At 70.2% G+C, this 230686-nt stretch carries 158 protein-coding genes and 1 pseudogene (2 of these 159 running past the window's edge); 73 read left to right on the top strand and 86 right to left on the bottom strand.

The window, feature by feature from the left end; genetic code table 11:
• The 12 genes from KGD87_RS35360 to KGD87_RS35305 all read right to left on the bottom strand — a co-directional run.
• Nucleotides 1–740 carry the 5' portion of an alpha/beta fold hydrolase gene (locus KGD87_RS35360; protein ID WP_284665316.1) on the bottom strand. It extends 229 nt beyond the left edge of the window, so 740 of the gene's 969 nt are visible here — the first part of the coding sequence; the start codon lies at nt 738–740; its stop codon lies beyond the left edge, outside the window.
• On the bottom strand, nt 737–1426 hold the full coding sequence (locus KGD87_RS35355) for a DUF2071 domain-containing protein (protein ID WP_176421047.1): 690 nt from the start codon (nt 1424–1426) through the stop codon (nt 737–739). The genes KGD87_RS35360 and KGD87_RS35355 overlap by 4 nt, the downstream gene beginning before the upstream one ends.
• 37 nt (nt 1427–1463) lie before the next feature.
• Entirely contained in the window at nt 1464–3800 is a 2337-nt protein-coding gene (locus tag KGD87_RS35350; protein ID WP_284668732.1) for an acyltransferase domain-containing protein, read from the bottom strand.
• A 19-nt stretch (nt 3801–3819) separates the two neighbouring features.
• Entirely contained in the window at nt 3820–5655 is a 1836-nt protein-coding gene (locus tag KGD87_RS35345; protein ID WP_284665315.1) for a type I polyketide synthase, read from the bottom strand.
• Between the two features lie 11 nt (nt 5656–5666).
• Nucleotides 5667–15749, bottom strand: a complete 10083-nt coding sequence (locus tag KGD87_RS35340; protein WP_284665314.1) for a type I polyketide synthase — start codon at nt 15747–15749, stop codon at nt 5667–5669.
• Entirely contained in the window at nt 15746–23770 is an 8025-nt protein-coding gene (locus KGD87_RS35335; RefSeq protein ID WP_284665313.1) for a type I polyketide synthase, read from the bottom strand. The genes KGD87_RS35340 and KGD87_RS35335 overlap by 4 nt, the downstream gene beginning before the upstream one ends.
• 78 nt (nt 23771–23848) lie before the next feature.
• Nucleotides 23849–27178, bottom strand: a complete 3330-nt coding sequence (locus KGD87_RS35330; RefSeq protein ID WP_284665312.1) for a non-ribosomal peptide synthetase — start codon at nt 27176–27178, stop codon at nt 23849–23851.
• Nucleotides 27179–27233: 55 nt separating this feature from the next.
• On the bottom strand, nt 27234–33347 hold the full coding sequence (locus tag KGD87_RS35325) for a type I polyketide synthase (RefSeq protein WP_284665311.1): 6114 nt from the start codon (nt 33345–33347) through the stop codon (nt 27234–27236).
• Between the two features lie 495 nt (nt 33348–33842).
• Complete coding sequence (locus KGD87_RS35320; protein WP_284665310.1) at nt 33843–35036, bottom strand: serine hydrolase domain-containing protein; 1194 nt, start codon at nt 35034–35036, stop codon at nt 33843–33845.
• Between the two features lie 106 nt (nt 35037–35142).
• Nucleotides 35143–35502, bottom strand: coding sequence for a DUF1048 domain-containing protein (locus KGD87_RS35315; RefSeq protein ID WP_163780240.1), 360 nt, complete (start codon nt 35500–35502; stop codon nt 35143–35145).
• Between the two features lies 1 nt (nt 35503).
• Nucleotides 35504–35833: a PadR family transcriptional regulator gene (locus KGD87_RS35310; protein ID WP_176411660.1), complete on the bottom strand. Its 330-nt coding sequence runs from the start codon at nt 35831–35833 to the stop codon at nt 35504–35506.
• 312 nt (nt 35834–36145) lie between these two features.
• Nucleotides 36146–37012 carry an MBL fold metallo-hydrolase gene (locus KGD87_RS35305; protein ID WP_284665309.1) on the bottom strand — a complete coding sequence of 289 codons (867 nt, stop codon included), beginning with the start codon at nt 37010–37012 and terminating at the stop codon, nt 36146–36148.
• A gap of 361 nt (nt 37013–37373) precedes the next feature.
• On the opposite strand from KGD87_RS35305, the gene KGD87_RS35300 reads away from it, so the two are divergent.
• The 5 genes from KGD87_RS35300 (at nt 37374) to KGD87_RS35280 (ending at nt 44741) form a co-directional block, all read left to right on the top strand.
• Nucleotides 37374–38372: a LysR substrate-binding domain-containing protein gene (locus KGD87_RS35300; RefSeq protein WP_284665308.1), complete on the top strand. Its 999-nt coding sequence runs from the start codon at nt 37374–37376 to the stop codon at nt 38370–38372.
• 350 nt (nt 38373–38722) lie between these two features.
• Nucleotides 38723–40663, top strand: coding sequence for a hypothetical protein (locus KGD87_RS35295; protein ID WP_284665307.1), 1941 nt, complete (start codon nt 38723–38725; stop codon nt 40661–40663).
• A 17-nt stretch (nt 40664–40680) separates the two neighbouring features.
• Nucleotides 40681–41001, top strand: a complete 321-nt coding sequence (locus KGD87_RS35290) for a hypothetical protein (RefSeq protein ID WP_284665306.1) — start codon at nt 40681–40683, stop codon at nt 40999–41001.
• A complete protein-coding gene (locus KGD87_RS35285; RefSeq protein WP_284665305.1) occupies nt 40998–44249 on the top strand; it encodes a hypothetical protein in 3252 nt (1083 codons plus the stop codon). The genes KGD87_RS35290 and KGD87_RS35285 overlap by 4 nt, the downstream gene beginning before the upstream one ends.
• A gap of 48 nt (nt 44250–44297) precedes the next feature.
• On the top strand, nt 44298–44741 hold the full coding sequence (locus KGD87_RS35280; RefSeq protein WP_284665304.1) for a hypothetical protein: 444 nt from the start codon (nt 44298–44300) through the stop codon (nt 44739–44741).
• On the opposite strand, the gene KGD87_RS35275 is transcribed toward KGD87_RS35280, so the two are convergent.
• Nucleotides 44699–46681 (bottom strand): hypothetical protein, encoded by a 1983-nt coding sequence (locus KGD87_RS35275; protein ID WP_284665303.1) that lies wholly within the window; start codon nt 46679–46681, stop codon nt 44699–44701. The two genes, KGD87_RS35280 and KGD87_RS35275, sit on opposite strands and share 43 nt — an antisense overlap.
• A 312-nt stretch (nt 46682–46993) precedes the next feature.
• On the bottom strand, nt 46994–48034 hold the full coding sequence (locus tag KGD87_RS35270; RefSeq protein WP_284665302.1) for a hypothetical protein: 1041 nt from the start codon (nt 48032–48034) through the stop codon (nt 46994–46996).
• Nucleotides 48035–48200: 166 nt separating this feature from the next.
• On the opposite strand from KGD87_RS35270, the gene KGD87_RS35265 reads away from it, so the two are divergent.
• Nucleotides 48201–48635: a RidA family protein gene (locus tag KGD87_RS35265; protein WP_284665301.1), complete on the top strand. Its 435-nt coding sequence runs from the start codon at nt 48201–48203 to the stop codon at nt 48633–48635.
• Between the two features lie 175 nt (nt 48636–48810).
• On the opposite strand, the gene KGD87_RS35260 is transcribed toward KGD87_RS35265, so the two are convergent.
• The gene (locus tag KGD87_RS35260; RefSeq protein WP_284665300.1) at nt 48811–49251 is read right to left on the bottom strand and encodes a hypothetical protein; all 441 of its coding nucleotides are present in this window, start codon (nt 49249–49251) and stop codon (nt 48811–48813) included.
• 351 nt (nt 49252–49602) lie between these two features.
• On the opposite strand from KGD87_RS35260, the gene KGD87_RS35255 reads away from it, so the two are divergent.
• Complete coding sequence (locus KGD87_RS35255; RefSeq protein WP_284665299.1) at nt 49603–50670, top strand: alpha/beta fold hydrolase; 1068 nt, start codon at nt 49603–49605, stop codon at nt 50668–50670.
• Entirely contained in the window at nt 50667–51494 is an 828-nt protein-coding gene (locus KGD87_RS35250) for a MerR family transcriptional regulator (protein WP_284665298.1), read from the top strand. The genes KGD87_RS35255 and KGD87_RS35250 overlap by 4 nt, the downstream gene beginning before the upstream one ends.
• Nucleotides 51495–51559: 65 nt before the next feature.
• Here KGD87_RS35250 and KGD87_RS35245 read toward each other — a convergent pair whose 3' ends face one another.
• The 3 genes from KGD87_RS35245 to mxcH form a co-directional block, all read right to left on the bottom strand.
• Entirely contained in the window at nt 51560–52531 is a 972-nt protein-coding gene (locus tag KGD87_RS35245; RefSeq protein WP_284665297.1) for an alpha/beta hydrolase, read from the bottom strand.
• Nucleotides 52532–52609: 78 nt separating this feature from the next.
• On the bottom strand, nt 52610–53875 hold the full coding sequence (locus tag KGD87_RS35240; RefSeq protein ID WP_284665296.1) for a DUF4374 domain-containing protein: 1266 nt from the start codon (nt 53873–53875) through the stop codon (nt 52610–52612).
• 57 nt (nt 53876–53932) lie between these two features.
• A complete protein-coding gene (mxcH, locus tag KGD87_RS35235; RefSeq protein ID WP_284665295.1) occupies nt 53933–56461 on the bottom strand; it encodes a TonB-dependent siderophore myxochelin receptor MxcH in 2529 nt (842 codons plus the stop codon).
• 184 nt (nt 56462–56645) lie between these two features.
• Between mxcH and KGD87_RS35230 the strand changes: the two genes are divergently transcribed.
• The 5 genes and pseudogenes from KGD87_RS35230 to KGD87_RS35210 all read left to right on the top strand — a co-directional run bounded on the left by KGD87_RS35230 (nt 56646) and on the right by KGD87_RS35210 (nt 60140).
• The gene (locus tag KGD87_RS35230) at nt 56646–57176 is read left to right on the top strand and encodes a hypothetical protein (protein WP_284665294.1); all 531 of its coding nucleotides are present in this window, start codon (nt 56646–56648) and stop codon (nt 57174–57176) included.
• Between the two features lie 216 nt (nt 57177–57392).
• Nucleotides 57393–57812 (top strand): annotated as a pseudogene (locus KGD87_RS35225) (DUF1801 domain-containing protein); the annotation flags it as partial.
• 90 nt (nt 57813–57902) lie between these two features.
• Nucleotides 57903–58223 carry a DUF1801 domain-containing protein gene (locus KGD87_RS35220; RefSeq protein WP_240358078.1) on the top strand — a complete coding sequence of 107 codons (321 nt, stop codon included), beginning with the start codon at nt 57903–57905 and terminating at the stop codon, nt 58221–58223.
• Between the two features lie 150 nt (nt 58224–58373).
• Nucleotides 58374–58868, top strand: coding sequence for a hypothetical protein (locus tag KGD87_RS35215; RefSeq protein ID WP_284665293.1), 495 nt, complete (start codon nt 58374–58376; stop codon nt 58866–58868).
• A gap of 21 nt (nt 58869–58889) precedes the next feature.
• Nucleotides 58890–60140 (top strand): c-type cytochrome, encoded by a 1251-nt coding sequence (locus tag KGD87_RS35210; RefSeq protein WP_284665292.1) that lies wholly within the window; start codon nt 58890–58892, stop codon nt 60138–60140.
• An 18-nt stretch (nt 60141–60158) separates the two neighbouring features.
• Here KGD87_RS35210 and KGD87_RS35205 read toward each other — a convergent pair whose 3' ends face one another.
• The 3 genes from KGD87_RS35205 to KGD87_RS35195 all read right to left on the bottom strand — a co-directional run bounded on the left by KGD87_RS35205 (nt 60159) and on the right by KGD87_RS35195 (nt 63259).
• Nucleotides 60159–61418, bottom strand: coding sequence for a GAF domain-containing sensor histidine kinase (locus KGD87_RS35205; protein WP_284665291.1), 1260 nt, complete (start codon nt 61416–61418; stop codon nt 60159–60161).
• Nucleotides 61419–61541: 123 nt separating this feature from the next.
• Entirely contained in the window at nt 61542–62564 is a 1023-nt protein-coding gene (locus tag KGD87_RS35200) for a deoxyhypusine synthase family protein (RefSeq protein ID WP_176411546.1), read from the bottom strand.
• Nucleotides 62565–62764: 200 nt separating this feature from the next.
• Nucleotides 62765–63259, bottom strand: coding sequence for a TetR/AcrR family transcriptional regulator (locus KGD87_RS35195; protein ID WP_284665290.1), 495 nt, complete (start codon nt 63257–63259; stop codon nt 62765–62767).
• A 172-nt stretch (nt 63260–63431) separates the two neighbouring features.
• On the opposite strand from KGD87_RS35195, the gene KGD87_RS35190 reads away from it, so the two are divergent.
• The 4 genes from KGD87_RS35190 to KGD87_RS35175 all read left to right on the top strand — a co-directional run bounded on the left by KGD87_RS35190 (nt 63432) and on the right by KGD87_RS35175 (nt 69773).
• Entirely contained in the window at nt 63432–65327 is a 1896-nt protein-coding gene (locus KGD87_RS35190; RefSeq protein ID WP_284665289.1) for an FAD-binding oxidoreductase, read from the top strand.
• On the top strand, nt 65327–67933 hold the full coding sequence (locus tag KGD87_RS35185) for an SDR family oxidoreductase (RefSeq protein ID WP_284665288.1): 2607 nt from the start codon (nt 65327–65329) through the stop codon (nt 67931–67933). The genes KGD87_RS35190 and KGD87_RS35185 overlap by 1 nt, the downstream gene beginning before the upstream one ends.
• On the top strand, nt 67930–68895 hold the full coding sequence (locus tag KGD87_RS35180; RefSeq protein WP_284665287.1) for an NAD-dependent epimerase/dehydratase family protein: 966 nt from the start codon (nt 67930–67932) through the stop codon (nt 68893–68895). Before KGD87_RS35185 ends, KGD87_RS35180 begins: the two co-directional genes overlap by 4 nt.
• 116 nt (nt 68896–69011) lie before the next feature.
• Nucleotides 69012–69773, top strand: a complete 762-nt coding sequence (locus tag KGD87_RS35175; RefSeq protein WP_284665286.1) for a hypothetical protein — start codon at nt 69012–69014, stop codon at nt 69771–69773.
• A 115-nt stretch (nt 69774–69888) separates the two neighbouring features.
• Here KGD87_RS35175 and KGD87_RS35170 read toward each other — a convergent pair whose 3' ends face one another.
• Both KGD87_RS35170 and KGD87_RS35165 read right to left on the bottom strand, forming a co-directional pair.
• On the bottom strand, nt 69889–71157 hold the full coding sequence (locus tag KGD87_RS35170) for a glycosyltransferase (RefSeq protein WP_284665285.1): 1269 nt from the start codon (nt 71155–71157) through the stop codon (nt 69889–69891).
• 72 nt (nt 71158–71229) lie between these two features.
• Entirely contained in the window at nt 71230–72606 is a 1377-nt protein-coding gene (locus KGD87_RS35165; RefSeq protein WP_284665284.1) for a carotenoid oxygenase family protein, read from the bottom strand.
• Nucleotides 72607–72703: 97 nt separating this feature from the next.
• On the opposite strand from KGD87_RS35165, the gene KGD87_RS35160 reads away from it, so the two are divergent.
• The 3 genes from KGD87_RS35160 (at nt 72704) to KGD87_RS35150 (ending at nt 76202) form a co-directional block, all read left to right on the top strand.
• Nucleotides 72704–73357, top strand: coding sequence for a TetR/AcrR family transcriptional regulator (locus KGD87_RS35160; protein WP_284665283.1), 654 nt, complete (start codon nt 72704–72706; stop codon nt 73355–73357).
• Between the two features lie 379 nt (nt 73358–73736).
• Nucleotides 73737–75815 (top strand): sodium-translocating pyrophosphatase, encoded by a 2079-nt coding sequence (locus KGD87_RS35155; protein ID WP_284665282.1) that lies wholly within the window; start codon nt 73737–73739, stop codon nt 75813–75815.
• A 183-nt stretch (nt 75816–75998) separates the two neighbouring features.
• Nucleotides 75999–76202 carry a hypothetical protein gene (locus tag KGD87_RS35150; protein WP_284665281.1) on the top strand — a complete coding sequence of 68 codons (204 nt, stop codon included), beginning with the start codon at nt 75999–76001 and terminating at the stop codon, nt 76200–76202.
• A 77-nt stretch (nt 76203–76279) separates the two neighbouring features.
• On the opposite strand, the gene KGD87_RS35145 is transcribed toward KGD87_RS35150, so the two are convergent.
• Nucleotides 76280–77521, bottom strand: a complete 1242-nt coding sequence (locus KGD87_RS35145) for an MFS transporter (RefSeq protein WP_284665280.1) — start codon at nt 77519–77521, stop codon at nt 76280–76282.
• A 122-nt stretch (nt 77522–77643) separates the two neighbouring features.
• On the opposite strand from KGD87_RS35145, the gene KGD87_RS35140 reads away from it, so the two are divergent.
• On the top strand, nt 77644–78633 hold the full coding sequence (locus tag KGD87_RS35140; protein WP_284665279.1) for a LysR family transcriptional regulator: 990 nt from the start codon (nt 77644–77646) through the stop codon (nt 78631–78633).
• Between the two features lie 4 nt (nt 78634–78637).
• On the opposite strand, the gene KGD87_RS35135 is transcribed toward KGD87_RS35140, so the two are convergent.
• From KGD87_RS35135 to KGD87_RS35120, 4 genes are all read right to left on the bottom strand, one after another.
• Entirely contained in the window at nt 78638–79045 is a 408-nt protein-coding gene (locus KGD87_RS35135) for a hypothetical protein (protein ID WP_284665278.1), read from the bottom strand.
• 130 nt (nt 79046–79175) lie between these two features.
• On the bottom strand, nt 79176–80009 hold the full coding sequence (locus tag KGD87_RS35130; protein WP_284665277.1) for a hypothetical protein: 834 nt from the start codon (nt 80007–80009) through the stop codon (nt 79176–79178).
• Between the two features lie 235 nt (nt 80010–80244).
• A complete protein-coding gene (locus KGD87_RS35125; RefSeq protein ID WP_284665276.1) occupies nt 80245–80997 on the bottom strand; it encodes an alpha/beta fold hydrolase in 753 nt (250 codons plus the stop codon).
• A gap of 119 nt (nt 80998–81116) precedes the next feature.
• Nucleotides 81117–81869 (bottom strand): GntR family transcriptional regulator, encoded by a 753-nt coding sequence (locus tag KGD87_RS35120; protein WP_284665275.1) that lies wholly within the window; start codon nt 81867–81869, stop codon nt 81117–81119.
• A gap of 151 nt (nt 81870–82020) precedes the next feature.
• On the opposite strand from KGD87_RS35120, the gene KGD87_RS35115 reads away from it, so the two are divergent.
• The 3 genes from KGD87_RS35115 to KGD87_RS35105 are packed head-to-tail and all read left to right on the top strand — an operon-like array spanning nt 82021 to nt 84150.
• Nucleotides 82021–82926, top strand: a complete 906-nt coding sequence (locus tag KGD87_RS35115) for a fumarylacetoacetate hydrolase family protein (protein ID WP_284665274.1) — start codon at nt 82021–82023, stop codon at nt 82924–82926.
• 34 nt (nt 82927–82960) lie between these two features.
• Nucleotides 82961–83503: a VOC family protein gene (locus KGD87_RS35110; RefSeq protein ID WP_284665273.1), complete on the top strand. Its 543-nt coding sequence runs from the start codon at nt 82961–82963 to the stop codon at nt 83501–83503.
• The gene (locus KGD87_RS35105; RefSeq protein WP_284665272.1) at nt 83500–84150 is read left to right on the top strand and encodes a polysaccharide deacetylase family protein; all 651 of its coding nucleotides are present in this window, start codon (nt 83500–83502) and stop codon (nt 84148–84150) included. The genes KGD87_RS35110 and KGD87_RS35105 overlap by 4 nt, the downstream gene beginning before the upstream one ends.
• Before the next feature lie 299 nt (nt 84151–84449).
• On the opposite strand, the gene KGD87_RS35100 is transcribed toward KGD87_RS35105, so the two are convergent.
• From KGD87_RS35100 to KGD87_RS35070, 7 genes are all read right to left on the bottom strand, one after another.
• Entirely contained in the window at nt 84450–84611 is a 162-nt protein-coding gene (locus KGD87_RS35100) for a hypothetical protein (protein WP_284665271.1), read from the bottom strand.
• Between the two features lie 192 nt (nt 84612–84803).
• The gene (locus KGD87_RS35095; protein WP_284665270.1) at nt 84804–85142 is read right to left on the bottom strand and encodes a hypothetical protein; all 339 of its coding nucleotides are present in this window, start codon (nt 85140–85142) and stop codon (nt 84804–84806) included.
• Nucleotides 85143–85225: 83 nt separating this feature from the next.
• The gene (locus KGD87_RS35090) at nt 85226–85696 is read right to left on the bottom strand and encodes a CPBP family intramembrane glutamic endopeptidase (RefSeq protein ID WP_284665269.1); all 471 of its coding nucleotides are present in this window, start codon (nt 85694–85696) and stop codon (nt 85226–85228) included.
• Between the two features lie 202 nt (nt 85697–85898).
• Nucleotides 85899–86381, bottom strand: coding sequence for an RNA polymerase sigma factor (locus KGD87_RS35085; RefSeq protein ID WP_284665268.1), 483 nt, complete (start codon nt 86379–86381; stop codon nt 85899–85901).
• Nucleotides 86382–86458: 77 nt separating this feature from the next.
• Nucleotides 86459–87133, bottom strand: coding sequence for a hypothetical protein (locus tag KGD87_RS35080; protein WP_284665267.1), 675 nt, complete (start codon nt 87131–87133; stop codon nt 86459–86461).
• 254 nt (nt 87134–87387) lie between these two features.
• Nucleotides 87388–87663 carry a hypothetical protein gene (locus tag KGD87_RS35075; RefSeq protein WP_284665266.1) on the bottom strand — a complete coding sequence of 92 codons (276 nt, stop codon included), beginning with the start codon at nt 87661–87663 and terminating at the stop codon, nt 87388–87390.
• Nucleotides 87664–87807: 144 nt separating this feature from the next.
• Nucleotides 87808–88176: a type II toxin-antitoxin system PemK/MazF family toxin gene (locus KGD87_RS35070; RefSeq protein WP_284665265.1), complete on the bottom strand. Its 369-nt coding sequence runs from the start codon at nt 88174–88176 to the stop codon at nt 87808–87810.
• A gap of 171 nt (nt 88177–88347) precedes the next feature.
• On the opposite strand from KGD87_RS35070, the gene KGD87_RS35065 reads away from it, so the two are divergent.
• A complete protein-coding gene (locus tag KGD87_RS35065) occupies nt 88348–90813 on the top strand; it encodes a WD40 repeat domain-containing protein (RefSeq protein ID WP_284665264.1) in 2466 nt (821 codons plus the stop codon).
• Between the two features lie 141 nt (nt 90814–90954).
• On the opposite strand, the gene KGD87_RS35060 is transcribed toward KGD87_RS35065, so the two are convergent.
• The 5 genes from KGD87_RS35060 to KGD87_RS35035 all read right to left on the bottom strand — a co-directional run bounded on the left by KGD87_RS35060 (nt 90955) and on the right by KGD87_RS35035 (nt 105033).
• Nucleotides 90955–91611, bottom strand: coding sequence for an integrase core domain-containing protein (locus KGD87_RS35060; RefSeq protein WP_284665263.1), 657 nt, complete (start codon nt 91609–91611; stop codon nt 90955–90957).
• Nucleotides 91612–92555: 944 nt separating this feature from the next.
• On the bottom strand, nt 92556–93170 hold the full coding sequence (locus KGD87_RS35050) for a response regulator transcription factor (RefSeq protein WP_284665262.1): 615 nt from the start codon (nt 93168–93170) through the stop codon (nt 92556–92558).
• A complete protein-coding gene (locus KGD87_RS35045) occupies nt 93167–95077 on the bottom strand; it encodes a sensor histidine kinase (protein ID WP_284665261.1) in 1911 nt (636 codons plus the stop codon). Before KGD87_RS35045 ends, KGD87_RS35050 begins: the two co-directional genes overlap by 4 nt.
• Before the next feature lie 513 nt (nt 95078–95590).
• A complete protein-coding gene (locus tag KGD87_RS35040; RefSeq protein WP_284665260.1) occupies nt 95591–104038 on the bottom strand; it encodes an RHS repeat-associated core domain-containing protein in 8448 nt (2815 codons plus the stop codon).
• A gap of 122 nt (nt 104039–104160) precedes the next feature.
• Nucleotides 104161–105033, bottom strand: coding sequence for a hypothetical protein (locus tag KGD87_RS35035; RefSeq protein ID WP_284665259.1), 873 nt, complete (start codon nt 105031–105033; stop codon nt 104161–104163).
• Between the two features lie 380 nt (nt 105034–105413).
• On the opposite strand from KGD87_RS35035, the gene KGD87_RS35030 reads away from it, so the two are divergent.
• Entirely contained in the window at nt 105414–105572 is a 159-nt protein-coding gene (locus KGD87_RS35030; RefSeq protein ID WP_284665258.1) for a hypothetical protein, read from the top strand.
• A 188-nt stretch (nt 105573–105760) separates the two neighbouring features.
• A complete protein-coding gene (locus KGD87_RS35025) occupies nt 105761–106390 on the top strand; it encodes an SDR family NAD(P)-dependent oxidoreductase (RefSeq protein ID WP_284665257.1) in 630 nt (209 codons plus the stop codon).
• 152 nt (nt 106391–106542) lie between these two features.
• Here KGD87_RS35025 and KGD87_RS35020 read toward each other — a convergent pair whose 3' ends face one another.
• Nucleotides 106543–106899 carry a DUF1801 domain-containing protein gene (locus tag KGD87_RS35020; protein ID WP_284665256.1) on the bottom strand — a complete coding sequence of 119 codons (357 nt, stop codon included), beginning with the start codon at nt 106897–106899 and terminating at the stop codon, nt 106543–106545.
• Between the two features lie 99 nt (nt 106900–106998).
• On the opposite strand from KGD87_RS35020, the gene KGD87_RS35015 reads away from it, so the two are divergent.
• Both KGD87_RS35015 and KGD87_RS35010 read left to right on the top strand, forming a co-directional pair.
• Nucleotides 106999–107775 (top strand): AAC(3) family N-acetyltransferase, encoded by a 777-nt coding sequence (locus KGD87_RS35015; protein ID WP_284665255.1) that lies wholly within the window; start codon nt 106999–107001, stop codon nt 107773–107775.
• 234 nt (nt 107776–108009) lie between these two features.
• On the top strand, nt 108010–109035 hold the full coding sequence (locus tag KGD87_RS35010; protein ID WP_284665254.1) for a helix-hairpin-helix domain-containing protein: 1026 nt from the start codon (nt 108010–108012) through the stop codon (nt 109033–109035).
• Between the two features lie 72 nt (nt 109036–109107).
• Here the strand turns inward: KGD87_RS35010 and KGD87_RS35005 are convergent, their stop codons facing one another.
• A complete protein-coding gene (locus KGD87_RS35005) occupies nt 109108–110253 on the bottom strand; it encodes a trypsin-like serine protease (RefSeq protein ID WP_284665253.1) in 1146 nt (381 codons plus the stop codon).
• Between the two features lie 300 nt (nt 110254–110553).
• Entirely contained in the window at nt 110554–112122 is a 1569-nt protein-coding gene (locus KGD87_RS35000; protein ID WP_284665252.1) for a carboxylesterase/lipase family protein, read from the bottom strand.
• A 218-nt stretch (nt 112123–112340) separates the two neighbouring features.
• Between KGD87_RS35000 and KGD87_RS34995 the strand changes: the two genes are divergently transcribed.
• Complete coding sequence (locus KGD87_RS34995) at nt 112341–113066, top strand: DUF2652 domain-containing protein (protein ID WP_284665251.1); 726 nt, start codon at nt 112341–112343, stop codon at nt 113064–113066.
• A 15-nt stretch (nt 113067–113081) separates the two neighbouring features.
• On the opposite strand, the gene KGD87_RS34990 is transcribed toward KGD87_RS34995, so the two are convergent.
• The 13 genes from KGD87_RS34990 to KGD87_RS34930 form a co-directional block, all read right to left on the bottom strand.
• Complete coding sequence (locus tag KGD87_RS34990) at nt 113082–113597, bottom strand: DUF4334 domain-containing protein (RefSeq protein WP_284665250.1); 516 nt, start codon at nt 113595–113597, stop codon at nt 113082–113084.
• Nucleotides 113594–114715: an NAD(P)-dependent alcohol dehydrogenase gene (locus tag KGD87_RS34985; protein ID WP_284665249.1), complete on the bottom strand. Its 1122-nt coding sequence runs from the start codon at nt 114713–114715 to the stop codon at nt 113594–113596. Before KGD87_RS34985 ends, KGD87_RS34990 begins: the two co-directional genes overlap by 4 nt.
• Before the next feature lie 103 nt (nt 114716–114818).
• Nucleotides 114819–115283 (bottom strand): GFA family protein, encoded by a 465-nt coding sequence (locus KGD87_RS34980; protein WP_284665248.1) that lies wholly within the window; start codon nt 115281–115283, stop codon nt 114819–114821.
• A gap of 95 nt (nt 115284–115378) precedes the next feature.
• Entirely contained in the window at nt 115379–116335 is a 957-nt protein-coding gene (locus tag KGD87_RS34975; RefSeq protein ID WP_284665247.1) for an alpha/beta fold hydrolase, read from the bottom strand.
• A 54-nt stretch (nt 116336–116389) separates the two neighbouring features.
• A complete protein-coding gene (locus tag KGD87_RS34970) occupies nt 116390–116845 on the bottom strand; it encodes an Rrf2 family transcriptional regulator (RefSeq protein WP_284665246.1) in 456 nt (151 codons plus the stop codon).
• A 76-nt stretch (nt 116846–116921) separates the two neighbouring features.
• Entirely contained in the window at nt 116922–117467 is a 546-nt protein-coding gene (locus KGD87_RS34965) for a hypothetical protein (RefSeq protein WP_284665245.1), read from the bottom strand.
• 53 nt (nt 117468–117520) lie between these two features.
• Nucleotides 117521–118450, bottom strand: a complete 930-nt coding sequence (locus KGD87_RS34960) for a hypothetical protein (protein WP_284665244.1) — start codon at nt 118448–118450, stop codon at nt 117521–117523.
• A 357-nt stretch (nt 118451–118807) separates the two neighbouring features.
• Nucleotides 118808–120880: an ArnT family glycosyltransferase gene (locus KGD87_RS34955; RefSeq protein WP_284665243.1), complete on the bottom strand. Its 2073-nt coding sequence runs from the start codon at nt 120878–120880 to the stop codon at nt 118808–118810.
• 152 nt (nt 120881–121032) lie between these two features.
• Nucleotides 121033–121911, bottom strand: a complete 879-nt coding sequence (locus KGD87_RS34950) for an NAD-dependent epimerase/dehydratase family protein (protein ID WP_284665242.1) — start codon at nt 121909–121911, stop codon at nt 121033–121035.
• Nucleotides 121908–122168 carry an NAD-dependent epimerase/dehydratase family protein gene (locus tag KGD87_RS34945; protein WP_284665241.1) on the bottom strand — a complete coding sequence of 87 codons (261 nt, stop codon included), beginning with the start codon at nt 122166–122168 and terminating at the stop codon, nt 121908–121910. The genes KGD87_RS34950 and KGD87_RS34945 overlap by 4 nt, the downstream gene beginning before the upstream one ends.
• 98 nt (nt 122169–122266) lie before the next feature.
• A complete protein-coding gene (locus tag KGD87_RS34940) occupies nt 122267–123247 on the bottom strand; it encodes a glycoside hydrolase 64/thaumatin family protein (RefSeq protein WP_284665240.1) in 981 nt (326 codons plus the stop codon).
• Nucleotides 123248–123467: 220 nt separating this feature from the next.
• A complete protein-coding gene (locus KGD87_RS34935; RefSeq protein WP_284665239.1) occupies nt 123468–124097 on the bottom strand; it encodes a GNAT family N-acetyltransferase in 630 nt (209 codons plus the stop codon).
• A gap of 147 nt (nt 124098–124244) precedes the next feature.
• On the bottom strand, nt 124245–126845 hold the full coding sequence (locus tag KGD87_RS34930; protein ID WP_284665238.1) for a right-handed parallel beta-helix repeat-containing protein: 2601 nt from the start codon (nt 126843–126845) through the stop codon (nt 124245–124247).
• A 419-nt stretch (nt 126846–127264) separates the two neighbouring features.
• On the opposite strand from KGD87_RS34930, the gene KGD87_RS34925 reads away from it, so the two are divergent.
• The 3 genes from KGD87_RS34925 (at nt 127265) to KGD87_RS34915 (ending at nt 131724) form a co-directional block, all read left to right on the top strand.
• Nucleotides 127265–128725 carry a right-handed parallel beta-helix repeat-containing protein gene (locus KGD87_RS34925; RefSeq protein WP_284668731.1) on the top strand — a complete coding sequence of 487 codons (1461 nt, stop codon included), beginning with the start codon at nt 127265–127267 and terminating at the stop codon, nt 128723–128725.
• Nucleotides 128726–129158: 433 nt separating this feature from the next.
• Nucleotides 129159–131042, top strand: coding sequence for a glycosyl hydrolase family 18 protein (locus KGD87_RS34920; protein ID WP_284665237.1), 1884 nt, complete (start codon nt 129159–129161; stop codon nt 131040–131042).
• A gap of 187 nt (nt 131043–131229) precedes the next feature.
• Nucleotides 131230–131724 (top strand): hypothetical protein, encoded by a 495-nt coding sequence (locus tag KGD87_RS34915; protein ID WP_284665236.1) that lies wholly within the window; start codon nt 131230–131232, stop codon nt 131722–131724.
• 59 nt (nt 131725–131783) lie between these two features.
• On the opposite strand, the gene KGD87_RS34910 is transcribed toward KGD87_RS34915, so the two are convergent.
• The 3 genes from KGD87_RS34910 to KGD87_RS34900 all read right to left on the bottom strand — a co-directional run bounded on the left by KGD87_RS34910 (nt 131784) and on the right by KGD87_RS34900 (nt 134884).
• Nucleotides 131784–131918 (bottom strand): hypothetical protein, encoded by a 135-nt coding sequence (locus KGD87_RS34910; protein ID WP_284665235.1) that lies wholly within the window; start codon nt 131916–131918, stop codon nt 131784–131786.
• A gap of 96 nt (nt 131919–132014) precedes the next feature.
• On the bottom strand, nt 132015–133436 hold the full coding sequence (locus tag KGD87_RS34905) for a M16 family metallopeptidase (protein ID WP_284665234.1): 1422 nt from the start codon (nt 133434–133436) through the stop codon (nt 132015–132017).
• Between the two features lie 11 nt (nt 133437–133447).
• Nucleotides 133448–134884 (bottom strand): M16 family metallopeptidase, encoded by a 1437-nt coding sequence (locus KGD87_RS34900; RefSeq protein ID WP_284665233.1) that lies wholly within the window; start codon nt 134882–134884, stop codon nt 133448–133450.
• 288 nt (nt 134885–135172) lie between these two features.
• On the opposite strand from KGD87_RS34900, the gene KGD87_RS34895 reads away from it, so the two are divergent.
• Nucleotides 135173–135388, top strand: a complete 216-nt coding sequence (locus KGD87_RS34895; RefSeq protein WP_163783191.1) for a hypothetical protein — start codon at nt 135173–135175, stop codon at nt 135386–135388.
• Nucleotides 135388–136281: a hypothetical protein gene (locus tag KGD87_RS34890; protein ID WP_284665232.1), complete on the top strand. Its 894-nt coding sequence runs from the start codon at nt 135388–135390 to the stop codon at nt 136279–136281. The genes KGD87_RS34895 and KGD87_RS34890 overlap by 1 nt, the downstream gene beginning before the upstream one ends.
• A gap of 18 nt (nt 136282–136299) precedes the next feature.
• Here the strand turns inward: KGD87_RS34890 and KGD87_RS34885 are convergent, their stop codons facing one another.
• Nucleotides 136300–138711: a DNA polymerase domain-containing protein gene (locus KGD87_RS34885; protein ID WP_284665231.1), complete on the bottom strand. Its 2412-nt coding sequence runs from the start codon at nt 138709–138711 to the stop codon at nt 136300–136302.
• Nucleotides 138712–138849: 138 nt separating this feature from the next.
• Here KGD87_RS34885 and KGD87_RS34880 point away from each other — a divergent pair, with 138 nt between their 5' ends.
• Nucleotides 138850–139494, top strand: a complete 645-nt coding sequence (locus KGD87_RS34880) for a helix-turn-helix transcriptional regulator (RefSeq protein WP_176416265.1) — start codon at nt 138850–138852, stop codon at nt 139492–139494.
• Nucleotides 139495–139630: 136 nt separating this feature from the next.
• Here KGD87_RS34880 and KGD87_RS34875 read toward each other — a convergent pair whose 3' ends face one another.
• The 4 genes from KGD87_RS34875 to KGD87_RS34860 form a co-directional block, all read right to left on the bottom strand.
• Complete coding sequence (locus KGD87_RS34875; RefSeq protein WP_284665230.1) at nt 139631–139813, bottom strand: hypothetical protein; 183 nt, start codon at nt 139811–139813, stop codon at nt 139631–139633.
• A gap of 75 nt (nt 139814–139888) precedes the next feature.
• Nucleotides 139889–140095 carry a cold-shock protein gene (locus KGD87_RS34870; RefSeq protein ID WP_284665229.1) on the bottom strand — a complete coding sequence of 69 codons (207 nt, stop codon included), beginning with the start codon at nt 140093–140095 and terminating at the stop codon, nt 139889–139891.
• A 357-nt stretch (nt 140096–140452) separates the two neighbouring features.
• On the bottom strand, nt 140453–141097 hold the full coding sequence (locus tag KGD87_RS34865; RefSeq protein WP_284665228.1) for a hypothetical protein: 645 nt from the start codon (nt 141095–141097) through the stop codon (nt 140453–140455).
• A 147-nt stretch (nt 141098–141244) separates the two neighbouring features.
• Nucleotides 141245–142627, bottom strand: coding sequence for a metallopeptidase TldD-related protein (locus tag KGD87_RS34860; protein ID WP_284665227.1), 1383 nt, complete (start codon nt 142625–142627; stop codon nt 141245–141247).
• Between the two features lie 280 nt (nt 142628–142907).
• On the opposite strand from KGD87_RS34860, the gene KGD87_RS34855 reads away from it, so the two are divergent.
• Nucleotides 142908–144185 carry a TldD/PmbA family protein gene (locus KGD87_RS34855; RefSeq protein WP_284665226.1) on the top strand — a complete coding sequence of 426 codons (1278 nt, stop codon included), beginning with the start codon at nt 142908–142910 and terminating at the stop codon, nt 144183–144185.
• A 22-nt stretch (nt 144186–144207) separates the two neighbouring features.
• Here the strand turns inward: KGD87_RS34855 and KGD87_RS34850 are convergent, their stop codons facing one another.
• From KGD87_RS34850 to KGD87_RS34830, 5 genes are all read right to left on the bottom strand, one after another.
• Entirely contained in the window at nt 144208–145305 is a 1098-nt protein-coding gene (locus KGD87_RS34850; RefSeq protein WP_284665225.1) for a hypothetical protein, read from the bottom strand.
• A gap of 17 nt (nt 145306–145322) precedes the next feature.
• Nucleotides 145323–147206: a hypothetical protein gene (locus tag KGD87_RS34845; protein ID WP_284665224.1), complete on the bottom strand. Its 1884-nt coding sequence runs from the start codon at nt 147204–147206 to the stop codon at nt 145323–145325.
• Between the two features lie 105 nt (nt 147207–147311).
• The gene (locus tag KGD87_RS34840; protein WP_284665223.1) at nt 147312–148283 is read right to left on the bottom strand and encodes a c-type cytochrome; all 972 of its coding nucleotides are present in this window, start codon (nt 148281–148283) and stop codon (nt 147312–147314) included.
• Between the two features lie 14 nt (nt 148284–148297).
• Complete coding sequence (locus tag KGD87_RS34835) at nt 148298–149296, bottom strand: Rieske 2Fe-2S domain-containing protein (protein WP_284665222.1); 999 nt, start codon at nt 149294–149296, stop codon at nt 148298–148300.
• Nucleotides 149297–149301: 5 nt separating this feature from the next.
• Entirely contained in the window at nt 149302–149472 is a 171-nt protein-coding gene (locus KGD87_RS34830) for a Xan family putative trans-acting RiPP leader peptide (protein WP_284665221.1), read from the bottom strand.
• Between the two features lie 142 nt (nt 149473–149614).
• Between KGD87_RS34830 and KGD87_RS34825 the strand changes: the two genes are divergently transcribed.
• Together KGD87_RS34825 and KGD87_RS34820 are read left to right on the top strand one after the other, a co-directional pair.
• Nucleotides 149615–151561, top strand: a complete 1947-nt coding sequence (locus tag KGD87_RS34825) for a hypothetical protein (protein WP_284665220.1) — start codon at nt 149615–149617, stop codon at nt 151559–151561.
• A gap of 27 nt (nt 151562–151588) precedes the next feature.
• A complete protein-coding gene (locus KGD87_RS34820) occupies nt 151589–168400 on the top strand; it encodes a non-ribosomal peptide synthetase (protein WP_284665219.1) in 16812 nt (5603 codons plus the stop codon).
• Here the strand turns inward: KGD87_RS34820 and KGD87_RS34815 are convergent, their stop codons facing one another.
• The 4 genes from KGD87_RS34815 to KGD87_RS34800 all read right to left on the bottom strand — a co-directional run bounded on the left by KGD87_RS34815 (nt 168401) and on the right by KGD87_RS34800 (nt 176531).
• Nucleotides 168401–169180 carry an outer membrane lipoprotein-sorting protein gene (locus tag KGD87_RS34815; RefSeq protein WP_284665218.1) on the bottom strand — a complete coding sequence of 260 codons (780 nt, stop codon included), beginning with the start codon at nt 169178–169180 and terminating at the stop codon, nt 168401–168403.
• On the bottom strand, nt 169180–170472 hold the full coding sequence (locus tag KGD87_RS34810; protein WP_284665217.1) for an ABC transporter permease: 1293 nt from the start codon (nt 170470–170472) through the stop codon (nt 169180–169182). The genes KGD87_RS34815 and KGD87_RS34810 overlap by 1 nt, the downstream gene beginning before the upstream one ends.
• A gap of 4 nt (nt 170473–170476) precedes the next feature.
• Nucleotides 170477–172525 carry an ABC transporter permease gene (locus KGD87_RS34805; protein WP_284665216.1) on the bottom strand — a complete coding sequence of 683 codons (2049 nt, stop codon included), beginning with the start codon at nt 172523–172525 and terminating at the stop codon, nt 170477–170479.
• A 94-nt stretch (nt 172526–172619) separates the two neighbouring features.
• Entirely contained in the window at nt 172620–176531 is a 3912-nt protein-coding gene (locus KGD87_RS34800; protein WP_284665215.1) for a non-ribosomal peptide synthetase, read from the bottom strand.
• Nucleotides 176532–176618: 87 nt separating this feature from the next.
• On the opposite strand from KGD87_RS34800, the gene KGD87_RS34795 reads away from it, so the two are divergent.
• On the top strand, nt 176619–178121 hold the full coding sequence (locus KGD87_RS34795) for a class I SAM-dependent methyltransferase (protein ID WP_284665214.1): 1503 nt from the start codon (nt 176619–176621) through the stop codon (nt 178119–178121).
• A gap of 115 nt (nt 178122–178236) precedes the next feature.
• Entirely contained in the window at nt 178237–179214 is a 978-nt protein-coding gene (locus KGD87_RS34790; RefSeq protein WP_284665213.1) for a fatty acid desaturase, read from the top strand.
• A 9-nt stretch (nt 179215–179223) separates the two neighbouring features.
• Here the strand turns inward: KGD87_RS34790 and KGD87_RS34785 are convergent, their stop codons facing one another.
• The 4 genes from KGD87_RS34785 to KGD87_RS34770 are packed head-to-tail and all read right to left on the bottom strand — an operon-like array spanning nt 179224 to nt 183898.
• The gene (locus tag KGD87_RS34785) at nt 179224–180390 is read right to left on the bottom strand and encodes a pyridoxal phosphate-dependent aminotransferase (protein ID WP_284665212.1); all 1167 of its coding nucleotides are present in this window, start codon (nt 180388–180390) and stop codon (nt 179224–179226) included.
• Between the two features lie 18 nt (nt 180391–180408).
• The gene (locus tag KGD87_RS34780) at nt 180409–181908 is read right to left on the bottom strand and encodes a class I SAM-dependent methyltransferase (protein WP_284665211.1); all 1500 of its coding nucleotides are present in this window, start codon (nt 181906–181908) and stop codon (nt 180409–180411) included.
• A gap of 14 nt (nt 181909–181922) precedes the next feature.
• Nucleotides 181923–182948 (bottom strand): ABC transporter permease, encoded by a 1026-nt coding sequence (locus KGD87_RS34775; RefSeq protein ID WP_284665210.1) that lies wholly within the window; start codon nt 182946–182948, stop codon nt 181923–181925.
• Nucleotides 182948–183898 carry an ABC transporter ATP-binding protein gene (locus KGD87_RS34770; protein ID WP_284665209.1) on the bottom strand — a complete coding sequence of 317 codons (951 nt, stop codon included), beginning with the start codon at nt 183896–183898 and terminating at the stop codon, nt 182948–182950. The genes KGD87_RS34775 and KGD87_RS34770 overlap by 1 nt, the downstream gene beginning before the upstream one ends.
• 113 nt (nt 183899–184011) lie before the next feature.
• Between KGD87_RS34770 and KGD87_RS34765 the strand changes: the two genes are divergently transcribed.
• The 9 genes from KGD87_RS34765 to KGD87_RS34725 all read left to right on the top strand — a co-directional run bounded on the left by KGD87_RS34765 (nt 184012) and on the right by KGD87_RS34725 (nt 196508).
• Nucleotides 184012–184833, top strand: a complete 822-nt coding sequence (locus tag KGD87_RS34765; RefSeq protein WP_284665208.1) for a lysophospholipid acyltransferase family protein — start codon at nt 184012–184014, stop codon at nt 184831–184833.
• A complete protein-coding gene (locus tag KGD87_RS34760) occupies nt 184830–185777 on the top strand; it encodes an NAD-dependent epimerase/dehydratase family protein (RefSeq protein ID WP_284665207.1) in 948 nt (315 codons plus the stop codon). The genes KGD87_RS34765 and KGD87_RS34760 overlap by 4 nt, the downstream gene beginning before the upstream one ends.
• 39 nt (nt 185778–185816) lie before the next feature.
• Nucleotides 185817–187394, top strand: coding sequence for a bifunctional 3-(3-hydroxy-phenyl)propionate/3-hydroxycinnamic acid hydroxylase MhpA (gene mhpA, locus KGD87_RS34755; protein ID WP_284665206.1), 1578 nt, complete (start codon nt 185817–185819; stop codon nt 187392–187394).
• A gap of 191 nt (nt 187395–187585) precedes the next feature.
• Nucleotides 187586–188809, top strand: coding sequence for an endonuclease domain-containing protein (locus KGD87_RS34750; protein ID WP_284665205.1), 1224 nt, complete (start codon nt 187586–187588; stop codon nt 188807–188809).
• Entirely contained in the window at nt 188796–189830 is a 1035-nt protein-coding gene (locus KGD87_RS34745) for a hypothetical protein (protein WP_284665204.1), read from the top strand. The genes KGD87_RS34750 and KGD87_RS34745 overlap by 14 nt, the downstream gene beginning before the upstream one ends.
• 20 nt (nt 189831–189850) lie before the next feature.
• Nucleotides 189851–193357 carry an ATP-binding protein gene (locus tag KGD87_RS34740; RefSeq protein ID WP_284665203.1) on the top strand — a complete coding sequence of 1169 codons (3507 nt, stop codon included), beginning with the start codon at nt 189851–189853 and terminating at the stop codon, nt 193355–193357.
• A gap of 282 nt (nt 193358–193639) precedes the next feature.
• Nucleotides 193640–195100, top strand: a complete 1461-nt coding sequence (locus tag KGD87_RS34735; RefSeq protein ID WP_284665202.1) for an anthranilate synthase component I family protein — start codon at nt 193640–193642, stop codon at nt 195098–195100.
• Nucleotides 195097–195666 carry an anthranilate synthase component II gene (locus KGD87_RS34730; protein ID WP_284665201.1) on the top strand — a complete coding sequence of 190 codons (570 nt, stop codon included), beginning with the start codon at nt 195097–195099 and terminating at the stop codon, nt 195664–195666. The genes KGD87_RS34735 and KGD87_RS34730 overlap by 4 nt, the downstream gene beginning before the upstream one ends.
• A gap of 17 nt (nt 195667–195683) precedes the next feature.
• Complete coding sequence (locus KGD87_RS34725; protein ID WP_284665200.1) at nt 195684–196508, top strand: aminotransferase class IV; 825 nt, start codon at nt 195684–195686, stop codon at nt 196506–196508.
• 18 nt (nt 196509–196526) lie between these two features.
• Here the strand turns inward: KGD87_RS34725 and KGD87_RS34720 are convergent, their stop codons facing one another.
• Nucleotides 196527–198092, bottom strand: a complete 1566-nt coding sequence (locus tag KGD87_RS34720) for a hypothetical protein (RefSeq protein ID WP_284665199.1) — start codon at nt 198090–198092, stop codon at nt 196527–196529.
• Nucleotides 198093–198124: 32 nt separating this feature from the next.
• Nucleotides 198125–198925, bottom strand: coding sequence for a pseudouridine synthase (locus KGD87_RS34715; RefSeq protein WP_284665198.1), 801 nt, complete (start codon nt 198923–198925; stop codon nt 198125–198127).
• Between the two features lie 185 nt (nt 198926–199110).
• Here KGD87_RS34715 and KGD87_RS34710 point away from each other — a divergent pair, with 185 nt between their 5' ends.
• The 4 genes from KGD87_RS34710 to KGD87_RS34695 all read left to right on the top strand — a co-directional run bounded on the left by KGD87_RS34710 (nt 199111) and on the right by KGD87_RS34695 (nt 202303).
• Complete coding sequence (locus KGD87_RS34710) at nt 199111–199548, top strand: hypothetical protein (protein WP_284665197.1); 438 nt, start codon at nt 199111–199113, stop codon at nt 199546–199548.
• A gap of 14 nt (nt 199549–199562) precedes the next feature.
• Complete coding sequence (locus KGD87_RS34705) at nt 199563–199991, top strand: phage holin family protein (RefSeq protein WP_284665196.1); 429 nt, start codon at nt 199563–199565, stop codon at nt 199989–199991.
• Nucleotides 199988–200929, top strand: coding sequence for a hypothetical protein (locus KGD87_RS34700; RefSeq protein ID WP_284665195.1), 942 nt, complete (start codon nt 199988–199990; stop codon nt 200927–200929). Before KGD87_RS34705 ends, KGD87_RS34700 begins: the two co-directional genes overlap by 4 nt.
• Before the next feature lie 114 nt (nt 200930–201043).
• Nucleotides 201044–202303: a threonine/serine exporter family protein gene (locus KGD87_RS34695; RefSeq protein WP_284665194.1), complete on the top strand. Its 1260-nt coding sequence runs from the start codon at nt 201044–201046 to the stop codon at nt 202301–202303.
• Nucleotide 202304: 1 nt separating this feature from the next.
• Here the strand turns inward: KGD87_RS34695 and KGD87_RS34690 are convergent, their stop codons facing one another.
• Nucleotides 202305–202721 carry a DoxX family protein gene (locus KGD87_RS34690; protein WP_163785612.1) on the bottom strand — a complete coding sequence of 139 codons (417 nt, stop codon included), beginning with the start codon at nt 202719–202721 and terminating at the stop codon, nt 202305–202307.
• A gap of 121 nt (nt 202722–202842) precedes the next feature.
• Between KGD87_RS34690 and KGD87_RS34685 the strand changes: the two genes are divergently transcribed.
• Nucleotides 202843–204027, top strand: a complete 1185-nt coding sequence (locus KGD87_RS34685) for an AI-2E family transporter (protein WP_284665193.1) — start codon at nt 202843–202845, stop codon at nt 204025–204027.
• A 75-nt stretch (nt 204028–204102) separates the two neighbouring features.
• Here KGD87_RS34685 and KGD87_RS34680 read toward each other — a convergent pair whose 3' ends face one another.
• Both KGD87_RS34680 and KGD87_RS34675 read right to left on the bottom strand, forming a co-directional pair.
• Complete coding sequence (locus tag KGD87_RS34680) at nt 204103–205836, bottom strand: lamin tail domain-containing protein (RefSeq protein WP_284665192.1); 1734 nt, start codon at nt 205834–205836, stop codon at nt 204103–204105.
• 160 nt (nt 205837–205996) lie between these two features.
• Nucleotides 205997–206467 carry a YqaA family protein gene (locus tag KGD87_RS34675; protein ID WP_284665191.1) on the bottom strand — a complete coding sequence of 157 codons (471 nt, stop codon included), beginning with the start codon at nt 206465–206467 and terminating at the stop codon, nt 205997–205999.
• A gap of 220 nt (nt 206468–206687) precedes the next feature.
• Between KGD87_RS34675 and KGD87_RS34670 the strand changes: the two genes are divergently transcribed.
• Both KGD87_RS34670 and KGD87_RS34665 read left to right on the top strand, forming a co-directional pair.
• Nucleotides 206688–207845, top strand: a complete 1158-nt coding sequence (locus KGD87_RS34670; protein ID WP_284665190.1) for an oxygen-binding di-iron domain-containing protein — start codon at nt 206688–206690, stop codon at nt 207843–207845.
• Nucleotides 207846–207882: 37 nt separating this feature from the next.
• Nucleotides 207883–209052, top strand: coding sequence for a serine/threonine-protein kinase (locus KGD87_RS34665; protein ID WP_284665189.1), 1170 nt, complete (start codon nt 207883–207885; stop codon nt 209050–209052).
• A 17-nt stretch (nt 209053–209069) separates the two neighbouring features.
• On the opposite strand, the gene KGD87_RS34660 is transcribed toward KGD87_RS34665, so the two are convergent.
• Nucleotides 209070–210443 (bottom strand): MFS transporter, encoded by a 1374-nt coding sequence (locus KGD87_RS34660; RefSeq protein WP_284665188.1) that lies wholly within the window; start codon nt 210441–210443, stop codon nt 209070–209072.
• A 70-nt stretch (nt 210444–210513) separates the two neighbouring features.
• Between KGD87_RS34660 and KGD87_RS34655 the strand changes: the two genes are divergently transcribed.
• Nucleotides 210514–211449, top strand: a complete 936-nt coding sequence (locus KGD87_RS34655; protein ID WP_284665187.1) for a LysR family transcriptional regulator — start codon at nt 210514–210516, stop codon at nt 211447–211449.
• Nucleotides 211450–211506: 57 nt separating this feature from the next.
• On the top strand, nt 211507–211893 hold the full coding sequence (locus KGD87_RS34650; RefSeq protein WP_284665186.1) for a TfoX/Sxy family protein: 387 nt from the start codon (nt 211507–211509) through the stop codon (nt 211891–211893).
• Here KGD87_RS34650 and KGD87_RS34645 read toward each other — a convergent pair.
• The gene (locus tag KGD87_RS34645) at nt 211880–213529 is read right to left on the bottom strand and encodes an AMP-binding protein (protein WP_284665185.1); all 1650 of its coding nucleotides are present in this window, start codon (nt 213527–213529) and stop codon (nt 211880–211882) included. The two genes, KGD87_RS34650 and KGD87_RS34645, sit on opposite strands and share 14 nt — an antisense overlap.
• 175 nt (nt 213530–213704) lie before the next feature.
• Between KGD87_RS34645 and epsC the strand changes: the two genes are divergently transcribed.
• Both epsC and cysK read left to right on the top strand, forming a co-directional pair.
• On the top strand, nt 213705–214550 hold the full coding sequence (gene epsC / locus KGD87_RS34640) for a serine O-acetyltransferase EpsC (RefSeq protein WP_163785821.1): 846 nt from the start codon (nt 213705–213707) through the stop codon (nt 214548–214550).
• Nucleotides 214551–214571: 21 nt separating this feature from the next.
• Complete coding sequence (cysK, locus tag KGD87_RS34635; RefSeq protein WP_284665184.1) at nt 214572–215492, top strand: cysteine synthase A; 921 nt, start codon at nt 214572–214574, stop codon at nt 215490–215492.
• 12 nt (nt 215493–215504) lie between these two features.
• Here cysK and KGD87_RS34630 read toward each other — a convergent pair whose 3' ends face one another.
• Entirely contained in the window at nt 215505–216641 is a 1137-nt protein-coding gene (locus tag KGD87_RS34630; protein ID WP_284668730.1) for an aminotransferase class V-fold PLP-dependent enzyme, read from the bottom strand.
• 141 nt (nt 216642–216782) lie between these two features.
• On the opposite strand from KGD87_RS34630, the gene KGD87_RS34625 reads away from it, so the two are divergent.
• The 7 genes from KGD87_RS34625 (at nt 216783) to KGD87_RS34595 (ending at nt 224834) form a co-directional block, all read left to right on the top strand.
• On the top strand, nt 216783–218195 hold the full coding sequence (locus KGD87_RS34625) for a c-type cytochrome (RefSeq protein ID WP_284665183.1): 1413 nt from the start codon (nt 216783–216785) through the stop codon (nt 218193–218195).
• 252 nt (nt 218196–218447) lie between these two features.
• Complete coding sequence (locus tag KGD87_RS34620; RefSeq protein WP_284665182.1) at nt 218448–219737, top strand: LamB/YcsF family protein; 1290 nt, start codon at nt 218448–218450, stop codon at nt 219735–219737.
• Nucleotides 219734–220621, top strand: a complete 888-nt coding sequence (locus tag KGD87_RS34615) for a 5-oxoprolinase subunit C family protein (RefSeq protein ID WP_284665181.1) — start codon at nt 219734–219736, stop codon at nt 220619–220621. The genes KGD87_RS34620 and KGD87_RS34615 overlap by 4 nt, the downstream gene beginning before the upstream one ends.
• Nucleotides 220622–220769: 148 nt before the next feature.
• Nucleotides 220770–222044 (top strand): hypothetical protein, encoded by a 1275-nt coding sequence (locus tag KGD87_RS34610; RefSeq protein WP_284665180.1) that lies wholly within the window; start codon nt 220770–220772, stop codon nt 222042–222044.
• Between the two features lie 66 nt (nt 222045–222110).
• Complete coding sequence (locus tag KGD87_RS34605) at nt 222111–223469, top strand: hypothetical protein (RefSeq protein WP_284665179.1); 1359 nt, start codon at nt 222111–222113, stop codon at nt 223467–223469.
• Between the two features lie 182 nt (nt 223470–223651).
• Nucleotides 223652–224164 (top strand): RNA polymerase sigma factor, encoded by a 513-nt coding sequence (locus tag KGD87_RS34600; RefSeq protein ID WP_284665178.1) that lies wholly within the window; start codon nt 223652–223654, stop codon nt 224162–224164.
• 13 nt (nt 224165–224177) lie between these two features.
• On the top strand, nt 224178–224834 hold the full coding sequence (locus KGD87_RS34595; RefSeq protein WP_284665177.1) for a hypothetical protein: 657 nt from the start codon (nt 224178–224180) through the stop codon (nt 224832–224834).
• A gap of 16 nt (nt 224835–224850) precedes the next feature.
• On the opposite strand, the gene KGD87_RS34590 is transcribed toward KGD87_RS34595, so the two are convergent.
• Nucleotides 224851–226446, bottom strand: a complete 1596-nt coding sequence (locus KGD87_RS34590; RefSeq protein ID WP_284665176.1) for a sigma 54-interacting transcriptional regulator — start codon at nt 226444–226446, stop codon at nt 224851–224853.
• 440 nt (nt 226447–226886) lie between these two features.
• Between KGD87_RS34590 and KGD87_RS34585 the strand changes: the two genes are divergently transcribed.
• From KGD87_RS34585 to KGD87_RS34565, 5 genes are all read left to right on the top strand, one after another.
• On the top strand, nt 226887–227441 hold the full coding sequence (locus KGD87_RS34585; RefSeq protein WP_140788669.1) for a peroxiredoxin: 555 nt from the start codon (nt 226887–226889) through the stop codon (nt 227439–227441).
• Nucleotides 227442–227447: 6 nt separating this feature from the next.
• Nucleotides 227448–227972 (top strand): carboxymuconolactone decarboxylase family protein, encoded by a 525-nt coding sequence (locus KGD87_RS34580; RefSeq protein WP_284665175.1) that lies wholly within the window; start codon nt 227448–227450, stop codon nt 227970–227972.
• Between the two features lie 131 nt (nt 227973–228103).
• Nucleotides 228104–228580, top strand: a complete 477-nt coding sequence (gene dps / locus KGD87_RS34575; RefSeq protein ID WP_284665174.1) for a DNA starvation/stationary phase protection protein Dps — start codon at nt 228104–228106, stop codon at nt 228578–228580.
• Nucleotides 228581–228758: 178 nt separating this feature from the next.
• Nucleotides 228759–229565: a hypothetical protein gene (locus tag KGD87_RS34570; protein WP_284665173.1), complete on the top strand. Its 807-nt coding sequence runs from the start codon at nt 228759–228761 to the stop codon at nt 229563–229565.
• Nucleotides 229566–229620: 55 nt separating this feature from the next.
• Nucleotides 229621–230686, top strand: partial view of a pyridoxal phosphate-dependent aminotransferase gene (locus tag KGD87_RS34565; protein WP_284665172.1) — the 5' portion only. The gene runs 224 nt beyond the window's last position; 1066 of the gene's 1290 nt are visible here — the first part of the coding sequence; its start codon is at nt 229621–229623; the stop codon falls past the right edge of the window.

Here is a 230686-nt window from a genome sequence, read left to right as displayed (position 1 = left end):
CCGAAGGGGACGCTCTTCCGGTAGTCCGACATCACGCTGACCATGGCCCTCAGCGTGCAGCTTCCGCCCACCAGCGGGTCCTTGCCGTAGGCCTCGTTGAATTCGACGGAGTCCGACAGGCGCGAGTACTGGAGGAAGGCCTTCACCGGCACGCGCACCCTCGGCAGGAGCTTCGCCAGCCCCCGGAAGGCGCTCACCACCAGCGGCATGGCCTTGCCGGGGCTGAACTCCGTTTGGATGAACTCGCGGTCGCTCGGGTCCACGCAGGCGTACCAGGCCATGGCGTCCACCGGCGTGCGCTCGGCGGCGAGATAGGACGTCATGCCCCCGAAGCTCAGCCCGAAGGTGACGACGGGGCCGCGGAACTCCTGGCGGGCGCGCTGGATGACGTCCACCAGGTTGCGCACGTGCGCCTCCAGCGTGTAGTCGCCCAGGCCGTGGCGGTCCAGGCCGCAGCCCTCGAAGTCGAAGGTGATGACGTTGTAGCCCCGCTCGCGCAGCAGCAGCGCCGGGTAGGCGAAGAGCCGTCCGTAGGACACCGAGCCCGGCACCAGGATGACGACGGGCCGCTCGGGGCTCGCGCCCGGATAGAGGTCCAGCGCGTGAGAGCGGTTCTGTCCGCGGTACGTGCTCTCGCGCACGTGCCGCGTCCATTGCCGCAGCGTCTCCTCGCCGCCGTACCAGCGCAGCAGGTAGTTCTTCCAGTACTCGGAGCCCGAGTAGGGCAGCGGGCCGCTCACGCCCGGGGCCTCGAGATGACCTCGAAGGGCTTCCAGATGTAGTCGATGATCTCCGTCACCTTGTAGCAGGCGCGCGGTTCGGCGGACTTGAAGAAGTTGGTCTCGAAGTCCTTGCAGTGCACCTGCTTGAGCGGCCAACGGTAGCGCTCGATGACCACGCGCCGCACCACGCCCTCGGCGTTGACGGTATAGGCGCGGTCCAGCGTGTTGGCGATGTCCTCGATTTCCGGGTCGGCCGTCACCGGGGCGTGGTCATCCAGCTCGTAGCGCACGAAGCGGTCACCGGTGCGCAGGTCCACGCGGTCGCCGGTGCGCGTGGTGACGCAAGACTCGATGACGATGTCGGTGAAGAGCTTGAGGCCCGCGCGGGCCATGAAGCTGGGCGAGCGCACCGCGGTGAAATACAGGCCCTTGTCCTGCTTCTCCTCGTTGTACTCGGCGTCCTCCAGCAGGGTGCGGAAGAGGAACGCCTGGTAGGTGGGGCGCAGGGGTGGGGGCAGGAACTGGGGCCCCATGTTGTGCGGCGTCACGTTCACCAGTGACACCACGGACTTTCCGCCCACCGAGCGGACCTTCAACTGAGAGGGGATGTGCTGCTTCATCTCATCCAGGTCCACGGTGAAGTGGACGATTTCGATGTCGTGCAGCTTGCCAGCGAGGGTGATGGGGAGGTCTTTCAGGCTCATGAGTGTTGGGCGTTGCGTTGGAGTGAAGAGATGACGACTAGGGATTGAGCAGGGCTTGAAGGCGGGCGTTGACCTCGTCCTCGGACATGGCGTCCACGTCCGCGGCCCGCGGCGGCTCGGCGACAGGGGCGGAGCGCTTCAGCCCCGCGAGCATCCGCTCCACGTGGGCCTCCAGGCTCAGGTCCTCGAAGAGCTGGGCCATGGGCAGCGACAGGCCCAGCTCCTTCTCCAGCACCTTCTTGAGCTGGAGCCCCGTGAAGGAGTCGAAGCCCAGCGAGATGAACGTCGCGTCGAAGCGCACGGGGTCCTCCTTGTCGAGCCGGAGGACCTGGCGGATGCGCTCCTCCAGGAAGGCCTGGAGCTGGCGCTTCGCCTGGACGGGGTCCTCCGACAGCGCCAGTGCGCCCGGGGACGCGGTGGAGCGCGCGGCAATGGGAGCCGAGCGCGGGGCCTCGAGCGGGAAGCGCCCCTCGGCGTCCGCGTGGGCGACGATGTCCGCGTAGGCCTGGGGCGCCTCCAGGTAGCGCTGGTTCATCGAGCGCAGGATGTCGCGGCTGAGGAACGGCTCCTTCTGGAGCGTGAGCACCAGGTACTGCGCGAGCCCCGTGCCCAGCAGCTTGCCCAGCATGTGGGGGCCCACGATGAAGGCGCTCTCGGCGGCGGTGATGTTCTGCTTGAGCCGCGCCATGGCCGCGTCGTACTCGCGGTCATCGAAGAAGTTGCTGATTTCGCGGCTCAGGTCCACGCAGCCGATGATGCGCAGGCCCGCCTCGGCGAAGAGCTCCGCCCATGCCTTGCGTGGCAGCAGGTGCGCCTCGGACTCCTCGTGGCGGAGCGTCTCGTCCACGGTGGAGACGATGTCCGAGGCCACCAGCAGGCCGCCGTTGGCCAGGTGCCGCTGGATGTTGTCCAGCACGCCGCGCTTGTCCTCGATGTGGTGGATGACCTGGAACGCCTGGATGAGCTCGTACTGGTCCGGGAACTCGTCGCGGGAGCTGTCGCGGTTGAAGAGGCGGATGCTGTCCTGGAGTCCGCGCTCCTTCACCTTGCGGGCGCCCGCCTCCACCTGCGCGAGGGTGATGTTGTAGCCATCCAGCTTGAGGTGGGCGTGGTGCTTCGCCAGGTCGATGAGGTCCGACGCGTAGCCGCAGCCGATGTCGAGCACCCGCCGGATGGAGGAGAAGTCCACCGCGCGGTAGGTGACGGCGCGCAGCTCGCGCAGGGCCTCGCCGTAGACGCGCTCGAAGTGGACATGGTCGTCCTCGGGGAAGAGGTCCGGGTAGAAGACCTTGAGCCAGGAGAAGCCCTGGGGCACCTCACGCAGCGGGGCCCAGTGCAGGTACAGCTCCTGGCCGCGCGTGTTGAAGCGCTCGAAGGAGCGGCCGAAGTCGGAGTACACGTCCGCCACGCCCACGCTGCCCGTCTCGCTCGAGGCCTGGAGCTGCGAGGCCACGCGGACCACGGACGACGGGGCCGACGCCACGCGCGGCTGGGGCGCGGGCTCGGCGTGCCAGTGGCGACGCCGCTGGAAGGGGTACGTGGGCAGGGCCACCGTCCGTCGCGCGTACGGCTTCTCGTACTCCCCCCACGCCACCTCCACTCCCTTCACGTACAGCGCACCCAGCGCCTCCAGCGCCGTCTCCCACTCGCCCCTCCCCTTCCTCAGCGTCGCCACCCACTCCAGCCCCTCCTCCTCCAGCGTCTGCCTCCCCATCCCCACCAGCACCGGCGCGGGCCCCACCTCCACGAATATCCCCACCCCCTCCTTCCTCAACGCCTCCATCCCCTCCGCGAATCTCACCGCCTCCCTCACCTGCGTGCGCCAGTACCTCGCGCTCGCCACCTCCTCACCCGCCCTCTCCCCGCTCACATTCGAAATCAGCACCCGCTTCGGCGCCTCCAACTTCACCTCCCCCACCCTCGCCTCGAAGCCCTCCAACATCGGCTCCATCTGCGGCGAGTGGAAGCCGTGCGACACCTTCAGCTTCTTCGTCTTCACTCCCCTCTGCGCCAGCCTCCTCTCCGCCTCCCTCACCCCCTCCTTCAGCCCCGACACCACCCACTGCTTCGGGCCATTCCTCGCCGCCACCGACACGCTCTCCTCCAGCCCCTTCAGCGCCTCCTCCACCCACTCCCTGGCCCCTCCACCGCCACCATCTCCCCTCACCTCCCACCCCTGCATCAACCGCCCTCTCTCCGCCACCAACCGCAGCGCGTCCTCCATCCCCATCACCCCTGCCACCACCGCCGCCACGTACTCCCCCACGCTGTGCCCCAGCACCGCGTCCGCCTCCACCCCCCAACTCCTCCACATCCTCCACAGCGCGTACTCCACCGAGAACAGCGCCGGCTGCGTGTACCTCGTCTCGTCCAGCTCGCTGCCCCGGCGAACATCACCTCCAGCAGCGGCTTCTCCAGCACCCCTCCAGCACCTTCGCGCACGCGTCCAACGCTTCCCTGAAGGCCGGCTGACTCCCGTACAGCTCCTTCCCCATCCCCACGTACTGGCTCCCTTGCCCTGTGAAGAGGAAGGCCACCTTCCGCTTCTCCCTCCCCACCGCGCTCCCCTTCACCACGCCCCCCACCACCTCTCCAGCCGCCGCCCTCTCCAGCTTCTCCTTCAGCTCCTCCGCGCTCCCTCCCACCACCGCCATCCGCTGCTCCAGGTGCGCCCTCCCCACCGCAGCCGTGAAGCACACGTCCCCCACCGACGCTTCTCCCAGCGCTCCCGCGTACCTCCTCGCCTGCTCCTCCAGCGCGCTCGGGCTCCTCGCGGACACCACCAGCACGTGCCTCGGGCGCTCCACCACGTCGTGCTTCCGGACGGGCTCCGGCCTCGGAGGCGCCTCTTCCAGGATGAGGTGGGCGTTCGTCCCGCTGAGACCGAAGGAGCTGACGCCCGCCACGCGCCGCCCCTGCGCCGGCTCCCACGCCGTCAGCTTCGTCGGCACCTCCACCGCCATCCGCTCCCAGCCGATGTGCGGGTTCGGCGTCTTGAAGTGCAGGTGCGGCGGCAACTGCTTGTTCCTCAGCGACAGCACCACCTTCATCACCGCCGCCACTCCCGCCGCTGACTCCAGGTGCCCCACGTTCGTCTTCGCAGAACCCATCCACAGCGACTCCCCACTCCGCCCCTCCCCTAGCGCCCCCCACATCGCGTCCACCTCTATCGGGTCCCCCAGCGACGTCCCCGTCCCGTGCGCCTCCACGTAGCTCACCTCCCCCGCCCTCACCCCTCCGTTCTCCAGCGCCTGCCGAATCACCGCCTGCTGCGCCATCCCGTTCGGCACCGTCAACCCGCTGCTCGGCCCGTCGTGGTTCACCGCAGTCCCTCGAATCACCGCCAGCACTTCATTCCCGTCCGCCACCGCGTCCGACAGCCGCTTCAGCACCAGCACGCCGCAGCCCTCGCCGCGGGCATAGCCGTCCGCCGAGGCGTCGAACGTCTTGCACCGCCCCTCGGGAGACAGCGCGCCGCTGCTCGACAGGTAGACGCTGAGCTCCGGGGAGAGGATGAGGTTCACGCCGCCCGCGAGCGCCACGGGGCACTCGCCCAGGCGCAAGCTCTGGATGGCCAGGTGCAGCGCGACGAGCGATGACGAGCACGCCGTGTCCACCGCCATGCTCGGCCCCTGGAAGCCCAGGGCATACGACAGGCGCCCCGCGCTGAAGCAGGCGCCCTTGGCCGTGCCGAAGTACGGGTCCAACTGGGACAGGTCCGCGTTCGCCAGCAGGCGCTGGCTGTAGTCGGTGTTCATCACGCCGACGAAGACGCCCACGCGCTGGCGGGCCCGGCGCTCCACCGGATGCCCCGCGCGCTCCAGCGCCTCCCAGCCGACCTCCAGCAGCAACCGCTGCTGCGGGTCCATCGCCGCGGCCTCGCGCGGAGAGATGCCGAAGAACTGGGCGTCGAACTGGTCCACGTCCTTCAGGAAGCCGCCGCGACGGGTGTTGATCTTCCCCGGCACCTGCGGCTTCGAGTCATAGAGCGCGTCCACGTCCCAGCGATTCGCCGGCACCTCCGTCGTGGCGTCCACGCCGTCGCGCAGCAGCTCCCAATACGCCTCCGGCGTGGTGACCCCACCGGGGAAACGGCACGCCATCCCGACGATGGCGATGGGCTCCGCGCGGGGCGTCGACTCGGCCTTCTCCAGCCGAGCCTCCAGCTTCCGAATCTTCACGAGCTGCTGCTGCACAATCTGCCGGTAGTTGATGTCCTCGGTCGTCATGTCGATGTTCCTCAGGAATCCGTTGCCAGGTCCGCGAGCGCCAGCCGGGCCAGCTCCGCGTCGGAGAGCGCGTCGAGGCTCACCTCGAGCTCGCCATCGCCAGGCACCTCACGCGCCACGGCGGGCTTCTTCTCGTCGTTGAACTTCAAGACAGCCTCGATGAGGTGGTCGGCGAGGAAGTCCACGTTGGGGTGGTTCATCGCGACCGTCGAAGGCAGCGACTGCCCCAGCCCGTCCTGCAGGGCGTTGCGCAGCTCGATGGCCATCAGCGAGTCCATGCCCAGGTCCGTGAAGCCCTGGCTCCAGTCGACCCCCGCCACCTCCAGCCGGAGCACGCGCCCCACCGCCTCCTGGAGCCTGCGGACGAGCAGCCCGTGCCGCGCATGTGGCAGCGCGCCCTGGAGCTCCGCCAACCACTGCTTCTTCGGAGTCGGAGCACTCGCGTGCGGCGCCTCCTTCCGCGCGGGCGCCACCGCCGCGTAGAAGGCCGAGCGCCCCAGCCGGCCCAGGCCTTCGATGTACGTCGGCCACCGGATGCTCATGAGGCCCAGTTGCGCCTGACGCTGCCCCAGCGCCTTGCCCAGAAGCTCCAGCCCCTGGGCCGTGGGCAGCGCGCGGATGCCTCGGCGCTCCAGCGCCCTGGCCACCTGCGCGTCCGTGGCCATCCCCACCTCGGCCCACGGGCCCCAGTCGAGCGAGAGCGCCGGCAGGCCCCGGGCACGCCGCAAATGCGCCAGGGCGTCCAGGAAGGCGTTGGCCGCCGCATACCCACCCTGGCCCGGAGAGCCCAGCAGCGCCGCGGCCGACGAGAAGAGCACGAAGTGATCCAGCGGCCGGCCCTCGGTGAGGCGGTGGAGGTTCCACGCACCGGCCACCTTGGGCGTCATCACCCGCTCGAAGCGCTGGAGGTCCTGCTGCACCAGCGCCCCGTCCTCCACGAGGCCCGCCGCGTGGAAGAGTCCTCGCAGCGGCACCGGCCCCGCGTCGATGCGCGCCAGGAGCGCCGCGACGTCCGCCTCACGCGCCACGTCCGTCGAAGCCACGGTGACCGTGGCCCCCGCTTGCTCCAACGCGTGGAGCACCGAGCGGGCCTCCGCCGTGGGCTCGCGTCGTCCCACGAGGACCAGGTGACGCGCGCCGTGCTCCACCAGCCACCGCGCCACCGCCAGGCCGAGCGCCCCCAGTCCGCCGGTAATCAGGTACGCGCCGTCCGCGCGGAAGGCGAGGGCCGCCGCCACCATGCCCTTCGCTCGCTGGAGCTGGGACCGGAGGCGCTTCTCCCCGCGCAAGGCCACCTCCAGGCCCGGCGCCTCCGCGGAGCGCAGCAACTCGGCGAGCAGCGACTCCACGCCGCCCTCTGTGTCCCTGGGGTCCAGGTCGACACGGCCGCAGCGCAGCTCTCCGTGCTCCAGGTCGATGACGCGCCCCAGGCCCCACAGCGAGGACTGCACGGGCGAGGACACCGCCACGCCATCCGCCGGCTGTGCCCCTCGCGTGACGAGCCACAGGGGAGCCGGGCCGCCACTGGCGACGAGCGCCTGCGTCAGGTGCAGCGCTCCCGTCGTGGCCTGAAGCGTCGCCTGCTGAAGGGCCTGCGAGGACTGCGTCTCCTCCACGGACGCGTCGAGCCCCCACAGGTAGACGGCCCCCGCGCACGGGGCTCCGTTCAGGGCCTCGCGCAGCAGTCGGCTGAAGTCGGACGGGCTGCGCGCATCGACGTCGAAGCGCCTGTCGGCCGTAGCCCGGAACGCGGTGCCCGGGCGCACGCGGATGACGGACTCACCGCGCTCCTCCAGTCGCGCGGCGAGCCGCGCCCCAACGCCCTGACCGTCCACCAACAGCAGCCATGGATGCGGCTGCGCGGCGGGCAGCGGCGCGGGCGGCAGGGGCTCCGGCGTCCAGGCCACCTCGTAGACGCGCTCCTCGGACTGCTTGTGCGTGCTGGCCTGGAGGACCTCCCGGCTGGCGCGGCGAGCGTGGAAGCCGAGAATCTCCGCCACCGGGCCGTGCTCGTCGAAGAGCTGAACGTCGCCGCTGAGGACCTCCTCCGTGACGGCGCGCTCGCCCGCCGCGGACTTCGCGTAGCACCACAGCGGCCCTTCCGGGCGCCGGAAGAAGTTGAGCTGCGAGACGCTGAAGGGAATCGCCAGCGCGTCCGCCAGGCTCGTCGCGTCGCTCACCATCCAGTTGGCGAGCATCTGGAAGCACGAGTCGATGAGGCCGGGGTAGAGCGCGTAGTTGTCCGGCGAGTCGGGCAACTCGGGCTGCCGCATCTGACCGAAGGCCTCGTCCTGGCTGCGCTGGAAGGGGCCAATCCAGCGGAAGCTGGGGCCCAGCGTGTAGCCCATGGCGCGGAAGAACGTGTAGAAGTCGTCTCCCGAGCGCGCCTCGGTGCAGCGCGACAGCACGTCCTCGCGCGCGGGCAGCGGCCGAGGCGAGGACACCCGCGACGGGTCCACCCGCAGCTCACCCGTGCCGTGCAGCACCCAGTCACCGGACTCGCCCTGCGTCATCAGCTTGAAGGAGTAGCCCTCCGCGTGCGGCGAGAAGATGAGCTGGAGCGGGCGCAGCTCGTCATCCGCGAGCACCAACGCCTGATGGAACGTGAGGTTCTCCAGCGTGCAGGCGAGCGGACCGAACGTCTCCGCCACCGCCGAGAGGACCATCGACAGGTGTGAGGCCGCGGGCGTGACGACCGTGCCGTAGAGGCGGTGGTCATCGAGGTACGCCGGACGGAACGCCCCCAGCGTCGTGCTGTAGATGATGTCGTCGAACGCGGGCGAGTACAGCCGCGTCCCCAGGTGCGGCTTGAGGTCCTTCGACTCACGCGGCGCGAGCAGCGCCCCCCGGCCCTGGGTGTCGCGGGTCCACCAATAGCGCTGCCGCTGGAAGGGGTACGTGGGCAGGGCCACCGTCCGTCGCGCGTACGGCTTCTCGTACTCCCCCCACGCCACCTCCACTCCCTTCACGTACAGCGCACCCAGCGCCTCCAGCGCCGTCTCCCACTCGCCCCTCCCCTTCCTCAGCGTCGCCACCCACTCCAGCCCCTCCTCCTCCAGCGTCTGCCTCCCCATCCCCACCAGCACCGGCGCGGGCCCCACCTCCACGAATATCCCCACCCCCTCCTTCCTCAACGCCTCCATCCCCTCCGCGAATCTCACCGCCTCCCTCACCTGCGTGCGCCAGTACCTCGCGCTCGCCACCTCCTCACCCGCCCTCTCCCCGCTCACATTCGAAATCAGCACCCGCTTCGGCGCCTCCAACTTCACCTCCCCCACCCTCGCCTCGAAGCCCTCCAACATCGGCTCCATCTGCGGCGAGTGGAAGCCGTGCGACACCTTCAGCTTCTTCGTCTTCACTCCCCTCTGCGCCAGCCTCCTCTCCGCCTCCCTCACCCCCTCCTTCAGCCCCGACACCACCCACTGCTTCGGGCCATTCCTCGCCGCCACCGACACGCTCTCCTCCAGCCCCTTCAGCGCCTCCTCCACCCACTCCCCTGGCCCCTCCACCGCCACCATCTCCCCCTCACCTCCCACCCCCTGCATCAACCGCCCTCTCTCCGCCACCAACCGCAGCGCGTCCTCCATCCCCATCACCCCTGCCACCACCGCCGCCACGTACTCCCCCACGCTGTGCCCCAGCACCGCGTCCGCCTCCACCCCCCAACTCCTCCACATCCTCCACAGCGCGTACTCCACCGAGAACAGCGCCGGCTGCGTGTACCTCGTCTCGTCCAGCTCGCTGCCCCCGGCGAACATCACCTCCAGCAGCGGCTTCTCCAGCACCCCCTCCAGCACCTTCGCGCACGCGTCCAACGCTTCCCTGAAGGCCGGCTGACTCCCGTACAGCTCCTTCCCCATCCCCACGTACTGGCTCCCTTGCCCTGTGAAGAGGAAGGCCACCTTCCGCTTCTCCCTCCCCACCGCGCTCCCCTTCACCACGCCCCCCACCACCTCTCCAGCCGCCGCCCTCTCCAGCTTCTCCTTCAGCTCCTCCGCGCTCCCTCCCACCACCGCCATCCGCTGCTCCAGGTGCGCCCTCCCCACCGCAGCCGTGAAGCACACGTCCCCCACCGACGCTTCTCCCAGCGCTCCCGCGTACCTCCTCGCCTGCTCCTCCAGCGCGCTCGGGCTCCTCGCGGACACCACCAGCACGTGCCTCGAGCGCTCCTGGAGCACGGGCGTCTCACGCGGAGCAGGAGCCTCCTCGATGACGACGTGCGCGTTGGTGCCGCTGAAGCCGAAGGAGCTCACGCCCGCCACGCGCCGCCCCTGCGCCGGCTCCCACGCCGTCAGCTTCGTCGGCACCTCCACCGCCATCCGCTCCCAGCCGATGTGCGGGTTCGGCGTCTTGAAGTGCAGGTGCGGCGGCAACTGCTTGTTCCTCAGCGACAGCACCACCTTCATCACCGCCGCCACTCCCGCCGCTGACTCCAAGTGCCCCACGTTCGTCTTCGCAGAACCCATCCACAGCGACTCTCCGCTCCGCCCCTCCCCTAGCGCGCCCCACATCGCGTCCACCTCTATCGGGTCCCCCAGCGACGTCCCCGTCCCGTGCGCCTCCACGTAGCTCACCTCCCCCGCGCTCACCCCTCCGTTCTCCAGCGCCTGCCGTATCACCGCCTGCTGCGCCATCCCGTTCGGCACCGTCAGTCCGCTGCTCGGCCCGTCGTGGTTCACCGCAGTCCCTCGAATCACCGCCAGCACTTCATTCCCCTCCGCCACCGCCTCCGACAGCCGCTTCAGCACCAGCACGCCGCAGCCCTCGCCGCGGGCGAACCCGTCCGCGGAGGCGTCGAACGTCTTGCACCGGCCCTCGGGCGAGAGCATGTGCGCCTTGCAGATGGACAGCGTGGCCTCGGGCGTGAGGATGAGGTTCACGCCACCCGACAGCGCCAGGGTGGACTCACCGCTGCGCAGGCTCTGGCAGGCCAGGTGCAGCGCGACGAGCGACGACGAGCACGCCGTGTCCACCGCCATGCTCGGCCCATGCAACCCCAGCGCGAATGACAGCCGGCCCGGCGCCACGTTCAGCGACGTGCCCGACGCGAAGTACGCATCCACCGCGGAGGGGTCCTGGTTGAGGATGACGCGCGAGTAGTCCGACGCGGTGATCCCCACGAAGACCCCCGTGTTCGTGTCCCGCAGCGTGTCCGGGTTGATGCCCGAGCGCTCCAGCGCCTCCCAGCCGACCTCCAGCAGCAGCCGCTGCTGGGGGTCCATGCTCTCGGCCTCGCGTGGGGAGATGCCGAAGAACTGCGGCTCGAATCCCGCCACGTCGCGCAGGAAGCCGCCCTTGCGCATGTACACCTTCCCCGGCGCCTCCGGGTCCACGTCGAACAGCGCGTCCACGTCCCAGCGGTCCGCGGGCACCTCCGTGGTGGCGTCCACGCCGTCGCGCAGCAGGCGCCAGTACGCCTCGGGCGAATCCGCGTCCCCAGGGAAGCGGCAGGCCATGCCGATGATGGCAATGGGCTCATCCGCGTGCGCGACGCGCTTCGCCTCGGGGGCCTCGGTCCGAGGCGTCCGCTCCGTCACCAGGCCCACCAGGTACTCCGTGAGGGCCTGGACGTTCGGGTAGTTGAAGACCAGCGTCGCCGACAGCGGCTGTCCCACCACGCGCTGGAGCCGCTCCCTCAACTCCACCGCCATCAGCGAGTCCATGCCCAGGTCCGCGAAGCCACGCCCCGACGGGATGGGCCGCTTCGGGTCCAACCCGAGCACCCCCGCCACCTGCTGGCGCACCGCTGACTCCAGCGCGTCGCGTCCCAGCACGGGCGCGGCGCTCGCCGCCGGAGCCACGGTGGGCGCGGCGGCCTCCGCGCCCATCGCCTCCAGGAACGGCCGGCGACCGCGCGCCTCATAGATGGGCTTGAAGCGCTCCCACCTCACGCGCGCCACCGTGGCCTGCGTGAGGTCCGCGCCGAGCAGCCGCTCGAACCAGGCGACGCCCTCCCCCACCTCCAGGGAGTCCACGCCCATGTTCGCCAGCCATCGCTGCGCGTCGGGCGAGGCCATGCCCCGGCCCGCCCACGGCCCCCAGTTGATGCTCGTCGCCGACAGCCCCAACGCACGCCGGTGCTGCGCGAGCGCGTCCAGGAACGCGTTGCCAGCGGCGTAGTGCCCGGAGCCCACCGAGCCCCACACCGCGGAGATGGACGAGAAGAGGACGAAGAAGTCCAGCGAGGCTTCCCGCGTGAGTTCGTGGAGATGCCATGCCCCCTCCACCTTCGGCGCCAGCACGGCGTCGAGCGCGGAGGCATCCAGCTCCCGCAGCCGCGCGTGCGTGGAGACCCCCGCCGCGTGCACCACACCCTTGAGCGGCGGCATCGTCGTGCGCACCTGCTCCAGCAGCTCCGCCATCTGCTCGCGCCGGGACACGTCCGTGCGCGCGAGGACCACCGTGGCGCCCGCGGCCTCCAGGCCCTTCACCGCCAGGATGCGCGCGGCCACGTCCCCACCGCGAGCCGCGAGGGCGTCCCAATCCGCCCGCTCCGGGAAGGCGCTGCGCGCCGTCAGCACCACATGCCGCGCGCCCTGCCTCACCATCCACCGCGCGACGTGAAGCCCGAGCTCGCCCTGGCCTCCCGTGACGAGGTACGTCGCCGCCGCCTCCAGCGTCGCCGTCCTCGCCGGGGGCAGCGGGCATTGCGCGAGCCGGGGAACGAACCGCCGCCCGCCGCGCAGCGCGAGCTGCTCCTCGCCCTCGCCAGCGCCCCGCGTGAGCACCTCCTCCAGCGCGGCGACCTGCGCGTCCCCGCCCGCCGACTCCAGGTCCACCAGCCCGCCCCAGCGCTCCGGATGCTCCAGCGCCGCCACGCGGCCCAGGCCCCAGAGCAGCGCCTGCGACGGCTCCACCGGGGCCCCGCCCGCCTCCACCGCGCACGCCTCGCGTGTCACCACCCAGAGCCGGCCGGAGAGCGCCTCGGAGGACTCGAGCGCCCGCAGCGCGGAGACCACGCTGATGCAGCGCTCCCGGGCGCTGCTCCGCAGGGCCCCCGGCGACTCCACGCCCGGAACATCCAGACCCCACAGGTGCACCACGCCCGCGCGCGGCAGGCTCTGCGGGAAGCTCTCTCGCCACAGCTTCGCCAGCGCCACGCCGTCGGCCGGGTCCACGGCCAGGGCCCCCGGCACGGACGAAGCGCCCGCGTAGACCTTGACGTGCGGCACACCCCGCTGCTCCAGGCGGGCGGCGAGCGCCTCGCCCACGCCCCCCTGGTCACACAGCAGCATCCACGCCCCCGGAGCCCCCTCACCCGGGCCGCTCGCGGTCGACGCTTCCCAGCGCACCTGGAGCAACGAGGCCGCGTCCAGCGTCGTCGCCGCCACGGCGCCGTCATGCGCGGGGGCGCTTTCCGAGCGCTCCACCGGGAGCCGCGCGGACACGACTGGCCAGTAGCGCTGGCGGCGCCACGGGTAGGTGGGCAGCGCGACCTTGCCGCGCGAAGGCTCCGGGTCCACCGCGCGCCAGTCCACGTCGTACCCCTGGAGGAACAGCCGCCCCAGCGCGCCCAGCGACTGCTCCGCGTCCGGACGCCCCTTGCGCAAGGAGGCAATCCACGCCGCCTGCTCGCCCAGGCACGCCCGGCCCAGGCCCAGCAGCGTGGCGGTGGGGCCCACCTCGACGAACACGTCGATGCCCAGCTCGCGCAGCGACTCCATGCCCTGCTGGAAGCGCACCGGCTCGCGCGCGTGGCGGCGCCAGTACCCCGGCGCGCCCAGCTCCCCTGTCCCCACGGGCCGGCCCGTCACGTTCGACACGAGGGGAATCGCCCCCGGCAGCGGCGTGACGCGGGCGGCCTGGGCCTCCAGCGCGTCGAGCATCGGCTCCATCAGCGGCGAGTGGAACGCGTGCGAGACGACGAGCGCCTTGGTGCGCACGCCCTGCGCCTGAAGCTCCGCGTCGAGCCGCGCGAGCACCGCGCCCGCGCCGGACAGAACCACCTGGCCGGGCGCGTTGAGGCAGGCCAGCGACACCTGGTCCAGGTGCGGCTCCAGCAACGGCCGCACCTGGGCCTCCGTCGCGAAGACGCTGAGCATCGCACCGCCCGGGGGCAGCGCCTGCATCAGGCGGCCCCGCTCGGTGATGAGCGCCAGGCCGTCCTCCAGCGACAGGTGGCCGGCGACGACGGCCGCGGCGAACTCGCCCACGCTGTGGCCCATCACCGCGTGCGGCACCACGCCCCAGCCCTTCCACACCTGCGCCAGCGCGTACTCCAGCGCGAACAGCGCCGGCTGGCTGTACTCCGTCTGGTCGATGGGGGAGTGCGCCCCCTCGGCCGGGAAGAGCACGGGCAGCAGCTCCATCCGGGGCCGCAGCAGCCGCGCGCACTGGTCCAGCGCGTCACGGAACACCGGCGAGGCCGCGTACAGCTCCCGGCCCATGCCCACGTACTGGCTGCCCTGCCCCGTGAAGAGGAAGGCGACCCGCGGAGCCCGAGGCGCCGCCTCGCCCGCGGCCACCGCGTCCGAGAGCTCGCCCCGGGCGAAGCCTCGCAGCGCCTCGGCCAGCGCCTGCGTCGATTCGCCCACCACCACACTCCGGTGGTTGAAGCGCGCGCGCGTGGTGTTCGCGGTGAAGCACACGTCCGCCGCGTCCAGCTCCGGGTGCGCGGACAGGTGGCTCGCGTACTGGCGCGCCTGCTCCACCAGCGCGTCCTCCGACTTCGCCGTCAAGAGCAGCAGGTGCGAGGCCGGGCGGCTCGGGGCCACCGAGGGCACCGCGCGCGCGGGGGCCTCCTCCAGCACGATGTGCGCGTTCGTCCCGCTCATGCCGAACGAGCTGACGCCCGCGAGCCTCCGCTTCTCCGAGCGGGCCCACGGCAGCGCGCCCTCCGCCGGGATGACGAAGGCCGTGCCCTCCATGCGGATGCGCGGGTTGAGCCGGGTGAAGTTCAGGTGCCTGGGGATGCGCTCGTGTCGCATCGAGAGGACGACCTTCATCAGCCCCGCGATGCCGGCCGCGGACTCCAGGTGGCCCAGGTTCGTCTTCACCGACGCCAGCGCGCACCGGCTGCCGTCCGCCCTTGGCGCGCCCACCACGTCGGCCAGGGCCTCCACCTCGATGGGGTCACCCAGCGACGTGCCCGTGCCGTGCGCTTCGATGTAACCGATGGCGGAGGGCTCCACCCGCGCGTTCGCCAGCGCCTGACGCAGGAGCGCCTGCTGCGCGAGCACGTTGGGCGCCGTCAGCCCCGTCGAGCGGCCGTCCTGGTTGATGGCCGAGCCTCGCACCACCGCCAGGATGGTGTCCCCTTGCGCCTGCGCGTCCGACAGGCGCTTGAGCACGATGACGCCGCAGCCCTCCCCGCGCACGAAGCCGTTGGCCCACGCGTCGAAGGTGCTGCACCGCCCATTGGGTGACAGCGACTGGGTGCGCTCAATCATCTCCGTGCTCAGCGAGTCCAGGATGAGGTTCACCCCGCCCGCGAGCGCCAGGTTGCACTCCCCCAGCCGCAGGCTCTGGCAGGCCAGGTGCACCGCGACGAGCGACGACGAGCACGCCGTGTCCACCGCGAGGCTCGGGCCCTGGAGGCCCAGCACGTAGGAGACGCGCCCGGGCGGAAAGCAGTGGCCGTTGCCGGTGATGTAGTAGGCGTCGAGCTGGTCCGCCCCCATGGGCAGCACGCGCTCGTAGTCGTTGCCGGTGATGCCCACGAAGACGCCGGTGGACGAGCCCAGGAGCTTCTCCGGGTTCTGCCCCGCGTCCTCCAGCGCCTCCCAGCTCACCTCCAGCAGCAGCCGCTGCTGCGGGTCCAGGCTGGCCGCCTCGCGCGGGGAGATGCCGAAGAAGTCCGCGTCGAAGCCGTCCACCTCCTCCAGGTAGCCACCCCAGCGAGGCGCGCCCGCCTCCGGCCCCTGGCGGCGCGACGCCGGCTCGCGGCGCACGGCGTCCCGCCCCTCCTCCAGCAGCGTCCAGTATGCCTCGGGCGAGTCCGCCCCGCCCGGGAAGCGGCACCCCATGCCGACGATGGCGATGGGCTCGGTGCGCGCCTTCTCGAGCGTGTCGAGCTTCGCCTGCACCTTCTGCATCGCGAGCACGGCGCGCGCCATGCGCTGCTTCAGTTCATTCTCATGGGTCGCGTCACTCACGATTCGTTCTCCAGCGCGGTCAGCGCATCGTCGAAGAGGTCCAGCAGGCGCTCATCCGAGAGGGCCGCCAGCTCCGCGGCGGACTCCTCGGCCGCGCGCGCCTGGCCCTCCGTCGACGGTGAAGGGGTTGCGGGCTCGCGCACCGGCGCGAGCTCCAGTCTTTCGAGCAGGTGGGCGCTCAAGGCGCCCAGCGTGGAGTGCGTCCACAAGAGCGTCGCGGAGAGCGTCAGCCCCAGGGACGCCTCGACGCGGTTGCGCAGCTCCAGGCTCATCAGCGAGTCGAGCCCCAGGGCCCGGAACGGGTCCGCCCGTCCCACGCGCGAGGGCTCCAGCCGGAGCACCTGGGCGATTCGCTCGCGCAGGTGCGCCTCCAGCAGCTCCAGGCGCGCGCCCGGCTCCGCCAGCCTCAGCGCGGCCAGGAAGTCCGAGCCGGGGCGGGCCACCTCGCCCCGTCCCTCCGCGCTCAGCTCGGACCAGACGCGCAGGGGCGCCACGGACGGGAAGAACTCCAGCCACTGGCGCACGTCCAGGCGCACCGCGGCGGCCTGCGTGGCGCCCTCGTCGAGCAGCCGCTGGAGCAGCGCCTCGCCCTCGCGCGCCGTGAAGCTCGCCATGCCCTGGTACGCCAGGCGCTCGCCCCGGTTGGCCTGCGCGGCGGCCAGGCCCACGTCCGCGAACGGGCCCCAGTTGACGCTCAGGGCCGGCAGGCCCACCGCGCGCCGGTGGTGCGCCAGCGCGTCCATCGCCGCGTTCGCCGCCGCGTAGTTGCCCTGGCCCGGCAGCCCCAGCAGCGACGCCACCGACGAGTAGAGGACGAAGAAGTCCAGGGGCTCGTCGCGCGTGAGCTGGTGCAGGTTCCAGGCGCCACGCACCTTGGGCGCCATCACCGTGCGCAGGTGCGACGTCGTCAGCCGCGCCAGGGTGGCGTCCTCCAGCACGCCCGCGCAGTGCAGCACGCCGCGAAGGGGCGGCAGCGCCCCGCTCCGCGTCGGCGCCAGCGCGGCCCCCAGTTGCTCCGCGTCCGAGACATCCGCCCGGGCCACCTCCACCCGCGCGCCCCGCGCCTCCAGTTCCGCCAGCATCCGGCGCGCGGCGTCGGACGGCGCGGAGCGGCCCATCAGCAGCAGGTGACGCGCGCCGTGCTCCACCAGCCACTGCGCCGCCGACAGGCCCAGGCCGCCCAGACCGCCCGTCACCAGGTACGTCCCGTCCGCGCGCACCCGGAAGCCCGCGCGCGCGGGGGCCACCGTCAGCGCCGGGTCCTCCATGCCGATGACGAGCTTGCCGGTGTGCCGCCCCTGCGCCATCTCGCGGAAGGCCTCCGCCACGCGCGAGGCGGGGAAGCGCTGGTACGGCAGGGGCCGCAGCGCGCCGGACTCCATCTGCTCCATCACCTCCTGGAGCAGCCGCGCGAACAGCACCGGCTTGCGCTCCTGGAGGCCCGCCAAATCGATGGCCGTGTACGAGATGCTCTTGCGGAACGGCGTGAGCTCCAGCGCCCGGCCGTCGTAGATGTCGCGCTTGCCGACCTCCAGGAAGCGGCCATCCGGCCCGAGCAGCTCCAGGCCGCGGGGGATGGCCTCCCCCGAGAGCGAGTTGAGGACCACGTCCACGCCCTCGCCGTTCGTCAGCCGCTTCACCTCGTCGGCGAAGGCCAGCGTGCGCGAGTCCATGACGTGCGCGATGCCCAGGCCGCGCAGGAACTCACGCTTCTCGGGCGTGCCCGCGGTGGCGAAGATTTCGGCGCCCCGGGCCTGGGCCACCTGCACCGCCGCCAGCCCCAGTCCTCCGGCCGCCGAGTGGATGAGGATGCGCTCCCCCTGACGCAGCCGGCCCAGGTGCTCGAGCGCGTACCACGCCGTCATGAAGACGAGCGGCACGGTGGCGACCTCCTCGGCGCTCAGGCGCTCGGGGCATGGACGCACGAAGCGCGCGTCCGCGATGACGTGCGAGGCCAGGCTGCTCCCGGCGACCGCCACCACGCGTTGCCCCGGCGCGAGGCCCGTGACGCCCTCGCCCACGGACACCACGCGGCCGGCGCACTCGCCGCCCAGCGAGACGGGCCCCGGTGGCAGCCCCGGGTAGATGCCCATCGCCTTCATCACGTCGATGAAGTTGAGGGCCGCCGCCTCCACCTGGACCTCCACCTCGCCGCGCCCCGGACGCCGCCGCTCGGCCACCCGCGCCACCAGCCGGTCCAGCACGCCGGGCGTGGGAATCTCCACCCGGAAGGCGCGCCCCGCCGCCGGGAGCCTCGGCTCCACGGACTCGCGCGAGGACTCCACCGGGAGGCGCCGCGCCAGCCGCGCCGCGTGCCGCCCCCGCGCGCGCAGGGCCACCTGCTCATCCTTCGCGCCACAGAGCAGCTCGGACGCCAGCGCCGGGGCCACCGCCTCCGGCGCCAGCTCCTCCACGTCCACGCAGGTGCACCGCAGCTCCGGATGCTCGTGCGACACCACGCGGCCCAGGCCCCACAGCGCGCCCTGCACCGCGCACACCCGGCGCTCCTCGCCCACGGCCTGCGCGCCCCGCGTCACCAGCCACAGCCGGGGCGCGGCGCGCCAGGCCGCCCGCGTCAACTCCTGCACCAGGTGCAGCGCGCCGCCGCACCACCGCTCGGCCTCGTCGCTGGCGCGCGCCCCGGCCACCTCCACCTCGGCGGACTCCAGCGCCCACAGGTACACCACGCCGCCACAGGGCGCTCCGTCCGGGAACGCCTCCGCCAGCAGCCGCTGGAAGTGCTCACGCGAGCCCGGCGCCACCTCGAAGTGCCCGGGCCCCAGCGCGCGGAAGCCCGTCCCCACGTCCACCCGCACGCACGTCTCGCCTCGCGCCTCCAGTTGGCGCGCGAGCGCGGCGCCGTGGCCCTGTCCATCCATCAGCACGAGCCAGGGCGCCCCCGCAGAGGTAGACGTCGCGGTCGCCTCCACGCGGTGCCACGCCAGCTCGAAGAGCGCCTGGTCCTGGGCCACCCGCCGCGCGTCGCGCTGTCCCGCGAGCGGCGCCAGCACCAGGCCCCTCACCTCGGCCACGGGCAGCCCCTCCTCGTCGAGGAGCCACACGTCCGCCTCCAGGAGGGGCTCACCGGCGACGGGCTCCGCCACGCGCGCGTGGGCCCAGCGCACGGGCGTGTTCGCGCGCGACACCGTGAAGCGGCGCACCCGCACCGGGACGTGGGTGCCGCCGCCCGCGGGCAGCGCCTCCAGGAGCACCTGAAGCCCCGCGTCGAGCATCGCCGGGTGCAGCCCCCGCACGGCGCCCAGGGCCTCGGGCACCTCCAGCCGCCCCAGCGCCTCCCCATCCCGCCGCCACACCTCGCGCAGCCCCTGGAACGTCGGCCCATAGCCCAGGCCGCGCGCCGCCATCTCCTCGTAGTGCGCCGCCCCGTCGCGCGACGGGGCGCACCGCCGCCGCACCTCGTCCAGCGGCACCGCCGTCGCCTCGCCCCCAGCGCCCAGCGGCCGCACGGCCCCGGACGCATGCGCCGTCCAGACCTCGGCGCCCGCGCCCGACACGGGCACGAAGCTCGACACCTTGAACGACGCGCCCCCGGCCGGCTCGGACATCAGCACCAGTTGGGTCGGCCGCGAGCCCTCCTCGGGCAGCGCCAGCGCCTCGTCGATGCGCACGTCCTCCAGGGCCCACGGGCCGTCGCCCAGGCCCTCGCGCGCCGCGGCCAGCGCCCAGTCCAGGTACGCCGCCGCCGGGAGCACCACCGCGCCCTGCACGCGGTGGTCCTTCAGGTAGGGCAGCCGCTCCACCGCCACGTCCACGTCCCAGAAGCGCGCCCCCGGCCGCAGCGAGGACCGGCGCGACACGCCGAGCACCGGGTGCCCCTGCCCCGCGCCCCGGGAGGCGCCCGCCGCGCCCGGCTGGAACCAGTACCGGTCCCGCTGCCAGGGGTACGTCGGCAGCGCCACCTGGCGCCCTTCTTCTGGCGTCACCGCGCGCCAGGCCACCGCGCGGCCCTCGGTGTAGAGCCGCCCGAGCGACTCCAGCATCACCTCGCGCTCGGGCTGCTCGCGCCGCAGCGAAGGCAGCACCGTGCCCGCCTGGCCCAGGTGCGCGAGCGTCTGCTCGATGGAGGGCAGCAGCACCGGGTGCGCGCTCACCTCCACGAACAGCCCGTGCCCCGCGCCCACCAGGGACTCCATCACCGGCGACAGCAGCACCGGGTCCCGCAGGTTGCGCACCCAGTACGCGGGCGTCAGCTCCGTCCCCTCCGCCACGCGGCCCAGCACCGTCGAGTGCAGCGGCACCTCGCCCGCTCGCGGCGCGAGGCCGTCGAGCAGCGCGAGCAGCTCCTCGCGCAGCGGCTCCATCTGCGGGCTGTGCGAGGCCACGTTGACCTTCACGGGCCGGCAGAAGACCTGCCGCTGCGCCAGCGTCTCCAGCACCTGCTGGAGCGCGTGGGGGTCTCCGGAGAGCACCGTGGAGCGCGGGCTGTTGCTCGCGGCCACCGAGAGCCGGTCCTCCACGCCGCGCAGCACCTCGCGCGCCTCGTCGAGCGTCAGCTCCGTCACCGCCATGGCGCCCTGCCCGCTGGTGCGAAGGAGCAGCCGGCTCCGACGGCAGATGATGCGCGCCGCGTCCTCCAGCGACAGGGCCCCGGCCACGTGCGCCGCGGCCACCTCGCCCATGCTGTGGCCCACCACCGCGTCCGGGACGATGCCCCAGGAGCGCCACAGCCGCGCCAGCCCCACCTGCATCGCGAAGAGCGCCGGCTGCACCACGTCGATGCGCTCCAGCCAGCCCGCCTCGCTCGAAGCCAGCACCTCCAGCAGCGACCAGTCCACGAAGGTCCGCAGCGCCGCGTCGCAGTCCTCCATCGCGGCGCGGAAGGCGGGCTCGGCCGACAGCAGCTCGCGCCCCATGCCCACCCACTGGGAGCCCTGGCCAGGGAACACGAACACCACCGGCGTGCGCGAGGGCACGGGCCCCCGCCCCACGACGAGCCCCGGACGCGGCGCCTGGCGGAGGAAGGCCTCCAGCCCCTCGCGCGCGCCCGCCACGTCCTTCGCGACGAGCGCCAGGCGCTGATCCAACGGCGCCCGGTGCAGCGCCAGCGTGCGCGCCACGTCGGCCAGCGACGGCGCGGGCGACTCGTCCCAGCGCGCCACCAGCGCGCGCGCCAGGTCCGACAGCGCCTGGGGCGTCCTCGCGGACAGCGGCAGGAGCGCCGCCCGTTCCACCGGCTTCGCGCCGACCCCGCGCGCCGGCACGCCCCAGGCGAACAGCGCGCCCAGCGCATCCAGCAGCCCACCGCGCGCGTCGTCGCGCCGAATGGACGCCACCGTCAGCGCCGCCCGCCCCGTCCGGGCCAGGGCCTGCTCCAGCGAGCGGCGCATCACCGGGTGCGCGCTCAGCTCGATGAACGTGTCGATGCCCTCCGCCGCGAGCTTCTCGATGGCCTGCGAGAAGCGCACCGGCTGGCGCAGGTTGCGGCTCCAATACGACGCCTCCAGCGACGCCCCCTCCAGGTCCTCGCCCGTCACGGTGGACACCCAGCGCGGGGCGCCCGCCCGGGGCCGCAGCCGCGCGAAGGCCGCGTCCAGGTCCTCGCGGATGGCATCCATCTCGGGGCTGTGCGCGGCCACGTTGACGGGGATGCGCGAGCAGAACACCCCGCGCGAGGACAGCTCCGCGAGCAGCGCATCCAGCGCCCCCGCCTCGCCGGACACCACCGTCGTCGACGGGGCGTTGTAGCCCGCTACCACCACCCGCCCCTCCAGGGGCGACAGCAGCCCCTCCACGTCGACGGCCGGCAGCCCCACCAGCGCCATGCCGCCGCGGCCCGCGGTGCGCTGCTGCAGCCGGCTGTAGTGGTGGACCAGCCAGACGGAGTCCTCCGTGCTCAGCGCGCCGGTGACGCAGGCGGCCACCACCTCGCCCAGGCTGTGGCCCACCACCACCTCCGGCTCCACGGCCCACGAGCGCCACAGCGCCGCGAGCCCCACCTGCACCGCGAAGAGCAGCGGCTGCACCACGTCCGCGTCCTCGGCGCGCGGGTGCGGCGTCACCAGCGCCTCCACCAGCGACCAGCCCGCCAGGGGCCGGAACGCCGCGTCCAGCGCCTCCACCCGCGCGCGGAATACGGGCTCGCGCGACAGCAGCTCACGCCCCATGCCCTCCCACTGGGAGCCCTGGGGCGTGCACACGAAGGCGACGCGCGGCGAGGGGCGCGCCGGGCTCCCCACCATCAGCCCGACGCGCGCCTGTCCCGCCAGGAAGGCCCGCGCCTGCTCCAGCAGCTCGGCGCGAGTGCGAGCCATGAAGGCCCCGCGGTGCGCGCCGGTGCCCCCGTTTCCCGCCGGCGACTGGCACAGCGCCGCCAGCGTCTCAAGGGACGCCGCGTCGGTGGCCCGCGCCGCCACCTCCTCCACCTGGGCGCGCAGCCCCTCCGCGTCCGACGCCGCCAGCATCAGCAGCTCCGCGCGCGTGCCCGGCGCCTCCTCCAGCACCAGGTGGCAGTTGGTGCCTCCCCAGCCGAAGGCGCTCACCCCCGCCAGCGCCCGCTCCTCCTCGGCGGGCCAGGGCAGCAGCCGCTCGGGGACCTTCAGCCGCAGCGCGCCGAAGTCGATGAGCGGATTGGGCACGTCGAAGTGGAGGTTGGGCGGCACGCGCCGGCGCGACAGCGCCAGCACCACCTTGAGCAGCCCGGCGATGCCCGCCGCGCCCTCCAGGTGGCCGATGTTCGTCTTCACCGAGCCGATGAGCAGCGCGCCCGCCTCGGCGCGCCCCTGGCCCAGCACCGCGCCGAGCGCGCCCGCCTCGATGGGGTCTCCCAGGGCCGTGCCGGGGCCGTGCGTCTCCACGTAGTGCACGCGGCCCGGCGCCACCCCCGCCCGCGCGTACGCGTCACGCAGCAGCGACTCCTGCGCGGACGCGCTGGGCGCCGTCAGCCCGTTGCCGAAGCCGTTGTTGTTCACCGCGCCGCCGCGGATGACGCAGTAGATGGGCACGCCGGCCGCCTGCGCCGCCGACAGCGGCATCAACGCCACCATGCCCGCGCCCTCGCCGCGCGCGAAGCCGTTGGCGCCCGCGGCGAACGCCTTGCTCGCCCCGTCCGGCGACAGCCCCCCGAACTTGGTGAGCGCCACGCTCGTCTCCGGCGCCAGCAGCAGGTTGACGCCCCCCACCAGCGCCAGCCGGCACTCGCCCGCCCTCAGGCTCTGACAGGCCAGGTGCGCGGCCACCAGCGACGAGGAGCACGCCGTGTCCAGGGTGATGCTGGGCCCGCGCAGTCCCAGCGCATAGGAGATGCGGTTGGCCAGGATGTTGAGCGCCTGCCCCGTCGCCGTGTGCGGCGTGACGGCCGCGCACGCGCCCTGGTGCAGCACCGCGTAGTCATGCCAGATGGCGCCCACGAAGACGCCCGTGTCCGAGTCCCGCAGCGTCGGGGCTTGCACGCCCGCGTCCTCCAGCACCTCCCACGCCAGCTCCAGCATCAGCCGCTGCTGCGGGTCCATCTCCGCCGCCTCGCGCGGGGAGATGCCGAAGAAGAGCGGGTCGAACCCCTCCACGCCATCCACGAAGGACGCGCGGCGGGCCACCATCTTCCCCGGCGCCTGGGGCTCGGCGTCGTGGTACGCGTCGATGTCCCAGCGCTCCGCCGGCACCTCGCGCATGGCGTCGTACCCCTCGCACAGGCGGCGCCAGAAGGTGGCCACGTCCGGCGCGCCCGGCATGCGGCAGGCCAGGCCCACCACCGCGATGGGCTCATCCACGGGGCGCGCGCCCTCCGTCGCCGCCGCGGGCGGGGACTCCGCGTCCCCACGGACGAGCGCGGACGCCAGCGCGTGAACCGAGGCGTGCCGCCAGAACAGCAGCGGCGACACGGGGCGCCCCAGCGCTCCGCCCAGCTCCTTCATCAGCGCCACGACCTTCACGGAGTCCAGCCCGTAGCGGCTGAGCCGCTCCTGGGGGTCCAGCGCCTGGCCCTCCAGGCCCAGCAGCGCGGTGATGCGCGCGACGAGCCACGCCTGGATGGACTGCTCCGACATCGACGTCTCAGCCGTCATCTCCACGCCTCTCCCAGCCCCCCAGGGGCCATGAACCTTCACGACGGGCCGCTCACCGGCCCGTCACCTCGCGTGAACTCAGCTCCGCCGCGCCTTGCGCGCCCGGAAGAACTGCTCCTGCTTGCGCAGGCGCTCCGCCCGCTCGTCGTTCGACGGCTCGACCTGCTTCTCCGGCCCCCGGTCCAGGTAGTCGGCCAGCGCGCGGATGGTCGGGAAGCGGTACAGCTCGGTCATCGGCATCTTCCGGCCCAGCCGCCGCTGCAACGACATGTGGATTTGCGTCAGGTGCAGCGAGCTGCCGCCCACGTCGAAGAAGTTGTCGTCGATGCCGAAGTGCCTGCCATGCAGCGCGTGCTCCCAGAGCTGGTGCAGCGCCCGCTCCAGCTCGCTGCGCGGCGCGACGGCAGGCACCTCGCTCCGGGACGAGGCCTCGGGCCCCGGCGCCGCCAGCGCCTTCTTGTCGATTTTCCCGTTCGGCGTGAGCGGGAAGGCCTCCAGGAAGACGAAGTGCCCCGGCACCATGAAGCGCGGCAGGCGCTGCTCCAGGAACGCCCGCAGCTCGCGCGGCGCCACCTCCCCGTCGCACACCAGCCAGGCCACCAGCTCCAAGCCCCTCGAAGCCCCGGGCCGCGCCAGCACCAGCGCCTCGCGCGTGGCCGGGTGCTTCGCGAGCGCCACCTCGATTTCCCCCAGCTCGATGCGGTAGCCGTTGAGCTTCACCTGGTCATCGCGTCGCCCCAGGAAGTCGATGTTTCCGTCCGCGCGCCACTGCGCGATGTCGCCCGTGCGGTACATGCGCTGCCCGGCCACGAAGGGGTCCGGCACGAAGCGCTCGGCCGTCAGGTCCGGCCGGTCCAGGTAGCCGCGCGCCAGGCCATCCCCCGACAGGCACAGCTCGCCGGGCACGCCCCGCGGAAGCAGCCGCAGGTCCTTGTCCACGATGTACACCCGGGTGTTCGCCAGCGGCCGGCCGATGAGCACCTTCGGGTCATCGCCGGGGAAGCGGTAGCAGGTGCTGTACGTCGTGTCCTCGCTGGGGCCGTACAGGTTGCGCACCTGGATGGGCAGCCCCTCGAGCTGGGACATCACGCTCTGAGGAATGGGCTCGCCCGCCATGTTCAGCAGGGTGACGTTGCCCAGGTCCACGTCCGCCGCCAGCAGCTCCTTCACGACGGAGGGCACGGTGTTGATGAGGATGCGCCGCTCGGTGTCCAGGTACTCGGCAATCTGGAGGCTGTTGCGCAGCAGCCGGATTCGCCGCCCCACCGACAGCGTGTAGAACATCTCGAAGATGGAGAGGTCGAAGCAGTACGACGTGCCGAAGAAGGTGACGTCGAAGTCGGCCGCGTCGAACTCCGTCTGGCACCAGCGGAGGAAGGACACCACGCTGCGGTGCTCGATGAGCGTCCCCTTCGGGCGACCCGTGGAGCCGGACGTGTAGATGACGTAGGCCAGGTCCTGGCGGTCGGGGCGGTGCTCCAGGTCCTGCTCCGAGTCCGCCTGCGCGGCGGTGATGTCCACGCACTCCGCGGGAGCGCCCTGGCGCGCCGTCTCCACGAGCCGCGGCTCGGTGAGCAGCACCCGGCTGCTGCTGTCCTGGAGCAGGTAGCGCACGCGCTCGGCGGGATAGGCCGGGTCGATGGGCACGTAGGCCGCGCCGGACTTGAGGATGCCGAGCGCCCCGATGACGAGCCACTCGGAGCGGTCCACCATCAGCCCCACCAGCACGCCGGGGCCCGCGCCGTGACGGGCGCGCAGGGAGTGCGCCAGGCGGTTGGCCCGCGCGTTCAGCTCCCGATACGTCAGGTGCGTGTCCCCCACCGACAGCGCGATGGCGTCCGGGGTGCGGCGCACCTGCGCCTCCACCAGGTCCACCAGGGAGGGGCCCTCCACCCAGTCCATGGGCTGGGGGTTGAGCCCGGTGAGCAGCGCCTCGCGCTCGGCCGCGGACACCAACTCCAGCGAGTCACACGAGGCCGTCGGGCACTCCACCGCGTCGGACAGCAGGCACTCGAAGCGCTCGAGCAACCGCCGGGCGGTGGGGGCCTCGAACAGGTCCGCGTTGTAGTGCAGCGCCAGCACCAGCCGCTCGCCCAGCTTCAGGCACTCCATGCCCACGTCGAACTGGGCCTCCTGCTGGGGCAGGACGTAGGGCGACAGCGTCAACCCGTTCACCTGGAAGACGCGGCCCTCGTCCACGGACAGGCCGAGCATCGCCAGCGGGTCGCCGTCCCTGACGGGCAGGTAGTTGAACATCACCTGGAAGACGGGCGGACGCGACGAATCCCTCGGCCCACCCAGCTTCGCCACGAGCTGGGGGAACGGGTACGCCTGGTGCTCCAGCGCCTCCAGCACCCGCCGCTGCACGTCCCGGCAGAAGGCCCCGAAGCCCAGCCCCTCCTCCACCGACGCGCGCACCACCACCGGGTTGACGGCGTAGCCCACGACATCCTGGAGCGACGGGTCCTCCGCCGACATGAGCGAGTTGGTGGGCGTCCCCACCAGCACGTCGCGCTGGCCCGTGTGTCGCGACAGGAGCACCTGGAAGCAGGCCAGCAGGAAGGTATAGAGCGTCACGCCCTGCTCCCGCGCGCACGCCTCGGCGCGCCGCACCAGCCCCGCGTCCAGCGCGTGGATGACGGTGCCGCCGTGGCAGCCCTGCTCCGTGGGCCGGGGCTTGTCGGTGGGCAACTCCAGCACGGGCGGCGCGCCCGCCAGCCGCTCCGTCCAGTAGCGCTCCAGCACCTCGCCGCGCGAGCTCGCGAGCAGCGACCGCTCCCACTCCACGAACTGGCGGTACTGCGCGGCGGCAGGCGGCAGGCGCGGCGCGCCCTCCGTCACGAGCTGGCCGTGGAGCGCGAGCAGCTCCCGCTGGAGCACCTGCAGGGCCCGCGCGTCGTTGGAGACGTGGTGCTGGGTGAAGACGACCAGGTGCTCGCCGCCGTCCACGCGGGTGACGCTCAGCCGGGCCACCGGCCCCGTCGTCAGGTCGAACGGCCGCCGCACCTCCTCCACGAGCCGCCGGCGCACCTCCGCCGGAGACACGCCGCGCGCGTCATGCAGCGTGAAGGGGAGCGTGCCCTTCTCGTGGACGCGCTGGAGGAGCCGCCCGTCGTCCTCCACGCCGTAGGTCGTTCGCAGCACCTCGTGCCGCTCCACCAGCACCTCGGCCGCGCGCCGCAGGGCGTCCACGTCCAGGGGTCCGTGCACGCGGAACGAGAACAGCGTGTGGTACGCGGGGTTGCTCGGGTTGGACTGGTGCAGGTGGAACAGGGCGGCCTGGCCTTGAGAGAGGGCGAAGGGCGCTGGCACCGCCGCCGCCCGCGGGGCCACGTCCTGCCGCGCCAGGAGGCGCTTCAGGAGCTGCTTCTTCTCCTCCAGCGACATCGATTCGGTGTCTCGGGACATGACTCGGTTCTCCTCGCCCTGGAGGCGAGCAATGAATGCGGAAGGGGGTGGACGCTCAGGACGGCAGACGCGCCCTGAGCAGCGCGGCGAGCCTCGCGACGTGAGGCTCCAGGCTCATGGTGAGGTGGTTGCCTTCCACCTCGTGGATTTCGATGCCCCCCCGGGCCTTGCCAATCCAGCCGTACTCCGGATGGTGGGGGATGAGGTGGTCCCGGACACAAGCCCGGAAGTAGAGGATGCGGGTGTCGGCGGGCTCGGCCTTGTAGAGCAGCAGGGCCTCGTTGTGCGCCCGCCACAGGCGCAGGAAGCCGCCGCCGTTCTCCGCGTTCATCCGCACGAAGGCGTCGGACATCTCGGGCGAGAGCTTCTTCACGTAGTCGAGGACGAAGTCATCCGTCACCGGCTCCGAGTGCCGCACCGTGCCGCCGTCATCCGACGGCGTGTCCAGCATCGCCAGCAGGTCGACGCGCTGGCCGAGCGCCGTCAACCTCCGGGCCATGTCGAAGGCCACGGTGCCCCCCATGGAGGACCCGCAGAACAGGTAGGGCCCCTCTGGCTGGAGGCGGCGCACCAGCTCCAGGTAGTGCCGCGACATGTCCTCGATGCGCGTGTCGGGTGGCGCGTCGCCGTCCACGCCGCGCGCCTGGATGCCGTACACCGGCTGAGCCGGGTCCAGGTGACGCACCAGCGGCAGGAAGCCGAACACCGAGCCCCCCGCCGGGTGGATGCAGAACAGCGGGGTGCGGCCGGGCGCGCCCCGCTGCAAGCGCGCGACGCCGGGAGGAAGTGCGGGCTCACCCGGCGGCGCCAGGGCCGCGGCGGACGAGGGCCTCGACGCGGACACCTGGGCGGAGACCTGCGCCGCCGAGGCGTGCTCCAGGAGCGCGTTGAGCGACAACTGCACGTCGAGCTGCTCGCGCAGGCGCGCGCTCAACTGCACCATGAGGAGCGAGTTGAGCCCCAGGTCGTAGAAGTTGTCGTGGATGCCCACGGACTCCACGCCCAGCAGCTCGGCGAGGGCCTCGCACACCCGCCGCTCCACCTCGTCGCGAGGCGCCGCGTAGGGCGTGCGCTGCGCCGGACGCGGGGCCCGGCCGCCCGGCTTCCGGGGAGCGGAGACGGCCTCGGCGCGCTCCGTGACGCGGGCGCGCTGGGGGGCGCGGGACACGTAGAGGTGCGCGCCCTCGAAGCCAGCGGCGATGCGCGAGAGGGCCTCCACGCCCTCCTGGTTGCTCAGCGCGCCCGGCAGGGCGAGCCGCCCGGGGGCGCCAGCGTCCCGTCCGTGTTCCTCCGCTCCCGCCGGCGCGGAGAACGTCTGGTGCATGTCGTCGAGCCGCTTGAGGGTGAAGCCCTCCACGTCCACCCGCACCGCGCCTTGCTCGTCCAGCACGGTGAGGTCGAACACGCGCAGCGACGCCGCGTCCTCCGTGTCGGTCCGCCACCGCGTGTGCACGCGCACGCGCGCCGGGACGGGCCCGTACACGCGCAGCCGCTGGTACGTCAGCGGCAGGAACAAGCCCTGCGCCGCCGCGCCCGCCACACCCCGCTCGCGCAGCTCCAGCAGGCGCGAGTACCCCGTCACCACGTCCATGAGCGCGGGGTGGAAGCAGTAGCTGCCCAGCTCGTCCCGGTACGCGTCCGCCAGGGAGAATGTCGCCAGCAGCTCCCGGCTCCCGAAGGACAGCCGGGTGTCCACCGTCGTCCAGCGCGGGCCGAAGACGATGTGATGCTCGCCCGCGTCCCCCATCAGCGACTGCGCCGACTCCAGGGCCTCGGGGCACCGCGCCTCCACGGGGCTCAGCGGATGGGCTGGGGCGGCCCCGTCCGTCCACCGCGCGGCGCCGAGCGCGTGCTCCCGCCACGCCTCCTCCGGCGACGAGGCCGGACGGCTCTGGACGAGGAAGCGCAGGCGCTCCCCCGACGGGCTCAGCACCAGCCGCACCTCGCGGCGCTCCTGGGGCATCACCGTGAGCGGCGTCACGAAGACGACGTCACTCAACTCCACCGTGCTCCCGGGGCGCTCGGCGGTGAGCGCGGAGATGACCATCTCCAGGTAGCCCGTGCCGGGCATCAGCGGCTGGCCGAGCACCCGGTGCTCGTCGAGCACCCACTGCAGCTCGGGCCCCATCACCTGCGTGTAGACGACGTCCTCGCCCTCCACCTGGCGCCGCCCCAGCAGCGGATGCCCCGGCAGGACGCCCGGCGCCGAGCGCGCCTGGGCGCCCCGAAGCGCCGCCACGGCCATGCCGGCCTCACCCCACGTGTCCCAGCCGACGGAGACGGCGCGCAGCCCCGTGGACCGCAGCAGGTGGGCGTAGCCGTCCAGGAAGGCGTTGGCCGCCGCGTACGCCACCTGTCCCGGCGCGCCTCGCAGGCTCGTCACGGACGAGCACAGGACGAAGAGGTCCGGGGGGTCCGCCGCCAGCAGCCGGCCCAGGTTGAGCGCGCCGAGCACCTTCGGCCGGAAGACAGCCTCCACCTGCTCGCGCGTCTGGAGCTGGAGCGCGCCGCCTCCGGGCACCCCCGCCGCATGGAGCACCCCTTCAATACGACCAAAGCACTCCCGAGCCCACGCCAGCGCCGCGGCGAGCTGGGTCTCGTCCCCCACGTCCACGGCGAGGGGCAGCACCTCGGCGCCCAGCCGCTCCAGGGCCTCGAGCCGCTCCAGCCGCTCGCGCGCCTCCCCCGGCGGCCCTCCTCCCGCGTCCCGCTGGGGCACCGAGCGCCCGAGCAGCACCAGCCGCGCCTGGCGCGTGCGCGCGAGGTGCTCCGCGAAGACGAGCCCCAGTCCCCCCAGGCCGCCGGTGATGAGCCAGGTGCGCCCCGGAAGGCCGCCCTCGCCCGGCAACGCCACGGGGGAGACCTGGGGCCCCCACCGGCGCGTCCCGCGAAGCGCCACCACGCCCGTGTCCTCCTCGGCGCACAGCTCCTCCACCAGCGCGCGCGCCAGGGACTCCGGTCCCTCCGCGGCCACGTCCACCAGCCGGCGCGTCAGGCCCGGCGCCTCCAGCGCGATGCCGCGACATACCCCCAGCAGCGTCGCCTTCTCCGGGCGGACGTGCTCGCCCTCGCTGACGGCGTGGACGCCATCGGCCACCGCCACCAGCGACACGGGCCGGCCACCGCCGTGCTCACCCAGCGCCTGCGCCAGCCACAGCAGGCTGTAGAACCCCAGCGCCTGCGCGTGTCCGAGCGTCTCGGACGAGAGCGGCGCGTCCGAGGGCCCCGTCACGCTCCAGGCATGCACCACGCGGTCCGGGAGCCGCCCCGCCGCCGCCAGCTCCCGCACCAGCCGCTGATGGTCCTCGCGGCTGCCAGGGCGCAGGCCGTACAGCCCGTCCTCGCGCCGCTCGAAGGACTCGGCCGGCACCACGCGCGTGGCGCAGGAGGCCGCGAGCCCCAGCCCGGCGAAGGTCGCGCGCGCCAGCCGCGAGTCGCCCAGGAACAGGAGCCACCGCTCCCCCTCGGCGGGACGGCGCGGCGTGGGCCGCGGCAGCGCGGTCCACGTCGTGGCGTGGAACAACCCCTCCTGCGCGTCGCGCGGGACGGCGGGGCCCTCCGCGGGCGCGTCCACCCAGTGGCGCTGACGCTCGAAGGGGTAGGTCGGCAGGTGGACGCGTCGGCGGGGCTCGCCGCGCCAGAGCGCGGAGAGGTCCAGCGCGCCGCCCGCCTCCCACAGCCGCCCCAGCGTCTCCAGCAGCACCCGGCCATCGTGGACGGAGGCCTTCGGGTGGCGCATCGTCGACAGGACGGTGGCCGTCGCGCCCTTCTCGGGGAGCATCCGCGCCAGCGCGCCCAGGCCGTTACCCGGCCCCACCTCGAGCAGCGCGCGCTCCTCGCGCAGGAGCGTGCCCACGCCCCGGGCGAACTCCACCGCCTCGCGCATGTGGCGCACCCAGTAGTCGGGGGAGGTGGCCTCTTCGGGGGTGATGAAGCGGCCCGTGAGGTTGGAGACGAACGGGATGCGCGGCGCGGACAGGGAGACCTGCTCGACCACCTGGCGGAACGCCGCCAGGGCGTCATCCACCATGTACGAGTGGAACGCGTGCGAGGTGCGCAGCATCCGGGCCGGAACGCCCCGCTCCGCGAGCGAGGCCGCCAGCGCCTCCACCGCCTCGGGGTGCCCCGCCACGACACAGGAGGCTGGCCCATTCACCGCGGCCAGCGACAGCCGCGCGCTCAGCAGGCGGCGCACCTCGTCGCGCGGCAGGGGCACCGAGAGCATCTTCCCCGGCGGCAGCGCCTGCATCAGCTTGCCGCGCTGGGCGATGAGCCGCAGCCCGTCCTCCAGGGGGAAGACGCCCGCGAGGCACGCGGCCACCCACTCCCCCACGCTGTGGCCGAGCATCGCCGAGGGCTCCACGCCCCGCGACATGAGCAGCCGCGCCAGCGCGTACTCGACGACGAAGAGCGCCGGCTGGGTCAGCTCCGTGCGCTCCAGCCGCGCCATCGCCGCGTCGCTCGAGTCCGCGTGGAGGACCTCCCGCAGGTCCAATCCCAGCTGCGGCCGCAACAGCGCCGCGCACCGGTCCACCGTGTCGCGGTACTCCGGCTCCGCCTCGTACAGCCCGCGGCCCATGGCCGGGTACTGCGAGCCCTGCCCGGGGAACAGGAACGCCACCGGCGTCCGCCGGGCCGCCACGGGCTCCGCCGACGGGCCGGCCTCCAGCGCCCGCGCCGCCTCGGCCGCGTCCGAGGCGACCAGCGAGGCGCGGAACGGCAGGGCCTTGCGGCCCAGCGCCAGCGTGAAGGCCGCGTCCCCCAGGTCCACGGAGGGCCCACGGCGCAGGTGCTCGGCCAGCCGGCTCCGGACGCGCTCGAGCGCCTGGGGGCTGCGCGCGGACAGCACCAGGAGCTGCTCGCGGCCGCTCGGCGGCACGGGCTTGGGCGCGGGCGCCTCCTCCAGCACGACGTGCGCGTTGGTGCCGCCGATGCCGAACGCGCTCACCCCGGCGCGCCGAGGCGCCCCCAGGTCCGGCCAGGGCGTGGGCGCGGTGACGACGCGGAAGTGGCCCGACTCCAGGTCCAGGTGCGGGTTGGGCGCCTCGAAGTGCAGCGACGGGGGGATGGCGCCATGGCGCAGCGCGAGCGCCACCTTCATCAGCCCGGCGACGCCGGCCGCGGCGTCCGTGTGCCCCAGGTTCGACTTCACCGAGCCCAGCAGGCACGGCGTCGGGCGACGCGTCCCGGAGTCGAAGGCCCGCGTCAGCGCGGCGACCTCGATGGGGTCCCCCATGGGCGTGGCGGTGCCGTGCGCCTCCACGTACGCGACGCTCGCGGGGTCCACGTCCGCCACCGTGTACGCCGCGCGAATCACCTCCGCCTGCGAGTCCACGCTCGGCGCGGTGAAGCCCACCTTCGAGGCCCCATCGTTGTTGACGGCGCTGCCCTTGATGACCGCGTAGATGGCGTCCCGGTCCCTCACGGCGTCTTCCAGCCGCTTGAGCACCACCGCCCCCACGCCATGACTGAAGACGGTGCCGCCCGCCTTCGCGTCGAACGTCCGGGTGGAGCCGTCTCGCGACAGGATGAAGTTCGGGTTGTGCAGGTAGCCGGTGCGCAGCGGCAGCGTGATGGCCGCGCCGCCCGCGAGCGCCAGGTCCGACTCGAAGCTCAAGAGGCTCTGACAGGCCAGGTGCACCGCCACCAGCGACGTGGAGCACGCCGTCTGCACCGTCAGGCTCGGGCCCCGGAGGTTCAACTTGTAGGAGACCCGCGTGGACAGGAAGTCCTTGTCGTTGGAGATGAAGGCCGCGAAGAACTCCTCGAGCGGCACCGGGACGCCCGGCCGCGCCAGGTGTGTATAGAGGTAGCTGTTGAGCCCCATGCCCCCGAAGACGCCCACCGGCATCCCCGTCAGCCGCGCCGGGTCATAGCCCGCGTCCTCGAACGCCGCCCACGCGCTCTCAAGGAACACCCGCTGCTGGGGGTCCAGCAGCTGCGCCTCCCTGGGACTGAAGTCGAAGAAGCCCGCGTCGAAGCAGTCCGCGTCCGCGATGACGCCCTTGGCGCGCACGTAGCCCGGGTTGCGCAGCACCTCCGCCGGCACCCCCGCGGCCATCAACTCATCGTCACGAAATCGTGAGATGGATTCGACACCACCGATGAGGTTCTCCCAGAACTCGCGAGCGCTCTCTGCCCCCGGAAAGCGCCCAGCCATGCCAATCAAGGCAATGCCTTGCAACTCCTGCCCCCCTGTATCCATCGACATCAGCCCCTGATGATGCGCGTGTTCCCCAGGCGCACGGTAACACGGACTATTCGCTTTTGAACGGATCTTTCCGATTTTTCAGCATCATCAAATTGAGCCAAAATATCGAAGGAATCGGGCGCACTGCGTTAGGCGAATTCAGCCTGGATTGCTGGGTGAGGGCCGTGTCCCTGCAAGTGTGTAGATATCGAGGCGGAATGAAGGGGAAGCGGGGAAGCCCCTCGGTGAAACCAACCGAGGTGGTCTCCTCCTGTCAGAGGAGCCGAGGAGCCCCCGACGTGGCCGACACCGCGTTCGACTCACCCCCCCACGAAGGTTGGGTTGCATACCAGCATGCGTCAGCCTCCGCCTGGTGTTGCTGTGGTTTGGCCTCCCCCAAATCCGGTCGCTGCGTCCTGGGTACGTCGAGGCCGCGGCAGGCAGCACGTCAAGACGCGCGAGGCGAGCAGCGCCTCAACGGCGAGCCCCGAGGCAGGCCGCGACCGCCGCGGCCAGGTTCGACGCTCGCGGTTCGCCGATCCGGAATGACCAGAGGTTCATGATGTAGCCGAAGCCAACACCGGCATCGGGGTCGGCGAAGCCGACCGAGCCGCCCGAGCCGGGGTGGCCGAACGACCCGGGCCCGACAAGGGGCATCGGCGGGCAGGCGCGCCAGAACCCGAGCGACATGTAGAAGGAGCGGTTGGCCGGAACGTCCAGTCCTGGCGGCAGCCCGTTCATCCTCGTCTTGTCGGTGTGGACGACGGTCATCTTCTCGACCGTCTCCGGATTGAGCAGCCGCACGCCGTCGACATTGCTCACCGTGGCCGCATACATCCGCGCCAGCGAGCGCGCGTCCGAGAACATGTTCCCGAAGGGGAACTCAGCAGCGCGGAAGGCACGCGTGTTCATGTAGCCGCTGGCGTGATCGAAGGCACCGCCGAGCTGGCCGGCGCGGGCTTGCACGGAGTCCGGGCCCCACACGGCGTTCATCCAGGCGATGACCGTGTCCCTATCGAGGCCGGTGGTCTCGATCATCCCGGCGGTCATCTCCTCCAACGTGAACGGAGCGGTGTACTCGATCCGCGCCACCCGTCCCTCCTGCTCCTCGGGCAGCCCGATCCAAGCGCTCAGCCCAAGCGGGGCCGCGACCTCATCGGCGAAGAAGGTGCCGAGCGACTTGCCGGTGATTCGCCGCACGAGCTCCCCGACCAGGAACCCGAAGGTCATGCTGTGGTAGACGTGCTCGGTGCCCGGCTGCCACTCCGGCTTCTGCGCCTCGAGCGCCCGGATGACCGGATGCCAGGCGCAGGCGTCCTCGAAGGTCAGCGGACCGTCGACGACCGGCAGCCCGGCCTGGTGTGAGAGCAGCCAGCGCACCGGGAGCTGCTCCTTGCCGGCAGCGCCGAACTCCGGCCAGTACTTGACCACCGGGGCGTCCAGATCGAGCTCGCCGCGCTGTGCCAGCAGATGGGCGCAGATCGCGGTAGCGCCTTTGGTCGTGGATGCGACCAACGCGATGGTGTCCTCGTTCCACGGACGGTTCGCCTCGCGCTCGGCGAGGCCGCCCCACAGGTCGACGACGGGACGGCCGTCCACGTAGACACAGCACGCCGCGCCGACCTCGCCGGGAGTCCCTTCGAAGTTCGCACGGAAGACATCGGCCACTCTCCCCCAGCCATCCTCGACGTGACCCCGCACCACGGTTCCGCTTGTCGTTTCCAACATGTTTCACTTCCTTTTCTAGAGGATCTGAAACGCATTGAGGGTGTCATCAACCGCCCTTCGCTTCTTCTTCGGCGGCGCGCTCGAGAGCGTTGGTCAGCCGTTCGCGCTCCCGGATGATCCACTGTCCCCTCGGGTAGTTCCGGACGAACGTCTCGATGAACTCCACGGGGTCTTCCCCGACAATCTGGCGAATCGGAGTCCGGTTCGCCGCGCTCTGTTCAAACAGGTCGACGAGGTCCGCGTAGATCTCAGTCCCGTCGCCTCCCGTTCCGAAGTACATCAGGTACCGCTCCAGCGCTTCGACCGCCGTGCGATAGCTCGCGGGAAGTTGTTTCGTGCGCGCCTTGTACTGCCGCCATTGCCCCTTCTCGCCGATCACCTTCGAGATAAACTTTGAGACGAACATGTCATCTGCCTCCGTCATGGAGCTGTTGGAGCCGTTCAGCGAGGAAGCTCCAGGTCCTCCAGAACTCTTCGAGGTATTCCCGCCCCTGCGCGTTGAGCGAGTACACCTTGCGCGGCGGCCCCTTCTCGGACGGGACCTTCTCCACGCCCACCAAGCCGCGCTGCTCAATCCTGACGAGCAGCGCATAGACGGTGCCCTCGGCGATGTCGGAGAAGCCCATCTCCCGCAACCGCGCCGTGATTTCGTAGCCGTACTCCGGCTGCACGGACAGGAGCGCCAGGACGATGCCCTCCAGCGTGCCCTTGAGCATCTCCGTCATCTGCTTGCCCACGAATCGCTCCTCGAACTAATCAGCGTTACTATCTACCAGTACATAGTAACGCAGACTAGCCGCCGCGCAAGTCCCCTGCGTGAGCGAGACGCGCACGAGCCCATCGAGTCCAACCTCGTGATTTCACCCCGTTGAACGTGTCCGCTTTGACGGAGGCAACTCACCATCAAGGCCTCCTGCACAGGACGCGCTCGCACAACGAACAAGAGTGACCGGGCGCCAACCACCTTCAACAAGCATCAGGCCAAAGGCGGCGCCCCTCCGCCGCACGCGCGAACTCCCGGCATCTTCGCTGGAGAACCCGCCTCGCTGTCAGGTCCGGGCCCGCCAGGTCAGCCATTCCCCCGGGCGTGCCAGCTCCACGCTCACCTTCCGCTTGCGCGCGGCGGCCAGCAGCAGCGCCTCCGCGTCTGGAACCTCCTGGTAGTCCTCGGAGGCGGCGACGCCGTAGTGGATGGGCACGAGGAGCTTTGCTCCCAGCACCACGGCCGCGGCCACCGCCTGCTCGGGCGTCAGGACGGCGTGCACGTCACTCACGGGCTTGCGCCAGCCGAAGCGCGCCCCATTGATGGGCAGGAAGGCCGCATCGAAGGGGCCGAACTGACGCCCGATGCGCCACCAGGACCCGTGCCATAGCGTGTCGCCGCAGTGGATGACGCGGCGGCCTCCGCCAGAGACAATCCACGAAACCTGGGGGTCCCCATAGCCGTCCGCCGCGGGGACGGCGGTGGCGGTGAAGTCATTGAGCAGGATGGGCTCGTAGAGCGGCGCGGGCCGCACGCGGAAGCCCGACGCGGCGGCCGCCGCGGCCATGTCCGGGGCGCACACCAGCGTCCCGGTGTCCCCCAGCGCCTGTCGGACGGCCACCGGGTCGAAGTGGTCGGAATGGCGATGCGTCACCAGGACGAACCGGCCCCCGCCGCTCACGTCCATCGGGACGAGCGGGTCCTTCAGCGCGGCACCCCACACGGTGGGGTCGCTCAACGGGTCCAGGAAGAGCGTGTCCTGTCCGAGCCGCAGCCGCACGCCGGCCCAGGCCAACCGCTGGGCTCGAAGCGCGGCGCTGTCGCCAGGCTTCGTCGCACGGCCTGTCCCAGGGGGGAGCAGGACCGCGCCCGCGGAGAGCGCCACCGCCGCACGCAGGAAGTCCCGACGGCCCGGCCGCGAGGGCCGAGCCAATATGCCCCGTCCCTCCGTGTTCGAGGGTTCCTGGCTCACCGAGCACCCGGGGAGGCCACGAGGTTAATGCCGAAGAGGCGCACGCCAGTGTCGTGGACGTCCACAAAGGGCCACTGACTCCCGGGGGCCATGTCCACGACCCAGACCCTCACGTCCCGAGTGCTCGGCAAGTCCCTCCGAAGGCAGCCGGGGCCGACGACGACCGGCTCAACGTCGTCGATTCGCACCGACGACCATGGGGGTACGACAGGGCGCTGCGTCCTCGGGGAGCTGTCTGTATGGGGCAACCGTCCGCCCTCCTGGCATGGGGAGGCCAATGTTATGGAGCCCCGCTCCATGAGCGCAGCGAAACGATTTCACGATGATGCTGAACCAAGCTCATGTGAAGCTGACCGGCATGCTCGAGCTCCGTCACTTCAAGCTGATTGCCGCGGTCGCTGACACGGGGAGCCTGGCCGCCGCGAGCCGGCAGCTGCACCTCACGTCGTCCGCACTGAGCCACCAGCTCCGCGACGCCGAGGAGCGCCTGGGCGTGCAGCTCTTCCAGCGCCGCCAGCGCCGCCTGCTCCTGACCGGCGCAGGCGAGAAGCTGCTCCTCTCCGCACGGCGGGTCCTGAACGAGGTGGCTCAGGCCGAGGCGGTCTGCCGTGCGCACCCGCAGGACGACCTGCTCCGGCTCAGCACGGGCTGCTACACGGTGTATGGCTGGCTTCCGCCCATCCTGGGGCGGTGGCAGGCCGAGCACCCACGCGTCGAGCTGCGCATCGTCCTGGAGGCCACGCGTCAGCCGCTTGGTGCGCTGCTGAATGGCGAGCTGGACCTCGCCTTGACCACCGACGTCCCACGGCAGGCCCGCCTGGCACAGACCGCGCTCTTCGAGGACGAGCTCATGCTGGTGGTCCCCGAGCACCACGCGCTGGCGCGGCGGGGACATGTCACGGCGGAGGACCTGGCTCGGGAGCACCTGCTCACCTATGCCGCGCCTCGGGAGCAGCTCGATGTCTTCACGCGCGTGCTCTGGCCCGCGGGCATCGAGCCGCACCGGGTCTCCCCCGTCCCCCTCACCGAGGCGCTGATCGAGCTGGTGCGTGGCGGTATCGGCGTGACGGCGCTGCCCGAATGGATGCTGCCAGAAGGGCGCCACGGACTGCGGACCGTCCGGCTCACCCCTCGGGGAATCCGACGCCGCTGGAGCGCCGTCACCCGCGCATCCCGCCAGCGCCCCGCGCCACTGACCCACTTCATCCAGCTGCTCCGCGAGCGCTTCTCCCTCCACGGCAAAGCAGGGCCACGAGCGGCCTCACGGCGAGGAGCCGCGCCACGCATGGGCGGAACTCCGCGGGCCTCGCCTCCAGACTGACGGCGGACTGCTGGGGGACAGCAGCCGCGCCGCTCGCGCCGTACCCTCATGCGTCCGGCGCGACGCAGCCCGCGTCCCCGGAGGACGCAGGCAGGGACATGTCGCGCGCGTCCGACCGGGACTCTGGTGGAATACAACCCCGCACGCCCCTGGCCCTGAAGTTGCTAACCCAACAGTCACACGCCAGGCCGCTTCGGCGGCCATGGCGCCGGTCCGCGTTGTCATCACGGTCCAGAAACACGTTTTGAAACATGGCGGCCGAGCCGCCGTGACGGACGTGAGAACAACAACGCCGACTTTTTTCCAGGCCGGCAGTCCCACGACTGCCGCCTCATTCTTGGAGATATCGGATGGGAGACGCGCTCTTTGGCTACGACATGGTCCTGCAGGTCACCCAGAATGAAATCAACTCCCAGTTCTCCCGGTTGATGCAACAGGGATACATCGACGCCCTGCTGAAGACCAACGGCATGGCCGCCGCTGGCGGCGCCTTCGGCGGTGGAGCGATGACCTTGACCTCCTACCTGCGGGGCTACATCGCGCAGCCCACCGTGGCGCAGCCGATGGTCATCCTGGCCTCCGACAACAACTCCCAGCAGTGCCTGTTCCAATTCGCCCTGCAGAGCCAGCAACTCACGCAGACCGTCATGGACCAGCTCGGCTTCACCCAGGACCAGGTGGACGCCGCGTTCGCCCACCCACAGCCGGGCCCCAACAACTCGCAGTACGGCCTGCTGGTGAACCAGGAGGACGTTGAATACGAAAGCAACGGCTCCTCCCAGACATCGTCAAACCAGACAGTGTACTACTGGCTACAGAGAACGTCTGTCACCGTGGGCACCACCACGACCTATACCAACTACCTGGTGCCGACGCTGTTCTACATGTCGGGCGGCGCCTACCCCACCCTGGTGGACCTGACCGGCCTGCCGCTGCGCTTCACGGTGAAGCTGGACCTCATTCCCACCACGCCGCAAGGCATCACCGACCTGGTCAACGAAGGCATCATGCCGCCGCAGGTGCTGGACACCATCAGCGGCAACGGCTTCGACAGCGCGTACTTCTCCTTGCAGCAGTTGTTCCTGAACTTCGACACCACCGACTTCACGCAGTGGAGCACGACCGCACCGCCCACCAGCACCTCGGTGACGGGTGCGTCCATCAACACGACCAGCAACACGTTCTCCATCTCCACCACCACCCTGGCGCAGCTGGAAGAGGACCCGGGCTTCCTCACCGAGGTGAGCGTCGCGCTGCAATACGCCTTCGGCGTGGGGTCAAACTACGACGGCAATCCCGCCTCCACGCCGTACATCATCGGCGTCACGGCCACGTCCACCAACCCGGCGCAGACCGCCCCCAGCAGCACCCCCATCCTGGTGCCCACCTCGGTCGGCTTCTCCAGCCTCCTCAACACCGCCGACAGCGGCCTGTCCGTCCTGAACTACCAGGTGATGGGCGGCGGCAACACCAATCCCAACCAGCCAGCGCCCAGCGTGGGCACGAACTTCGTCACCACCAACAACTATTCGGGCGAGCTGCTGTTCTCCGAGGCGACGTTCTTCACCCCGGAGATCTTCAACCCCCTGGTGGTGGCGCTCACCTCGGAGCACGCGCCCACCCCCTCCTGGCGGCAGAGCGGGACGAACTTCACCTATCAGACCACCTATTCCTGGACGGTCAGCAGCACGCCGCCACCGGACAACTGGCTGAAGACAGGCACCTACCAGGTGGTGACGCAGAAGGAGAGCCCGAACTACACCATCGCGGTCAGCGGAAACACGGTCAACGTCACAGGCTCGCTGTCCATCACCCAGCAGCTCTCGGCCACGCTGGAGGTCTTCAGCATTGAAATCCCCATCGTCTGGAGCGTGACCTGCTCCTCCACCTTCTCTCAGGTCCTGACCCTGGCGGTGGGAGGGAACGGCTACGACCTGGTGGTGAACCAGTCCCAGGCCACCTTCAGCGAGCCGGTGAACGGGCCCATTGAGTCGAACAACTGGGAGGCGGGCCTGAGCTCCTTCGTTATCGAGGCCGCGTTGGCGGCCATCGCCCTGCTGTTCCCCACGCCCACGCTGATGCAGATGCTCAACCCGGCGTCCTACATGACCATGACGGTGCATTCGAACATCGGCAAGGCGTTCAACCAGCTCAGCGCCCAATTGAACAAGGACCTGACCGGCAGCGCCACCAGCAACTTCATCTCGCCCACCGGTGACGTGTTCCTGCTGAACGCACCGCGGTTCAACGACACGTTGGATCTGCAGATGGACGTCACCTACAGCGACTGACGGAGAGCTCCCTCAACATGACCACGGCACCCCATTCGTCCACCACCAGCGTCGTCATCCCCAGCACGCTGCCGAACAACCCGTCGCTGACCGTCAGCGCCAGCGGCTCGCTGATGAAGAACTACCTGCCGGCGCTGCCCATCGCGCCCGGCGACCAGGTCACCGCCGCCTGTGACTCCAACGGCGCCCCCATCGTCTTCTCCTTCGGAGCCGACAGCGGGGATTTCTATGCCATCGTCAACGTCAACAACGACCCCACGGGATGGAGCCAGATTGACCTGCTCCCGGGCGTGGCGGCCCTGGGCAAAAGCCGGTCTATTTCGCCAGCGGTCAATTGAGCAACGGCAACCTCTGCCTGTTCCTGGCATGCCAGGACGCGACCTCCGGCGCGGTGAGCACCTATGTGGCCGGGCCGCTGTCGAACAACCTGCAGCAGACAAACCTGGCGCAGCTGGCCTCGCTGTGGACGCCGGCCGGCAACCCGCTGCCCGGCTCGAGCGTGAACCGCGCCAGCATCAGCCCGCTGGACGACGGCCAGGGCTTCGGCATTCCAATGCTTGCCGTGGGCCTGGTCGACCCCCGCACCTCCGACGTCCTCACCTACATGATGCAGGCCACGGTCAACACCACGACCGGCGCCATCACCTGGAACTGGACCGCCTTCCCTTCGCCCACCGACGCCCGGACGGTGCTGGACTACGCGCCCGGGGCGATCGCCGACCTGGGCCAGGGCCTGTACATGCTGTACGCCGGGCAGGACGGCAGCACTCAGCTCATCTTCAAGACGCTGCTCAACGAGTTCGGGCGCGACTACGTGCGGGTGCTGACCGTGCCCGCGGGGCAGAACAGCCTCCAGACCACCGCGGGCAGCGGCACCACCAGCTTCCTCTATGCGGGCGGAGCGGCCGGTCTCGTGTTCTGGGATGCCAGTGCCCAGCTCGACTCGAAGGCAACGGGTTGGACGGCCGCGCAGACCGTCGCCTCGGGCTCCCAGCTGCCGGGCATGAGCGCCGGCGGGCTCGTCGTCCGGCAGAACTTCAACAAGCCCAACGCGATTGCGGCCTGGGCGCTCTCCGGCAGCAATCTCTACCTGCTCAGCCAGTTCGAACACCAGGGCGCCCTGCACTGGACGACGCCGCTGGTGCTGAAGACCGACATCGCGCTCATCGCGCCGCTGATCAACCCCGTCACCCGCGCCAATGAACTGGTGTTCCTGACCACCGACTGGGCGAGCCAGAAAGCCATCCACTATCTCTGGCAGGACCCGGCCACCACGCTCTGGCAGGAGGAGACCATCCCCCTGTACAACAGCGACAAGGTGCAGGAGGTCAGCAGCTACAGCACCAAGCTCAGCTTCCGCCTCAACGGCCAGGCACCGGCGGCGCGCCTCCCCTTGACCCTGACCAGCGCCAGCTACCAGAGCCTGCTGGTCAACGGCCTGAAATACACCGTGAACGCTGGCGCGAGCGTGCAGGTCGCGACCAACGTCACCGGCGAGCTCGACATCATCCAGCAGATCCAGGACCTGGCGGTCTCCACCTTCACGCTGACCAGCAGCGCCTTCACGGACACGCTGCAGCTCAACCCCGCCAGCAACGTCTACAAGAAGCTGGCCGCCGTGCGGACCGGCGCGGACATCCCCGTGCTGCCCCCCACCCTGCCCCAGGGGGTGACGGCCGACCAGATCGCCAGCGCCATCGCCCAGATGATGGCCTTCACGCCGGAGCAGCCCTACCCCACCGAGGTCCTCAGCGTCGTCGGCACCACGCCCCAGGCCAAGGCCGTGGCGCACACGGCTCGGCCGCCCCAGGTCTTCGCCCTGTCCTTCGGCCCGCAGGGCATGCGGTACCACACGGGCGCCGAGGCGACCCAGTTCAGCGTCGTCGGAACCGTGGGTGAGTGGATCGTCGACGCCGTCGGTGATGTGGTGCAGTTCATCGGCAACGTGGTGGGGCAGATTGGCCACATGCTGTTCGAGGTGGCGGAGACGGTGATCAAGATCACCCTCAACGTCGCCGGCCGCGTCATCAAGTTCGTCATCCAGAACTTCCCGCAACTGTTCGCCTTCCTGACGGCGCTGTTCAAGGTGCTGATGGTCGGCCTGGACAAGCTGATCGGCTGGCTCGGCGAGCTGTTCGGCTGGGACGACATCTGGGCCACGCACCTGGTCATCGCGAAGACGCTCACCGGCGCCCTGGATTCGCTGGCCAAGGAGGCGCAGCAGGACTCAGCCAGGCTCAAGAAGAAGATGGCGAGCATCATCGCCGGACCGCTGGGCTTCGCCCGCGAGAACTTCGCGAGCATGACGGTGCCCGCGAGCGTCGCGTCCATGGTCCCCAGTCAGGCGGCCGCGGCCACGCAGCAGAGTCAGCCCAGCATCAACCTCGACACGCCCATCGCGAGCTGGGCCAGCTATCAGACGCAGTACAGCGGCATGCTCCTGGGCGGCGGTCCAGCGGGAGACCTGCCCGCGCCCGTGCAGAAGTTCATCGACGACGTGCTGATTCCCACCTGCTTCGTCCTCGTCAAGGCGATCGAGGAGGACTGGAAGAACCTGCAGGCCGTGTTCACCGGTGAGGGGACGACGGTCGAGAACATCGTCACCTTCCTGCAGGGCCTGGCGAAGACCATCATCGACACGCTGGAAATCGTGCTGCTGGGCTGCGTCGACTACCTGCTCGACCTTGTGCCGTGGGTGGTGCAGCTGCTGACCGAGCCGGTCAACATGCCGTTCATCTCCGGCTTCTACACCTGGCTGACCAGCGCGCTCGGACAGGGCGACAACGCGGCGGAGGAGCTGACGGGGGTGAACCTCATGTCGCTGCTGGTGGCGATCCCCTATACCTACCTCTACAAGATCGCCAACGACGGCGAGGCGCCCTTCCCTTCCTCTGGGAGCAACACGAAGAGCAAGAAGCGGGAGGTCGAGCCGCTGGACCTCTGGACGAGCATGATGCGGCTGGACACGGCGCAGAGCTCGAGCCGGAAGGAAGCCAGCACCGCGGCCAAGCGCTATTCGGTGATTGGCGCGGGAATCGCGTCGGTGTCCGCCCTGCTCGCATCCCTGATGGGCTTCGTGCGAGCCGGCCTGGAGGAGGCCGCGCAGAAGGGCAAGAGCGGCAAGTGCCTGCTGGTGGCCATCCTCGCCATGGGGGGCATTGCCGCCTCCTTCACCTACCCCGTCGAAACCCCCGCCATGGACGGCATGGCGCACGACCTGCGGATCGCCGTCTGGGTCGCGAGCATCCTGCGAATGGCCTGCACGGCGCTGCCCATCCCCTCCGTCGCGGTGCGAGGCACGATCAAGGCCTGCTTCGATGCCGGCATCGGCGTCGCCGCCATCAGCAGCGACATCATCGGCTCCCCCAGCAACTCGACCTGGTGCAGCGACGTCTGCTCCAACCTGGGCGGCGTCATCACCGGCATCAGCACGGCGATCGTCGAGGTCCAGCCCGAGGCCGCGGTCACCATGATTGGCGGCATGGGCCTGTCCTATCTGGGCGGCAATCTGGTGGCCCTCGTCACCGCGCTCTCGATGAACATCGCCAAGGCGGAGGCCATCTACTTCCAGAACGTGGGCGGCTGAGCCGCATTCAGCCTCACGTGAGAGGCCCTCGATGCGAGTGAGGGCCTCGTGAACAAGCCGTGTATCGCCCACCACCACGTCGCGCTTGCCCTCCTGCGTGCAACTATCGTGCGCACCCACCAGATGGATGACGCGCTCATCCGCCAGCGCGTGGACGTGTTCAGGTCGTATCAGGCGCTCACGCCGCCCCGGGTGCTCACGTCGGATGGCGAGGTCATCGCCGGAGCGTACCGACGCGATGATTTGCCGGCGCGCGCGACGACGCAGGCTTCGAATGAGGTGCGCTTCGAATCACCGAGGGACGCGATTGACAGCAGCACCGCTCCCAAGACGCCCCCTGAGCGTCGCGGGGGCGGTGGGAACCCCAGCCATCCGACGAACTGGCTGGGGTTTGTCTTCGCGTCGCCCGAGGGCAATCCGAGCCCAGGCCGAAACGCGACGCGCACGCGTCACAACTCGCAATGTCCCCCTGTGAGGGCGTCCTGGCGATAGACGCCCTCCTTCCCCGCGACCGGCTGGAGGTCATACCCACAATCATTGAGGGGCGGGAAGTGCGGGAACCCGGCACTCTTGAAATGGGCGATGCTGTTCTTCAGGTTCTCCTGGCTCGGCCTGAAGTGTCCGCTGTCATTGGTGATTGACTGAATCACGCCATTGCTCACCTTGACCGTGCCCGCGCCAATGACCCTGATCTGCTGCCGAACGTCCTGTCCCGGCTGTGTGTTCGGAGACGGAAGTCCCGCGATCGCTCCCATCAGGACTCCGGCATGGGTCGTCAACCTTGGCTTGATACACGGACGCGTCGAGGTGTCCTGCGCCCTGGTTTCGTCGATGCAGTTGGCCGTTCCGCGGATCTGAATGTAGCGGCCATCCACATTGACCATGTAGATCCTGCTGTCCCGGGCGTCGATGACGTACAGCGTCTCGCTCGCCGAGCCCACGTTCCACGTATTCACCCGGGTGTTGGTGGACTTGTAATAGGCGATCCCCTCGTGGAAGACCACTTCATAGGCCGCGAGCGCGTTGTTCGGAATCCCCTTGGCACAACTGGACACCCCCAGCCAGGATTCGCACACGCCATTGGCGGTGGTGCCGCTGTCGTTATACTCCAAGAAGACGGGGAAATCCTTGCAAATCTGCCCAGCAGGGCAGCTCGGCTGACAGACGCCACTCTCATTGACTTGCAAGCCAGCCGCGCAGGACTTGGTGTACTGAGTGCATGAACACGACTCCTTGACGCAGCAGAAGTTGAACGGCCAGTAGACACACACTTCCTGCGTGCACTGGATGCACGGCTTCTGATTGGCGCCACCACAGTCCGACGTGGTGACCGACGTCTCAGCCAGCGCATCTGGAGAGCCCGCGTGGCTCATGAACGAAGCGCCATGCCCTCTGCTTTGCGCGATATCCGCGTAGGTGAGCGGATACCCCCTGCTGGCCGCGACCGAGATGAGCAGCGCGTCGGTCGTGGCGGTACGCAAATCCGCCATCAGGCCGTGATCGTTGACCGCCGCGTTCAGCAGGGCATTCATCGCCGCGTTGTACGTGGGCTGCCCTGGCGAGGGAGGCGCGACACAAGTGACCGTGGACGAGGGAGAGGCCGCCGTGGGGCTCACGAAGTCGAACCAGGGCTGCTGCTTGTCCGCGCACAACTGCTGGCCGGCGCCGTGCTCCACGTAGGGGTCGAGGAGCTGGTTCGAACCAGTACCGAAGGGAGCGGGGGCGCCATAGTTCGCCACGCCATTCGTCCACCAGGCCTGGCCGCTGGTGGCGGTCGGCCAGATTACGTAATTCGCCGTCGTCGACCCGAGCATTTGGGGGACGAGCAGATCGGTCCACTTCAGCGTGATGGTATTCCCCCCCTGCCCCTTGAAGACCAGGGTGTGGGCCGTGCCATCCACCGCGATGTCCCAGACATAACGAGCCTCCGCCTTTTCGATGAGGCCAACGACGTTGCCGCTGGAATCATACGCAACAATGGCCATCCCCAGCCTGTTGTCGCGGTAGCTCAGCGCCCAGAAGCTCAAGCCATTCGCAGTGACGATGGGACACATCTCACTGGAGTACAGCGCATCGGGTCCCTGCACACATGTTTTCTTCAGCTCGATGGGCACGCGCAATGGCGTGGCCGCGTCGACGAAATGAACGGTGGGAGCAATCGTCACGTCCCCGGAGGGGGTCGCAAGCGAGCATCCGCAGACGGCCTGGCCTCCACCCGAGTCGATGCACGCCTTCACCGGTGGGTGATTGGGATTGTTGCTCCAGTTTCCCGCGAACACCATCCCATATTGCGCACAGACGCTGCCACACACAGCGGCAGCCACGGCGTTGCTCGCGATCTGCGGACTGCAACGATCACCGACCGCGGCATCGGCATCAGGAGCCATGAGAAAGGCCACGGCAAAAAGTAAAACGAACGCTCTTTCAATCATTATCATAAATACTCCCCCGCTGCGTCGCTTCCCTCAAGGACGCCTCGCTTCTCGCACTCGCTTGGGGCCGTGCAAGCTCAACAAGGCGGCGGACCTGACTATATGAAGCCGCCACAAACCCATGTCAAACCATGGGCGCATGGCGACAGGTGGGACCAGCCCTCCGGTGAATGCGTCAGGCTTCACTGAACACACATCGCCCCAGGTCGCTGCGGTATATTTTTACGCTGAATGTGTTCGCCCCCCCCCCTGAGAGAGAACCGGCGGAGGGCCGCCTGCGAGGCAGCGCCCCGCGCATCGTGCGTCTGGGTATTACGCGAGCCAGCCCCAGTCAGAGTCGTCCAGGAGCGGGAGCTGGCCCCTGCGGCGCCGGGTGGAGACCTCCTCGCGCCACGCCTCCAGTCCGCCCGGGAGCGGCCAGGCGCGTGAGACGGTTCCCCTCGGTTCTGAGGTGAAGTTGAGCAGCAGCATGCGGTTGACGCGGTCGACAATCTCCGGCGTCGCTCCGGCGCGCAGTTGGAACTCCGCGCTGAACAGGGCGCCCTCCTCGCGGACGGCATTCCCGGGACGAGGCCGGTCTATGAACGGCCACAAGCCCATCAGCGGAGGCTGCACGCCTTCGAGCAGCGCGGCGTGCAGCCGGTCATGGCCATCCAGCACCACCCACTTCGCCGGGATGGCCACGAAGAGCAGCAGCACGGGCGGCAATGTCCCGTCCCTCGCGCGCTTTCGCCAGCTCTTCACGCGCCCATCCTCGGGAGCGGAGAGCGCGCGCAGCCCGAGCACGGCGCCCGGCCGCTGTTCCGGCAGCGACTCCCACCAGTCCTCCTTCCACGCGAACAGGAACCGCGCCATGGTGGCCAGCGAGTGCGGTGGCAGCGGAGGCTGACCGAAGCCCCACTCCATGGGGGAGACCGGGTGCCGCTCCGCCTTCTCCGCCGCGATGGCGCGCACGGGGCGCAGACACCAGTGGCCGGCGTGGAGCACTGGCAGGGGCGCCTCCACGAGCGCACGCGCCACCCGCCAATTCCACGCCTCCCACCAGGCCTCGGAGCCGGGTGAGTCCTCCACGGCCCGGACCCCGGGTGCGGACAGCGGCGGCAGGACCTGGGGAGCGGCGGCCGCTCCCCGAACGAAGACCGCGCGGTCCCAGTAGGAATCGATGCGGGTCCAGAGCAGCGTCTGTCCCCCGCCGCGCAACCGGATCCGATAGTCCGGAGCGGCTTCCAGATGCACCGAGGGCCTCCGCGCCCAGCGGCCCGTGGAGGGCACGCGCAGCAGCAGTCCTGGACCAAGGGTCTCCAGTCCCCAGCTGAGGGTGTCATCGGCGACGATGGAGACTCCTGGGGTCATGCGACGCGCTCCTCGAGCAGCGAAGGAATTCGGGGCAGGCACACCAACAAGCGTGTCACAGGCCCCGGACATACCTCGTCCTGATTGAGTTGAACCGACAGCAGCACGCTCGCATATCCGGGGCCGGACTCGGATACGCAGCCTTCAGAATCAAGACAGGTGAATCATGGGACAGACCGCTGAACCCTCGAAGACGCCGCCGCTGGTCCTGACGAACCCCAAGGGACTGTTCGACCCGGCACCCTACGGCTTCTCACACGTGGCGCAGGTGGCCCCGGGCACCCGGCTCATCTACCTGGCGGGGCAAGGTGGGGAGCGTGAGACCGGGGCGCTTGAGCCCGACTTCCGACTCCAGGTGCGACAGGCGCTTCAGAACATCCGCACGGCCCTTGAGTCCGTGGGGGCCGGCGTCGGAGATGTCGCCAAGCTCACGATGCTCGTGGTGGACCACACGGAGGAGAAGCTCCGAATCATCGGCCCCGAGCTGGACGCGGCCTGGAACGGCGGCATGAAGCCGACCTGTACGCTGATTCCCGTCCCTCGGCTGGCGCTGGACGGGATGCTCTTCGAAGTCGAAGCAGTCGCCGTCCTACCTGCCTGACCGGGAAGCCGAAGTGGACGTCGTCCGGGGCCGGTCTCACGACTGGCTGCGCCGGGTACGTGCCGCAAGGCCCACCAAGTGCCTCCCCGAGAATCTCACTGTACTGCGCTCGGCCCTCTACCCAGCGGAGTGAGCTGGGTCCTCTTCTCGGCCGTCGAATGGGCCGGGCGACTGCTCAGGCCTCCCCTGCCCGGACCGCCCCGCCCGGTATCGGCTCCAGGTCGGGCTCAACGTAGGACGCCCGGGCGTCGGCCGAGAACAGGACCTGCGCCGAGTAGTGGGTCAGCATGATTTCGCTGTCGAGCAGCTCGGGATTCTTCTTGATGAAGTCCGCGGACGACGCACTGGGAGCCTTGCCCATGAAGTACCCGACCGCGAGGACCCATGCCCGGGTGAGCGTCTCGTGGAACTTTGCCGCGGGGATTCCGTGGTGCGCGAGGAACCGCTGGAGCGCATTGCGCATCCTCGAGATCGCCTCCTCGGTGCCGTGCTCCGACAGGTACACATAGGCCAGGCGCACATGCGCCTCGTGGTTGAAGGCCGCGGGCGCGACGACGCAGGCTTCGAACGCGGTACGAAAGGCATGGTCCGCTTCGGAGCGCGTGTGCAATGGCATGTCTTCCTCCTGTAGCGAGCCATACACTGAGCACGGCCGTAAGAACATCACAGGAAGCAGATGCAGAACGCTGTACGCAGGCTGACTGCCCGTGAGCCCTGCGCACGACGAGCCGCATGGCATTGCAGAGGCATCCACGCACACGCTTCTGCCAGCCCCAGCAAGCATTGAAGCCCAGCACGCCTTCAGGCCCCCCGTGCCATACTTGGCCGATAGGGTGCGCTTTCCCCTCCCCGAGGACGGCGGGCGTTGCATTCATGCTGGCGTGGGCCTCTTCCGCTTGACTCTCCCCCAAGGGGAGACCGCCACCCTCCGCGCATGTCACCTGAAAACACGTCTCGGAGGAAGGTCGTGGCGGTAGTCATTGGAACACTCATCGTGCTGGTGGGAGCGGCAGCGGGAATCTGGTGGTGGATGGGGCGAGCGCTCTTCCAGCCAGGCACCGTGGAGCAGGTGCTGGCCGCGCGGGGCGAAACGTTGGAGGTCCCCTCGGAACAACCCACGGACGCCTCATCCTGGCAGGTGTCACCGGACGTGCGGCTCCACCACGTGGCCGTGGGCGACGGACGAGACGTCGTCGTTGTGCATGGCGGCCCTGGCCTCCCCCCGGCGACGCCCTGGCGCGCGGCGGCCATGGCAGGCGACTCCCTGCGCTGGCACTTCTATGACCAGCGAGGCTGCGGCGCCTCTTCGCGTCCCCTCACCCACGCGCCCCCCGGCGGCACGTGGCAGGCCATGCAGGCGGTGGAGGCCCGGCTGGGACTCGCCGCGCAGCTCGCGGACCTCGACCGAATCCGGCGCCTGCTCGGAAAGGAGCGCCTCACGCTGGTGGGGCACTCCTTCGGAGCCCTGGTGGCCGCGCTGTACGCCGCGGAGTGGCCAGAGCGGGTAGAGGCCCTCGTGCTGGTGGCACCCGCGCCGTTGGTGACGATGCCCGCGGGCGACGGCGACCTCTTCACCCAGGTGCGGGCCCGGCTGAACGAGGCAGGCCAGCGCGAGCTGGCGGCGTGGATGAAGCACACCTTCGACTTCCCAGCCCGCCTGAAGGACGACGAGGCCCGGCTCGCCGAGCACTTCGCCGCCTTCGGACCGCTGTACAGCCAGGCCATGCGGCGCGAGCGCCCTGACGCGAAGCTTCCCGGCTCCGGTGCCGCCGGAGGCTTTCTCTCGCTGGGGCTCTACCTGAGCCTGGGCCGGCATCATGACTGGAGCGACTGGCTGCGCCGGGTGCGCGCGCGCACGCTCGTCATCCATGGCGCCCAGGACCTCCAGCCGCGCTCGGCCACTGAGCACGTGGTAGAAGCGCTCCCCCACGCGCGGCTGGTGTCGCTGGCGGGCAGCGGGCACTTCCCCTTCGAGGAACAGCCCGAGGCCTTCGCGGCCACGGTGAGCGCCTTCCTCTTGGAGGAGGAGCGATGAGCGGCCTGCTGTATTCCATTGGAGAGACGTCCCGCATCACCGGTCTGACCGTGAAGGCACTGCGCTTCTACCAGGAGAAGGGACTGCTCGAGCCCTCGCGCGTGGACCCCTCCTCCGGCTACCGCTACTACACCGAGCGCGACATCTCCCTGGCCCACACGCTGCGCGCGCTGCGCGACCTGCAACTGTCCCTGGAGGAGATTCAGGGTGTGCTCGCGGAGCTGGGCCGGGGCGACTCGCTCGCTGAGCAACTGGCGCGCGTGCGGGCCCGGCTCGCCGAGGAGGCCGCCAGCGCGCAACGCTCCGTGCTCGCGCTGGACACGCTGCTGCGGCACCAGGCCCAGGCGGAGGCGTACCTGCGAGCACCACCGCCACTCCTCGAGCGCTGGCTCCCTCCGGTCCGCGTCGCAGTGCATCGCGCACGGGGGCGGTACTCCGACGCGTCGGAGGTCTTCCCACGGCTGTTCGCCGCGTGCGGCCCCCACGTGGCCGGTGCGCCCTTCTGCCTCCTGCACGAGGCGGAGTACCGCGAGCACGACGCGGACCTGTCCTGGTGTGTTCCCCTGGCACCGGGGGCCAACCCAGAAGGCGTCTCCGTCGAGGAATTGCCCGAGGTACAGGCAGTCGTGCTCGTCCACTCCGGGGTCCCCGATTCGGTGGGCCCTTCCTGGGCCCGCCTCTTCGCCCACCTCCATGCGAAGGAGCGCACCCCAACCATCCCCCTGCGCGAGACGTACCTGCGCGTGGGCACGACGGATGGCACCTCCTGGCTGACCGAGCTCGCCCTGCCTTGGGAGGGAAACGGGCTTCGGAGCAAGGCCTGAGGCGCGCGGCGCTCCAACCGGACCAGGCTCCGTGCCCGACAAAGGGGCCGGGGCCCGCGAGCGGCTCAGTCGGCGCCCGGAAGCAGCGCGGGCGCGGAGAAGAAGAGCAGCCCCCGGTTCAGCATGGGGAGCCAGGCGCTGTAGTGGTCGTCGCCGGGAAACTCCAGGTACTGGACCTCGAAATCGCCGCCGCCCATTGCCGCGAGCTCCGCGGCGAGCTCGCGGGTATTGTCGACCATCCGCCGCTCAGCGGCGAACATGCCCCGCGCGCCCGCGCTCTTGCGCGGCTTCTGCTCGATCCCCCCTACCGTGAGCAGCACGCGCGCCTTCACCGGCGTCCTCGTGTACTGCTCCAGGAAGGCCTTCTTCTCGGTGAGCACGTAGCGGTCGTTCCACCAGATGGACGGGCTCCCCGCGATGAAGGTGTCAAAGGACGTGGGCCTCGTGAAGAGCGCATGCAGCACCAGGAGCCCTCCGTAGGAGTGGCCCATCAGCGCGGTGCGCGAGCCGTCGATGGACAATCTCGATGCAAGTGCCGGCTCGAGTTCCTTCTTCAGGAAGTCCAGGAAGCGATCCGCCCCGCCCTGCTTCTTCGAAAACCGGTCCCCCGTGTCCGAGAGATTCGGAGCGGGCGGCGTGTAGTCCTCGCCGCGTGCCTGGTCGTGGTGGGCCGGGGCTCCCGCGTAGGTCAGCCCGACGATGACCGGCGGTACCGCCGCGACGCCGAAGCCCCGCGCGAGCCTGGGGAGGACGCGCGTGAGACGCTCCAGGGTGGGAAAGTGTGCACCGCCATCCAGGAGGTAGATGACCGGATGGCCGGCGGCGGGCGCTGCGCCCTCGGGAACCGCCACGTACACCCGGTGGGTCCGTCCCGTGTGGGTCGAGTCGAGCTCAAACTGGAAGGTGTCCGGGAGCGTCACCGGAGTCCCATCCACCCGGGCCACCGGCGCGGCGCGTGGCACCGGCCCCGCGGAACAACTGGCGGTCAGCAGACCCGCCGCGAGGAGCATGGGGAGGCGCATCAGGAAGAGACTCATGGCGGAACACCCGGTGATGACAGAGGAAGCGGAGCCCCCGCTCATGCGCGGCGGGGGCTCCGGCCGGAAGGCGGACGGCTAGCGGATCCGGAGGAGTCCGCGCACCTGGCCCTCGACGACCGTCTTCGCGTCCCCAAGGCCCGACTCAGGGCTCATCAGGCGGAAGCGCGTCTGGGCGTTGTCATTGATGAACTCCGGCAGCACCAGGAGCTCACCGGGGTTCTGCGGGATGCTACGGCCGTTGGTGGGCACGAGGTCGTCCCGGACGACGGGCGTCGCGGTCGGCGCGTCGCCGAGGGTGACCTCCCACAGGCTCCACCAGGCGCCCACGGCGGCGCTCTGCCCGTTGAACGGCCGCTCGGCGGCCACCGCCGCGTCCCAGGCGGCCTGCGCGGCGGCCTTGTTCATCACCCGCAGGTAGCCCTTGCCGGGCGCGCCAGGCAGCAGCATGCCGGCGATGTCTCCCTCCGTCCCGGGGGTGACGAAGGCATCCAGCGTGGTGAACCAGTCATCGAACTCGCCGGTCGCGGGGTCGAAGCGGACCATGCAGGGCGCGCCGGTGGTCCCGGGCGACACGAAGTGCGCGCCGCTGCCCAGGGGCTCGGTGGCGTAATAAATCTTCCCATCCGTGTGCTTGACGCCGTCGCGCGCCCAGCCGCAGCGGTTGTCGACCTTGACGGTCACCTCGTCCGTCTGCGTGTCCACGATGACCAGCGCCGTCTTCGCCGGAACCGTCCTCACGTCCGCGGCGTGCCAGCCGCCAGCCAGGATGACGTCGTCGCCAGCGGTGACGGCCAGGCTCTGCGAATAGCGGAACGTGAAGTCGCCGTCCTTGAGCTGGGACGTCAGGTCCTTGGACGTGATGATGGAGAGGTCCTGGGGATTCCAGATGACCAGCTTGTAGTTCACGTGGTCGAAGTAATAGGCCTTCGTCTCGCTGACGAAGTAGTGCTGGGACTGATAGCCATTGACCGCGGCGACGCCCTGGCTGGTGAACGAAAGCGCATCACCGGCCACGAGCGAGCCGTCCGCGTTGAGGGTGTACGGAGTCACCGTCGGCACCCGCGAGCTGCTGACGATGAACTTGCCGGTGCCCGGAAGGCCAGCGGCGATGTACGAATCCGCGGGAAGCTCGACCGCGTCGCCAATCCCGACGGTCTGCTCCTCCTCGATGTCCTCCAACGTCACCAGGTAGCTCTGGGTGTTTCCACCGGCGATGGCGACCTGGGTGATGGCGACGTAGAGGGAATCGGTCGTTCCGGCGTCCGGAGGCTTCGGGTCCTCCGAATCCGAGCAGGCGGTGGCGAACACGGCGAGGGTCAGGAGTGCGGTTTTCAGCTTCATCGGGCTTCCTTTGAGCGGAGGGGTCCTGCGAGGGACTCGAAGCGCCACATCGCGCGCCTAGAGGTCAACCGTGGCGCGCGCGGTGAACGCGCGGCCCGGCTTCTGGACACCGACGATGTCGAAGGCGGGAGCGTCGGTGAGATTCTGGAGATTGAAGGAGAAGGAGTAGGCGCGTCCGCCGAACTGGGAGCGGTAGGTGAGCGCGGCGAAGTGCAGCACCTGGGTGGGCACCCGCGCCTTGTCGCCCCCCCGCCCGGCGCTCTCCCAGGAGCGGTAGAACGACTCGACGAAGCGGGTCGTCCACTCCAGGCCGAGGGCGTCCACGGAGCTCAAGAGCTGACGCTTCTGGAACCGTGCGGTCGCGGAGGCCTGGAGCCAGGGAATGTTGGGCATGCGGTCCCCGCGAAAGCGGGCGAACTGGCCGTCCTGCGCGAGGTTGCGGAAGTTGAGCCAGGTGACGGTGCCGGTGAGCCCCACCCAGTCGCCGGGTGAAGCCCAGTCCAGTCCTGCATGCGCCGAGAAGGAGCGGGCGTGGTCCACGTTCTCGTAGGCCTGCGTGGCGTCGCCGGGGAAGAGCTGGATGAGGTTCTCGACGTCTCGGACGCCCGCGACCGCGTTGGCACCGAAGCGGCCAACGGACGTGACGAGGGGGAGGAGCTCCACGCCCAGGTTGGCGTTGTGACTCGACTCGGGGACGAGCGCCGAGTTCTCCACGAGCAGTCCCCCATCGCCGAAGAGCTCGTCCACCCTTGGCATCCGCGTGGTCCGTTCATAGGACGCCTTGAAGAGCAGCCCACGCGTCAGACTGAAGCGCAAGGTGTCACCGAAGCCTCCGGCCCACCGGCGCTCCGCGGCCTCCTGCCTCGTCCCCGAGGCGAAGCGCTGCAGGTAGCCCTTTACGAACACGGTGTTCTCCAGCCGGCCGCCCCAGAGCAACTGGCGATGGGAGAGACCTCCGAAGGACGACGTGAGCGCGAGCGGCACCCGGAGGGGGTCCTCCTGCTGCAGACGGGTGAGGTAGGCGTTCTCGCCGCTTCGGTCGCTGTCATCGACGCCGAGCGAGACCTCGAGGTCCTCCGCGTCAAGCAGCGTCCCGAGGAGCCGCACGCGCCCGAACAACGTCTGGCGCGTCTGGGTATTCTCCAGCGGCGTCGAGCCAATCTCCCCGGCTCTCGCCCGCGTCGCACGACAGGCTCCGTACCAGTCGTATAAACAGTCGGAGGCGTCGAGGAACTCGCCCACACGCTGGTTGTACCCGGCGATGGCGAGCACCTTCAGCCGCTCGTGTGGCGACACCTCGTAGCGCAGCCCGAGGCCCCAGCTCTCCTGTGCGGAGGTGGCCGCGCCATACGGCTGGATCATGTACTGGTCGTGTGGGACCTCCTTGTCGTAGCGGCCGAGGTAGCCATTGAGGACGAGCCGGTCGACTCCCGGCAGCGCCTCGAAGCCCACCTCGATATCGCCTCCGGTGCCCCGATAGGCGTCGTGGTTGCGGCGCAGGGCGCGCGGTGAGACGCGCCCCGTCTCCGGGTCATCGACAGGGACGGTGACGACGTAGTCGTTCTGCGCGCGGTCGTGGAACCCCGCGGCCCGCATGAAGACGTGCTCGTTGGCTCGCCACGTCAGCCTGCCGGTACCGCGGTAGCTCCCGAAGGACCCGCCCTGGAGCGAAAGGGACGCGCCGGTTTCGGGAGACGCGAGTCCGGAGCGCAGGTGGATGGCACCTCCCAGCGCGTCCGTCGCGAGCCGCACCGGGACCACGCCGTTGAAGACCTCGAGCTGCCGGATGAGGGAGACCGGTACACTCCCGAGCCCGTAGACATAGGGCGAATACTCGATGGGGACGCCGTCGAGGAGGACTCGCACCTGGTCGCCGGAGAGGCCCCCGAGTGAGAGCTGGGTCCGGCTCCCCATTCCCCCCGTCCGCTGGACCTGCACGGCGGAGGCCCGCGTCAGCACCTCCGCGAGGTCCTCGGCGCGCTCATGGGCCTTCTCCAATTCGACGACGTCCACCGCCTCTGAGCCGCGCACCAGGGTGCGGGCTTCGGTCGACCTGGCGCGCACGACCGAGGTGAAGCCAGGGGACGCGGGAGGCGCTGGCTCCTCGGAGGGCTGCGCGGCCGGCTCCGCCGCGGGCGTGTCGGACGAGGCCTGGGCGACCTCCTCGGCGCCCGCCGGCGCGACCTCGGGAGGACGCGCGAGGACGAAGTGGTGGATGAACTCGAACTGGCAGGACACGGGGCTGCCGTCCTGCATCGCCGGGGAGAAGCGCGCGTCCTCGAGCGCGCGCACGGCCGCCTCGTCGAGCCCGTGCCCAAGTCCCTCGACCACCTCCGCGCGTGTGACGCGTCCCTCCGCATCAAGCGTCAGGAGGAGCTTCACCGCGCCTTCCAGCCCCGCGGCGAGGGCGTCGGGCGGATAAACCGCCTCTGGCTGGGCCAGCAGCACCGGAGGGACGACCCCACTGGAGGGGGAAGCAGAGCTCGTCCGCGCCGGGGGCTCGCTCGCATCCTGCGCTCGCGCGACGCCATTCGACAGCATGGCCAGGAGCGCGAGCACGGGGACAATGTCGATATTGATACTCATTCTCAATACCATGACCTCCTATCAGTGGTGGCGGTGAGGGTCAATTGGAGAGGTGCACCTCCGCGGGCGAAAGCAGCTCCACACTCCCTCAACATCTCAACGCGATGGTGGGGGCAGGTCGACACGGTCGCCCATGGGGGCGCTGTGAACACATGGGGAATCGACCCAAGGGGAGCGCGAAATCATGAAACCCGTCTTGGTGGCCACCGCGGTCATGTGCCTCGCCGTCAGCCCGGCCTTCGCCTCGGATTGCGAGGACCTGCCCGCCAAGGGACAGGCGAGCCTTCAGAAGAAGTACATGAAGATCAAGGCCGAGAGCGAACACGCCGCGACGGACTGCGTCGCCATCCGCAACAACGACGCCCTGAATACGGGCCACGGCATCACGGTCGACTGCCGCATCCACTTCCGCCCCCGGAACGGGAGCTGCTACGTGGACTACTCGCCCTATGGAGAGACCAACAAGAGCCTCTCCCGACATCCCGGCTGCGATGCGGGCAAGTGGGCCTGGGCGCGTAGCGTGGACATGCACACGGGCGAGTCCGCCTCGGACCCGAAGGGAAAAACGTACACGGGCAGTGTCCGCTTCAACATGATGAAGGCGGAGTACGAGCTGAAATACACCGTCCAGGTCGGCGACAAGAAGAGCGACAAGGCGCTGGAGAACACCTACGCGGCGACCCTGAAGAAGATCTGCATCCGCAAGTCCAGCTAACGCCCGGGCGCGGTGCGAGTCGGCGAGGTGGGTGCGCTATCGCCGCTCCCTCGCCGACCCGCGGGCTCCCGCGCCGACACCGCCGTCATGGGTTGCGTTGGCCACATACGGCCGGCATCCTGGCCCCGCTCCTGGTAGCCAGGGGTGGATGCGAACGACCCTACTGCACCGTTCGCGGACTGTTGCCGTCCTGGGCGCCCACCGGAAGGAAGGAAGATGAAGAGTCAAACCAAGACAATTGGCGAGTCGGCCTCGCAACGCATCAGCGAGCGGATTGCCGAACTGGGTGACTGGCGCGGCGACACACTCGCCCGGGTGCGTGCCCTCATCCAGGAGGCCGACCCTGAGGTCGTGGAGGAGTGGAAGTGGCGGGGCACCCCGGTGTGGGCCCACGACGGGGGCATCTGCACGGGAGAGGCCTACAAGGCGGCCGTGAAGCTGACCTTCTTCAAGGGCGCGTCCTTGGAAGACCCCGCCGGGCTCTTCAACTCCAGCCTTGATGGGAATGTCAGGCGCGCCATTGACCTTCACGAAGGTGAGAAGCTTGACGCGAAGGCGTTCAAGGCGCTCATCCGCGCGGCCGTCGCGCTCAATACTTCTGGCGGAAAGAAGCCCGCCAGGCGCAAACGCCCCGCCGCGTCCGCCAAGCCAACCCTCCTCTCTGGCGGCAATCCGCAAATTGCGAAGGGCTCCGGCGACGCCCCCGTCCGGGCCTACATCGAGGCCATGCCGGGCTGGAAGCGCGACGTCGGGCACCGCCTCGACGCGCTCATCGAGCGCACCCTCCCGGGCGTGAGCAAGGCCGTCAAATGGAACTCGCCCATGTACGGAGTCGAGGGCCAGGGCTGGTTCCTGGGCATCCACTGCTTCGCGAAGTACATCAAGGTGGCCTTCTTCCGTGGCACGTCGCTGCGCCCCATCCCACCCGGTGCGTCCAAGAGCCAGGACACGCGCTACCTCGATATCCGCGAGGACGAACCGCTCGACGAGGCCCAGTTCACCGCCTGGGTGAAGCAGGCCAGCCAATTGCCTGGCGAGCGCATGTGAGGCGTGCCCTCCGCGAATGACGCCCGCCTCGCGCCACGGCGGTCCGACCTGGGCGCGAAGTGTGGGCAAGGCTCGGGCGCTGAAACGGCCCTCCTCGTACTCCTGGTGCGCCCCTGCTACGCTCGCCGGATGCTCGCCTGCATCAACGCGATGGACTCCACCATCAGGGACTTCTCCCAGTCCTTCTGGGTCGACATGGGCCTCTGGTCCTTTGGCGCGGTGTTCCTGAACCGCGTCATCCTCACCCATGACCTGCGGCCCTCCACGGAGCCACAGCCCAGGCCGTCCATGTTCCGGCGGGCCTTCTTCCTCCTCGTCGGAGCCGCGTTCATCGTGTTGCTCGCCGCGATTCTGGCCGGCGGACCGTTCCTCAACTTCGAGGCGCAGGACTTCCACCTGTGCAGGGTGAGCCGCCCCATGTTGTTGGCGCTGGTGGCCAGTCCCGTCGTGCTCTTCGTCCTGCAGTCCGCGTTCTTCCAAGGCCCCGGAAGACGACTGTTCCGTGACAGGAAACGAGGCGCCCTCGTGAGTCTGGTGCTCTCATCGCTCCTGCTGGCGACGGGGATGGGGATTGCCCGCGATGTGTTCGTCCTCCCCAACCTCTGCGAGAGGTCCGTGCAGATATTCCCCTCACACGCCTACTGACCCAGCCAGGTGCCTCCCACCGTGGACCTGCGCTCCCTTCCGCTGAGCTACCTGGCTGGCGTCGCAATCCTGGTGGCCACGGCCGGAGGAGGCTTCGTGCTGGTCCGCGACGCCGACGTGCTGGCCCTGCGCCTTCCCACGAAGGTCCTGGCGCCCACGAAGCGAGCGCCCGAGACGCCACGAGACGCGGTGGAGCATTTCCAATGCAATCGGTGCCACGTGGTGCCTGGCATTGAACCGGCGTCGGCGCCGCTGAGCGAGAACTGCGTGACCTGCCACCAGGCCATCACCGCCGGGCGGCTGGACCCCTGGTACAAGGAGGCAGAAGTCCAGCGGTGGAAGGAACACCTCACGCACCTGATGAGGACCCCAGACCTCCGCTCGTTGGGCCAGCGAGTCAAGCGGAGCTGGCTCATCGCCTGGCTCCAGGCGCCGCACATGGTGAGGCCGCTCTACGGCGCCACCATGCCCCGAATGAAGATTGACCCGAAGGACGCCGAGCGCATCGCCGACTTCCTCGCGGTGACCGAGGAGGAGTCCGAAGAGCCCCCACGCGGTGACGCGGCGGCGGGCCGGGCGCTCTACGAAAAGAACGCGTGCGCGAGCTGTCACTACCTGGGTGACGCCCCGCTCGCGGCCCTGCGCTACGGAGCGCCGGAGTTCCGCGCCCCCTCGGCCCGGAGGCGAGCCCCGGACCTGCGGTATGTGCGCAGCCGCATGTCACTCGCGCAGCTGCGGCGCTGGCTGCGCGCGCCCCACAGCATCCTCCCCGACACGGAGATGCCCACCTTCCCGTTCACCCCGCGGGAGGTCGAGGACCTGGCGGCCTTCCTGCGCGAGCCCGCGGCGGAGGTGGCGGCCGGGCCAGGGCCCCCGTACAAGCCGCGCCTGCTCGAGCGCGAGGTGCGCTATCCAGAAGTCGCGCGAAAGCTCACGCGCCACCTCTGCTACCACTGTCACTCCGACAGCAGGAGGGGCGGAGACCAGGGCCCGGGCAACACCGGTGGCTTTGGTTATGACGGCGTCTCGCTCGACCTGGCCACGCGAGCAGGCATCCTCCGTGGCATCAAACGGGACGGCCGGTTTCGCGGGCTCCCGGACCGGATGGAGGATGGCACGCCCCGGCTGGTGGCCAGCCTGGTCGCCCGCCACGCGGAGCTGGACGGGCACGCCCATCCGTCCGTGACGGGCATGCCCCTGGGCTTCCCGCCCCTCCCGGATGAGGACATCGATTTGCTCTTCACGTGGATTGAACAAGGCGCGCCCGAATAGGTGCGTTACGCGCACGCCTCAGGCCGTGTGCCGCTGCTCCGAGGCCGCGTCCAGCGGAAGGGTGATGGTGAAGCAGGTCCCCTCCTCGGCGGAGCTCGTCACGGTGGCCTTGCCGCCATGCGCTTCGGCGATGCCCCTCACGAGGGGCAGTCCGAGCCCCCAGCCCTTCTCGGCGCTCTCCGTCGCGGACCTCGTGCGGTGAAACGGCTCGAAGATGGTCTGCAATTCGCCCGCGGCGATGGGGTCGCCCTGGTTGCGCACCTGGAGCACCACGTGGTGCTCGTTCCGGTCGAGCACGACTTCAACCGGAGTGCCCGGCGCGCCGTACTTCGCCGCGTTGGAGGCCAGGTTCTCCACGATGCGGCGCAGCGCGAGCGGATCCGCCTGCATCTTGAACACGCCCTCCGCCTTCAGGACGAAGCGCTCCGGATAGACGGCCGAGAGTTCGTCCAGGGCCTGGGCCGTGAGCGTGTGGAAGTCACACGCCCCCAGCTCCAGCGCCACCCGCTTTCCGGCCTTGATGCGGCTTGCGTCCAGCAGGTTCTGAATCATCCGCTCCGCGCGGTCCAGGCTCCCGCTCACCCGGGCCACGGAGGTCTGGACGCTCGGGAGGTCCGCATGGCGCCGCCCCAGCATTTGCACGCCCATCTTCGCCGCCGTCAGGGGCGTGCGGAGGTCATGGGTCAGCGCCGCGACGAACGTGTCCCGGAGGTTCTGCTCGACCTTCAGCTTCTGGATCTGATTGCGAAGGTTGATTTCCGTCATGATGGACGCCGTCAACTCCTGCATCACCGTGAGGTCCTGTGCGCTCCACTCGCGCACCTGGGGCTGGATGCAGCAGAAGGTCCCCAGCACGTGCCCCTCCGGGTTGATCAACGGAAGCACGATGAGGGCGACGATTCCCCAGGGCCCCGTCGACGGGTGGAACTTCAGGAACGGGTCGGCGGGCGCGTTCGAGGAGATGATGGGCTCTCCCTCGAGCGTGTAGCGGCACAGCGAAGCGTCAATCGGGAGCTGCCGGGTCTCTCGGAAGGGCGAGGGCAGCCCGAAGTCCGCCTTGAAGAACTGCCGGTCCGCGTCCACCAGGGACATGATGGTCAGGGGGACATCAAGGAGCTGCGCCGCCAGGCGAGCGAGCCGATCAAAGGCGTCTTCCTGGGGCGTGTCCATCAACCCGGTCTCCCGGATTGCGTGCAACCGGTTCGGGTCCGTGAGGCGGCGGTTGCACCGCTGCGTCCGCGCGAGCGAGGACGCGTCCAGTTCACCGAGAAATTTCATGAGGTGATTCTAGTGCGACACGCGGGCGGTGGAGCGCCCGAATCCGGGCCACGCTCGCTCGTCCGTTCACCGGCCTACTTGTAGCGCGGGGCGGTGTGCTCTCCGCCCCGCACACGGCGACGCCTAGCGCTGGTGCCTGGCGATGAGCGCGTTCGCCGCTTCCGGATTGCGCTTGCACTCGAGCAGGGCGCTGAGCATCAGCGGCGCGACAATGGTGGCATCCGACTCGATGACGAACATCGGCGTCGTCTCGGTCAGCTTGTCCCAGGTGATCTTCTCATTGGGCGTCGCGCCCGAGTACGAGCCGTAGGACGTCGTCGAGTCGCTGATCTGGCAGAAGTAGGCCCACGGCTTCACCGGCTTCTGCAGGTCGTACTTGATCGACGGAACGACGCAGATGGGGAAGTCACCGGCGATGCCGCCGCCAATCTGGAAGAAGCCGACACCCCGGCCCTCGGACAGCTCCTCGTAGCGGTCGTAGAAGTCGGCCATGTACTCAATGCCAGACTTGACGATGCTCGCGTTGCAGTCGCCCGTCTTCACGTAGGACGCGAAGATGTTGCCGAACGTCGAATCCTCATAGCCAGGGACGACGATGGGCAGACGGCGACGCGCGGCCTCCAGCAGCCAGCAGGCCTCCGGGTCACCCTCGTACACGGAGGGGTCGAGCGCCTGGATGAACTCGTAGAAGTACTCGTGCCAGAAGCGGCGCTCGCCCTTCTCGCTCGCGTTCTTCCACATCGGGACGACAATCTTCTCCACCGCGCGGAACGCCTCGTCCTCGGGGATGCTCGTGTCGGTGACCCGGCGCATCCGCTGCTCGAGGATTTTCGTGTCGTCCTGCTTGGTGAAGTAGCGGTACTCGGGGAAGTCCTTGTACGCCGTGTGCGCGACGAGCCGGAAGAGCGACTCCTCGAGGTTGGCGCCCGTCACCGACAGGCCATGAATCAGCCCCGCTCGGATGGCCGGAGCGAGCGTGATGCCGAGCTGCGCCGACGACATCGCGCCCGCGACGCTCCAGAACATCCGGCCACCATTCGACACGTGCTCCCAGTAGGACAGGAGCGCATCGCGCGTCGCGCGCGCGTTGAAGTTCTTGTAGTTCGAGAGGACGAACTCGAGGACGGGAAGTTCGGACGAGGACATGTAGGCCTCCAGCAACAACGTGGTGAAGGCTCGGGAGGCGCACGCCTGGCAAAGCCACCCGAGGACACCCTACGGTCGCAACGAGATGTCGCGGCCGCCATCGGAGCGTCAAGTGGCTCCGGGCTAGCTAACACAGGAGGACCGCGAGTCGCCACCGCGTTCCACGCCTCCCTGGTGGGCCCCCCACAGTGCCGCCTGCCTCAGATGCGCTGAACCACCCGCAGCGCGAAGCGCACGAAGCGTGCGTCCAGCGGCTCCTGGAGCATGAGGCGCTGCCACACCAGGCCGGAGAGCACGTTGACCACGAGCTCCCGGTCCGCGGGCCGGCGGTCGGCGAGGCACGCCCGGAGCTCGTCACCTCGGGGGCGCACCAACTGGGCGATGAGCCGCCGGTGGAGCTCCTCGTCGAACTGCGCCTCCGCCATCAGCGCCCGCAGCACGGGCGCCGCCTCCGCGGCCCCCCGGCAGAGCTCCACCAGCGTCGAGGACAGGGAGGGCTTGCGCCGGCTCAGGCGGGGCGCCTGGCTCACCCACTCGGAGAACGCGTCGAGCACCAGCGCCCCCTTCCCCGGCCACCAGCGGTAGAGGGTCTGCTTCCCGGCCCCCGCGCGCCTCGCCACGTCGGCGGTCGTCACCGCCGCATAGCCCTTCTCCAGCACCAGCTCCTGCGCCGCCGTGAGAATGGCCAGGCGCACGTTTTCGTCCCTGGGTCGTCCCGTCCGCATGACACGCCTTTACGAGACCTCGGGTCTCGGAAGCAATCCACTTACGAGACCACTGGTTCCGAAATCGCGTAACGCGGTGCGCACCTGCGTAACCCACGCGCGTTGACGGGGGAGAGGGCGCTGTGTACGAGTGCGCGCGACCATGGCTAGACAATCAGGTTTGCTGCGCCGTCTTGGGAATGTGGCGCTGAACGAGGTGAGCGAGCGCTTCGGCAGCCCGTCACCGACGCCTTCCTCCGGAGACACGCGCTTCACGCCGCCGACGCCCGCCGCGTCCAAGGACGAGGAGTCACTCGAAGGCTGGGGCTTCGCCGACACCCGCTTCGTGGTGCAGCCCGACGGGAGCACCGTCCTCACGGGCACCCGCTACAACATCAGCAATGTCGCGCTGCCGGACCTGATGCCGTGGTTCGCCGGCAAGCTGGCCTCGCCGCTGGGGTACGACAACCGCAACGAGCCGCACTACCCGCCCGAGATTCCCGCGGCGAAGAAGAACGACAAGCTGGTCGCGGCGCTGCGTGAGTTCCTGAAGGAAGAGCAGCTCACCGAAGACCCCAAGCAGCGCCTGCGCCGCGGCCACGGACACACCGGCGGTGAAATCTGGGCCATCCGCTACGGGAAGCTGGACCGGGTGCCCGACCTCGTCGCCTTTCCGCGCGGCCACGATGAGGTGGTGCGCCTGGTGGAGGTCGCCACCCAGCACGGCGCCTGCGTCATCCCCTTCGGCGGCGGGACCAACGTGACGGAGGCGCTGCGCATCCCGCTCTCCGAGGGGCGCCTGGTCATCGCCGTGGACATGCGGCAGATGAACCGGATTCTGTGGGTGGACCCCGTCAACCGCATGGCCTGCATCGAGGCGGGCGCCACGGGCCGCCACCTGATGGAGGAGCTCGCGAAGTTCGGCTTCACCATGGGCCACGAGCCGGACAGCCTGGAGTTCTCCACGCTCGGCGGGTGGATTGCCACGAACGCCAGCGGCATGAAGAAGAACCGCTACGGCAACATCGAGGACCTGGTGCTCGACATGCAGGTCGTCACGCCCCAGGGCATCGTGGAGCGCCCGCGCCAGGCCCCCCGGGAGAGCGTGGGCGTCAACCCGCGCCAGTACATGTTCGGCAGCGAGGGCAACTTCGGCATCGTCACCACGGCGGTGGTGAAGCTGTTCCCCCTCCCCGAAGTCCAGCGCTACGGCTCAATCATCTTCCCCGACCTCGAAACGGGCCTCTCGTTCCTCTACGCGCTCCAGCAGTCGGGCGCGGTGCCGGCCAGCGTGCGGGTGATGGACAACACCCAGTTCCACTTCGGCCAGGCGCTCAAGCCGGCCAAGCACGGGCTGGCCGCGAAGGTGAAGAGCGAAGTCGAAAAGGCCGTGGTGACGAAGCTCAAGGGCTTCGACCCGTACAAGCTCGCCGTGGCCACCCTCGTCTTCGAGGGCTCGCGCGAGGAGGTCGCCTTCCAGGAGAAGACGGTGTACCGCATCGCCTCCGAGCACGGTGGCATGAAGGGCGGCGGCGCCAACGGTGAGCGCGGCTACCAGCTGACCTTCGGCATCGCGTACATCCGGGACCTCACCTTCGAGCACTGGGCCATCGCCGAGAGCTTCGAGACGAGCGTGCCGTGGAGCCGTGCCATGGACCTCTACGAGCGCGTGCAGCGCCGCGTGGAGAAGGAGCACGCCGCGCTGGGCCTGCCGGGCAAGGTCTTCTTCACCGGCCGCTTCACGCAAGTCTATCAGACGGGCGTGGTCATCTATTTCTACCTGGGCTTCTACGCGCGCGGCGTCAGCGACCCGGTGGGCGCGTACGCGGCGCTCGAGCACGCGGCGCGCGAGGAGATTCTGGCCGCCGGCGGCTCGCTGTCGCACCACCACGGCGTCGGGAAGATTCGCCGCGGCTTCCTGCCCCAGGTGTTCTCGGAGGCCGCGCTGGCCCTCAACCGCAAGGTGAAGGCCGCCATCGACCCCGACAACGTCTTCGGCGCGTCGAACTGCGGAATCAACGGTCCGGTGGCGCTGACTCCGGACGAGGAGGCGCACTGATGTCCCGCCACGTCTTTCTCACGGGCGTCACCGGCTTCGTCGGCAAGGTGGTGCTGGAGGCGCTGCTCGCGCAGGGCGTCGAGCGCGTCACGGTGCTGGTGCGCGAGTCAAAGGACCGCCAGGGCCGCGTGCAGTCCGCGGCGGAGCGCTTCGCGAAGGTGGCACAGGCCGAGTGCTTCTCGCGCCTCCAGGCCGACTGGACGGAGCGCGTCGCGGTGGTGAGCGGCGACCTCGAGCAGCCCGCCTGCGGCCTGTCTCCCGCCGACGCCGACGCCGTGCGCCAGCACGTCACGCACGTCGTGCACTGCGCCGCCAGCGTGGAGTTCGACCTGCCGCTGGCGCAGGCGACCTCGGCCAATATCCGGAGCGCGCTGTCGGTGCTGGAGCTCGCGCGCACGTGCCCCCAACTGGTGGGCATGGTCGACGTGTCGACGGCCTACGTCAGCGTGTGGCGGCCCGGCCCCATCGAAGAGAAGCTGGCGCACCTGCCGAAGCCCGCCGCGGAGCTCTACGAGGCCTTCCAGGTGGCACAGGGCGACGGCCGCGAGTGGCTGGAGCTCACCGGCCACCCCAACACGTACACGCTCACCAAGAGCGTCGCCGAGCACCTCATCTGCGAGCGGCGCGGCCACGTGCCCGTCGTCATCGTGCGCCCCAGCATCGTCTCGGCGGCCCACCGCACGCCCTTCCCGGCCTGGCTCGACAGCCCGGCGGCGCTCGCGGGCTGCCTGCTGTACAGCGGCCTGGGCGTGGTGCGCGCGTTCAACGCCGACCCGTCGGTGCGCCTGGACGTGGTGCCGGTGGACGTGGTCGCCAGTGAAGTCGTGCGCTCGGTGTTCGGCCCCATGCCGAAGCCCGGCCAGGCCGTCCCCATCGTTCACGCCACCATGGGTGTGCAGCGGGCGCTGCGCATCGACATGGCCGCGGCGTCGACCATCGAGTGGTTCAAGCACCGCCCCGGCGTGGTGAAGCCGCCTGACATGTTCGTCGGCCGCAAGGACCACGGCTTCGACGCGGTCGACCTGATGCGCCGGGAGCTGCCAGTACAATTGCAGAAGGCGGCGCTCGCGCTGCTGGGCCAGGCCAAGGCCCACCGCCGGCTGGTGCGCGCCGACGAGAAGGTCCAGTACCTCAACGAGGGCTTCGCGTACTTCACGCACCACACCTTCGACTTCGTGCGCGGCACCCCGCTGGAGGTCCCCGACTTCGAGCCCGTCGAGTACGTGCGCGTGGTGAACGAGGGCATGTACCGCCACCTGCTCTCGCGCGATGAGAGCCAGGTGTCCTTCGCCGGACCGAAGCACGCCGACGCGCGCGGCGACCGGACCTGGGTCCAGGAGCGCGGCGTGGGCAACACCACCCACAAGGTGTTTGGCTATGCGCTGCGCAAGACGTTCCGCCACTGCACCAGCGACGTGACGTTCGACCGGCCTTCGTTCGAGCGCGCGATGGCGCAGGTGCCCCCCGGCACGCTGGTGGTGCTGGCCCCCACCCACCGCAGCTACTTCGACTTCCTGCTGACCAGCTACCTGTGCTTCCAGCACCCGGAGCTGGGCATCTCGATGCCACACATCGCCGCCGCGGAGGAGTTCGGCCGCATCCCCTTGGTGGGTCCGATTCTCAAGGACTCGCAGGCCTTCTTCATCAAGCGCGGCGTGGGCCGCGAGGTGCCGGAGCTGGGCGAGGAGCTGCGCCGGCTCACCGAGAAGAGCGCCTCGCTCATGTTCTTCGTCGAAGGTCAGCGCAGCCGCGCGCGGCTGATGCTGCCGCCCAAGCGCGGGCTGCTGCGCGCGCTGCAGAACACGAAGCGCCAGTTCGTCGTGTTGCCCGTCGCCATCTCCTATGACCGGCTGCCGGAGGAGGCGTCCCTATCGGAGGAGCTGTCCGGCAAGCCGCGCCCGAAGATGACGCTCACCGGCGTGCTGTCGTGGCTCGCGAAGCTGACACGTGGACAGGTGCAGCTGGGCCGTGTGCATCTGTCGTGTGGCGCGCCGCTGGCGCTCAACCCGGACACCGACGTCCGCGCGCTGAGCCATACGCTCATGGCCGAGCTGCAGCGCCACACCACGGTGAGCAGCTTCCACCTGCGCACGTTCCTCGCCGAGCACCCGATTCCGGGCGTGGACGAAGCGTGGCTGCGTGAGGCCATCGAGCGCCGCGGGGGGCGCGTGCTCGCCAGCGACCTGCCCGTCCCCAGCCCCCTGTCTCCGGCGCTGGCGCACTCGCTCCGCAACCAGTGGCAGCACTGGTTCGCCGGTGACGTGCTGGCCCGGCAGCCCGGCAACCCCGCGCTGGAGGACCACCTGTCGCGCTACCGTTGGTGCGCCACGCCGCTGGCCGAGCTGAGCGACGCGCGCGTCGACGCCGTGGTGAAGGCGCTCTTCGAGCCCGTCGTGCGCGACTACCAGGAGGCGACGAAGGTGCGCGCGCCCGACGAGCTGAAGGCCGTGGCGGTGACACACCGGCCGCACCTGGATGGCGTGGTGCAGGCGCTGGTGTCGCGCGACATCGTGAAGCCCGCGGGTGACGCCTTCGAGTGGGGTCCGAACGCGGCGGAGCTCGCGCGGTTCCATGAAGCATGCGCCTGGCGCGGGGTTCAGCCGTGAAGACACTCGTGACGGGAGCCAGCGGGTTCCTCGGACGCAACCTCCTGGAGGCGCTGGGCGACGACGCGGTGGCGCTGGTTCGCTCGCCGCTGCCGGGCCCGGTGGCCCAGGTGTCCGGCACGCCGTTGGAGCCTGACGCGTGGCTGCCGCACGCGCGGGGCGTGAAGGTGCTGATTCACTCCGCGGGAATGGTCCACCACAGCCGGCGGCACGCCGACGAGATGGTGCGCTTCAACATCGACAGCGCGCTGGCCATGGTGCGCGCCGCGAAGGCGCTCGACGCCCGGCTGGTGCTGGTGTCGACCTCCGGCACGGTGGGCTGCTTCTCCCATCCGACCATCGAGGCCGACGAGCATTCCCTCTACGCGGAAGGCCTCGTGGGCCGGTGGCCCTACTACCTGTCGAAGATTCGCGCCGAACAACAGTCGCGGAAGCTGGCGAAGCAGCTCGGCGTGGAGCTGACGGTGGTGCGGCCTCCGGTGCTCCTCGGCCCTGGGGACACCTTGGGCCGGTCGACGACCAACGTGGCCCGCGTGCTGAACGGCCGCCTCCCCTTCATTCCCACCGGTGGCATCGCCTTCACCGACGTGCGGGACGTGGCGCAGGCGCTCGCGGTGTTGGCGAAGAAGGCCGACTGGCGGGACACGTACCACCTGCCCGGCACCACCCTGCCCCTGCGCACCTTCTTCGAGCGCGTGGGCGAGGTCGCCGGCATCCGGGTGAACCGCCCCGGCGTGCCGACGCTCATCGTCGACGGACTCGCGAAGCTCGGCGCCCACGTGCCGCTCAAGAAGCTGCCGGACCCCGTGGTGCTGGAGATGTCGACGTGCCACTGGGGCTTCAAGACCATCTGGAGCCACGAGGAGCTCGACTACCGGCCGCGGAGCCACCGGCAGACGCTGAGCGACACGGTGGCGTGGCTGCGCGAGGCGCAGGCGCGACAGACGCCGCTGGCGGGATGAAGCCTGTCAATCAAGGGGCACGGCCGTCGTGCCCCAACAGGCCTTGTGTCGTTTCCGTATCGGAACACTTATTACCTTTCAAAACGGGCAAAACTGGCGTGCTATCTTCCGCCGCCATGCGCACTTCCCTCAGCTTCGCGTCTCTCCTCGTCGCTTCTTCCCTCACCGCGGGCTGTCTCGGTCCCGAGACAGACACTGACACGGAGGCGGTCCAGTCCATCGAGCAGCAGGCCACGGACCCCTTGTTCCGCGTCCACAACGTCGTCGAGGCCGTGCTCCCGGCCGCCAACTACGACGGTGTCGCTGGCAACGAGTGCATCGCGCTCGTGAACCCCGAGCACCGCCTCCGCAAGATCATCATCTTCGAGACGGCCGGTGCCAACGGCGCTTGCGCGCTCAATGCCTACAGCGCGGGCAGCGCCCTCAGCTTCACCTGGGGCGACACCTCCGTCTACCAGGGCCCGGCCGGCATCGCCTCCATCCGCGCCGCGCTCTCCGACAATGACGGCGCCGTGCACCGCCTCACCGGCACGCTCACCTCCGAGGCCACCACCCTGGCCCACCTGCAGTCGTTCCTCACGCAGAGCTACGCCCAGCAGGCCAGCCAGCTCGCCACGTTCACCGAGGAGCGCGTCCACTCCCGCTACGACTTCGAAGGCCAGGAGCAGGTCTACGCCGAGGCCGCCTACCAGGCCGTCCGCGTCACCCAGCCCTGTGAGAACCCCGGCTACCCGAGCCTCAACGCCCGCGTCCACAACGGCTTCGTCTATGGCTACACGGCCACCAACACGGGCAGCTGCCACAGCGGCTGGTTCACCAAGCGCCACGTCTACAACCGTAACTGGCAGCTCGTCGACTTCTACGAGTACTCGGAGTAGGTGAGACGGTCATGGATTGGCCTCTCGCGAAGCGGTCCAGCGAGAGGCCATCCAGGAGCCCGGTGGCCTGACCGCGCGGTTCGAGGCGGCGACGCCCGACTCCGCCGCGACCTTGTCATCTGCCGAGGGCCCGCTCGATGACGTCCACGCCCTCATCCAGTTCGCGCGAGCCTCGGCAGGCCTGGCGCATCCTCTCCACCGCGGAGAGGAGGTCGTCGCGCCCCAGCAAGGCATCCACCCGCTCGGTGATGACGCGGGCGTCCTTCGTGCGGAGGTCGCCTCGGAGCCCGAGCTTGTGGTGCACCAGCCGCGCCGTCAGCCCAGGCTGGTCCGCGCCATAGGGGAACAGGAGCATGGGGACGCCGAAATAGAGGGCCTCCCGCACGGAGCCGATGCCGCCGTGATTCAGGAACACCCGCGCCCGGGGGAGGACTTCCAGTTGGGGAACCGAGGCTTCCACCCGGATGGATGGAGGCACCACCAGGCCGCGGAGCTGCTCGGCCAGGGCGCCGCAGCTCACGATGAGCTGCCACCCCTCGCGCCGCCGGAAGGACTCCATGACAGCGGTGTAGAAGCGCAGCGCGGCCGGCTGGTCCTCTCCGAACGTCCCCAACGAGCAGTACGCCAGCGGTCTGGACGCGTCATAGCCGCTCCAATCGAAGGCGCCCTCGTTGCGTGAGGGCTCCACGCAGGTGCCCAGATAGTGCCGGCGGGGAAGCGTGCGCAGCGGTTCGAAGTCCAGGGCCCGGGGGCCAATCACCAGCTCCTCCACTTCCGGCCGGTAGCCGAAGTCGCCCCATCGCACGCGGCGGCCCGCGCGCCGCATCCGCCGGAGCGCGTGGTGGCCCGCCCAGAGGACTCCGTGGTCATACAGGCCCCGGAGCCAGGGGATTCTCGACTGGAGCGTCCACGTCACGAGGTTGCGAGCACGGCCGAGGTGGCCATTGGCAGCGGGAATGGCCAGCGCGTGAACGGACGGATAGTCCAGCGAGAACGGGGCCGCATACGTCGGGCTGAGGCTGAGGTACGGCAGCCCGCGCTCGTGCGCGCCCGCGGCCACATCCCACACCACCGGATCCACCAGCACCCCATCAAGCCCATCCGCGTCCACCCATGCGTCGAACGCCGCCGCGAGGTGCTCGTGGTAACGCGCGCGCAGGTGCAGGAAACGGATACCCGGGACGCGCGTCGCCCAGCTCGCGGTGACGCGGAGTGACTGGCTGTAGCGGCTGCACTCGAAGCCCTGCCGCGACACGTGCGCCTCGAAGGACTCCGGCACGAAGTAGCGGACGCGGTGCCCCCGGCGCACCAGCGCCCTCGCCAGCGCGAAGGTCGCGTTGAGGCCGCCGTATTCGGGCAGCATGTAGATTCCGACCGTGGACATCTGAACTCCCCCCAGGTGTATCGCACACCCGCCACGACCTCGAGGGAGCACGGCCAGACGCCGTGAGCCGGCTCAGCCCGCGGCCGCGAAGCTGCCGTGAAACGTCACGGGGATGGCCTGGTCGAAGTGAACGGTCGCCAGCGGACCGTCTTCGAGCTGCTCGCCGTCGAGCACCGCGACGTAGGAGTGATGGGCCTTCGAGTCGAACACGAGGTCGAGCACGAAGGTGGCGTCCTGTGACGCTTCGCGCGGCACGAGCACGGGCTCGCTCGGCACATGCCCGGCCGGGAGTACCCACTCGGCGCTCCTGCCACGGTCGAGGTCGATGCGCGTCACCCCCAGGATGCTCCGGCCCGCGACGTTCCGCTCGGTTTGCGCGAACACCGTGCCATGCCGCGCGCCGTGCAGTCGCGGATGCACCTGAGGAAAGTCGCAGGGCACATCGAAGAGCTTCGTCTCACGCGCCTTGCCGGACCGCAGGTCGAGTTGCACACGCGTCAGCAACGGGAGGGGCCCGGTCGATTCCATTTCTCCAATCTCCCCGAGCGAGAACTCGGGGTAGCGACAGAAGTCGACACAGGGACCGTCCACCTCCTCGTAGGCGTTCGAGAAATGCCAGAGCCAGAACGGGTCGAGCTCGAACGTCCGGGGGGAATGGATGGCATCGAGCGGGACGACGATGAGCCGCGCCCCGAGCTCAGGCCGCCACTCAAAGAGCTGGGTGACATCCCCCAGGCCGACCATGGCGCGCAGGAGCTTCAGCCGCACGGGCCCCACGAACAGGATGAGGTGCCGCTCCGTCGCCATGAAGTCATGCACCATGCTCTGCCAGGGCGCCTCCACGGTGCCGAGCTTCGACGGCTCCCCGTCGTCCGGCAGCGCGTACAGGTCGATGTTCATCTTCCGGCCATACCGCACCCCGAAGTTGAACGTCGTTCGCAGCGAGGCGACACGATGAGGATGCGCGGAGAAGGCCCCCGTCACCACGCCCAGTCCCGTGGCATCGAGCGTCTCCAGCGTCGTGGGGCTCATCTCCTGAAGCAGGCCGTTCTCCATCAGCGCGAAGAGCCGGTTCTTCCACAGGAACGTCGAGGTGTTGCCCGTGGTCTTCGCCACGTCCTTTCTCGCCGCCCGCATCCGGTCAAGCCACGACGCGGACGACGTGTAGAGAAACCGCCCCGCTTGCTCCTCCGCACGGAAGCCGGCGCTCTCGACGATGCGGCTCGCGCCCTGCGCGCCTCCGCCGTCGAAGCGCACCGCCGTCACGGCGCCATCCGCCTCGAACGCATGCGCGATTCGCGTGCCAAAGCGCTCGAAGAGGCCCGGTCCGGCGCGGAACAGCGTCCCTCGGAGGGACTCGGGGAGCCGGCCTTCGACCCGCAGCGGCTCGAAGCCATGGGGGCGGGAGAGGGACCGCAACAATGGGCTCACGGCATTCGCGCTGCGCATCCGCTGCTCCTGGAGTGACGGAATCTGCGTCGGGAGAAAGTAAGTGAATCTCACTTACTTTGCAACAGACACCACTCCATCTACCGTGGCTCCACGCATGGCCACGAAGACGCGAGCACGCCCGTACCACCACGGGGACCTCAAGCACGCCCTGCTGGAAGCCAGCATCGGACTCATTCGCGAGGAAGGCGTCGACGCGCTCACCGTCGCCGAAGTCGGACGCCGCGTGGGGGTGTCTTCCGCCGCGCCCTACAAGCACTTCGCGGACCGCCTGTCCCTGTTGCGCGCGCTCGCGACGGAGGGGAACCGACGGCTCAACCAGGCCCTCATCACCGCGACGGAAGGGTCAAAGGGCCCGCACGAGGCCTTCCGGCGCTCCGGGGTCGCCTACATCCGATGGGCGGCCGAAAACCCGGCCCTGTATCGCATTGCGACGGACCCGGCGTACATCGACTACGCGGGCCCGCATCCGGACGAGGAGGTCCCCGAGCTGCTCAAGGGCACCCTGGACACGTTCTGGTCGGAGCTGTCGGAGCGCGTCCGGTCCGGGAGCGCGCTCCCCACCTCGCATCCGCTGATGGAGCAACTGCGAGGTCGCGCGCTCGCACAGGGCGTGGCGAACATGTTCGTCAGCGGCGTCTTCGCCTCGCTCGGAATCGCCACCTCCGACGCGGAGCGGCTTGCCCGCGCCGTCATCGGTGAGGACGTCCCGGCCACGACACGCAAGGGCAAGACTTCGCGCACGCGCTGAGCACCGGAGGTGCTGAGCGCACGGTGCCCCCGGGAGAAGGCAGCGCCATGAGCGGCGCCCCGTGGCGGCGGGGCCTGGAATACGTACTGACCCGTAGCTTTCGGAGAATCGCGAGTGAGTCCGGGCACTTGGGGCCGCGGTGGCGCATCCACCCGCCCCGCCTGTCGCCCGGAGCCACGCCCCGCATGGGAGCCGGCCTGGCGCTGGCGGCCGTGACGCACCCACCCAGAACGTTGGTAGGACTCCCAACCTGCTGGGGCGCGCCTAGGAAACTCCCAGATTGCGCTGAAATCAACTATACGCGCTCCGTACAAATTTCGCGGCATACGAGCGACTCGGTCGGCGAGGTCAGGCCCCCGGGACGGCTCTGGAGGATTGGATGGAGTTGTCGAGTCTCGAGTCGAGTTTCTGGGCAATCGCACCGGGCGTGGTCGGCGCCGTGGGGCTGCTCTTCGCTGCGTTCTTCTACTTCCGCGTCAAGGCGCTCCCGGAGGGTGACGCGACGATGAACCGCATCGCGGGCTACATCCGCGAAGGCGCGATGGCGTTCCTCGTCCGCGAATACCAGGTGCTCGCCGCGTACTGCGCGGCCGTCGCGGTGCTCATCGGCCTGGCGCTGGGGCCGCTCGCCAGTGGGAGCTTCGTGCTGGGCGCGTTCCTCTCGCTGCTGGCCGGCTATATCGGCATGAAGGCGGCGACGTACGCGAACGTGCGCACCGCGCAGGCCGCGCGCACCGGCTCCAAGCCGAACGCGCTGCTGGTCGCGCTCGACGGTGGCGCGGTCATGGGCCTCGCCGTCGCCGGCCTGGGCCTCATCGGCATGGGCGGCATCTACTACGCCTTCCGGGGGCATGCGCAGCTCTCCCCCGTCCTCCACTCCTTCGCCGTGGGCGCAAGCTCCATCGCGCTCTTCGCCCGCGTGGGCGGCGGCATCTACACCAAGGCCGCTGACGTCGGCTCCGACATCGCCGGCAAGGTCATTGAGAACATCCCCGAGGACGACCCGCGCAACCCGGGCGTCATCGCCGACAACGTGGGCGACAACGTGGGTGACGTGGCCGGCATGGGCGCCGACATCTACGAGTCCATGGTGGCCGCGATTGTCGCCGCCATGGCCATCGCGCTGACCGCTAGCGCCGCGGACCTCTCCCGCCTCGTGGTGGACCCCTCCGCGACCGGGAGCGCGAAGGTGGCGGGCGTGGTGCTCCCGCTGGTGCTGTCCGCCGTGGGCCTGGTGGTCAGCCTGCTGAGCATCTTCATCGCGCGAGCCCTCAAGCACATGAACCCCGCGCAGGTGCTGCGCAGCGCCCTCATCCTGCCCCCGGTCATCCTGGTGGGTCTGTCCTTCGTGATGATGCAGGTGTTCGGCCTGTCCCAGGCCATCACGGTGGCGCTGGCCGCGGGCGCCTTCGGCGGCGCCATCATCGGCCTCGTCACGGACTACTACACGTCGTCCACGCCGGTGCAGCGCATCGCGGAGGCCTCCATCACGGGCGCCGGCACCAACCTCATCCGCGGCCTCGCCGTCGGCATGGAGAGCGTGGGCATCCCGATGGCCACCATCGCCCTGGTGGCCTACATCGCCGACCAGGCGCTCGGCCTGTACGGCATTGCGCTGTCGGCCGTGGGCATGCTGGGCGGCACCGCCGTGGTGATGACCGTGGACGCCTACGGCCCCATCTCCGACAACGCCGGCGGCATCTCCGAGATGTCCGGCCTGGGCCCCGAGGTCCGCGCCATCACCGACGAGCTGGACGCGGTGGGCAACACCACGGCGGCCATCGGCAAGGGCTTCGCCATCGGCTCGGCGACGCTCACCGTCATCGCGCTCTTCTCCGCCTTCAACCTCGAGGTCAACCACACGCGCGTCGCCGCCGGCCTGCCGGAGATGAGCCTGCAGCTGACCAACCCGAACGTCATCGTCGGCATGCTGCTGGGCTCCATCCTCCCGTTCCTGGTGGGCGCCTCCACGATGCTCGCCGTGGGCCGCGCGGCCGGCGCCATCGTCGAGGAGATTGGCCGTCAGTTCCGCGAGATTCCGGGGCTGATGGAGCTCAAGGCGGACCCGGACCCCAAGAAGATCGTCGACATCGCCACCAAGAGCGCCCTGCGCGAGATGATCTTCCCGGGCATGGTCGCCATCGTCGCCCCGCCCCTGGTGGGCTACCTGCTGGGCCCCGGTGCGCTGGCGGGGCTGCTGGCCGGCGCGCTCGTCGTCGGCGCCACGATGGCCCTCTACATGGCCAACGCGGGTGGCGCGTGGGACAACGCCAAGAAGTTCATCGAGAAGGGCAAGCTGCCGGGCCACGCGAAGGGCTCGGCCGTCCACAAGGCCGCCGTTGTCGGTGACATGGTCGGTGACCCGTTCAAGGACACCTCCGGTCCTGGCGTGGCCATCCTCATCAAGGTCATGAGCGTCGTGTCCCTGCTCGTGGCCTCGCTCATCGCGCTGCGGTAGTCGCACCGGCGCGGCGCCTCGGATGCCGAGGCGCCGCACCACACCTGGCAGCTCGCACCGCGCGGCCCCACGAGCCGCGCGGTGCTCTGGAGCGCCAGCGGCCTGTCATGCGCGTGTTCGCACCCGTGCCTTCGGCAGAGCAGGTGGCGCGGCTCCGTTGTTCTGCTGTCAGAGAGGTGACCCATGTTCCTGGAGCTCTCCCAGCAGCAGATCCACGTCCTCCACGCATGCCTGACTGAGAGCATCGCGGAGTTGCATGACGAGGTCCTTCACACCGACGCGCGCGACCTGCGCGCAGCACTGAAGCTCAGGCTCGACCAGCTGCAGGGTCTCCAGCGGCAGGTGGAAGCCTTGATGCAAGCCCAGGAACGGGCCTCCCCCTCCTGATGCGCAAGGCGTTGGGAGCGGTCCGTGAGGGCCAGGGGCGCTCGTGGCCAGTGAAGCGCCAGCGTGCTCCCCTGGCGTCAGTGGGCCACACGGGCCCGCGGCGCCAGACGGACCAGCAAGGCAGCCAGCGCCGAGGCCGTCGCCAGGACCGTCACCGCCATCCAGCCCCACCGTGCGAGCACGAGGCTGCCACTGGCCGCGCCGACGGACATGCCGATGAACATGCCGACGAACAGCACCGCGTTGAGCCGGCTGCGCGCCGCGGGGTCGATGCCGAAGACGAGGGTCTGATGCGCCACGAGCGACATCTGCACCCCGAGGTCGAAGCCCATCGCGCTGCCGCCAATCAGCCACAGCCGGGCATTCGGCTCGAGCCAGGGCGCCGCGAACATGGTGGCGAAGGAGACCGCCGTCAGCCCCGCCCCCAGCCGAGTGACGACCTCCGGCCCGAAGCGGTCGGCGACGCGGCCCGCCACCGGCGCGCCCAAGGCTCCGGCCGCCCCGGCCAGACCAAAGGCGCCCGCCGCCGCGCTGCCCAGGTGGAACGGTGCTCCATGCAGCATCACCGCGAGGGTGGACCAGAACGCGCTGAAGCCCACCGAGAGCAACCCCTGCGCCAGCGCCGCGCGCCGCAGGGCACCATGCTGGCGCCACAGCCGGGCGAGCGAGGCCAGCAAGGCGCCGTACGACAACGTGCTCGTCGGCTGGAAGCGAGGGAGCCCTCGCCAGGCCGCCACGCCAATCAAAGCCACGCTGGCAGCGGCGATGATGAACATGGCACGCCAGCCGAGCTGCTCGGCCACGACACCGGCGACGACCCGGGACAAGAGGATTCCAAGCAGCAGGCCCGTCATCACCGTACCCACCACCTTGCCCCGCTCTCGCTCCGGGGCCAGCGTCGCGGCGGCCGGGACGATGTCCTGCGCCACGGTCGCCGTCAGGCCGACGGCGAAGCTCATGACCAGCAGCAGGCTCATGTCCGGAGCCAGACCGCCGAGCAGCAGCGCCACGCTCAGCAAGGCGGCCTTGACCAGGATGATGCGGCGCCGGTCGAAGCGGTCCCCCAGGGGCGTCAGCAGCAGGATGCCCAGCGCGTATCCCAGTTGCGTGAGCGTGGGGAGGAAGCCCACCACGGCGTCGGCGGCTCCCGTGGAGGCCCCGATGACGCCCAGCATGGGCTGGCTGTAGTAGAGCGAGGCCACCGGCACGCCGGCGCTCGCCGCCAGCAGCAGACGCAAGCCACCTGACAGGGAGGCACCGTCCCCATGACGGGCGGCGGCGGCCCCGGCGCTTCCATGTACGGCACGAATGAAGGACATCTCGTTCACCTCTGTCGCTGCGAGTCGAGGTGAAGGTGCTCTAGAGGGGCCGAGGCTGGTAGTAGCGTGCTCCGCACAGCGGATATACGTTCGGCGTATAACCCCGCACGAGGTCAGGTCGCATGCCGACTCGCTCCAAGCCGCCTCGGTCCCGGGCTCCCCGGAGGCGTGCACCCCACCCCACCGCGCCAGCCACCGCGGACCGGCTGGAGCTGATGCAGACGTTCATCCGCATCGTCGACGCTGGGAGTCTGTCCTCGGCCGCGGCGCAGCTGGGCACCACACAGCCGACGGTGAGCCGTCGGCTCCAGGCACTGGAGCGCTCCCTGGGGCTGCGGCTGCTTCAGCGCTCCACCCATGCGATGAAGCTCACCGAGGACGGCGCGCGCTGCTACGAACGCGCGAAGGAGCTGCTGGCCAGTTGGGAGCTGCTCGAAGCCGACCTCCGTGGCGCGAGCAACGAACCCGAGGGAACGCTGCGCGTCGTGGTGCCCCATGCATTCGGACAGCAGTTGCTGGTGGAGCCGCTGACGGCGTACCTGAATCGCCATTCGCGGGTGTCGGTTGAATGGCTGCTGCACGACCGGGCGGTGGACTTCATCACCGACGGCATCGACTGCGCGATTCACGTCGGAGAAGTGCAGGACCCTGGCGTGGTGGCCATCCGCGTGGCCGAGGTGCCGCGCATCGTCGTGGCCGCGCCTTCGGTCCTCGGAGACGCTGACGTCCCTTCCCATCCGGACGCGCTCGCCCGGTTGCCCTGGCTGTCACTGCGCACCTTCTATCGGAACGAGATTTCGCTGACCCATGTGGACACCGGCGAGGTCCAGCCCATCACCTTCGCCCCCCGCCTGAGCACGGACAGCCTCTACGCCATCCGGAGCGCGGCGCTGAAGGGCCTGGGCGTCTGCGTGGCCTCGGCCTGGCTCCTCCACGATGACCTCGCCCAGGGCCGCCTCCTGCACCTGGTGCCGCATTGGCGGGCCGCGCCCCTGCCCATGTACCTGCTCTACCCACATGCGCGGTTCCATCCCGCGCGGCTGCGCCGGTTCGTGGCGCTGATGAAGGAGACGATTCCATCAGCGCTGGCGGTGGCCATGCCCGAGCGGTGAGCCGCTACGACTCTGTCTCATCATCGAAGGACGGATACGCGGAGACGGCAATCCCAATCCCCTGCGCTGCGAACCACCGTAGGTCCTCGGGCGCGAATTCGATAGCGCCCGTGAACTGGCGCTCACCTCCGATGAACATGCCGAAGTCCGCGACGCAAGTGACGGACCGCCGCCGGGCCTCCGCGAGTTCGGCGGACAGCGACTCCAACCGCTGACGTGCCTTGACCAGAGCCAGGGCGCTCGTCTCCGCTTCAGCAAGGGTCAGATTGAAGCCCGAGTCCTTGTGCGTTCGCCGGAGCAGCGCCTTCTCACCCGCCGACCAGACCGTATCGGCATCCAGCCGGGGGAAGCGCTTCAGGAAGTCCTTCACGTCGAACGCCGGAGCAAAGGCCCGCAGCACGACTACGGTCATGGTTGTTGTCCCTCGATGTCACCAGCGTATCTCGCCCAGGAGGGACCTGCGAAGAGGGGCTGCTCGCGGCTTCCCACCTGGAATGAAGCGCGCGTGCGCCACCGGTCGATTGGCCCGCGCCACGGTCCGCTCAACTGAGGACGGTGCGCAGGTTCATCGGCCCCGCGGGGACGCCCACGTCGCGGCCCGCCGGGTCATCAGAGGGCGTCTGCCAGGCATTGGCCTGCGTCACCGTCTTGCCCGTGGCCTCGTTGGAGATGGACATGCTGCCATTGTGGCCCGCGGGGCTGATTTGGCTGGTGTTGTAGCCGCTCCACCCCGTGGCGGCGTTTCCGAACGTCGCCTCGCCCCACGTCTGCCCGGAGTTCGCGCCTGGCTTCGCCGAGCCGTCCTTCGACACGCACCACGCGACACTGCTGTTGTTGTCGAACGCCACAACCTGTGACTGCCCGGGCTGAAGCGTGAACGTCTTCGGCGTGCTCTTGTCGAAGTTCTGCCCGTCGTTCGGTCCGCCCTTCTCTCCCACCTTGTTCCAGAGGGTGATGGTTTGAGGCTGGCCCGTGGCGTTGGTGAACGTGTTCGTGAACTTGAACTGGCTCTTCTGCTCCGGGGAGATGAGCTGCATGTTGCTGTTGTAGGGCGCGCCCACGTTGTTGACGCTCAGCCAGGGCTGACTCGCGTTGTAGACAGCCCCGCTGGACGGAGCGCCAAAGCCGGGGCCCGCGTCACTCACCTGGGGCGTCGCGGCGGCCCGAGGCGCGGAAGTCGCGCCGCCCAGGTTCACGCCCTGCCCGCGCGCGGCGGGCTCGAAAGTGTCACGCATGAGCTTCTGCCAGGCGTCGCTCCGCGGCGGCGACACCTGCGAGGCCTTCACGCTCGGCGCCTGCGCGGAGACAGGCGGGGCGCAGGCGGTGCTCACCTGGGGAAGCGAGAGGCACGAACGGCTGGGGAGCGAGATGGCCATGGCGGACTCCTTGAGACCGGGGAGAGGACGGCATCCCCTGGAGGGGCAACCGTTCCGGCGGTGCGCGACGTGCCCCGCTGCAAAGCAGGACACATGCCACTGTCCAGAGCGCCGTGCGCAGGCGTGCTGGCGCTTCGGACTCAAGGAAATCAGTCCCTTGAAATACGCATGGGGCCACGCGCACGGATGACTGCGCGCACCACCTGGTGTCTCGGGTCACCAGGGATGCGCCGCCTCAATCACGCGCCGCCATCACGAACGCCGCGAGCGCGGCCTCGAACTCCGCCGTCGCGTCCAGGAACGGCAGGTGCCCCGCGCCGGGGAGCCACGTGCCCCGGCCCTCACGCGCGCATGCGAGCACCACCTCCGAGCTCATGGCCGGAAGGACCACCTGGTCGAGTTCGCCATGGAGCGTCGCCACCGGACGACGGCATCGCCCCAGCTCCACCGAGTAGTCCTCCGCCCGTGAGAGGAGCGCACGACGGACATTCGGCGGGACACGGAGCATCGCGCGAAGGGCCTCCTCGGCCACGGACGCGTCGAGTCGCCGCACCGAGCACGCCTCGATGAACGCCCGCGCCGTGGCTTCATAGGCCTCCGGGTCCTCCGAGAGGAGCCCGCGCGCGTTGGACATCATCCCTGGCCCGAACAAGGCCCGCGCGGGCTTCCCCGTCTTGAGCGCCGCGGCCACGAAGAAGAGGCCACCCAGCGCGCCATCACCGTGGTGCCGGAGATAGTCGCCGGCAACGACGCCGCCATACGACCAGGCCACCAACACGGGCTTCCGCAGGCCGAGCTGCCCGATGACCGCCGAGAGGTCTCCGGCGAAGTGAGCGCCATCCACGTATGGAGCGTCGCCCTCGGGCTTGTCCGAATCACCGTGCCCTCGAAGGTCGAGCGCGACCAGACGGTGGTCTTGCGCCAACCGCCCTTCGAGCACCCCGTGCCAGCTCTGGCGGCTCTGCGCAATGCCATGCAGAAAGAGCACGGCCGGAGCACCTGACGACGGGCCCGCCTCACTCACCGCGAGCCGAACGCCCCCAGAACCCTCGACGAAGCCCGTGCGTACCATGGTGCCCAAGCCAGTACGCGCCCACGGACGGAGCGTCAATCCTTCGCGCGAAGGCTCCGGCCTTTTGTCGGCAAAACATGTCCGGGCGCGGCACCCGCCGCGCGCAATCCCGGATGGCCCGCGAGGACAAGCTCGGTCGTCCGCGCGATGTGCTCCGTCAGCAGCGCGCAGGCCCGCTCCGCGTTCCGCTCCAACGTGGCCTTCACCAGGGCGGAGTGCTCATCCTCCACGCTCCGCCTCGCCTTGCCGTGCGCCTGCGCGAGCCGGCGGTAACGCTCCGTCTGGTCGAACAAGGTCGCATGGAACTTGAGAAGCCAGGGCGACCCACACGCACCGAGCAAGGTCGCGTGGAAGCGCGCATGCTCCAGTTCCCAGGTGTCATCGAGCGTTCCGCTCCCGGAAGCCGGGGCCCGCCGCTGGAGACGATGGAGGGCCGCGGTCACCTCGCCCTCCCAGGCGATGTCACCGTGAGCGATGGCGGCGCGAAGCGCGAGCGGCTCAATCTGCTGCCGCGTCCGCGTCAGGTCCAGCAAGTCAGCCCGGGAGATGGGCGCCACCCGGAAGCCGCGCTGGTCCACGATGGTGACGAGCCCCTCGGACGCCAGACGACAGCACGCCTCGCGAAGCGGCGTTCGCCCGACGCCGTAGCGCGGCGCCAGGTGTTCGAGCCGCAGCTTCTCCCCCGGTGGCAACACACCATCGAGGATGTCACCCCGCAGCCGGTCCACGACCGCCGAGGCGAGCGTGGGTTCGGACACCGGACCGCGAAGGCGGGATGGAGCAGCCATGGTTCTCCTCACAAACACGCACCTATACGACACCGCCCAGAATTGACACAAGGCGTCGCGCTGGATGCGATTTGCATTTTGTCGACATTTCGTTGAGGCCGAGCACCGCTCCCGCTAGCCTGCGGCGCGTAGCCGAGGGAGATGAGCCACCATGCGGATTGCTTCGATTCTGGTGAGGGATGTGCCTGCGCTGGGCGTGCGCACGGCCAAGGGGATGGTGAACGTGACGGCGCTCGACCCGTCCGTCGGGGCTTCACTGCGCGCGCTGCTGGAGCGAGGCCCGGACGTGCTCGCGGCCCTGGCGGAGCGCGTGTCGGAGGCGACGAATCTCCAGGTGCTGTCCGATTCGGAGTTCCGCTACCGGCCGCTCGTTCCAGAGCCGAGCAAGTTCCTCTGCCTTGGGCTGAATTATGTCGCGCATGCGGCGGAGGCCACCTACGAGACGCCTCGGCACCCGGTGGTCTTCACGCGCCTCCCGTCGAGCCTCCTGGCCCATGAGGAGCCCATGGTGGTGCCCACCTGCTCGAACCAGCTCGACTACGAAGCCGAGCTGGCAGTGGTGGTGGGACGCCCGGGGCGCAACATCCCTCGCGAGCGCGCGCTGGAGTGGGTGGCCGGGTACACACTCTTCAACGACGGCTCGATTCGCGACTACCAGAAGCGCACCCACCAGTGGACCGTTGGGAAGAACTTCGACGGGACGGGCCCCCTGGGCCCGGAGCTCGTCACGCCCGATGAGCTGCCCGAGGGCGCCCGCGGCCTCCGCATCCAGATGCGCGTGGGCGGAGAGGTCCTCCAGGACGCGACCACGTCGGACATGATTTTCGACGTCGCCACCGTCATCGCGGACCTCTCCGAGGCCATGACGCTCCAGCCGGGAGACGTCATCGCCATGGGCACGCCCAGCGGCGTGGGCGCCGCCCGCAAGCCACCGCGGTTCCTCCGTGCCGGTGAGGTGTGCGAGGTCTCCGTCGAGCGGATTGGCGTCTTGCGCAACCCCATCGCCGACGCAGCCCCCGTGCAGACTGGTACGCCGCCCGCACAGGCGGCGAAGTAATCCCTCGTCGTTGAGCACACCCCAGGGAGGACGAATGTCCACGCAAGCGAAACTGCCCCGCCGGCTTCACCACACGGCGTATGTGACTCGGGACTTGGAGGCAACGCGGAAGTTCTACGAGGAGCTGATTGGCCTGCCCCTCGTCGCGACATGGTGCGAATCGGACGAGCTGTTCGGCGCCGTCCGCACCTACTGTCACACCTTCTTCGAGCTCGCTGACGGCAGCGCGCTCGCGTTCTTCCAGTTCGAGAAGCAGGAGGACCAGGAGCTGTTCGGACCGAAGATGCCGGACTCGCCCTTCCACCACATCGCGCTGGACGTCACGCTCGAAGCCCAGCGAGGCATCGAGGAGCGCCTGCGGGCCGCGGGCTACACGGAGCCTGGCATGTACGTGCTCGAACACGGCTACTGCCGCTCGCTCTACGTGAAGGACCCCAACGGGATGATTGTCGAGTTCACCTACGACAGCCCGGACGCCGTGAAGCCCGAGCTCGTACAGGCCCGCCGCGCCAGGGCCCACCAGGAGCTGGCGCGCTGGCTCGCCGGGGACCGCACTTCAAACAACGTGTTCCGGTGAACCTCCTCACGCTCTCGTTCGACAACGGGCCCGACCCCGAGGTGACGCCTCGGGTGCTCGATGTCCTGGCGTCGCACGACATCACCGCGCAGTTCTTCGTGCTGGGAAAGCACCTCGTCACGGAGGAAGGGCGGCGCCTTGTCACGCGTGCTCGGGACGCGGGGCACCGCATTGGCAATCACTCCTTCACCCACGCCATCCCGCTGGGAGAGGACCCGCGCCCGGACGCAGTGGAGGCGGAAATCGCGGCCACCGACGTGTTGCTCGCCCCGCTCGCCCCCGCGCCCAAATGGTTCCGGCCCTTCGGGGGCGGCGGCAAGCTGGGCCCGCACCTCCTGAGCCAGCGCGCCGTCGACCATCTGGTCCGCCACCGTTACTCGTGTGTCCTCTGGAACAGCGTCCCCGGCGACTGGCTCGACCCCAGGGGTTGGCCGGAGAAGGCGCTGGCGGACTGCACGGCGCAGCCCCACACGCTGATGGTCCTGCATGACATCCCCAACGCGTCGCTCGAAGCGCTCGACGGCTTCATCCGCCGGGCGAAGGACCAGGGCCTGCGCTTCACGCCGGAGTGCCCGAGCGACTGCGTGCCCATCCTGGAGGGGCGAATCACGCGCGACCTCGCCGGACTGGTGGCCCCTGGCGCTTGAGGGCCGCCGCGCCCGCTAGCGAACTCCCTGGGAGGCCTCCAGCCCGCGCACGTGCTTGCGGACCATCAGGCTCAAGGGCACGGCCACCAGGTACACGTTGTTGATGCCCGTCACGAATGAGAGCAGCTCCATGTGACGACGCTCCGTCATCCCCTCCCGCGCGAGCACCTGCGCCTCCCGGACAGCGAAGGTGGAGAGGAGCGACGTGAAGATGGCAATTGAGAAGGCCCCAACACGTTTCGCAGCCAGTTGCTGATGGACGAGGCGTGGCCACTCAGCTCGCGGCCAGCGACTGCCGTTCACGCGGCAGCAACTGGTAGATGAGCGTCATCCATCGTCACCGGCATGATGGCGCCACAGAACGCGCCATGGACGAACCGGAAGGCCACCAGTGAGCGCGTGTCCCAGGCCACCCCACACAGCACGGAGGAGGCCACGAGGAAGCCCACCAGGCTGGCCACGTACACCCACTTGAAGCTGAAACATGAACGGCCAGAAGCAGGGAACTGTCGGCTCGTCGGCGGAGTGCATGGGCGGCGGCAGGCGCTGGAGCGCGAGACGGAGGCCACTCATGAATCACGACTGACACCGAGGGTCCAATTGGAAGGGACCCGCCGCAGCCGCCGGCCCTCGGCTGCGCGCTGCTCAGACCGCTACCTGGACCACCCAAGCCCCACCGACATCTCGTAGTTGAGGCGAACCACTTCATTGCTGCCAACCGAGAAGTCCGTGCAACGCCCGAACGTCGTGCAAATTCGATAGTCACCCAAGACCAGGGCGACTTCGTAGAAGCCATCCTCGTTCGACGTCACGGAAGCCACGTCCGTGTCCTGGGGCAGGGACTTGACCAGCAAGGTCATCGACCGCGGCTCGCGCTCACACCCAGAGGAACACACGTCATTGACATAGGAGGTCATCCCATAGACCCCCTGCGATATCGTCACGGCCTCTTCGGGGTCGACATCACCACATGCCAGGCTGCTCACGGACATGACTGCGAGCGATGCAAGGAATCCTCGGGAGTGCATTTTCATCGGGACAGCATATGCATCAGCCGTTTAAAAAACCAGACAAGCTATTGCGCAGGCACCCTCTCCGTGAATGGTCTGACGTCGCCCCGGCGAAGTGTCAGGACTGTACCCACCGCCAGCAAGGCAATGAAAGCAACGTCACGCAGGGAGTTCGGCTGGACGTCGATGAAGAGGCTGGCGGGCCGGAACATGACCGTCGCTGGCGCCGTGACGAGAAAGGCACACAGGTTCATGCCCGGGTGGAGTCCCATGGCCGCCTCCAGCCGTCCTGTCCGGAGCGTCACCCCGGCCAGGAGGATGCCCACCGTGCGATAGTAGGCCGCCGACCAGCCCGGCGTTCCCGAGTCCTCGGGGTTGGGCAGATGCACGGCCCAGAACAGCAGGCTGCTCACCGCCACGGCCACCCACGGCCGAGGCACGAGCCGGTAGACGCCCTGCATAAGCAATCCACGGTCGAGCAGTTCTTCCGCCGCGGCTTGGATGGGCGTGAGGACCAGCACGAGCGCCAGGGCCACGAAGAAACGCGACGCCTCGAAGTTCAGGGGGCACGTTGAAGGGCACGACGGCCAGCCCGCGCAGGACTGCGGTCAGCACATACCGCCATGGCTGATTCCGCCCGCGCGACGCTTGCTCCAGATAGACATTGGACCTGACCGTCTCCTTCCCGCGGTCATGAGACCGCGGGGTTGAAAGACAAGGTGGATGGAGTACCCCAGGCTACTTGGCGGTGGATTCGAGCGCCGCTGCCAGCCGCTTGTGCGCCAGGTGCAAGCGCGACCACGCGGTGCCCTCGGGAATCCCGAGGACGCTGGCAATCTGGGCGTGTGACAGGCCTTCCACGGCGAAGAGCGACAGCACGGTGCGGTGCTCCAGCGAGAGCGTCCTCATCGCCACTTCGAGTCCGCGCTTCCGCTCCCGCGTCTCGAAGGTCTCCTCGATTCTCGCCCGAGGGGCCGCCATCTCGATGTCGACCGCGTCCCCACGGTGACGCTCGCGCCGCGTCTTCGCGGCCACGGCGGCCCGCACCGCGATGCGATACGCCCACGTCGACAACTGCGCATCCCCCCGGAACTGCGGCAGGGCCCGTTGAATCGAGAGGAACGTCTCCTGAACGGCGTCCTGGGCATCACTCGGGTCCCGGGTGATTCCATGGCAGACCACGTACAGCTTCCCGCTGAGCGCCTCGTACAGGTGGCGCATGACATTCTCTCACGCGGCGGCGTCGCCCGACACCACGGCGGCCCGCAGGGCCTCCTCATCGAAAGGAACGCGCGGCGTCACGGCGCGACCTCAAGTTCGGCGCGCTCGCGCAGCAGCCTCGGTCTGCGCGTCCGAGCGATGTAGGCCGTCAGGCCCAGGTTCACTCCCGCGGCAAACAGCAAGGTGACGACTCCCGGGAGCCCCTTGGCGCGCATCAGGAACGCTGTCCCCGCCATCGCGACCGACATCGCCGGGAAGAGCCACAGAAGGGTGGCCAGGTCCTTGAGCTCCGTGTCAATGCGTGCCCGCCGCTGGGCCATCCACGCGTCCACGCCGACACTGGCCGCTTCGACGGCACGCCGTTGAAGGCCGCGCAGAGTCAAGGCGAGCCCGCCCGCGAAGAGCACTCCGACCGCCGAGACAATGGCCCACAGCCGCAGGGGCGCTTCCGGTGCGAACAGAGGGCCCAGGAACACGCCCTGCCCCACGAAGGACCCGAGCGCGACCCACGGGCCGTACTTCAGCCAGAAGCGGTCCTTGGCGAGCGCCCGCGAGACTTCCGCGTGGCGCAGCGCCGGAATGCTCACGCCGCCAAGCGCCTGGTCCAGTTCCGCCGAAAGCGCCAAGGCCCGCTGGCACTCCGCACACGTCGCGGCATGCTGCTCCGCTTCCTCTTTCTCCCGCACGTCGAGAGCACCGTGGCGGCTCATCTCGAGCGCGAGCTGATACGTATCGCAACTCTTCAAGGTCATCCCTCCTCCTTCCGCCAGCTCAGAGGCGCGAGGAAGAGATCCCTTCACGGCAGGCGCTTCTTTTCTGAAGAACGGAGGAACCCCCTCGAAATCACGAGGGGTTTCCAGGCCCTCTCACCGGGCCTTCACGGCCCCCATGATGAACTGGGGCAACAGCTCCTCGCGGAGCGCGTGGCGCCACCACGCGTAGCCATGGGTCCGTCCGTCGCGCATGGTCGCGTGTTTCGCAGTGGAGTGCTCGACCCAAGGCTTGCTCACCACGCGCCGGCCATTCCACGTTCCACCCGCGCTGCAGGGGCGCGGCGACGTTCTCCTCGAAGAACGTTGGAATCCACAGGCGCGGCGCGTTGCGCAGCACGCCCCCCCAGCAGGTTGATGTTCGCCGAGCAGTACACTCCCTTCTCGCCGGGCGTCCCCACCAGGGGCAGGTCCAGCGTGTCCTTGTACCAGTCCGGGACCGTGTCCTCGAGGCGGTCCTCGTTCCCCGGCGAATCCGGGCCGTCGTCGTCGCAGGCCAGCCCCGTCGACATGGCCATCTCATGTGCACCCGGAGCTGAATCCAATGGCCGGTAATCTGTCTGCCGTCCTTCGACAGCGCCCCCCTGAACGCCCCCTGCCCTCATGAGAGAACGAGGGAGACGTCCTTGCCGTCCAGCCAAATGCCAGCCCTCTTCTCACGACCTCCTGAAGAACGACACCTGCTGGAAGCGCAGGCCGGCAAGAATCTGTTCCACCCGCGCGTCCGACAGTGCCCCAATTCGCTCTCCCAGACGCGCCTTGTCGACCGAGGACACCTGCGACACGACGACGACGCTCTGCTTGGGAAGGTTCCCCTCTCCCACTTCGAGCAGCACATTCCCCGGCTCGCTGGCCCGGTGCAGGTTCGACGTCAGCGCACACACGACCACCGTCGTGATGCGTGAGTGATTGAAGACGTCATCCTGGACCACCACGTGGGGGTGCGAATAGCTGGGGACCGGACCTCGTGAGTCGTCGGGCTCCACCCAGAACACGTCACCGCGGTTGATTCGCTCGGGGGGCATTCCCTCGAAGTCTCCTGTGCCCGCCTCTCTCCTGTGGCGGTCCGGCCGCCTTCATAGCGACCGCGGAGGCTTCCTCCAAGGCACCCTCCGTCAGGAAGAGACCCGCTTCCTTGACGCTCACGCCCGGATTCTACAACTGTGGAGGGTCGTCCCAAACGATCCGAGCCGCGAATGCCCCCCAGCTCCTCATCCCTCGAATCGCTGACCGATCTCTCCACCCTCGAGAGGCTCCTGGCGGAACGTGGCCTGGACGCGCTCCTGGCAACCTTCGACGAGGTGCTCGCCAGGACGCCGCCGGACGCCCGTATCCACAAGAGCGAAAGCCTGTCGGTTGGCGCCAGGACCTTCCAGGTACTCCGACGCGCGCTCACGCTCGACGCGGCGTTTCTCCGGGCGCACCCCGAGACGCTCTTCCAGTGCCTCTACAACCGCCTGCGCTGGTTCGACGCCCCCGACACCGCTCCGCACTTCGCGCCCACGGACGCGGGGCCCTGGAGCCACGCGGAAGCGCACCTGTGGAAGCTGGCGGAGCACTGGCGGGGGCAGTGGGCCGCGCGGGAGGGCGCGTCCTGGGTCGAATCCCTGCGGCCCCTGCCCGGGGCGTTGGAAGGCAATGACCAGGTCCTGCGGCACGACGCCCAGGTGCTGTGCGCGGCCTTCAGTCCCTCGGGTGCCTGGCTCGCCACGGGCTCCTGGGAGGACGGGCGGAACATTCGCATCTGGGACGTGGCCACCGGGACGCTCATCCACCAACTCGCGGGGCACGAGGGCGAGGTGCGCAGTGTCGCGTGGAGCCCGGACGGGACGCGGCTGGCGTCTGGCTCGCGCGACCACGACGCGCGCATCTGGGACGTCGAGACGGGCGCCCTGCTCCACGCCATGACGGGCCAGGAGGGCCAGGTGACGTCGGTGGCCATCAGCCCGGACGGCCGCTGGCTCGCCGCGGCGAACCTCGGGTGGCGGGTGCGGCTGTTCGACGTGGCCTCGGGCCGGGAGGTGCGCACGCTCGAAGGGCACGAGCAGTCCGTGTTGACGGTCGCCTTCCATCCCTCCGGCCGGTGGCTGGCATCAGGCGCGTCGGACGACACGGTGCGCATCTGGGACCTGGAGACGGGCACGCAGCCCGCTCGCATCCGCGGCACCACCTCCGTCTCGTCCGTGGCCTTCAGCCCGGATGGCGACTGGCTCGTGCTGACCTCCATGGACGGCCTCATCCGGGTGGAGACGGCGGGCTGGACGCGCGTGCCCGGAGCGCTGGGCCAGGGCCCCTATTCCCAGGTCGCCTGGCTCGACGGCGCACGGTTGGGCGCCCTCGCCTTCAACCGGGTGGAGCTGCTCGACGCGCGGAGCGGAGACGTGCTCCGGGCGCATCCCTACCCTTCCGACGGCCATGGGCGCGGCGCCGCCTTCCTTCCGTCCGGCAAGCGTTTCGCGCTGACCGCGGCGAATGGGCGCACGCATGTCAGCGACCTGGATGCGGACCCCAGCCCTACCCTGCTGGCCGAACAGGACCGCGTCATGAACCTGTGGGGACATTCCGAAGGGGCCTGGGGCGTTGCGCGCCTGCACTCGGAGACGCGCGTCATTGATTCGCGGGGGCAGGCCACCGCGCTGCCTCCCGGCGCTCCGGCCGCCTACGCACAGACCTGGAAGGTCAGTCCCGACGGCGCATGGCTGGCCCAACCCGAGCTGTCCTCACACGAGCGGCGCTACCGGCTGGGCATCCTGCTGCTCGACGCGCGGAGCCTCGCCCCCGTGCGCACCCTGCTGGCGCCGCCTGGCGAGCAGGCCGCGAAGGCCCAGACGCGCCTCGTCGACAAACTCCCGATTGCCTTCTCTCCCGACGGGACGCTGCTGGCGGCCGCCATCGAAGAGGGCGCGGTCCACCTCTGGCGCGTGGCGGACGGCGTCTTGCTGCACAGGCTGAGCGGCCCAGGAGGTCCCATCACCTGGGTGGACATCACGCCGGATGGCAGCTGTGTGGTGTCAGGCCATGTGGCCAGCGAACGCGTGTACGTCCACCAGGTCCGGAGCGGCAAGGTCGTCGTCACCACCGAAGCGGTGGTCGAGCCCTCCCCGGTCTATGCGGCGGCGGCCAGCGCTCCCTGCATCGCCGTGGGCCGAGCGTCGGGAGAACTCGCGCTCATCACGCTGCCCACCGGCGCCCAGCAGGTCCTGGCGGTGAGTCCGGAGCCCGTCGTCGGCCTGGGACTCTCCGCGGACGGCACGCGCGTGGCGGCCTGTAGCCTGGATGAGTGCGTGCGGGTCTTCGACGTGCGGACAGGCGCACGCATGCATGAGCTTCCCCACCCATCCCTGCCCTTCTCCGTCGCGATGAGCGGCGATGTGCTCGTCACGCTGGCCAATGACACGCACACGCGCGTCTTCGACCTCGTCACGGGCGAACTGCGCACGGAGCTCGCTGGAAGCGTCCCCACGGACGACGTCGTGTCCCGGCGCTACTGGGAAACGCTGGGCGAAGGCCCCGTCACGTTCCACCTGCAACGGGACACCACGCCCCGGGCCCGCTTCCAGGATGCAATGGAAGAGGTTCTCATCCTGAAGGATGGGCTTGTCCTGGGACGAGGCCGCACCGAGCGGGACTTCTTGTACGTCCTGAAGCTCCACATGCCCTGAGCATGAGGGACCCGCGGAAGCCTCTCTCCCCTCGCTGCTGGATGGGAGAGAAGTGTGCCTACCCAAAATTCGGTCGCTGCGTCATGAGCGATGCGCATGACGAGCCGCTAGGTCCTCTCTTCCGTTTGATAGAGGTCGGAATTACGCCCGGCGCAGACGCCTCAACACCTCTCTGCTTGCATGTGGACATTCCCCTCCCGTCCTGCGAACGCAGGTAGGCTGGTGCAGCACCCGCGGGTCTACGAGGGTGTTGTTGGAAGGACCGAGACTCTGCGCAGCGCGGCGCTCGTACCGGTGGCGGAGTCCGAAGACTTCCCGTAGCTCTATCACCTTGGCGCCGTGCTCCGGGCCCTGCACCTCACGCGTTTCGGGCGCATCTTTCCCGCGCGACAGGTGTGTCCGGCTCGCGTTGTAGTAGCGCTGGTACTCGCGCAGCAGGTGCCGAGCGTGGGCTTCGTTCAGGACGACGACATGGTCCAGTAGCGCCCTACGTATCGAGCCGATGACTCTCTCCGCGTAGGGATTCTGCCACGGACACTGTGCTGCACTCGGCACCTCGCGAATCCCCAAATGGGTGAGCGTGGCGCGAACGCCCTGGGAGTAGAGCTTGTCCCTATCTCGGTGCAAGTATCGCGGAGCGCTGGCCCGAGGGAAGGCCTCTCGCAACTGTTGCTTCGTCCATTCCTCCGTCGGGTGCGCTGTCACATTGAGGTGGAGGATTCGCCTGTCCCGATGACTCACAACCACAAATCCCAACAGCACTCCAAACGTCGCCGTCGGAATGACAAAGAAGTCCATCCCTGCGGACTCCGCCAGATGTAAGCGCAAGAAGCTCTGCCATGAGGGCGATGGTTTCGGCGCGCCCCTTCCCGGTCTGGGCATGTACCGAGCGACCGTTGTCTGGCCTACCTCCATCTCCAGCTTCAGCGACTCCCCATGAATGCGTGGGGTACCCCATGTCGGGTTGGCTTCGGCCATGCGCCGAATCAACGCGCGCAGTTTCGGAGTTACCCGAGGCCGCCCCGCCCGACTCCGGGACTTCCAGCGCCAGAAGAGCCGAAAGCCCATCCGATGCCACTTCACCACTGTCGCTGGCTGCACCAGGCACAGTGGCCTCCGCCACTCTTGCCAGAGGCGTCGGAGAACGACCCAGAAGAGGCGGTCGCCCCGGGCAAGCCTCGGGGACGAGCGCGGCGCACAGAAGACTGCGCGTTGCTGGCGAAGAGCCAGGTTCTCCAGCGCCAGCTCCGAACGGCTCCGCAGGGCCGAGAGCATCGTCTCGACCAGCGCCTTCACGAAGACCCGCATCTTGCCATTCTTGCCGACCGTAGATGGTAGGCCAGAGTTCGCCCCGCTCTGTCACGAGCCGCCTGTCGCTCCAGAGACAGTCGCGCACACTTACCCACCTCCGCCTCTTCTGGCCCCAGCCAGCATTGGAGCCCTGTGCTTTTCGCGGCCCCATTCGCAGTACCGTGCATGCATTGACGCGCTCGCTGACGCACGCGTGGCACTGGCCCCGAATTTCCGGCAGGCACAGCCCCCCTCGGCCTCGCGGTCGGTGGCGCCAACACGAACGATTTCAAGCTGGCGCGCACCACGCTCGAATCCATTCAAGTCGCCAGGCCCACGCCCACTGAATCCGCACGCCAGCACCGCTGGGTGGACAGAGGCTATGACTACTCGGCATCATCACTTGGTTCCACGCGCTCCTACCGAAATAGGCTCTTATGCCGTTCGGGCGCTCAGCCCAGGCCCATCCGGTCCACGAACCGCACCAGCTCCGCGACCGAATCCACGTCCAGCTTTTGGATGACGCGGGCGCGGTGCACCTTGATGGTCTTCTCGGTGGTGCCCAGCCACTGGGCGACTTCCTTGTTGGTCAGCCCCTGGGCCACCAGCGCGCAGACCTCTCGCTCGCGGGAAGTGAGGGCGGCATGACGGGCACGCAGCGCGGCTGTCTCGGCGCGGCCGGCGCGGGCCGCCGCGTCCTTGAGCAAGGCCTGGGAGATGGCTCCCAGCAGGTGTTGCTCGTCAAAGGGCTTGAGGAGGAAGTCCACGGCGCCGGCCTTCATGGCCCTGACGCTTGCGGGCACATCCCCGTGGCCGGAGATGAAGATGACAGGAAGGTGGCAGCCCTTGGACTCCATGGCCTGCTGCAGCTCCAGCCCGTTCAGCCCCGGCATCCGCAGGTCCAGGATGGCGCAGCCCGGCGTGTCCCCGGACAGCTGTGCGAGGAACTCGGAGGGCGAGGCGAAGGGCCTCGTCGCATGGCCGGCGGCCCGCAGCAGCCGCCCCACCCCGCGCAGCACGGACGCATCGTCGTCCACGAGGAAGATGGTGGCGGGGGCTTGATTCATGACGAGGACTCCGTGTGAGCCGCAGGAAGCACGCACCGTAACAGAGCGCCCTGCCCGGGAGGGCTCTCGGCTTGCAAGCGTCCGCCGTGCGCCTCGACGATGGAGCGGCTGATGGACAGCCCCATGCCCAGCCCTTGGTCCTTGGTGGAGTAGAAGGGTTCGAAGATGAGGGCCAGCCGCGACGGCTCGATTCCTCCTCCCGAGTCCTGCACGCTCAGCTCCACCTGCCCCGGGGCTGGCGAGGCGGTGCGGACCCGCACCTGGCGCCGGCCCGCGGGGACATCTGCCATGGCATCCATGGCGTTGATGAGCAGGTTGAGCACCACCTGTTGGAGCTGGATTCCGTCCCCCTGAACGGCGGGCAGCGACGGGTCTAACGCCAGGTGCAGGTCCGCGCCGCGCAGGTGCATGTCGTTGACCAGCAGGCGCCCCACCTCGCACACCAGGTCATTGAGTGAGTGGAGCTCCTGCCTTGGCTCCCCCCGCTTGAGCAGCACGCGCATGCGGTGGATGACTTCGCCCGCGCGCTTGCCGTCGGAGATGATGTCCCCGAGGGCCTCGCGCATCTCATCCACCTCCGCGGGGGTGGCGTTCAGCAGGCGGCGTGCGGCCTGGGCGTTGCTGAGAATCGCGGTCAGGGGCTGGTTGAGCTCATGAGCCAGTGAGGCGGCCAGCTCGCCCAGGGCGGCCACCCGGCTCACGTGGGCCAGCTGATCCAAGGTTCGACGTGCCTCCATCTCCGCGAGCTTCTCCAGGCGTTGGCGCTCGAGGAGTTCGGCCTGGGCACGCATGCGGCGGCGGCGCTCCGCCACGAGCCCTCCGGCCACCAGCGCCTGCAGGCCGCTGAGCGTCAGTGCCCCCAGGACCCACCAGCGGGAGCGCTCCCAGAGCGTGGGCTCGTCGAAGGCGAGCCGCACCCCGGCAGGCACCCGTTCACGGGGGATGTCCCAGCGTCGCAGCGCGCGCGCATCGACCGTCAGCGTGTCCACGGCCGCCGGCTTCAGGGGCGCGAGGAATTCCTCCTGCGCTCCGCGCAACACGCGGGAGGTGAGCATGCCCAGCTGTTGGCCCACGGCCGCGTAGCTGACGAACGCTCCGCCGACGAACCCCAGCCCGAGGACGGTCTCATGGAGGGCGAAGGAGGGCCGGTTGCTGGCGGCGAGAAACATGCGGGCGATCTCGCGCCCCACGAAGGGTCTCCCGCTGGTATCGGTCATGAAGCTGAAGGTGAGGACCGTGGTGTCGTCCGGCAGGGTCCTCGCGCGCTCGAGCAACTCGGACAGCGGCAGGTTGCTCAAGTCGATGAACTCCAGCCCCCGCTGCGCCAGCAACGGTTGCAGCGCTCGCACCATCTGCTCCTGCTGCGCGCGCTCCCAGGAACTGGAGCCGTTGACGAGCGCCAGCCTCCGTGTGCTGGGCAGCAGCTGCAGGGCCAGCTCCGCGGTGGCCCGCATGTCATAACGCAGCCACAGGCCCGCCACCCGCTCCAGACGCGGCTGCTGCTCCCAGAGCCGCTCGTCCTCGGAGAGGACAATCATCGGGATATCCGGCCACAGGTCCTGGCGCAGCTGCAGGGCCAACTGGATGGCGTCGGAGCGGAAGGCAATGAGGGCATCCGGCCGACGCTCCCGGTATTTGGCCAGATACCAGGTGTGCAGGGCGAGTGTGTAGGCAGACCCGCGAGCCCAACCCAGATCCAGACTCTCGACATCCAGAGTGATGGGGCCGCCCTGCGCTTCCCACAAGGAGGAGCGGAGACTGGCGACGAGCGTCGCCATGGCGGGCAGCGCCGTATCCTCGGGAATGAGCAGGAGCACGGACTTTCCAGCCGGACGCGCCTCCTGGGGCACCGCCTGGGGGGGCAGCAGCAATAGGATGCAGAAGGCAAAGACGATGCGCCAGGACATGGTGGACTCTTTGAACGGAAGAATTCGCCGTGCCCCCTTCCAGCGCGCAGTTGACGGGGGTCTACCCTAAATCCAGTCATTGCGTCATGGGTGCGTCGACGTCACATCGGACAGCGCATCGAGGCGAGTGAGCGAGGCGCGCATGGACGACTCGATTGGCCGCAGGGCCTCCGGTGGGGTCCGCGGCGCCGAGCAGGTCGATCATCAGAATCTGGGGCAGCGGGAGCTCCCCCTCGGGAGGAGCCACGCCGTGCACCCGACACGGCACGCCGAGCTCCTCGAGCGCCCAGGGGACACGCGGATCTCGCGTGCCCCCACCACCTTCGAGTTGACGCGGCCGAAGCCGTGGAGAGTGAGCATCACAGCAGGCTTGGCGCCCACCCACCGGCCGTCGAGGGCAGCGCGGCATTCCCCCCGACCGAGCCCCGGCGGCAGCCTGCTTCGCGAACGAGCCCCCTCAGCGAGGCCTCGTGCCTCTTGAAGCTTCGCTCACTGTGTCAACGCGAGCACGCGTCAGTCGGACCGCCCCCAGGTACCGGCCGTGCCCCACACGTCGTACCCGGGCATCGCGAAGAACGCGGCCGTGCCATTGAGCGTGTAACTGCCCTTGGAGGCCGCAACCGACTTGACCTTGTCGATGAGGTTGTTCACGCGTGACTTCATCTGGTCCGTCACTTTCGCGACCTTGGGGATGTTCACGATCTCACTCCAGGCGCCGCTGGCCGAGCCAGAGGAAGTGCCAGAGGCGAAGCCGTTGACCGTGCTCTTGGCAAGCCCCTGGTACCAGGGCTCGTGCTGCTGGACGTTGGTGAGGATGGTCGCCAAGTCGTTCGACACTGCGCTCCCCGCGGCGCCCACGACGGCCTTGGCGCCGAGGCGCGCGGCGATGCCGGTGCGCCCCGTCTTGTTGGCGAGTTTGCCCGTCGCGAGCGTTCCGAAGCCGCTCACGACTCCTTTCGTAAAGCCCGCGGCGGCGCCAATCCCCATGGCCTCGAAGCAGCCCTTGGCCGAGAAGTCGCGTCCGTGCTTCACATCGTAGTTCAGTCCGGCTCTCCCGGCGCTCGAGAGCGTGTTGCTCGCGACCGTGCGACCGAACTGGGTGATTTTCTTCGAGACGGAGGTGGTCGAGCTCGCCGCGCCCTCGACCACCGAGGCACCCGCGGCCACTGCCTCCGAGCCCGCCGCCGCGGCCCCCTCCGCCGCGCCGGCCGCTGCTCCCTCCGCCGCGCCAGTCGCTCCCTCCGCCGCACCCGTCGCGCCCTTCGCCGCGCCTTTCGCGCCCTTCGCCGTGCCCTTCGCCACGCGCTTCGCCGCTCCCACCGCCGCGCTCGAGGAGCCGCCGGTGAAGAGCGAGAGCCCGAAGCCAATGAGGGTGATGGCCACCATGGCCACTGCGACGCCGATCTGCTCCCCGAGCGAGAACTCACCGGTGGGGTCGGTGATGCCGAGCGGATTGTTCGCGGCGAAGATGTAGGGGCTCGCGAACTGCCGCTGCGGGTCCGGCGTCACGAAGCGGCGCAGGACCGGGTCGTACATGCGGGCGCGGAAGTTGTAGAGCCCGACCTCGGAGTCCCACTCCTGCCCCTGGAAGAGGTAGGGAGTGACCGCCGTGTCTCCCTCGGTGAGCGTGAGGCCGCCGAAGGGGGCGTACGCGTAGCGGGCCACGAGCGTGGCGTCTTCCACGACCGCCCACACGGACTGGTCCGGGTCCGTGAGCACGAAGCGCGTGGCCTCGCCCACCAGCGCGAGGAGCCCCGATGCGCCTTGGAGGAGCACCGTCCAGGACTCACCATCCCGCCGTGCCACGGGGACCAGACCCGCGCCGAAGAAGTAGACGCTGTCGGCGCCATCGCGGCGGCGCTTGAGCACGCGTTGCTGACTGCCGCCGTAGGCGAGCCGGAGCGCGCCACCGGAGGCCTCGATGCGCGTCGTCATGCTGGTGGCACGGTCGTACCCGAACGTGCGGCCGGCGCCCGCCAGGAGCTGGCCGCGCGCGCTCCAGGTGAGCGGCTGGGCCGGCTCCGACCCGACGGTGAGCGACGCGACCCGGTCCGAGCCGTCGACGCACGGGGTGGCCACCCTGGTGCCGCTCTCCTCGGCCTCCCAGATGTTGCCGCTGGGGTCGTAGGCGCGGATGGTCGTCGGCGTGGCGCCGGCCGCGGTGAGGAGGCGCCGCTGACCATCGTAGCCGAAGACCTCCTCCTGGCTGAGGTCCTTGCCGGCGAAGCGCCACCGCACGCGGCGGGTGTGCACGACGCCATCCGCGTCATAGGCATAGGCGAGCGCGAAGGCCTGGTCGCCGGCCGCCGAGGTGGTCGTCATCGCGGCCACCTGACCGCGCGAGGTGGAGTCGACGAGCCGGGTCCACGCGCCCTGCCCGAGCACCTCCCGCTGCACCGTGCCGTCCGCGCTCCAGCCATAGGTCGCGAGGTCGCCGAGGCCAGCGGCGGTGCCAACGGACACAAGGTGCCCGAGTTCGTCATAGGCGTAGTGGACTGCCGCGAGCGGGGCTCCCTCGGGGAAGTCGACGCGGACCACCTGCGAGAGGTTGTCGTATGTGTAGGCGATCGTCCCGTCCGCGGCCGTGGGCCCGTCGAGTTTCATGCGCACCGAGGAGAGGTGCCCGTCCTCGTCGTAGCCGAACACCTCGGTGACCGTGACGTCCGCGTCGTCCCCGGGATTGTTCGCCACCGAGCTCCATTTCATGCCGATGAGGGTGGGCTCGTGCCCGTCGCCGTCGTAGCGCATCGTGACCGCGACCGTGGTTGCCTCGGTCGGCCAGTCGGGCTGGTTCGCGAGCAGGCGGAGCGCTGTTGCGTCCCACGCCGCCCAGAGGGTGCCTTCCTCCACCATGCGCCCGAGCGCGTCGTACTTGTAATAGACAAACCACTGCTCGCCCGCATCCATCGCGGGCTGCACGAAGCGCAGCCGCCCGGCCACGTCCGACACGAACTGTGTCTGCCCGGCGTCGGGGTCGGCAAGGGACTCGGTGCGCTGGAGGGCGTCCGTCGTCGTCCGCTGTGCGTAGGCGCTCGGGAGCTGCTGGGGGCCGCTCACCAGCGCGTTGGGGAGCGCGGTCTGGAGCGTGGCCACGGGCCCGGACGCGCCCGCCGAGTAGGTCCGGTTGCCCGAGGTGCGTGAGACCTCCTCCCCCGTGCTCGACACGTAGGTGCTCCTCACGGTCTGCGAGAGGTGGTCGGTCAAGCGCACGGACCGGGTCTGGACCGGGCTCGTGAGCGTGTCCTGGAAGTACTGGCCCGCGGGGAGACTCTCCGCCGCGTTCGCGCCGAAACGCAGCCGCGTGGTCTGGCGCTGCTCCTCGGGCACCGAGAGGTCGATTGCATAGGGCTTGCCTGGGCTGCCCTGCTCGAGCGCCTGCTGCCGCGGCGAGGCCTCGTAGCGCATGCCTTGGTAGGGGTATCCCTTGTCGTCCGAGCGCATGATGCCGTCCTCGGTCTGTCCTCGGTAGTAGTCGGCGACGTCGCCCTTCAGCTCCCAGGTGGTGGAGAGATTCGCGAGGAAGTCGTCCACGTCCACGAAGCCTGGCCGGTATTGGAGGACGGGCTGGTTCTGGCCGGAGCCGAACGAGCCGGGGGCACCCTTCGTCGTCACGAGCTGGCGGTCGAGCGCGTCGTGGACGAGGCAGGCCACGATGCTGTCAGCCCCCTGGAGCTGCTGCACCTGACGCTGCCGGCCAGCGGCGTCGTTGTAGCAAACGCCGACGCGGACGTCCTCGGCGACGGAGAGGTTGCGGATGGCGCCCTCCCCGGCGAGCGTGATGGACACTGTGTCCCCGGCGGGGCGGACCGACTGGCTGTAGAGGAGCTGGCCTCCCGCGAAGAAGAGCACGACGCCATCGCCGACGACGAGGAGCCAGTGTTGCTCGAGGGGAGGCGTGGCCAACGCCGTCCAGGCCCCTCCCCCCTGGGACGCGCTCCATTCGCCATCCCAGCGAATCGTCACGTCGCCCACGGACACGGATGCGACCACGTCGCGCGCCTGGAGCTCGAAGTAGACCGCGCGGGTCCCCTTCGCGGTGCCGCGCCAGGTGACCGCCCCCGCGGTGGCGCCCGTATGCACGAGGGCGCCGTTCGCGGCCGCCCACCCGGCGGATGCGTCCCAGCGCTCGCGCCAGCAGTCGCCGTCACGGAAGGTCTCGAGCACGCCACCGGTGGCGGGGTGGAGGGTGACTTCAGCGTTGGGACTCGTGGGCGAGAAGACGCCGTCGTTGCCCCGGCGCGAGAGGAAGCTCTGGGTGAGCTCCTTGACCTCTCCGGAGGCACCCACCGAGACGGTCGGCTGGAAGGCGCGGTCATAGTAGGTGCGCGTGGTGCGGCCGCTCGCGTCCTGGGTCGAGGTGATTTGCTGGCTCGGCTCGTCGAAGGTGCGGCTCACGAGGCTGTTGGCCAGGGGGCCCACCAGCACGCTGTCGATGGTCACCGGGCTGGCGGTGGTGTTCGTGAGCGACACGGCGAGCACCACCGATGCCTCCGTAACGGCGGAGCGGGGCGCGAGTGGGGCACTGCCAGTCGCGAGGGTCCTCGTCCGGCGAGGACGGGCGGCGAGGCGGGCGCGGCGGGCCGCGGAGCGGCGATCCGGCGCGGGAACGGCGCCACCGAGCACTTGAGGACCGCCGAGCGGGACAGGCACGGTGACGTAGCGCCATGCGCCGTCCGTGGCGGGCAGCGGCACGAAGAGCGGCGTGGCGGCCACGCCGTCGACGGTGACGGTCGCGCAGATGCCCGTGGTGCCGTTGGCGGCGAAGCCGGCCGGTGTCCGCACCCACGCCCCGACGAGGTATGTGCCCTCGGGGGCCTCGGGCGTCACCGTCACGGCGAGGGCGGCGTTGGCGCCTCCGGGCAGCCGGGCCGCGCGGATGCCCGTGCGCACCTCGTCCGCGTCGTACTCCACGCCGGAGAGCGTCCAGCGGGCAGTGTCCTCGTAGGGCTGGAAGCCGAGGAAGGCGAGCCCACCGAAGGGCGCGTTGGACGAGCGCGCGACGGCGAACTCGCAGTTGGCGCTGTAGAGGGTGGCGGTCGGCACGCCGATGCCGTCCACGCTCTCCTGCTCCTGGCCATAGGGCGTGTGCTCCGTGGTTCGCGCCGCGAGGGCCCAGCCGGCCGGGTTGTCTCCCGGTGTGTAGGAGGCGAACGGGAACGCTGCGTCCGCCGCGTCGAGGAGGCCGAAGGTCGCCTCGGCCACCGCGACGATGACACCCTCGGCGTTCGGCCAGCCGGCGTAGGTCGTCGCCATGACCTGCAGGGGGACCGTGCCCGTGTCGGTCGTGACCGTGTTGGTCACCTGCGCGGGGTCGGTGAGCGCGTGGATGGCGGCCAGTCCGGCATCGACCGCGACCCCCTGGAGCGTGGTTTGTACGAACGTCTGCGCCTGGCCCTCGCCCCCGCACTGCTGGAGCGAGAGGGTCACCGGCTGGCCCGTCGCGGAGCCGGGGGCGCCGTTCGGTACGTACATGGTGGTCTTCGTGGTGCTGACGCCGTTGATGACCTGCGTGTCCACCGTCTGCGCCACCCAGCCGCCGCGGAGCACGAGGGTCTCGGGCTCGAGGACGTCGGAGGCGACCTGTTGGTAGACGACCCAGGTGGCCTCGGTGCTCTCGAGCAGCACGCCGCCGCAGTCGCGCGTCTGCGTGCGCAGCAGGAGGCCGTCGAGCATGTCGTAGTGGTTCTTGCCGGTCTCATCCGCCATGCCGTTGAGGTAGGTGCTGTCCACCCACCCGTTCACGGGGTTCGCCGCATCCGAGGTTCCCGGGCAGGTGCGGGCGGAGAAGTACTTCACGATGTTGCCCAAGGGGTCGCAGCCCGCGGTGGCCGTGTCGAAGACATAGCGCGTCGGAATCTCATCCTGATAGCCATCGGTCACGTCGAGACCGGTGACCGCGTAGTGCTCGATGGGACCGGCGAAGGCGTCCCCGGCGTACTGGTGGAGGTACACCGTCGTCGCCGCGTCGAAGCTGACGGCGTTCTGGGGGTAGGTGGCGAAAAGCTGCGGCCCCTTGGGCGAGGTGCCCGGGCCAGTCCCGCTGGCCATCTTCTCCTCGAGGAACGGCACCGGCTTGCCCACCTGCCCGTTTCGCAGGACGACTGCCTCGACCCGCTGCGACGAGCTCCCCTTCCCGGTGGTGAACGACAGGAAGGTCGGCCCCTGGTCCACGAGCGACTCGGAGTCGAAGTGGTAGCCCTCCGCGCTCACGAGGGACTCCAGGTTGGCTGACGCCGGCGCGGTCGCGATGGCCCCCCAGTCCGACGCGGTGCCACGGAAGTACACGTACGGGCCGACGACCGCCCAGTCGGCGCCGCCGCTCGTGGGCCAGTTGGCCCTCTGGGTATCCTGGGGCGGCAGCGATTGGCCCAACCTGGCCGGGGCCGGCCTCCAACCCGCCGTCGGGTCATAGGCCATCACCTGTCCGACGGCCGCGCCGGCGCCCGTGGAGGGAACGATGACCTGGATGGCGTAGTCGGGCCCGAACGCGTAGCGCTGGTCGTGACTCGCGTCGGGCATGCCCGGGTTGAGCTTCGTGCTCACCGCCCACGCCGTGCCATCGAAGCGCGCGAGGTTGCCGTTGGTGGCGACGAGCGTGTCGTCAATCACCTGCGGAATCCATGGGGTGGGCGGGTTGTCCCGCCCGAAGGTGTCGCTGAACTCGCCGAGCGCGTGGACCTCGAGCGCGTAGTCCGCAGTCCACTGTGCCACCCAGACGCGGTAGACGTTCTGCTGCGAGTTGCCAGCGATCAGGTTGGACACCGCCACGAGCGAGGCGCCCGGCACGAGGGCGACACTGTCCAGGTCCACCGTCGAGAGTTTGGGGAACGTGGTCGGGGGTCCCGACCGCCACACGAGCAGGCTGTCCAACCAGCGCAGCGCCAGCTTGCCGTCGAAATCCAACGTGGCGAGGTACTCCCCCGCTCCCGCGATCCACGTGTAGCGGGGGGACACGATGGTCTCGCGCGTCCAGGCCCGTGTGGTCCATCGCCAGGTGAGCACCTCGTAGCTGCCGGACAGGGTCCTGCTGCTCATCTGCGCCACGGCGAGCCACGTGGTGCCACCCACGAAGGTCGTGGTGGCGCCGCTCGTCGGCAACGTGAGGGTGGGGGCGTTCTTCGCGGTGGTGACCCCGTTGATGGTGGCGCTGCGCCACTGGCCGGGCCGAGCCACGTCACGGTCGAAGACGTAGACGGCGCGCTCCGACGGGGTGATGCGCGTGAAGGTGAGCGCGAAGAAGTCCTGGTTGGCGACGACCTGGAGGCTGTCGAGGTCGAGGCCGAGCGTGTCGAGGAGGGCGTCGTCCGGGTCGAGCTGCCATGTGAGCCACGCCCCTCCCCAGGTCCAGACCTGGAGCGAGAGCCGGCCCTTCGACTGGTTGTAGTACGTGACGACGGTGTAATCCGGGCCGTAGTAGACGCGTGGAGAACCGCCGCCGACGGCGTCCGGCCGCTTCACCTCCGCGCGCCGTTCGCAGAGCGAGAGATTCTGGCGGGTATAGGTATAGGTGGCGGTGCCGCCCTCCGGAGAGGTGAGGGACGCGAGGGCCCCGGGCTGGCCACCCTCCGTCGCGGCATCGAGATGGTAGTCGAACACGAGGCCGGGGCTCGCCACGCCGTCCTGGTCGAGCTGGGTGATACGGGTGAGGAAGCGCTTGAACGTGTCTCCTCGGAGGGAGGCCGTGGAAGCGGTGACGTTGGCCACCTCGCGCTCCCGGCCGTCCGCGTCCGGCCGCGGGTCGTAGCTGAAGCCGAAGGTGAAGAGGGGGGAGCCGTCGGTCGCCTGGACGCAGATGGTGTCGAGGAAGCGCGTCTCGTAGCGATCCTGCCAGGCACCGGGGGCGTCGCTGGGGACGGCGCGGTGCGGGTCCGCGTACTCGCGCGGGGCCGTCTCCTCGGCGCTCCACAGCTTGTCGCCGTAGCCGAGCGTGACGGTGCGGCCGAACACGTCGGTGATGCGGGTCAGATACACGGCCTTGGTGTACGGCAGCCCGCCGGTGCCCACACGCTGCTCGCAGCCTGGCCGCAAACCGTCGTCGGTCCGCTCGAAGCCGTTGTAGGCATAGGTGACGGTGCTCCCGAATCGGTCCGTGACACGGCCGAGGTACCAGGCTTGTGCCACCTGGACCTGCCCCTCGGTCCGCATCGAGGCGCCGCTCCAGCGCGGCTCACCGTTGCTTCCCTTCCACCACACCGACCACGCCACCGTGTCATTCACGCTGCGCGCGCCGGCCGAGCCCCGCGTGACGCCGCCGCCGAATGAGCGCCGCACCGCCGAATCGCTGGTAACCACCCAGCGCTCGTAGCGGGGGTAGTACTGAATCTTCCAGAACTGGTAGTTCTGGAGCTGGTACGCCTCGCCGCCGTCCTTCGCCTGCAGCCGCTCTCCCACCTCGAGCGCGTAGAGCAGCTCGTGGGTGTCGTCGACGAGCTCCCAGGTGCCATGGCCGCCCCGCGCGATGGCGTCCGCCGACAGGAGGAGCCCGTGCGCGTGGAACTCCTCGATGAGCGCAGCGGGGACGGGCTTCCCGTCGGCCAGACCGCCAGCGAGGGCCGCGTCGGCGGAGAAGAGGCGGGGGGCCCACGGCTGGCGAATCAGCGTGTTGGGCACTCCGTTCTCGAAGAGCGCGTACTGCCGCGTGTCCGGCACTGGCGAGCCCGAGGACATCGCCTCGATCCACGTGAGGGGAAGGCTCCAGCCTAGGCCGACCACCCCCGTCGGCGCCTCGCGGTTCCACGTCGTCGCCTCGCGGAACACGTTGGATTGGTACTGGAGTGACAATGACACATCGAGGCCGTTGCCCTCGGAGCGCCCCGGGAGGGTGAACAGGCTCTGGGTGAGGTTGACGTCCCCGCGGAACAGGTTGACGGAGCTCGACAGATTTCCGACGGAGCGGTCGTCCATCTGGAACGTGCGGATGGCGGGGGGCTGACTTTGCGACGCGGGGTTGGACGACGACATGGGAGACCTCGAGCGGGCGCGAAGGGGGTGGGGCCCGCGCGGATGGCACGGGACGGGAAGCGGGTGCCCCGCGGCGTCGTGGGGCACAGGCCGGGTCCAGCCAGCAGGAACCTGGAGGCCGCCTAGTCCTTCGGAATGCCGATGACCACGAGCGACACGCTGGATTTCGTGTCGTCCGCGACGTTGCCGCTGTCATCCGTGAAGAAGGCCTTCGGCGACTCCAGCCGGACGATAGAGCCATCGACCGTCCACTTCGCGCAGCCGCCACCTATCGTCCGGACGTGATTGTCCTGGTTCTTGTGGAAGGTCGCCTGGTAGTCCTGGAGGAGCACCACCGCGTCGGAGAGGGGCGTCCCGAGGTCCACGCTCACGGTGCTGGATGTCCGCTGGTCGTTCAATGTCGTCTGGCGCACCCCGTCCTCGATGGTGCTGGCGGCGATGAGGCCGGCGTCGACTTGCGCCGTCGTGGCCTGGTTGCCCGAGTTGTCATGCATCGACGCGGTGGCCGTGATGTTGGCGATGGTGTTGTTCACGGTGATGCCCGTCGAGAACTGGACCGCCGCCACCTGGTGCTGCTTGTTGTACTCGAGCTTCCACCCGGCAAGGAAGGTGGGGTGGATCGCGCACGCGGTGCTCGGGAGCGTAATGTTGGGGCTCTGCCCATTGCTGGGAATGCCGTGCGCGGAATCGAGCGCGACGCCGGAGTTCGTGGAGTCGAGGACCGCGACACAGCAGACCACCACCGAGCTGTTGTTCGTGTCGAGGTTGTGGCCGCTGTCGTCATTGAGCTTCCCGACGACCTTGGCCGTGACGACCGAGGCGCTCGCCTTGTTGGTGGCGAGGGTGAGCTCGAGATTGTGGACGAAGTTGTCGTTGTCGTAGCAGAACTTCCAGTACGCGATGCCGACCGTGAAATCGAGCACGCTGCGCCCGTTGAAGTCGAACGTCGCAGTCTGACTGGGGTTGACGGTGGCGTAGGACACGGCGATGGGCATGGCTTGGCTCCAGGACGCCGAGGCGGCGTGTGAAGGTTGAGTGACGAAGGTGTTCGTCCGCACGCACTTGAAGTGAAACAATCATTGCATGTGGGACGTGACAGGTGATTCGAGCGTGGCTCCGACACGTTGTTCCAGTGGCATGTCGTACGGCTCGTCACATCGACCGCGAGGTCATCGTTCGACTGCCTGGCTGCATCAGCTCGGTCTCTTGTACCCTGAGTGTCAGTTCGTGGATATTGGACCTAGTGCCTACACCCAGCCGCCCATGGGAACCCACCGGGCACGTCTGCCCCCGCAGCAAAAAGCCCGAGAAGATCCGCGCCTTGTCGGGGACGAAAATCATCCGCCGTGGATTTTTCCAGAAAGGAGCGGTGACCATGACGACGGAGATGAAGCAGACGAGCCCGATGAAGTTCAGCTATCGCAACAACCTCTGGACCCAGCTCGATGCCGCCTCCCGTTCGCACGTGAGTACTGGCTCGATTTCCATCGTGGGATTTGGCCGCCTTCACGGTCATCCGCCCGTACCCTGCTGAAGCTCGCGCTCCGTCACCCAAGCGCCATGTCACGCAGAGGCCGGGCTCCCATCCAGGGGACCCGGCCTCTCGGCTTTCAGGGCCCCGCTCCTTCAGGGGACGTAGAGCGCTAGGGAAGACGCGCGGGCCTGTAGAGCCCGAGCCCGACAGGGCCCGCTGGGTTCAACTCCCAGCGGTGAGCGTCAGGTGTGGTTTGCGGAGATTCAATCGGTCCCCGATTGAAGGGCGGAACCCACCCCCTCCTTAAAACCACTGAAAATTACTCGCCCTTCGGCCTCTCAGAGAGTCTGAGTCCCCTGAGAGAAAAGCCGAGAACGAGTTCGCTTAGGGCTTCATTCGGGGACGCTGGCGATGTCCGCATCATCCCGCTGGACGTCACCGATGATGCCAGCATCGCGGCGGCGGCGCACATCGGCGCGCAGACGCAGGCGCTCGACGTGCTCATCAACAACGCGGGCATCTACGTGAAGGACGGTGATGGAGCGCCCAGCACCGTGCGTTTGGACGCCATGCGCGCCACCTACGACGTCAACGTCTTCGGCCCGTTGCGTGTCACGGCCGCATTCCTCCCCTTGCTGCGCGCGGCACGCAACGCCCACGTGGTGATGGTGGGCGTGGGCCTGACGGTGCTTCCCGACTACCTGGTGGCCTCCTCGGTCCGTGAGGGCAGGTTGGTGACGCTTACCCCCGACGCGGGCCGGCGCGCCACGCGTCCTCCCACGGGTACGCTGTGGGTGGCCTGGCGGAAGTCCGCGGCGCCCACGGCCCGGTTCCTCGCGGTCCGCGACTGGCTCCTGGACGGTAGCGAGGCTCGCTGAACCAAAGGCTCCGTGTGCACCAGGTCGTGGTGCTTTCGTGACAAGAGCATGCGCCTGGGGGAAGCCGCGCCCCCTGCGGGTGAAGCGGGCGGAAGTCGTGCTCACGGTGCATCGCTACGACCTGACGCGGGTGGCCCTTTACACCGGAGCGCTCACTGCGAGGTCGCTTCCATCCACTGGACCACGACCTGGCACAGCGCCTTCTTCTTCGCCTTCACCTCCGCCAGGCCGCGAAGCGTGACGACGGCGCGGTCCGCGGCGGCCCACTGCAGCAGGCCGCTGGCGTCCTCGAAGGAGAAGCCTTGCGTCGCCTTCACCTTCGCGCCCCGGTGGAAGATGAGCTGAACACAGTCCTTGGGCTTCAGCTTGAACGTCACCCGGTCATCGCCCTTGAAGCAGAAGCTTGGCGCGTTCCACTTGATGCGCTCCACAATGCCCGGATGGGCGGCCAGGATGGCGGTGCGCAGGCTTTCGACTTCGTCCTTCCTCGCGTGTTCGAGTTCCTGCATGAATCGCTCGACTGCTTCGGACCGGTTCGACACGCGCGTCACCTCTCTCCAGCACCATGATATTGCGAGCGGGCCGGACGACGCGGGATAAACCGGGCCATGCGCGAAGTCAGTGGCCAGCAGCTGGTGCAGCAACTCCGCGACCTCGGCGTGCGGGAGGGCGGTGTGCTCGTGGTGCACACGTCCTTCAAGGCCGTGCGCCCGGTCGAAGGTGGCCCGCTCGGGCTCATCCACGCACTGCGTGAGGCGTTGGGGAGCGAGGGGACCCTGGTCATGCCCACGATGACGGATGGCGAGGGCGTGTTCGACCCGAGGACCACGCCCACGGCAGGGATGGGCATCACCGCCGAGCGCTTCTGGCGCCAGCCCGGCGTCCTGCGCAGCACCCACCCAGGCGGCTCCTTCGCGGCCGTGGGCCCTCGCGCGCCGGAAATCTGCCGCCCACAGCCGCTCTCGCCGCCCCATGGTCCTGACAGTCCGGTGGGCTGGGCACATGACCTGGGCGGCCAGGTGCTCTTGCTGGGCGTCACCCAGGGCGAGAACACGACCATCCACCTGGCGGAGGCCTTGGCCTCCGTGCCGTACTCCGTCACCCACCCGTGTGTCGTTGAAGTGGATGGCGTTGCGCGGACCGTGGACATCGCGGAGACCGACCACTGCTGTCAGGGCTTCCAGCGCGCCGACGGCTGGCTTCGCGCCCGCGGCCTCCTGCGTGAAGGCAAGGTGGGGCACGCCGACGCGAAGCTCGCCGACGCGCGCGACGTCGTGAACGTCGTGGTCGAGCACCTTCGGGCCGACCCGCTCGTCTTCCTCTGCACGGCGGGCGCGGGCTGCGAGGAGTGCGACAGGGCCCGCGCGAGCGTGGCAGTGCCTTGAAGCGGGCCTCGACGGGCGTCCAACCCGAGGCCTCGGGTGCGTCCGCGCTCAAGAGATACCGGCCGCGCCATGACCGCCTTCAGCAGCGGGTCCAGAACCTCGTGCCGGGAGGGCGCCGCCACGAATGACTTTCTCGTGAACACGACCTTCTCAACATTTCAAGGATGCTCTGCGAGTCAGGGGGCTGGTGTATGGAACCTCCTCCCCCGCCGTACCCCCCAGGAGGAATCATCCATGCGTCGTCTCGTTCCAGCCCTTCTCTCCGCGAGTCTGATGGTCGGATGTGGTCCCACCGGCGCCGAGTCCGAGCCGTCTTCTCCGTCCACGGAGCACCAGGACGCGCCGCTCACCACCACGGACGTGGACGTGGCCCCGGAGTGTCAGGGCCTGCTCACCTTCGTCAACACGGCGTCGCTGTCCACGCTGGACGCCTACCTTCCCAGTGACGTCGCCCAGAACCTCGTCGGCTACCGCGCGACGGCGCCCTTCTCCACGCTGGCGCAGGTGTCCGGGGTCCAGGGTGTCGGCGCGGTGCGCCTGGCGCAAATCGAGGGTGGCGCCCGCGCGCTGGGCTACATCACCAGCACCTGTGCCGGCATCCTGGACGAGCTCGCGCTCTCCACCGATGACGCCGCGGCGGTGGTCACCCTGGTCAACACCATCCACAGCGACGCGCTGTACGCCGTCCTGCCGTACGCGTGGAACGGCGCGACGAACCTCCTCAACCTGCGGCCCTTCACGTCCGCGCAGGCCATCTCCGAGGTGACTGGCATTGGCGCGGTCAGTCTGCGCAACCTCCGCAACGCGGCCACGCAGGGCTACGCGCTGACGGCGCTCATCGCCGCGGTGAACGCCCAGGAGGAGAGCCTGTGGACCTCCCGGCTGAGCCAGGGCTTCGAGGTGGAGGACGTGATTGCCGGCGCCCACGGCAATGACGAGTTCAAGAGCGCGCAGTGCTTCGGCATCGACCCCAGCCTCTTCCCCAACGCGCTCTGGCAGGTCCGTCCGCAGTTGGCCACGGGCGCCGAGGTCGTCAACCAGGTCGCCAGCACGGTCGACTACGCCGACCGCAACGAGCCGCTGCCGGAGGCGCTCATCACCGACGGCCTGGCGGAGCTCCAGGCGCGCACCGCGGGTGGCACGTTCAAGGGCTGCTACATCAGCTACGGCAAGGGCCCCTGGGCCGGCATCGCCGTCAGCTTCTTCATCGACACGGTGACGGGCTACCGCGTGCTGACGGAGCAGCACTGGGTGGAGTAGGCCCTGGACGCGCGAAGCCCCCTGTCACCCACGGGTGACAGGGGGCCTCTCAAACGGCGAGCTGGCGCGTGACTACGGCACCACCGTGGCCGTCACGGACACGCCCGAGTAGGACGAGTAGCCGCGCACGGACACGTACCAGGTCCCCGACTGGGGGTTGGAGAAGGTGCAGGTCTCATCGTTGCCGGACGCGTAGGGCCGGCAGTCGTAGGCGCTGGTGGTGGGCTGCGAGCCGCGACGCACATAGAGGTCCGCGTCACCCGAGCCACCCGCCTGCGTCACCGTGAGCGACGTGGTGCCGCTGGGGACGTTGATGGAGTAGTGCTTCCAGGTGCTGGAGGAGCCCGACAGGTTCGTCTGGGAGAGCACCGTGGTGCCGGTCGGCGGGGGGGTCGTCCCATTGATCTTGGAGTCAATCCAGCTCTCGAAGTGCGACACGCGCGCGTACATGCCCGGGTAGCGCGAGTCGGCGCAGCCGATGCCCCAGCTCACGACGCCCGCGAGCTTGCGAGTGCCGTTGTGGTTGACGGTGAGCGGACCCCCACTGTCACCCTGGCACGAGTCCTTGCCCGACGCCGAGGCGCCAAGCTGGTCCGCGCCAATGGTGTAGCTCGGGTACTGGCTCTGCGCCTGCGCGTTGGTAATCAGGTTGACGTCCACCGTGCGCAGGTTGACAGGCAACGACGAGGAGCCGGAGGAGGTCGAGCCCCACCCCGTCGCGGTCGCGACCACGCCCGCGTTGGTGGCGCCGTTCGACGCATCCGCCGCTGAGACGAGCGGAATGGCCCTGACGGTGGTGCCATTGAGGTCCAACGGCGTGGACAGGCGAATCAGGGCAATGTCCTTGCCCTGGGTCGCCGTGACGTAGCCGGTATACCGGATGACCTCCGCCGTGGCGCGCCGCTGACCCGTGCCAGTGCGCGAGGTGGAGCCCGCCAGGATGGAGGGGCGAGAGCTGCTCGACACGCAGTGCGCCGCGGTCAGAATCCAGTTCGCGTTGAGGATGGAGCCACCGCAGAAGTGGCTGGTGCCGTTCTGCAGGGACACCTGCCACGGGTTCGCGCCAATGGTCGTTTCCACACCACCGACGATGTCCTGCTCGATGGTCGCCGGCGCCTCCGCCTCCGCCTGCTCCTCGACCATCTCCGGACCGCAACCGACCAGCAACGACATCGCGCCAACCGTCGACCACCGCCGCATGACCTTCACTGACATCATGGAGACCTCAGGTATCTAGGGGAGACGTGAAGCGGCAATGATTGAATAGCCGTCCCACGCTCAAAAAACCGTAACACACGATCTTCCCCATCTACCAGTCCCATCCCGGATGAACCGCCACCGCGCCCAGCGGCGACCGCGCTTTGCGACATGCCTGTTTCATTACATTCCTGCCACACTTTGGAATGGAACGAAGCGTCGAAGGCATGTCATTGGGGGCGCGTGTCGAGGTGACGGCGGCGACATGAAGCAGCCCGGTGGTGTTGATGCGACACACCACCGGGTCTGTCACACCCCTGTCTATGGGCGATTTTCCGGCCGCGTGGTGCCGCTGAGGTTGGACGGCGCCGCGGAGCGCGGCAGCTTCGGCGGGGGCGGCTTGGCGAGGCTGTCCAGGAAGGGCATGAGGTATTCGGCGGCTTGCAGGATGTCGCGCTCGAAGTCCGTCACCATCCGCGATGAAACATCCAGTCTCAGCAGCGTGTCTTGCGTCTCCGTGTGCCCCTCCCAGGTCACCTGGGCCACGGGCCCGGGCGTGCCCGTGCGCGCGAACTGGACCAGGGAATCCACCAGTTGACGCATGAACGTCCGGTCCTCCTCCGTGAACAGCTCGCCAGCGGGCGGCACGTCCGCGGCCGTCTCCAGGAAGTAGGGCACCTCGCCCCCGTGAGGCACGCCCAGGCGCTGCCGGGGGGCGAGCAGCTTCGCGCGGTATTCGAAGTAGTAACGCCACACGGCGGCGCCTTGCTCCGCGTGACGGGTGGCCAGCAAGCGCGGCATGACGGTGAAGACGAAGTCGCGGCACATCCGCCGGCCAATCTCCCGGTCATCGTCCACGTCGGGGTAGAGCTGGCGAATGGACTCGGCGAAGGCGCCCAGGCGTTCGAGGATGGTGCCGGGGTCGATTCCGAACGAGGACACCACGCTGGAGTCGTCACTGGTGCTGCCGATGATGAGCGGCAGGGAGAGCTGCTCGCCACGCGCGAAGGTTTCGCGAATGGGCTCGGGGAGGACGGAGTCTCCGTAGATGGGGCTGGGCGCGTTCGCGGTGTCCGCGGGGAGCATCCAGAACTTCTCCGGACTCAGCTCGCGCAGCTCCTTCATGGTGGCCAGCAGCCGGTCCAGCCCGTTCCTCCACGCGAAGGCCATGCCGGCCAGCCGCGCGTCCGCCAGGGGCTTCTCCTGGAGCACGTATGCGCTCATGGCCACACCCCGGCGGAAGAGGTTCTTCTCCTTGACCTGCGGCGACGTGAAGAGCGACAGGACGCTCTTGGCACCCGCTGACTGTCCCATCACCGTGACGTTGCCGGGGTCGCCGCCGAACCGCGCGATGTTGTCGCGCACCCACTCCAGCGCCACCATCTGGTCCAGCAGGCCAAAGTTCGCCGGCCCACCCGGGTTCTCCTTCTCCAGCGCCGGATGCATGAAGAAGCCCAGGTGCCCCAAGCGGTAGTTGAAGGTCACCAGCACCACGTCGCGTGACGCCAGGTGAATCCCTTCATAGGGCGGCACGCGGCCCGAGCCGATGACGAAGGCGCCGCCGTGAATCCAGAACACCACCGGCAGCTTCGCGCCCGCATCCAGCTTGGGCGTCCACACATTGAGGAAGAGACAATCCTCGTGCATCTCACCGGGGTCGCCGCCGCCGGCGTCGATGCAGGCCTGACGGGACTGGTGCGCGGAGAAGCCGAAGTCGAAGGCCTCGTGGACACCGGGCCACGGATTGGCGCGCTCGGGCGCCCTCCAGCGCAGCGCTCCCGTGGGAGGCTTCGCGTAGGGGATGCCCTTGAAGACAGAAATCTTCCCTTCGACCAGGCCCTGCACCTTGCCTTCCTTCGTGAGTACCTCAGGCGTCTTGATGACGTTCATCGACCGGCTCCCTTTGGTTATGAGCGGGCGCGAAACTGAATTGAGCGGCAACTCCTGGCAACACCTCCCCGCCGGAAACCCGCGTTCATGAAAGCGACAGACCGGAACACGACACCCGCCTCGTCCCGGAGTCGGTCGGGGCCGGGCTCGGTCCCGCGGGCGAACGCTCCGGTCTTGTTCGCGCCAGCTTCCAGGTGCCGTGATAGGGTGGCCGCCGCATGGCGATAGACAAGGCGCTCCTGCTCATCGCGGACATCGGCGGGTACACCCGCTTCATGAGTCATCACCGCTTCAGCCTCGCGCACGCGCAGGAGACGGTGGCGCAGTTGCTCGAGGCCGTCATTGATGCCTCGGGTCCGCTCAAGCTCGCCAAGCTCGAAGGAGACGCGGCGTTCTTCTATGCCGTGGGCGACGGTTTTCCCGCCTTCGCCCGGCAGGTCGCGGACATCCGCCGCGCCTTCGTCTCACGGCGAGAGCAGTTCATCGTTGACCGCATGTGCAGGTGCGACGGCTGCATGCAGGTGGGCGCCCTGACGCTCAAGTTCGTGGCCCACGCCGGTGAGGTCGCCTTCCAGCGCGTGAAGCACCTCACCGAGCTGGCGGGGGTGGACGTCATCCTGGTGCACCGGATGCTGAAGAACGACGTCCCCGTCACGGAGTACGTCCTGATGACAGACGCCGTGCACCAGGGGCTCACGCCGGAGCTCCGCCAGCTCACCCAGGGGCTGGAGCACGACTTCGAGGGCATGGGGCGCACGGCGACGCACTACCTGGACCTGAACGCGTTCGTCCTCGCGCCGCCCGAGCCCGTGCGCCCGAGCCTGCCGCGCAGGCTCTGGGCCAAGCTGAAGCTGGAGCTGAGCTCGATGAAGTACGTGCTGGGCCTCAAGCAACCCTGCGAGGACTTCCGCAACGTCGAGGTCGTGGACCCCCAGAAGCCGTAGCGGGCCGCCCGCGCTTCAGGGGGTGGGCGCGCCGGCGTCACGGCGCAACACGAAGAAGTACGGCGCCACCATCCCCCGCGCGTCCATCAGTCCCAGCACCGTGTCGCCGTCCGCTTTTCGGAACACGTCGAGCGTGGGCCAGTCATCGTAGATCATCGTCGCGCTGAGCTTCCCGCGATACTCCGTCATGCGCAGCCGCGCCTTGAACTGGTCCGTCTCCACCTCGGCGCGGTGCGGCCCCAGGGGACCTCGAATCGCCGGAGAGGGCCACTTCCGGGGGTTCACGGGGAAGACTGACGCGCGGTCCTCGGTGAAGAAGAGCAGCGGATGGACCCGTTCCTCGTCGAGGAACTGCTTGCCGTACCAACCCGTCGCGCTGAGCATTCCGTCCATGGGATGCCCGGTCCGGAGCTCCATGCCCTTCCACGTGCCTCGCATGGAGGACAGGTCCACCGTGGGCAGGCTGTCGAACAGCGTGAGCGCCGCTTCCCCCCTGATGCGTCCTGTCTTCAGGACCTCTTCGAGCGTCATGACCTCTCTCCTCCCTTCATGAGCAGCACGGGCTTGATGACCGCGCGCAGCTCCATGTCATGGACCGCGTCGTTGATGCATTCGAAGGGATAGGCGCGGCTCAGCTTCTCCACGGGGAAGCGTCCCTGTGCGTGCAGCGCGACCAGCTTGGGGATGAACGTCTTCGGGTCCGCATCCCCTTCGAGGATGCCCACCAAACGCTTTCCGGAGAGCAGCGCCATCATCGGCAGGGTGACTTCCGCGGCGTCGCGTGAGGGCAATCCCAACAGCCCGCACGTCCCCAGGGGGCGCGTCACGTCGAAGGCCTGCCGCAGTACCTGGGGCGAGCCCACGCACTCCAACGCGAAGTCCACCCCGCCCCGGGTGCGCTTCAGCATCACCTTCGTCAGGCCGGGCTCGCTCGCGAGGAAGGTGTCCGTGGCGCCCAGCTCGCGGGCGAGCTCCAGCCGGGCCTCGCTGACGTCGACCGCGAGGATGCGCGCGGCGCCCGCCACGTGTGCCGCCATGACAGCCGCCAAGCCGACCGCGCCCGCGCCGAAGACGGCGAGCTGCTGCCCTGCCTCCAGCCGGAAGGCTTCCAGCACCGCGCCCGCTCCCGTCTGGAACCCACAGCCCAGCGGGGCGAACAGCTCGAGCGGCGCCGAGGCGTCCACCTTCACCGCGTTGTGCTGGTGCGCGAGCACGTGCGTGGCGAAAGACGACTGGTGGAAGAAGCTGGAGCGCACCGGCTGGCCCCGCCACCGCATGGGGAAGGTGCCGTCCACCCGGGCCCCGGACAGGTTCGCCACGGGGCCTCGCTGGCAGTACGCTGGCTGGCCCCGCGCGCAGGGACTGCACTCCCGACAGGCGAAGTAGCTGAGCACCACCGCGTCGCCGGGCGCGAAGTCCGTCACGCCTTGCCCTACGGACTCCACCACCCCCGCCCCTTCGTGGCCCAGTACGGCGGGGAGCGGGAAGCGGGCCGCCCCCGCGCGGTAGGTGAGGTCGGTGTGGCAGATGCCGCTGGCCGTCACCCGGACCTTGAGCTCGCCCGCTCCAGGCGGCTCCAATTCGACCTCGTCGATGACGAAGGGACCATTCACCGCCTGCAGCAGCGCCGCGCGCACCGGAAGTGCCATGCCCTGACATTATTGGCAGTTCGCCAATAATGCCAGATGGGGTCGAAGTGTGCGTGTGTGCCTTCGTGCGCCAGGCGACGCGCTACCCTGGCGGCCGGGGCGCTCAGGGACGCGGCGACTCCAGAATCTCCACGTTGGAAATCCAGTTGCGCTTCCGGCGCGCGAGCCGCGTCGCGGCATCCTCGTCGTCGAAGCTGCCCGAGCCGCGGCGAATCCGCGCCGGGTCGATGCCCTCGAACGCGTTGACGTTGACGACCGCGTAGAGCTGGCCGCCGATGAGGCTGGTCACCACGGGGACGACGCCGCACTGGCGACAGATGTGGAACTCCGCGGTCCGCGTGCCGAAGACATATCGGGAGACCTGTGACGGCTCCTGGACCCAGAGCTTGAGCGTCCCCTCAGGATGGGACGTCCAGACGCCCACGTGCCTGGTGCAGAACGAACAACCACAGGCCCGTGCGGGAATCGGGTCCGGGCTCGGCTCCCAGACGAGCGTGAAGGACAGATTCCCGCAGTGGCACTTCCCTGGAATCACCATGAGCGCGACCTCCGTTGCATCGACGCTCACCTATACTTCATCCCGCTCACGCCGCCACGGGATGAAAGGGATTGCAGCACAGTTGCGCCGCCCTCCAAGCAGCACACCTTCGGAGGCCGCGCGGCTCAGGCCGGCAGCTTCTTCAGGAAGGCCAGCAGCGCGGCGTTCACCTCGGCGGCGCGCTCCTGCTGCACCCAATGCCCCGCGCCGGGGACGACGTGGATGTCGGCCAGCTTCGGCACCAGGGCCTTCATGGCGTCGACGGGCGAGAAGGCCCGCACCGGGTCCTTCTCTCCAACCATGTAGAGCGCCGGCTGCGGGAGGACCGCCGTCGCCAGCTCAGGCAGCTCGTGCCAGTCCCGGTCCATGTTGCGGTAGCGATTGAGCCCGCCCCGGAATCCACTGCCGGAGAGCTCCTTCGCGAAGTACGCGACGTCCGCCTCGGTGAGCCAGTCAGGCAACGTCTCCGGCACGTCGAGCCCCGCGAGGAAGCCCTCCCCCTTCTTCTTCGCCAGCACGGCGGGATTCGTCACATCGAAGCCGGGGGTACCCGTGAGAATCGTCCGGACCGTCCTCGGGACGTCCGCCTCGAACTCGGCCTCGGCGACGCCGGGCGCCTGGAAGTAGAGGATGTAGAACCACTTCTCACCGAACATGTGCTGGAAGAGCTGCATCGGTGGCATGGGCGCGCGCCCCAGATGGGGGACGCTCATTCCCACCACCGCGCGGAAGCGGTCGGGATGCAGGGCGGCGCAGTTCCAGGCGAGCGCCGAACCCCAGTCATGACCAATGACGATGGCCGTCTTCTCCCCCAGCGCGTCCAGCAGGCCGACCGCATCCCCCACCAGTTGCTTCATGCTGTACGCCTCAATGGCCTCCGGCTTGTCGCTCTGGCCGTAGCCGCGGACGTCCGGAGCCACCACGTGGTACCCCGCCGCCGCCAGCGCCGGAAGCTGATGGCGCCACGAGTACCAGGACTCCGGCCAGCCATGCAGGAGCAACACGAGCGGCCCCGAACCCGCCTCCGCGACGTGCAGGTTGATGCCATTCGTCTTGACGGTTCGATGCGTGATGTCAGCCATGAGGGCGCTCCGGAGGTGACGGTACGGTGGGGGCGAGCAATCGCATCAGGCGCGTCAGACACGAGGCCTGACGCGCTGCTTCGCGGCGCGAGCGTGACGGCGGCGAACGCCGCGCCCCAGGTCCGCCACGAACGTGCTTCGAAGGTGTTGCATGAGCAGCGCCGCGGCCTGGTCCAGCGCCTTTCCCAGCGCATCATTGACGGCCTGCTCCACGAGACAGCCCGGACTTTCATCATGGGGGCCGATACTGAAGAGCGCCGGCGTTTCGAGCGCTTCGTACACGTCCTCCAACGTCACGGTGTCGAGCGTGCGCGCCAGCGACCACCCTCCACCGTGCCCCTTCACCGAAGTGAGGATGCCTGCGTCCCGAAGTCCGGCCATGGTTCGCCGGACCACCACGGGATTGGCCTTCAGCAGCCGCCCCATCGCCTCTGACGTCACCACGGGGCCCATGTCCTCCATGTGAAGGAGGACATGCAAGGCGACGGAGAGCCGACTGTCGCGTCTCATGCAACTTCATATGTGGCATGAGACGCGGCCAGTCAAGCGATTCGGCAGGTGGGGTGACTGAGTGGGGTGTCGGGACTCAGTAGTTGACCACGCCGTTGGGGAGCAGCAGGCGGTGGCTCCCCAGGTCCACGAGGGAGCGCGCCACGTCGAGCTGCACCACCGCGCGGCCACGCAGCGCCAGCTCGTGCACGGGCGCATCGAAGGTGACCGGGGCGACGCTGGCGTCGACGAAGCCAGAGCCCTCCGCCCGGGCATAGCCGCCCAGCCCCTCCAGTTGGAACGTCACGCGGACGCGCTCCACGCCTTCCGGCACGTAGAAGTAGGCCACCAGGTGCGCGTGGTCGGCCTGGGCCACATCCACGCGGTCATTCGCCAGCTCCACCTTGAGCGGAGCCCCATTCGCGGTGACGCGGACGGCACCGACGGGGAGCTCCAGCTTGTCGTAGCCTTCCGCCGCGGAGCCGCGGAGCCGCAGCTCGAAGCGCCGCCCGTCCTCCGTCTGGACGGGGCCGGACGGAGCGGTGGGCTCGTCCTGGATGGAGTCGAGCCGGTCAGTGCCCCCACCGCAGGCCGTGAGGGCGAGGGCCGCGCAAACACACGTGGACAACATGATTTTCTTCATGGCGTGTCTTTCCTTGAGATTTGAAGGGTGTCTGGAAATGAAGCGGGGGCGGCTCAGGGCGAGCAGCTCTGGCCGGAGTTGGAGGTCGGGTCGACGGCGATGGCCTGCGCGGCCAGGGGCGTGGCGGGACCGGGGATGAAGTTCACGGGCAGCGGATACTCGTCGCAGCCGCCGTTGTAGACACCCACGGAGTCAGTGAGCGTCGAGATGAGGCCACAATTGGTGGAGCTCAGCGCGGCGACCGCGTCCGTGAGCAGCGACGGCGGCGTGGGCGTGGTGCCGAACAGGCGCTGATTGCAGACGCCCACCAGCGTCTGACGCGCGAGCAGGAAGCGGAGCCGGTCCAGCTCGCTGCGCACGCCTCCCGCCGGGTACGTCAGCGGGTCGCCCCACAGGATGCCCTCCGCGGCGGGCAGCGTGACGATGGTCCCGATGGAGCCCAGGTCGATGGAGCCCAGCGCCAGGCACTGCGTGAGCGACAGGATGCGGGCGCTGAAGAAGTCCAGCGTCCGGGTGGCGCTGGTGCACTCCGGCGGAGGCGGCTCTTCCTGCTCGCACGTCAGGCGCGCCGAGCACATGGCCGAGCCCAGGTCGAACGTCACCCGGAACGTGTTGTCGATGTGGTTGTCCGCCAGGCCGTCCCGCGCGGCGATGGTCAAACACTCTTCGTAGCTGTCGATTTGCAGCGCGAAGTTCGACGTCACCGAGCCGTTGACGGGAATGATGACCGGCGGCGGCGGGAAGAACGTGAAGCCCTCGCTCGCCAGCACGGCGTCGGTCGCCGTCAGCAACACGGACGGCAACGTCGGATGGACGTTTTCGACCCTGAAGCTGTAGTTCGCGGTGTAGGGATAATCGTCCGCCACCGCCACCGACGCGCCATTGACCGTCTTTTCGCAAATCAGGTCATGGGCATTCGCGACTCCGCTCCCACCCACCACCGCCGCACATGCCGCGGCAACCCACTGCTGCTTCAGCATCATCCGCATTGTTCCGACCTCGTTCATGAGCACCAGGCTCGGACGTGGCGGATTTCACCGTTTGTGCCATGTCTGGGAAGACGCGGGGCGACAAGCCCCTGACACAAGGATTCCCCATGGGAGGTAGGTGTTACGCCCTTCCTCTCGCATGATGGAAAATCACCTCCCACAGTGGGGACCGCGCCGGTGGACGTGAAGCAGCATCAGGCCTCTTCGAGGAGGGTAATTGCCCCACCCGCGACCGTCCGCACGCCCTGTTGACCTGGGCGAACGCTTCCCATGTCCCGCGAGATGCCTCGGCAGTGAAGTTCCCTGCACCCGACAGGCCTTGGCCCCACGGGGCGTTGCGACGCTTTTTCCTCAGACGCCCGGGAGGGAGAACGTCACCCGCTGGCCGTTTGCGCCCAGCTCCAGCTGCGTCACGTCCGCGCTGGGAGGCCCCAGCACGGGCACGATGAACCAGCTGGCGCGCCGCAGCGTGGCGTCCCTTCGCAGCGCGGCGCCAGGCTCCAGCATGCGCTCCACGCTTCCGCCGGGTCCGTGGAAGACGACGCGCAGCGCGCGCGGAGCCCCCCGGGCGCGGACGTAGAAGGCATATCGTTCACGGCCCCCACCCGCGTGGCCCGCCGCGACGCCCAGCACCTCCATGTCCTTCTCACGGAAGGCCAGCGGCATGACGCCGTCGGGCAGCGGCGCGGGTTCGGACCGGGGAGCCTCCAGGTCATAGGCTCGCAGCGCGGCGTCCGGAGGCACACCGGGGACGGGGGCGTAGCGCTCCGCGAGCGGCGAGACGAGGTAGGGGTGATAGCCGCGCTTGCGGGCACTCACGATGTCTGGCGACCGCCGGTACGTCATGCGGTTGCTCCAGAACATGAGGCTCAGGTACTCCATGGAGTGGGGCACGTCCGAGTCCTGCGCGAGGAAGAGGACACTGCGCGCCGGCGTCTGCTGTTCGAGCGCGCGCCCCACCTCCCGGGAGTAGGTGACGTACAGGTCATCCAGGTGCTTGGACTGGTAGTCTGCCTTCGCCACCGGAAAGGTGACGGCCAGCAGCCACGCGAGCACGCCCGAGGCCAGGAGCCCCAAGCCCAGGGGCGCCCAGGACAGCTTTCGCGGCAGGCGCCAGCACACGAGCGCGACCAGCAGCGCCGCGGCGGAGGCCACGACCAGCCCCTCCGCGAGCCCGGGCCGCTCGCGCGTCTGCGCCAGCACCGCGGGGAGCACGGCGCGGACACGGCCGAGCACCGGCAGGTGCTTGACGAGCCACGGCGTGGCGACCGCGGCCAGGAGCGCCGCCGCGAGCGCGGGGTGGCGTCTGGCATCCGAGCCCGCGATGGCCAACGCGGCCAGGACGGCGGGCACCGCGCCCCAGGCGATGGCGGGGACCTTCACCACGCTCAGTGACAACACGAGCCAGGTGGCCCCCACCCACAACGCGAGCCCCACCACCTCCAGCTCCCGCCGGCGCACTCCGCGCACCAGCAGCCACACGAAGGCGAGCAGCGGCAACACCGCGGGCAGCGGCGCCAGGCTCTGGGTGTTGACCTCGTTCAGGAGGGCATCCACCGGCCGGTGCCAGGGCCCCACGTCCACCGTCGGATCGGCGAAGAGGTGGGCGCGCGTCACCCGCGCCTCCAGGTCATGCAACTCCGGCCAGCGCCATGCGGAGTAGGCGCTCCACGGCGCCGCCAGGAGCACGGCCGCGCCCACCATGGCCACCACCGTGCTGAACCTCGGCCCCGGGCAGAAGCGCAGCCGCCCAAGCGCCCACAGCGTCGCCGCGATGCCCAGGGGCGTCAGCGCGAGCCCCGTCTTGCAAAGGAAGCCCAGCCCCACGGCCGCACCCGCCGCCAGGCCCCAGTGCCACGAGCCCTGACGCGTGGCATGGAACAGGAGCGCCACCGCGACGGCGTTGCAGCCCGTCAGGGTGCAATCCGTCACATCGCCGAAGATGCGCCCCTGGACGAGCTGCCAGCCAAAGGGCATGGCGAGAAAGCCCGCCGCGCCCAGCACGGCCCAGAAGCGCCCGGCGGGCCTGCGCGCGATGAGGAAGATGGACACCGCCGCGGCCAGGTGCCCCAGGAGCGAGGCCAGCCGCAGCGCCAGCGGCGTCACGCCCACCACGTGCATCATCAGCGCGCCGAACCAGAAGGGCCCCGTGGGCTTGTGCATCCACACGTGCGCGGCCCACCAGTGGCGCGGGTCCGCGGGAAAAATCGGGTCCTTGTAGATGTGCGGCGTGAAGAAGGTGTCGTACGTGCCGCGCGCGGCGGCCTGATGCATCGCCTCGTCCCAGATGTAGATGGCCGGGTGCGCCAGGTGAGGCGCCAGTTGAGCCAATCCCCAGACGACGAGCGCCACGATGAGCAGTCCATCGAGACGCCTTTGAAAGACCTCGGAGGGCGCGGCGGCGGTCGGGGCGTCGGTGCTCATCGGGGCAAGGCGTGGGGATAGCACCCCGAACCCGCCAGCGTCACCCGGAGCCGCGCGTCAGTCGCGCCCGATGCCAATGTAGGTGAAGCCCTCGCTCCGGGCGAACCGAGGGTCGAGCACATTGCGGCCGTCGAAGCTGATGGGGCGGCGCATCAAGGCACTGAGCCGCTTGACTCCAGCAGGCTCACCGTCCGCGACGGGCCGCCGCCGATGTTGAAGGCCTGCCCCTTGAGCCGTCCGATGTGCTGCTGCGCCAGGCCGAGCGCGCGCACCAGTTCGCCCACGTCGAGGAGGTCGCGCACCTGCCTGCCAGCGCCGTAGAGCGTGAGGGGCCGGCCTTCGAGCATGCGCAGGAGGAGGTGCGCCACCCAGCCCTGGTCCTCGGTGCCGAACTGCCGGGGCCCGTAGATGCAGCTCATCCGGAACACCACCGTCCTCAGTCCGTAGGCCCGCGCATAGTCGAGCACGTACTGGTCCGCCGCGCCCTTGGAGCAGCCATGGGGACTCTCGAAGTCCAGCGGGCAGGCTTCCCCGACGCCGTGACCGCGCAGGCCCGTGTCCCGGGGCTCGTAGCGGCTGGGCTTCTGGACGAACTCCACGCCCGGCAGCCCGCCGTAGACCTTGTTGGTGGAGGTGTAGACGAGCGAGGCGGGCCGCTCCATGGCACGCAGCGCCTCCAGCACGTTCAGGGTGCCCCCCACGTTGACCTCGAAGTCGGTGACGGGCGTCTCCAGGCTGGTGGTGACCGCCACCTGGGCCGCGAAGTGGAAGACCTGGCTGGCGCCGATGACGGCTTGCTTCACCGCATAGGCGTCCCGGACGTCCGCCGTCATCACCTCCAGCCGGGCGCCATGCCGGGCCTGGAGCCAACGCAGGTTGTGCACCATGCCGGGGCGCGTCAGGTTGTCGACGACGCGCACGGTCCGCCCCTCCGACAGGTAGTGGTCCGCCAGGTTGGAGCCGATGAAGCCGGCCCCGCCGAAGATGACCGTCCTGCCCCCATCCACCTTCCAAGGTTCCGCCGCGCTCATACGGTCAGCCCTCGCGCCTCGAGTTCCGCGCGCGCCTCCGCCACGCGGTCCGTCGCCACCTGGTCTTCAAGCCACGACGACAGCTCCGCGAGCCCGTCATGGAAGGAGACCTGGGGGGCGTACCCCAGCAGCTCACGCGCCAGGCAGATGTCCGCGAAGCAGTGACGGATGTCGCCCATGCGATAGCGCCCCGTCACCGCGGGGCGGAGGCCGGGGCGCCCCATCACCTCCGCGAGCGCCAGGGCCACTTCCTTCACGGTGATCAAGCAAGGCCGGACGCATGGCGCGACGCCTGTTCCAGGCGAGCAGGCGGAGGAGCGGACAGGTCCCCCGTGCTCGGGTCGGCGGGGGCGGCTCAGACGAGGTTCTTCATGCGGACGACCAGGTTCTTGTCGCTGCTCCCGAGCGTGCTCGCATCGTCCGTGGGGATGACGTAGCCCTCATCGGCGCCCACGTGCTTCCGGTAGAAGTCCACGACGCCAGCGTCCTGGACGTTGGACGTGGTGCTCTTCTTGATGCCGTACGCGGAGCCGTCCGCGTTGCGCGCCTTGATGGAATCCGGCGCGGCGGACAGCAGGTCGTCGTGCGTGCCCGACACCCGGCCGCCCTCCTCCGGCTGCATCGTCATCGAGGCGTTGTGGCCCTCGATGTAGCTCACGTCGTAGTACGTCTTGCCGAAGCCCCCGTCGAACTTGACCTCGCCCAGCGTGGCCGCGCTGCCATCACCGGACGTGCTCCGGAAGTTGCCGGACCAGTTCTCCGGGAACTGGAGCGTCTGCGTCTTGCCCGGCGCCAGGGTGACGGAGTCCAGCGCCTTCTCGCCTGCGTTGGGGGTGAACTTGATGGTCATCGGCGTGTTGCCGTCGTTGGTGAAGGTGATGGTGTTGCCATCCTTCGACACACCCGGCGCGCCCGTGGGGCCCGCGACGGCCTTCGCCTGCGAACTGGCCGGAGCGGCGGGGGCAGCCGGAGCGGCCCGCGCCGGCTCGAAGCGGTCCACCTCGCGGTTGGCTGGCGCGCTGCCCGCGCCCTTCGCCTCGGAGAGCGGGTGCGCGCTGCCCTGCGGACGCGGGGCCCCCTCACCGCCCAGCACGCGGGTGGCCTCCGTCAGCAGCTGGGCCAGCCGGGAGAGGTTCTGCGTCAGCGCCTCCACGCCCTGCCCCTTCGCCGCGCCCGTCGGGCCATCAAAGCCGTCGCGCAGGAACAGATGCCGCAGCGGGTCCATCTGCCCCGCCCCCGCCAGGGACTGCCGCGGCGCCGCGGGGCGCTCCATTCCGGAGGCGCGCTGGAGGGAGGGGCTGGAGACGCACGAACGGGAGACGGGGGAGAGCGCCATGGCGAGGGGTCCTCGGCTTGGGGTGGATGCCGCCACGTAGAGCAGGCGCCGTGCCATGTCCCACCTCCCCACCGACCTCCGCACAACCATTTGAAATCGCTCAAGGAGGACGCTGACGGCGGCCGCACGGCGTCACGCCTGAAGGGCGGCGGCCTGGTGACTCGCGCACCTGCCTGGTGTTGGCTGTCACCACCCCGGCCCGGCGCCTTGCGCCAAAGGCCTACAGCAGCTTCTGCCCCAGCACGTCGAACGCCTCCAAGTTGCTCGCGGCCGCGGGGCTGGCCCGGTAGTCCTCCGCCAGGAGGGTCCAGAGCATGAGGTCGCGCCACGTTCCGTCAGCGGCCCGGAGGCGCTGCCGCAAGGTGCCTTCGTGGGTGAAGCCCAGCTTGCGGGCCACCGCGATGCTCGGGAGATTGAGCGGTTCGCAGTGAATCTCCACCCGGCGCAGGCCCTCCAGCTCGAACGCGACACGGGTGAGCGCCGCCGCCACTTCGGTCGCCAGCCCCTGGCCCGTGTGCTGGGCCGCAATCCAATACCCTATCTCCCGAGTCCCCTCGTCCCCGCGGGGATGCAGCCCGCAGCCGCCCAGGACCTCCGTCCCGCCCCGGTCGAACACGGCATAGGTGAAGTCTTGTCCCAGGTCGAAGCTCCCGCGAAAGCGCCGCAGGACGGCGGCCTGCTGCGCCACGCTCATCGGGTAGTCGCCCGCCCAGGGCAGCCAGGGGCGCAGATGTTCAAGGCTGGCGTCAATGGCGCGGAGCGCACGCGCGGCGTCAGCGGGTGACCAGCAGCGGAGCAGGGTTCGCGTGGTCTGGAGGGTGTACGCGGGCCCGGAGGGAGTCGGAGTCATGACGAACCAGTGGAAGTGGAAGGAACCTTGGCCCCTTCCATCCCACGGAGTCTACGACAGAGACGGAAGCCAGACAGGCTCGAGGCCACGAGCAACGCGACGGCCACGGCCTTGGCTTGTTCAATGCCTCGACGCCCCCCGTTTCGTCTAACGCACCACGTGCAGCTGGGATGCGCTCACCCCATCGCCTCGCACCTGTACCTCCAACGCCCCTGCCCGCGCCGCGCGGAAATAGAACACCGCTTCCTGCTGCGGCCCCTCCAGAGACATGGCGCCGCTGCCATTCAAAGGCACCAGGGCCTGTGTACACGCCGCGTCCCGGAAGAAGGTCACTTCTCCAACATCGCCCTGCGCCTCCACCACCAGCGCGGACGACGCCAGGGCGGACAGGTTGCCCAGGGCGTCCTGGCTCTGCACCACCAACGCCGCCGAGCACGCGCCCGCCGCCACGTCTTGCGGTGGTGTCAGGAAGGCCACCTGCGCCGCCGCGTCCGCCACCACGTCCACATCGAAGGTGGCGCCCGGCAGCGTCTCCCTGGCGTAGCCCGCGCCGCTGATGCGGTTGCGGCTGATGACGTTGGCCCCGCCCAGGTCCGAGATGCCCGCCTGGTACGGCACGCCGTTCGCCACCACGTCATGGCTCAACGTGTTCTCCACCACGAGCAGCCGTGAGGATTGCGCCAGCGGCCCGCCGTCCGCCTCCGCTTGCGACAGGTCGATGCCAACGTCGTTCGCCTCCAGCGTGTTGCCCTGGATGAGGACGTCCTCGCACACCGGGCCGCCGTAGTAGGCCCCACCCGCGACGAGGATGCCGGCCGCCACATAGCCGGTCCCCGAATAGACGTTGCCGGTGACGCGGTTGCCCAGCACCTGTCCCGTGGCGCCGAAGCTCAGCTGGATGCCATTCCTTGCGATGACCGCCGACGGACCGCCGCCCTCCACCACGTTGTCCTCCACGGCCACGTCCACCCGGCCCGAGGCCACGACGCCCGCCTTCTGGTAGCCCACGATGTGGTTGCGCATGACGTCCACCTGGACCACCCGGGAGGCGTCCTGGGCGTTTCGCACCTCGATGGCCACGCCCTCCTGGCAGGCGCCCCGGCCCTCATCCTGATGCAGCGCGCGCACCTCGCTGTCGGTGATGGCGCCGCTCGCCCCGATGAAGCGGATGCCACTCAAGCTGGCCTCACCCGCGTCACAGGCCCGCTCCGACAGGCCACGCGCCTCCACCACCACGTCGTGGACGTGGGCCGTGTCTCCCCGGTTGCGGAGCACCGCCCCCTGGAAGCGGCCGCCTTCGGGGTCCACCGCCGTCACCACGTGTCCGGCGCCGTCAAAGGTGACTCCCTCCGGGATGTACAGCGTGCCCTCCGTCGTGCAGTCCGCCGTCAGCGTCACGCGGCCGTCCTCCCACCGTGCGGAGCAGGGAGGAAACGCTCCACAGCGCCGGTCGTCCCAGCGAATCTGGAACAGGTGCGTCGCGCTCATCCCCGACACATTCGTGACGGTGAGCCGCACCGAAGGCTCCACGTGCGTCGGGACACAGGACAGCGCGGACCAGCGCACCTCGCCCCGCGTCCCGTCCTGGGTGGCGGTTTCCAAAAGGCCGGTGTTCGCGGACCACTGGAAGGTGAGGGCCTCGCCACGCGGGTCCTCCGCCACCGCCTGGAGCAGGACGGGCTCCGCGCCCAGGGCCTCCGTCCGCGACTGGGCCGTGGAGACGATGATGGGCGGCAGCCGCTGCACCACGCACACGTCCACCGAGCCGACGTGCTCACCGCCACGGTCATCCCGCATCGTGACGTGGAACTGGCACGCGCCACAGGCCCCGGAGGGCGGCGTGGACGGCGTGAAGCGAGGCGACCGCGCGTTCGCGTCGTCGAACGTGCCGTCGCAGCTCGCCGTCCACGCGTAGGTCAGCGCATCTCCGTCCTCGTCCCGGCCCTCCGCCTGGAGCTGGAGGGAAGCGCCGTACGGGACCTCGCCGGAAGGCAGGGAGCTCAGCTCCACCAACAGCGGCCAGCGATTGAAAGCGACCGCGCCGTCCGCGCCGAAGCCATGGTCCCGAGCCACCCGCACGGGGAAGTCCAGCGTGGCCCCCAGGCCCACCGCGTTCGTCACCTGGAGCGTCAACGTGACGAAGCCGGCCGCCTCCGGCGCCGTCCAGACCGGCGCCGGGGCGCTGGCGTCACTGAAGCTTCCAGCCGAGGCCCGCCAGGCATACGTGAGCGCCCCATCCCCGGAGGCGGCCTCCGCCACCGCGCGCAGCGCCACCTCCCCTTCGGGCCGGACCTCCGCCGACGAGCCCAGCACCGCGTCGATGAAGGGCGCTCCGGGCGCGCCGGGGGCAACGGCTCGCGGGACCAGGACGACCAGCGCCGTCCGGTGTGCGCCTGTCACCACGTTCGGGACGTCGACGTGCGCCAGGACCTCACCGCCGTCGCCGCGGACGGTGGCGCTCGCCTCCACCGCCCGTCCGGAGGCAATCCGCCGCACCAGCCCCTGCCACAGGCCGTCGCCCCCCGCGAGCACCGCGCCCGCTGCTTCTCCCTCCACGGGCGTGAGCGTGGCGCGGACCTCCGTGACGGGCCCGGACGCCAGCGTGCGCGGAACCACCACCATCACCCGCGCCGACGCGGAGGGCTCCAGGTGGATGGGCAGCGGATCCTCAGGAAGACACCCCGTCGTGGCCACCAGCACCAGGAGGCCCGCGAGGCGCCAGGGGCTCAGCGTGTCCATGGGACTCATCACGGCATCCTCCAGGCGGGACAGGAATTCGACACTCTATCACCTGCCTTCCATGCAACGCGCCAGTGGACGTTCCGGCGAGCCCCCCTCCAGGGCCCCCTTCCCGTTGACTGCGCGACGTGGACACGGGTGTCACGCCCTGACCCGGGGCGCGGGGCGTCATCCCACCTTCTCCTCCCTGCATTCCGTTGCCCCCCAATCACATCCACTCCCATCTGGGCATCTCACCAGGACCCGAGCAGGGGGGACTTGTCCACCTCCAGCGCCACCGACATCCGTGGAGTCCATATTACGCCGCACCACTTCACACTATCGATGCCTCCTCACCGAGCACCCGCTCAGAGAGAGGGCACTGTATGAGTCGAAGTCGATGGCGGTATTTCGGAAGCATCCTGGTTGGAGCCCTGGCATTGCCAGTCGTGGGGTGCGCGGGCGAGGAGCCCAGCCAGGCGGCGCTCCAGAGCAGCCCGGGTGAGGACCTCCACACAGCGGAGCTGAGCATGGCGTCCCTCCAAGAGGGCTTCCAGGACGCCTCCTGCGGGTACGTTCCGTGCCCTGTCTTCGTGAACGGAAACGTCCTGACGCTGGCAGGCACCTGCGCCACCTCCTCCACCCTGCTCATACCGGATGGGTACGTCCTGGATGGAGCAGGGAACTTCATCATCGCGGTGGACCCGCCAGGGGGCCACTTCACCGGTCCCATCGCGCGCAACTGCGGCGGCAGCGCGTTCTACGTCAACCTCGGGCTCATGGCGATGGGCCTTGCAGACGTCTGCGACGCGGGCGAGGACGCACTCGCCGGGATCCGGTTCGACAATGCGACCGGCTTCGTCGTCAGCAGCCAGTTCTTCAACATCCGGCAGGGAGACGGCACCAGCGGCTGTCAGGAGGGCGTTGGCATCTTGATTGACAACCAGGACGCCCTGGGCCCGATTCAGTTCGTCGGCGTGCAGAACAATCTCATGATGGGCTACCAGAAGGCCGGCGTCGCGGCGACTGGCAATGTCTCGGTGAACATCACCGCGAACCGGTTCGTGGGCGATGGGCCCGTTGACTATCTCGCCCAGATTGGGGTCCAGGTCGGGTTTGGCGCCACCGGCCAGATCGTCAACAATCAAATCACCGGGCACTCCTACACCGGCAACGGCGTGGCGAACGGCATCCTCATCTACGGGGGGGCGCTGTACGGAGGCCCGTTGTCCTTCGACGTCCTCATCGAAGGCAACCAACTGTTCAACAATGACATCGGCGTCTACCTGTCCCAGGGAGATGCGAATGGAGACCCGCCGGAGGTACAGACGGACATCCAGGTCGTGGACAACCTGCTCCACTTCGACGGCGTGACGAATGGCTTCGTCTACCAGGCCGGTATCTCGGACCTGGGCACGGGCAATGTCATTCACTCCAACATCATCACCGGCTCGGGATATGACCCGGCCACCCTCCCCGGCTCCACCTTCGCCGTGGATGTGCTCGCGGGTCCCACCGCGGGCCTTGCCTTCCTCACGCCGCCGCGGCAGGTCCCCGTGGGGCAATGCTCCGGCCCCCTCATCGTCCAGACGCAGGATGCGAACGGAAACCTGGTCGTCGCCCCCACGACGAGCTTCGACATCATCTCAGCGGGCCCTGCCTCCTCCGGCGTCCAGTTCTACGCGGACTCCGATTGCGCGGGCCCCACGGTGACGACGCTCGACCTGGACAACCCCCAGGCCCAGGGCCGCTTCTACTTCCGGGCCACCACGCCGGGCAGCCTCTTCGTCCTCGTCTTCAATGAGAACTGGGCACAAGTCCAGACGCAGCAGGTCTTCAATCCCATGAACTTGAGGCAGGCTCCAGAGCCACCGCTCGCCAGCGCCCCACGGCTGGAGCCGCAACGCTGACATGATGCCCGGGTGGCCAGACGGCGCTCCCACGAGCTGGCCACCCGCCGCAATGGACATACAAACTCACCATCAAGAGAGCCCGGAACGAGGAGACCGCGCCCGGCCCTGCTCGGATGCAGAGACCACGCCAGGCTGACTGAGGGAATGTCACCGCCTCCCTGGTCCCGGGAGGCGCTCCCTGGGCGCTCGGATGCGAAATCCAAGACATCTCCCAGGCCAATGCGTTTCGACTGTCGCATTGAAAGTGACCGAGGCGACCTTGGGGAGGGCTTTGCCATGAAGGGCTCCTCCCCCAGGTTGCCCGAGGCCCGTCAATCTCATTCAAGCAAAGAGACCGTGTCGCACGGCTCACCGCGCGTGAGTGAGGACGCTCGACGGGCCTCGACAGGAGAATCGAATGCACCGGTTGGTCGTATGGTGGGTTTCATGGATGGCCATGGTCCTGGCTTCTGGCGGCAGCGCGGCTTGGGCCGCTCAGGCGGAAGCAAAGCCTCCCGCGGCAGTGGTTGACAGGGACGAAGGCGTTCCGCCTGAGTGGGTCCCCGTCACGACGAGTTGGATCTACCGCGACGCCATGGAAGCACCGTGGCAGGACTACTCCTGGGCCCCTCACTCGCTCACCAACACTTCCCCCGTCGCGGCGGGGCGCTACTCCATCTCCGTGACGATGCGCGCCTGGGAAGCGCTGTATTTCAATACCTCGTCGCTCACCTCAAACGCGGGGATGACGCTCACCCTGCGCGTGCATGGCGGAACGTCCGGCAACGACGTGGTGGTGCTGGCCCGGGCCGTGGTGAACGGCGTCTTAACGCCCGGCACCGAGCTGGGGCCGTACTGCACCGGCGGCCGCATCCGCGCCAACGCGTGGGTGACATGCACCGTGCCCATCTCCGTCCTGGCGCCGCAGGGGGCACGACTGACGGGCCTGGTGCTCCAGGAAGGCCGGGGAGTAAGCCTGCCCACGCTCTACTTCGACGAGTTGGGCGTGCGGGGCATGGCCGCGCCGCCTCCGCCGGTGGAAGTAGCCATCACCCCCACCTCCGCCATGGTTCCGGCGGGGGGGACGCAGGAGTTCACTGCGACGGTGACGGGCAGCACCAACACGGCGGTGACGTGGTCCGTGCAGGAGGGCTCGGCGGGAGGCACCATCACCCAGGCGGGCCTGTACACTGCCCCGTCCACCGCGGGTACCTACCACGTGGTGGCGACGAGCCAGTCCGCCCCCACGAAGTCGGCGGTGGCCACCGTCACCGTCCAGGACACGCCGCCGCCGAGCGGCAAGTGGGTGTCGGGCTACTACACCGGCTGGAACTCGGACCTGTACCCGCCGGAGAAGGTGGACTTCTCCGCGCTCACGCACATCCTCGTGGGCCGCGTCACCCCCAATCCGGATGGGACGGTGAACACCCAGTTCGACAACTCGAATGGCCCGGCCATCGCGCGGACGCTGTCCACGCGGGCGCACGCGGCCGGACGCAAGGCCATCATCATGGTGGGCGGCGCGGGTGAGCACAACGGATGGGTGGGCGCGGCGTCCGACGCGAACCGCGCCCGGTTCGTCCAGAGCCTGCTCAACGCGGTGGATACCTTTGGCTATGACGGCCTGGATATCGACTGGGAGCCGGTGGAACAGGCGGACAAGCCGGCGTTGCTCGCGCTGATACAGGCGCTGCGCGCGGCCCGGCCGCAGATGCTGCTCACCATGCCCATTGGCTGGGTCAACACCAACTTCCCCGAGGATGCGGACCCGTGGTACGTCAACCTGGTCCCCTACCTGGACCAGATGAACGTGATGACCTACGAGATGACGGGGCCCTGGTTCGGCTGGCTGTCCTGGTACACCTCCGCGCTGACGGGAGCGTCGGGCTACCACCCCACGTCCGTGGCCTCCAGCCTCAGCGCCTGGAACAACGCCGGCATCCCCAAGAGCAAGCTGGGCATGGGCATCCCGTTCTATGGCATGGCGTGGCGGAACATCACAGGCCCGTATCAGCCATACACGGACTGGTCCGACTACGTGGGCAGCGACAACTCCTTCACCTACAGCAAGATTCTCCAGCTGTCGGCGACGGGCGTCTATCACTGGGACGAGGCGGCGCAGGCCAGCTACGTCACCTTCGAGGTCCCCGTGGAGGACGGCACGGTGCGGTGGATTTCGTATGACTCACCGCAAGCCATTGCCGCCAAGGGCGCCTTCGCCCATGACAACGGCTACGGAGGCACCATCATCTGGACCATCAACCAGGGATGCATCGATCCGCAGACTGGCGCCAACCCGCTGCTCGACGCGGTGAAGGCTGCCTTCCTGCCATGAGCCGGTGAAGGAAGGGACCGCGCTGTGCACGCAGCGCGGTCCTCCCCCGGTCGAGGGCCAGGCCCACGAGCTCTGGGCTTCGACCGGGATGCCAGGAATGGAGAATTCCTATCGGAGTGTAGTCAAAACTCCGTGTCAGCCCATGGAGGTGGGTTCGCAAACGTGGAGGAGGGGCTAAACAGGACGCATGACCCTCTCCTCCCCGTTTTCCATTGCCGCCCTGAGTCTGTCTTTCCTCGCGCCGCTGTCCGCCCTGGCGTCCGGGAACACGGTCGCCAACGCGTATGTGGACGTCTCCGCCTACCTGACGTCGGAGGAGGACATCGAGGCGTGGTACCAGCTCAGCTCCTCCCTCAAGCAGAACTTCGATGACATCTGTGGCGACACGTTCTGTGAGGGCGAGTACAGCAACATCGAGTCGCTGCGCTTCCGCTGCTCCGTGAATGCCCTGACGGGCCGGATGGGCCAGTGCGTCTGGGTCTTCGCCGCCAGCAACGAGGAGGTCGACCCTGCGACGGGCGCGGTGACGGTGGATGCACAGACGTGGGCCTGTCAGGTGCCGCTCGCGCCGCGCACCACGATGCAGCAGCTCCTGACGGCGCTCGCGGGCACGTCTCCGCTCTACGCCACGCTGCCGCGCACCCAGACCACCATCTATGAGGGGCTGGGCAACTGCCTCTAAAGCGGGCCGCTCGGCGGTTCGACGCAGCCCGTGCCGAAACACGGGCTTTCCGCCATGCCTTAGGCTTCCGCGAAATTCTCGATGAGCTCGTCGATGACCCTGACGATGTGCGCCGAGAAGTCCGTGAAGTGCCTGGCGTGCTTCGTCCCCAGGAGCTTGGGAAGCGCGAAGCGCTCGTCGTGGTAGTAGCCCACGACGCCCTCTATCCAGACGGCGTCACGACCCGTCCGGAGTAGCGGCGCCGGAGGAGGAAGGCGGAGGCCCAGGATGGCCTCCGCCCTCCCGGTGACTCACTTCAGCGCGGGGGACACGACCTTCAACTGCGGCGCCACCACCTTCTGGTCGCCCACGACGATGAAGGTCATCGCCTCACGCTTGAGCAGCTTCGCGGCCAGTTGCTGCACCTGCTCCGGCGTGACGGCCATCACCGACTGCACGTAGTTCTGCAGGTACGTGTCCGGAAGGCCGTGCAGGTCCACGAAGCGGAGCTGGTTGATGATGCCGCCGCGCGACGAGTTCTGGAGCAGGAAGGAGCCCGCCAGGTAGCTCTGGACGGCGCTCAGCTCCTCGGCGGGCGGCGGCGTCTTGCGCAGGGTGGCCACCTCCTTGAGGACTTCCTTCAGCGACTCGCCGGTGACGGCCGTCGTCACGTCCGCGTTCTGCACCCAGTAGGCGTCCTCCAGGTGCGTGGAGACGACGCTGTTGGGCGAATACGTGTAGCCCTTCGCCTCGCGGATGTTCGCGGTGATGCGCGAGCTGAAGTAGCCACCGAGCAGCGTGTTCAGCACCGTCTGCTTGACGTAGTCCGGGCTGGAGGCCGGCAGCGCCTTCACCGCCACGCGCACCGTGGACTGCACCGAGCCGGGGCGGTCGATGAACTGCACCGCCTTCGCCACCTGCTGCGTGGGCACGTTCTGGAGCCGCGCCGGGCCGGCCTTCCAGCCGGTGAACGCGGCCCGGATGGCCTTCTCCACCGGCGCCGGCTCGAACCGGCCGACGACGTAGAGCCGCGCCCGGGCCGCGCCGATGTTGGCGTCGTAGTGCGCGCGGACGGCCTCCCGCGTGTAGCCCTTGAGCTGCGCCTCCGGCGGGAAGTAGCGGCCATACGGGTGGTCACCGTAGAGCGACTGGAGCAGCCGCTCGTCGGCGAGCGTGCCCGGCCGGCTCTTGTAGATGGCCATCTCCCGCGCGAGGTCGCCCTTGACGCGCTCCACCTCCGCCTGCGGGAAGGCCGGGTTCTGGATGACGTCCGCGATGAGCGCCACGGCGTCTGGCGCCGACTCGGAGAGGACCTCCAGGCCGACGAAGGTCTGGTCCATCGTCGTGCCGATGTTGAGCGCTCCCCCCAGCTGCGCGGCCGACTGGGCCAGCTGCTCCGCCGAGCGGGTGGTGGTGCCCTCCGACAGCAGCCTGCCCATCAGATCCGCCAGCCACGTCTCCGTGGCCTTCTCATGGATGTTGCCGGTGTCGATGGCCAGCTGGATGGCGACCTTCGGCATGTCGCCGTAGGGCAGCAGGGAGACCTCCAGCCCGTTGTCGAGCTTGAACTCCGTGCGGACGGGGACCTTGAAGGGCTTGGGCGGCGCGGCGGCGGGAGGCGCTTCCTTGGTGGGTGCCGAGGCGGGAGCGGCCGCGAAGGCCGGCGCGGACAGCATCCCGAGCACCATCAGCGCGGGCGCGACAAGGCGGGTGCGAATTGAGTGCGAAGTCATGGGGCGTGTCCTCAGGGGGCCTTCGTCTGGGCAGCGGTGGCCGCGGCGGGCGTCACCGTCAGCACGGTGCGGTTCTCACGGCGCAGATACTCCTTCGCCGTCTTCTGGATGAGCTCCGGCGTCACCTTCATCAGCTCCGACTCCAGCCGGTTGATGCGCGCCGGGTCGTCGAAGAAGAGCGCGAAGGACGCCAGCAGGTCCGCGCGGCCGAAGCCGAGGAAGCCCTCCAACTGTCCGTACAGCCGCGAGCGCGCCTTCACCCGCGCCCGCTCCAGCGTCGCCGCGTCGATGGGCTGTTCCTGGAGCCGCGCCACCACGCCGTCGAACTCCGCGAGGAGGGTCTCCGTCGTCGTGTCCGCGTCATGGAACAGGTACGCGGTCCACTGCATGGGGCCGTTGTAGTTCCAATGGTTGCCCAGTTGGTTCACCCCGCCGGAGACCTCGCCCGTCAGGCCCTTCTTCTGCACGAGCTGCTGGTAGAGCGCGCTGTCGTTGCCGCGCAGGAGGACCTCGTCCACCAGCGCCATGGCGTAGTACTCAGGGGTGCCCACGTCGGGCATGTGGTAGCCCACCGCGAGCGCCGGACGCTGGGCCAGCTTGTCCTGCTTGTCGTGGCGCTTCTCCTTCGTCTGGCGGGGCTCGGAGATGTCCGGCTTGGACGGCTGCGCCACGGTGGGCAGCGGCCCGAAGTACTTCTGAATCCAGCCCTTCACCTGCTCCGGCTCGAAGTCACCGACGATGACGAGCGCGGCGTTGCTGGGGGCGTAGTACGTTTTGAAGAAGGCGCGCACGTCCTCCAGCGAGGCGGCCTCCAGGTCCTTCAAGTCGCCGTAGAAGTTGTGGGCGTTATACCAGTTGCTGTTCGCCACCTGCGGCATGTCCAGCCACGGGAAGCCGCCATAGGGCTGGTTGAGGACGTTGACCTTCACCTCGTTCATCACCACGCCCTGCTGGTTCTTCAGGTTCTCCTCCGTCACGTCGAGCCCGCGCATGCGGTCGGCCTCGGCCCAGAGGATGGGCTCCAGCGTGTTGGAGGGGATGACCTCGAAGTAGTTGGTGAAGTCGAAGCGCGTGGAGCCGTTGAGCACGCCGCCGTTCTTCTGGATGAGGCGGATGAACTCCATCTTCCCGAGGTTCGTCGAGCCCTGGAACATCATGTGCTCGAACAGGTGCGCGAACCCGGTGCGGTCCTTCGGCTCGATGCGGAAGCCGATGTTGTAATAGACGGCGACGACGGCCTTGGGCGCCGAGCTGTCTCGCGAGAGGACCACCTTCAAGCCGTTGTCGAGCTTGTAGTAGTCCACGGGGACCTGGAGCTTCGGCTGCTCGGCGGGGGCCTCCACCTTCGCCGTCTCCGCGGCGGGCGGCGGCTCCGGCTTCTGCGTTTCCTGCGTGGTCGCGCAGCCGGTGAACGCGGCCAGTGCTACCGCTCCGAATACCTTCCTCATCGGACCTCCCCTGAATGACCTGGCATCCCGTCGAATGACGGAGCCCCTACGGCGCTGTGCGTCCCCCGATTGCCAAAGATTCCGGGCCCCGGCAACCCGGACGCACCCGGTTCAATTCCATGCTCTCAATGAAAAACCCGCATAACGAGAGGGTTTCCACATGGCCAGACAGGGTGTGCCCCTCGTGTGCGGGCTGGAATCTGCCTACGCTTCAAGTCTCCACCAGGAGGTGGCGCGATTCTCCCTTCTTCCTCCCAGACCTCCCCCGCCGGCTGGCACGACACGCTCGTGCGACACCTGGAACCGCTCCTCGGCGGGTTCACCGCGAAGATGGCCATCCAGACCGCCGCCCTGCGGACCCTCAAGCGGCCCCCCGAGCAGCTCAAGCGAGAGGACCTTCCGCAGCTGCTCGAAGGCCTCAAGCCCATGCTGAACACCTTCATTGGCGCCCTGCACGCGAAGGTCATCCTGGCGGAGATTTCCGCCTCCTTGGAGAAGCTGTGATGAGCGCTCATTCGACGGGCCGCGCGGCCGGGAGCATCGTGCCCTGGTTCGGCGCGGTGCTCGTGCTCCAGTTGGCGCACGCCTTCGCGGCGGCCTCCACGCTGGACGCGCCGCGCGCGCTCCCGCTGGTGCATGACGTCGCCGGCTGGGGCAGCGGCGTGCTGGCGGTGTTCGGGACCCTGGCGGCGGCCCGCTCGTTCGCCCAGGGCGACTACCTGCGCAAGGTGTGGGGCGGCCTGGCCGCGGGCGCCCTCCTGTCGCTGGTCAGCACCGCGCTGCGCAGCTACTGGCTCCACGCGGTGCCGGACGTGCCCTTCACGCAGTCACCGCTGCTGCCCGTGCGCATGCTCGTCGTCGTGCTGGCGAACGTCAGCACGACGTACGCGCTCATCCTGCTGGCGATGACGTACCGGCAGTCCGGACTCCAGCCACCGTCCAGCTTCCGCTCCAACGCGCTGTGGGTGGGGACGGCCGTGGCCGCGCTGGCCGTGGGCGTGCCCGTGCTGGCCACCGAGGTCCGCCACCTGGGCACGGACGCCATCAGCACCATGTCCGCCGTCATCAGCCTGGCGTCCACGCTGGCCGACATGACGACCATCCTGCTGGTGGCCCCCATCCTGAGTGTGGCGTACATGCTGCGCGGCGGACGGTTGGCCTGGGTGTGGTGGGCCATGGGCATCTCCGGCGCCATGTGGCTCTTCTACGACGCCCGCGGGTGGCTGGCGCCCCTGCTGCCCGGAGACGCGGCGCAGAACGCGGAGCTCCTCCGCACGCTGCGCACGTCGGGCCTGGTGCTCCTGGGGCTCGCGGGCTGGCTGCAGCGCTCCGCCCTGGCGCCGCAGCAGCTCCCCGCGGCCGAGCCCTCGGCGCAGTCGCACGCCGGCATGTCCTGAGCGCCGTCCCGCGCGCGGCTAACCCTCCTCCAGCGCGTCCGCCGGCGCCTTCAGCACCGTGAGGATGGGCTTCGCGTCCTCGAGCGAGGGCGCGAAGAGCGAGGGCTGGCCGGGGTCGTCGAACACCGTCCGGAAGTCCTCCGGCGTCAGCGCGCGCACCAGCCGCGCGGCGAACGTCTCCCGCAGCAGGCGCACGTAGTACTCCACGTCGTAGTCGCGCGGGTCCTCCTCGCGCGACAGGGGCCGCGTGCCCGGGTCCTCCGCCTCCGGAATGGGGAGCAGGCCCGCCCGGCCTCCCACGGCGCGGTAGACGCGGACCTGCTCACCCAGGGGCCATTCCTTTCGGCCGCTGGCCAGCATGGCCTCGTAGGGGAGCTCGCGCCGGCGGGCCCGGATGGCGAGGTACTGGGCGCCCGACTTCGTCAGGCGGACGTGCGCGCAGACCTCCGGCGTGGGCAGCTCCCGGCGGCGCAGGGCCATCACCGTCCCGACAAACACCTCCCGCACGCCCGGGATGTCTTGCGCCAGGAGACAGCGCAGCGCGCGGCGAAGGAAGGCCTCTCCGAAGGGCTCCGCGCGGCTGGAGCGGAAGGCCACGCCGCGGAGCACCAGCGGACCGTCATACGGCTGGAGCGCGTAGTTCTTCGGTTCGTGCGACAGCATGGCGGCATAGCGCCCGTCGAACTCCAGTTGCACGCGGGGCGGCAGCAGCGCGGCGACCTCCGAGACGACCCGGCGCTCGTCGGCCTCCCGCCAGTCCTCCGGGACGGCGAAGTACACGCCGTCCGTGTCCGCCTCCAGCAGCGTGACGCCCCGGCGCGCCAGCTCCCGGCAGAGCAGCCCCAGCACCTCGCGGCCCTGGCGCGTCACCTCGTTGGCCGCGTGCACGTCCGAGAAGCGCGTGAGTCCCACCGCGCCCAGGTATCCGTAGGCGGAGTTGACGACGATTTTCATCGCCGCCGACAGCGCCTCGTTGGTGAAGCGCTCCTGCGAGCCGGGCGGCGCCGCGCGCGCCCTGCCCTTCGCGCCCAGCCGCTGGTCCACCAGCCGGTCCACCAGCGCCAGCAGCACGCCCAGCCTGTCCCGCCGGGGGCCAATCCGGTACTGGCGCATCAGGGAGGGATACAGGCTGGCGACGTCCGCCTTCACGATGCGCCGGGCCACGCCCGAGGCGAACAGGTGGAGCGCCGCGCCGCTGTGCGACGTGCCATCCCCTTCTTCGTGCGCGGGCAGCGCCGCGCCCTCCCGGAGATAGGCCCGGACGAGCAGCGGATCCAACACGCCGGTGGCCGGCCCCGCGTCCGCCAGCCGCTCGTAGCGACGGGGCGCCATGCGCGCGAGCGCGAAGGCCGCGCCCCCGAGCAGCCTCGCGAGGCCGCCCGCCTCCGTCACGTCATCACGCGCATAGCGCCGCACGCGCTCCGGGTCCGTGCGGAAGACGTCATACACGCGGGCACCGGGGATGTGCTCGCGCTCGGGCCCCGCCAGGCCCAGGTGCTTCGCGACGGCCTTGAGGCCATGGCCCGGCAAGTCCCTCGTGGAGAAGTCATGCCGCAGCACCGCGTCCAGCGTGTCGATGAGCTCACGGCCGGGCACGGTGTAGCGCGCGCGGCGCATCGCATCCGGAGGCGCGCCGGGCACGGGCCGTCCCAACGCGGCGCCCCTGGCGGACGGACGGTGCCGCAGGCCCGGTGCCCCCGCGCGGCCCAGCGCCAGGGACACCCCCAGGTGCCGGGCGCGCCGCGCGAGGAACGGCAGGTCGAAGCCGTGCAGGTTGTGGTTTTCGATGACGTCGGGGTCCCAGGCGCGCACGCGCTCCGCCAGGTGGTAGAGCAGGTCCGCCTCCGCCGAGTCGTCATCCCCCTGGGCCTCCAGCGTCTGTGTCGCCCCATCCGGGCCTCGCAGCGCCACCAGGAAGACGCGGTGGTGCGCCGGGTCCAACCCGGTGGTCTCCAGGTCGAACTGCATGCGGCGCAGCTCATCGAAGGCGAGGTCGCGGAAGTACGTGCGGCCCGACATCGTGAGGTACTGCTCCTCCGGCGGCAGCGCGAGCACCGTGTTCGCGCCCAGCTCCTTCAAGTGACTCACCGGCTTGCCCAGCCGGCGTGACGCGCCTTCCAGCACCGCGCTGGTGAGCGCGCGGCTGTCATCACCGCGGACCAGGTAGCGCAGCGCCCCGGGCCCTTCGAGCTCCTGCCACGTCACCCGGTAGCGCGCGGGGCCGTCCGACTCCGGGCGCAGCCGAGGCCCCAGGTGCGCCAGGTCCTCCAGGGACGCGAGCAGCAGCCACGGGCGGAAGCGCACGTCCTCGCGAACGAGCGCCCCCGTCTTCGGGATGCGGCGCCAGACGAAGGCGCGGCCGTCAGGCTCCGCCCACACGGAGACGATGCCCGGCGTGGCGTCCCACCCCCAGAGCCACTCGTCCTCCATGGAGTCCCTCCGGGCGGATGTGCCGCGAACGCGCGCGATGCAAGCCGCTCGCGGCGTGGGATGCAAGGCACGTTGCTCCAGGGACATCCCCTCATCTTGAGGGAGGGGGGTGACAGTGGTATGTCAGGTTTCCTCCCCATGCAGCGCACCGAGCGTCTCTTCGCCCTCGCCGAATACCTCCGGGGCCGCCGTACCGGTGTCACCGCGGAGGTCCTCGCCGAGCGGTTCGGCGTCACGGTGCGAACCATCTACCGGGACCTGGACTCGCTGCGCGCCTCGTCGATGCCGGTGTCCGCCGAGCGCGGCCGTGGCGGTGGCTACGCGTTGGATCGCAGCTACAGCCTGCCGCCGGTGAACTTCACCGCGCGCGAGGCGGCGCTCATCGTCGCGCTGGGGCGCTTCGCCATCGACATGCGGCTGATGCCCTTCGCGGGCACGCTGGAGTCGGCGCTGGACAAGGTGCGCGCGGCGCTCTCCACCTCCGCGCAGCGCGAGTTGCTCACCCGGCTGCGGGAGCTGGCGTTCATCGGCGTGCCGTCACTGCCCAGCAAGAAGCCTGTCCGTGAAGCACTGGAGCGAGCGTGGTTCGAGCAGCAGCCGTTGCGCATCACCTATGTCGACAGCAACTTCCTGGAGACGGTCCGCGACGTGCGGGTGATGTCCGTCATCATGAACCGGCACGAGACGCGCATCGACGGGGAGGACCTCACCACGAAAGAGCGCCGACACTTCCGACTGGACCACATCACCCGCGCCGAGGTGCTGCGCGCCGCCGGACCGTGAAGTCCGCTCAGGGGCGCTGGCTGCGTTGACGCGGGGGAGGTGGATACTGCGTCCTCCCGGGGGCTGGGCGCCGTCCCGGAAGGTTGGCCTGGGCACCACTGACCGCGTGGCGAGCCCAGGCGGCACGAAACTGGGTTCAAATCTCCAGCGGCGGCTGGGGACCGGGGACGATGTCCGCGATATCGGGGTCGACCTCACCCGGCTGGCGCGGCCCGCGCTCGGTCTTCTCCTTCTTGCGCTCCTCGCGCTTCGCGTTCTTCTCCTGCTGGTGCTGCTTGCGCGCCTGCTCTTTCTGGCGCTTCGTGGATCTTCCTTGCATTGAGCCTCCCTCGCTGAAAACAAAAGCCCGGCCTCGCAGTGAGGAGACCGGGCTGATGGTGCTGAGCCTGAGCTCTCAGCCAACTACGCGGACGTTCTCGGCCTGGAGGCCCTTGGGGCCCTTCCGGGCTTCGAACTCCACCTTCTGGCCTTCGGCCAGGGTACGGAAGCCATCCGTCTGGATAGCGGTGTGGTGGCAGAACACGTCGGCCCCACCGTCGTCCTGGGCGATAAAGCCAAAGCCCTTCGCGTCGTTGAACCATTTCACGGTGCCAGTTGCCATGTTTCTTCTTCTTTCTGTTTCTGCGTGCGGCGCGAGACCGCAGCCAGTCCCATAGAGCGGGACAGGCTGCCTCTAGCCTGTCGAGGGGCCAATGTCGATTGTGGAAGGCCCCGAATCTCCACCGGCTGTTCGCCGCGTGAAGGAAACGTGGCGTAGAACCGAAGAATTCCAGCCCCTTGACTCGTGGTACAACGCCCCGAAAATCGTCTGGCGCCCCTTCATCGCCGGACGTTCCTTCAATGTGGGGGCGCCCGCGGCCCCTGGGGAGCGCCCTGGAGGGCACGTTCCTGGACGCCACTGGCCCCCCACCCTCCCGGAACGAGGAGCAGCCGGGGGCCGACTTCCTGGCCTGGCCCGCTAGGCGCCGGGGGGCGTGCGCGGAAGTTCCGTGCCAAACACCCCCTGGAGCAGGTCCATGAGCCCGGGCCAGGCCTCGGCGGCCAGCCAGAGGCCCTCGCGTTCATGCTCGGCGGTCATGGCCAGGGAGGCGGAGTCAAACAGCCGAGCGGGCAGCACGCCCTCTTCAGGCAACGGCCCTTCCACTTGTAACACCTGACCGTCCCAGCGAATGCCGGGCGGCAGCAGGCGCTCCGCCAACACCCGCATCGCGGCCCGGCCCGCCCCCGCGCGAAGCACGCCCATCATCAGCGACGAAGCCGTGCGGGACTCCTCCAGTTCCACCACGCCCGGCGTCTTCAACCACAGCCGGTAGCGCCCGGAGGCCAGCTCCACGCGCTCCAGCGCCGTCTCCACGCGCAGCTTCCAGCCGTGCACGGAGAAGCGGACGTCATAGACGTCCTCCCGCGCGGACCACTCCCGCAGCTCGAAGTTCTTCAGCCGGGCCAGCAGTTGGCGCACCACGGTCTCCACGCGCGCATGCGACAGCCGCACCCGCCTGCGGCTCACGTCCACCGCCATGTCGTTGGAGAGCGCGTTCGGCAGTCGCTTCGCCCACTCCCGCGCCCCTTCCAGCATCTTCGCCGCCAGCGACTGACCCGACATCCGCGTCCTCCCGTGACGCCGCCTCCTTGGGCCCCGGGGCCTCGTACCGGCGGCCCGGCGTCGTGCGCGCAGCATGCACTGGATTGGGGGCCAGCGGGCGGCCTGGCGTCTTTTGACGGGCCCCGCGCCGCCCCAGGGACGTGGGCCTCAGCTGGCCGCCTGCCCTCCCCGGGCACCCGACAGCAGGGGCGGGAAGACGAGCGTCGGCGTGCCACAGCCCTCAGCGGTGGGGAAGAAGGTCAGGTCCGTCCCCACGCCGCGCAGCGCGCGGAACGTCTCCAGCACGGGCAGCTCCAGCTCCACCGGAGCAACGCGGCGCACACGGCGGCCGTCGCGGACCTCCCAGCCGCCCGCCACCAGCGTGACGGTGCCGGGACGAGGCATGGTGGTGAAGGTCTCCACGCGCGCGACGAGCTCCGTGTAGTGCGCGGGGAGCACGGCGGTCACACCGGGCACGAGGAAGGGATTCACGGCCTCGGGCGAGGGAGGCGACAGTGCGATGCGGAAGCCGCGCCCATTGGGCGGCGCGCCGAGCCGCGATGCGGTGTCCGCGGCGTGAAGGAATCCCCGCAGCACGCCCGCTTCGACCAGGGAGAGCGAGTCCGTGGAGAGCCCTTCGTCATCCATGGAGACGCGCCGCGTGGCCGTGGGGTGGTGCGAGTCATCCACCACGCTCAGGACCGAGGGGAACACCTTGCGCCCCACGGCCCGGGCCAGCGCGGGCGTGGCGGCGGCCACGTCTCCCCGTAGCAGCCAGGTGAGCCCCGCCGCGAGCGGCGCGGCCACCGCCGGCCGCAGCACCAGGGGGAGCTCACGGTCCAGCGGTTCCGCGGGGCCCGTGAGGGCTTCAACCGCCTCCGCGAGCCTGTGGCGCAGTGGCGCGATGACGGCGTCCTCCTCCGCTGTTTCAGGGAACGCCACCGCGTCCACCACGGCGCCTCGCGGCGTCTCACACCGCACGAACAGCTCCTCGCGCCACTCCGTGCGAGCACGCCGCTCGCCGCTTGCGCGCACCAGGGCGCGCCACGTGGACACCTGGGTGAGCAGCGCGGCCTGCACCACGCTGCCCTGGGGCACGGCGGTGTCGATGAAGTGCTTCATCCGGCGCGCGGCGCGCTCCGGCTGAAGCGTGGGAGGACCCGAGACACCCTGAGGTTCGGACTGGACCGGCAGCTCCGGCAGAGGACTCGCGCGTCCTGGAGTGGCTTGCCGTGCGGTGCGCTCCAGGAGCAGCGACAGCGCGCCCGCGTCCCCTACCGGCGCGGTCAGCAGGCCCTGTCGCGCGTCCCAGCTCACGCGCGCCATGGCATCCAGGGTCTCCCCCTGGTTGATGATGGAGCGCCCCGTCCCCGCGTCGTATTCGAACGACAGCCTGCGCTCCGCGGCGAGGAACAACTCGGCCTGCGAGGGGGCGTGGTGCCGCGTGAAGGTCTCCAGCGCTTCGCCAGCGGCCGTCAGCAAGTCACGGGGCTGAAGGCCCGCGCATACCGCCACCCCGCTGTCCTCCTCGGAACCGGAACCACGCTGCATCCACTGCCTCCGCCGACACTCGCTGGGACTGGTCGCGAGGATACCGGTCTGCGTCCTCGCGTGGGGCCGCTCCGCGTCGTCGCGCGGAATCCGCGCCGGTGGCGCAGCCGCCGGTCCGTGCGTGCACGGCGACACCGCGAGTATCAACCCACAATCCAGGCGCATGCATGGGTCCGCCTCCCCGTCTGGCGTATGCTCCAGGACCTGTGCCCGCCGTCTCACGGTGGGCGTCACCGAAGCCACGCCCAGCCCGCGTGGTGCCCGGCCGGAGGACACACGCTTGGATTGGTTCGTGGAGCGGCGCGAAGTCACCGAGGTCCTCCACCAGCGCTCCGGGCTCCGCGTCGTCTCCCCCGTGCTCGACCGGGGCTGGTCCAGGGGACAGGCCACCGCGGACCGCATGACCTGGCAATGGGCCCAGGTGGCTGACGCCCGCTGGAAGAGCGGCCTCATGCCGGAGGCGCTGGAGCGCCAGGCCCGCGGCATGCTGGACGCCGAGCCCCGGCTCGCGAGCGACACGGAGGCCATGTCGTCGCTCGTCCGCCAACTGGAGGCGACCGCGCGGGCCGCGGGCGCCCAGCACCTGGACGTGCTGCTGCGCGAGGTGGAGCGGCGCACGCTGTCCGTCAGCGACGCCCACCTGAGAGAAGACCGCCAGCGCCATGCCCTGCTCGAAGTGAAGGCCTTCCACGACACCGGCGCGGGCCTGGCCGAGCTGTGGCGCTGCGCCGCCTGGCCGGAAGTCACTGGAGCGCGCACCGCCCTGCCCTCGCTGGAGGCGCTCGTGGAGGGCATGGCGCGGGAGCTGCGGGACACGACGCCCATGGTGCCCTGCCCCCGCGACGTGCTGCCCATCGTCTTTCCACCGGGCGCCGCCTCCGGCTGCTTCTTCCACGAGGTGTGCGGACATCCCCTGGAGGGAGACGTCGTCGCGCGCGGCGGCTCCTATCTGGCGCGGCGGCTGGGGCAGCAGGTGGCCGGCGCGCACCTCAGCGTCTCGGACGACCCGACGGACGGCCACGGCGCGCTCGGCTTCGCCTGGGACGATGAAGGCCACGCCGCGCTCCCGGTGACGCTCATCCGCGAGGGTCGGGTGGACGCGCCCCTCTTGGACGCTCGCAGCGCCACCGCGCTGGGCCGCGCGCCCAACGGACACGGGCGGCGCGTCAGCTACCGGCACCCGCCTCTGCCACGCATGTCCCACACGCGCGTGGACGCGCACCAGGGCCACCTGGAAGCGCTGATGGCGGACGTCCCGCACGGGCTGCTGGTGCAGCACCTCACGCCCCGGCAGATGGACCTGCTGTCGGGCGACTTCAGCTTCTACATCGTGGAGGCGCGGGAGATTCGGGACGGACGGCCCGGGCGCCGCGTGGGCCCCGGCATCCTCCGGGGCAACGGGCTTACGGCCCTGGCGGCCATCGACGCGGTAGGCGCGGACACGAAGAACCTCTTCGCCACGCGCGGCTGCCGGAAGCTGGACCATGGTCCACTGCCCGTGTCCTTCGGGCAGCCCACCATTCGCTTCCGGCAGCTCTCCGTGGAGCCCTGGCGGTGAGCACCGTGGGCGCCCGGGTGCTTCACCCTTCCGGGTAGCAGAGGAAGCCGAAGTCCGGCGGCGGCGCGGGCTCCTCGTAGGGGTTCTCCTCCACGGGCGGCATGGGCGCCATGGCGAACAAGCGCGTGAAGGACACGCCCGGCGGCAGACCCGCCACGAAGAAGGGAGGAACCTCCCAGGGCCGGCCCTGCTCCTCGTCCTCCAGGGTGTCCACGAAGCTCACCGTCAGCGCGCTCGGGGCGCCCGGCTGCACCACCAGGGCGTAGTAGCCCAGGCTGCTCATGCCGCCGGGGATGGCGAAGTAGCCCATCTCCGTCTGGCCCGGGAACAATCCCGGCGGCGCCCAGTCAATGGCGTACAGCGTGCCCGCCGTCGTCTCCGCGGCGATGTCACCGCTGGGGAACAGGAACGCGTCCAGCACCGGGCTGGGCGAGTAGACCCACAGCAGCGCGACCGAGCGGCCCGATGAGGCATCCGCCAGGCTGGCCGGGGAGATGGACGTCCCCGTCTCCTCCGAAATCACCTGCGCCAGCGCGCCGAGCGCGCCCGCCTCGCCCACGATGGCCGGCGACTGGATGAGGCACTGGGTCCCGGTGGCCGCGACGGGCCGCAGGCTGGTGGTGGCGTAGTACGGCACCGCGGGGATGGGGGCGTGGCCCTCCTCCTCCGGAAACATGTCGGCGGCCCCCACCGAGAGCCCGGGCGCGGGCTCGGCGCGGATGAGGTACGGCACCGTCGGGTCGGCGGGAATGCCTTCCGTCTGGAAGTTGCCCCAGGGCGGCATCGCGGGGCCGCTGGTATCGACCACCTCTCCGGTGGGCCCCACCATGCTGACCTGCGCGCCCCACACGGACGCGCGCATCACCGTGGGCATGCCGTACAGCAGCGCCGGCAGCGGCGGCCCGGCCTCCGGGTCCTCCGGGTCGGGCGGCCACATGACGAAGGTATAGAACATCGCCTCCGGATCGAAGATGACACCGGAGACAGGCACCCGCCGGTCAGGCAGGTCGGTGTAGGGCGCCTCGGCGTCCAGTTGGGGAGGGGGCGGCGTGGTGCTATCAGCGCACGCGCTCAGCACGGCGGCGGACAGGGTCGAGGCAACGAGGGAGCGAACCTTCATGGCGTTCCTCTGAGGGCTCAGCGAGGCGGGAGGATGTGCTCGGCCGGCGGCGTGGTGACGTGGCACGATTCGGCGCAATTGCCGTAGCCGTTGGGCGTGTTCTGCATGGGCTCGAAGCGGAGGTCGAAGTACTCCGTGCCGTGCGACGCCACGTGGCAGCCATTGCAGCTCATCAGGCTGGGCCACAGCGTGCTCTCCCGCGTCAGGTGACACATGGTGCAGTCACCCTTGTTCTGGTTGTACTTGCGGGAGCTGTTGTGGATGCGGTGGATGATGTCGGGCAGGTAGCCGTAGCCCTCCTCGATGTGGCACGTCTTGCACGCCTCCACGTGGTCCACGGACATGCCGTGGTGGACGTTGGAGAGCGAGTTCACCCCGTTGTGGCACACCTGGCAGTTGCCCACGCGGCCCGGGTACGCGGTGGGCTGGGCCTGGCCCACCTGGAAGAAGAAGGGGTCCAGCCGGTTGAGGCGCTCGCCCATGAAGGTGCGGTGTCCCTTGAGGAGGATGGCGTAGGTGCCCGCCTTCGCGTCCGGCGGCAGTTGCACCGAATAGTGCGTGGGCGGCTGCGCGTCACCGCCGCCCGCGAGCAGGTTGGAGCCGGGCGGCAGGTAGAAGTGCGGCTCGCTGAACAGCGGGAAGGAGAAGTACGGCAGCGAGTAGGAGCCGCGCGCCACCTGCAGGTCCTGCAGCGGGCCCACCACCTTGAAGCCGGACTCAGAGGAGCTGGCCTCGCGGTAGGTCAGCAGCATCTCCTCGTTGAAGTACGCGAGGCCGTTGGAGGACTCGCTCATGTACTGATTGAAGCTGGGCATCCGGTTGCGCGGGTGGAGGCCGTTGCCGTCCCCGTCGCGCAGCGACACCATGAAGTCCACCGCGTCACCGGGCATGAAGTAGCTGCCGTTGGCTGGGCGGTTGACTCGCACCGCCTGCGTCAGGCCGAAGCCGCAAGGCACCTGTTCGTTGGTGGCCAGCCCGTTTTCATCCAGCCGGTAGCAGGTGGCCGGGCGCTCCGCCTCGGGGGTGAAGACGATGGGGAAGAGGAAGGGCTGGAGGGGCAGCAGGCTCCAGGTGACGCGGATGAGTCCCTCCCCGGAGAGCTGCGGCATGGTCAGCGTCTTGAAGGGGTCGGTGGCGCCGGAGAAGGACGCCTTCACGATCGTCTTGTAGGTGGGCTCGGTGCCGTCCGGCAGCAGGCTCACCTCCGGGTCGCCCGGGAAGCGAGGTCGCGCCAGGTCCGCCACCAGCCAGCTGGCGCGCGTGCGGCCCGTGGTGGAGCTTTCCCCCATGAAGTCACGGCGGCTGTACGTGGCGGAGGTGCGCACGGCGCCGTCCGCGTCGAGCACCTCGATGAGGAAGGTGTCGTCCAGCGAGCGCATCCACGCGGCGTTCTCGTAGTACGTCTCGCGCTGGAACGTGGAATCGTAGTCGTTCGTCCACTCTTCCCGGCCCACCGTCACGCCCGACCAGTCCAAATCCTTGAAGCGCGACTGCTTGCGCATCCAGAAGGACGGGGCGTGCTGGTTCTTGAAGTCGGTGTGGACGCCGGAAATGGCGTCCACCGCGGTGAACTCGCGGATGAAGTAGTTGACGCCCGGCGTCACCTCGAACCGCGCCGAGGGCGGCACCGGCTGGCCCATCAGGTTCATGGCCTCGCAGGTGGCCGGATAGTCCGGCAGGTTCAGCGAGCCGGCCGACACCGGCTCACCGGTGGGCAGGATGGCGCAGCCATTGAAGTACAGCAGTGACAGGGAAATGGCACCGGAGGCCGAGCTCGAGTACGGGTCGAACGCCCTCGCGCCACGGCCGCGGGTCCCTTCGGCGTCGCCGATGTTGAAGACATCGCAGCCGGTGAGGCACACCAGCGAGGACAGGAGCAGTCGCTTGAAAAGAGATTTCATGAGGGCACGCGTCACACGCGACCATGGGGGAAGGGCGCGTGACGATGGGCTTTCAGGGGACGCGCTGGGAGTCTACCGGACGCTCCCAGGTGGCGCCAGAATGGGTCATTTGCCAGACGCGGACGGCGCGGTGGGTGCCACGGCGGGCACCGTGCGCAGGTAACGGTAGAGGGCCTTGAGGTCCGCCTCCGCCAGTCCGGCGAAGAAGCCCCAGGGCATGGTGAGCTTGTTGACCTGGCCCGCCCGCGCGGGCGCGGGCGTCAGGTCCTTGAAGGCGGTGAAGCGGGCGACGAAGGCCGCTTCGTCCACGGCGCCCAGTCCGCGTGCATGCAGTGTGAGGTTGGACACGACCTCCGGGCCATGCGGCGTGGGCAGCGGACGTCCTCCCACGAAGGGCGTGCCCGCCTCGTCCATGCCCGCGTGGCACGCGGCGCACTGCGCCACGGTGGCCAGGTAGCGACCGCGGGAGACGTCATCCGTCGCGGGCTCCGGCACGGCCGCCTTCGTGGGCGCGGCCAGGTCCTTGTACTGCGCGTACACCTCGTCCGGGATGGCCGAACGAGGCCCCGCGCGCGGGGTGGCCGGGGCCTGACGCAGCCAGGCAATCACGGCGCGGGCATCCCCGTCCGACAGCTCGCGGTAGAGGAGGAAGGGCATGAGCGGGAAGAGCGTCTTCCCGTCGCGCCCGGTGCCATCGCGCAGCGCGCGCAGCAGCTCCTCGTCCGTCCAGCGGCCGATGCCGTGCTCGGGGTCGGAGGTGATGTTGGGCGCGCAGACGCGGCCGGGCAGCTCCCAGGCCGCGTCGTCCCAGCAGGCGCCGGAGAGCGCGGGCCCGGAGGTGGGGCCCCCATACCGAGACCAGTCGCGCGGCGTGTGGCAGGAGCCACAGGCGAGCACGTTCTCCACGAGGTACCGGCCCCGCTCCAGCTTCGCCGTGCCCGCGGTGACGGGCGGGACGACGGCGGGAGCCCGAGGCGCCGGCGTGGCCGCGGCCGGAGCCTTGGCGGGCGGCGGCGGCGATTCGTTGCGCTGACAGGCGCCCAGCGCCAGCAGCAGGAACAGGAGATGGGTGCGCATCGGGGTGTGGGTCCTCATTCCGGGGGAGGGCCGTCCACGGGCTTGCCCAGCCGCAGGGCGATGACGCCTCGGCGGTATTCGATGGGCAGGCGGTCAGCGGGCGTGTGGACCTCGCTGGCGAAGTCCAGGGGCTGGGCCCGAGGACGCACGCCCTCCAGCGTGCGCCGGTCCTGCTCCAGGATGGCCAGCTCACTCTTCACGAACATGTCCGGGAAGTGGTTGCGCAGCCGGGGATGGTACGAGGCGAAGTAGAAGCACCGCATCTTCTCCTCGGAGAGCGGAGAGGCGATGGCGTAGACGGTGTGGACGTAGAAGAGCGTGGGCTTGAAGGCCAGCTTCGCGGCGAAGGGCAGCGTCACGTCGTAGGTGAGCGTGGTGCGATCCACCCGGGGCGGCATGCCATCCGTCGCCGGAGCCAGCGCCGGATAGACGATGCGCGCGCCGACGCCGGTGGGGCGTCGCTCCACTTCATAGGGAGGCACTTCCGGCTGCTCCGGGTTGCCGAAGGTGCCTTCATGCACGAAGGACAGGTGCGCCACGTCCAGGACGACCTCGACCATCCGGCCCGCGGCGACGTCCCACTCCAGCACCGGCAGCGGCACGGTGGCCAGGGCGCCGTCCTCCAGCTCCGGCCACTCCGGCAGCGGCGCCGCAGGCTCCTGGGACAGGCAGACCCAGACGAGGCCATACCGCTCCGTGGCCTGGAAGGCGCAGACGCGTGCCCGGGCGGGGATGGGCGCGGCGGGCTGTGACGGCACCCGCACACAGCGTCCGTCCGTGCCATAGGTCCAGCCATGGAAGCCGCAGCGCAGCCCCTCCGGCGTGACGACGCCCAGGCCAAGGTCGGCGCCCCGGTGTGAACACCGCCGGTGCGTCACGGCCACGCCCGAGTCCGTCCGCCACAGCACCAGCTCCGTCTCCAACAGTTGCACAGGGAGTGGAACGGCCGTCAGCTCGTTGGAGAAGGCGACCGGGTGCCAGTACGGAGAGAAAGCGTCAACGTAGGAGCGCACGACCCTTACGCCAGCGCGAGCGGAGCAATCTTGCTCTCGATCTCCTCGAGGAGGAAGTCGATCTCCTCGATCTCATCCAGCTTCTCGGGCGCGGCGGAGACCTCGGAGGGCGCCGCCTCGGAAGTGGCGGACTCGGGATGGGCGGGCGATGCGGACAGGGTCTCTTCCGAAGCCATGAAGCCTCCTGAAGCGGGGGGTGGGGGCGTGATTGTTTCCGGCTGGCCGGGGGGCCTGTCAATCCGGAGTCCCCTTTCTTAAGAATTTTTCGACACATGTATCGCGGATTGAGACTCGTATACGCTCCAGGGAGCCCCTGTGATGACGCCCCCCTTGTCCGTTCGAGCCCTGGCCGCGGCCGTCCTGCTCTGGAGTCTTGCCGCGTCCGCCGAGCCCTGGAACGGCACGGAGCCAGGCACGACGACGCTCCAGCAGGTCCTGCTCTCCTTTGGTCCGCCCACCCGACAGGTCCATGAGGGCGGCGCGGTGGTGCTGACGTACCAGCGCAAGGCCGCGCCGGGAGGCACCCGGAGCACGCGCTTCCACTTCGACGCGCGGCAGGGTGTGCTGCGCCGCATCGAGGTGGTGCCCACCAGGCCGCCGACGCAGGCGGGGCTCGTCGCGCTGTACGGCCCCGCGTGTGGCGCCGCGCGGTCCTCGGAGGAAGGCCTGGACTGTCACGAGGAGGAAGCGGCCCCGGCGCGCCAGCGCTGGTGGCACTACCGGACGCGCGGGCTGAGCGTGCTCCTCGACAAGCAGCGGCGCGTGAAGTCGATGCGCTACACCGAGCCCCTGTCCTCGGCGAGCCCGTCACCGGCACGCGGCCCCGTGGCTTCGGCCGGGAGTGAAGGCACCACCGTGCCAGCCGCCGCGGCGTCGCTCGACGTCCCGAAGGGGGCGCCCGCCGCGGGGACGCTGCCGCCCGACACGGACTCCGACTCCGGGCTCGCCACCGCCGCCGTGGACCCGAGCGGGGCCGGTGCGCCCGACGGATTCGAGGATCTGCTGGACGCGCCCGCGCCTCGGCCGACGGGTACGGAATCGGAGGCCATCGTGGAGGGCTGGCAGGGCCCGGAAGGCGAGGCCGCGGACCCCTGGCATGAGACGGCGCAGGGGCGTCAGCAGGACGTGCTCGCGGTGGGCGGCATCTACTTCCAGCGCGCGGAGCTGACGGGGCTGCGCTCCCAGGGGAAGACGTCGTACCAGCCCCTGCTGCCAGCGCTCGCGGACATCTACCTGGACGCGACGCCGTCGAAGCACGTGCGCGGCTTCATGATGGGGCGGCTGGCGTATGACCCGCTGTCGACGGAGGCGAACGGCCCCGCCGCCGTGCTGGGCCAGATGTGGCTGAAGTTCGACGTCGCCCAGCGGCTGTTCGTCACCGCCGGGCGGCAGGAGATTCGCTGGGGCAGCTCGCAAATCTGGAACCCGACCGACTTCCTGCAGGCGCCCAACCCGGATCCGCTCAACATCTTCGACCTGCGCACGGGGGTCGACATGGTCCGCCTCACGGTGCCGTGGGAGGCCATGGCCGCCAACCTGTCGCTCCTGGGCACCGCCAACGTGGAGGACGTCAGCGCGGACCTCCGGCGGGTGCGCTATGGCGGCGGCGTGCGCGCGGAGATGGCGGTGGGCACGGGCGAAATCGCCGCGACGGCGATGTTCGACCAATCACGCCGGCCCCGGTATGGCCTGGACGCGACGATGGCGCTGGGCCTGCTGGACTTCAACGCCGAGGTGGCGTGGATGGGCGACGGCAACATGCGGCTCTGGGCCCGCGATGGCGACAGCTTCGTGGAGCGCACGCTGGAGGGGCGCAAGCTGCTGGTCAGCGCGGGCGTTTCGGCCACGTTCAACTTCGCCGAGCTCTACCGCGCCGTCATCCGGGTCGAGGGCTTTCACAACCCGCTGGGCTACGACGACCGCGCCTTCCTGCCGTGGCTGAGTTCGCAAGGTGACTTCCGGCCGCTCTTCTACGGCCGCTACTACGCCATGGGGCAGGTCAACATCGGCCGGCGCGGCATGTCCCAGCTGTCGCTCATCTTCACCACCATCGCCAACGTGCGGGATGCGTCGTACCTGTCACGGCTGGCCTTCAACTCCTCGCCCTTCGACATCCGGGACATCTTCGTCCAGACGTTCGTCGAGGTGCCCTACGGCGAACGCGGCAGCGAGTTCCGCTTCGAGAGCCTGCCCGCGGACCCCACCGCTCCCGGTTCGGGGCTGGGCGTCTTCCGCGCGGGCGTGAGCCTCTACGTTCGCATCTAGCCCACGGGCCTTCCGGAATCCGACTTCATGACCTCGCGACCCGACTCCGACTCCCTCGCCGCCGCGAAGCGCGAGCAACTGCGCAAGTTGCTGGAGCAGCGCAAGAACCCCAGCGCGGGGAGCGCAGCGCCCCCCTCGCCGCGGCGGAACGTGGTGGGCCCTTCACGCCGCCCGGCGGGGACGGCCGACGTGCTGTCACCCGCGCAGGAGCGCATGTGGTTCCTGCACCAGCTCCGCCCGGACACCGCGACCTACGTGGTGCCGTGGGCCGCGATGCTGGAGTCCCCCGTGGACGCGGGCGCGCTCGACGCCGCGCTGCGAGCCCTGCTGTCGCGCCACCCGCTCCTGCGGGCCCGCTTCCCCGCCGAGGGCGGCCGTCCCCAGGTGCGCTACCTGGATTTGCCCGAGCGCGTCCTCGACGTGGAGGCTGCAACGGGCGCGAGCGAGGCCCAGGTGTCGCGCCGGCTGCGCGAAGAAGCCTCCCGGCCCTTCGACCTGGAGCAGGGGCCGCTGTACCGGTTCCGCCTGCTGAACCTCTCCGGCCAGCGGCAGGTGCTCATCCTGGTGTTCCACCACCTGGTCACCGACGGCGCGTCCATCAACGTGTTGATGCGCGAGCTGGGGGTGCTTCAGGCCGCGCACGCCCGGGGTGAAGCCCCCGCGCTGACGGCGCTCCCATTGGAGTACGCGGATGCCGCCGCGTGGCAGCACACGCCCGACGCCGCCGCGAATGAGCCGGAGCTGACGGCCTTCTGGAAGCGGCAGCTCGAAGGCGCCGTGCAGGGGCTGGAGCTGCCCACCGACAAGGCTCGGCCCGCCCGGCGCTCGGACCGAGGGGCGCTGACGGAGCGCATCGCCCTCCCCGCCTCGCTCACGGGCGCGCTGCGCGCCTTCAGTCGCGAACGGCAGGTGTCGCCGTTCATGACGCTGTACGCGGCCTTCGCGGCGCTGCTGTACCGGTACTCGCGGCAGGACGACTTCTGCGTCGGCACGCCGGTCTCCGGGCGCACGCACCCGTCCCTGGAGGAGCTGGTCGGCCTGTTCGTCAACACGGTGGTGCTGCGCACGCGCGTCACGGCGGCGGAGCCCTTCACCGCGCTGCTCGACCAGGTTCGCGCCACCACGCTGGATGCGCTGGGCCACCAGGCCCTTCCCTTCGACCGGCTGGTGCAGGCCCTGGGCGTGGAGCGGAGCCTCAGCCACTCCCCGCTGTTCCAGGTGATGTTCGACCTGTACCGCGTGGAGCATTCGCTGGCGGACGCCTTCCCGGAGGCCCGTGACCTCCCCATGGACACGGGCGCGTGCGAGTTCGACCTGCACGTCACGCTCTTCGAGAGCACGTCCGGCTTCGAGCTGTTCGCCCGCTACAGCACCGACCTCTTCGAGGCCGCCACGGTGCGCCGGATGCTGGGCCACTACCTCCAGCTCCTCACGCATGCGCTGCGCGCGCCGGACACGCGCGTGGACGCGCTGTCGCTGCTGCCCGATGCGGAGCGCGCCCGCGTGCTGGCGGATTCCAACCCGCCGCGCCGGCCCTTCCCGCTGGAGGCCACCTTCCCCGAGCACTTCTCCGCCCAGGCCGCGCGCACGCCGGACCAGGTGGCCCTGGCCTCCTCCCGCGCGCGGTGGACGTATGCGGAGCTGGAGGCCCACACGAACCGCGCCGCGCGCCGGCTGGTGGCCCAGGGCGTCGGCCTGGAGTCCGTGGTGGCCGTGCTCGGACGCCGCGGCGAAGCCACCGTGCGCGCGCTGATGTCGATTCACAAGGCGGGGGGCGCGTACCTTCCGCTGGACGCACAGCTCCCCGCGGCCCGGCTGGCCCGGCTCCTGGAGGAGAGCCGCGCGCCGTTCGTGCTTCCGCTGGGCACGGACGAGGCCTTGCTGTCGGAGGTGCTCGCTGGCGTGCCCGAAGCCCGGCGGCCTCGAGTGCTGTCGCTGGAGGGGCTCGAGTCGGAGCGCGCGGAGCCGCTGGCGCCGCGTGCCACGCCGGACTCGCTGGCCTATGTCCTCTTCACGTCTGGCTCCACCGGCACGCCCAAGGGCGTCATGGTGGACCACCGCGGCATGCTCAACCACCTGCTGGGCATGCGCGAGGCGCTGGGCCTGGACGGGTATGACGTCGTGGCCCAGATTGCCGCGCTCAGCTTCGACATCTCCATCTGGCAGATGCTGGGTGCGCTGCCCGGTGGCGGCACCACGTACCTCATCGAAGACGACGTGATGCGGGACCCACCCCGGCTCGCCGACGCGCTGGAGCAGGGCCGCGCCACGGTCATGGAGATGGTGCCCTCCGTCCTCCAGGCCATCCTGGAGGGCGCTCGCCCGGAGCAGGACTTCCCGGAGATGCGCTGGGTGGTGCTCGGCGGCGAGCCCGTGCCTCCCGCGCTGTGCCGGACCTGGCTGGAGCGCTGTCCGGGCTGCCGGATGGCGGACGCCTATGGCCCGACGGAGAGCTCGGACGTCGCCAGCCTCCACTTCATCAACGAGGCCCCCGAAGGCAGCTTCACCCCCATTGGCACGCCCAAGGCCAACATGGAGGTGTACGTCCTGGACGACGCGCTCCAGCCCGTTCCGGCTGGCGTCGTGGGCGAGCTGTACCTGGGTGGCCTGGGCGTGGCCCGTGGGTATGTGGGACGCGCGGACCTCACCGCCGAGCGCTTCGTACCGCACCCCTTCAGCACCACGCCGGGCGCTCGCCTCTACCGGTCGGGAGACCTGGGGCGCTGGCTGCCGGACGGCGTGCTCCAGTTCGTCTCTCGCGCCGACCTCCAGGTGAAGGTGCGCGGCATGCGCATCGAGCTGGGCGAAGTCGAAGCCGCCCTCGCCTCCCTCCCCGGCGTCCGCTCCGCCGCCGTCACTGTCCAGCGTCGCGGGCCCTCCGACTCCTGGCTCGCCGCCTGGGTCGTCCCCGCTTCTCCAGACGCCGACGTCCACTCCCTCCAGGCCGCCCTCGCTCGTCTCCTCCCGGCCTTCATGCTTCCTTCCCGCTGGCTCCTTCGGGCCCAGCTTCCTCTCACCTCCACGGGCAAGCTCGACCGCAAGGCCCTCGCCGCGCTCCCTCTCGACGAGGCGCCTTCCCTCTCCGAGGGTGGGCCTCCTCGTGGGCCCCTCGAGGAGCTGCTTGCCCAGCTCTTCTGCCAGGTCCTCGGCCTCGAGCGCATCGAGCGCGAGGCCAGCTTCTTCCACCTCGGTGGCCATTCCCTCTCCGCCACCCGCCTGGTGGCTCGCGTCCGCCACTCCCTGGGCGTCCAGCTTCCCCTCTCCTCCCTCTTCACCGCTCCCTCCGTCGCCGGCCTCGCCCTGGAAGTCGCTTCGCTTCAGCGCGACGCCTCCTCTCTTCCTCCTCCGACGCCTTCTGACTCCGCCCCTTCGCTCTCCCAGGCCCAGGAGCGCCTCTGGTTCATCCACCAGCTCCAGCCGGACTCGGGCGCCTACCACATCCCCCAGGCCGTCGAGCTTCACGGCACGGTGAGCGCCGACGCGCTGGATGCGGCGGCGCGGTGGCTGTTGGAGCGCCACCCGGTGCTCCGCTCCACCGTGGAGTCACAGCAAGGGCAAGCGCGCGTTGAAGTGTCCTCCGTTCCCGCGCGGGTGCTTCAAGTGGAAGCCCTGCGCGCGGCCCCCGAGGCCCTGGCGCTTCGGCTCCAGCAGGAGTCGTGGCGGCCCTTCTCGCTGGAGCAGGGCCCGCTGTACCGCTTCCTGCTGCTCGACGTGGGGGAGGACCGGCACGTGCTGCTGGCCGTGTTCCATCACCTGGTGGTGGACGGTCTCTCGCTGGACATCCTGCTGCGCGAGCTGGGCCAGGCGTATGCCGCCTTCCAGCAGGGCCATGCGCCCCCCCTGGCTCCCGTGGCGCTGCACTACGCGGACGTGGCCGCCTGGCAGCGCTCCGAGCCTGTCCATGCGCGCGACACCGCACAGCTCGGCTTCTGGAAGCAGCGGCTCTCCGGCGCGCCGGAGCTGCTCCAGCTCCCCACCGACAAGCCGCGCCCCGCCGTCCTCACGCACCAGGGCGCCTCCACGGGAACCCAGGCGCTGCCCGCCGCGCTGACGGACACCGTGCAGCGCGCCTGCCATGAGCACGAAGCCACGCCGTTCATGGTGCTGTACGCCGCGTTCGCCGCGCTGCTGTACCGCTACTCCCAGCAGGATGACTTCTGCGTCGGCACGCCCGTCTCCGGCCGCACCCACCCTTCACTCGAAGGCGTCGTGGGGCTGCTCGCCAACACTGTCCCCCTTCGCACACAGGTGGATGCGTCCACCTCCTTCGCCTCGCTCCTCGCCCAAGTCCGCGCCACCACGCTGGACGCGCTCTCCCATCAGGACGTGCCCTTCGAGCAGCTGGTCCAGGCGCTCGGGGTGGAGCGCAGCCTCAGTCACTCACCTCTGTACCAGGTGATGTTCGACCTGCACCGGGTGCAGGGTTCGCTCGCGGAGGCCTTCGCGGGGCTGGATGCGCGGCCGGTTTCCGTCGACATCCGCGCCAGCCCGTTCGACCTCGCGCTGAGCGTCATCGAGCAGGCGGGCAGCTTCGAGCTCTTCCTCCGCTACAGCGGTGAGCTGTTCGAGGCGGAGACCGCTCGACGGATGCTGGAACACTATCAGCGGCTGCTCACCCAGGCGCTGGCCGAGCCGCACCTGCCGCTGTCGCGGCTGTCCTTGCTGTCCTCCGACGAGCAGGCGCAGGTGCTTCGCCACGCCCGTCCCGCGCCGCTGGCCTTCGACCTGGACACCTGCCTGCCCGAGCGCATCAGCGCCCATGCGCGCAACACGCCCGAGCGGCTGGCGCTTGCCTCCGCCGACGCGCAGTGGACCTACGCGCAACTGGAGGCACTGAGTCTTCGCACCGCGCGCACGCTGCGCGCCCAGGGCGTTGGACACGAGTCCGTGGTGGCCGTCCTCGGCCGCCGCTCCGAGGCCACCGTTCGCGCGCTGCTGTCGCTGCACAAGGCCGGCGCCGCCTACCTCCCGCTGGACGCGCAGCTCCCCGCGGCGCGCCTTGCACGGCTGCTGATGGAGAGCCGCGCGCCCTTCGTCCTTCCCCTGGGCCTTGTCGAGACGCTGCTCACCGAGGTGCTCGCGGAGATACCGCTCGAGCATCGGCCTCGCGTGCTGTCGCTCCAGAACCTGGAGGCCGAGTCAGACGCGCCGCTGCCGTCCTTCACGACGCTGGACTCGCTGGCCTACGTCCTCTTCACCTCCGGCTCCACCGGCACGCCCAAGGGCGTCATGGTGGACCACCGCGGCATGCTCAACCACCTGCTGGGCATGCGGGACTCGCTGCAGCTTGGCGCGTCCGACGTGCTCGCGCAGACGGCGCCTCTGTCCTTCGACATCTCCATCTGGCAGATGCTGGGCGCGCTGGCCGCCGGAGGGACGACCTACGTCGTGGATGACGACGTGGTGCGTGAGCCCGCCCGGCTCATCGCGGCCTTGCGGCAGGCCCGTGCCACCACCGTGGAGCTGGTGCCTTCGCTGCTCCAGGCCCTGCTCGAAGAGCCTGGAGAGGCGCCGCTGCCCGCCCTGCGCCAAATGCTCACCATCGGCGAGGCGCTTCCGCCTTCGACCTGCCGCGCGTGGTTCGAGCGTCACCCCGGACTGCCGCTGGTCAACGCCTATGGCCCCGCCGAGTGCGCGGATACCGCCACGCTCTGGCGCATGCACGCGCCGCCCGCGAGCGCCAGCACGCCCATCGGCACGCCCAAGGCCAACATGGAGGTGTACGTCCTGGACGACGCGCTCCAGCCGTTGCCACCGGGTGTCCCGGGTGAGCTCTACATCGGCGGCACGGGCGTTGGGCGCGGCTACGTGGGGCGCGCGGACCTCACCGCCGAGCGCTTCGTTCCGCATCCCTTCAGCACCACGCCCGGCGCCCGCCTGTACCGGACGGGGGACCGGGGCCGCTGGAATGCCGACGGCACCCTCGGCTTCCTGGGCCGCGTCGACTTCCAGGTGAAGGTGCGCGGCATGCGCATCGAGCTGGGCGAAGTCGAAGCCGCCCTCGCCTCCCTCCCCGGCGTCCGCTCCGCCGCCGTCACTGTCCAGCGTCGCGGGCCCTCCGACTCCTGGCTCGCCGCCTGGGTCGTCCCCGCTTCTCCAGACGCCGACGTCCACTCCCTCCAGGCCGCCCTCGCTCGTCTCCTCCCGGCCTTCATGCTTCCTTCCCGCTGGCTCCTTCGGGCCCAGCTTCCTCTCACCTCCACGGGCAAGCTCGACCGCAAGGCCCTCGCCGCGCTCCCTCTCGACGAGGCGCCTTCCCTCTCCGAGGGTGGGCCTCCTCGTGGGCCCCTCGAGGAGCTGCTTGCCCAGCTCTTCTGCCAGGTCCTCGGCCTCGAGCGCATCGAGCGCGAGGCCAGCTTCTTCCACCTCGGTGGCCATTCCCTCTCCGCCACCCGCCTGGTGGCTCGCGTCCGCCACTCCCTGGGCGTCCAGCTTCCCCTCTCCTCCCTCTTCACCGCTCCCTCCGTCGCCGGCCTCGCCCTGGAAGTCGCTTCGCTTCAGCGCGACGCCTCCTCTCTTCCTCCTCCGACGCCTTCTGACTCCGCCCCTTCGCTCTCCCAGGCCCAGGAGCGCCTCTGGTTCATCCACCAGCTCCAGCCGGACTCCGGGGCGCATGTCGTCGGCCAGGCCGCGGAGTGGACGGGCGCGGTGGACGTGGCCGCGCTGGATGCGGCGGCGCGGTGGCTGCTGGAGCGCCATCCGGTGCTTCGCACCACCGTGTCCTCACGCCAGGGTCAGCCACAGGCGAGCGTGTCCCCGGTCCCCGCCAGCGTGCTCCAGGTGGAGTCCCTGGCGCCGGGTGCGGACGCCCAGGCCCGTCAGGCTCGGCGCCTCACGGAAGAAGGCAATCGGCCGTTCGATGTGGAGCACGGTCCGCTGTATCGCTTCCTGCTGCTCGAAGCCGAGCAAGCGCGGCATGTGCTGGTCGTCGTGTTCCACCATCTGGTGGGTGACGCGCTGTCCGCGGGCCTGCTCATGCGCGAGCTGGGCGAGGCGTATGCCGCCTTCCAGCACGGCCATGCGCCCACGCTGGCTCCCGTCGCGCTGCAGTACACGGACGTGGCCGCCTGGCAGCGCTCCGAGCCTGTCCATGCGCGCGACACGGCCCAGCTCGACTACTGGAAGCAGCGGCTCTCCGGCGCGCCGGAGCTGCTCCAGCTCCCCACCGACAAGCCGCGCCCCGCCGTCCTCACGCACCGGGGTGACAACACCGGCTACCACCCGTTGCCGCGGTCCCTCTCCGAGAGCCTGCGAGCGCTGTGCCGGCAACAGCAGGTCACGCCGTTCATGGTGCTGTACGCCGCGTTCGCCGCGCTGCTGTACCGCTACTCCCAGCAGGATGACTTCTGCGTCGGCACGCCCGTCTCCGGCCGCACCCACCCTTCACTCGAAGGCGTCGTGGGGCTGCTCGCCAACACCGTGCCTCTGCGCACCCAGGTGGACGCGTCCACCTCCTTCGCCTCGCTCCTCGCCCAGGTCCGCGCCACCACGCTGGACGCGCTCTCCCATCAGGACGTGCCCTTCGAGCAGCTGGTGCGCGCCGTGGGCGTCGAGCGCAGCCCAGGGCACGCGCCGCTCGTGCAGGTGATGTTCGACCTGCACCGCACGGAGCTGTCCGCCGCCAGTGGCTTCCAGGCCCTGGGCGCACGGCGCGTCCCCATCGAGACGTGGACGTGCGAGGTCGACCTGTTCCTCACCGCCATCGAGGTGGGCGAGGGCTTCGAGGTCTACTTCCAGTACAGCACCGAGCTGTTCGAGCCCGGCACCGTGGAGCGGCTGCGCAACCACTACGTGCAGCTCCTGGCCCACGCGGTGGCCGCGCCTCGCACGTCGGTGGGTGAGCTCTCCCTGCTCTCCGCCACCGAGCGTGAGCAGGTGCTCCAGGGCTTCAACGCCACCGAGCGGCCCTTCGACTCGGAGGGGAGCATCGTGTCCCTCATCGAGGCCCAGGTGGCTCGCACGCCGGACGCGCCAGCGGTGGTGGCACCGGAAGGCACGCTCACGTTCCGGGAGCTGCACACCCGGGCGTCGCGGCTCGCGGCACACCTGACCGCCGCGGGCGCGGGCCCCGAAGCCGTGGTGGGCCTGTGCCTGGAGCGCTCACTGGACGCGGTGGTGTCCCTGGTCGCCATCTTCATCAGTGGCGCGGGCTGCCTCCCCCTGGAGGCGTCGCATCCGCCGGCTCGCCGCGCGGCGCTGCTGCGACAGGCCCGTGCGCGGCTCGTCGTCAGCCGACCGGGACTCTTCGCTGGCGTGGAGCCCGGGGTGCCCCTCGTGTCGCCCGACGTGCGCGGTGACGTGGTGGCCCTCCCCCGGCCCCCGCGCGCCGAGCACCTCGCCTATCTGCTCTACACCTCCGGCTCCACCGGCGAGCCCAAGGGCGTGGAGCTCACCCACCGCAACGTCGTCCACTGCTTCGCGGCGTTCGACACGTACTACGCCACGCAGCCGGGAGACTGCTGGGCGTCGTCGGGCAGCCTGTCCTTCGACATCCACCTGGAGGAGCTGCTCTTCAGCATCACCCGCGGCGCTCGCACCGTGCTGCGCGAGGTGGGCCCCCTGGGCCTGGGCCGCGACATCCTCGGTCACGGCATCACCCACGTCGTCATCACTCCGTCCTCGCTGGCCACCGCGCTGGAGGAGCCCGGCGCGGCGGAGGCGTTCCGCGCACTCAAGGTGCTCGTGACGGGCGGCGAGGTGCTGCCAGATCCGTTGGTGCGGCAGCTCGCGCTCACCCACACGCGGCTGGTCAACACCTATGGCCCCACGGAGACGAGCATCAACGTCGCGGCGGAAATCACGCTGCCCGACCGTCCCGTGCGCCTGGGCCGCCCGTTGGACCGGTGCCGGCTGTACGTCCTGGATGCGAACGGCGCTCCGGTGCCTCCAGGCGTGCCCGGTGAGCTCTACATCGGCGGCACCTGCCTGGGCCGTGGCTACCGCGACCGCCCCGACCTCACCGCCGAGCGCTTCATCCCAGACGCCTTCTCCTGCAGCGAGGGAAGCCGCCTGTACCGCACGGGTGACCGGGTGCGGTGGAACGGTGACGGCTCGCTCGGCTTCCTGGGGCGCACCGACTTCCAGGTGAAGGTGCGCGGCGTCCGCGTGGAGCTGGAGGAAGTGGAGGCCGCCCTCCTGCGCCAGCCCGGCGTGAGGCAGGCCTCGGTGGTGGTGCGCGGCAGCCAGCGCGACGCCCGGCTGGAGGCGTTCCTCGTGCTGGAAGACACCGCGCCCGGCGTCGAGTCCCGGCTCCGCGAAGGACTGTCACGCGCGCTGCCCGAGGCCCTGGTGCCCTCGCGCTTCACGGTGCTGGCCGCCCTGCCGATGACGACCAGTGGCAAGGTGGACCGCAAGGCCCTGGCGGCCCTGCCCATCCCGGACATCGAGCCGGAGGCCGCGCCCGAAGCGCGCCCCCGTGGCGCCGTCGAGGAGCTGCTCGCCCTGCTGTTCTGCCAGGTGCTGGGCCTGCCGCAGGTGCGGCGCGAGGACGACTTCTTCCACATCGGAGGACATTCGCTGGCCGCCACGCGGCTGGTGGCCCGGGTCCGGCAGGCGTTCGACGTGGAGTTCCCGCTCCAGGCGTTCTTCACCGAGCCCACCGTCGCGGGCCTCGCGCGCGAGCTGGAGGCGCGGCGTGACGGCGCGGCGCCACTCCCCGCGCCCATGCCTCGTCCAGCGGACGCCGCGTTGGTGCTGTCTCCCACGCAGGAGCGGCTGTGGTTCGTGCAGCAGCTCCACCCGGGCACCAGCGCCTATCACCTCGCGGAGGCCGTGGAGCTCGACGGCCCGCTGGACACGGCGGCGATGGAAGACGCCCTGCGCTGGCTGGTGACGCGGCATCCGGTGCTGCGGCTCGCCGTGCCGGCGCGCGACGGCCTTCCAGCGCCCGTGCTGTGCCCCGTGCCTCCGCGCGTGTTGGAGGTGGAAGAAGCGCCTTCCACTGCGCAGTGGGCCCGGGACGCGGTCCACGCCTCCTTCGACCTGGCGCACGGGCCGCTCTATCGCTTCCGACTGCTGTGCACGGCGCCGGAGCAGCACGTCCTGCTGCTGGCCTTCCATCACCTCGTGGTGGACGGGCTGTCGCTGGACGTCGTGGTGCGCGAGCTGGGCGAAGCCTACGCCGCGTTCCATCAACGCCGCGCGCCCACGCTGCCTCCGCCCCGGCTGGAGCATGCGGACATCGCCGCGTGGCTGCGCACCCCTCCTGCTCGGGAGCGGGACGAGGCTCAGCTCACCTACTGGAAGCAGAAGCTCGAAGGCGTGCCCGGCCTGATGCGGCTCACCCCGGACAAGCCTCGGCCCGCATCGCCGCTGCTCACGGGCGCCATCACCCAGGGCCACGCCCTGTCCGCCGACACGGTGCGCGCGCTCCAGGCCTTCTGCCGCGAGCATCAGGCAACACCGTACATGGTGCTGCTGTCCGCGTTCGCCGCGCTGCTTCACCGCTACTCCGGACAGGAGGACTTCTGCGTCGGAACGCCTGTCTCCGGGCGTACGCATCCGGCCCTGGAGGGTGTGGTCGGGCTGATGCTCAACACCGTGGCGCTGCGTACACCGGTGGCGCCGGATGCGTCCTTCACCGCGCTGGTGGGCGGCGTGCGCGCCACCACGCTGGAAGCGCTGGCACACCAGGACGTTCCACTGGACCGGGTCGTCCAGGCGGTGGGCGTGGAGCGCTCCGCCGGGCACTCGCCGCTGTTCCAGGTGATGTTCGACCTGGTGCGCTCCGACCGCACGCTGGCGGACGCCTTCCCGGGGCTGCGCGCCCGGCCGCTCCAGCCGGAGCTGCTCACCAGCCCGTTCGACTTGTCGCTGTGGGTCGCCGAGTCCACCACCGGCTACACGCTGGCGCTGCGCTACGGCACCGAGCTGTTCGAGGCCACCACCGCGCAGCGACTCATCGGCCACTACGTCCGGTTGCTCCAGCACGCGTTGGAAGCGCCGGGCACCGCGGTGTCCGCGCTGGAGCTGGTGCCCGCGAGTGAGCGAGAGCACCTGCTCCGGACGTGGAACGACACCGACGCGGACTTTCCGCGCGAGCACACCGTCCATGCGCTGTTCGAGGCCCAGGCCTCGCGCGCTCCGGAAGCCCCCGCCGTCCTGCACGACGGGGACGTGATGACCTACGGCCAGTTGGATGCGCGCGCCAACCAGCTCGCGCGGCACCTGCGCCGGCTGGGCGTCCGGAGCCAGACGCTGGTGGGCCTGTGCCTCCGCCGCTCCGTGGACATGGTGGTGGCGGTGCTCGGCGTGCTGAAAGCCGGGGGCGCCTATGTTCCACTGGATGCGTCCCATCCTCCCGCGCGGCTGAGCTTCCTGCTGGAGGATACGGGCGCGCCCGTGCTCGTCACCGAGGACGCGGTGGCGGACACGCTGCCCGTCTCGCAGGCGCTGGTGCTGTGCCTGGACTCCGAATGGGAGCGCACCGCCGGGCGGGAGTCGGACGCGCCGCTCGAATCCGCCTCTTCGGCGGAGGACCTCGCCTACCTCATCTACACCTCCGGCAGCACCGGGCGACCCAAGGGCGTCATGGTGGAGCACCGGGGCGTGGTGAACTACCTGCACTGGGCCCGGAAGGCGTATGCCGTCGACGACGGCGCGGGCGCGCCCGTCCATTCCTCGCTGGCGTTCGACCTCACCGTCACCAGCCTGCTGCTGCCGCTCACCGCGGGCAGGCCCGTGACGCTCGTTCCGGAAGAGGACGGCGTGGAGGGACTGGCCGCCGCGCTCCGCACGGGCGCGGACTTCAGCCTGGTGAAGCTGACGCCCGCCCACCTGCAGATGCTGGCCGCGCAGCTTTCGCCCGAGGCGCGCACGGGCCGCACCCGCGCCTTCGTCGTCGGTGGCGAGGCGCTCACCTCGGCCGCCGTGGAGCCCTGGCGCCGGCACGCGCCGGGCACGCGGCTCATCAATGAGTACGGCCCCACGGAGACGGTGGTGGGCTGCTGCGTCCACACCGTGGAGGCGGACACGCCGGTGGAGGGCGCGGTGCCCATTGGCCGCCCCATCGCCAACACGCGCCTTTATGTCCTGGACGCCACCCTCAGGCCGGCGCCCGCGGGTGTCCCTGGCGAGCTCTACATCGGAGGTGAAGGCGTCGCGCGTGGGTATTGGCGCAGGCCCGAGCTCACCGCCGAGCGCTTCGTGCCGGACCCGTTCTCCTCCATTCCGGGCGCGCGGATGTACCGCACCGGCGACCGGGTGCGCCTGCGGCCGTCGGACGTGCTGGAGTACCTGGGCCGCGTGGACTTCCAGGTGAAGGTGCGTGGCCACCGCGTGGAGCCGGGCGAGGTGGAAGCCGGGCTCCGCGAGCTGCCGGGTGTCGCGGCGGCGGTGGTGGTCCTCCGTGAGGACGGCACCACGGGCCCCCGGTTGGTGGGCTACGTCACCGGCCACGACGCGATGCCGGAGACGGAGCCCCTGCGCGCCGCGTTGGCACAGCGGCTGCCCGCGCACATGGTGCCCTCCGCGCTCGTCGCGCTGGCGCGGCTTCCGCTCACGCCCAATGGCAAGGTGGACCGGGAGGCGCTGCCCGCGCCGGAAGCTCCCGCGGCTTCCGACGAGGACTTCGTTCCGCCGTCCACGCCCACCGAGCACGCCCTGGCTCAGCTCTGGGAGGAGCTGCTGGGCGCGCGGCGAGTGGGTGCCCGGGACGACTTCTTCGAGCTGGGAGGGCACTCGCTGTTGTCCGTTCAGCTCGCCTCCCGTGTCCGGGAGCGGCTGGGCGTCGAGCTGCCCGTGGCCACGTTGTTCGCCACGCCCACGCTGGCGGCGCTCGCCGCCCGTATCGACGCGTCCCCCAAGGTCGCGGAGCGCACGGAGTCCCTGCCCCCCGCGCGGCCGGAGCGCATCCCCGCGTCGCTGGTGCAGGAGCGGCTCTGGTACGCGATGCAGCTCCCGGAGGCGCCGCCCTTCGTCGTCGTCGCCGCGCTGGTGCTCGACGGCACGCTGGACGTCGCGTGCCTGGAGGCCGCCCTGGAGGCCGTGCTGGAGCGCAACGCCACGCTGCGCACCACCTTCCGCTTGAAGCACGGAGCCGTCTTCACCCAGGAACATCCCATCACCCGGCCGGTGCTCGTCCAGACGGACCTGTCCCACCTGGGCGCCGCCGAGGCCCTGGACGCCGCGCGCGCCATCGCCAGTCGGCATGACCGCGAGCACTTCGCCGTGGACCAGGGCCCGCTGTACCGCTTCGAGCTGGCACGGCTGGACGCCAACGGCACGCGACATGTGCTCGTCGCGTCCATGAGCCACCTGGTCAACGACGGCATCGGCATGGGGGCCTTCCTGGAGGAGCTCGCCCAGGCCTGGGCCGCCCCCCCGGCGCACGCGCGCGCCACGCCGCTGATGCCTCCCGCCGCGCGGACGTATGCGGACTTCGCGCTCTGGCAACGGAGCCCCGAGCACCTGCTGGAGGTGGACGCCGCCGTGGCCTCCTGGAAGGCCGCGCTGGCGCACGCACCGTCCGTCCTGGACCTGCCGCTGGACTTCCCCCGCCGCGCGCCCGCGCTGAACGCGAACATGCGGCCGGAGCCCCTGTCCCTCGGCTCCGAGACGATGTCAGCGCTCCACGCGCTGGCCCGGCGCGAGGGCGTGTCTCCCTTCACCGCGGTGCTCGCGCTGATGCAGTTGTGGCTGCACCGGCTCAGCGCGCAGCCGCACGTCGTCGTCGCGTCGCCCTTTTCGGGCCGCGTGCTGCCGGGCGCCGAGCGGCAGGTGGGCTACTTCGCCAACGTGCTGCCCCTGTGCACCGAGGTGGCGGGCACGCCGTCCTTCCGCGCGCTCCTGCGCCGCGCCTGGGACGTGGTGGGGCACGCCACGGCGAACCAGGAAGTCCCCTTCAAGCGCATCGCGGACGCGGTGCAGCCGGATGCGCCCCGCACCGCGCCGCCGCTGGCCCAGGCCCTGCTCCTGCTGGACAGCCCCGCCTCCCTGTCCTTCAACGGACTGGACATCACGTACCTGGATGGCGAGAGCATCTTCCCCGCCTACGACGTGGTGCTGCACCTCATCGAGCGGCCAGACGGCGGGACGCTGGGCTTCCTCGCCACCGACAGCGCCCTCTTCACCTCCGCCACGGCCCAGCGCATGGCCCGCGCCTTCGAGCAGTTGCTCACCGCGGCCGTGCGCGCACCGGACGCGCCGCTGGCCCGGCTGTCGCTGCTGTCCTCGCAGCAGCGCGCGCAGGTGCTGGCCGCGTTGGATGGCGGCCCCCAGGACATTCCAGCGGGCGCCTGCATCCACACGCTCTTCGAGGCGCAGGTGCGCCGCTCGCCACAGGCCCCCGCAGTGGCCCATGGCGATTCGACGTGGAGCTACGCGGAGCTCAACGCTCGCGCCAACGCGCTGGCCGCGCGCCTGCTCTCCCGGGGCATGCAGCCAGAAGAGCGCGTGGGCGTGGTGATGGAGCCCTCCAACCAGGGCATGGCCGTGCTGCTGGGCATCCTCAAGGCGGGCGGCACCTACGTCCCGCTGGACGCGGGATGGCCGGAGCCTCGCAAGCGCTCGGTGCTGACGCGCTCAGGCGTGCGGCGGCTGTGGGTGGACGCCGAGGCACTGGAGGCGCACGCGGGCCTGGTGCCCGACGTGGAGGTGCCGCCCCAGCCCGCGCACCTCGCCGAGGACCTGGAGCCCGGTCCGCGGCACGTCGCGGCCTCGCAAGTGGCGTACATCGTCTTCACGTCCGGCTCCACCGGCGAGCCCAAGGGCGTCATGGTGGAGCACCGCAGCGTGGTGAACCACAACGTCGCCCTGGCCGCGCGCTTCGGCCTGCGCCCTGGAGACAGGATGCTCCAGTTCGCGCCGCTCAGCTTCGACGCTGCGGCCGAGGACCTCTACCCGCCGCTCGTGGTGGGCGCGACGGTGGTGATGCGCAGCGGACTGGTGCCCGCGCACGTCATGACGCCGTACCTGGAGGAGACGGGCATCACCCTCATCAGCCTGCCCCCCACGTACATCGAGGAGTGGATTCGCCAGATGGAGTCCCACGGCCAGCGCGTGCCCGCGCGGCTGCGCCTGCTGGCGCCCGGTGGCGACGTGCTCAAGCGCGAGACGTATGAAGCCTGGGTGCGCGTGGGCGGAGGCCATGCACCGTGGCTCAACGTCTACGGCCCCACCGAGTGCACGATTACCTCCGCCACCTGTGACATCCCGGGCGCCGAGGGCCTGGGCACCGACGCCACCTTCCCCATCGGTCGGCCCATTCCTCGCGTGCGCATCCACCTGCTCGACGAGCACCTGGAGCCGGTGCTGCCGGGGCTGCCCGGACGCGTGTACATCGGCGGCGCCGCGCCGGCGCGGGGCTACCTGGGCGCTCCGGACCTGACGGCCGAGCGCTTCATCCCCGACCCCTTCGCCACCGAGCCCGGCGCGCGCATGTACCACACGGGAGACCTGGCCCGGATGCTGCCGGACGGGCGGCTGCGCTTCCTGGGCCGCGCGGACCATCAAATCAAGATTCGAGGCTTCCGCGTCGAGCTGGCCGAAATCGAGGCCTGCCTGCGCCAGTTCCCGGGCGTCGAGGAAGCCGTGGTGCTGGCGCGCACCGGCGGCTCCGGGCAGACGCAGCTCCAGGCGTTCCTCCAGGCACCGCCCAAGGAGGTGCGCGCGGACGCGCTGCGTGAGCACGTCGCGGCGCGGCTGCCGTCGTACATGGTGCCCGCGGCCCTCGCCGTCCTGGAGGCGCTGCCCATCAACGCCAACGGCAAGGTGGACCGGCAGGCGCTGCCGGACCTGTCCGCGCAGCCCGCCGTGCCGCCCGTGAAGGAGGCTCTGGGAGAGCACCTGGAGACGCCCTTCCGCACCACGCTGGAGATGGCCATGGAGCGGCTGTGGCGCGAGGTGCTGGGGCGCACGGACGTCAGCGCGGGCGATGACTTCTTCCAGGTGGGCGGCGACTCCATCCTCGCGATGCGCCTGCTGAGCCGGCTGGAGGAGGAGCTGGGCGTGCCCGTCCCCCTGGCCACGCTCTTCCAGTACCCGGTGTTCCGTGAGACGGCCGATGCCGTGCACGAGCTGCTGGCCGAAGGCCCTCCGCGCTCCAGCGTGGTGTCCCTGTCCAGCAAGCAGACACCGAAGTCCGCGCCGCCCTTCTTCGTGTTCCACCCCGCCGACGGCGAGCTGCACTACTACCGGAACCTCACCCCGCTGCTGGAGCCCGGCCTGCGCTGCTACGGCATCCAGGCCCCCGAGACGCGGTCGAAGCACGGCCACGCCACCTTCGACGCGCGCATCGCCGCCTACGTGCGGGACATCCGCGAGGTGCAGCCGCACGGCCCCTACCGCTTCGCGGGCTACTCGTTCGGCGGCTACCCGGCGCTGGGCGTCGCGGCGGCACTGGAGGCGCAGGGCGAAACCGTGGAGCTGCTGGCCCTGGTGGATGCCTTGCCCGCGGTAGAGGGGCCCCAGTCGCCGGAGGACCCGGTGCGCTCCATGGCGGAGGAGTTCGGCGTCCTGGACGCGGCGCTGGAGGCGGAGCTGGCCCCGCTGGACGACGCCGCGCGCTGGGAGCGGGTGACGGCGCTGGGCCGCGAGCTGGGCATGCTGGCCCCCCACTCCCGCGCCGCCGACCTGCGCCGTATCTGGCACGTGCTGGGCGAGGTCCTGGTGCCGCAGGTGGTGGGCTGGAAGGTGCCGTCCGTGCGCGCCCGGGTGCAGCTCTTCGCGAGCGCGCCGTCACGGGCCCTGCACGGGGACACGCTGGGATGGGAGCGGCACCTGACGCGCGAGCAGCTCGACGTGGTGCCGCTGGCCAGCTCCCACTTCGGCACGCTCCAGCAGCCCTGCGTCCAGGAGCTGGCGAACCACCTCCTGGAGGTGCTGAAGCGGCGGGGAGACTGATTAGCGCAGGCGGCTCTCCAGCCACGCCTTGGTGAAGATGTTGGCGGCCAGCGGCGCCAGCACCACCTCGTCGTAGCGGACCACCATCTGCGTGCCTTCCTGCTCCTCCGTCTCCAGCACTTCCTTGTAGTGGAGGACGTGCTTGCCGGAGAGCGGGTCCTTGATGCGCTGATAGCTGCGCACGATGTCGGTGCGCAGCGTGCGGCCGGACGCGGTGTAGCCCACCTTCTTGACGATGTTGTTCTGCGGATCCACCCAGATGCGCATCAGCGGGAAGGTCACCTGGTCGTTCTTCGCCGTCAGCAGCAGCTTGCGGTACGCCACGCCGTTGACGGTGTCGTCGCCCTCGTCCTTGCCGGCGTAGTCCTCCGCCAGCCGCGAGCGGTCGAAGTCCGCCTCGCAGGTGAAGGTGTTGAGCAGGTTGGTGCGCTGGGTGTTGCGCCGCCACGAGCCCGTCGTCGCCTCGTAGTCCCACAGGTTGCGGCCGATGCGCAGCGTCCCCATGCCCGCCAGGTGCCGCGGCTTGGTGGAGAGGAAGAGCAAGTCATTGTCGGCCTCGCGCCGGTAGACGTGGACCTCCATGGCCCGCTTGGCGCCGTCCTTGCGCGTCTCATAGAGGCGGATGACGCCCTTGTAGTCGCTGGTGAAGGACATCTTCTCGTCGATGTGGCGCAGCAGGGCATCGGGCGCCAGCCTGGGTTCGGCCTCCGCGAGCGCCACCGCCGGAAGCAGCAGGGCCCAGCCGAGCAACAGGACGGACAACGGGCGTCGTGCGTTCATCACAAGGACTCCATGGCGGAACGAGGAGGAAGCGAAGCGGCCCGGAAGGCCGGGACGATGGAAGCCAGGCCCGCCCCCAGCGTCACCAGGAGCACCGCGGCCACCACGTGCCCCAGGGTGGGCGCCAGCGGCAGCGTGCCACTGAAGAACAGGGTGGAGAGCGCGTCCGGCACCGGCAGCACGTCACGGAGGAGCACGCCCAGCCCCGCCGCCACGCCAGCGCCCACAAGCGAGGCCGCCCACCCCACCAGCAACCCCTCCAGCATGAAGGCGGCCACCAGCGAGCGGCGCTGCATGCCCATGGCGCGCAGCGTTCCAATCTCCCGCGTGCGCTCGCGCACGGACACGTTGAGCGAGACGAAGAGCCCCACCACCACGACGCCGAACACCACCGCGCCGACCAGCACCATCAGCAGCCCCAATCCCTGACCCACGAAGTCGAGGAAGGCCGCCTCGTCCTCCCAGGTGCTCACGTCCAGCTTCTGGCCCGCCCAGCCCTCGCGCAGCAGCGGCCCGAGCTTGTCGCCGTAGGCCTCGTGCGCGGGCGGCAGCACCTCGTAGCCGGCCTGCTGGAGCGCGCCGCGCAGCGCTCCCGCCAGGGGCTCCAGCTCCGTGCCGTCGCCACAGAGGAGCTGAATCACGCTGGCCGAGTCCGGACGGAAGCCATACAGCTCGCGCAGCATCGCGTTGGACACCAGCAACCCCGCGGACTCGCCCAGGACACCCGCGCGCTCCAGCAGGGCCACCACCTCCACGTCCACCGCGTTGCGCTTGCCGCCCGGCATCTGCACGAAGAGCGTGGCCAGCTCGCCCACCTCCACCTGGAGCCGCTCCGCCAGCGACGTGGACAGCGCCACCGTGCGTGGCTTCGCCAGTGCTTCCAGCGAGCCGGTGCGCACCCGGAAGCCCGCGTCGCCCTCGGCCGCGACGTCCAGGCTCATCAGGTACGAGCGCACGCGGTGCCGTCCCGCGCCCGCGGTGGCCGAGCCCCGGCCCCGCTCGCGCACCTGGCACTCCGCGGGCACGTGCGGCTGGAGGACCGAGCGGACACGCGAGGTGTCACCCACCACGGGGAAGATGGAGTCGGGATGCTCCTTGAAGTAGCCCCCGACGTTGAGGTCGCCCGCGAGGAAGGTCCGCACCGCCTCGCGCTGCGCCCGGGCGACGCCCGCGCTCACGGACATCACGCCCACCAGCACGGCGCTGGCGCCCGCGAGCACGACGAGCAGCAACAGGCCCCGCTCGCGGTGGGCCAGGAGGTTGCGGAAGGCAATCTGGAGAAGCGCGCGCATCGGTTCAGCCCTCGCCCTTCCGCATGGCTTCAATGGGCGCCACCGCGCTGCCTCGCCAGGCCGGAACCAGGGTCGCCAGCAGCACCACGGCCGTCACCGCCACCACCACGGCCACGGTTCCTCCCAGCGCCAGCTCCGGGCGCAGCACCGGGCCACCCAGGAAGAACTGCAGGGAGCCATCCTCCACCGCCACGCCATCTCCGGTCGCCAGCCACAGCAGCGCCGCGCCCAGCACCGCGCCCAGGACGCTGCCGATACCGCCCAGCAGCGACCCTTCCAGTAGCAGCGAGCTGAAGACCTCGCGACGCTGCATTCCCACCGCGCGCAGCGTGCCGACCTCCGCCACGCGCTCCCGCGCCAGCAGCAGCAGCGTTCCAGCGGCCACCAGCGCGACGAAGGAGGACATCAGCAGGGCGAAGAGCAGCAGCACCGCCTGGAGCATCACCACCAGACCGGCCAGCAACCCACCCGCCTCCTGCCAACCCACCGTGGCCAGGGCTTCACCACCCGGCAGCGCGCGAATGCCCGCCGCGACGTCCTCCGCGGAGGCGCCGGGCGCCAGCACCACCGCGGCCTGCAACACCGCGCCGCGTGTGAGCTCGTCCTCGGAGAAGGTCTCCGGCAGGGCCCGGGCACGCTCGAACACAGGGGCCTGTTCGGTGTGCGCCGTCTGCGCCTCCGCGTCCACGATGTCGGGCGGATGGAAGGCGTCCAGGGCCTCGGGGGGCGCCAGGGCCTCCCCTTCCATGCCGAAGGTCTCGAACAGCGCCCGCGCCTCGTCCTGCTGGGCCTGGGTGAAGCGGCCGGACAGGTGCCGCGCCGTGACGAGGTCCACCACGCTCATGGTGTTGACGCGGCCGTCGTCGCCGCCCAGGCCCCGGAAGCGGAAGGTGCCGAAGACGCGCACCGGCACGGCTGTGCCGCTCTCCAGCGGCGTCTTCAGTGACAGCACGTCCCCGGGCTTGAGCCGGTACAGCGGCAGCGAGGGCGCCAGCTCGCCGTAGAACTGTCCGAAGCGGGTATCGAAGCTGGCGTCATCCACCGAGAGGAAGCGCGCCAGCAGTGCCTCCAGCTCGCCCGTCTCGCCCAGCACGCGGGCCAGCCCGGCCTGGAGCGCCGTGGCGCGCTCGATGTCCAGGCGGGCCACCAGGTCCGGCACCTCCGCGACGTTGCGCTCCACCAGCGTGCGCAGCTGCTCGTCCTCCGCCAATGTGAGGCCCCGCTCGCGCTCGCGGCGCAGCGTGTCCATGCGCACGGCGATGGGGTGCTTGAAGTGCTGCTCGTACGTCGCGTGCCCCATGACGAGGCCCCGCGTCCCTGGTGGAGGAAGCTGTCCGGAGACGAGCTCGAAGCGCGGGAAGGCCCGGGCGAAGCGCGCCACGTCCGTGCCCAGGTAGTCCACGGGGAGCTCTTCACCCTCGCCCGCCTGCCGCGCCACGCGGTTCTCCAACACCTCCAGCAGGCCCTGTGGGTCCTCGGTGAGCCGCTCCCAGAACGCGGGCTCGGCCGCGTCCCGCAGCACGCGCAGGTCATCCGCGAAGGCGGGCTCGTCCGCGAAGGCCTCGCTCCGGCGGTCCGCGTTGCGCGCCACCCGCGCCAGCGTCAGCCGCAGGTCCTCGCCCAGACGGCGCAGCCGCGCGTCCCGCGCCTCGGAGGCCGGCGCCCGCGCCGCCTCGCGCAACACCGCCAGCTTCTCATCCAGGGCGTTGCCACGGAACGTGGCGCCCATGCCCAGCTCCAGCGGCACCACCTCCTGGACGCCAGGCAGCTCGCGCAGCCGGGGTTCCAGGGCGCCGTAGTCGGGGATGGGTCGCAGGTCCGGGACACCCCCTGGCCCCACGACCACCTGGGGCGTTCCGATGGAGGCGGTGGCGTAGACCTGGAGGTCCCCCGCGCCGCTCTCGATGAGGCTGCGCCGCGTGCCATCATGGATGCTGCCCATCAGCGACACGCCCGGCGTCAGCAGCGCCGCCGCGCCTGCCGCCAGCAGCCCCACCACCCAGCTTCGGGGGCGGGCCAGCACACTTTGAACGGTGAGCCACCACAGCGTCACGCAGACTCCTCGGTCCGGTGCCATGTCCGGGCAAGACGGATGCCCGGGAGGCTGGACGCTACAACGGACGAGGAGGAGGGACTACCGCCCCCGCTCACGTGGGCTCCAGCACGAGCAGGAGCAGGGCCACCTGCGCGTCGCTGAGCACAGAGACGTCCAACTGCGTCAGGTCCACCACGCGTCGCACGTGCTCCGCCAGCGCCGTGGCAGTGGGGTGCTCGAACAGGGCCACCTCGCGCAGCCTCAGGCCGGTGCGCTCGTTGATGCGCGCCACCACCCGGGTGGCCTGGAGCGAGCTGCCACCCAACGTGAAGAAGTCAGTCCCGACGCCCACACCCTGGGCGCCGAGCACCTCGTGGAAGGCGTCCATCACCACCGTCTCGAATGGCCCGGCGGCAGCGCCGTCCCCCGCCCCGGAGAGGTCGGCGGCCAAGGCGTCACGGTCCACCGCGCCGTCCGCGCGGCGAGGCCATTCCGGCAGCGGATGGAGCACTGCGTCGGAGAGCGCCGTGGGCGCGGCGCCTCCCGGCCGCGGCACCAGCAAGACATGGGCTGTGTCCAGGCAACTCCCCGCGCCAAGGCCCGCCTGACGCCAGGGCCAGGCCGCCCCCGCGACCCCCGCCAGCAGGTGAGCGGGCGCGTGCTCCGCCGCCAGGGCCACGGAGGCCAGGGCCTGGGATGGCTCCAGCACCCGGTAGCCCGGGGGCGCGGCGCCCAGGGAGCGCGCGAGCCCCGTCTCCCGCACCTGGCTCAGGGATACCGCCACCGCGTGGCGCCCCTGCGCCGTCAGCCGCTCGGCGAAACGCTCGAGGAAGGCCGTACCCGCGCAGTAGGCCGCGTGGCGGCCCGCGCCCAGCGTGCCCATCAACGACGCCGCGAAGACGCAGACGGCCTGGGGGCTGTCCTTCAAGACCGCCGCGACGGCCCGCGCGCCCAGTGCATGTGCGGCGGCGCCCTGGACCAGGGACTCCGGCGTCTCGTGCGCCAACGCGACGGGCGTCAGCGTGCCCGCGAAGTGGAAGGCGCCGTCGAGCGGCTGACCGAAGTGCGCCACCGCGTCGTGCACGGCATTCCGCAGCGCGGCCTCGTCCGTGACGTCCACGGAGACGTACTTCGCGGCGCCCAGCTCGGACTCCAGTGCCCTGGCCTCGGGCCCCTGAGGGCGCCGCCCCACGAGCAGAAGCCGGGCGCCCAGCCCCTCCCGCAGCCGCCGCGCCCATTCACGCCCCAGGCCACCGAGCGCTCCCGTCACCAGGTAGAGCCCTTCCCGCTTGAGGCGCCGGGGTGCCGCGAGCGGTGGCGGCGTCCACGGGGTGAAGACGCGCTCCCACCGCGTGCCTTGCCGCCACGCGACCTCGCGCGCCGCATCCTGGGCGGCGAGTTCGCGGGCCACGGCATGGGCGGTGGCGGAGGAGTCCGGAGGCGTCCATGCCACCCGCGCCTCCAGCCCCGCGACCTCCGCCACGGCAGTCCAGAGCAGGCCCGGCGTCAGCAAGGCGGCCAGCGCCCCCGCGTCGTCCGCACCCGACTCCGGGAGCACCGCGAGCACGCGCACGGCCGGAGCGCCCTCGTCTCTCTTGGACAGGGCCTGGAGCGCGCCGAGCAGTGGCGCCATGCGAAGCGAAGTCTCACGGACCGCGGGCGGCTCCCGCGCCTCCGGAAGCAACACCACCACGTCGCCACAGGGCACACCGCGCTCCGCGAGCGCGTCCATGGCACGAGCGAGCGCACCGCTCTCCTCCGGCGCCACCCGCACCACCTCGCGACCGTCCACCTGTTCGCGCAGGGCCCCGGCGAAGGCTTCGTCCGCGATGACGACCACGGCCCCGCGCGCCGCCGCCCTGGACACCAGCGGCCGAGGCACCCACCGGGACACCGCCAGGCACGGCGGCATCGTGGCGGGTCCGCCCAGGACGCGCAGCGCGCGGTGGTGCTCGGTGACCAGCTCACCCGCCTCGAAACGGCGCCGCAGCTCGGTGCGCCCGCGCTTCCCCAGCTCCGTGCGTGGCACCTGCTGACGCGCCAGGGGCAGCAGGTGCGCGACGTGGAAGCCGAGCACCCGGCCCACCTTCTCCCGGATGCTCCGCAGCAGCTCCGCCAGCGGCGGCGCGTCCGGCGTGGGAACGAAGCAGACAGCCAGCTCATCCGTCTGCGCCGTTCCGCTCCGCGTCGGACACGCCACGGTGTACGACGGCAGCACGCCGGGTACCGACTCCACCACCTCCTCGATGTCCTGCGGGTAGACGTTGTTGCCATGGAGGATGAGGACCTCCTTCTGGCGCCCCGCGATGGACATCTGTCCGTCTTGAATCACGGCCATGTCCCCGGTGCGGAACCAACCATCGGCGGTGAAGGAGCGCGCGTTGAGCTCCGCGTCGTCCAGATAGCCGGACAGCACCTGCGCGCCCCGGGCCTGCAGGTGGCCGACCTGACCTTCGGGGACCACCGCGTCGGCGTCGTCCACCACACGCAGGGCCGCGCCCACCGGAGGCGGTCCCAGCTCCGTCGCCCCTTCCACGGGATGGGTCCGCACGCCCCGCGTCATCGAGAAGTAGGACGACGTCTCCGCCATGCCCCAGGCCGGACACACCGCGTCCTCGCGCAGCCCGCTGTCACGCAGGGGCGCCGTGAAGCGCCGGAGCGTCGCGGGCAGCACGGACTCTCCACCACAGCCCAGCACGCGCACCTGCTCCAGCCGCCACGCGCGGCGCTCGCCGCGCTCCAGCCGGTCCGCCACCAGGCCGTAGGCGAAGTTGGGGGCCCAGCTCATCGTCCCGCCGAACTCCGTGAGCAAATCCAACCAGCGCAGCACGTCCGACAGGACGTAGTCGCGCGCCACCAGCACATGCGGCGTCCGGGTGCGCAGCGCGAGCAGGTGGGGGTAGCTCGTCCCCGCCACATGGTCCAAGGGCATCCAGCTCACGCCCACGTCCCCCGGCAGGTACCAGCCGCCCGCCACCATCCCCTCGCCCATCGCCATCAGGTTGGCGTGCTTCAACACCACGCCCTTGGGGCGCCCGGTGCTCCCCGACGTGAAGGAGAGGATGGCGGGCGCCTCCGAATCCACGGCCGCGGGAGGCCCCGGCTCCGCGCCCGACAGGGCTTGCAGCGACAGGGCGCGAAGCCCCGCCTCCGACAGCGGCGCCGTGGCCCTCGCCTCCGTGAGCAGCAACGGTGTCCCCAGCCGCTCCGACACCGAGCTGAGCCGAGCGACGCCCGGCTGCGAGCGCTCCAGTGACGCAGGCAGCGCCAGCGGCACCGGCACCACGCCGCCGAGCGTGCAGGCCCAGAAGCCCCGCACGAAATCCCCCGGGCGCTCCATCGCGAGCATCACCCGGTCACCCGCCTTCACGCCACGCGCCCGCAGGCCGCCCCACAACCGGAGCGCCTCGTCCCAGAGCGCGGCGAAGGTCAGCGTCTCCCGCTGCCCCTGCACGTCGATGAAGGTGATGACATGACCCGGAGCGTGCGCCACCGCCTGCTGGAGCAGCTCGACGAGCGTCCGCGGCGCCCCTTCGGGCCCGCGGCGCGGCCCTGAATCGATGACGGAAGGCCGACCTCCCGCGTCCCTCCGCTCCAGCGCGCGGGCCGAAGACACGGGCGCCACGCCCCCCGCGTTCGGTCGCAGCGCGGCGGGAAGCAAGGCGTCCAGCGGCGTGTGGACCTCGTCGTCCCGCCGGGTCCCCACGAGCGCCACCGACTCGAGGCCCTGCTGCCGCAGCGCGTCCTCCAGGGCCTGAAGCCTCGCGGGCACGGGCGGTGTGCCCTGAAGCAGCGCCGCCGCGTCCACGTCGCCGGAGTCGAGCCGCGGCAGCGCGTCCACCAGCGCCACGGCGGGCACACTCGGCCCCAGGTGCTCACGAAGCAGCGCGTCCAGTTCGGCCGCTCGCACCGCGCGCCGAGGCACCACCCAGGCCACCTCGGGCGATACCCAGACGTCACGGACGCGCCCTTCCGCACGCAGGAACTCCTCGACGAGCTGCACCATCGACGCGCGTGTTTCCATGTCTCAAGCGTATCAGAGCCGCTCCCGGCCCTGTCGCGAGCGAGCCGGGTTGCACCCGGAGGACGGGTGGGAACAAGCTATGGGCTCATGGCCGCCCCCCACGAGCCCGTCTCCCTCGCGCAGTCACTCCACTTCTGGGCGCGCAACGCCTCCAACGAGTCCGCCCTCTTCCAGACATCGCTCCGGGTGGGGCTCTTCGACGCACTCACCGTGGAGGGGGGTGACGCGCCGCTGCCGGTGGAGCCCCTGGCGGAGCGGCTCGGCTGTTCCGCGCGAGGACTCCGCTCGCTGCTGGAGTTGCTGGTGTGCCTGGACTTCGTCCGCATGGACGGCGCGCGCCGCTTCAGCCTCGCGCCCCACACCGCCACCCTCCTGGGCGACGCGGCCTTCCGGCAACAGCTTCAAGCCGAGCTCCCCTGGTGGGGCCCCATGGGGCTGCTGGCCGACGCCGTGAAGTCCGGCGAGCCGGTGGACTTCGAGGGACAGCGCTGGGACGTGCTCAGCCACCTCCGCGACCGGCTGGTGGCGCCCACGCCCTTCGCCACCCCCGCGCACGAGGACTTCTTCGACCGCTTCACCCGCGGCGGCCTGCGCACCCAGGTCCTCCTGACCGCGGGACAGAGCGGGCTGCTGGCGGCGCTCACCGACGGCGTCCGCACGGAGCAGGCGCTGGGCGAGGCCACCTCCACGCGCACCCCCGGGGTGCTGCTCGAAGCGCTGGCCGTGCTGGGAATGACGCGGCGTCAGGAAGCTGGGTGGGCGCTGACACCCGAGGCGAAGGCGCTGCTGGAAGGAAAGGCCCTGGCCTACCTGGTGCGCTCGCTGTCCGTGTCCGCGCGGTACTGGGAGGCCCTGGGCCGCCTGGAGGAGACGGTGCGCCACGAGCGCTACGTGCTCGACCTGAAGGACCCCGAGGTGAGCGGGCGCTTCTATGCGGACAACTCCCAGCAAATCACCGCCGTGTTCGCCACCCACTTCCAGCTCAGCCGCCGCGCCGCCGCCACGCTCGCGCGCGTGCGTCCGCTGGAGCGCGCCGCGGTGCTGGACATCGGCACCGGGTCGGGCGTGTGGGGCGCGGCCTTCGCGCGCTCGTCGCCCACCACGCACGTCACCTATTTCGACCAGGCCGTCGTGCTGGAGCAGGTGCGCCGCAATGTCGCGAAGCTGGAGGTCGCGGACCGGGCGCGCTTCTGGCCGGGGAACCTCTTCACCCAGGACTTCGGCGCCGCGGACTTCGACGTCATCATCCTCCCCCAGGTGCTCAACGTGCTGAGCCCGAAGGACGTCCCAGCCATCTTCGCTCGCGTGGCCCGGGCACTGCGTCCGGACGGAGTCCTCGTCATCGCCGAGTACGTGCTCAACGAGCGCCGCGACGGTCCCCTGGACCACCTCTACTTCGGCTTCCGCCGCTTCATGACGAACGAGGGTGACCTGCTCTCCGCGTCCGAGTACGCGAAGCTGCTCGCGGACGTGGGCCTCACCACGTCCGTCTGTATCCCCCTCCCCACCCAGGAGTTGGTGTTCGCGGCGCGAGCCGGCGTGGCCCTGCCCACCGCGCTGGCCCCACCGGCCCGGCCGCCTTCCGCCTGACACAGCGCGATACACCTGACACAACACGAGACATCTCCCGCCCCTCGCCTTGCCCGGGGGACGGTGCCCGGATAGCGTTCACCCCTGTCCGCCCCCTCGCCCCGAAAGGTCGTCCGTGAGCGCCGCGCCGCAGGAGGACAACGACGCCCTGCCGTCCCCGGCCGCCCGGCCCGTGCGTGGCGTGCGCTCGGGGTCCGTCGCCGCGAGGCTGCGCTCCGAATACGCGCGTGAGGTCGCCGCGCTCGGCTATCACTCGCACTCCGTGCCCGGCGCGTTGGCCCACCTGGCGCTGCACCTGGGTCTGGCCGTGGTTGTCGCGGCGGCCTTCGAGCTGCTGCTGCCACACGCGCCCCGCGCCGCCTGGCTCCTGTACCCGCTGGCCGCCTTCCTCATCGCGACGCGCTTTCGCGCGGTGGGCAACATGCTCCATGAGGCGTGTCACGGCATGCTGGTGCGCGGCAAGCGCCACAACCGGAGCCTGGGGCACCTGCTGGCGGTGCTGGACCTGACGGCCCTGGACCCGTACCGCAGGGACCACTTCACCCACCATCTCCACCTGGGTGACGCGGAGAAGGACCTGGACTTCCAGCCGCGCCGCCGCTTCGGCTTCGCGGACCCGTCCCGGCCCTTCGTGAAGTCACACCTGCTGCGCCCCCTGCTGCTCATCCACCTGCCCGCCTTCATCCGCCCGGTGCTGCTCCACCGCGAGGACCCGGCCTGGGTGACGCTGCTGCGCTGGAGCTTCATCGGCGGCCTGCTCGCCGTGGCGCACTTCGTCGTGGGCTGGGACGTGTTCCTGCGCGCCTACGTCGTCCCCTACTTCGTCGCCTACCAGGTCATCCGCTACTGGTCGGACGCGGTGGACCACGCGGGCATCATCTCCTCCGCGGACGAGTTCCACCGCTCCCGCAATCACGTCTTCGCGTGGGGCTGGCTCAACCGGCTGCTCTTCCCGCGCAACGACGAGTACCACCTCACGCACCACCTCTTCCCCGCGGTGCCCACGTCCTTCCAGGGGCGCGTGCATCAACTGCTGCTGCGCGACGCGGACTATGCCGCGCGCGAGCATGCCTTCTCGTCCCTGACGCGGTAGCGCGGGTGCTCAGCGAGCGGTGGCGCGCTCGATGGCGTCCAGCGCCTCGGAGAAGCGCTCCGGCGCGATGCCCAGCCCCAAGCGGAAACCGTGCCCGCGCTCCAGCGGATGCGTCCCATCCGGCGAGCCCGCCTCCATGGCGCTCAGCGGCAGGACGAACACGCCCGCGTCCGCCAGCGCCTGGAGCAGCGTCTCCGCGCGGGCGTCGTCCCGAGCCTCCCGCAGGCCGATGCAGGTGACGAGCCCGCCCTGGGGCGCGACGCCATAGACGCCGCGCGAGCGCGCCAGAAAGGACGAAAGCGTGGCGCGGTTGCGCAGCCAGTCCTCCCGCGCGCGGCGCAGCGCCGGGCTGTCCAAATCCCGCAGCACCTCGCGCGCCACCCACTCCGTCACCGGGTTCACGGTGTGCGTCGTGTAGTTCTTCTCGTTCTGCATCCGCGACAGCATCGCCGTGTCGCCCACCGTCCAGCCGATGCGCAGCCCCGGGCAGCCCAGGCACTTGATGAAGGAGCCGGTGACGAAGTGCCGCGAGCCCGGCCGGTAGACGGACTCGCCCAGCACGGACGTCTCCGAGGACAGGAAGCGGTAGTGCTCGTCCCCCACCACGGTCGCGCCCGTCCGCTCCGCCCAGCGCTCCACCGCCGCCAGCAGCTCCGCCTCCAGCACCAGGCCGCTGGGGTTGTGCGGGTTGTTGATGATGACGGTGTCGGGCTGCTCGCGCTCCAGCCGCTCCAGCCACAGGTCCGCGTCCACGGACGGCACGCCATCCACATCCCACTTCACGGGCAGCCGCACCACCTCCGCGCCCTGCCGTTGGGGCAGCTCGTAGAGGAGCTGGAAGGCCGGCCACGCCAGGGCCACCTTGCGCGGACGGAGCTGGCGGAAGAGCAGCAGCAACGCCTCGCTGGTGCCGGTGGTGATGAGGACGTTGTCCCGCGTGGCGCCCGGGTGCATGGCCGCCACCGCGTCGCGCAGGTCCGCGCGGCCCCAGTTGGGGCTGTCATTCAGAGGCGTGGAGAGGAACACCTCGGCGGCGCGCTCGGCGCTGACCCCCGAGCCGATTAGCAGCTCGCCCACGGTGACGGGGCGTCCACCGGACTCACCCAGGTTGAAGCGCGCGGTGAAGCGCGAGCCCTCCAGGTAGTCCTCCATGAAGAAGGTGCGCAGCGGTTCCATGAAGCTCCCGAAAAGGAATCAGGCGGCGGGGGTGACGTCCGGCCACGCGACGTCGCCCCGGTGGGCGATGACGACCTGCTGGATGGGCATGTCGAAGCCGCGGGCCTCCGTGAGGCCCACGGGCGACAGCAGCGCGCGGAACTCCGGCAGCGACAGCACGTCTCCCTCGTTCGTCACGTACCGGCGCAGCGCGAAGTAGAGCGCGTCCAGCGGGCCGTCGCGCCGGTCCGTCAGCAGGTAGCCGGAGATGAGCAGCAGCCCGCCGGGCCGCAGCGCCCGGGCCAGCCGCGCGAAGAAACCCGGGAGCTCCGAGGGCGGCAGCGCGGGGATGATTTGCGGCAGCAGGATGACGTCGTAGCGGGACTCGCCGTAGTCCACCGAGAGGCAGTCCCCCGCCCACAGCTCGGAGCGGGCCTCCAGCTTCAGCTTCGCCAGGTGGGGGCGCACCGCGTCCAGCACGTGCGGCGAATCCAGGTACGTGACGTGCGTGGTGGGGTCCGCCAACCCGAAGGCCGCGCCCCACACGCCCGAGCCGGTGCCCACGTCCAACACGCGCGCCTGCGCCAGGGGCCGCATCGACCGGACCCGCGCCGCGGCCTGCCTGCTCAGCCGCAGGTGCGAGGCGAAGATGCTGGAGATGCGCGAGGCGTTCTCCTGGTAGATGCGCCGCGCCGTCTCCGCGTCCCGCAAGTCCAACCGGAAGCGCTGCTCGCGCACCGCCTCGTCCAGGTGCCCCAGCGCCTCCCAATAGGCCATGGTCGCCGGCAGCGCCCGCTGGAAGTACGGCAGGCTCTGGGCGTCCAGCGCCCGGCCCGCGGCCTCCGTGAAGCCCCAGCCCGACTCCCGCGCCTGGGCGATGCCCATCGCCGCCAGCGCGCCCAGCAACACCTCCAGCGCCTCCGCCGGCGCGCCCACTTCCCGCGCCAGCACGTCCAGCGGCACGGGCCCGCGCACCAGCTTCGCCAGCACCTCCAGCTCCGCGGCCGTCACCAGCGCCAGCGTGCGCGCGGGGTTGCGGGCGAAGCGGTCATGGAAGTCCCGGGCCTCGGCGCTCGGGGTGGCCGGCGGTGGCGACAGGAACAGCGCGCGGTACCACCCGAGCACGTCCCACGTCTCTCCGCCCCACGCCACCGGGCCGCCACCGCGCACGGCCCGCGGCAGCAGCGCCAGCGGATGCCACCAGCGCCGCGCCTCCCGCAGCCCCGCGGTGAACGCATCGTCCCGGAGGAAGGCCGCGGTCGACGCGGGCAGCGAATACCCCCGCCCGTCCTCCAGGTGGACGAAGCCCAGCGCGACCAGCGGCTCGACGACGGAGCGCGTCCCGCGCCAGGTGCCGCCCACGCGCGCCGCGAGCGCCTCCAGGGACACCGGCTCACCCGAGCCCGCCTCCGGGAGGTGCCCGAAGAGACCCAGCGCGAAGGCTGCCTGGAGCGCGGAGGCCTCGTTGCTGGCGTCTCGCGCGTGGAAGTTGAGCTGCTGCACGAAGGCGGGGGACGGCGCGAACACGGGCTGTGACACGAAGCAGCGCTCCTTTACGTCCAACGAAACCAACGAAGGGCCAACAGCAGTGGCACCACGGTCCACACCGCCAGCACCAGCATGGGCGCGCCCAGCGACGACAGGCCCGCGCCCTCCAGCATGACGGCTCGCAGCGAGTCATTGATGGCCGTGAGCGGCAGGGCCCGGATGACGGGCTGCAACCAGGACGGGAAGTTCCCGGACGCGAAGAAGACGCCGGAGACGAACATCATCGGCAGCGAGACGAGGTTCACGAGCCCGCCCACCGCCTCCTCCGTCCGCGCCCGGATGGCCACCAGCACACCGAGCGCGGCGAAGCACAGCGCACCCGCGAGCCCCACGAGCGTCAACGTGAAGTAGCTGCCGAACATCGGCACACCGAAGAGCCAGCGCGCGAAGGCACAGAAGAAGAGAATCTCAGCCAGCGCGAACCCCGAGCGAGCCAGCAGGTAGGACAGGAAGAACTGGGAGCGGCGCATGGGCGTCGCGGCCAGCCGCTTCAGCAGCCGGCCTCCGCGCATCGCCACCAGCGAGCCGGCCACCACCCACAGGCTGCTGGACATCAACGACAGGCCCAGCAAGCCAGGGATGAGGAAGTCGACGTAGCGGTTGCCCGGCTCCGACACCGGCGTGGCCTTCACCACGGCGGGACGCGCGGCGTCTCGCGGCGCGGCGAGCGCCTGTTCCACCAGGAGCCGCGCGGTGCGGCCCTCCGCCTGGCTGGGGTCCACCAGCGCCTCGGGCACCGCGCCCGGCAGCAGCACCAGGGAGAGCTGTCCGCGCGCCAGCCGCCGCCGGGCGGACGCCTCGTCCGCGACCTCGGCAGACAGCTCCGGCACGCCCTCCAGCTTCGCCATCAGCGCCGGCGCGCCCGGCCCCTCCGCCACGGCCACGTGCACCGGGCCCAGGGAGTCATTCCGGAACGCCATCCCCAGGAACAGCGTGGTGACGACGGGGAAGACGAACGTCCAGAAGAGCACCTCCGGCTGCCGCATCAACATGCGCAGCCGCATCACCACCAGCTGGCCCAGGGCGCTCATCAGGTCGCCTTCTCTTCCGCGGACTCGCGCAGGGAGCGGCCCGTCATGTCGATGAAGACGTCATCCAGCGTGGGACGCCGGGTGGACAGGTGCAGCAGCTGACCGCCCCCCGCCGCCACCTCGCGCAGCACCTCCGGCAGCGCCAGGTGCAGCTCGCGCACCCGGAGGGTGATGCGGCCGGCGTGCCGCTGGGCCGCCACCACCGACGGCAGCGGGCGCAGGCGCTCCAGGTCCGGCGAGGGCTCCGCCTCCAGCTCGATGACCTGCTCCGCGCCCAGCGAGGTGATGATGTCCCGCGGCGTCCCGCGCGCAATCACCCGGCCCCGGTCGATGATGACCAGCCTGTCGCACAGCACCTCGGCCTCATCCATGTAATGCGTGGTCAACACCACGGTGCGCCCGCGCGCCTTGAGCTGCGCCACCACGTCCCACAACGCGCGGCGAGACTGCGGGTCCAGCCCGGTGGTGGGCTCATCCAGGAAGAGCACGTCCGGGTCTCCCGCCAGTCCCAGCGCCAGCGCCAGCCGCTGCTTCTGGCCACCGGACAGCTTGCCCACCCGGGCATGGCGCTTCTCGCCCAGTTGCACCAGCCCGATGAGCGCCTCGACCTCCAGGGGGCGTGGGTAGAAGGAGGCGAACAGCCGCACCATCTCCTCCACCGTGAGCTGGTCCACCAGCCGCGTCTCCTGGAGCGTCATGCCAATGCGCTCCCGCAGCACCTGCGCGTCCGTCTCCCAGCGCAGGCCCAGCAGCCGCACCTCCCCCGAGGTGGCCGGCTGGAGGCCCTCGAGGATTTCCACCGTCGTCGTCTTGCCCGCGCCGTTGGGGCCCAGCAGGCCCACGCACTCGCCACGGCGGATGTCCAGGTCGATTCCGTCCACGGCGGTGACGTCGCCGAAACGTTTGACCAAACCCTTCACCTCGATGGCGAGCTCGTCCTGGTGTGTCATGGATGGGGGGCTGGGGGAGCGCGGGCGAGTATGGCTCAACACCCGGCGGGTGCCCAACGAACCCGTGGTGGAAAGCGGCGGGGCCGGGCACGCCGGGGTGCTACGGTGCCCCCGTGGCCCTGACCGACTCATTGGAAGCCCGGGTGGACCGGCTGGAACTGCCGTTCAACGAATACGGCGTCGACCCGTATGGCATCTCCAAGTCTCACGTGAGGCATGCGCTGCGCGTCTTTGGCGCCATCTACCGGTACTACTTCCGCGTGCGCTGCTACGGGGTGGAGCACATCCCCCCGCGGGGCCGCGGAATGCTGGTGGGCAACCACTCCGGCGGCGTGGCGGTGGACGGCGCCATGGTGCTGACGTCCACCATGTTGGAGATGGACCCGCCCCGGCTGGCGCAGGGCATGGTGGAGCGCTTCCTCCACAACTTCCCCGTGTCCTCGCTGTGGGCCAGCCGCACCGGTCAGTTCATCGGGCTGCCCGAGCACGCGAAGCGGCTGCTGGAGGATGACCGGCTGCTGATGATTTTCCCCGAGGGCGCGCGCGGCACGGCCAAGCTCTTCAACGAGCGCTACTCGCTGGTGGACTTCGGCACCGGCTTCGTCCGCCTGGCGCTGCAGACGCGCTCGCCCATCATCCCCTTCGCGTTCCTGGGCGGGGGCTCTGCCATCCCCACCGTGTTCAACGCGTACACGCTGGGGAAGCTGCTCGGCGTGCCCTACGTCCCGCTGACGCCGTACCTGTTGCCGCTGCCCCTGCCGGTGCAGTTGGACATCCATTACGGCGAGCCGCTCATGTTCCACGGCACGGGGGACGAGGAGGACCACGTCATCGAGGGCTATGTGTCGAAGGTGAAGCAGCGCATCGCGGGGCTCATCGAGCGCGGCCGCGCGCAGCGGCACAGCCGGCGGGTGGGAAGGAACCTGCTGCCATGAGGGTGCTGATTCCAGGCATCTCCGGAGGCATTGCCCGCCAGCTCGCACTGCACCTGCACGCGCGGGGGCATCAGGTGGCGGGCATCGACACCCGCCCCTGGGCCGAGGCCAACGAGGCCGGCATCCAGGTCTACCGGGGCGACGTGCGCAAGCGCGCCGCGGAGGACGTCTTTCGCCGCTGGCGTCCCGAGGCGGTGGTGCACATGGCCACCGTCACCGCGTTCACGGTGCCGGGCAAGGAGCGCGGGCGCATCAACCTGGACGGCACCAAGGCGGTGTTCGACCACTGCGCGGCCCACGGCGTGAAGCAGCTCCTCTTCGTGGGACGGCACACCTTCTACGGCGCGGCGCCGGACTCGCCGCTGTACCACTCCGAGGACGAGCCGCCCCGCGCGCTGGAGGCCATCCCAGAGCTGGCGGACCTGGTGGCCGCCGACCTGTACGCGGCCACCGCGCTGTGGCGCCTGCCGAAGATAACGACGGCCGTGCTGCGACTGCCCTACACCCTGGGGGCTCCCGGCACCGGCACGCTGTCCTCCTTCCTCAAGGGTCGGCGCGTGCCGCTGGTGCTCGGGTACGACCCGCTGTTCCACGTCCTCCAGGAGGAAGACGTGGTGACGGCGTTGACGCTGGCGCTGGAGAAGCAGGCCCGGGGCCTCTTCAACGTGGCGGGCCCTCCGCCGATTCCGCTGTCCGTCATCGTCCGGGAGACAGGGCGCACCGCGGTGCCATTGCCCGCGCCGCTCCTGTCGCTGCTGCTGGGCCGGGCGGGCCTCCCCCGCCTGTCGGTGGGCGCGCTGGACCACCTGCGCTTCCCCATCGTCGTGGACAACCGCCGCTTCCTGGACGCCACGGGCTTCGAATACCGCCACAGCGTGGCGGACTCGCTGCGCATCTACCGCGAATCCGCGCCCATCCTCCCCGCGGGGAGCCAGGGACGTTAGACTTCTCCCCGCAGCGAACCTGCTTCCGGGGGGAAGTCCATGTCGGCCAACATCGAGGAAGTGGACGTGGTCATCGCGGGAGGCGGGCCGGTGGGCGTGCTCACCGCCAACCTCCTGGGACTCCAGGGCGTGCGCGTGCTCGTCCTCGAACGGGAGGCCGCGCCGCATGGCCAACCCCGGGCCTTCTCCTGTGACGACGAGGCCCTGCGCATCTACCAGGCCGCGGGCCTGCTCGACGCGCTGAAGCCGGACCTGCGCCAGGGCCGGCAGGTCACCTTCACCGGCGTGGGCGGCCAGCCCATTGCCCAGGTCCAGTTGGGCCAGGTGGACTTCGGCTACGGCCACGCGCCCATCTGGTTCTTCCACCAGCCGCTCCTGGAGAAGGCGCTGCGCGAGGGCCTCTCCCGCTTCCCCGCCGCCGAGCTGCGCACGGGCACCGAGGTAGAGTCGCTGGAACAGGACGGCGCGGGCGTCACCGTGCGCTACCGCGCGTCCGGCGTCCGCCACGGCGTGCGCGCCCGCTACCTGGTGGCCTGTGACGGCGGGCGGAGCACGGTGCGCGCGCTGCTGGGCATCCCCATGGAAGGACGCGGCGAGCAGGAGCCGTGGATTGCCATCTCCGGCACCGTGGCGGAGGAGGACGCGCCCGCGGAGTGTCACGTCGTCTGCGACCCGGCCCGCCCCGGCTTCGTCGGGCGCGGCCCCGTGGGGCGGTTCCGCTGGGAGTTCCGCCTGCGCCTGGGCGAGACGGGCGAGGAGATGACGCAGCCCGGCACGATTCGTCGCTTGATTGGGCCGTACGTGAATCCGGACCGGGTGACGGTGGAGCGCGCGCAGCTCTACAGCTTCCATTCGGTGGTGGCGCAGCGCTGGCGCGTGGGCCGCACCTTCCTGGCGGGAGACGCGGCCCACCTGCTGCCGCCCTTCATGGGGCAGGGCCTGGTGTCCGGCCTGCGCGACGCGGCGAACCTCACCTGGAAGCTGGCGTGGGTCCTCCAGGGCCGCGCCCCCGAGGCGCTGCTGGACACCTACGCCGTGGAGCGCCGTCCGCACGTGAGCGCCTTGCTCGAAGCCACCGCGAGGCTGGGCGCCGTGTTCACCGCGCGCAGCACGCCCTTGGCCTGGGTCCGCGACACCGTGCTCCGGGGCCTCCAGGCCGTTCCAGCCGCGCGCCGCTTCGTGGAGGGCTTCCGCTTCAAGCCGGCGCCCGCCATCGAGGAAGGCTGGATGCTGGGCGGCCGCCGCTCGAGCCGGAGGGCCGCGGAGGGCAGCTACCTTCCCCAGCCTCGCGTGCGGCGCGCGTCCGGTGAGGAGCACCTGTTGGATGACAGCCTGGGCGCTGGCTTCGCCGTGCTGAGCCGGGGCGGCAGCCCGGGGACGGAGGTGGCCCGTGAGCTGGCCGAGTCCCTAGGGGCCCGCGCCGTCACCGTGCGCTCCGCGGGTGTCCCGGGACTGGGCGACGACAGCGTGGAGGACCACACCGGCAGGCTGTCCGAGTGGTTCCGGGAGCACGGCGCGGACGTGGCCGTGGTGCGGCCGGACCGCTTCGTCTTCGGCGCGGTGCCCCTGGCCCGGATGCCCGAGCTTCGCGCGGCGCTGGGCGTGGAAGAGGCGTGAGCCGTTGCACGGACGACAGACATTGCAAGCACGGGGTCCGGAAGACCTCGGGATGTAATGTCTGACTCGCCCGAGCACAATCACTCTCAGCTGTCCATACCTCCCCCGGGGGTTGCATTGAAGTCCATGAGAGGAGCAGGCTTCCAACCCTCCGCGATGGCAGACCATCACGCGACCTCGGGGGAAATGGCTTGCAGCCACCACTGGATGCAGCGCTTCTCGCTTCACTGGACCGGCATGCCCGCAGACGCGCGCAAGGCATTGCGACGCTGAGCACGCTCGTCGGGCCGCCGGAGCGGGCGCTGACCGTCTGGACGGAGTGGATTCAGCGCCGGGGCCTGAGTGTCGTCATCGTGGACGGGGATGACGTGCGCGCCGTTGTCTCCGCCTGGGCGGCGGCGCTCGCCAGGGAAAGGGACCTGCTGGGTGACGCGGAGGCGTTCGTCGTCCGCTCACAGCCTCAGCGCCTTACACGAACGCTCCAGTTCCGAGGCAAGACGGCGCACCAGCGGCGCGTGTTGATGGACGGCCTGACGCCCCCGCAGGGACAGTCCGCCACCTGGGAGCTATGCCGGGCCCTTTTGGAGAGCCCGGACCCGTCGCCGTCCGGTGTGACTCCAGACGCGGTGAGCCAGGCCATCGCGCGCGCGCCGCTGCCAGCCCTCCAGGCGCTGATGTCATTGGTCCCCGCTGGAAGCACGCCGGCCCTGCGCGTGCGGACGGGCCCCGCTGACTTCCGGGCGCTCCGCACCGCCGCGGCCCTGTGCACCGCGGCCCCCGCGCTCACGACGGGCTGCGTGCTCGCCGCGGAAGTCCTCGCCGAGCACCTCCGGCGGGAGGAGTCCCACATCCTCGCCATGCTGCGGGAAGGCCGGCTGGACCTGGCCGAGCCGGAGCTCGACGAAGACACCCGCGAGCTCCCCGAGGCCGCGGTGGCCTCCACGCGCGCCCGGCTCCGGCAGGAAGGCTCGTCCGAGCAGGTCGTCGCGCTCTACGACTCGGCGGCGCGCACCATCGCCTCGGCCTGCCGGGACGCCAATGGCCGCGCCCGGAGCGAGGCGGAGAAGTTCCTGCACGCCCGGCTCCAGGACCATGCCTCCACGCGGGGGCTCTTCGTCCTCAATGGCCACGTGGCCCCGGTCGGAGGTGGCCGGAGGCTGGAGGTGGACCTGCTCTGCACGGAGCTGAACCTGGCCGTGGAGATCGACGGCTACTTCCACTTCCGCAGCCCCGACGGCTTCCGCCGGGACCGGCGCAAGGACGTCGCGCTCCAGTGCTCGGGATACTGGGTGGTCCGCTTCCTCGCGGACGACGTGGTGACGCGCCTGGAAGAGATTCTTGAAACCCTCGACACGTTGATTGCCACCCGCAGGGGTGAGCTCACCGGGAAGGAAGCATCGAATGGGAAGCGCTGACCACCGGCTGTCAGGCATTGCTTTGTCCTGGCTCATGACGTCCCGTGAACAGGGCCGCACGCGCGGAAAATTGGAGAAGGTGCTCCGGCCCTTCGTGGAGCATCAGCTCAGCCGCGCGGAATGGAAGCTCCGTTTCGAGGCGCTCATGGAGGCGCTGCTCGGTGGAGGGACGGTGGTGGTGCGCAAACGCAGCAACTTGGAGCTGACGCCCACGGGCCGGGCGGAGGTGCTGCGCTTCCTCCAACTGGACCAGCCGCCGCGCGGCCTGACGTGGAAGAAGCTGAAGGCCACGCACCTGGTGGCGCGCAGCCTGGACTTGCCGCCATCGAAGGCGGTGGTGGCGCGGATGAAGGACGCTGACGGCGTTCGCGCCGCCGCGCTTCAGCGCCAGCATGGACTGGACGCCGAGGAAGGCCTCACCCTGGCGCAGACGCGAGACCGTCTGTTGTGGCGGCAGCTCGGCGTCGAGACGGACCGGCCTTTCACCCTGCGCGCGGTGAAGGCCCACCTGCTCGGGCAACTGCTGGACGCGAAGACGACGGACCCGGACAAGGGCATGGAGCAGCTCGCGGCCCGCGCGGCGGGCGCCCCCCGCGTGGGTGCGGAGGCCGTGCGCCTGTCGCTGATGCGACGGTGGGCTGTCGCGCTGGAGGACGGCGCCTCCGAGAAAAACGTCGCGCCCCCTGCGGCAACGCCGCCGGTGGAACCGGCACCCAGCTCCGAGGCGACATCAACAGCGCCCCCCACCCCGGCGGCCTTCGCGGAGCGTGTCCTGTCCGTCGCCCGAGCCCTCCCCACGGGCCGCTTCGGCGAGGACAAAGTCTTCATCTCCCACGTGTGGAAGGCCCTCCATCCGGAGTGGAGCACCCGCGAGGCCTTCGACGCGGCGCTCCTGGAAGCCAACCGCACCCGCCTGTTGACACTGACGCGCGCGGACCTCGTGTCCGCCATGGATCCGAAAGACGTCGCTGAGTCCGAGGTCCGGTCCTTCGGCGCCAGCTTCCACTTCGTTGTCGTCTAGCCCGAACCCAGGAGCGCTCCGTGGCCAACGACCCCCGTCTCGATATCTTCCTCGACGACTCCCGCGAGGTCTTCACCAGCGTCGAACAAGGCCAGCACATCTGGCAGGCAGACCCGTTCGACGTGGAGGCCCTCAACGCGCCGGCTCGCCGCGTCTTCAAGCGACTGCTCGACAAGGCCTCCTCGGACGCTCCTCCGGGCGCCGGCAAGCTGCTGCTCCTGCTCGGAGAGTCAGGCAGCGGCAAGACCCATCTGGTGCGCGCCTTCCGAAACCTCGCGCATGGTCAGCGCAAGGGCTTCGTCGGCTACATGCCGATGACCGTCGATGCGACGCAGTACGACCGCTACATCCTGTCCAACCTCATTGACTCCCTGGACAAGCCGTTCGACGAGGCGGGCGACGATGACGACAGCGGGCTGATGCACCTGTCGGATGCCCTCATGGCCCAGTGCACCAGCGCGTTCGCGCTGCACCTGCAGGACGAGAAGATTCTGGAGGATGAAGAGCTGCACGGCACCATCCGGGCCGTGGCGGACGAGCTGCTGCTGGACCCTCGCTTCCGGGAAGTGGAAGTCGACCTGCTGCGCGCGCTCATCTACCTGCATCGCAGAGACCCCCGGCTCAACCGCCGCATCTTCCACTGGCTGCGCTGCGAGGAGCTGTCCGAGGCGGACCAGCGCGTCATCGGAAACCTCATCCCCCGGGCCGCCGACGATGCACCGGCGCGGATGGTGGAGCACTTGGGGCGGTTGATGGGCGGCCTGGGCCAGGCGCTCGTGCTGTGCGTGGACCAGGTCGAGGACGTCAGCGACTTCGAACAGCGGCCGCAGATGGAGAACTCCTTCCGGCGCGCGATGAACAGCCTCGCGGCCATCGCGAGCAAGGTGCCTCGCGCGGTCGTGGTCTTCTGCTGCCTCTCCGACTACTGGGCGAAGATGAAGCCCCTGCTCAACCAGAGCACCGTGGACCGCATCGAGAACGACCCCGAGCCCGTGATGCTGGAGCGGACGGTCACGGCCGACACGGCCAAGGACCTCGCGGCGCGGCGGCTGCAAGCCCTGTTCGAACAGCGTGGGTTCACGACTTCCCCGTCGGACCCGACCTGGCCCATTCCGGCGGCCGGCTTCGATGTGCTCGGGGGACAGCGCGCCCGTGACGTCCTGAATGAGTGCCGCCGCTACCGCGACCGGGCCATCCAGGACGGCAAGCTGCCCGCCAGCTTCCCGCTGCAACGCCCCCAGGGACAGGGACAGGCGCAATCCAAGGTGGAGCAGTCCCTTGCCCCCAAGCCGGACATGGACCAGCTGTGGACGGACTTTCGCGCCACCCTGCGAATCGACCCGCCCGAGGAGCCCGCCGATGTCGCGGAGCTGCTGGCCTGGGCCATTGAAACCGGCAGCAAGGAGTTCGGGGACACGAAGCGCTTCGACGTCAAGCCCCAGGACAAGGAGATGCTGGACATCCGCGTCCACCCGGAGGGCGGCAAGCTCCTCATCGCCCTCTGCGAGAAAGATTCACGAGGAGGGGGCCTCGGTAAACAGATGACCGAGGCCATCAAGAAGGCGGTGGGCAAGACGCCTGTCATTGTGCGGACCACCGATTTTCCTTCGTCCAGGCCTGAAAGTGTCGTCGCCGAGCAATTGGGCGAACTCCTGCGCTTGGGCGGGCGCCGCGTCATCGTTGGCGACACAGAGCTTCGGGACCTCGTGGCTCTGCGCAGATTCCGGGAGAAGTACGCGGGTGAAGCCACCCTTCAGGATTGGAGCCGGACGGCCCGCCCCATCACCCGGCTCAAGTCCGTGGGCGACATCCTGGGGCTGGAGAAGCCGGACACCACGCCCCCGTCCTCCGGGCCGAAGACGTCCAAGCCCCCACCCAAAGGCGGCGCTGTCGTCCCGACGGCCAATGTCGGAGCCCGGAGCACCGCCACCAAGGCACAGACGGAGCTGGTCAACAGCGCACCGACGTCGCCGGATGGAGCGCCAGTCCCGGCCGAAGTCCGCTCGGGAGTGAAGTCCGCCCCTCCCGCCCGTGCCGAAACGAGCGCACTGGAGGCGAGAGACGCGCGCGCACGCCGCGAGCCCGTCATCTCCCAGGGAGCCAGGCAAGGCCGGGCCGAATCCCTTTCGGACAACCCGCTGCATGGCATCACCGTCGAGTCGCCGATGCTGACGGGCCGTACCGTGACACCGCCCCAGGGGATGAAGTCCCCTATCGGCTTCAAGGGCAATGAGAGCCCTCCCGCCCCACGTCCCTCGGAAGCCCTCACGGGGCCACTGCGGATTGGCTCCTCGGAAGGCGTGTTCAGCCAGGTCGTGACCGTGGACCCCTCCGAGCTGACCCGGCACAGCGCCTTCCTGGGCACCACGGGCAGCGGCAAGACGACACTGGCGCTCAACGTCCTGGAGCAACTGCTCCTCCGAGGCGTGCCCGCCATCCTCATCGACCGGAAGGGAGATTTCGCCGCGTACGCGCGAGACCTCTCCTGGGAAGAACACCTGGACGACCCCGTCCTCATCGAGCGGCGCCGCCTGCTGCGCGAGCGCGTCGAGGTCGCGCTCTACACGCCGGGCCGCTCCGACGGACGGCCGCTGGCCATCCCGGTGATTCCACGCGGCCTCGAAAACCTGTCGCCGGAAGAGCGTGAGCAGGGCGTGCAGCAGGCCGCGGATGCCATCGCGGGCATGCTCGAATACAGGAACGGCGCCAACGACAGAGCGGCCAGGGCGCTGCTCACGCAGGCCTTGCGCCTGTTGGTCCAGCGGCCCGATGGCAACGAACTGACCCTGGACATGGTCCAGAAGTTCGTCGCGGAGCAGGACGAGTCGCTCCGGCAGGAAACGGGGGGCCTGCAGACCAAGACGTTCGCCAAGCTCGCCCAGGACCTCGAAGTGCTCCGGCTCGACCTCCGCCCCCTGCTGTCGACGGGTGGAGAGCGGCTGGATATCAGTGACCTGCTTGGGCTCGGAGCAGCGAGCACGCCGGGCAAGACGCGGCTGAGCATCATCAGCACCAAGTACCTGGGAGATAACAACCGCATCCTCTTCTGGGTGGCGCAGCTCCTGTTGGAGACGAACCGCTGGACCAGCCAACACCCCTCGTCCAAGCTCCAGGCCGTGCTGCTCTTCGACGAAGCAGACATGTACCTGCCCGCGACGAGCAAACCCGCGACCAAACAGCCGATGGAGAATCTGCTCAAGCGCGCGCGCTCGGCGGGCGTGGGCGTCATGCTGGCCACGCAGAGTCCTGGGGACCTGGACTACAAGTGCCGGGAGAACGTGCGCTCCTGGTTCGTCGGCGGGGTGAAGGAAGACAACGCGCTGAAGAAGCTCAAGCCCATGTTCACCGAGGCCCGGATTGACGCGGAAACCCGCCTCCCCGGCCAGAAGATGGGCCAGTTTCACGTCTTGAGAGAGGGGAAGGTCCAGCAACTGAAGGCGGACCGCTCCGCGATTCGCACCGACCAGCTCTCCGAGGACGAAATCCTCAAAGAGGCACGCCGCACCCTGGAACGCGGCTCACGCTGACCGCACTTCCGACAGGAGGCGCTCCCGGGCGAAGCGGCCTGGACGGAACGTTCATTCCACCGCGCCCCCCACTCAGGGGAGCCCCACAGCCGCGGCGGCCTGGACGGAACGTTCATTCCACCGCGTCCCCCCACTCAGGGGAGCCCCACAGCCGCGGCGGCCTGGACGGAACGTTCATTCCACCGTGACGCCCCGCCCAGGGGTCCCATCTCCGAGGCGGCCTGGACGGAACGTTCCTTCCAGGCGGCGGCCGTCTCGGTTCCTGGTATCAAGCGCCTCGACATGAGCCGCCCGCCCTCGCCCTTTCCCACGCGCTTCCCGGACCGGACGTCCTTCGAGACGTTCGTGGCCCAGGGCTACAATCAGGTGCCCGTGGTACGGCGGCTCCCGCTCGGGGCGCTGCGTCCCGTGGACCTCCTGCGTGCCCTCCCAACGGAAGGCCGGTTCCTGCTGGAGAGCACCCGGGTCAGCACGGAAGGGCGCTATTCCTTCCTCGGCGCGAAGCCCCTCCTGCGCTTCACCGCGAAGGAGGGACAGTGCTTCATTGACGGCGCGCTCCAACAGGGCGCGCCGCTGGAGGTGCTGCGCTCGCTGCTGCGCCGGTGGCGTGGCGTGCGTCATCCCGGAATGCCGCTCTTCTGCGGCGGCGCGGTGGGCTTCTTCGGCTACGAGGCCGCGCACTCCTTCGAATCCCTGCCCCGGCACCCACGGGACGACCTGCGCCTGCCCGATATCAACCTGGCGTTCATCGACACCTTCCTGACGGTGGACCACCACGAGGGCCAGTTGCTCGCGGTGGCCACGGGCTCGGACTGGGAGGACTGTGAGCGCAGGCTGGACGCGCTGGAGGCCCACGTCCGCACCGCCACGCCCACGGCGCCGCCCGCGCCACCCGCGATGGATGGGCCCTCCGAGGCGTACCGCTCCAACTTCACCCAGGAGGCCTACCTGGACGCGGTCGAGCGCGTGCGCGAGTACATCCGCGCCGGTGACACGTATCAGGTCAATCTCTCCCAGCGACTGGAGGTGGCCTTTCCCGGCGAGCCGCTCGCGCTCTACGAGACGCTGTCCGCCATCAACCCCGTCCACTTCGCCAGCTATCTCGAAGGTGACGGCTTCCACGTCGTCAGCGCCTCACCGGAGCGGCTGGTGCGCGTGGAGAACGGCCGAGCCACCACGCGGCCCATCGCCGGTACGCGCCGACGGGGCACGCCCGAAGAGGAAGCGCGCTTCGTCCAAGAGCTGCGCACCAACGAGAAGGAGCGCGCCGAACACGCCATGCTGGTGGACCTGGAGCGCAACGACCTGGGCCGCGTGTGCACCTATGGCTCGGTCGAGGTGACGAAGCTGATGGACATCGTCGAGTACGCCCACGTCCTCCACATTGAATCGGAGGTCGTCGGCCAGCTCGCGCCGGGTGTGGAGCCGCTGGACGTCGTGGGCGCGCTCTTCCCCGGAGGCACGATTACGGGCGTGCCGAAGCTGCGCACGATGCAAATCATCACCGAGCTGGAGCCCCATGCGCGAGGGCTCTACACGGGCTCGCTGGGGTACCTGTCCTTCACGGGTGACCTGGACTTGAACATCGTCATCCGCACGCTGGTGGTGAAGGACGGCCGGGCCTACGCGCAGGTGGGGGGCGGCATCGTCCACGACTCGCAGCCCCGGCAGGAATACAAGGAGACGCTCAACAAGGCGCGCTCGCAGCTCCTGGCCCTGGCGTCGGTGGAGCGCCAAAGATGATTCTCGTCATCGACAACTTCGACTCCTTCACCTTCAACCTCGTGCAGGCGCTGGGCGCCCAGGGCGCCGAACTGAAGGTGGTGCGCAACGACGCCATCACCGTGGCGCAGGTCGAAGCGCTCCGGCCCGACCACATCCTCATCTCCCCCGGTCCCTGCACGCCTCACGAAGCGGGCGTGTCCATGGACGTCATCCGGGCCCTGGGCGGGCGGGTGCCCGTGCTCGGGGTGTGCCTGGGGCATCAGTGCCTGGGCCAGGTGTTCGGCGCGAAGGTGGTGCGCGCACCGGTGCCCGTGCACGGCAAGACGGCGGCCATCGAGCACTCGGGCCAGGGCGTCTTCCGCGGACTTCCCGTCCCCTTCACCGCGGCCCGCTATCACTCACTGGTCGTGGACGCGGAGCGCCTGCCGGCGTGCCTGGAGGTGACGGCGTGGCAGGACGGGCTCATCATGGGCCTCAAGCACCGCGAGCTGCCGCGCCTGGAAGGCGTCCAGTTCCATCCCGAATCGTTCCTCACGCCCCAGGGGCCCCAGCTGCTCGCCAACTTCCTGGAGCCGGCGCGCTGAGCGCACAGGAGGCCGCCATGTTCTCCACGGTCGCGGTGGACGGCGAGGTACGGCGCTGGGAGGACCTGCACCTGCGGGACTTCGCGCAGGGCTTCTTCTTCGGCGCGGGCTTCTTCACCACCTTCCGCATCCAGGCTGGCGAGCCCTGGTTCCTCGCCCGGCACCTGAGGCGGCTGCGCTCGAGCCTGGCCGCCTTTCCCGGCGCCGTCCGCGCGCCGCCGCCGGAGCACCTCACCGAAGCCGCGGTGCGCGAAGCAACTGCGCGCTGCCTGCACGCCGACGCCGCGATGGGCCCCGCGTTCCGAGGTGTGGGCAAGTTGTCGGCAAGTGACGGCCGAGTGCTGCTCACCTTCCGCGAGCACGCCCCGGACCTGGAGCGACTGCACCGAGAGGGGCGAGCCCTGGACAGTGAGGAGCCAGGGGCCTACCGCCGCGGCGAGTCCACGCTGAATCACAAGGGCCTCGCCTACTTCAGACAGTACAGCGTGATGGAGCGCCTGCCCCTGCTCGGCAATGAGGCCGGCGAGGTCTGCGAGCTCCCCACGGCCAACGTCTTCTTCCAGTGCGACGGAGCGCTCATCACGCCGCCCCTGTCCGCGCCATGTCTTCCCGGCATCATCCGCGAAGTACTCCTGGAGGCCGGACACGTGGGGACGCTGCCCATCGTCGAGCGGCCGGTCTCGTTCGCGCAGCTCGCCCAGGTGAGCGCCTGCGTCTTCACCAACTCCGCCCAGGTGGCCACCGGCGTGCCGAGCCTCCTCGGCCGGGCGCTCCCCACCAGCGTGGCGCTGGCCCGGAGCATCCGGAGCGTCGTCGAGGACATCGCCGCGCGCGAGCGCTGAGGCGCACGGGGCGCAGGCCTACGGCGCGGGCGCCGCCTCGCGGCCGGCTCCGTCCGCGGGAGACGCGCGGTCCACGGGGCGAATCTCCCAGACGGCGTTCCACACAGTGGACCAGTAGGCATTCGTCCCCAACCGGGCGACCTCGACGGCCTCGAAGGCAGCCGCGTCGACAGGCGGAGGCCTGGTATCGACCCAGAAGAAGCGCTCGTAGGCGGGGCCGTGTTGCCGCAGGTAGGGCCCCAGTGTCTGGCGCGTCAGGAAGCCTCTCTCGGGGTAGCCATCCGCCACCACGGGGGCACGCGAGAAGGGGTGGACCCACCAGAGCTGCGGCCCCAGGAGCAGGTCCCGCTCGGTGACGTGGGCCTCCACCCACGCCGGCAGCGGGGCGATGCGCTCGCGGAGGTGGTTGAAGCCTTGCCGGGGCTGACGGACGCGCGCGTGCAGCGGCGCCCAGAGGTGTCCCGCCACCACCACCACGCCCGTGGTGACGAGCACCGGAGCTGACATCAACCGGGAACGCTCCACGAGCGACACCAACACCGCCGCCGTGACTGGCACCAACCCCACGCCCAGCGGCGCCAGCAGCCGGCCATCCAGCGTGTCCATCTGCGTGCGCGTGGCCGTCCAGAACAGGCCCGCGACATACGACACGGCCATCAGCGCCGCGGGCCGCAGCCGCTCCAGCGCCGCGTCCGGCAGGTCCTCACTCCAAGCGCCACGCGGCGCACGCATCAGCAACCACACCGTGGCCGCCACGCAGAGCACACCGAACGCGCCGAAGGACGCCTCCCCCAGCAGGGTATCCACCCCACTGAGCAGCGAGGACACGAGCCCCGCGCCACGCGGCGCCCGCGGCGGCCCCAGGGCCCGGCCGAACAACGCGACGTTCCGGACGAACCACGGCGCCACCACGAGCCCGAGCCCCGCGCCCAGCGCCAGCGCCTGCACCGCGTGCCGCCGCGGCCCCCCCGCCTCACGCGCCCGGACGAAGCGCCACCACAGGAGCCCGGGCAGGACGAACAGCGCCGCGTAGCGAGTCAGCACCGCCAGGCCCAGCAGCACCCCCACCAGGAAGGAACGGCCGACGCTGTCCGCGCCCCGGACCTCCCGCGCCAGCGCGAGCGCGAGCAACGCGACGCACAGGGGCTCGGACCACGCCGCCGCCGCCACGTGCCCGAAGGGACGGTAGAGGACGATGAGCACCGCGCACGTCCAGAGGTAGCGCGCGCCCTGCCCCTCGGGGGCCATGGAGAAGAGCGCCGCGGCGAGCACGGCGAAGCACAGCAGGTGCAGGGTGATGACCGCCGCGTCCGGCCCCAGCCACAACAGGGCGGCCCAGGCCATGGGGAACAGGGGCGGCCACAAGTCCAGCGGCCGGGGCATGGCCGTGTCCACCGCGAGCAGCGTGCCCGACAGCCCCGAGCCCGACACCAGTCCACGCGCCACGGAGAGGTAGTGCAGCGAGTCCGGCGTGTACTCGACGCCCAGGCAGAAGAGGCTGAAGGCCGCCGTGACGCCGAAGACACCAGGCCAGAAGGCCCGCGCGGGGATGCCGCCACGCTCACGGGCCGCGGAAACGTTCATGGCGTCGAAGTCTACACGCGGCGGGCGCGGCCTCAGGAAAGGGCGAAGGACAACCCCTGGGTCACCTCCCCGTCCGTCAGCAACCGCCACGCGCCCTCGGGCACGTCCAGCGTCACGCCGCCCACGGCCTCGCGGTGCAGGGTCCGCACCGGATGTCCCACCGCCGCCAGCATCCGCTTCACCTGGTGGTTGCGCCCCTCCGTCAGGGTGAGCTCCACCACGTCCTGCGCGCGCAGCCGGGCCCCCGCGGGCCGCGTCGGGCCGTCCTCCAGCACCAGGCCCTCGCGCAATCGGCGGAGCGCCTCCTCCGGTGGCGGCCCCACCACGCCCGCCACGTAGCGCTTGGGCAGGTGCCGCTCGGGCGACGTCCCGTGCTGCACCAGGCGCTCGTCGTTGGTGAAGAGCAGCAACCCCGTGGTGTCCCGGTCCAGGCGGCCCACCGCGAGCCACTCATGGTCGCGCAGCGGAGGCGTGAGGCGCTCACGCAGACACTCGAACACGGTGCCCACGCCTTCGGCGTCCGAGCCGTGCACCACCAGCCCCGCGGGCTTGTGGAACATCAGCGCCAACACGGGCGCCTCCAGGTGCCGCACCTGCCCGTCCACCCGCACCTCCATCCCCGGACGCACCGGCGCGAAGGGCTCGCGCTCCACCCGCCCATCCAGCGTCACCCGTCCTTCTCGGATGGCCACCTCCGCCTGGGCGCGAGGCATCACTCCGGCCTTCCCCAGCGCCCTCGCCAACCAATCCGACCTGCCAGAGGGCTGCACGTCCTCCGGCCCCCTCCGCCGTGCCGCTTCCAGCCACCTCGGGGTCCGCTGCTTGCGCGTCATCCGCCCACGTCCTCTCTCATTCCGCCCACCATCGCCCGCGCCCTCCACCGCCCACCTTGCCTGCGTACCAGGCTCCGTTCAGGCCAGCCACGCAGCATGTCTACCTTCTGATGCGAAGACACGCGGGGACGATGAACCGTGAAGTCCCCGCGACAGTTTCCCCCTCGGGACATGAAGGAGTCAGCATGGGAAGCGTCATCGACGGCAGCATCCAAGGCAACGGGCACGGGCAGCGCTCGGAAGGAGGCTCCCGCTTCGCCCGTGATGAAGCCGGTACGTCCAGGCTCGGGCAGGCCGGCAAGGAGCAGGCGAAGCAACTGGGCAGCGCCGCGAAGGAGCGCGTCTACCACCAGGTGGAGAGCCGCCGGGGCGACGTGGCCAAGGGATTGCGGGGGCTCGTCTCCACGCTGGAGGGCATCTCGGACAAGGACGAGGCGAAAATGGCCCGGCCGCTGCTCGGCCGCGCGACGGGACTGCTCCGCCGCACGTCTGAACGGCTGGAGAGTGAAACCACCGAAGAGCTGCTCGCGGATGCCCAGACACAGGTCCGCGAGCGGCCCGGGCTCTTCATCGCGGGGTGCGTGGCGGCGGGCTTCGTTCTCGGTCGGCTCATCAAGGCGTGAGGGGAGTGCCACGAATGGAACCCACGATTCCCCATCGAGACGGAGACGGCTTCGGAGCGCTCTTCTCCGAGTTCACCGAGCAGGCACGCCGCCTGGTTCGCGCCGAGGTGTCCCTGGCGCGCACCGAACTGCGGACGGAGGCAAAAAAGGCCTCGGCCGGAGCAGGCCTGCTGGCAGGCGGCGGCGTGGTGCTGCTCCTGGGGGCCATCACCTTTGTCGCCTTCCTGGTGGCGGTGCTGGCCCTGGCCCTGCCCCTCTGGGCGTCCGCCCTCATCGTCGCGGCGGTGCTGCTCGCGGTGGGCGGCGCCATTGCCTGGAGCGGACTCCAGCGGATGAAGCAGGTCCACCGGCCTGAACGAACGATTCAAACCCTCAAGGAGGATGGGCAATGGGCGAGCAAGACCGCGCACTCCATGAAATCTCAGATGCACGGGCACGCATGAGCGCGCTCGCGGGCGAGCTGGCCCGGAAGGCGGAACCCGACCGGTTGAAGGCGCTCGCGAGCGAGAAGGCGTCGGCGCTGAAGGAACGTGCCCGCGAGACCGCCACGCACAAGGCCACCGAGCTCAAGCAGCACGCGAAGGAGGCCGCCGTGGAGAAAGCCACGGAACTCAAGACGCAGGCCAGGGAGGCAGTGATGCACAAGAGCATGGAATTGAAGGAGCGGGCCGACTCGCCCAAGGGCTGGAGCCTGCTCGGCGCCCTCATGGGGGCGGGCGTTGGCTCGGCGCTGATGCGCAAGGCCTTCACCACACGCGCGGCGCACCACGACAGCGAGCTCGCATCGGAGAGAGACGAACGGTGGCGCCACGACGGCCCGCGCGCCGGCCGAGACGCCCTGCGCTACACCGAGGAGTCGGACAGCGAAGGCACGCTCTCCGACATGAAGAGCAGCGCCAGCGGCAAGGCGCATGAGGTGAGCGACAAGGCGCATGAGGTGAAGGACAAGGCGCTCGACAAAGCCACCGCGCTTCGGGAGCGGACCGCGGGCGCCGTGCACAAGGCCCGGGAGCGGGCGTCACATGCGCGGGAGCGGGTTCCCTCGCGCGAAGCCATCCAGCATCGGGCCTCAGACTGGTTCACCCGCACGGTGGATGAGCAACCCCTGCTCCTGGCCGTGAGTGGCATCACCCTGGGCATGCTGGCGTCCGCCCTGCTGCCGGTGACAGGAAAAGAGCGCAAGCTCATCGAGCCCGCGAAGCGCCGCGCACAGGAAGGTGTCTCTCAGCTCGGTGGACAGCTCCAGGAGAAGCTCCAGGGAGAGGCCCCGCAAGCGGCCGACGACACAGGGAGCTCGCAGCAGGCAGCCTCCCCTTCCTCCAGCGTCAGCGCGAGCAACGTCGAAACCACCGGCTTGGGGGACTCAGGGAAAACACGCTGATGGGCGGAGCTCCCAGGAGCGGGCGGACCTGAACCCGCGACACGGCAGGCGGGCGGCTCCCCGGGAGCAAGGGGTGTGGCCCGCTGCCGTTTGACTCGGCCTGGAGCCTCTGCCATGTGCGCCGCCGTGGCCGTCCCTCCCGAACTCCTCACCGCCGCCAGTCATCCCCCGCCGCCGGGCTCCGCCGTCGCCTTCACCCTCCGCCTGGGGGAGGCGCTGCACCGCTACGGCACGCCCGCGCATCGCCTGGAGCTGCTGATGCAGCGGGTGTCGGAGCGCTTCGGACTGGAGGGGCGCTTCTTCTCCACACCCACGTCCATCTTCTCGTCCTTCGGGCCGCCGGAGGCCCTGCGCACCTCGCTCGTCCGCGTGGAGCCGGGCGACATGGACCTGGAGCGGCTGACGCTGCTGGACACGCTGGCGGACGAGGTCATCCACGGTCAGGTGCCCCCAGCCGAGGGAGCCCACCGCGTGGACGCCATCCTCGCGCAGCCCGAGCGCTTCGGCCCCGCGCTCCAGCTCCTCTGCTGGACGCTCGCGGGCGGCGCCGCGGGGCGGCTGTTCGGCGGTGGCCTCAAGGAGATGGCGGTGGCGGCGCTCAGCAGCCTGCTCATCGGCACATTGGGCGTGCTGACCCGGAAGCAGCCCACCACGGCCCGGGTGCTGGAGCCGGTGGCGGCCATCCTGTCCTCCGCCGTCGCCGCGCTGGCCGCGAGCCTGATGGGGCCGCTGTCCGCGCAGGTGGCCACCCTGGCGGGCCTCATCGTCCTGCTCCCCGGCCTCTCCCTGACGGTGGCCATCAACGAGCTGGCCACTCGCAACCTCATCTCCGGCACCTCCCGGCTCACGGCGGCGGCGCTCGTCTTCCTCCAGTTGGGCTTCGGCGTGGCCCTGGGCAGTCGGTTGTCGGTGGTGCTGCCCGCGCCGCCCGTGGCGCCGCTGCCACCCGCGCTGCCGGACTGGACGCAGCTGCCCATGCTGCTGGTGGCCATCTTCGCGGTGTGCGTGCTCTTCCGCGCGCGCCCCAGGGACTGGGGCTGGATTGCCGGAGCCTGCACCTTCGCCTTCGCGGGGGCCCGACTGGGCTCGCTGCTGCTGGGGGCGCAGCTGGGTGCCTTCGTCGGCGCGCTGCTGCTGGCCATGGGCAGCAACGCGCTGGCCCGGCTGCGCGGCAAGCCCTCCATCACCACGCTGGTGCCCGGGCTCATGCTGCTGGTGCCTGGCAGCGTCGGCTTCCGCAGCCTGTCGTCCCTGCTGGAGCGGGACGTGGTCGCCGGCGTGGACACGGCCTTCTCCATGCTGATGGTGGCCGTGGCGTTGGTGGCGGGACTGCTGTCCGCCAATGCCCTGGTCCCCACGCGCAAGGTGCTCTGACTCAGCCCAGGCGCGTGAGGTACACCGCCACCAGCGTCAGCAGGAAGTAGTGCACCAGCCCGCCCGCGCCGGCGTAGTCCTTCGCCAGCCGCTGGCCGAAGAAGAGCGCCACCAACGACACCGCGGAGAGCAGCGCGCCCCAGAAGGCCAGCGTCGCGCTGCCCGTGGCCACCAGCGACACCAGCCCCGCGGCGCTGAGCGCGCCCGCCGCCAGCTCCAGCACGGTGACGGTGGCCAGCATCAGCGGCACCACGCCGCGCAACGGGCTCTTGGAGAAGTGGCCCGTGAGCCAGCCCAGGTTGCCCTTCCAGTCGATGACCTTGTCGAGGCCGGACTGGAGGAAGAGGATGGCCAGGAACACGGCGCAGAGCGCCTGGAGCAGCCAGACAGTGAACTGAGTGGATTCGAAGGGCGGCATGGCGCGGCCACTCTAGCCGCCTTGGGGCCGGGCCCAAGCCTTCTTGCAAGGACAGCAGGCAGCCAGACAAAAGCGCCTCCCGTGCCTGCCCTTCCGCGAAGGCAGCCCTACCTTGGCGGGTATGGCAACCGAGCAGACCGCCCAACGGGTGTTCACCGGGCTCATCATCCTGTCCATCATCCTGCTGGCCCTGGTCGTCCGCCCGTTCGCCAAGGCCTTCTTCCTGGCGGCGGTGCTCGCGGGAACCTTCTACGGCCTCTATTCGCGGCTGAGCCGGAAGCTGCGCGGACACAACAACGTGGCGGCGGGGGTCATCGTCTCGGGGGTCATCCTGGCCCTGCTGCTCCCCCTGGGAGGCCTGACGGCCTTCGTCGTCACCGAGGTGTCGGACGGCGTGAAGTTCGTCTCCGACACGGTGCAGCGGGAAGGGATGGAAGGGCTGATTGACAAGATTCCCGGCCCGGTGCGTGGTCCGGTGGAGCGGCTGCTGGAGCGCATCCCCCTGGAGGAGGCCCAGCTCGACGAGACGCTGCAGCAGCAGGTGAGCACCCAGGGCGGAACGGCGGCGCGGGCCGTCACGGGGGCGGTGGCGGCGACGGGCTCCATCGCGTTCCAGACGGTGATGATGCTCATCGCCCTCTTCTTCCTGCTGACGGAGGGCGCGCGGCTGGTGAAGTGGGTGGAGAGCGTCTCGCCGCTGCGGCGCGGCCAGACGGGGGAAATCCTGCGGGAGTTCCGCAGCGTCTCCGTGGCGGTGCTCGTCTCGTCGGTAGCCACCGCGGGCGTGCAGGCGGCGGCGGCGCTCGTCGGCTTCCTCATCGCCCGCGTCCCCGCGGCGCTCTTCTTCGCGGGCGTGGCCTTCTTCCTGGCGCTCATCCCCGCGGTGGGCGCGGCCATCGTGGTGTTGGCCGCCGCGGCGCTGATGTTCTTCAGCGGCCACCCGTGGGCCGCGCTGTTCCTCGCCATCTGGGGCACGGTGGTGGTGGGGCTGGTGGACAACATCGTGAAGCCGCTGCTGGCCAGGCGCGGCATGCACCAGCACGCGGCCATCGTCTTCTTCGCGCTGCTCGGCGGCCTGGCCGCGTTCGGCACGGTGGGCCTGCTGTTGGGGCCCCTCATCGTGGCCTTCTTCCTGGCCCTGCTGCGCATCTACGAGCGCGACTACGGCCGGCCCACGCCGCGCCCCGGAGACCCGGCCACGCCCGGAGACGAGGGCGGCGGGAGCCTCATCATCCGCCCGTCCGTGCTGTCGGCGGAGACGCGTGAGCGCGTGCCCTTGTCGCCTACGACGCCGGAGCGCCACTGAGGCCCCGCTGAAACAAAACGGCCCCGCTCCCCGCGCGGACGGGGAGCAGGGCCGCGACACTTCAGTTAAGGCCGCTCAGAACGCCGAGCCGTTGACGCGACGGCCCGGCGAGGACGTCAGGCTGGACAGGCTGGTGTGCAACACGAAGGTCGCCGCGGTGCCCAGGTCCGGGCTGCGGTTGGCGGACACGCCATCCGTGCCACTCACGCCGGAGGACAACACCGCGGACTCCACCACCGTGCCAGTGGCCGTCTTCACGGTGACGGTGTCGCCGCTGTTGGACAGGCCCAGGGTGCCCGTGGAGGCGGACACGGCGTTGGGCGTCCCGGCCGGGATGCCCGCCGCGCCGCCGAACACCACGATGACGCCGCCCGCCGCCAGCGACGTGCCGGTGGGGAAGGTGTGGCGCACGCTGGCCGCGTCGGACACCGTCCACCCGCTCAGGTTCACCGCCCCGGTGCCCGTGTTCACCAGCTCCACGAACTCGCCCACGACGTTCGAGCCCGGCTCGTTGACCATCACCTCATTGATGAGGACCTTGCCCGTGCCACCCGACGGAGCCGTGGTGAGGGTGAAGGCCGCGTCGCTGGTGTCGCTGACGCTGGCGTCGGCCGCGTCGCTGATGCGCACGCGCGCGGTGGTGGTGGCGCTGGACGGCACCGTCCAGGCGTAGCTGCCCGCGGCGGCGTCCGTGTTGGCGGCCAGGGTGCTCCAGGTGCTGCCATTGAGCGTGTACTCCAGCTTCACGTTCGCGACGCCGGTCGACGTCCAGGTGATGTCGCGCACGCTCCCGCCCGCCCAGCTCTCACCGCCGTTGGGCGACGTCACCGTGACGGAGGCGTCATCACCGGTGGCGCCGTCCCCCGGGATGAGGAAGTCCTTGATGACGGCCATGTGCTGCATGCCGGAGGCGGCGCTGTCGCCGTAGAGCGCGGGGGAGATGGCGCTCAGCGGCGTGTACACGCGCGTGTCCACCACCAGCCCGTTGGCGAAGCTGCTGCCGCCGATGACGACGGACGTCTGGTGCGCGAACAAGTCACTGTCCACCAGCACATGGTCATACGGCCGGTTGCGGCCCGCGTTGGTGTTGCCGTTGCCGTTCTTGTCCACCGGATGGGGGCCCGCGGTGCGCACCACCTGGGACAGCGTGCTGAAGGCGGACTCGTTGCGGCTGCCGGTGTTCAAGTCTCCGCCAATCACGAGGTAGTCCCCATCGGGGATGTTGGCCCGGATGCGGCTGACCAGGCTGCTGGCCTCCGAGTTGCGATTGCCGCTGCTCGTGGTGAGGAAGTGCACGCTCACCGCCCAGAGGTCCTTCGGGCCCGGCACGTCGATGCGCGCCCAGGCGAAGTCGCGGTTGGAGACGTACGGGTCATCCCACTCGCCCGAGGCGATGATGGGGTAGCGGCTGATGATGCCGTTGGGAATCTGCGCCCCACCCTCGCGGTAGTAGTGGAACTGCGTGCCGAAGGCCGTGTCCACGAAGCTGCGGAGGTCCGCCGCGGTGTTCGACCTGTAGTTGAACTCCTGAATCATCACCACGTCGGCGTCCGTGCCCTGGAAGATGCGGATGCCGTGGCCCAGGTCGTAGTCCTGCCCGTTGCCGCTGGACGTGTTGGCCGCCAGCAGGCGAAGGCGGACCTCGCCCAGCGCGTCCTGCCGCTGCCCGACTTCCGCGCCGTCGAGCCCCACGGGCTCCAGCGACGCGTCCTCGCCACCACACGCCGCGAGCACCGCCAGCAACAGCGCCGCGGCATGGCGACGCCAGTTCAACCACACCGAGCTTGTTGGAATTGCGTTGTCACGCACGATGTCCAGTCCTTCCCCTGGCAAGGGGTTGTTGAGAGGCCGATTGAGACATCCACACGATACCCGCTTCACGGGGAATGCGATGCTCACCCATCTCCTTTATCAGGGAGGGACCCACACGCGTTGCGTGAAACATTCGTGAAACCACCCGAGCCGGGCGCTACAGCGCCGCGGCGGCGGACAGGGCGACGGCGAGATACCGAAGGCCCTTGCCGAGCGTGACGAAGAAGACGAAGGGCAGCGGGCGCACCCCCAGCATGCCGCCGGCGATGACGAAGGCGTCACCCACCACGGGGAGCCAGGACATGATGAGCGCGGGCGCGCCCCACCTCCGCGTCCAGGCCTCCACGCGCTGCATGCGCGGCCCCTCCTTCTCACGGCGCCGGGCGTACCAGCGCCCCAGGGCGCCTCCGCCACCGCCCGCCACCCACCGACCCAGCCCGTAGAGCGACAGCGCGCCCAGCACGTTGCCCGCGGTGGCCACCCCGATGGCGGTGACGGGCGCCGTCCCGCCGTAGACGAGCGCGGCCAGCAGCGCCTCCGACGGCACCGGCACCACGGAGCCCGCGAGCATCGCGACGAGGAACAGCCCCGGGAGGCCCCAGGTGGCGAGTACGGACGGGTCGGGCATCAACGATTCGGAGGTGAGCGCCCCCAGCCTGCCATGCCGCCCGCCGCGGCGCACGCGCCCAGACGCCCCGTGCGCAAGGTCTGCGCCCCACCCCACCCGAGCGCAGGCGTTGCGCCCCGTCCCTGCCCGCGGACACGTGCCCCGGGGGAGAGAGGGCACCGGCGCGGCGCTTGCTATGGGGAGAGGCATACACCCCAGAGCGGGAAGGAACGCCGCGCCCATGAGCAGCACCGTCGCCCCAACCCCGAGCCCAAGCCAGAGCTCCGACCTGCGCCTCGCGCCGGTGGAGATTGCCCCCGAGACGTTCTGGGTGGGCAAGCGCGAGCCCGGCAACATCTTCTACGCCAACCCCTACCTGCTGCGCTTCCGCGGCACGGACAAGAAGACGCAGCGGCCCACGGAGTTCAACCTCCTCATCGACCCGGGCTCGAGCAGCGACTTCTCCACCATCCACACCAAGGTGACGTCCCTCATCGGTGGCATGGACCGGCTGTCGGCCATGTTCATCAACCACCAGGACCCGGACGTGGGCTCGTCGGCGAGCATCATCTCCGCGCGCTACGCGCCCCGGGCCGGGCTGCTGTGCTCGGAGGACACCTGGCGGCTCATCGTCCACCAGAACCTGCCGCGCCACCGCTTCATCCCCACGGAGAAGTTCGCGCAGGGCCTCAGCGTGCCCACCGGCCACCGGCTGCTGCCGGTGCCCTCGCCCTTCTGCCACTTCCGCGGCGCCGTCATGCTCTATGACCCGCAGACGCGCGTGCTCTTCACCGGAGACCTCTTCGGCGGGCTCACGGACTCCAACGCCAAGGGCATCTGGGCGGACGAGTCCGACTGGGCGGGCATCCGCGCCTTCCATCAAATCTACATGCCGGTGAACGCGGCGCTTCAACGCACGGTGGCGACCATCCGCAAGCTGGAGCCGGGCGTGGAGATGATCGCGCCGCAGCACGGCCGCATCATCCGGGGGCCGCTGGTGCAGCAGTTCCTGGACCGCATGGAGAAGCTCCAGGTGGGCCTGGACATCATGGACGAGGCGCAGGACCGCACGCACCTGCAGGCCTGGAACTCCGTGTTGGACCGGGTGGTGTCGCTGGCGCGCGGCTACCTGGGCGACTCCGTGGAGGCCAAGCTGGCAGCGAGCCAGGACCTTCCGGACACGACGCAGTATGACGGCGCGCGGCTGGTGGTGAGCCGGCTGGGCAAGTGGACGGTGGAGCACGTGGTGGACCTGTTGTGCCACGGCGAGCCACCGGAGATCGCCGGCCCCATCATCGTCGAGGCCACCACCGCGGCGTCCGAGTACAACCTGCCCACGCCGCACCTGGACATCGAGGGCGTGGGGGCACCGTCCCACATCTCGCTGCTCGACCCCTGAGAGCGACGACGCGACGACGCAGCCGAGGGAGGCCGCGGTGCACTCGACCGACGACGTAGAAGGCGTGGCGTACCTGGGGGGCGCCGCGCCGGAACCACCGCCGCGGGTGACGCCGCCGCTGGCCATCGAGGAGCCGCCGCCCCGCGCGGAGACACCGCCCGAGGCGACCTTCCACCCCGTGACGCCGCCGTCGGCGCTGTCGCTCGGGGAGACGCTGCGCCCGGTGACCCCCATGTCGCCGCACGGCACGCTGCTCCAGGGCATTCCAATCCCCGAGCCCTCCAGCGTCATGCGGGGCCTGGTGCCCGGCCAGACTGTGGCCCAGCGCTACCGCGTGGAGCGCTGGCTGGGCGCCGGGGGCAGCTCCACCGTGTACGAGGCCATCGACCTCCGGCAGGACGTGCGCCTGGCGCTCAAGGTCCTCGCGGTGCCCCACGCGGATGCCGCGATGGTGGCGCGCTTCCGCCAGGAGGTGGAGCACGCCCGGGCGCTGGAGCACGTCAACATCCTGCGCGTCTTCGATGCGGGCGTGGACGGCGAGCGGCACTTCCTCACCGTGGAGCTGCTGGACGGCGTGGACTTGCGTCAGCGGCTGCTGGAGCGGCGCGCCACGTTGGCGGAGGCGCTGCGCTGGCTCACCCACACGGCGGTGGCGCTGGAGCACGCGCACGGCCGGGGCGTGCTCCACCGCGACGTGAAGCCCGCCAACCTCTTCATCACCCGCACGGGCGTGCTCAAGCTGATGGACTTCGGGCTCGCCAAGAGCACCCACGTCATGGGGACCACGGCCCAGGGCGCGGTGCTCGGCACGCCGGAGTACATGGCGCCCGAGCAGGTGACGGGCAGCCCCGCGGTGTCACCCGCCACGGACCTGTACGCGCTCGGCGTGGTGGCCTACGAGCTGTTCACCGGACAGCTTCCCTTCCGCCACCCGGAGCCCGTGCCGTTGATGTTCCTGCACGTCCAGGAGCGCCCCGTGCCGCCGCGCGCGTTGCGGCCGGGACTGCCGGAGCCCTTCGAGCGCGTCGTGCTGCGGCTCTTGGAGAAACGCCCCGAAGACCGGTACCGGACCGCGGCCGAGCTCCGCTCCGCGCTGGCGAAGCTGTGGCCTCATGCGATGAACGGTGATGCCCCGGCGGCGGCACGGGCACCGGCGCCGCTCCACGCGCGCGCCCGAGCGCCGGGGCCAGGAGGCGACGCGGGCTGAGCGGGAGGTGCCCGCCGTCACGCCCTCGATGCCGAGGACTCCGTCCTGCCTGGGGCCAGCAGCGCCAACCCGAGCGCCGCGATGGCCGTGAGTCCCGCGGCGATACCGAACTGCAAGGCGAAGCGCCCGCTGGCCAGCGCGAGCAACGCCACCGCCAGCGAGCCACCCAGCAGCCGCGTGGCGTAGAGCGCGCTGGTGACGATGCCCCGGTGGTGCCAGGGCGCGCGGGACTGCGGCCCAATCAACGACGTGCTCGCGGCGGGCCCCAGCCCCAGGCCGAGCACCGCCAGCCCCACCAGCGCGGCGGGCACGCCCCAGCCTCGCGCGGCGGCCCATGACAGCCACCCGGCCCCCAGCGCAGCCACCGCGAAGCCCACGCCCGCGCTCAAGCGCATGCCCCCGCGCACCAGCAGCTTCACCCCGAAGGTGGAGCCCACGGACCAGCCCAGGAGCATCGGCAGCAGCGCCAGTCCGGCCGCCAGCGGCGTGTGGCCGCCGTGCTCCGTCATCCACAGCGGCACCCACGCGGCCATGCTGTACAGCAGCGCGCCACCCGCCATGCCGCCCACGACGCCGCTGAGCACCGCGCGGTCTCTCAGCAACTCCACCGGGAGCAACGGAGACGCCGTCGCGCGTTGCTGCCGCACCAGCAGCCAGCCCGCGCCCACGGCGGCCAGCGCGCAGGCCCACCGCAGGCTCGCGGCGCCCGGCTCCAGCGAGAAGAGGAGCAGCGCCGCCGAGGAGCCCGCGAGCACGGGCCCCCACCGGTCCATGCGGACCTCCGGACGGCGAGGCGGGTCGCGGTACGACAGGTACAGCAGCGCCGCGGCGAACAGGCCCACCGGCACGTTCACCAGGAACACCCAGCGCCACGAGGCGTGCATCACCAGCCAGCCGCCAATGAGCGGCCCCACGACGTTGCCCGCGCCCCAGGCCCCCGTGAACAGCCCCTGCACGGCGACGCGCTCGCGCAGCGTGTAGAGGTCCGCGGTGATGGTGAGCGTGGTGGGCTGCAGCGCGCCCGCGCCCAGGCCCTGGATGACCCGGAAGGCGATGAGCTCCGGCACCGAGTCCGCCAGGCCACACAGCGCCGAGCCCACCAGGAACAACCCCATGCCAGCGAAGAAGACAGGCTTGCGGCCCAGCCGGTCCGCCAGCTTCCCGGAGATGAGCACGCCGACGGTGGAGGCGAAGAGGAAGGCGGAGAACACCCACGAGTAGAGGTGCTGGCCTCCCAGCTCCCGGGTGATGGTGGGCATGGCGCTCGTCACGACGGTGCCCTCGAACGCGCTGACCACCAGGGCCAGCAACACCGCGCCCGTCGCGGTCCGCCGCGCCACACCGGGACGCGCGCTGACCAGGGGCTCCGCTGTGACGCCGCTTCCGTCCATCCCCTCTCTGTACGCCCCAGGCCCCCATGCGGAAACCGCATCTTTCGCATAGGCTCCTTGCGGAATCCGCATGACCTCCGAACAGCTCCGAGCCTTCCTCGAAGTCGCCCGGGCGGGACGCCTGGCCACCGCCGCGCGGGGGCTGGGGCTGTCCCAGTCCGGCCTCTCCCGGCAGCTCCAATCGCTTGAAGCGGCGCTGGGCACGCGCCTGCTCGTCCGCACGCCCGGGGGCGCGGTGCTGACAGACGCCGGAGAGCGCTTCCTGCCGCACGCCCAGCGCGCCCTGGACGCCTTGACGGCGGGCACCTCGGAGTTGGAGCGGCTGTCGGGGACGCCACACGGCGTGGTGTCGCTCGGCACGCTGCATACCGTGGGAGCGTACCTGCTGCCGGACATCATCCCGGCCTTCGCGCGCCAGTTCCCGGAGGTCCGGCCGCGACTGAGCGAGGGACTGGCGCCGGCCATGGAAGAAGGCGTGGCACGCGGCGCCCTGGACCTGGCCATCCTCTCCTTGCCCGTGCGGCGCGCCGACCTGGTGGCGCAGCGGCTGTGGGAGGAGTCCCTGGTGCTCGCCGTCCCGCGGGGGCACCGGCTGACGAAGTCAGTCAAGCCCGTGACGATGGACGAGGTCGTGGAAGAGCCCTGGGTCGCCATCCCCGGCATGAGCGGCACGCGGGCCATGGAGGCCGCCTGCGAGGCGCGGGGCGTGACACCCCGCCTGGCGGTGGAGACGGACAACGCGGAGGCCATGCGCCGCATGGTGGAGCGCGGCGTGGGCGTGGCGGTGGTGCCGCAGTTGATGGCCCGAGACCACCACGCCCAGGGCTTCGACGTGGTGCCCCTGGCGCGCGCCGGGCTGAAGCGGCAGGTCGCGCTGATACACCGGGGCGAGGGCTACCTCACGGCCGCGGCGCGGGCGCTCAAGTCCTTCATCGTGGAGAGCGTGCGCGCCATGCCCGAACCCTGGGGCACGAGGAAGGCCGCTCCAGGTCCGCGGGTGCGCTAGCGTGCCGCGGCCGATGGCGCCGCCTCCACGAGGCCCGCCGAGACACGGAGACGCATCATGGCCCGGACGGACAGCTTCGTTGAGTACACGGTGGAACTGCTGGAGAAGCTGGGGCCCGTGCAGTCGCGGTCGATGTTCGGCGGCTGGGGGCTCTACTTCGGCGGACGGATGTTCGGGCTCATCGGCGACGGGCAGCTCTTCCTCAAGGTGGATGACGTCACCAGGCCGGACTTCCAGGCCGCCGGCTGCCGGCCGTTCGTCTACGAAGGCAAGGGCGCCCCGGTGGAGATGGGGTACTGGACCCCGCCCGCGGACGCCGCGGATGACGCCTACGCGCTCCTGCCCTGGGCCCGGAAGGCCGTGGACGCGGCGAACCGCGCCGCGTTGAAGAAGGCCAGGAAGGCGCCCGCGAAGAAGCGCACCTCGCGCGTCAAGCCGTCTTGATGGCCGCGGCGTCCTCCAGCCCCAGCTCGACGACGGACGCCTCGCGCATCTTGAACTTCTGCACCTTGCCCGTCACCGTCATCGGGAACGCGTCCACGAACTTCCAGTAGCGGGGAATCTTGAAGGACGCGATGCGGCCCGAGCAGAACCGCGTCAGCTCCTCGCCAGTGAGCGCCACGCCGGGCTTCGCGCGCACCCAGGCCATGACCTCCTCGCCGTACTTCTTGCTCGGCACGCCGATGACTTGCGTCTCGCTGACGCCGGGGTGCGTGTGGAGGAACTCCTCGACCTCACGCGGGGAGATGTTCTCACCGCCCCGGATGATGGTGTCCTTGATGCGGCCCACCACCTTCACGTAGCCCTCGTCGTCCATCACCGCGAGGTCACCCGTGTGCATCCACCTGGCGGCGTCCACGGCCGCGGCGGTGGCCTCGGGGTTGGCCCAGTAGCCCAGCATGACGCTGTACCCACGCGTGCACAGCTCGCCCTGCGAGCCGCGCGGCACCACCTCCCCCGTGCCCGCGTCGATGACCTTGACCTCCAGGTGCGGGTGCACGCGGCCCACGGTGGACACGCGCTTGTCCAGCGGCTCATCCAGCGCGCTCTGCGTGGACACTGGCGACGTCTCCGTCATCCCGTAGCAGATGGTCACCTCGCGCATGTGCATGCGCGACTGCACCTGCTTCATCACCTCCACCGGGCACGGCGAGCCCGCCATGACCCCGGTGCGCAGCGTCGACAAATCGAACTCACCGAAGCGCGGATGCTCCAGCTCCGCGATGAACATCGTGGGTACGCCGTACAGCGACGTGCAGCGCTCGGCCTGCACCGTCTGGAGCACCGTCAACGGGTCGAACGCCTCGGCGGGAACCACCATGGTGGCGCCGTGGCTGGTGCAGGCCAGGTTGCCAATCACCATGCCGAAGCAGTGATAGAACGGCACCGGGATGCACACCCGGTCCTCGGGGCCGTAACGCAGGGCCTCCCCGATGAAGAAGCCGTTGTTCAAGACATTGTGGTGCGACAGCGTGGCGCCCTTCGGAAAGCCTGTCGTCCCCGACGTGTATTGGATGTTGATGGCGTCATCGAACTGGAGCGACGCCTCGCGGGCGGCCAGCGCGTCCTCGGAAACCGCCTTCGCGCCATCGAGCAGCCGCTGCCAGTCGTCCTCCAGCACCAGCGCCGTCGCCAGGCCGCCGCAGCGCGGCTGGACCTCTTTCACCATGCCCCGGTAGTCCGTCTGCCGGAAGCCCCGCGCGTGGAGCAGCACCTTCGCGCCGGACTGGTTGAGGGCGTACTCCAGCTCCGAGGTGCGGTAGGCCGGGTTGATGTTGACCAGGATGGCGCCGATACGGGCCGTGGCGTACTGGACGGCCACCCATTCGAAGCGGTTGGGTGACCAGAGGCCCACCCGGTCCCCTTTCTGGACGCCCAGGGCCATCAGCCCCCGGGCCACCTGCGAGGTGAGCGCCCAGAGCTGTTGATACGTGGCCCGAAACCCCTGGGACGCCACCACCAGCGCCTCCCGGTCCCCGTGGCGCTCGACGGTGCGGCGCAGGTTCTGGCCAATCGTCTCCCCCAGCAGCGGGGTGGTGCTGGTGCCGTGAGCGTAGGAAGGGACCGGGCTTTGGGACATGGCGTCATCGTCCCGCCGAGTGGGACACGCGGCAAGCGCCGCGAACCACCGCTGTCCACCGCGCGCCAGCCAGGGCCCCCAGGGGCCAGCCCCCTCCTGGGAAGTGACAGTCGGCTCCGGAATCTGCCATTACGCCGTGCAGCCAGCCCACGCGCCGCGTTAGAAACGGGGGCTCATGGATGACTCCAACGCCAGGCTGGTCGCGGCCCTGCTGGAAGCCCGGCAGCGCCACTGCTTCCCTGCGGACGTACGGCGCGCCGCTCCCGAATTCGTAGGCCAGGTGCTGGGCCTGCTCTTCCCCCACTTCGCCGACCGCCTGGAGTGTACGGCCGCCGCCGTCCACCGCGACGTCACCACCGTGGAGGCCAGCCTCCACCGCATCCGGGACACGCTCGCGCCCCTGTACCCGGGCATCGAGCGGGACCTGCCGGCGCGCTTCATGGAGCGGCTGCCCGGGCTCTACGACTGGCTGCGCCAGGACGCGGACGCCATCTTCGAGGCGGACCCGGCCGCACGCACCGTGGACGAGGTCATCCTCACCTATCCGGGCTTCACCGCCATCGCCATCTACCGGGTGGCCAACGCGCTGCACGCCCTGGGCTTCCCGCTGCTGCCCCGCCTGCTCACCGAGTTCGCGCACCAGCGGACCGGCGTGGACATCCACCCGGGCGCCACCATCGGCCGGCGCTTCGTCATCGACCACGGCACCGGCGTCGTCATCGGCGAGACGACGCTGATTGGCGACAACGTCAAAATCTACCAGGGCGTCACCCTGGGCGCGCTCGTGGTGGAGAAGGGGCTGACGGACAAGAAGCGCCACCCCACCATCGAGGACGACGTGGTGGTGTACGCCAACGCCACCATCCTCGGCGGAGAGACGGTGGTGGGCCGGGGCAGCATCATCGCCGGCAACGCCTGGCTCACGCAGAGCATCCCGTCTCAATCCGTGGTGACCCGCCGCAGCGAAGTGCGTCAGCGCGGCGCGGACGGCTCGCTGGACGCACTCGAATTTCACATCTGACCCACCGACGAGGCCCCCCATATGAAGGTGAACAGCATCCTGGAGACCATCGGAAACACGCCGCACGTGCGCATCAACCGGCTGTTTCCGTCCCGCGTGACGGTCCACATGAAGCTCGAGCGCGCCAACCCGGGCGGCAGCATCAAGGACCGCATCGCGCTGTCCATGATTGAGGACGCGGAGAAGCGCGGCCTGCTCAAGAAGGACAGCGTCATCATCGAGCCGACCAGCGGCAACACCGGCATCGGTCTGGCCATGGTGGCGGCGGTGAAGGGCTACAAGCTGGTGCTCGTCATGCCGGAGTCCATGAGCGTCGAGCGCCGCCGGCTGATGGCCGCCTACGGCGCCACCTTCGAGCTGACCCCGCGCGCGCAGGGCATGAAGGGCGCCATCGCCCGCGCCAACGAGCTCGTCTCGCAGGTGCCCAACGCGTGGATGCCGCAGCAGTTCGAGAACGAGGCCAACATCGAGGTCCACCGTCGCACCACGGTGCAGGAAATCCTCAAGGACTTCCCGGAGGGGCTGGACTACCTCATCACCGGCGTGGGCACCGGCGGCCACATCACCGCGTGCGCCGAGGAGCTCAAGAAGGTCTGGCCGAAGCTGAAGGTCTTCGCCGTGGAGCCCACCAAGTCGCCCGTCATCAGCGGCGGCCAGCCGGGCCCGCACCCCATCCAGGGCATTGGCGCCGGCTTCATCCCGAAGAACCTGCACCAGGACGCGCTGGACGGCGCGATTCAGGTGGCCGAGGAGGACGCCTTCGAGTTCACCCGCCGCGCCGCGCGTGAGGAGGGCATCTTCGTGGGCATCTCCTCCGGCGCCGCGCTGTCCGCCGTGAATCAGAAGCTGGGTGAGATGACCGACGGCAGCCGCGTGCTCGTCTTCAACTACGACACGGGCGAGCGCTACCTCTCCATCGAGCCGCTCTTCCCGGCCCAGTAGTCCCAGGGCCCTTTAGCCGCGGTGCGTCCGCACCAGCTCCACCAGCCGGTCCATCTCCTCGGGCAGGTTGTAGAAGTGGGGTGAGAGGCGGACGCGCCCGCGGCGCACCGAGAGGGCCACGCCCCGCGCGGAGAGCCCCGCGCCGAGCGCGCGGGCCTCGCCCTCCGGAGGCAGGAAGGTGAGGATGCCCGCCCGGTGCTCCGGCGCGGGCCCCACGTCGCAGCCCAGCCCGCGCAGCCCCGCCTCCAGTTGGCCCAACAGCTCGCGGATGCGCACGGAGATGGCGTCCACGCCCACCTCGTGCAGCAGCTCCAGCGCGGCCCCCAGGGCGTAGATGCCGGTGTACGCGGCGCTGCCCTCCTCCAGCTTGCCCGCGTCCGGGCGGAGCTCGAAGTGGCTGCGGTTGAAGTTCCACGGGTCGGTGGTGCTGCGCCAGCCCACCAGCACGGGCCGCAGCCTGGGCAGGACGTCCTTGGCCACGTAGAGGAAGCCGATGCCGGAGATGCCCAGCATCCACTTGTGGCTGTCCGCGCTGAGGAAGTGGATGCGGCTCTTCTTCACGTCCACGGGGATGCAGCCCACGCTCTGGATGCCGTCCACGCAGAACAGGACGCCCGCCCGCTCACACACGGCGCCCACCGCGTCCAGGTCGGTGCGGTAGCCGGTGGCGAACTGCACGGAGGACACCGCCACCAGCCGGGTGCTCGGGGTGAGCGCGGCGGCCACGGCCTCCGGCGTGACGCCCCCTCCGGGCGTCTGGATTTCGCGCACCGTCACGCCGCGGTCCTTCAGGTGCAGCCAGGGATAGACGTTGGAGGGGTACTCCAGCGAGGAGGCGACGACGACCTCGTCGCCGGGCTTCCAGTCCAGCCCCTCGGCCACCAGGCCCAGGCCGTGGCTGGTGCTGCGCACGAAGGCCATTTCACCAGGCTCGGCGTTGATGAGGCGGGCGGCCAGGCCCCGCACCCGCTCGCAGTGGGCCTCCCAGCCGCGCTCGTGCTTGATGCCGTGGTGGACGACGTCATCCATCCACCCGCGCACGGCCTCGGCGACGCGCAGGCTGGTGGGGGCCACACCGGCGTGGTTGAGGTAGAGCTGCTCCCTCAGCACGGGGAAGAGGTCGCGGTAGGACTCGAGCGAGCGCGTCATGGTGACGGGGAGTGTAGTCACTTCTCCGCGCCGCGCCGTCCCTCGTGAAGGCCGGGTGTCCGCCATGGACAGACGGGGTGGTTTTTCCGTCTCTCGCGGGGATGCGATATGCGTCAGGGCCTGCTCGACGCGGAAGGACCCATGCGCCGCACCCTCCAGGACGCCATGAGGAACACGTTGTTCGTGGGAGCCGCCCTGCTGGCGGGCTGCGCGGGGACCGTTCATGCCCCCTACCCGCCCATCCGCGCGGACCTGTCCCCCGCCGCCCTGGAGCGAGGGGCCTCCATCTTCCACGCGAGCTGCGAGTCCTGTCACCGAGGGGGCGACGCGGAGGCGGCGTCGGGCGCGCCGCTGCGCGAGCTTCCCTCGTACATGGGGCGCTTCTACGCGGCGAACCTCACGTCACATGCCGAGGCGGGCATCGGCGCCGCAACGGATGAAGAGCTGGCGCGGGCCATCCGCTACGCCGTGAGCCGCGACGGGCGGTTGATGGTGATGCCCAGCTACGGCATGGGCGACGCGGACCTGGCGGCGGTGCTGGGCTTCATGCGCTCCGGACATCCGCTCTTCACGCCGGACTCAGTGGCCGCGCCCCCGTCGGAGTTCAGCTTCTTCGGCGGCATCGGCTTCCGCTTCATCACCGGGAACGAGCCGGTGGAGCGGCCCGCCTCGGGCATCCCCGTGCCGCCCAAGGCGGCGACCCGGGAGTACGGCCACTACATGGCGCATGACGTCTATGACTGCGCCTCGTGTCACACGGAGGGCTTCAGTCCCCGGAAGACAGAGGGCGATGACGTGTTCGCGGGGGGCATGGCGTTCGTCGACCCGGAGGGACGGAAGGTTCATTCCAGCAACATCACCTTCCACGAGACGGGGCTGGCGCACTGGACGCTGGAGGACTTCACCCGCGCGGTGCGTGACGGACTGGCGCCGGATGGCTCCGTGCTGCGCTCGCCCATGCCTCGCTTCCGGGGCATGGACGAGGTGGAGGCGCGAGCGCTCTATGACTATCTGCGCTCGGTGCCGAACAGGGAGAACGCGGTGAAGGGCGCGCGGTCACGGCTCACCGCGGCGTCGGTGCGCCCGGACTGGGTGGCGGAGGAGCAGCGCGCGGAGACACTCCCCGTCAGCGCGCCCGATGAGACGCGAGTTGGGGATGCTCCCAGGGCCGTCAACACGAGCGTGGACTCGGCGCCGTCCGCGAAACACGATGCGGCCAGCCCCGCTGCGCCCGCTCCCTCGGCGCTGGCCAGCAAGCCCGCCCCCACCCGCAAGCCACGCCCTGCGCAGCCGAAGGTGGACGCCCCCGCCCTCTTCGTGCGGTTTGGCTGCGCAAGCTGCCACGCCCCGGGCGCGCGCTATCACGACCGACTCGACAAGGTCGCCACGCGCAGCGAGGCCGACCTGGTCCGCTGGGTGCGCAACCCCGAGCAGTTCCTCCCCGGCACGCCCATGCCCACCTACGCGGAGTTGATTGACGAGAAGACCGCGCTCGCACTGGTGCGCTGGGTGAAGGCGGGCGGCCTGGCCTCGCTTCCCTCCCCCCCGCGCTGAGCCGCGCCCCCAGCGCACACGAAAAGACGCCCCGGAAATGACCGAGGAAAACCCCTGCTGGCGTATCCCGTCTGGAAGTTCTCAGCGGGCACCTCGTCGAGGCACTCGCTGGGCGCGTACCACCCCGGTGCCAACCGGCCCCAGCCCCGGGGTGGTGCGTGAGACTTCCCACCTCACCGTCGGCTGGCTCGCCAGCGTCTGCGGCTACGGGGACGGCTGCACCCGCGCCGCCGCTCGCGTACGGTGCGCCGCATGACGGAGTGCCTCCTCAACGTCGACCTGGGCGAGCTTCCCGGTGAAGACGAACAGCTCTACGCATTGGCCCATGTGGCGAACATCGCTTGCGGCGGGCATGCCGGAGATGATGGGTCCATGCGCCGAGCGCTGGCGCTGTGCGAGCGGCACGGCACGCGCGCGGGCGCGCACCCCTCCTACGAGGACCGCGAGGGCTTTGGCCGCCGCGCGCTCGACGTCACGCCGGAGCACCTCCAAGCGCAAGTGGCCGCGCAGTGCGGCCGGCTCGCGAAGCTGGCGGCGGACCGTCAGCTGCCCGTGACGTACGCCAAGCCTCACGGCGCCCTGTACCACGCGGCGAATGCCACACCGGCCCTGGCCCGCGCGGTGGTGGCGGGCGTGGTGGAGGCGCTGGGGACCGCCGTCACCTTCATTGGCCCCGGCAAGGGCGCGCTGCATGACGCGGCCCTGGCGGCGGGACTGGCCTACGCCCGCGAAGGCTTCGCGGACCGGGGCACCCGGCCCGACGGCTCGCTGATTCCCCGAGGACAGCCCGGCGCGGTGCTGACCGACCACGCCCAGGCGCGGGCCAACACCGTGCGCCTGGCCACCGGCGGCACCGTGGACACCGTCTGCGTTCATGGCGACACGCCCGGCGCGGTGGCGCTGGCGCGAGAGGTCCGCGCCACCTTGGACGCGCTCGCGCTCCGCTCCGAGCCCCTGGGCGACGGCGCCCTGCGACTGGTCCTCCCCGAGGGGCTGGAGCGACGCGCCACGCGCGAGGCGCTCTGCGCCATGCCCGGTGTCCTCGACGCCGTCATCACCGAGGAACACGCCTGCGTGTACTTCGCCCCGGAGGCCCCACCCGAGGAGCCTCGGCTCGCGCTGGCGCGGTTGCTGCGCATTCCAGCGCCGGGGGCAGGACGGCCCCTCACGACCATCTCCGTGCGCTACGACGGGCAGGACTTGCGCGCGGTGGCGGAGCGCGCGGGCCTCACCGAGGACGAGGTGGCGCGGCGTCACACGGCGCGCGAGTACACGGTGCGCTGCGTGGGATTCCTACCTGGGTTCGCGTACCTGGGCGAAGTCGACCCGAGCATCGCGGCCCCCCGGCTGGCCACGCCCCGTACGCGAGTGCCCGCCCTGGCGGTGGGAATCGCCGGTGGGCGCACGGGGGTGTATCCCTTCGCGTCGCCGGGAGGCTGGAACCTCATCGGCACCGCGCTGGACTTCACCGCCTTCACGCCCGAGCAGGGTTCGGTGCTTCAGCTCGGGGACCAGGTGCGCTTCGAGCGGGTGGACCGATGACGGGCTGGCTGGACATCACGGGCGTGGGTGCGCCCGTCACGGTGCAGGACGCGGGACGGCCCGGGAAGATGCACCACGGCGTGCCTCCGGGCGGACCGCTGGTCCCGGAGCTGCTCGCCGTGGCCAACCTCGCCGTGGGCAACGCGAGTGGAGCGGCGGCGCTGGAAGCCTTCGGCCCGTTGGAGCTGCGCGCCCGCGGCCGAAGTGTCCGCGTGTCCATGGACGGACGCACCTTCACGGTCGCGGATGGAGCGCGCCTCAACGTCCCCGCGCCCGAGTCGACGAGCGTGCGCTATGTCGCGGTGGATGGCGGGCTCGCGGTGCCGGAGGTGCTGGGAGGCCGCGGCACGCTGCTGGTCGCACGCCTGGGCGGGCACGAAGGCCGCCTGCTGCGTTCGGGAGACAGCCTGCCCCTGGGTGACGCGAACCCGCGCGCCGAGACGCGAGCGCCCGGCACGGCACTGGATGCCGCGGCGCCCATCCGCGTGACGCTCGGACCTGACAACCGCCGCTTCGAGCCAGCAACCGTGGCCACCCTGCTGTCGGGCGCCTTCACCGTATCCGCTGCCACCGACCGCGTGGGGATGCGGCTCCAGGGGCCAGCGCTCACCCATGGCGACGAAGGCACGGGCACGTCGCGCCCCATGGTTCGTGGAGCCATCCAGGTCACGCTGTCAGGAACGCCCATCGTGCTGGGCCCTGACCATCCGACGACGGGCGGCTATCCGCTCATCGCGACGGTCATTCGCGCGGATTGGGGCCGGCTGTGCGCCCGCCGCCCAGGAGCCGCTGTCCGGTTTCAGGAGGTGAGCCTCGACGAGGCACAGGCAGCGTGGCGCCAGCACGCGGAGCGCTTCGGCCTGACCGTCCGCCATTCCACATGAGCAACCGCGCGGGATGTGGCGCATTGCCGCCTCCCCCAAGTGGAACCCCACCTGAAACAGCGTGTCCAGGGATTCCTACCTCAGGGGTCCGACATGCCCTCGGGGGCAGGGCGTAAATCTTTTCCCGTTTTCCACCGATAATACGGGAATGAAGACTCCGCTCCCCAGTCCCCGTGCCCCCGAGCGCCCCACGGAGTCCGGGGAGCCCACGCATCGTCCTCGCAACGAGCTGAGGCCCCCGGCGCCCTCGTGCGGCCCAGCCGCCGAGCCCACCGGTTCAAGCCCACTCCAGGGCCCCCGCGTCGAGCCGGGGACCTACCCTTCCCCCGAGGACGTGCGGCACATCTGCGCCATGAAGGACCTGGTGGTCCGCAACCAGGCGGTGACGCAGAGCTACTCCGACCTGTCCAACGCCGTGGGTCGGCTCCTGGGCACGGAGAACGCCAACTGGTCCACCTTCGCGACCTGGGCCTCGAAACAAGCCGGCGTGAGCATCCGCGGCGAGGACATGCCCAGGTTCTTCACGGACGTGCTCAAGGGGCTCGACGGCGTCACCCGGCCGCTCTCCCAGGTCGACGACCTGCTGCGCAAGCTGGGCCTGCCCGCCCTTCCCCTGGCGGACATCGGCTCAGCCGGCAATGACGCCATCCAGAACGTCAGCCTGGCCATCTCCGAGGGCAACAAGCGGGTGTTCGAGGAGGTGGGCCAGGAGCTCTCCCGCTTCGTGGCGACCTTCCAGGCCGACACCCAGTACGACACGGCGAAAGTCGCGCAGTACCTGAGCGAGTTCCCCGCCGACAAGCCAGTGCTGGAGGAAGCCTTCGGCCACTACGCCCAGGCCATGTTCGAGACCGAGCCGAACAAGAAGGCCGAGCTGATGCTCCTGGCCAACAACAAGGTGGGGCTGCACGAGCAGCGAAGGCTCCAGCCGCAAATCGAGCAGGCGCTCAACGCCCCCATGAAGGAGACCTTCCACGGCATCCTGCGGCAGACCATCGAGGCGCAAATCAACGCGCTCCCCTTCCCCGCCAACCTCGCGGGCAAGGCGGCACTGAAGTCAGGCGTGTTGGACGCCGCGCTCGGCCCCGTGGTGGAGCGCATGGCCAGCGCGTTCCGCCGCCTCGCCACCGAGCACATGATGAAGCTGGCCGTCCCCGGAAGCGCGCTGAAGCTGGGCAATGATTTGCCGCCGCCTCCGGGCATGGAGTCCACGCTCTTCCCGCCGCACCTGCGCACCATCGAAAACCCCGAGCTGCGAAAGCTGCTGGCGGAGTTCGACAAGAGCCCGGACAGCCTCGAGGGCACCGGGGCGGAAGACTGGAGCCGCCTGGACCAGCGGATGAACTACATCATCGACCTCTTCCGCTCGCGTCAGTCAGACCCGGCCCTGTTCGACCCGCCGTTCGGCCGACGCGGCGCATAGGCTCGACGGCACGGCTGCGACGCCCAGGGACGCAACTTTTCCCAGTTTCAGCCGATACTGGAGAAGATGACACCCCCCAGAATCGGTACCCGTGCCCCCGCCCGTCCCACCGAGCTCCGCGAGCCGCCCCGCCCCGCTCGCAACGAGGTCAAGCCCCAGACCCAGGTGACCCGGCCCGGCATGTCCGGGGTGTCCCAGTTCGAGTCCGCCCCCGCCCGGCAGCAGCCGGTGGCGCTGAATGCCCCCGCGGCCCTGGCGCGCGGCCCGAGCGTCGCGCCGGGCAGCTACCCCACCGCCGCGGACGTGCGGAACATCGCCGCCATGCAGGACCCGGTGGCGCGCAACCACGCGATTACCCAGGGCTATTCGGACCTGTCCAACGCCGTGGGTCAGCTGCTGGGCACGGAGAACGCCAACTGGTCCACCTTCGGGACCTGGGCCTCGAAGCAGGCCGGCGTGAGCATCCGTGGCGAGGACATGCCCAAGTTCTTCACCGACGCGCTCAAGGGCGCCGACGACGTCATGGGGCCGCTGTCCAAGGTGGACGACGTGCTGCGCAAGCTGGGCCTCCCCTCGTTGCCGCTGGGTGACATCGCCGCGGCGGGCAATCAGGCGCTCCAGAACCTCAGCAAGGCCATCGCCGACGGCAACAAGCTGGTGTTCGAGGAGGTGGGCCAGGAGTTCGCCCGCTTCGTGGAGACCTTCCAGGGCGACACCCAGCATGACGCCGCCAAGGTGGAGCAGTACCTGAGCGGCTTCCCCGCGGACAAGCCGCTGCTGAAGGAGGCCTTCGGCCACTACGCCCAGGCCATGTTCGAGAAGGACCCGAACAAGAAGGCCGAGCTGATGCTCCTGGCCAACAACCAGGTGGGCCTGCACGAGCAGACGCAGCTGCAGCCCTACGTCGACAAGGCGCTCAACTCGCCGGTGCAGGACACCTTCCGCGACATCCTCAAGCAGACCGTCGAGTCCCAAATCAACGCGCTCCCCTTCCCCGCCAACCTCGCGGGCAAGGCGGCCTTGAAGACGGGCCTGGTGGACGCGGCGCTCAGCCCCGTGGTGGATGGCGTGGCGAACGTGTTCCGCCGCGTCGCCACCGAGCACATGATGAAGCTGGCCGTGCCGGGCGGCGCGCTGAAGCTGGGCAACGACTTGCCGCCGCCTCCGGGCATGGAGTCCACGCTCTTCCCACCGCACCTGCGCTCCATTGAGAACCCCGAGCTGCGCGCGCTGCTGGGCCAGCTCGACAAGAGCCCCGACAGCCTCAAGGGCTCCGGGGCGAAGGACTGGAGCAAGCTGGACCAGCGGATGAACTACATCGTCGACCTCTTCCGCTCGCGGCAGTCGGACCCGGCGCTGTTCGACCCGCCGTTCGGCCAGCGGGGCACCTACCCGGTGGCGCCCTCGGCGCCGCGCGTCAGCTAGCAGGCGGAGGCCGCCGGCCTCCTTTCAGTCACACGCAGGTGGTGTGAGCGCCAGGTCTCCCTGGCGCCGCGGGCGATTTCTGAGCGCCCGGCTGTGATGAATCCCTTCGCAGCGCGAATAACTCCGTCGACACGCGCAATCGTGCTGGCAACGGACTCATTCGATGGGATTCCCCCACCACCATGGCCACTGACGAACACACTCGCTTCGAGGCCCTGCTCCAGGGCCACCGAGGCATCGTGCTGAAGGTGGCGAACAGCTACGCCTGGAGCGCTGAGGACCGCGCGGACCTGGCGCAGGAAATCGCCGCCCAGGTGTGGCGTGCGTTCCCTTCCTACAACCCAGCGCGGCCGTTCTCGACCTGGATGTACCGCATCGCGCTGAACGTGGCGATCACCCACGTGCGCAGCCTCACCCACCATCAACGCCACGCCGTGCCACTGGACGACTCCGTGCACGACATCGCGGACGGCAATGCAGTCGATCCGGAGGCAGCGGCACGGCAACAGTTCCTCCTCCGGCTCATCGCGGCGCAAGCGCCACTCGATCGCGCCCTGCTCCTGCTCTACCTCGAGGAGCGCAGCACGCGCGAAATCGCTGATGTCCTCGGCATCAGCGAAAGCAACGTCACCACCAAAATCAACCGTCTCAAGCAACGCATCCGCGACCAGGTCGCGCCTTCGGAAAGTGACTGACATGGAGTCAATCATGGAACTCGATGAGTTGAAGCAGGCCTGGCAGACCCTGGGACGGCAACTGGAGCGCAACGAGGCCATCGGACGACAACTGCTCCGCGACCAGAAGCTCGCGGGCGCGCGCAAGAGCCTGCTCCCGCTGGCCGTGGGACAGAGCCTCCAGATTCTGTTCGGCATCGCCTGCATCGTGCTCGGCGTGGCCTGCTGGTCGCAGCATGCGGGCGTGCCACACGTCCTGGCCGCTGGCATCACCCTGCACGCCTACGGCATTGCCATCATCCTGCTGGGAGGCATCACCCTCTGGCGGCTCCGCCGCATCGACTACTCGAGCCCGGTGCTGACCATCCAGAAGGACATCCTGGCGTTGCGGCGGCTCTACATCCGCGGCGGCATGGCGGCCGGCCTGCCCTGGTGGATGCTGTGGGTCCCCGCCGCGATGGTGCTCGCGGCGCTGGTGGGGGTGGACCTGTACGCGCGCGCCCCCGTGATGGTCTGGAGCGGGCTCGCGTCCGGTCTCCTGGGTCTGCTGGCGACGTGGGGGTTCCATCGCTGGACGCGCCACCCGAAGCGGGCCGCGCTCGGCAAGAAGCTGGATGACAGCGCCGCGGGCCACAGCATCCGCCGCAGCCAGCGCATCCTCGACGAGGTCGCCGCCTTCGAACGGGAGTGAGCCGCCGCGGCCCGGCTCACGCCTCGTCGACGACGAACTGCTCCAGCCGGGCGATGCCCAGCTTCTTCATCCGGCTCTGGAGCGTGGACGGCTTGAGCCCCAGCAGCGCCGCGGCCCCGTTGGCGCCGTAGACGCGGCCCCGGGTGAGCGTGAGCACCCGCATGATGTGCTCGCGCTGCACGGCCGCCAGCGTCAACACCGGAGGCAGCTTCGGCCCTCCTGTCGCGGGCGCCGGCTCCTCCGGCGGGGCCGCCACCCCGGCCGCGCCGCGCGTGGGCACGTCGAAGGCCTCCGGCCCCAGCTCCGTCCCGCGCGTGAGGATGGTGGCCCGCTCCAGCGCGTTGGCCAGCTCGCGCAGGTTGCCCGGCCACTCGTAGGCCTCCAGCCGCGCCACGCCCTCCGGCGTCACCCGCATGCCCCGCCGTCCCGTCCGGAGCGCCTGCTCCTCCAGGAGGAAGGCGCACAGCTGAGGCAGGTCCTCGCGGCGCTCGCGCAGCGGCGGCAGGCGCAGGGGGAACACGCTCAAACGGTAGTAGAGGTCCTCGCGGAAGCGTTTCTGGGCAATGGCTTGCTGAAGGTCCACGTGCGTGGCCGCCAGGATGCGCACGTCCGCGCGCACCGTCTTGTCGCTGCCCACCGGCTCGAACGTCTTCTCCTGCAGCGCCCGTAGCAGCTTGGCCTGGAGGTCGAAGGGCAGCTCGCCCACCTCATCCAGCAGCAGCGTGCCGCCATGCGCCATCTGGAAGCGTCCAGCCCGGTCTTTCGTGGCGCCGGTGAAGGCGCCCTTCACGTGGCCGAAGAGCTCGCTCTCCAGCAGGCCCGCCGGAATGGCCGCGCAGTTGAGCGTGACGAAGGGCTGGTCCGCGCGGGCGCTCCAGCGGTGGATGGCGCGCGCCAGCCGCTCCTTGCCCGTGCCTGTCTCACCGGTAATCAGCACCGGCGTGTCCGTCTCCGCCACCTGCCGCGCCCGCCGCGCCAGGTCTCGCATCATCGGGCTCCGCGACGTCTCGAGGATGCCCTCCGAGTCTCCGCCGAGCTGCGCCTCCAGCAGCTTCGCGTGCTCGTGGTCCTGACGGTGGAGCCGCTCGAAGGTGGCGCGCTGCTCGGCCGCTTGAATCGCCGTGGCCAGCATCTGCCCGTACACCTCCACCAGGTCCACCACGGGCTGGGGGTACGTCTCACACTCGGCGCGGTCCAGGGAGAGCACGCCGTAGCAGCGCTCGCCCGCGCACAGCGGCACCACCATGCACGAATGCCCCGGCGGCAAATCCAGCACGCCGTCGAAAGGGTCCCCATCCCCGTGGGCATGGTCCTCTTCCGTGAAGGCCTTCGCCCGCCGCGTCTCCAGCGCCTGCCGCAGCGAGGGGAACTCCGACAGCTGCAGCGAGTGCTGCCGCACCTTCGCGTTGGCCAACGGCCCCCGCGCGGCCACCGACACCAGCCGGCCCTCCTTGAGGAGGAACACCGTGGCCAGGTCGAAGCGCACCACCCGCGTCAGCCAGTCGAGCCCACGGCGCAGCAAGTCACCGACGGAGTCCTCCGCCGTTGCCAGCTCGATGAGGTCCCGAGCGTCCTTCATGCCGTCGATGGCGCCTGAAATGTCGTCCTGCATGCCTCCGAGATAATAGGGTTCCACCGAAATTGCAGTGCCGCGAACACCGAGATTTCGGGGTCCGCCCTCCAGGCAACCCGCCAAGCGGAGAGAATCGACGCAGCCCGGGCGCTCCGGAGCCCTGTCACCCGTTGTAGGTGAACGGAGCACGCGTTCGCGGCCACACATTCGAGCCGTCGCCTGTCCGCGGAGGATGCAACCACGTGAGGCTTCTCGTATTTTCCGCCCCGCGCTCGTGAGGGCCACAAACCGAAATTGCAGTGGCGAGCCGCACCGAGATTTCGTTAGACACCGACCCAGCGGCACCGACCCAGCAGGGGTGAAATCCAACCCCTTGGAATCATTGATTCGAAGTTCTGGCACGGTGACTGCTATGCGGTAGGACAGAACACATTCACCGGGGTCGGCGCACCGCCGGGCCCCCATCCCAAGGAGCCGTAATGCTGACCGTTGGCGACAAGATCCCGAACTTCAAGGTGAAGGCCACCGTGTCCCTGGAGAAGGGCAAGGAGTTCCAGGACATCACGAACGAGACCTACAAGGGCAAGTGGCTGGTCCTGTTCGCGTGGCCGAAGGACTTCACCTTCATCTGCCCCACGGAGATCGCGGAGTTCGGCAAGAAGAACAAGGACTTCGCTGACCGTGACGCGCAGGTGCTCGGCCTGAGCACCGACAGCGAGTTCGTGCACCACGCGTGGCGCACGCACCACCCGGACCTGAAGAACCTGCCCTTCCCGATGCTGGCGGACCTGAAGCACGAGCTGTGCAACGCGCTGGGCATCCTCCACAAGGAGGAGGGCGTGGCCCTCCGCGCGACGTTCATCGCGGACCCCGAGGGCATCATCCGCCACGTGACGGTCAACGACCTGTCCGTGGGCCGCAACGTCTCCGAGACGGTTCGCACGCTGGACGCGCTCCAGACGGACGAGCTGTGCCCCTGCAACTGGACCAAGGGTGAGGAGACCCTGACCCAGAAGCTGTCGAAGGCGGGGTAATCCACCATGGCCTCGCTCGAAGTCGTCCGCTCTGAGCTGGCGGACTCCCACAAGGACACCCGCCTCAACCTCCAGGCCGTCCTGGAAGGTGGCAGCCTCACCGCGGAGCAGCGTTGGGGTGTGGCCGTGGCATGCGCCTTCACCGCTCGGAACGAGCGGCTGAAGGAGGCCATGCTCAATGAGGCGAAGAAGGCCCTCGCGAACCCCGAGCCTGTCATTGAGGACGCGCGTGCGGCCGCGTCGCTGATGGCGATGAACAATGTGTACTACCGCTTCCGGCACATGATCGGGAAGGAGTCCTACTCGACCAAGCGCGCCGGACTGCGAATGAACCGGCTCGCGCAGGTGCTGACGAACAAGGTGGACTTCGAGCTGGTCTGCCTCGCCGTCAGCGCCATCAACGGCTGCGAGATGTGCATGCAGTCCCACGAGAAGGTCGTCCTCGAGGGCGGCCTCTCCGAGGACCAGGTGCACGACGCGGTTCGCATCGCGTCGGTCATCAACGCGGCGGCGGTGGGGCTGGAGTCTTAAGCCCCGCTGTCGCGAGGCATCGCCGAAGTCTCGAGCGCCCTCCGGTGGAGACACCGGGGGGCGCTCCCTTTTTGTCCGCCGCGCATCCAACCCGCCGACACCGACCAGCACTCAGCCGAAAGGAAGACACCATGTACCGCAGCCCCAGCCCCCTGCCCGAGAAGGCCCGCGCCGCCATCGCTGATTCACTCAACGAGCGGCTCGCGGACGGGCTCGACCTGCACTCGCAAATCAAGGTCGCGCACTGGAACATCAAGGGCCCGCAGTTCGCCTCGCTCCACCCGCTGTTCGAGACGTTCGCGGTGAGCCTGGCCACGCACAACGACTCCATCGCCGAGCGCGCGGTGACGCTGGGTGGCAGGGCCTACGGCACCAGCCGCCACGTGGGCAAGGCGAGCCGCCTGCCGGAGTATCCGCAGGACACCACGCGCGACATGGAGCACGTGAAGCTGCTGGCCGAGCGCATCGAAGTCTACCTGGACGGCCTGCGAAAGAGCCGCGCCCTCTTCATCGAGAACGGCGACTCCGACTCCGAGGGCCTCACCACGGACATCATCACCGAGTTCGAGAAGCACGCGTGGTTCCTGCGCGCTTCGCTCGAAGGCTGAACCGCCTCACCCGGACGGGCCCGCCGGGGCTGTGCACCCCACTGCACGCACGCCTCGGGCCCCTTGCCGGCCGCGCCTCGTGTTCTCGCGAGGTTGCGCCGGGCATGACGGTTGCTCTCCACGGGGGCAGGACTCGCCGCGAGGCTGCGGTGTCGTGCAACCCCCTGGAGAAGCGCCCATGCGACGCATCACCTGTCTTGCCCTCACCGTCTTCGTCACCGCCTGTGGCGGTGGAGCCCCCACGCAGGAGGAAGTGGACGCCGCCCGTCAGCGCGTGGAGCGCGTGGTGGCGGCCTCGCATCAGGTGCGCGGCGCGCTGGAAGCCCTGGGCGTGCTGCCGGTGTACACCTGCGGTGAGCCCCGGCGCGCCTTCCTCGGCACCGCCGCGCAGGACGTGCGCACGCGGTGGTCCTGCGCCCGCGCCGTGGTGGAGCCCCATGACAGCGTGACGGACCGCGTGGTGCTCACCTTCGATGAAGGCGGCTGTGACGTACACGGCCTGCGCTTCGCCGGACAGGCCGCGTTCCTCTACCGCGGCGGAGAGGACCTCATGGAGGTGGAGGCGGACCTGCGCGGCCTGACGGTGGACGGACACCCGCTCCAGGCGGAGGTGGGCTACGGCACCTGCGGCGACGAGACGCGCCTGTGGGCGGACGTGCAGGGCGGCGTCCCTGGACGCCAGGGCCACACGTTCCGCGTCGATGGGCGCGTGGGCATGCGCGCCGGCCTGCCCGTGCTGGGCGGCACGTCGCTGGTGCTGGAAGGCCCAGGCGAGCTGACGGGCCCTCATGGCACCGACCGCCTCACGCTGACGGGGCTGCACTACGAGGTGGGCGAATACCTGCCGAAGGAAGGCACCGCGGTGCTGGAGACAGCGGACGGGCGGCGCGTGGAAGCCCGCTTCCAGCCCGTCCTGTGGCGCCTGGGCAAGGCCGAGATGACGGTCGACGACCTGGAGCCGGTGACGGTGCCCATCGTCCGCTGAGCGGGAGCGCGCGAGGCAGCGCGCACGGCGCGGACTTCCGCTAGGGTGTGACGCCGTGAGCGACGACGTTTCCCTTCCGGCATTCCGCGCCGTGCCCCGCACCGGCGTCATCTTCGTCACCGCCGAGGCCACCCGCCGCGGCTACCGCTCCAGCGACCCGGAGTGGTGCAACCTGGGCCAGGGCCAGCCGGAGACGGGGGACCTCCCCGGCGCGCCGCCCCGGCTGAACCAGGTCACCATCGACGTGGCCGACATGGAGTACGCCCCCGTCGCCGGCCTCTGGGAGGTGCGCGAGTCCATCGCCAGCCTCTACAACCGGCTCTACCGCCGGGGCCTGCCCAGCCAGTACAGCGCGGAGAACGTGTGCCTGTCCGGCGGCGGACGCGCGGCCCTCACCCGCGCCGCGGCCAGCCTGGGCGCCATCAACCTGGGCCACTTCCTGCCGGACTACACGGCCTACGAGGAGCTGCTGGACGTCTTCAAGGCGTTCACCGCCATCCCCATCCTCCTGGAGGGTGAGCGCGGCTACGCCTTCACCGCGGAGGACCTGCGGCGCGAGGTGCAGGGCCGCGGCCTGTCGGCGCTGCTCTTCTCCAACCCCTGCAACCCCACCGGCAAGCTGGTGCACGGAGAGGAGATGGCGCGCTGGGTGAGCGTGGCCCGCGAGCACGAGTGCGCGCTGCTCGTCGACGAGTTCTATTCGCACTACATCTGGACGGGCCGCCCCGGGCACCTGCCGGTGGAGAGCGCCGCCCGCTACGTGGAGGACGTGAACAAGGACCCGGTGGTCCTGTTCGACGGCTTCACGAAGAACTGGCGCTACCCGGGCTGGCGCATGACGTGGACGGTGGGGCCGCGTCAGGTCATCGAGGCCGTCTCCAGCGCCGGCAGCTTCCTGGATGGTGGTGGCAGCCGGCCGCTCCAGCGCGCGGCGATTCAGCTCCTCCAGGAGGAGCCCGTGGTGGCGGAGACGATGGCCATCCACAACGCCTTCCGGGAGAAGCGGGACCGCTTCCACTCCCGGCTGGAGCGCATCGGCATCCGCACGGACCGCGCGCCGGACGGCACCTTCTATGTCTGGGGCAACGTGTCCGGACTGCCGCCGCCCCTCAACGACGGCA

Source organism: Myxococcus sp. SDU36 (assembly GCF_030168875.1).
GTDB classification, from domain to species: domain Bacteria; phylum Myxococcota; class Myxococcia; order Myxococcales; family Myxococcaceae; genus Myxococcus; species Myxococcus vastator.
This window is presented reverse-complemented; position numbering and strand designations above follow the sequence as displayed.

Bases quoted from the DNA above. Each gene is read 5' to 3' on its own strand.
- KGD87_RS35200 (WP_176411546.1), bottom strand. From the start codon at position 62,564: ATGTCCTCGTCCGAACTTCCCGTCCTCGAGTTCGTCCTCTCGAACTAC.
- KGD87_RS34745 (WP_284665204.1), top strand. From the start codon at position 188,796: ATGGGAAGCGCTGACCACCGGCTGTCAGGCATTGCTTTGTCCTGGCTC.
- KGD87_RS34875 (WP_284665230.1), bottom strand. From the start codon at position 139,813: ATGCAAGGAAGATCCACGAAGCGCCAGAAAGAGCAGGCGCGCAAGCAG.
- KGD87_RS34695 (WP_284665194.1), top strand. From the start codon at position 201,044: ATGTGCGCCGCCGTGGCCGTCCCTCCCGAACTCCTCACCGCCGCCAGT.
- KGD87_RS34975 (WP_284665247.1), bottom strand. From the start codon at position 116,335: ATGGCTGACATCACGCATCGAACCGTCAAGACGAATGGCATCAACCTG.
- KGD87_RS35175 (WP_284665286.1), top strand. From the start codon at position 69,012: ATGCGCACTTCCCTCAGCTTCGCGTCTCTCCTCGTCGCTTCTTCCCTC.
- KGD87_RS34965 (WP_284665245.1), bottom strand. From the start codon at position 117,467: ATGAAGAAAATCATGTTGTCCACGTGTGTTTGCGCGGCCCTCGCCCTC.
- KGD87_RS34915 (WP_284665236.1), top strand. From the start codon at position 131,230: ATGACCCTCTCCTCCCCGTTTTCCATTGCCGCCCTGAGTCTGTCTTTC.
- KGD87_RS35010 (WP_284665254.1), top strand. From the start codon at position 108,010: ATGCGTCGTCTCGTTCCAGCCCTTCTCTCCGCGAGTCTGATGGTCGGA.
- KGD87_RS35065 (WP_284665264.1), top strand. From the start codon at position 88,348: ATGCCCCCCAGCTCCTCATCCCTCGAATCGCTGACCGATCTCTCCACC.
- KGD87_RS34725 (WP_284665200.1), top strand. From the start codon at position 195,684: ATGTTCTCCACGGTCGCGGTGGACGGCGAGGTACGGCGCTGGGAGGAC.
- KGD87_RS34890 (WP_284665232.1), top strand. From the start codon at position 135,388: ATGAGCGCTCATTCGACGGGCCGCGCGGCCGGGAGCATCGTGCCCTGG.
- KGD87_RS35015 (WP_284665255.1), top strand. From the start codon at position 106,999: ATGCGCGAAGTCAGTGGCCAGCAGCTGGTGCAGCAACTCCGCGACCTC.
- KGD87_RS35160 (WP_284665283.1), top strand. From the start codon at position 72,704: ATGGCCACGAAGACGCGAGCACGCCCGTACCACCACGGGGACCTCAAG.
- KGD87_RS34920 (WP_284665237.1), top strand. From the start codon at position 129,159: ATGGCCATGGTCCTGGCTTCTGGCGGCAGCGCGGCTTGGGCCGCTCAG.
- KGD87_RS34685 (WP_284665193.1), top strand. From the start codon at position 202,843: ATGGCAACCGAGCAGACCGCCCAACGGGTGTTCACCGGGCTCATCATC.
- KGD87_RS34610 (WP_284665180.1), top strand. From the start codon at position 220,770: ATGAAGACTCCGCTCCCCAGTCCCCGTGCCCCCGAGCGCCCCACGGAG.
- KGD87_RS34735 (WP_284665202.1), top strand. From the start codon at position 193,640: ATGAGCCGCCCGCCCTCGCCCTTTCCCACGCGCTTCCCGGACCGGACG.
- KGD87_RS35035 (WP_284665259.1), bottom strand. From the start codon at position 105,033: ATGCCCATCGCCGTGTCCTACGCCACCGTCAACCCCAGTCAGACTGCG.
- KGD87_RS34955 (WP_284665243.1), bottom strand. From the start codon at position 120,880: ATGAGCACCGACGCCCCGACCGCCGCCGCGCCCTCCGAGGTCTTTCAA.
- KGD87_RS34720 (WP_284665199.1), bottom strand. From the start codon at position 198,092: ATGAACGTTTCCGCGGCCCGTGAGCGTGGCGGCATCCCCGCGCGGGCC.
- mhpA (WP_284665206.1), top strand. From the start codon at position 185,817: ATGTCGGCCAACATCGAGGAAGTGGACGTGGTCATCGCGGGAGGCGGG.
- KGD87_RS34580 (WP_284665175.1), top strand. From the start codon at position 227,448: ATGGCCTCGCTCGAAGTCGTCCGCTCTGAGCTGGCGGACTCCCACAAG.
- KGD87_RS35260 (WP_284665300.1), bottom strand. From the start codon at position 49,251: ATGCCATTGCACACGCGCTCCGAAGCGGACCATGCCTTTCGTACCGCG.
- KGD87_RS34600 (WP_284665178.1), top strand. From the start codon at position 223,652: ATGGCCACTGACGAACACACTCGCTTCGAGGCCCTGCTCCAGGGCCAC.
- KGD87_RS34615 (WP_284665181.1), top strand. From the start codon at position 219,734: ATGACGGGCTGGCTGGACATCACGGGCGTGGGTGCGCCCGTCACGGTG.
- KGD87_RS35270 (WP_284665302.1), bottom strand. From the start codon at position 48,034: ATGACCCCAGGAGTCTCCATCGTCGCCGATGACACCCTCAGCTGGGGA.
- KGD87_RS34940 (WP_284665240.1), bottom strand. From the start codon at position 123,247: ATGGCGCTCTCCCCCGTCTCCCGTTCGTGCGTCTCCAGCCCCTCCCTC.
- KGD87_RS35165 (WP_284665284.1), bottom strand. From the start codon at position 72,606: ATGCGCAGCGCGAATGCCGTGAGCCCATTGTTGCGGTCCCTCTCCCGC.
- KGD87_RS34645 (WP_284665185.1), bottom strand. From the start codon at position 213,529: ATGTCCCAAAGCCCGGTCCCTTCCTACGCTCACGGCACCAGCACCACC.
- KGD87_RS35240 (WP_284665296.1), bottom strand. From the start codon at position 53,875: ATGAAGCTGAAAACCGCACTCCTGACCCTCGCCGTGTTCGCCACCGCC.
- cysK (WP_284665184.1), top strand. From the start codon at position 214,572: ATGAAGGTGAACAGCATCCTGGAGACCATCGGAAACACGCCGCACGTG.
- KGD87_RS34995 (WP_284665251.1), top strand. From the start codon at position 112,341: ATGGCGATAGACAAGGCGCTCCTGCTCATCGCGGACATCGGCGGGTAC.
- KGD87_RS35265 (WP_284665301.1), top strand. From the start codon at position 48,201: ATGGGACAGACCGCTGAACCCTCGAAGACGCCGCCGCTGGTCCTGACG.
- KGD87_RS35140 (WP_284665279.1), top strand. From the start codon at position 77,644: ATGCCGACTCGCTCCAAGCCGCCTCGGTCCCGGGCTCCCCGGAGGCGT.
- KGD87_RS34715 (WP_284665198.1), bottom strand. From the start codon at position 198,925: ATGACGCGCAAGCAGCGGACCCCGAGGTGGCTGGAAGCGGCACGGCGG.
- KGD87_RS35135 (WP_284665278.1), bottom strand. From the start codon at position 79,045: ATGACCGTAGTCGTGCTGCGGGCCTTTGCTCCGGCGTTCGACGTGAAG.
- KGD87_RS34840 (WP_284665223.1), bottom strand. From the start codon at position 148,283: ATGCGCACCCATCTCCTGTTCCTGCTGCTGGCGCTGGGCGCCTGTCAG.
- KGD87_RS34625 (WP_284665183.1), top strand. From the start codon at position 216,783: ATGCGCCGCACCCTCCAGGACGCCATGAGGAACACGTTGTTCGTGGGA.
- KGD87_RS34880 (WP_176416265.1), top strand. From the start codon at position 138,850: ATGCAGCGCACCGAGCGTCTCTTCGCCCTCGCCGAATACCTCCGGGGC.
- KGD87_RS34815 (WP_284665218.1), bottom strand. From the start codon at position 169,180: ATGAACGCACGACGCCCGTTGTCCGTCCTGTTGCTCGGCTGGGCCCTG.
- KGD87_RS35075 (WP_284665266.1), bottom strand. From the start codon at position 87,663: ATGTCGACGGGGCTGGCCTGCGACGACGACGGCCCGGATTCGCCGGGG.
- KGD87_RS35250 (WP_284665298.1), top strand. From the start codon at position 50,667: ATGAGCGGCCTGCTGTATTCCATTGGAGAGACGTCCCGCATCACCGGT.
- KGD87_RS34705 (WP_284665196.1), top strand. From the start codon at position 199,563: ATGGAACCCACGATTCCCCATCGAGACGGAGACGGCTTCGGAGCGCTC.
- KGD87_RS35245 (WP_284665297.1), bottom strand. From the start codon at position 52,531: ATGAGTCTCTTCCTGATGCGCCTCCCCATGCTCCTCGCGGCGGGTCTG.
- KGD87_RS35085 (WP_284665268.1), bottom strand. From the start codon at position 86,381: ATGCGCCACCTGTACGAGGCGCTCAGCGGGAAGCTGTACGTGGTCTGC.
- KGD87_RS34620 (WP_284665182.1), top strand. From the start codon at position 218,448: ATGACGGAGTGCCTCCTCAACGTCGACCTGGGCGAGCTTCCCGGTGAA.
- KGD87_RS34690 (WP_163785612.1), bottom strand. From the start codon at position 202,721: ATGCCGCCCTTCGAATCCACTCAGTTCACTGTCTGGCTGCTCCAGGCG.
- KGD87_RS34595 (WP_284665177.1), top strand. From the start codon at position 224,178: ATGGAACTCGATGAGTTGAAGCAGGCCTGGCAGACCCTGGGACGGCAA.
- KGD87_RS34885 (WP_284665231.1), bottom strand. From the start codon at position 138,711: ATGGAGGACGAGTGGCTCTGGGGGTGGGACGCCACGCCGGGCATCGTC.
- KGD87_RS34650 (WP_284665186.1), top strand. From the start codon at position 211,507: ATGGCCCGGACGGACAGCTTCGTTGAGTACACGGTGGAACTGCTGGAG.
- epsC (WP_163785821.1), top strand. From the start codon at position 213,705: ATGGATGACTCCAACGCCAGGCTGGTCGCGGCCCTGCTGGAAGCCCGG.
- KGD87_RS35220 (WP_240358078.1), top strand. From the start codon at position 57,903: ATGCCGGGCTGGAAGCGCGACGTCGGGCACCGCCTCGACGCGCTCATC.
- KGD87_RS35155 (WP_284665282.1), top strand. From the start codon at position 73,737: ATGGAGTTGTCGAGTCTCGAGTCGAGTTTCTGGGCAATCGCACCGGGC.
- KGD87_RS34825 (WP_284665220.1), top strand. From the start codon at position 149,615: ATGACGCCCCCCTTGTCCGTTCGAGCCCTGGCCGCGGCCGTCCTGCTC.
- KGD87_RS34775 (WP_284665210.1), bottom strand. From the start codon at position 182,948: ATGAGCGCCCTGGGCCAGCTGGTGGTGATGCGGCTGCGCATGTTGATG.
- KGD87_RS35150 (WP_284665281.1), top strand. From the start codon at position 75,999: ATGTTCCTGGAGCTCTCCCAGCAGCAGATCCACGTCCTCCACGCATGC.
- KGD87_RS34950 (WP_284665242.1), bottom strand. From the start codon at position 121,911: ATGAGCGCGGCGGAACCTTGGAAGGTGGATGGGGGCAGGACGGTCATC.
- KGD87_RS35185 (WP_284665288.1), top strand. From the start codon at position 65,327: ATGTCCCGCCACGTCTTTCTCACGGGCGTCACCGGCTTCGTCGGCAAG.
- KGD87_RS35145 (WP_284665280.1), bottom strand. From the start codon at position 77,521: ATGTCCTTCATTCGTGCCGTACATGGAAGCGCCGGGGCCGCCGCCGCC.
- KGD87_RS34865 (WP_284665228.1), bottom strand. From the start codon at position 141,097: ATGTCGGGTCAGTCGCTGGCGGCGAAGATGCTGGAAGGGGCGCGGGAG.
- KGD87_RS35095 (WP_284665270.1), bottom strand. From the start codon at position 85,142: ATGTCCGTGAGCAGCCTGGCATGTGGTGATGTCGACCCCGAAGAGGCC.
- KGD87_RS35130 (WP_284665277.1), bottom strand. From the start codon at position 80,009: ATGGCCATCTCGCTCCCCAGCCGTTCGTGCCTCTCGCTTCCCCAGGTG.
- KGD87_RS35295 (WP_284665307.1), top strand. From the start codon at position 38,723: ATGGGAGACGCGCTCTTTGGCTACGACATGGTCCTGCAGGTCACCCAG.
- KGD87_RS35080 (WP_284665267.1), bottom strand. From the start codon at position 87,133: ATGACCTTGAAGAGTTGCGATACGTATCAGCTCGCGCTCGAGATGAGC.
- KGD87_RS35170 (WP_284665285.1), bottom strand. From the start codon at position 71,157: ATGTCCACGGTCGGAATCTACATGCTGCCCGAATACGGCGGCCTCAAC.
- KGD87_RS35330 (WP_284665312.1), bottom strand. From the start codon at position 27,178: ATGTCCCGAGACACCGAATCGATGTCGCTGGAGGAGAAGAAGCAGCTC.
- KGD87_RS35040 (WP_284665260.1), bottom strand. From the start codon at position 104,038: ATGTCGTCGTCCAACCCCGCGTCGCAAAGTCAGCCCCCCGCCATCCGC.
- KGD87_RS34970 (WP_284665246.1), bottom strand. From the start codon at position 116,845: ATGAGACGCGACAGTCGGCTCTCCGTCGCCTTGCATGTCCTCCTTCAC.
- KGD87_RS34730 (WP_284665201.1), top strand. From the start codon at position 195,097: ATGATTCTCGTCATCGACAACTTCGACTCCTTCACCTTCAACCTCGTG.
- KGD87_RS34785 (WP_284665212.1), bottom strand. From the start codon at position 180,390: ATGGAACCGCTGCGCACCTTCTTCATGGAGGACTACCTGGAGGGCTCG.
- KGD87_RS34630 (WP_284668730.1), bottom strand. From the start codon at position 216,641: ATGACGCGCTCGCTCGAGTCCTACCGCGACCTCTTCCCCGTGCTGAGG.
- KGD87_RS34795 (WP_284665214.1), top strand. From the start codon at position 176,619: ATGGCCGCCCCCCACGAGCCCGTCTCCCTCGCGCAGTCACTCCACTTC.
- KGD87_RS35070 (WP_284665265.1), bottom strand. From the start codon at position 88,176: ATGCCCCCCGAGCGAATCAACCGCGGTGACGTGTTCTGGGTGGAGCCC.
- KGD87_RS35355 (WP_176421047.1), bottom strand. From the start codon at position 1,426: ATGAGCCTGAAAGACCTCCCCATCACCCTCGCTGGCAAGCTGCACGAC.
- KGD87_RS34675 (WP_284665191.1), bottom strand. From the start codon at position 206,467: ATGCCCGACCCGTCCGTACTCGCCACCTGGGGCCTCCCGGGGCTGTTC.
- KGD87_RS34935 (WP_284665239.1), bottom strand. From the start codon at position 124,097: ATGACTCCGACTCCCTCCGGGCCCGCGTACACCCTCCAGACCACGCGA.
- KGD87_RS34710 (WP_284665197.1), top strand. From the start codon at position 199,111: ATGGGAAGCGTCATCGACGGCAGCATCCAAGGCAACGGGCACGGGCAG.
- KGD87_RS34850 (WP_284665225.1), bottom strand. From the start codon at position 145,305: ATGAAGGTTCGCTCCCTCGTTGCCTCGACCCTGTCCGCCGCCGTGCTG.
- KGD87_RS34905 (WP_284665234.1), bottom strand. From the start codon at position 133,436: ATGACTTCGCACTCAATTCGCACCCGCCTTGTCGCGCCCGCGCTGATG.
- KGD87_RS34800 (WP_284665215.1), bottom strand. From the start codon at position 176,531: ATGGAAACACGCGCGTCGATGGTGCAGCTCGTCGAGGAGTTCCTGCGT.
- KGD87_RS34770 (WP_284665209.1), bottom strand. From the start codon at position 183,898: ATGACACACCAGGACGAGCTCGCCATCGAGGTGAAGGGTTTGGTCAAA.
- KGD87_RS35315 (WP_163780240.1), bottom strand. From the start codon at position 35,502: ATGTTCGTCTCAAAGTTTATCTCGAAGGTGATCGGCGAGAAGGGGCAA.
- KGD87_RS34830 (WP_284665221.1), bottom strand. From the start codon at position 149,472: ATGGCTTCGGAAGAGACCCTGTCCGCATCGCCCGCCCATCCCGAGTCC.
- KGD87_RS35290 (WP_284665306.1), top strand. From the start codon at position 40,681: ATGACCACGGCACCCCATTCGTCCACCACCAGCGTCGTCATCCCCAGC.
- KGD87_RS35060 (WP_284665263.1), bottom strand. From the start codon at position 91,611: ATGGACTTCTTTGTCATTCCGACGGCGACGTTTGGAGTGCTGTTGGGA.
- KGD87_RS34845 (WP_284665224.1), bottom strand. From the start codon at position 147,206: ATGAAATCTCTTTTCAAGCGACTGCTCCTGTCCTCGCTGGTGTGCCTC.
- KGD87_RS34900 (WP_284665233.1), bottom strand. From the start codon at position 134,884: ATGAGGAAGGTATTCGGAGCGGTAGCACTGGCCGCGTTCACCGGCTGC.
- KGD87_RS35110 (WP_284665273.1), top strand. From the start codon at position 82,961: ATGTCCACGCAAGCGAAACTGCCCCGCCGGCTTCACCACACGGCGTAT.
- KGD87_RS35230 (WP_284665294.1), top strand. From the start codon at position 56,646: ATGAAACCCGTCTTGGTGGCCACCGCGGTCATGTGCCTCGCCGTCAGC.
- KGD87_RS34930 (WP_284665238.1), bottom strand. From the start codon at position 126,845: ATGAGTCCCATGGACACGCTGAGCCCCTGGCGCCTCGCGGGCCTCCTG.
- KGD87_RS35300 (WP_284665308.1), top strand. From the start codon at position 37,374: ATGATGCTGAACCAAGCTCATGTGAAGCTGACCGGCATGCTCGAGCTC.
- KGD87_RS34990 (WP_284665250.1), bottom strand. From the start codon at position 113,597: ATGACGCTCGAAGAGGTCCTGAAGACAGGACGCATCAGGGGGGAAGCG.
- KGD87_RS35215 (WP_284665293.1), top strand. From the start codon at position 58,374: ATGGACTCCACCATCAGGGACTTCTCCCAGTCCTTCTGGGTCGACATG.
- KGD87_RS35030 (WP_284665258.1), top strand. From the start codon at position 105,414: ATGACGACGGAGATGAAGCAGACGAGCCCGATGAAGTTCAGCTATCGC.
- KGD87_RS35115 (WP_284665274.1), top strand. From the start codon at position 82,021: ATGCGGATTGCTTCGATTCTGGTGAGGGATGTGCCTGCGCTGGGCGTG.
- KGD87_RS34605 (WP_284665179.1), top strand. From the start codon at position 222,111: ATGACACCCCCCAGAATCGGTACCCGTGCCCCCGCCCGTCCCACCGAG.
- KGD87_RS34585 (WP_140788669.1), top strand. From the start codon at position 226,887: ATGCTGACCGTTGGCGACAAGATCCCGAACTTCAAGGTGAAGGCCACC.
- KGD87_RS35275 (WP_284665303.1), bottom strand. From the start codon at position 46,681: ATGATTGAAAGAGCGTTCGTTTTACTTTTTGCCGTGGCCTTTCTCATG.
- KGD87_RS35120 (WP_284665275.1), bottom strand. From the start codon at position 81,869: ATGGCTGCTCCATCCCGCCTTCGCGGTCCGGTGTCCGAACCCACGCTC.
- mxcH (WP_284665295.1), bottom strand. From the start codon at position 56,461: ATGAGTATCAATATCGACATTGTCCCCGTGCTCGCGCTCCTGGCCATG.
- KGD87_RS35000 (WP_284665252.1), bottom strand. From the start codon at position 112,122: ATGAACGTCATCAAGACGCCTGAGGTACTCACGAAGGAAGGCAAGGTG.
- KGD87_RS34860 (WP_284665227.1), bottom strand. From the start codon at position 142,627: ATGCAGCGTGGTTCCGGTTCCGAGGAGGACAGCGGGGTGGCGGTATGC.
- KGD87_RS34590 (WP_284665176.1), bottom strand. From the start codon at position 226,446: ATGCAGGACGACATTTCAGGCGCCATCGACGGCATGAAGGACGCTCGG.
- KGD87_RS35205 (WP_284665291.1), bottom strand. From the start codon at position 61,418: ATGAAATTTCTCGGTGAACTGGACGCGTCCTCGCTCGCGCGGACGCAG.
- KGD87_RS35050 (WP_284665262.1), bottom strand. From the start codon at position 93,170: ATGAATCAAGCCCCCGCCACCATCTTCCTCGTGGACGACGATGCGTCC.
- KGD87_RS34960 (WP_284665244.1), bottom strand. From the start codon at position 118,450: ATGATGCTGAAGCAGCAGTGGGTTGCCGCGGCATGTGCGGCGGTGGTG.
- KGD87_RS35335 (WP_284665313.1), bottom strand. From the start codon at position 23,770: ATGACGGCTGAGACGTCGATGTCGGAGCAGTCCATCCAGGCGTGGCTC.
- KGD87_RS34655 (WP_284665187.1), top strand. From the start codon at position 210,514: ATGACCTCCGAACAGCTCCGAGCCTTCCTCGAAGTCGCCCGGGCGGGA.
- KGD87_RS34660 (WP_284665188.1), bottom strand. From the start codon at position 210,443: ATGGACGGAAGCGGCGTCACAGCGGAGCCCCTGGTCAGCGCGCGTCCC.
- KGD87_RS35045 (WP_284665261.1), bottom strand. From the start codon at position 95,077: ATGTCCTGGCGCATCGTCTTTGCCTTCTGCATCCTATTGCTGCTGCCC.
- KGD87_RS34700 (WP_284665195.1), top strand. From the start codon at position 199,988: ATGAGCGCGCTCGCGGGCGAGCTGGCCCGGAAGGCGGAACCCGACCGG.
- KGD87_RS34820 (WP_284665219.1), top strand. From the start codon at position 151,589: ATGACCTCGCGACCCGACTCCGACTCCCTCGCCGCCGCGAAGCGCGAG.
- KGD87_RS34570 (WP_284665173.1), top strand. From the start codon at position 228,759: ATGCGACGCATCACCTGTCTTGCCCTCACCGTCTTCGTCACCGCCTGT.
- KGD87_RS34670 (WP_284665190.1), top strand. From the start codon at position 206,688: ATGAGCAGCACCGTCGCCCCAACCCCGAGCCCAAGCCAGAGCTCCGAC.
- KGD87_RS35190 (WP_284665289.1), top strand. From the start codon at position 63,432: ATGGCTAGACAATCAGGTTTGCTGCGCCGTCTTGGGAATGTGGCGCTG.
- KGD87_RS34760 (WP_284665207.1), top strand. From the start codon at position 184,830: ATGAGGGTGCTGATTCCAGGCATCTCCGGAGGCATTGCCCGCCAGCTC.
- dps (WP_284665174.1), top strand. From the start codon at position 228,104: ATGTACCGCAGCCCCAGCCCCCTGCCCGAGAAGGCCCGCGCCGCCATC.
- KGD87_RS34810 (WP_284665217.1), bottom strand. From the start codon at position 170,472: ATGCGCGCGCTTCTCCAGATTGCCTTCCGCAACCTCCTGGCCCACCGC.
- KGD87_RS35005 (WP_284665253.1), bottom strand. From the start codon at position 110,253: ATGATGTCAGTGAAGGTCATGCGGCGGTGGTCGACGGTTGGCGCGATG.
- KGD87_RS35345 (WP_284665315.1), bottom strand. From the start codon at position 5,655: ATGACGACCGAGGACATCAACTACCGGCAGATTGTGCAGCAGCAGCTC.
- KGD87_RS34870 (WP_284665229.1), bottom strand. From the start codon at position 140,095: ATGGCAACTGGCACCGTGAAATGGTTCAACGACGCGAAGGGCTTTGGC.
- KGD87_RS35020 (WP_284665256.1), bottom strand. From the start codon at position 106,899: ATGCAGGAACTCGAACACGCGAGGAAGGACGAAGTCGAAAGCCTGCGC.
- KGD87_RS34985 (WP_284665249.1), bottom strand. From the start codon at position 114,715: ATGGCACTTCCGGTGCGCGCGGCGCTGCTGCAGGCGGTGAATGGTCCC.